The sequence below is a fragment of the Arthrobacter sp. 2762 genome (genome assembly GCF_040548745.1).
Taxonomy (GTDB): Bacteria; Actinomycetota; Actinomycetes; order Actinomycetales; family Micrococcaceae; genus Arthrobacter.
The window spans coordinates 287,278-517,168 of the sequence record NZ_JBEPSI010000002.1 but is presented as its reverse complement, the minus strand read 5'-3'; the positions used below and the strand labels follow the sequence as shown (position 1 = coordinate 517,168).

Here is a 229,891-nt window from a genome sequence, read left to right as displayed (position 1 = left end):
ACCATCTCTTCGCCGGTAAGCCCGTCTACGTTCAGCGTCAGGAACTTGACGACGCCCGGAACCAGGACGACTACACCATCCCCGAATGGGTCGACCCACCAGGGATGCAGTACGTCACCGTCGACAGGGAACTCGAACTTCTTCCCGGAATTCGGCTCCTTCAGACACCAGGACACACTCGGGGCTCACAGGTTGTCGTCATTGACGGAGACGGACCGCCTACCATCATCGCCGGTGACACAGCGGTTTTTTTCGACGAACTTGATAACCCCCGCACCGAGGGTCAGCAGCTCATTCGCTCTTTGAAACCTGCAATGGTTTGGCTCGCGCACGCGCACACGCCATGGAAACCGGGAGTTTCAGTCTCGCCATGACCACCGAGGCCCCTCTTCAAAGGGGGTAATCCGGCCATCGGATTGATTAATCTGACGTCGCACTAGCTATCTGCTCAGAACTATGTAAACTTGACGGTGTTGTTGTGTTTGGCATTTGGTAGTTCAGGCAGTCCCCGTGATCCATCTGGATCGCGACCTTCTGAAGTAACGGTGGAGAACACCCCACACCGGAGACCCGAAAGTCGGGAGAATCTCCACCTTCAGTAAGGACTGAAAAAATGGCTACAGGTACCGTGAAATGGTTCAACTCCGAAAAGGGCTTCGGCTTCATCTCTCCTGAAGATGGCAGCCAGGACGTTTTCGCTCACTACTCTGCGATCAACTCCTCGGGCTACCGCTCCCTCGAAGAGAACCAGAAGGTTTCCTTCGACGTCGAGCAGGGCCCCAAGGGTCCCCAGGCAGTAAACATCCAGGCTATCTAGTCTTCGGATAAACGAAAAAGCAGGGCCGGTCATTGACCGGCCCTGCTTTTTGTTGTGCCCTGGTGGGGGCATTAGCCGTGGGCACTTGCCCCTCGCTCGCCGCCCGCCATAATTACTGCATAGCCGCAGAATGATGGGTCGGGATGGGCCTGTTTACCAGCCTGTCCTGGATAAGAGGGTGCTGCATGGGCAAAGAAACACCAGGAACCCGCTCCCCATGGGTCTTTCCTTTACTATGGCTCCTCACTACGGCCCTGAGCGTAGCGGTGTCCGGGGTCCTGTTCCATTTCCCCGGTGCCCTGCCGCCCAATAACGGTGACTCCTTCAACCCCAACCCCGCCGGAGCGCTGGTGAACGGCGTTGCCACCGGGCTCTTAGTTGGTGGTCTGCAGGCACTGCTGTTAAGGCGGTCCGGATTACGCGCCTGGCGGTGGATCCTTGGGACCACTGTGGCCTTGCTGGTGGCGCACACTTTTGGAGACATGCTTCCAGACGCTGTGGGGTGGCCGCTCATGGCAGGTCTGGGAGGCTTACTACTCGGCCTGGGGCAATGGTGGGCCGCCCGATGGCCCGCCAAAGCTGGGGTCATGTGGACTGCCGTCAGCGGCGTCGGCTGGGCCTCCAGCATGTGGTTGTCATATCAGGCGGTCAACGCGCCGGAGGACTGGCGGACCGAGCACCTGATCGTGGCCGCGGCAGTTGGCTTCACAGTGGGTGCCTGCACAGCAGCAATGTGGCGATGGCTGCCGCTGCGATCCGGGCAGGCAAGAGCGTCAGCCCGCTCACGGTCCCCTCGTTTGTAGTAAAGATGTTCCCATCCTGAAAAACTACTTAGAACACATATCCACATAGCGAATTACACCTCTGTAACTCACCTTCGAACGTCCGTAGCGTGGTTGGTATCAACTACGAAACCGAGGGCCTCCCATGGACGAACAGACTGCAGACGACTCCCTCCCGCCAGCTCATTCGAAGCAAGCTCACCACCTAGGCGAGTCGTGCGGGCACTCATTTTTGCCTGAATCGCCACCTAGACGGGCGATAAGCGGCCTGTGCAAGGCTGTTTTGCCACCTAGTCCCGTTTTCGAGATCTAACCTGCGAAGTGAGCCGCATGTCGGTCATCCACAGAAACAGAAGGTTGGATCGAGTGTTCGATTCTGAGGTTCAGCGCATCCTCGATTTCGTTGGCCGCGGCATAGGCGTGCGGATTGTTGGAGCGCCCGGAAGCGGCAGGACCACAGTGGTGCGAAATGTCGTGGCCAACTTGGAAAAGACCGGTATGGCTATCCACTTCATCAGCGGTCTTCGAACACATCGCTCAATTCCGTACTCAGCCATCAAGAGCTTGGGTTTGGAGCTTCGGCCCGGCCGCAGCGGAGTCACGGATATGGCAGATGCGCTCTCAAGCCAGTTGTCCAAGTCTGGGAAGCACGTCCTGATAGTGGACGACATCCATCTGCTGGACAACGAATCGCTGGCGGTCCTGGAATCAGTTCGGCGCAGGTCCGACTGTCCGCTGATCGTCACTGCTCCGGACAGCGGCTCGATCTCAAGGAGTCAACTGGCCGTCATGAACAGTGGCCGCGAGGCTTTGCTACAACTGGACCCACTCCATTTTGAGCAGGTACACACTTTGGTGACGCAGGTGTTGGGGGCTGCTGCAGATGCAGACACAACAGCGAGAATCCTGACAAAGTCCGGAGGAAACCCTCGGCTCGTTGTCCGTATTACGGAGACTGCTGCCTTAAGCGATCTTCTGGTTTTGCGTGGACGACAGTGGCAGATGACCGGTGACACCCTCTGGAACGACCATCTGAGAGGAACCCTCGAAGCGCTGCTGGCCGACCTGGCTCCGGAAGAAGTTACGGCCCTGCACACCATGGCAATCCTTGGCACCGCCCGTGTAGACGTTCTGCAAAAGGTGGTACAGCCCGACGTGTTGGAAGGCCTTGAACGGCGGGGATTCCTGTCGGTCATGGACGATCACCACAATGGACCGATCGCGGCGATAAGCCCGCCCGTCATCGCAGACTATTTCAGGGGCCAAAAGACGCTCAGGGACCGGCACCTCTTGCGCAACAAGATTGCTGGTGCGCTTGAGGGTGCGCCTCAAACTGCGCAGGGCAATTCAACGACTGCCGACTGCCTGTCCCGGGTGCTGGCATCCTTGCGGCTCGAGAAGGGAAACGATGATGCGGTAACCGCCCGGCATTTTCACGATCACAGTGCCGCCCGCGAACGCACGCGCTACGAACGATGGCAAGCGAACAAGTCCGCGACCAATGCTGCTGCACTGCTCAGGGTTTACTGGGGAGCGCCGGTGAACGTTATGCGGGCAACCCGCGTTTGCCAGGAGACGTCCACGCTCAACGGCGACCCCAATGACATTCTTTTTCTCGCGATCACCAAGGCTTTCCTTGCAATCTACTCAGGGCAAGGCGTGAGTACGGCAGTTGACATCCTGAAAGGATTCGCCGAGCGCAACCCGGAACAGGCCTCTACTGCCGAGGCCGCAATCCTCTTCATCAACGCCTCCCACGGTCGGGTCGCACCCATGCCCGAGGCTTCTGCCGACGCCCTGCAGCCTGCCTCGCTGGGGTTGGAAGGACTGGTTCAAAGCTTGCTCGAGCTGTATCGGTTTCGGCCGGGCGCGGTCCTCAGCCTGACAGAGAAGGCTGAGGACGACGACACCTTCCCGCACCTACGTCCGTTCCTTCACGGCTTCGCGCTCTTCGCAGCAGGCAGGATCGAGGACTCCCTGGTCTTCGCACTGGATTGGCGTGCCGAGGCCCGCAGAAACCTCGATCAATTCGGCGTCGTCGCCAGTAGCTACGTTGCCGCACACGGTCTGCTATACCGCGGCTACTTCGAAGAAGCCGAATACCTCATGAGCAGCGTCTTCGCTATGGGCCGGCCCGGCTTCGTCGTCGATGTCCTTTATGACGCCATGCTGCGGCTCGCTGGCCTGCGGCATGCGACGACGGCCATCTCACCAGCTCTGTCCATCGCGTCACAAGCACGGAGTGCGGTGCCTGATGTTGGACCGTTGCCCGGCATCGGCAAGGGTGTACATGAGCTCGTTGCCGCGGAGACTACCCAGCCATCGGTTTTTGATCGGCGGGCCGTGAAGCTCATCAAGCGCCAGATGAAGAGCGGCTACATCCTGGAGGCAACGATGACGGCGCTGCTTTGCACATGCCTGTGTCCCGGAGGGCCAGTTCTGGATATCCTCCGTAAGCTCCTGCGGGACAGTGGGGTGACGGCTCATGACCAGATGATGGCCGTTGCCACCGCGGTTGTGGAAGGCGATCACAAGCTGCTCGGTCTCCTCCTTAAGCACTACGAACTGGACGCCGACAACTATCAGATCGGCATGCTGCTTCGAGGTGCCCTCAAGCGTCACGTTCTGGAAGGGAACACGGCAGCGGCCGAGGCCATGGCCGAAGCTTCGTCTTTGTTCGCGGCAAGGTTTCCGTCAACCAACGAGCAGCTATCCTTCAACACTTTCAGGACTACGCCCCTCACGGAACGCGAAATTGAGGTTGCCGCGTTGGCGGGACATCGCTCGAACGTTGAGATTGCTGAACATCTGGGGATCAGCGCGAGAACAGTGGAAAACCACATCTCCAACGCCCTGCGAAAGACCGGCGCAACCTCACGTAACGGCCTCTTCATCCTCGTGGGGAATTCAATGGCAGCACGCTGACTCACGTTAGGCTGAACGTATCTTCCAGTACGAGTCTCCGGTGACACCGGCAGAGCTCAGACCTTGATGCGTGAAGGGTTCTCGTGAGCAATTCCCCCGCCTTGGCCCGCCGCCTCGGCACGTTCGATGCTTCCCTTATTGGCTTAGGCTCCATGATCGGTGCCGGGGTCTTCGCGGCCTTCACACCAGCCGCTGCGGCTGCTGGATCCGGACTGCTCATTGGTTTGCTTGTGGCGGCCTTCGTGGCCTTTTGCAATGCGACGTCCTCCGCGCAGCTCGCTGCCAGGTACCCCACCTCCGGCGGAACATACGTCTACGGACGTGAGCGGCTGGGGCCATGGTCCGGTTTCCTGGCTGGGTGGGGGTTCGTGATCGGCAAGACGGCAAGCGCCGCAGCCATGGCTATGACCTTCGCGGCCTATGCTGCGCCGGCAGGTTGGGAGCGCCCAGTGGCGATTGCCGCCGTCGTAATTTTGACTGCGGTGAACTATCACGGAGTGACCCGTACAGCGGGACTTACCCGAATTTTGGTGATCGCCGTCCTAACCGCACTGGCGATAGCCGTGGCGGCCGTTTGGGGTGGTTCCGGACCTGACTTCAGCAACTTTATGGGGGAGGGGCTGCTGGCGCACGGCTGGTACGGCATATTGCAGTCGGCCGGGCTGTTGTTCTTTGCCTTCGCTGGCTACGCGAGGATTGCCACGATGGGGGAGGAAGTTCGCGAGCCTCGCCGCACCATACCTCGTGCCATCAGCATCGCCCTGGGAATCACGATCGTCATCTATGCCATAATCGCGGTCACTCTGTTGGCTGCCCTGGGACCCGACGGTGTCTCCGGGACGCCGACACCCCTCGCCGATGCCGTCAACGCCGGCGCAATGTCTTGGGCTGCTCCGATTGTTCGGATCGGAGCCGCAGTTGCGTCATTGGGTGCTCTCCTCGCGCTGATTGCAGGGCTGGGCCGGACAACCCTGGCGATGGCCCGCGAGAACGACCTCCCGCACTGGCTGGCTGCCGTCCATCCGCGGTACAAGGTGCCCCACCGGGCCGAAACAACGCTAGCCGTAGTGATCTGCCTGATCATTGCCGTGACCGATCTCCGAGGAGCCATCGGATTCTCGTCGTTCGGTGTGCTGCTTTATTACTTGGTCGCAAATATCGCAGCCTTCACTCAGCCCGCCGAGGACCGCCGCTACCCGAAGGCCCTGCAAGTGGCTGGAGCTGTTGCCTGCGTGGCGTTGGTTGCGACGCTGCCGCCACTGTCTGTCGGGCTGGGCGTGCTGATGTTCGTGGTGGGCATCGTGTTCCGGATGATCCGGTTGCGCCGGAGTCCGTCCAGCCCTCGATAGGCACTAATCCAGAGGCCGGCTGGGCACGACTCCACCTGGGGGTACTTAGGTGGAGCCGTGCCGTTGTGCCTTCTTCGCCTGGGACGAGTGGGGTTCCCGCCGGACACCGGGTTTCCCGTCCCGAAGGCACAAGAGGAGACTATGGCCGGGGATAGTGGTCTAGGTGTTCTTTCGTCCGCTCTAGGTATCCAAAGGCGAGCAAATCATGGCTTTTTGGGTTCGCTTCACGCAAAAATGAGTGTTCGCCGGGACGGACTAGGTGGTGTCCCGCCTCTTTTTGGGCGTCGGTCTTAGCTTCATCAAACCGCTCGGATGCGCCAGCCTTCGCAGCAGCGGTACCAGCTCATCGGCGGGCGCTGGCTCGAAGAATTGGGCGTCGGCGAGCTCCACTGCGGCGATTGCGCGGGGAGCCAACTCCGAGCCTGCTTCGGTAACACGCAGCCGTTTGGCCCTCGTGTCTGAGGGATCGACTTCGCGCTCTATGAGGCCCTTCAGCTCCAGGGTTCGAAGGACCTGCGAGGCCATCTTCACGTCTGTGCCGGCCTGGCGGGCAACGGCGAGCTGATTGGGGTGCTCACCCTCTTTGTTGAGCCACCAAGTGCAGGCGAGCAACACGAACTGCACGTGGGTGAGGCCGATCGGGGCCAAGGCTGCGGCGATGTCACGCTGCCAGCGAAGGGTGGCGTGCCACAGCAGGAATCCGGGGCTCTCGCCCGGGCTAAGCGGCATCAGCGCTGGGCGAGCTGGACGAGCGAAGCCATGGTGTCCGGCCAATCGGCAGTAATGGCAGGCCCGATTTCGGGGCCAACCTGATCTGCGCCAGCACCGGTGATCTCCATCCTGTAGACAACCCGGACGCGACCGCCGTCGAGCCTGTCCAAGCGGTGGGCGGTTCGGATCAGCAGCTCATCGAAGCGTGCTTCGTCGACGAACAGCTCGCCGTCCACTACCTCCGCGATGCGCAACTGGATGGGTTCGTCCCCGGGGGGCATCATGAGGATCTGCGAACCCTCCGCGAAGGGGCCATCGATCTCAACGCGTTCAATTTCGGCGTTCCAGGAACCCCAGTTCTCGACGTCGGCCCAAAGTCGCCAGAGCGCTTCGGGTGCCGCGGTGGTTTCAATGCTGTGCTCGTAATCCCACATGGTTGCCTGCTGAAGTAGATGGTCTACGCACAGACTATCTGCGCGTAGACCATCTTGTACAGTGGCAAAATCAGAGGCTACTACTCACAGCCGATACCGTCGTGGTCGTTGTCCAGGCCATAGATATCAGAACCAACCACGGTCACTGGGCCTCTCACGTAAGCGGGTCCATTGCCTTTGCCTCCGGCACAGTCGACGTCGGACGCAATAGGTACGCAGGCACCGGCATAGTTCGGGTCGCACCCACTCTGAACGCGTGGGGCTGGGGCAGCTTTCGCAGCAGCCGCAGCAGCGGCCTGATCGGCAGCAGCTTGATCTGCCGCTGCTTTTGCTGCTGCCGCTTGATCGGCAGCGAGCTTGTCGGCGGCAGCCTTGTCAGCCGCGGCCTTGTCCGCTGCGGCTTTCGCGGCTGCGTCCGCTGCCGCCTTCTCTGCCGCGGCCTTTGCCGCAGCGTCTGCAGCGCGTTGATCAGAAAGCTTTCCTGCCGTTGCAGAGTCCAGCCAGGCGAGTTTTCCCGATTGATCAATGGTGCAGATGTAAGTTTCGCCCGCCACAGATTGGGTGTTCTTCTCTGTGGTGCAGGTTTTCCCGGCTATCTTGCTCGGCGTTGGAGTAGGCGTGGGCGAGGGAGACGCTGACGTCGACTCCGTTGTGCTGCTCACCGATCCAGCAGCTCCCATGGACCCCGAACCGCAACCGGCCAGCAAAATCATCAGTGATCCGATGGCCGTGATTCCGAGTGCTTTACCGCGAAAACCCCGTGACGATTTCCCGCCGAAAAGCGAGTGTTTTCCGGCGCGCGAAAGTTGTGTGTGCAATGTGTTGCCCCCTTAGAGTGCGCCCATGCGAAAGGCGCGTGGAGGCACAGTAACACCGGTCACATGCGCCCCAACAGGAGAAGTCTTCTATGACTTATCGCAAGGGGTCGGAGCTGCTTCTAGCCGACCTCCTCGTGGTCTTCGCGGTAGTCGTCGTCCTCTTCGGAGGAGGGCACCAGAGCCTGCTCGATAAAGTCTGCTTCCGCGGCCTCTGCTTCAGATACGCCTGCGAGCCGTGCAAATGCTGAACCGCCAGGAAGCACGTCTGTCCGCTGCTCCAGAACATCGGCCTCAGGGGCGTCATCGGGTAGCGGTTTCGTTAGCTCGAACTCCTCAGAACCCTCCGGGAGGACGGGCGTTTGCTGCTCAAGGGCATCGGCCTCCGGTACTTCACGCGGCGATTCCGGCTCTTGTCCGATGTTCATCATCTTCCTCCTGCTCGCTAATAGACTGGCTGACTCGCTAATGGATCTAAACGGCTCCTAACCTGAGCCCAACAACCATGATTGGTCAGTTTGGGTTTCCTTCGGGTGCCGGCGCAGTTTCCGGATCACCAGTTCCAGTGGCCACACCACCACCCGAAGTACCCCCGCCACCAGCAACAGAATCACAAAGAGCACTATGGCTGGCAGGCAAAACACGAACACCGTGATTGCAGTAATGAGATAACCGACGATATAAGCCGTCATCACCCCGGTGTCCACCGTGAGCTCCCGAAGATTGAATTACCAATAGAGGGTCTTGCCCGGTGTACGCACCAGGCTACGGTCTAACGGGTTTCGGTGGGACCGGTGCTGGTATCCGTGCCGGTCCATGGAGTTCCGCCACGGCTGACGGGTATCTTCCGTGACTGTTTCTCCGATTGCTCCGGCATGGGAATCCGCACTTCGAGGATGCCATCCGTATAGGAAGCATTGACGTCTTGTTCGGTCACCGCTGTTGGAAGTTTCACTGTCCGGGAAAAAGTGCCGTACCGGAATTCTGAGCGGTATCCCCTTTTATCCTTGTGCTCGGACTTTTCCTCATGGCGCACATGGATCTGCAGCTCATCACCGGACAAGGTGATGTCGACGTCCTTTTCAGGATTGATGCCTGGAACTTCGGCTTTGACCACCATTGATCCGCCGTCCCGGTATTCCTCCACCCGGAGCCAGGAGCCGCTCTCTCCTTCAAGGAACCGACGGACAGGATCGGCGATGTCGCTGGCCGACCAACGAAGTAGATTGCTCATCGTGGTGCCTCCTGTTTGTTACCAGGCCCCGCGGACCGACCCCGGGCGGGGCCTAAATCGGATCTACACAAATAAAATACGCCGAACACACATCGTTGTTAAGACGCTCCTTGGCTCACGGGAGCTTGCAGGATAGGCCTCCGTGGACGAGGCAAATGGCTATCCGTCCACGAGCGCTGCGGACGCTCCGGAAGCGTTTTCGCTTTCGAAGACAGGGCCTGCCGACGGCCGCTTCGCCAGGTGTTCCTCTCCGGGACCGTGGGGACGAAGCTGCTTAAAGACCCAAGGGAAAAAGTACGTCTTTGCCCACGCGAGGTCACCGGCCCTGGCTTGACGCCAGCTGCTTTCGGGCAGCGCTTTGGGCTCCAGCTGCCGAAGCGTATGCGGGACATTGAGTGTGTCCAGCACGGCGATGGCAATCGTGTGATGACCCAGCGGGGAGAAATGCAGCCGGTCCGGGTCCCACATCCTCGGGTCCCTGAGTTGCCTCAGCGCCCAGAGGTCTGTGATGAGTGTGCCGTGGCGGGAAGCAATAGCGCGAACATTCTCGTTAAAGATGGCCACTTTGCCACGGTTGCGTCCGAGTACGGGGGTGGATCCCCAGTCGGGTCCCGTGAACAAAACGATCGTCGCGCCTGTCTCTGCCAAGAGGCTCACGCCGGTCTCAAGCTTGCTGGCAAGCTTGTCCGGGTCACTGGCGTGGAACACCATGTCGTTCCCGCCTGCAGACAACGTGATCAAGTCCGGCTTCAGGGTTAGGGCCTGACCGATCTGCTGGTCGAGGATCTGCTGCAGCAGCAACCCGCGCACGGCAAGGTTCGCATAGGCAAAATCCCGGTGGTCGACTGCGAGTTCCTCGGCGACGCGGTCAGCCCAGCCGCGCAGCCCTCCGACGCTTCCTGGTTCCGGATCCCCAATGCCTTCGGTAAAGGAATCCCCAAGCGCCACATACCTGCTCCAAGGGTGCGAGCGGTCCTTGATATTCTGCCCAGCACCCGCTTTGAGATCAACAAGGCCTTCGGGGGTAACCCGGCCACGCCACCTCATTGCCCTACCTCCTTGTAAGGAAAAAGGTTCTTACACAGTGATAACGGCAGTGCTGGCCGTGATGTTCCCGGCACGTCCAACCGGTCAGAGGAACATTTCCTCCGCCACCACGGACGCTCCCGTCCCTAACCCGCGAACGGTCCACCCCGCACTTCGCCAGGCCTCAGCGTCCAGCACGTTCCGAGCGTCCAGCACCATCCGGCGTCGTACGAGTGAGCCTGCAAACGACGGCGAGAGGGACACGTATTCGTCCCATTCGGTGAGCAGCAACACGAGTTCGGCGCCCTCAAGGGCGCGCTTTGTGGAGGCCTCGAAGCGGATTTGCGGGTAGCGGATCCATGCATTGTTGATGGCTTTGGGATCGGTGACGGTTACGTGCGCGCCGGCGGAGGCGAGTTGCTGGGCGACGTCCAGGGCGGGGGAATCGCGGATGTCGTCGGTGTCCGGTTTGAACGCCGCGCCGAGGATTGTCACGGTTCTGCCGGACAGGAAGCCGCGGCACATTTCCCTTGCCACATCCACAGCACGGGTGCGCTGGTCCAGGTTGATGGTGTCCACCAAGGCCATCCATCGGTCCACGGACGGGACGGAAAGCTCGCGCGATTGGGCGCGGAAGGAGCGGATGTCCTTGGGCAGGCAACCCCCGCCGAATCCGAGCCCGGCATGCAGGTACCGGTTGCCGATGCGCGGGTCCAGGCCCATCGCCTCGCTGAGCTCGCCCACGTCAGCACCCGACGCATCGCACAGCTCCGCCATCGCGTTGATGAAGCTGACCTTCGTGGCCAGGAACGCGTTCGACGCCGACTTGATCAGCTCCGCAGTCGCAAAGTTGCAGACCAAACGAGGGATACCGGCGCTGATCAGCGGCTCGTACACGGCATCCAGAACGGCGGTCACCGGAGCTCCGGCGGCGGCACCCTTGCCGCCAGGAACCCCGTAAACCAGGCGATCGGGAACCAGGGAATCCTTGACGGCTGTACCCTGGCGCAGAAACTCGGGATTCCAGCCGAGCAGTACGTCCGAGCGTCGGGCCAGGACCGCACGCAGCGTCTCCACAGTGCCTACCGGCACCGTCGATTTACCCACGACGGCGGCACTCCTGGCCAGATGGGGGAGGAGGCTCTTCGTGGCGCTCATCAGGTAGGAGAGATCGGCCGTGTCGGAGGTCTTGGACTGCGGCGTACCCACGCAGAGGAAATGGACTTTGGCGTCGGCCGCTGCCGAGAAGTCAGTAGTGAACTTCAGGCGGCCCGTGGCGCGTCCATCGCTGAGAAGTTCGTCCAGGCCGGGCTCGTGGAAAGGAGCCAGCGCTTTGTTCAGTTGCTCAACCTTGTGGGAATCGACGTCGATGCCCACCACGGTGTGGCCCATTGACGCGAGCGTCGCGGCGTGGACTGCGCCGAGGTAGCCGCAGCCGATCACGGAGATCTTCATGAGGAGGGTCCTTTGCTTGAGGTCAGTTCAGTGGGGCCGGCCTCGATGGGAATGCCGGCGACGACTTCGTTGTAATGCCGCACCAGGTCGGCGCTGAGCACGGGCCACGTCCGGCCCTGGACTGAAGCGGTTGCTGCCGCTGCGAACGCGCGCCGCTTGGCGTCGTCGCCCATCAGGTCCTGCACGTAGTTCCGAAGTTGAGTGAGGTTCCCAGGCTCATACAGCCAACCCGTGCGGGAGTTTTCCACGAGGTCCAGGGGGCCGCCACGTCCGGTCGCGACCACAGGAACGCCCGATGCCATGGCTTCCTGGATGGTCTGGCAGAAGGTCTCGAACTCGCCGGGGTGGACGAAGAGGTCGAAGCCTGCCACGGCTTGCGCCAGAGAATCTCCGCCGAGGAAGCCGGCAAAGTGGGCGTTCGGCAGCGCGGTTTGGAGTGCTTCCCGTTGCGGACCATCACCAACGATCACGAGCTTCGTATCCGGCAGATCCGCCAGCACGGCAAGATCTTCCACCTGTTTCTCCACGGCGAGGCGGCCGACGTAGCCGATGATCCGGTGACCGTCCGGCGCTACCGAGCTGCGCCACGCCGTCGAACGTTTCGCAGGGTTGAAGCGCGCGGTATCCACGCCGCGGCGCCACATATCCACGCGCAGGATGCCGCGTCCGCGCAACTGATTCAGCGCGAACGTGGACGGCACAAGGGTTCGGGTGGCCAGGAGATGGATGTTGTCCACGCGGTTCCACGCCCAGTTCTCCAGGAACGGCACGCCATAGCGGGCGGCGTAGCTGGGAACCTCGGTTTGGTAGATCGCAACCGTCGGGATCCCGAGTTGATCGGCGGCCTGCACCGCGCGCCAGCCAAGGACGAACGGCGAGGCGAGATGAACGACGTCGGGGGCGAAATCGGCAAGGATTCGCTTGACCCGATTCACACCACCCAACGCAACCCGCACATTCGTGTAACCGGCCAGCGGCACTGAGGGAAGCCTGTGCACATACGCACCCTTGACGACGCTCGAAACCTCAGTGTCCGACGTCGACGGCGCGATCACCATCACCTCATCCCCGCGCTCCTGCAGATGCTCCAGCACCCGCAGTATCGAATGGGTTACCCCATTCATCAGTGGCAGGAATGATTCGGCGACGATTGCGATCCTCACGCCTTCAACGGTGGTCGGAGCGGTTGGCCTTGTGGGTTCGAACTGGTGGCCTGTGGAGGAAGAGTTGGTTAACAGGAGGGTGTCCTGTTTGTCGGAGGGCGCGCGTAGACTCTGGCTCACCGACGCGCTGGGGCGTCATGACTTCTGGGGGTCTTGCCATGTTTGCTGCTGGGGATGTTTCGCGCGCGCTTGGGGGAGTAAACGTACGACGACGGCGCCGGGCAGCGGTGCGGACAGTCGCCGTCGGTTTGGGCCTGGCGCTGCTGCTGGGAACCATCGGTTCGCCGGCGTCACCGGCTATGGCTGACGCGGTTACGGATGTTGTTCCGGTGGGGGACCAGCCCGGGGAAATTGCCGTGAACTCTGTGACGGACAAGGCGTACGTTGCCACGCTTGAGGGCGTCTCCATCATCAATGGGGTTTCAGGCGGAGGAGCCTTGTATTCGGGTGACATGCCCGTTGACGTTGCTGTGAATACGGCCACAAACAAGATCTATGTCAGCGAGATTGGTGGATCCGTTGCCGTGGTTGACGGTGTGACCCGCGCGGTAAAGTCTGTGCCGGTGGGTTCCGGGGCTGGCGTCGTTGCTGTGAACGAAACGAACAACAAGATCTATGTAGGCGTTGCTGGCGGTGTTGCCGTTATCGACGGTGCCACCAACGCCGTTACCACCGTTCCGCTCTCGGCGGGTGCGCAGGACATTGTGGTGAACGCTGCCACTAACAAGGTTTACATAAATTCCGGCGGAACTATAAGGGTCATCAACGCCGCTGGGAGCATTACAGGCGACATCATCATGGGCGCTGGATTCATTCTCGCCCTCGCAGTCAATCAGGCAACCAACAAGATCTACTACACCACGCTTGGCAGGTACGGTGCCGGCGTGAGTGTGATTGACGGCGCGACCGACAAAACCACGGGAAAGTACGAGTCTTCCAGCAAGGTCGGGATGTTGGCTGTCAACCCCGCCACCAACAGGATTTACGTGACGGCGGACAGCAACTCCACGGATGGTTACGTCAAAGTCCTTGACGGGGCGACCCTCACTGAGATGGCGCAGATCATCACACCCTCGCTTGTCCGGGACATCGTGGTGAATCAAGCCAGCAACAAGATCTACGTTCCTATGTCTGGCCGGGGAACCACCATCATTGATGGGGCCGACAACAGCAGTTCCGCTGTGTACACGGGGCAGGAGCCGGTTTCGGCGGCCGTGAACCCGTCCACCGGCAAGACGTACGTGGCCAACAATGGCAGCGACTCCGTGTCGGTGATCGATGGGACAGTGCCGGCACCTGTTAGGAACGACTTCAACGGCGATGGTTTTGCCGACGTTTTGGCTCGGGAAGCTTCCGGCGTGCTGTGGCTTTACCGGGGTGATGGTTCGGGTGGGTGGCTGCCACGTATCCAGGTCGGGCAGGGGTGGAACGTCATGACCGCACTGCTTGCTCCAGGTGATTTCAACGGCGATGGCCATGCTGATGTGCTCGCCCGCGACGGCGGTGGTTTGCTCTGGCTCTACCCGGGCAACGGTTCGGCAGGCTGGAAACCGCGGGTGCAGGTGGGCAGTGGCTGGGAGGGCATGAGCGCGATCGAAGGGATTGACTTCCACGGCGACGGGTTCGTAGACGTTGCAGCCCGCGACCGTGGTGGTGCCCTTTGGGTATACCGGGGAGATGGCAGCGGTGGCTGGTTGCCCAGGATGTGGGTTGGTTCAGGGTGGTCCGACATGTCCGAGATCACCGGCGTAGGCGACTTCAACGGTGACGGCCTGTCCGATATTGCTGCCCGCGACGGCGCCGGTGCACTTTGGCTCTACCCGCCCAACGGATACGGCAGCTGGCTGCCGCGACAAACCATCGGGCAGGGCTGGAACGTCATGAACTCCCTGGTTGGACCCGGTGACTTCGACGGCGACGGGCGCGCCGATATCTTGGCGCGCAACGCCGCTGGCGAGCTGTGGCTTTACTCCGGCAACGGGGGAACGGCGTGGCCTTCGGCTTCGCGCGTCGGCACGGGGTGGAATGCGATGACGGCGATTCTGTGAGTTTCCTTACAGCGATGTAGGCTCCGCTCATCGACGCGGCAGTCGCGTCTCACTTTCTGGGGGTCCCATTGGGTTCTGTCGCGTCCAACACCGCTGTGTCTGTAGTCGGAAAATCTCGTCTTAAGCGAACAACGGCGGCACTCGCCGTCGTCGTTTCGCTGGCCGTTTTGTTGATGGCTGGGTCGCCGGCTGTTGCCGACTCGACGTCGTTCGATATTGCCGTTGGCACAGCCCCACATGACATTGCAGTCGCCGGCAATGGGGATGTCTACGTTGCCACCGACGGCGGGGTGTCCGTCATCGATGCGGACACGAGAAAAGTGACCACAGTTGATGTAGGTGGCATTGCTCAAGGTGTTGCGACCCAGGGAAGCGACCGCGCCTATGTGAGTGTTGCGGGGAAAGCAGGTGCCAACGGATCCGTGGTCATTTGAGCAGGGGCGGGGTTTCCGTCATCGATTCCAACACGTCGGTTGTCGTCCGAACTGGAGCCCAGCCCGTGGCCGTGGCTGTCCACGAATACACAGGCACAGCGTACGTGGCCAACCAGGCCAGTGCTTCAGTGACCGTCCTTGAACCCGCAGACCCGCAGCCGGTAAAGAATGACTTCAACGACGATCGAAACGCCGACGTTTTTGCCCGTGATGGTTCCGGCGGGCTGTGGCTCTATCCCGGTGACGGCGCGGCCGGATGGCTCGATCGGCGGCAGGTCGGTCAGGGTTGGAACATCATGACGGCACTTCTTGCTTCGGGTGATTTCAACGGTGACGGTAAGTCGGACATTCTTGCCCGCGATAACACCGGCGTGCTGTGGCTGTATGGCGGGAATGGCGCGGCTGGTTGGCTGCCGAGGGTTCAAGCTGGACAGGGATGGAACGGCATGACTGCCATTACGGGCGTGGGCGATTTTAGCGGAGACGGCTATCCCGACGTTGCAGCCCGAGACAGCACTGGTGTCCTTTGGCTGTATCCCGGAAATGGCAAGGGAGGTTGGCTGACCCGTGTCCAAATTGGATCAGGATGGTCTGGGATGACAGACATTCTTGGAGTCGGCGACTTCAACACTGACGGTGCCTCAGATGTAGCCGCACGCGATTCAAGTGGTCGTCTGTGGCTCTATCCAGGGAACGGCGCCGGCGGCTGGCTGCCCCAAGTGCAGTACGGCCAAGGCTGGAATGGAATGACTGCCATGTTTGGTCCAGGCGACTTCAGCGGTGACCGCAAACCGGATGTGATGGCTCGCGACTCGTCCGGTGCCTTGTGGCTTTTCTCTGGTAGTGGTGGGGCGAAGTGGCCCATCGGCAGCGTTATTGGTCAGGGCTGGAACGGAATGACCGCAATCCTCTGAGAAAAGGTTGAGGCCCTCCCCAAGGTGAGGGCCTCAACCTTCTTTGTGCTCAATCAGTCCAGCGCTGGCGCCTTTTCAGCATTGCGGAGGACGCCGCCGTCGTGAATTGCCTCCTGATTCCCGCCGTTTGGGTGCCGACGCTTCATCACGAAGTAGCACCCGATCACGACCAACACGAAGGGAATGCCGAAGATCAGGGTCATCTGGAAGCTTTCGATGAAGAGGGTGGTGATCAAGATCGCCACCATCATGACCGCGCCGATCGCGGATGCCAGGGGGTAGAAACGCAGCTTGTAGTTGAGGGCTGTGCCGTGTCGCTTGGCGTGGCGTCGGAAAGCCAGATGGGTCAGGAAGATCATGAGCCAGGTGGACATCGCCCCGAACATGGACAACGCCATCATGAAGGTAAAACCGGATTCCGGGTTCAGAACGTAGACAACTGTCGCCACCGCAATGCCTCCGGTGCACAGCAGCAGGGCGTTGACGGGGGCGCCGTTCTTGCGCAGCTTGCCGAACACTGCAGGCGCCTGTCCGGCGCGGGACAGGCTGAACATCATGCGGGTGGAGATGTACAGCTGCGAGTTCATGGCCGAGAGAGCTGCGACGATCACGACGACGTTGATCAGCGAATCTGCGAAGGGAATGCCGACAACCTGCATGACAGTCACGAATGGGCTGTCGCCGGTGAGGATCTGGCTGACAGGTGCAATGGCGAGTATCAAAGCGAGCGTCAGGATGTAGAACAAGAACAGTCGGAAGACGGTGACCTTGAAGGCCTTCTTGACGGACGTGGCCGGGTCCTTTGCTTCACCGGCAGCGATGGCAATCATCTCGATGGAGAGGTAACTGAAGATTGCCACCACCACGGCAAACCACATGCCGCTGACGCCGTTGGGGAAGAACCCTCCTTCGGCTGTGTAGTTGTGCGCGCCGTAATCGGGGTTGTTGCTGCCAAAGACCAGGATGCCGGCCACGAGGATGAAGCCGAGGATGGCGAAGACTTTGATGGTCGAGAACCAGTATTCAAGGGTGCCGAAGGCCTTCACGTTGAACATATTCACAGCGATGAGTGCGCCTGAGAACATCAGGATCCACAGGATCGATGGGACTGAAGGGAACCACAATTTCATGTAGTCGCCGATGGCCGTGACCTCGGTGCCTACGGCCAGCACAATGCAGGACCAGTACAGGTATTTCGTGACGAACCCGGCCAAGGGGGAGATGTAGTGCTCGGCGAAGGCACCGAACGAGCCCGTGGTGCTGTGAGCAACGGTCATCTCCGCCAGGGCACCCATGAGCATAACGGCGACGAGGCCCGCAATGACGTAGCTCAGCAGAACGCTTGGCCCGGCGAAGGAGATCGCGAATTTGCTGCCGAGGAACAACCCTGTTCCGATGGCACCTCCAAGGGCGATCATGGTCAGCTGCGGGCCGGTGAGCTCACGCTTTAGACCTTTTTCACGCTCCGTGATTTGGTCAAAAGTGTCTGGCATTCTTTGTCTCCTTCTGATGAGCGAGGGTACGCATGTGCGCGAACATGTATGCGTGTTCCTGGCGGATGGTGCTTCGCGGCGAGACTCCCAGGGCGCAACTGGGGTGTGGCCTGATTCACAGGTTAGAATATTCGTCGGTTCAGGCGCATCAAGCCTGAATCATCGACCAAAACTGACGGAAGAATTTATGATCAATTCAAAAATCATTCGCGATCGGAGAGAGCAACCGAATCGGCTTCGCTTGGATGCAGCGGACATCGTGATTCTGCGGGAGCTGTCGCGGGACGCGCGGACGCCTAACAACATATTGGCAAGCCGGGCTGGACTTGCCGCGTCGACCTGCCTGAACCGGGTCCGGGCCCTCCAGACGGCAGGCGTCATCAGGGGCTTCCATGCCGAGATTGATCTTGGGAGCTTGGGCTTGGACGTCCAGGCCATGATCTCCATCAACGTTCACGCCCAAGCGCGGAAGAACATGCTTGAACTGGCGAGGTCGCTCCGCGATCTGCCGGAGACGCTGAGTGTCTTTGTTCTCGGTGGAGAACACGATCTTCTTCTCCACGCGGCTTGTGCCTCCACGGCAGAACTGAGGGAGTTCGTCGCGACACACCTGGGCAGTAATCAAGCCTTTGTCAGCACGCAGACCACTCTCGTCTTTGAGCGACTGCAGCCGGAAGCAGGTCCTATGGGCGCCTAGAAGGTATGAACCGGGTTTAGAGCCGGACGCGACTGGATCCTTGGGAATGAACTTCTTCCCGATTAGGCAAGGTTCAGCGTGTGCCCGGACCGGATTGTGCATCCCGTTCCGTACGGGCCTCTTTCAAATCCTTCCGCAGCCCTTTGTTGTCCGCCCGGAGCTCGCGATTGTCGTCAGCCAGCCCACGATTGTCCTCCGTCAGCCCCCGGTTTGCAGCCTCCAACTCGAGCACCAGTTTCACGCCGGCCAGGTTCAGCCCTTCGTCCAGGAGCGCGCCGATTCTGCGCAGGGTCGCAAGGTCAGTTTCGCTGTAGCGGCGGGTGCCGCCGTCGGTCCTTTTCGGGGTGAGCAGCCCTTTGCGCTCGTACTGCCGAATGTTCTGTTGACCGGTACCTACGAGTTCCGCCGCAACCGAGATCGCGTAGACTCCCATGTCGTTCCGGTCGGCGGCGCCGCCGCCGTGGGCCCCATCAGGCGCGGAGGCGCCGGGTCCGCCGTCGTGATCCGGCCGCTCGGTGTCGCGATCGCCAGCCATGCAAACCTCTCAAAAAATCTTTGAAAAAACCTCTTGCACCACTCTCTCACCGGTGCTATAAAAAATCTATACCAGCCAACACAGATCTGGAAGGCTGGCTCAACAACAAATCCGCATCAAGATCTGAAGGAGTGAGAACCAAATGCTGATGCGCACTGACCCGTTCCGCGAATTCGATAGGCTCGCCCAACAGGTTTTTGGCACAACAGCACGGCCAGCCGGCATGCCAATGGATGCTTGGCAGGAGGGCGAGGAATTCGTCGTCGCTTTCGATCTACCTGGGGTAAGCCCTGATTCAGTTGACCTCGACGTCGAGCGCAACGTCCTGACGGTAAAGGCCGAGCGGAAGTCTCCCGCCGGCGAGAACACCGAGATGATCGCCGCCGAACGTCCGCAGGGCGTCTTCAGCAGGCAACTGATCCTGGGGGACACCCTGGATACGGAGGGCGTCAAGGCCAGCTACGACGCGGGTGTCCTGACTCTTCGCATTCCTGTCGCCGAAAAGGCCAAGCCGCGGCGCATCGAAATCACGTCAAACGAGCAACGGCAGGAGATCAACGCCTAGCCACAGCTGCTCCGCTGGAGCTCCACCCGGGGGTGGCCAACCCAGCGGAGCGTCAGACCGGGAGCTTCGGATCGGCCGCAGCATCGGAAAAGAGGGCGCAGGCTTCGTGCCACGCCACAGCGCTTGTTGCGCAGAGGAAAACGCGGCCCCTGACGTTGTCTCCCGATTGATGGCTCCCGGCCCATGCCGGGGGCCATCGCCAAATCCGCAGCACTTATCCGGAACCAGCAGTGAGCAACAACCAACCCGACTACTACTCGATCCTGAACGTGGCTCCCAGCGCGACAGCCCGTGAAATCACCCACGCCTACCGCTCGCTGCTCCGTACCCATCACCCGGATACCCGCAAAAAGCCCGACGACGGCGACACCACCAACGCGGCCGACCTCCAGGAACTGCACGCCATCATGCAGGCGTATGTTGTGCTCTCAGATCCGGCGAAGCGGAGTGCCTACGACCGCAGTCGGCGAACAGGTGCGTCGTCGAGTGGTTCGTCAGGGTGGAGTGGTTCCACAGGCAAGCCAGTAAAGGTCCGTGTCCATAAAACGCCGGCCCCTCCCGCTGGCAATCAAAAGGATCAACAGCCTCTCGTCTTCGGCCCGGTCCACTGGGAACCGCTGCCCAGGACAACCCCCGGATTCCCGTCGCCCAAAGTCCGAAGGAGATACTTATGAGTGCCTGGCGCTCGTACGACAGCCACCTGATGCCCGCGTTCTACGAGAGATTCGAGAAACGCTGGGGAAAGGGAACCGCGCCGTTCCTGGACCCGGAAGTCCACGAGCAGCCCATGCCGCGCGCTCAATGGATCAATGTAGATACCGGGGCGGCTGTGGCAGTGGTCCCTATTTGGACGGACGATCCCGAACATCGGTCCTTTGGCGTCTTCTACCTCCCGCCGGCCGGGGATATTTGGATCCTCCGCCCAGGACCAACCACCTTCATGGAACCCGGCAAGGGCGGGAACAAAGAGCAGGTTTCGCTGCGTAACGACGCCTTCAAGAAAGCTGTCAATCACGCCAAGGAATTCATCTACGGGCCGCAGCCCTAGTGTTCTGCGTTGTCGGGCCAGTCCACACGTCAGGATTCCCGCAAGACATCCGGAAGCTCGTCGACGTAGACGGTCTGCGGCGGCTCAAAGTAGATCACCAGCACCTTCTCGCCCACAGGAAAGACGCTCGTCTTGTCGAACGGGTAGGCAAAAAATGCGCTGGTACCGCCATGGAAGGGGAGCATGACCTCGCCAATGGTGCCTGGCGCGATGGTCCCAGTGACCCTTCCGATCTTGCCGGTGAGGCTCCGATTGACCTCTCTATGCATCTGACGCCGCATCTGACGCCTTCGCCGGCGGAGACTTCACAGTAGCGGGTCGGGCGGGCGGTGCCGGCGGTCGGCTGGCTCCGTTCCCCTTCAATGCGGAAGCCAGGGACGGCAGGAAGCTGCCGACTTGGGACAGGATCCCACCCACCATGCTGTTCAGTCCGTCGCCCCCATTGAGGACGGTCAGCTGACCGATACGGGAGAAAGGCTCCGCGGCGGCCGAAACGATGGCGGGCATGTTCTCGGCGATTTGCTGGTTGATGACAGCTTCCTGGTTTGTCTCCAACGCTTCACCGCGGGCCTTGATACCTTCGGCCTCAGCCAACGCCTTGGCCTTTACCGCCGATGCTGCCGCATTTCCTCGGGCAGTCGTCGCAGCTGCCTCGGCTTCACCTGTCACACGGGTTGCACCGGCCATTGCCGCCGCAGCCCCCGCATTCGCTTGGGCCTCAAGTTCGACGCGCCGGGCGTTGGCCTGGGCGTCGAGTTCGATGCGTTTTGCCAAGGCCTCGGCGGCGCTGATGTCAGCAGCCTTCTTCGCTTCGGCCTCGGTGCGTTGGGCGTAGGCCTTGGCATCCGCGGGCTTGCGGATGGTGGTTTGCAGCTTCTGCTCTTCGCGGTCGGCCTCAAGCTTTGCCACTTCGGTCTCCTGAACCACCACCTGCTGCCGGGCAGTGGCATCGGCCAGTGGTCCGGCCTGAGCAGCGTTGGCACGGGCCTGTTCAGCATTCGCCTGCGCGGCAGATTGCTTGATGGCTGACAGGCTTTGGGCATCAGCAATCAGTGCAGCAGCTTCCGCTTCCTTCTCAGCCGCCTCACGGTTGCGGGTGGCCTCGGCGATCCGGGCCTCCATCTTGACCTGGGCAATGTGAGGCTTGGCGAGGTTCTGGATGTAGCCCGTCGGGTCCTGCAGATCCTTGATCTGCAGGGAATCCACCACCAGGCCAAGCTTCTCCATCTCCACGCCACTGGCACTGCGGACGAGTGAGGCGAGCTTGTCGCGCTCGCGGATGATCTCCTCCACAGTCATGCTGCCGATGATCGAGCGGAGATGCCCTTCAAACACGTTGTAGACCTGGCTCTCCATCTTCGGCTGCTGCCCCAGGAACCTCCGCGCAGCGTTCGCGATGAACGGGGGAGCGTCGCCGATCTTGTAGATCACCACGCCGTCAACAATCACCTGGATGCCTTGCGACGTCACACACGAAACCTTGAGTTCCGTCTCATTCAGGGTCAGCGCAAGGGTTCGGACGGTCTGCAGCCCGGGAACCACCAAGGCGCCCTTGCCTGTGACGATCTTGAAATCCATGCCGTCGGTATTTTCGAGCGTCCCGCGGGTAAGCCCTGAGATGATCAGGGCCTCGTTCGGTTCCGCCACTTTCCACATCGCCTTGGTTGCCAGCCACACGAAGCCGATGACAACGATCACGCCAAGAATGCCGGCGATCAAGGGGAAAAATGCCGAGAGGTCGTCCATTGACCTTGTCCCTTCAGACGATGTGAACCGGCTTCATCCGTTGACCCCCAGTAGGCCATGTGCCTGTTCGTGTACACAGTCTCGTTGGGCCGCAGCAGGGAAGTCCAGCACTTTTGTGCGTCATTTGTGCTACGACGTCCGGGCAGGCCGGGAGCCTGACCGCGTAACCCAGCTACCCGCCGTCGAGCATTAACAAAGAAGGCTGGTGCAACCTTTGGAGAGAATCCGTAGGTGGCTGCACCAGCTGCTAGTACGACTTTCTGTTATTAGTTGTGACACCTGTTCATTGGCCGCTCCTAGTTCCCGGCTTCTATTATTTCCGGGCCTTTTTATCGTCTGTGAAGTACTGGGCGAACATCCAGCCGGCGGCGATCATCAGGATGCCCAGCACCATGTGAGACCAGTTGTCCACGGAGTTCAGTGACAGGAAGTTGGCCGCCGAGTCCACTCCGACGCTCAGTCCGTAGATGCTCAGCACGACGTAGAGTGCGCCGAAGCCCATGAGGAAGTTTCGTGCGCCGTGCGCCGTGCGGGACATCGCCCAACCTGCCGCCCCGATGGCCAGTTGTACGAGGTTGAGCAGCATGGATACCTGGAACACGCCAAAGAGCATCGCGTGCGAGTTCGGGCCGAAGAATTGCAGCTCCGAATACTGCATGGTGATGCCCGGAATGAATCCCAGGACGCCAACCAGCGCGAGGACGGCACCCACACCCATGCCAACAACCTGGATGTCTTGCCGTCCGAAGTGGACACCGCGTGCATGTGAAGCAGACGTACTCATGTCGTCCTCCAGTCACCCCTTGCGAACATCTCCCATTTTACGGCCGGTTCAGGCAAAAAGCGCTGGAATTCGCGGTATTACAGGGCGCCTGCCGGGGGAGGGGTGCCTACCGTGGCACGATAGGACACGATGAAACTGCGCGCTGATCAGACCGGAAACCGTGGCCTCCCGATGCCCCTTTGGCTACAGGGTGGTTTGGAAGCGGCGCAGGCAGCCTTCATTTCGGCCATCGTTGTGATACTTCCGTTGGTCGGGGTGTGGGCCACTGACGGATTCCAGAACAGAAACGTGGACTTCCTGGCGCGCCTGGCCGGGCAGGCGTGGCTGCTGATCCATGGTGTTCCGTTGACCTTGGCGCAGGTCAACGTGGGCACGGCCGGCCAGCCCGGAACGGGTCTTCTTTCGCTGATTCCCCTGGGCCTGACGCTCATTCCGTTCCTGCTTGCGTGGCGGGCAGGACGACGACTTGCTCGGGCTTCGTACACGGACCAGCTGTGGCAGGCATTCCTGGGCGCCTGCGTTGTGTACGCCGCGTTCGCAACAGCTACAGGATTCGTGTGCCGCACCCCGGAAGTGGTCATCAACCTTTGGTTCGCCATGACCATACCGCTGATCGCCTTCGCGCTGGGGCTGGTGGTCGGCGCACGACGCGAGGCAGGCTCCTGGAGCAGGCTCATTGGTGTGGACGCCGTCGCCTGGATCGCGAAGACCAGCCAGCACTCACGCTGGGCAGGCTCGTATGTTGGCTCAGCTTTGAAGGCCGGATTCGTTGCGACCATGGCCGCTGTTTGCCTCGCCGCAGTGCTGTTGGCCGTGGACATCGTCTGGCACTGGACGGACATCATCGCTGTTTACGAAGGCCTCCAAGCCGGCGCTCTGGGCGGTGCAGTCCTCACGATCGCGCAGCTCGGATTCCTTCCCAACCTTGTGGTCTTTGCTTTGGCCTGGTCCTCCGGGGCTGGCTTCTCGCTCGGAGTAGGCTCGCACGCCGGGCCGCTGGGCACCGCCGTCGGGCCCCTGCCTGCCGTCCCGGTTTTCGGTGGGCTTCCCTCCGGACAACTCGACGCCGGGCCTATGGCTCTCGCCCTCCCCGTGGTTGCGGGGATCATGGCCGGCTGGTGGTTCCTCCGCGAAGGCGAAAATCACTTTGACGAGTGGCTCTCCATCAAAATCAAGGCCCGCTGGTTCACGGCCGCGGCGTCCACGTTGTTCCTGGGGTTGTTTATCGGTTCTGTGGCGGGGCTGCTTAGCGGTGCGCTCGCATGGGTCGCGCGAGGTTCAGCCGGTATCGGCCGGCTCACGGAAATCGGACCCCACCCGCTCTGGACGGCAGTCTGGTTGGCCGCCGAAGTGGGCATCGGCGTCGTGATCGGTTACGCGGTGGGGCCGTGGCTGGAACGCCGACAGAAGCTGCGCGAGGCCAACCTGGACGAAGTAGCGTTCGACGACGAACACGCCTGAGCTTGTGGGTTCGGCTTTTGGTTGGGCTTTCGTTGGGCTCGCTTTAGCGGACCGGGCCCGGCATCGAGTCTTCGAGCTGCGTGAGGCACTGTGTCTTGGCGGATTCCGTCAGGGCCGAGCGGGCACAATCCTGATACGTGGTGACTTGTTTGAAGAAGAGCACAGACGTCAGAATCAGCAGGCACATGACCGCCGAGACCACGAGCCCAGAGATGGTGCCGAACAACACCAGCCGGGGATGCTTGTACTTCACAGACCGGACCAGGACCACAATCCCGAGCACCAAACCAGCAACGGTCAGGATGGCGCTCAACCACACGTAGTTCACGTTCAGGGAGAACACGAAAAACGATCCCAAAGCCGACAACAGGAAAGCGCGGAACAGGATCTGTGTCACGCCGAAAGCGGACTTTTCCGCAGCGGTGCGGGGTTGCTGGCTCGGCCTGGGACCGACGTCGGGATTCATGTTTTCCAGCCTACGCGAGCCGCCCATAAGCTAGTGCAATGCGCATTGTTGTCCTCGTGTCCGGTACTGGTTCCAATCTTCAGGCTGTCATCGACGCCGTGAAGTCGGGTGAACTGGATGTCGAGATCGCCGCTGTGGGTGCGGACCGGCCCGATACTTACGGTGTGGAGCGCTCGGACGAGGCCGGCATTGAGACCTTCGTGGTGAACTTCAACTCGTTCGAAACCCGCGCCGAATGGGACGCTGCCCTCCGCGACAAGGTCCTTTCCTATAACCCGGACGTTGTGGTGTCTTCCGGCTTCATGCGGATCGTGAGCGCCGATTTCATCGAGGCCTTCAATGGCAAGTACGTCAACACACACCCGGCGCTGCTGCCGTCCTTCCCGGGGGCCCACGGTGTCCGCGACGCCATGGCTTACGGCGTGAAGGTGACGGGCTGCACGGTCCACTGGGCCGACGCCGGTGTGGACACAGGCCCCATCATCGCTCAGGAAGCCGTGTCCGTTCTGCCGGACGACTCCGAGGAAACCCTCCACGAGCGCATCAAGATAGTGGAGCGCCGCCTGCTGGTCCAAACGCTGGCGGACCTCGCCGCTTCTCCCAACTGAGTCGCACTTAAGCGCGTTTAGACCCCTCAAAACGCGCTGTGCTGCTACCTAGTTTCCGTAGAGCATCTTGTGCCTGTGGATAACGCCGCATGGGCATGGTGATGTTTGTCAGCATGGGGCATGAAGACTCCTCGGCCGATGCCTGAACCACTCTCGTCGATACCATTCACCTGGCAGGAAGCTGTTGCCGCCGGGATATCTCGACGGCGGTTGAGCCACCACGGTCTGGACTCGCCGAGCCGGGCGATTCGAGTCCCTCGTCTGAAAACAGAACATGCCTTCGCGGATATGGTTCGTCCGGTCACTCTGGTCACGCCATTTTCGGCGGCCTCGCATGCCACTGCTTTTTTGCTGTGGGAGTTCCCAGGGTTTTTACCTGGCAGTCACAGACCAGACATCCACATCTCGCGGCCCCACGCCATGGCCATCCCTCGACGGCGCGGTGTGGTGGGACATCGGGGACAGTTCTTCGAGGATGAAATCACCACGTTCAAAGGCCTGCTTATCACCAGCCGGGCTCGCACGTGGCTGGACTGTGCCCGGAAAATGGACATCGACGAGATCACTGTCGTGGCTGACCACTTGCTGCGTATACCGAGGCCGGAATTCGAAGGACGCAGTTCGCCGTACTGCACCATGGATGACCTCGAAGAAGTGCTGGACCGGCACTGGGGGACACCGGGTATTCGCAAGGCCCGCCTCGCTTTGGAACAAGCCTGCGTGGGTGCCGACTCTGCCCCCGAAACGAGGCTCAGGCTGGCGCTCAAGTGGGCTGGCCTGCCCGCAGCGGAAGTCAACGTAGCTACGGAACTAGGTCCCGGCGTCGTTCGTCAACCGGACCTGGCCTATCGCGAGCAGTGCGTTGCCGTTGAATATGAAGGTGAGGGTCACTCGGATCCGGAGCAGATCGTGAGGGACATTGCCCGTGAGGAGGACTTCAGCCGTGCCGGATGGATCCTTGTGAGAATCTCAAAGCGGCACATGTCTAACGACGCGAGGACCGCTGTGGCCAAGGTCCGGAGGGCGCTCGAAGCCCGCGGCTGGTCGCCCAAGTAAGTCGCAGTAGAGCGCGTTTTGACGACTCAAAACGCGCTCTACTGCGACCTAGTTGGGTACGCGGGCAGGCTACTCGAGGACGCGCTGCTTCGTCTCCGGGGCGAAGAACGCCATCCACACAACGGACAGCAGGACCAGCCCGCCGGCCATCGCGAACGACTGCGCCAAGCCGAATTCCGGCCAGAAGAACGAGGCGAACACCAAAGGCCCGAAGCCTGCGCCGATGCGTGAGAACGTCGAAGCCCAGCCGAAGCCCGAGCCGCGGAGCTCCGTGGGATACAACTCGGACACATAGGCGTAGAGGACAGGGATCGCCACCTGGACCACGAAGCCAAACACCAACAGCCAGAACACGGCGGCTTGCGGCACGTCCACCACAAACGCGACGATCACCAATGTCAGTGCGGACAGCGGGCCGGTGACGGCGAGGATCCACTTACGGCCCACCCGCTCCACCAGCAGCGCGGCCGCTATGACGCCCAAAAGCCCGACGGCGGCCATCCCGGCTGTGGTGACGAAGGCTTTGTACTCCTCGAAGCCGGCGCCAATGAGGATCCGGGGCATCCAGGTGAGGGACAGGTAATAGACCAACAGGATGCTGAAGAACAAGGCCCAGGCGGCAGTCGTGATTTTCCAATTGAAGGTCCAGATCTTGCGCAACTGTTCCCAGGCGCTGCCGGGGGAGAGCCTGGGAGCGGCCTGGGGTTCGGGCAGGCTATATGCCCGGGGTGAGGCGCCGGTGGCCTCCACCAAACCATCAATCACCGCCGCTGCCTCAGCCCGGCGGCCGGACCGAATCAGGAACAAAGGAGACTCGGGAACACTGCGCCGCACCCAGAAAACGAGGAGCGCCGGCAGCACCATAATCAGCATGGTGAGCCGCCAGTCGCCGAAGGCAGCAACGAGGCCAGCCGAGATGAAACCACAGAGCGCCGCGCCCACGGGCCACCAGCCATCCATCGCAGTGAGGACCCTGCCCCGCTGCTTGCGCGGCGTGAACTCACCCACCAGCGCATAGTCCACCGGGATGCAGCCGCCCAGCCCGAACCCGGCCATGAAGCGGAAGATGCAGAACCACACGATGTCCGGTGCGAAGGCGCCGAGCACGGTGAAGATGCTGAAGATCAGGAGGGTTGCCGTGAACGCCTTCTTGCGCCCGATGGTGTCGGCGATGGTTCCCCACGCGAACGCGCCCACGGCCATGCCGATCAGGTTGGCCGTGCCGATCCACGCAGCGTCAGCCGCCTGCAGTGACCAATGCTTGGACAGCAGCGGAATGAGGATGCCGTTGAGCGTCACGTCCCACGCATCGAACATGAACCCCAGGCCACCGATCACGAAGATTCTGCCTTGGACCTTCCACCGCCACGGCAGTTCCTGCACAACTTGTTCGCCGCTGGGCACGGCTGTGTATGTATTCATCTGCCCTCCTGCATGCAACTTTATGCGCTCGGGCCAACACCGCCGCCGGGTTACTTCTGGTTTTCGATCGCCCTCCGCAGGAAACCGCCAGCTTCTTCCAGAGCGCTCTTGGCCTGAGCTGGTTCGATGCCGGTCAGCAGCACCAGGATGGCCGCTTTTACAGAGCCGTTGACCGAGTCCAATGCGGCTACGGCTTGATGCGCGTCCACCCCAGTCGCGTGCTGCACTGTCCTTTGCGAGCGTGCCAGGAGTTTCTCGTTGGTCGCGCGCAGGTCAACCATCAGGTTCCCGTACGTCTTGCCGAGTTTCACCATCACCAGCGTACTGATCATGTTCAGGACAAGCTTCTGCGCCGTGCCCGAGTTCAGTCGTGTGGAGCCTGCAATGAACTCCGGCCCCACAACCACCTCAATCGCCACGTCCGCCAGATGGCTGACGGCCGAGCCCTTATTACACGCCAGCGACGCCGTGAACGCCCCCTTCTTCCGGGCCTCTTCCAGCGCGCCGATCACGTAAGGCGTCCGGCCGGACGCAGTAATACCCACGACGGCGTCCGCGTCCGTCACGTTGATATCGTGCAGGTCGCGCGCGCCCGCGGTTGCGTTATCCTCGGCATACTCCACCGGCTTCTGGATCGCCTGGACGCCACCTGCGATAAGTCCGACGACGAGTCCCGGCGGGGTGCCGAACGTCGGCGGGCACTCGCTCGCGTCGAGCACACCCAGACGCCCGGCCGTTCCAGCCCCCACATAAAGAAGGCGACCCCCGCGCTGGAGTCGCTCCGCAACGGCGTCGACCGTTTGCACAATCGCAGGGCTCGCCGCCTCAACCGCAGCGTGCACCCCTGCGCTGTGGGCAAGCATGGCCGCGACGAGTTCCTCCGTGCCCAGGATGTCCAGCTCGCTCAGGTTCTCGGCCGCGGCTTCCGTCTCCAGCCCGGCGAGTTCCGTGCGCAGGCCCGCCAGCCTGTCCGCGTCAGTGGGGCTAATCGGGCCAGTTTGTTCCGTCACGGTGGATGTACCTTTCCTGGATGAGCCCGCGGCGCGTCGCAGCGAGGGCAGCACCGTCCAAGCCATCGCCCAGCGGGGCCACCACCTCAATCCCAGCCGAAGCAAGGGACTTCCGCAAGAGCTCCGCAAAGAACCCGGAGCTGACCACTCCGCCCAGCAAAGCAACCCGGCGTGAGCCGGACGAATCGTCGCCCGCAGCCAGCTGCACTGTCTTGGTCAGGATGCGGCAGGCCTCGTCCACAATGACATTCGCGACGGCGTCACCCGCCTCCGCTGCGTGCAGAACCAGCGGCGCGAACCGGGCCATTGCCCGGTATGGGTTTTCGACGGACGCGAGCCAGCCCGGGAGCATTTCCGGGGAGTCGACCAGAGCCCCTGCCGCAGCCGAAAGCGACGTGGCAGGGCCGCCGTCGTGCGCTTCCAAAACGGCCTGGAGTCCTCGCTGGCCGATCCACCGGCCGCTGCCACGATCGCCTAGATAGGGTCCCCAGCCGTCGGCACGATGAAGGACCCCGGCTTCGTCGAAACGGAAGGCCACTGCCCCCGTGCCCACGATCAGTGTGGTGCCCGGCGCGCCCTGGAGGGCTCCGAGTTGGGCTGCGGTGGCGTCTGAAAGCACTGCTGCGGGGACACCGAAGCGTTGGGACAACATGGTGGCGAGCTGGCGGGACTTCTCCGCGGAAGCTTCGACGCCGGCCACTGCCGCGCCGATTCCCGTCAACGTGCTGACAGGAAGGCCTGGCGGGAGCATCGAGACCGTCTCAAGGAGGAGATCGAAAGCGATAGTGGGGCCGTTGTCCGTGTGCACCCCGGGAAACCCGTGTTGGTCGGCTGAGCCCAGTAACTCGGTGCCGCTGCGCAACTCCACGCGGCAGCGGCTCTTCCCTACATCGGCGGCGAGAACGACATCGGTGGCTTCCATGGCTCAACCCTATGTTGTGGGGCCTGTTGTGCGTGGCAAACCTGGGGAGTGGGGCGCGGAGCAGGCCCCGCAACGCAAGAGCAACCAGGACCCGAAACCAGCGCGCCAGCGAAACACGATAAACTCTCCGTATCCCCACCATCCGCGACATCTACGCGAACTAAGACGGAGACTTTTGTGAGCTTGACGCAGCTTGACCGTGTTCCCATCCGCCGTGCACTGATCTCGGTTTACGACAAGACGGGACTGGAGGAGCTCGCGAAGGGCCTGCACGCAGCCGGCGTCGCCATCGTTTCCACCGGCTCCACCGCGAAGAAGATCGCCGCCGCAGGCATCCCGGTCAAGGAAGTCGAAGAAGTCACCGGCTCCCCGGAAATGTTGGACGGCCGCGTCAAGACCCTGCACCCGCGCGTGCACGGTGGCATCTTGGCCGACCGCCGCGTCCCCGCGCACATGGACACCCTTGCCGGTATGGAGATCGAGACGTTCGACCTCGTCGTGGTGAACCTGTACCCGTTCGTCGAGACCGTGAAGTCCGGCGCAGCACAGGACGACGTCGTGGAGCAGATCGACATCGGAGGCCCCGCCATGGTGCGGTCGGCCGCGAAGAACCATGCCGCCGTCGCCATCGTTACGGACCCGAACTTCTACGGCGCAGTAGTTGCCGCAGCACAAGAAGGCGGCTTCGACCTCAATACCCGTCGCCGTCTGGCCGCCAAGGCCTTCGCGCACACGGCCAGCTACGACAATGCCGTGGCAACCTGGACCGCCAGCCAGTTCCTGGATGAAGACGGCGACGGCGTCATCGACTGGCCTGCCTACGCCGGCCTGTCGCTGGAGCGTTCCGAGGTTCTCCGCTACGGCGAAAACCCGCACCAGCAGGCTGCCCTTTACGTGGACAAGGCTGCCCCGGCCGGCATCGCCCAGGCTGACCAGCTGCACGGCAAGGCCATGAGCTACAACAACTTCGTCGACGCCGACGCCGCCCTCCGGGCCGCGTTCGACTTCGCCGAGCCTGCTGTCGCGATCATCAAGCACGCCAACCCGTGCGGCGTTGCAGTTGGATCCGCCGACTCTGCGGACCCGATCGCTGACGCCCACGCCAAGGCCCACGCTTGCGACCCCGTCTCCGCTTTCGGTGGCGTGATCGCCGCGAACCGCACCGTCACTGCCGGCATGGCCCGTACGGTTGCAGATATCTTCACCGAGGTTGTCATCGCTCCGGACTTCGAGCCGGAAGCCGTGGAGATCCTCTCCAAAAAGAAGAACATCCGTCTGCTGGCGCTCCCGGAAGGCTACGGCCGCTACCCCTCCGAGATGCGCCAGGTTTCCGGCGGCGTGCTGGTTCAGATGAGCGACAAGGTGGACGCCGACGGCGACAACCCCGCCAACTGGACCCTCGCCGCAGGCGAAGCTGCCGACGAAAAGACCCTCGCGGACCTCGCCTTCGCCTGGACCGCCTGCCGCGCCGCCAAGTCCAACGCCATCCTGATCGCGGATCACGGTGCTGCGGTGGGCATCGGCATGGGCCAGGTCAACCGCCTGGACTCCTGCCGCCTGGCCGTCGAGCGCGCCAACACGCTGGGCGTGCAGGTAGAGTCCGACGTCGAAGGTGCTGGCGGTGCCTCCAACGCCAGCGGTGGCGACGCACCTGAGCGTGCTCGCGGTGCCGTTGCGGCTTCGGACGCGTTCTTCCCGTTCGCTGATGGCCTGCAGATCCTGATCGACGCCGGCGTCCGCGCAGTGGTCCAGCCCGGTGGTTCCGTCCGTGACGAGGAAGTCATTGCCGCGGCCAACGCTGCCGGCGTCACGATGTACTTCACGGGCGCACGCCACTTCTTCCACTAACAAGACGGGCAACAGCCCAAAAGACAGTAGAAACGCAACGGCGGCCGCCCCCGGTAGGGGACGGCCGCCGTCGTGCATACGCACGCACTGAACAGGGTCGTGCCAGAAAAATCAGAACCGTTACGAAGCCGCCGCTGTGGTGTAGGTCGACTGGATGACGGAGCCCCAGTACGGGCCGTACATGGTGTTGGAGTTGCTGCCGTAGCCGTAGCTGTTGATCGAGTTCTGGTAGCCGCCGGAGCTGTTGCCGATGAACCACGGACCGCCTGAGGATCCACCGGTCATGTTGCACGGGATGCCCTGGGTGGCGAACTGCGGGTTGTAGGGATCGTTGGTGGCGGTGCCGGAGCAACTCTTGAGCGATTCACCATTGAAGGGAGGAGCCGCCGGGTAGCCGAATGACTTGTAGCTCAGGCCGCGGGCGGCGTTGAACTGGACACCGGAGGAGCCTACGACGTCTGCGAGCCGCTGGCCGTTGAGGGTGTTCATGACGGCGAAGGCGGTGTCGTACTGCATGTTGCCGTTGGATGCCCACTGGGTGGGGGAGTACAGCGCCCTTGCTGTCCACTTGCCATAGGGAGCGGAGCCGTTGAGGTAGGCGGGGACGAAGACGAAGTTGGTGGCGTAGGCGCCCGGTCCCTCGTTGACGCAGTGGCCTGCCGTGGAGACGGTGCTCTTGTTGGCAGCCGTCACGGAGTTGCCGGAGCAGACGTAGTTTGAGCCGCCCAGGGTGAAGAAGATCTTGCCAATGTGCTTGACGGGTGTTTCGCTCTGGTTGGTCTTGAGGTTGATGGCCTTGGAGTCGGTGGACGCCTGCTGGCCTTCGACGCTGCTAAGGGCGCCCGGGGCTTCGGTGACCGGGGCTTTTCCGAGGTTGAGGAGCCGGCCGCGGTCCAGTGCCTTGTTGGCGAGGATGTCGCCGGACTTGGCGTTCTTCATGCGTTCCGGGGTCCAGTAGTCTGCGGCGCCGTTGTCCGACGCTACATGGCTGCTGACCGCAACGCCGCTGGAGTCTGTGGTGTTAACCGGAGCCGCATTGGCGCTGGTGGTTCCGACCAGAGCGAGGATTGCGGCAGCGGACAGACTCAGCAGGCTTGTGGCCAGGGTCTTGGTTTTTGTCACGTTGTTCCAACCTATCGAGGGAGTGGGGCGGCCAGTGATGGCGACCGCCGACTGACGGAATCGAAGCTACCCAACGTATGACAAGTTTGTAAAGAGTTGTTTCACAGTTTGTGATATTTTGCTTTCACTTCTTGTCACACGGCGGGGAGCAATGCACGACGCCGATCGGCAGCTTCGGCGGCAAGGCCGCCGTCGGGCGTAAATCGCTTTCCCGCACGGTAACGAACACGTGATCCCGGACACGAAGGGCCGCCAATCCGGCCTACTCGGGTAAGTTTAGAGATGTTGAAATCTGCAGACTTTCAGGGAGAACCCCGCCAATGGCCAAGATTATCTATACCCACACAGACGAAGCGCCGATGCTGGCTACCTACTCATTCCTGCCGATTGTGGAAGCGTATGCCTCGACCGCAGGTGTGGAGGTCGAGACCCGCGATATTTCGCTGGCAGGCCGCATCATCGCCGTTTTCGGCGATTTCCTGACTGAAGAGCAGCGCACGGGCAACGCCCTGGCTGAACTTGGCGAGCTGGCAAAGCAGCCGGAAGCCAACATCATCAAGCTGCCCAACATCAGCGCCTCCGTGCCGCAGCTCAAGGCTGCCATCGCCGAACTCCAGTCCCAGGGCTTCGCCCTCCCGGACTACCCGGACAACCCCTCCTCGGACACCGAGACGGACATCCGCTCGCGCTACGACAAAATCAAGGGCTCCGCCGTGAACCCGGTGCTGCGTGAAGGCAACTCAGACCGCCGCGCACCCCTGTCGGTGAAGAACTACGCCCGTCAGAACCCGCACTCCATGGGTGCCTGGTCTGCCGATTCCAAGACCAACGTTGCCACTATGGGTCAGAACGATTTCCGCTCCAATGAGAAATCCGTTGTGCTCAAGGCCGACGATTCCCTGACCATCCAGCTTGTCCGCGAAGACGGCACCACCAAGGTCCTCAAGAAGGACTTCCCCGTGCTGGCCGGTGAAGTTGTGGACGCCACCGTCCTGCGCGCAGACGCCCTGGACGAGTTCCTTAAGGCACAGGTTGCCCGTGCCAAGGAAGAGGGCATCCTCTTCTCCGCACACCTGAAGGCGACCATGATGAAGGTCTCGGACCCCATCATCTTCGGCCACGTGGTCAAGGCTTACTTCTCCGAGCTGTTCGACACCTATGGCAAGCAGCTCGCAGCCGCAGGCATCAGCCCGAACAACGGCCTGGCAGCCATCCTCAGCGGTCTTGACGACCTGCCGGAAGACGTCCGTGAAGGCGTCAAGGCAGCCATCACCAAGGGCCTCGAAGACGGTCCTGCATTGGCAATGGTGGACTCGGACAAGGGCATCACGAGCCTGCACGTTCCGTCGGACATCATCGTCGACGCCTCCATGCCGGCCATGATTCGTTCCTCCGGCCACATGTGGGGCCCGGACGGCAAGGAAGCCGACACCCTCGCCGTGATCCCGGACAGCTCCTACGCCGGCGTCTACCAGGTTGTCCTGGACGACTGCCGTGCCAACGGCGCGTTCGATCCCACTACCATGGGCACCGTTCCCAACGTGGGCCTCATGGCGCAGGCAGCCGAGGAGTATGGCAGCCACGACAAAACTTTCGAAGTCCAGGCAGCCGGCACCATGCAGCTGGTGGACAGCAAGGGCAATGTACTCACTGAGCACCAGGTTTCCCCTGGTGACATCTGGCGCGCATGCCAGACCAAGGATGTCCCGGTCCGCGACTGGGTCAAGCTTGCCGTCAACCGCGCCCGCGCTTCCCAGACCCCGACCGTTTTCTGGCTGGACAAGGGCCGCGCGCACGACGCCAACCTCATTGCCAAGGTCAACGAGTACCTCAAGGAACACGACACCGAGGGCCTGCAGATCGAGATCATGTCCCCGGAGGAGGCCATAGCCTTCACCCTGGAGCGCATCCGCAAGGGCGAGGACACCATCTCCGTTACCGGTAACGTCCTCCGCGACTACCTCACGGACCTGTTCCCGATCCTCGAGCTCGGCACCAGCGCCAAGATGCTTTCCATCGTTCCGTTGATCAACGGTGGTGGTCTCTTCGAGACCGGCGCAGGTGGGTCCGCTCCCAAGCACGTCCAGCAGCTGGTCAAGGAAAACCACCTTCGCTGGGACAGCCTTGGTGAGTTCCTCGCCCTGGCCGTCAGCTTCGAACACCTTGCTACCACCACTGGCAACGCCCGCGCCCAGGTCCTTGCAGACACGCTGGACCGCGCCACGGGTACGTTCCTGCTGGAAAACAAGTCCCCGCGCCGCAGCGTTGGTGAGCTGGACAACCGCGGAAGCCACTTCTACCTGGCCATGTACTGGGCACAGGAACTGGCCAAGCAGACCGAGGATGCAGGGCTTGCCAAGGACTTCGCTGCCATCGCTGATGCCCTGACCTCCAACGAGGAAGTCATCGTCGGCGAGCTGAACGCAGTCCAGGGTCCCGGCGTCGATCTGGGCGGCTACTACCGTCCGGACGCTGCCAAGGCCGCTGAAATCATGCGCCCGTCGGCTACGTTCAACAAGGTCGTCGCGACCCTGAGCTAGTCCCTCCTGGTTACAGACAGATAATGCCCCTGAGACGCGGTCTCGGGGGCATTATCTGTCTATGAATTTCTAACGGTCGGCCAGGAACCGCCGAGGCGCCACGCCGCCGTCGACGATGTCTTTCAGCACCCGGCCAATAGCCGGAGTGAACTTGAAACCGTGCCCGGAGAACCCGGCCCCCACCACCAACGGTCCAAAGCGGTCCAGCACAAAGTCCTCGGTGGGCGTGGTGGTGTAGGTGCAGCTGATGGGAACCGCGGTTGAAGGGTCGACGCCGGGAAGCCACTCCTGCGCGTATCTCACCAAGGCATCGAGCTGCTCGGGTATGGGCTGGAACGTGCGCTCGTCCGGGTCCATGACGGGGCCGACGCCATGCCATCCCGCCTTGACCCCTTCGCCCGGTGTGAGCATCCCGTAGACGGGGCTGTACCAGTATTCGTACGCGGGATCGTCCATGTCCGGGCTGTGGTTGAAGCTTGGCCAGACGAGCGTGTTGTCCACGGGGGTGAAGTGGGCGGGCTGCTCCTGGGTAACAACCAGCGGCGGTAGCTTCGCGTGTTCGCCGAGCAGCTTGTTCGTCCACGCGCCTGCGGTGACTACCACGCGGTTGGCTGTGTACTCGGTCTCGTCCGTCACGACGACCACGGTTTCGGCGCCGTCGATGCGGATGTCGTGGACCGGCGTCGAGTATTTGAAGATGGCGCCATGGGACTCGGCTGCCTTGCGAAGTGCCTCCAGCGCGTTGGCCGAACGGATACGTCCAGATCCGGGAACGAAAAGCACATCGGTGGCGAAGTTCATGCCTTGCCACCGGTCCATGGCCTCGTCGGCTGAGATGAAGTAGCTTTCGATGCCGCGTTCCTGATGAGCCGCTTGGACGGTCCGGAGCCGCTCGACGTTGCCGTGGTTCGCCAGTCCCACCAGGTCCAGCAGCGGTGCCCCGGTTTCTGCGGCCAGCTCATCCCACAGGTTCTTGGCTTCGGCGAGGAGGTCCAGGTAGTCGGCCTCGGCGTAGGCGGTGTTGAAGTTACGGGTGGCGCCGTGGGAGGCGCCAATGTGGTGACCGGCCTCGAACTGCTCCAACAGGACCACGGACTTACCGCTCCGGGCCAACTGCCACGCGGCGGCCGATCCCATTGCTCCTCCGCCAACAACTACGACGTCCACCATGCCAGCTCCATCCACCTTGGCCCACTATCAGGTTCCATTCTGCCCCCACTCACCCAAGTGGGTAGCAGTTCATGCCGTTTTGAGCCTTCAAAACGGCATCTTCTGCGACCCAGTTGGGTTGGCACTTGGTGGGAAGGCATGGAAGATTGGGACGGGTGAAATTCCTTCACCCGTCTCCCAAGTCCTCTGCCCGCGGCGTCACGATCCTGCGCGTGGTGTTTGGCGCCTTGATCATGGTGCACGGCATCCAAAAGTTCATGGCCGGGCACACCGCTTTTGCCGCGTCGGTTGCTGCCATGGGCGTCCAGAAGCCCGAGATCGTTGCTTGGCTGGTGATCGCAGGTGAGATTGGACTGGGCCTGCTCCTGGTCCTCGGCGCTTTGACCAGGGTAGCCGGCTTCCTCACGGCAATCATGTTTGCCGGCATCTGGTTCGTGACGGAAGCAGGCAAACCACTGCTCACGGACAAGTCCGGGGTCACCGCAGAACTCTTGATCGTCTACGTTGCCATTTCCGTGGCGTTTGTGTTCCTCGGTCCCGGCGCCTGGTCCCTGGACCGGAAGCTGGCCAGGCAGCCGGTGGGCCAGAGGCGTTAATACAGTCGGGTTAACTCCCGACGGCGAAGCTCACCGCGCGTCGTTCGGGTACCGGATCCCCAATTGGGACCGCACGCCGTCGAACAAGCGCATCACGTTCACCGAGTCCTCCAGCGGCATCACGGGGCTCTCCGTCAGGCCTTGTTGAATGCAGCGGGTCACCTCGCGGAGTTCGTAGGTGTAGCCCACGCCCACCACATCGAACCGTTCGTGTCGCGGCTCGTCCCAACCGACACGGATCAGCAGTTCCCGCGGGTTGTTCACGGAGCCCACCGTCTGCAGGTACCCGAGCCCGCCAGCTACCGTGGCGGTCCGCGGCCCGTGGGCCGTCAGGGACGACGTCAGCTGCGCTTGGGCGCCGCTGGCATAACCGAGCGTCAGCGCATTCTGGGTGTCCACGCCGTCCTCGTTCAACGTGCCGATCGCGGTAACGGACTGTGGGAAGCCCAGTGTTCCCAGGGCCCAAAGCAACGGGTAGACGGTGATGTCCAGAAGCGCGCCGCCACCATCATTGAGTGCCCAGATGCGGGCGGAGGGATCGTACGGCGCAGGGAATCCGAGGTCCGCGCTGACCCACTGGGTGTGTCCGATTTCCCCTGAAGCGGCAATGGAAAAGGCGCGCTGCATGCTGGGCAGGAACCGGCTCCAGACGGCCTCCATGAAGAAGACCTTGTGCTCGCGGGCCAAGTTCACCAGCTCGGTGGCTTCGCGAGCGTTGATGGTGAGGGCCTTCTCGCAGAGGACATGCTTGCCGGCCCGGAGTGCGGCTGCCGCAATCTGGAAGTGCTGGGCATGGGGTGTTGCCACGTAAACCACGTCCACGGCGGGATCGTCGAACAACCGCTGGTAGCCGGGGACACCGGCGTCGTTCCCGTAGGCCTTGGCGAAACCAAGGGTGTGCGCAAAAGCGTCCGCCGCTGCCTGGGTCCTGGAGCTCACCGCGTAGAGTTCTGCATCCTCCAGCAGGGAAAGGTCCTGGGAAACGCTGTTGGCGATGTTGCCCGTGGACACCACTCCCCAGCGCAAGCGGCGGCCGGTGGCAGCCCGGGGATCCTGGTTGGTCTGGCTGGACAGCCACGGTTTGGCGATAGGGAGCGTCATGACTGCCATCCTCTCATCCCCAAACAGTAAGCACTCTGTCGAGTCACGCGAATGCCCGGCACTGCCAAATTCCTCACCTAGGCTGAGGTAATCATCCCTCGCAGAGGTTCTGTGGGGAGTTACCGAAATGGAGCAGGGATGGGTATTTTTCGGCGCGTCATTTTGCCGGTTGCCTGGCTAGTGGTTTTCGCAGTAATTGCGGTGGCTTTGGTCAAGATCGCTTTCGTAGATGGCCTCAAGCCGTCTGATTCCGGGCCAGCGCCCTTGGCGCAAGTGGACATCCCGGTGGTCCCGGCCACCCGCGCAACTGTCACCAATACTGTGGAAATCAAGGGCACCGTCCAGAGCGATGCGGCCGAACCTGTCCGGAGCACGTCTGCGGGCAAGGTCATCAAGGTTTTTGTTGAACCGGGCGCCACGGTGGCGAAGGGCGATGCCCTGTTCCAGGTCAAAGCCGAGCGCGCCGTGACATCCACGCAGCCGTCCAAGGACGGAATGTCCTCGCAGCCGAAGCCTGTCTATGACTACTTCAACGTCCTTGCCCCCAGCGGCGGCACCTTGCAGTCCTTGACCACGCTGATCGACCAACAAGTGAGCGTCGGGGAAAGCGTCGGCAAGATCGATCCGGGCACCTACACAGTGGCCGGCTCGGTGACCGCGGCCCAGCAGTACCGCCTGCTCGGTAAGCCGGGCCCGGCGGAGATCGCTTTGGTGGGTGGACCGGCGCCGTTCCAGTGCACCGAGGTGACGCTGAAGAACAACGCTTCCGACGACGGCGGAGGCGGCTCGGGAGGATTGTCGTCCACAGGCGGAGGTGCTGGCATGGGCGTCGGCGGGGCAGTCGCAATCCCCGGCGGGGGCGGCGGCCAGTCGCAGAAAGGTGGCACGCCCACGGGAACGCTTAGCTGCGCAATCCCCGCTGGGCATGAAGTCTTTGCCGGACTTGGCGCGACCATGACCGTCAGCGCTGGCGTCGCCGCTGATGTGGTGACGGTTCCGCTGACCTCGGTGAAAGGAAGCGTGAAGGACGGCATCGTCTGGATATCGGGTCCGGCCGGGAGCGGCGCAGCTCCCGAGCAGCGGACGGTCCAGTTGGGCCTGAATGATGGTTCTGTGGTTGAGGTTGTTTCCGGGCTGTCCGAGGGCGAACAAGTCCTCGAGTTCGTGCCCGGCGCTCCAGCTGTCCCGGGTCCCATGATGGGGCCGGGACAGGCTGCCTACGCTCCGGCGGGCTGAAGCATGACAGAAACAGCTCAGCTAGCAGAGAGCAACAAGGAAACCCTCGTCAGTCTTCGGTCAGTCACCCGGTCGGTGACGCTGCCGGATGAGCAGCAACTGCATATCCTCCGCGGCATCGATCTTGAGGTCCAAAGTGGTGATCACACGGCCATTGTTGGGCGTTCAGGATGCGGAAAATCGACCCTGCTCAACCTCTTGGGGCTCCTGGATGTCCCCACCTCCGGTGAGCTGGAATTCCTCGGCAACCCTGCCGAGCGGCTGAGCAGCAACGCCCGTGCCCGCCTGCGTGGATCAACGGTTGGCTTCGTGTTCCAGCAATTTAACCTGTTGCCGGGCCGCAACGCTTTGGACAACGTCATCACGCCGCTCTTTTACGCCGAGGGCAGGGAATTTTGGCGCCGGCGTGAACTGGCCATGGACATGCTGGACCGCGTCGGCCTGGCAGCCCGGGCAAACACGATGCCAAACATGCTGTCCGGCGGTGAGCAGCAACGCGTTGCCATCGCACGCGCCCTGGTCCGCAGGCCACGGCTCATCCTTGCCGATGAACCAACGGGTGCCTTGGACGTGGAAACCGGGCAGGCTGTCATGGCCTTGCTGGACACCGTGGCCACGGAGACCGCGGCCGCACTGGTGACCATCACGCACGATACCAATGTGGCAGCCCTTGCCCGCGCCTGCTACCGCCTGGATGCCGGCGTGCTCAGCCCGCTGGCAGTTGCAGAAACAGCAGGAGTCAGCGCATGACCGGCTTCATGTCCACGATGGTGGAAGCCTGGCAGGAACTCCGGATCAACAAGGTCCGCATCCTCTTGGCCCTCCTTGGGGTCGCCCTTTCTGTGGCAGCGTTGACGTCGGTGGTAGGAATCGGGAGCCTGGTCCGTGAAGGAATCAAGGTGCAGTCCGAGCGCAACGGTGGCCGCGTAGCCACCCTGGCACTGAGCGTGAACGGCCCTTCCTCGCCTGATCCCGCGAAACTGGAGAAGGTCTACGAAGGCATCCAACAGCGCTTCGGCATCACCACGTCCACCCACGTTGGCAGGACCCAGGCGGGCTTCCAGTTTCCGCGTGGCGTAACCAACGTTGACGTGACCATCGTGGACATTGGATACGGCATCATCCACCGCGTACCGCTTACCCAGGGAACCTGGTTCGCGGCCGACGACGACCAACGGCTCGCACCCGCCGTCGTCGTCTCCGAAGCGTTCTATAACCAAGCCGGAATGCCCAACCTGACCACCAGCCCAACCGTTACCATCCCCGGTCAGCAGCCTGCCACTGCGGTGATTATCGGCGTCGTGCCCGATGCCTATCCGCAGCAACCGCCGGCTGCCTTCATCCTCACCGGCGGCGCGGCGATGACCGGAATGGAATCACAAATGTCCGAGTTCAAGGTGTGGGTGGGGGAGGACCAGGCCGATGCCGTGGCCGCCGCTATTTCCGCGGACCTCCAAGGTCAATTTCCCGGGTACTACGCGCAAGCAACCCGAATGGACTTCGCCGCCTACGGTGACCCGCTGGGACCGGCCCAGTGGATAGTTGGCGGAGTGGCCGGGCTGGTGCTCCTGCTCGGGGCAGTGGGAATGCTCAACATCTCCATGGTCACCGTGCGCTACCGGGTCCGGGAAATCGGCATCCGACGCAGTTTCGGCGCGACGTCCGGCCGCATCTTCTTCGGCGTCATGATGGAATCCGTCGTAGCCACCGCAGTTGCCGGCCTGGTGGGCGTCATGCTGGCTGTCGCAGTAGTGAAGAACCCCTGGATCGAGTCAAAGGTAGCGCCGGGCCTGACTGAATATCCGTCCTTCCCCGTGGACGCAGCGCTCCTGGGCTTTGGCGCAGCTGTCCTTGTGGGCGCACTCGCCGGAGCCATCCCGGCGCTCGTGGCGGTGCGCGTCAAGGTCATCGATGCAATCCGCTTTTGACCTCCTCCGTCAGCCGATCCTGCTGAAGCCGGAAGCAGCGTTCCGTTTTTTGCGCCAAGCTGCGATCGTGGGTGACTACCAGGATGGTGGTGTTGTGGTCGCGGCTCAGTGAGCTCAGCAGCTCGATGATGTGCTCGCCCGTCTGCTCATCCAGGTTTCCCGTGGGCTCATCGGCAAGGATCAGCTTGGGCTCGTTGGCCAGCGCCCTCGCGATCGCCACGCGCTGCTGCTCGCCACCGGAGAGGCGGTTGATCCGCCGGGACTGCTTCTCCGGATCCAACTGCACCTGCTCCAGCAATTCCTTGGCACGCTTCAGCCGCGCAGTCTTCCGGACCCCGGCGAACTCCATGGGCAGCATGACGTTGTCCACGGCGCTAAGGTTCGGGATCAGGTTGAACTGTTGGAACACGAAGCCGATATCGCGCCGGCGGTACTCCGTCAGCTTGCTGTCCGGCAGCCCGGCCAGGCTGACGCCATCCACGACGACGTCTCCGCTGGTTGGTTTGTCCAGCGCACCCAGGAGGGACAACAGTGTGCTTTTGCCGCTGCCACTCTTGCCAACGATCGAGGCCAGAGATCCTTTCTCCAGCTGGAAGCTGACACCGTTGACAGGCTTGATGGTCCTGTCGCCGGACTTGAACTGACGGACCAGGTCCTTGACTTCAATCACGGCTATTCTCCTCGGAGTACTTCGATGGGACGGATGCGGGCGGTCAGCAAGGCCGGGACCAACGCGCCGATGATGGCCACGGCGAAGACCGCGGCGATGCCTGCAGCAATGACGCCGGGGGAAGCGGTCGCCGTGACGGACGTGAGCAGTTGGGAGGCCCCACCGAAAGGACCGCCCTGGCCACCGGCGAAACCGCCACCGGCAAAACCGCCCGCGCGCTGGGTGGTTGGGGCCGCCGTCGTGCTGGTGTTTGAACTGATCAGCGCGGACGCGATACCACCGCTGGCGAGTGATGCAATAGCGGCTCCCACCACGCTGCCCAAGGCCACGAGTACCAGCGATTCAAGGACAAACTGCAGGCCGATAGTGCGGTTCCGGGCACCGATGGCCTTCAACACGCCAATTTCGCGGCGGCGTTCACGGACCAGCATCACCATGATGAGGAGGATGATGAGCCCGGCGGTAGCGAGTGCCGCAATGAACGCAACCAAGGAGATGTTCTTGACGCTGTCCAGCGAGCTGACCGCGGTTTCGAGGTTGCGTTGGCCCTGGGTGACGTCGGCCTTGCCGGCTCCCAAGGCGGACTGGACTGCTGTCTTGGTGCTGTCGACGTTTTCCATGCTGTTGACTGTGACGATCATCGTGGAGAGCTCGTCAGGAGTTCCCGCCAGGGTTTGGGCTTCCGGAAGGGTGACGTAGACGGCGTTGTTTCCGAAGGCGGTTCCGGCGTCGAAGATGCCAGCTACGGTGAACGTCTTGTCCTGGATGGTGAAGGTGGAACCCGCGGTGAGGTTGTTCTTTTGCGCCAGCGTCGTTCCCACCAGCGCCTTTGCCGCCGCCGTGGTGTAGTCGCCCAGGCCGGTGCCGCTGGTGATGTCCAAGGCCTTGCCAGCGCTGTCAACCTCGGCGCCGATGCCTGTGGCCGTAATGGGAAGGGCGCGAACTCGTTGGGTGGTGCCTGTACCTCCGGTGTTAGTGGTAGAGCCGTTACGGTTGCCAAGGGTGCCGGCGTCGATGGCTGCCGTGAGGTTTGTGGTGACGCTGGCCTGCTGCCCACCGGGACCGAAACCGCCCTGAGCGGCCTGCGTGGTGCTTGTTTCTGCGGTCGCCGTCTGCAAACGCAGAGCCTTGGTACCCACCACGGACGTCACGTTGGTGACCGCGGCTGCCGTTTGCGCTTGAGCGGCGGTGAGCGGCTCGCCGCCACCTTCGAAGCCCTGCCCACCAGCCGGATTCACTGTCAGGGTGGTGCCCACGGAAGCATTGAGCTCCTGGACCTTGGCACCCACGGCCTGGTTGGCCACAAGCATGGCCAATGCCAGGCCGATCGCTACGGCCAGCACAGCGACTACCGCGGCCGTTCTGATTTTGTTGCGGAAGGCATTGCCTACGCTTCGGGCAAGGACGCTCACGTTTCTCCTTTGGACCTGCTGAGTTCCGCAGACCGCTGGCTCGCGGGCTGCAGGTCCAACATTGCTGAGCGCTGCTGTGCGGAAAGCCTGCCGAAGCTATGCGTGGGCTGTGAAAGCAGTGGGCTCGTCAAGGAGCCAAAGAACCCGTGCCGGGCTCAGAATCCTGAGCCCGGCACGGGTTCTCCGTGCAGTCCCGGTGTCAGTGGGAGAAGTTTGCTGAGATCTCGGCGAGGGTGCGCCCCTTCGTCTCAGGCGCGAGCCATTGCGAGAGGACTGCGCCGAGTAATGCGACGGCGGCGGCTATGACCATGCTTGTGCCCAGGCCGATGTTGCTGATCGCCCATGGCAGGGCGAAGGTGCCGAGTGCGGCTCCGATGCGGCTGAAGGCCGCGGCGAAGCCCATGCCGATGCCGCGCAGGTGGCCGGGGAATACCTCGGCCGGATAGACCTGGGTCATCGTGGTGTAGCCGGCATTGAAGAAGGAGAAGGCGAGGAACAGTACGAGCACGATGATCGCTGGTGCGTCCGCCCAGACTCCGATGATCAGCAGGATGCCTGCGCAGAGCCACTGCCCGGGCACAGTGAGGATTCGGCGGCCGAGCTTGTCAATCAGAAGTACGGTGATGACAACACCCGCGGCTGCAAGTGCGGACAGGCCGACTCCACCGGTCCAGCCGCCGAAGCCGAATTGGTCGAGCACGTCGTCGGCGAAGGTCGCGATCGCGAAGTACGGAGTGACCGCGCAGAACCAAAAACCTGAGGTGAAGAGGGTGGCGCGCCAGTTCTGCTTCGAGAACAGCATTCCGAAGGAGGCGCCCTTGATTTTGGTCCTGCTCTGCGCGGCTTGGGCCTCCTGGAGCATCCTCAGATCGATCTCTCCGGTGATGCTGTCGTGCATTTGGGGCGATTCGACGTATCTGTGTGCGATCGCGAGTGCTTCCTTGTGCCGTCCCTTCGTAATGAGCCAGCTCGGCGATTCGGGGAGGCCCATGCGGGCGAGGAACAGGACCAATGCGAGTATCGTGCTCGTGCCGATGACGAGGCGCCATGGGGTGCCGGCGTCGTGCAGGAGCGTGCCGATGATGAAGGCCATCATGAAACCCACATACCAGGCGATCAGAGTCAGCCCGAGCAATCGCCCGCGCAGCTTCGGAGGGGAGAACTCTGATAGCAAGGGCCCACCGATTGAGTACTCGCCGCCGATCGCGACGCCCATGAGGAACCGGATGGCGGCCAGCTGGATCACGGCCCCGTCTCCGGAGGTTACGAAGAACTGGGCCGCTGAGGCGACCAGGAACAGGCCCATGTCCACGAGGAACATGGGCTTGCGTCCGAACTTGTCAGTAGCCCAGCCGGCCAGCGGGGAGCCGACGAAGATACCAACCAGCGGGCCCGCGGCGATCATGCCCAGAGATAGTGCGTCGAGCTGGAGCTCTGACCGCATGAGTCCGGTGACGGGGCCGATAATTCCGAGGATGTAACCGTCGAGGAACATCCCACCGATGAAGACAGCGACGAGCCGCACCATGAAGCGGCGTTTGAACTTGGAGCTGGTCTCTTTTGATATGGAGGTGTCGACGGAGTCCGTCGTCCTGGTCGGATGGATCATTGAGATTTGTTCCCTTCTGGCTTCAGCACAAACCGTTGACGGCACCAGAGCGCCGTTTCATGGATGCACGGACAGCCGCAGCCCTTAGCGACCGGTGGGCGATGCCGACTGGCTCGATGCCAGCCGATATGCCCGCGCAGGACTTGCGAGATGATTTCGGCGTCGTCATGTATCACTGCTGTTCGAGACGGATACGGCAAGGGCTTGGTTTTCGGCACCCTCGCGCCGATCCATCGAGTTCAAAACCTCGGGTAGGGGTCGGCAACGTGTGACATATGACTCATATATCAGAACTCTAAGGGGGTCGATCCGCCCCGGTCAAGAGTTGACAAGTTAATTCGTTGTATCCAGCCCCTCGGTAAACTCCGGGGCCTGCAGACATGGAAGCTTCGTGGAAAACGGTTCAGGCAAGCGAAAGCCCCGGCCCGCCGGCTGAATGCTGGCGGTCCGGGGCTTGCTGTTGCTTGCTGCTAAGAGGTGTTACTTGGTGATTGGTGTTACTTGGTGATCGGGCCGAGTACCGGATCGTCCACGTAAGCCGTCTTAACGTTCGCTGCCGTCACGATCTGCGGCGGGAGCAGGTAAGCCGGAACAGTCTTGACACCGTTCTTGTAAGAATCCTTGTCATTGATTTCCAGCTGCTTGCCGGCCTGCAGGTCCTTCACCATGGTGATGGCGTGCTCAACCAGCTTGCGGGTGTCCTTGTTGATGGTGGAGTACTGTTCGCCAGCCATGATCGACTTGACGGACTCAACCTCGGAGTCCTGGCCTGTGATGACCGGAATCGGCTTGCCGGCGGCCTTGACTGAGTTCAGGATGTAGCGTGCCAAGAGGTCATTCGGGGAAAGTACGCCGTCCAGCGAGGCCGAGGTGTAGCTGCCTGCCAAGAGGGTGTCCGCACGCCTCTGGGCGTTTTCGCCCTTCCACGCTTGGGTTACGGCCTGCTCGAACGCAGTCTGGCCCGAGAGGACTTTGAGCGTTCCGTCGTCGATCTTCGGCTTCAAGACGCTCATGGCGCCATCGAAGAAGACCTTGGCGTTGGCGTCATCCGGGGAACCCGCGAAGAGCTCGATGTTGTACGGACCGGAAGGCTTCTTGGCCTTCAACCCGTCCAGCAGGGCCTGGCCCTGCAGCACGCCGACCTTGAAGTTGTCGTACGCCACGTAGTAGTCCACGTTCTCCGTGTTCAGGAGCAGACGGTCATAAGCAATGACCGTGGCGCCGGAGTCCTTGGCCTGCTTGAGCTGCGTACCCAGCTGTGCGCCGTCGATTGCGCCAACGATGATGACCTTGGCACCCTTGGTGACCATGGCGCTGATCTGGTTCTGCTGCTCGGACACGCCGCCGTTGGCGAACTGGACGTCGGGCTTGAATCCGGCACCCTTGAGGCCGTCGTTGAACAGCTTCTCCGCGAGGACCCAGTTTTCACTGGTCTTCTGCGGAAGGGCGACGCCGATCATCGAGTCCTTGGGGAACGCTTCCCCGCCAGCAGTGCTGCTGCTTGAGCCGCTGTCAGAGCGGCCGCAGGCTGTCAGCGCCAGTGCCGCGATGGCAGCTACTGCTGCTGCCTTTCCTGCTTTACCAAACATTCGCATATCTTGGTTCACTTTCTGTGTGGTGGGGTGGAGCGAGTCAGGCGGAAACCGATCAGGCTTCCTTTGAGATGACCTCTTTGGTGGATGTGGTTTCATCCGGTTTTATGTCGTTGTTGCGCTGGAAATTCCTCATCAACAGGCCGGTGATGGAACGCTTGCCCTGGATCTTGTTGTAGACGTCGAAGGCAACAGCGATCAGCAGTACCAGGCCCTTGATGATCTGGGTGAGGTCGGCGCCTACGCCCAGGAGCTGGAGGCCGTTGTTCAGCACAGCCATCACCAGGCCACCAACGATCGAGCCGATCACGGTACCAACGCCGCCGGTAACTGCGGCGCCACCGATGAACACGGCTGCGATTGCGTCCAGTTCCCAACCGACGCCGTCAAAGGGACCGGAGGCGGTGGAGCGGCCAACGAAGATCATGCCGGCGAGGCCTGCAAGGACGGACATGTTGAGCATGACCATGAAGTTGACCTTCTTGGACTGCACACCGGACAGTTCTGCTGCGTGCCGGTTACCACCCACGGCGTAGACGTGACGGCCCAGGACCGTCTTGTCGGCGATGAAACCGTAGATCAGGACCAGCACGGCCAGGATCAAACCGGGGATGGGGAAGGAGGTTCCGGGGCGGCCGGTGGCGAACAGGTATGTGGCGTAGAGGATGGCACCACAGATCAGGACCAGCTTGGTGACCTCAACCCAGAGCTCGGGAACGTCGGCGCCGAGGGCCTTGTTGGTAGCCCGGGCCCGCAGGGACATGATGACAACGAACGCCGCGGCCAGGATGCCCAACAATAGGGTGAGGTTGTTGAAGCCCGTGTTCGGGCCGATTTCAGGCAGGTAGCCGGAACCCAGGTATTGGAAGTCGCTGGGGACAGGGATGGTGTTGGATTTGCCTACGAACTGGTTGAAACCACGGAACAGGAGCATGCCTGCCAGCGTCACGATGAAGGCGGGGATGCCAACATACGCTGTCCAGAATCCCTGCCAGGCCCCGATCACGGCACCGAGCACCAGCCCGAAGAGCACACCCATGTACCAGGGGATACCCCAGTCCCGGATGGCGAGGGCTACGGAAACACCCACAAATGCGGCCACGGAACCCACAGAGAGGTCAATATGGCCGGCAATAATAACCAGGACCATGCCGATGGCCAAGATCAGGATGTAGGAGTTGCCGTTGAACAGGTTGATCACGTTGCCAGGGGTCAGCGTCCGGCCCTCGGTGAAGATCTGGAAGAAGACGATAAGTGCCACCAGGGCGAAGATCATGCCGAACTGGCGGGTATTGCCACCAAATAGCTTCTTGAGCGCGTTCATTGTTTTGGTCCTTGTGTCAGGAAGGGGTGAGTCTGGGCCAACGGTCAGGCCGTCTTGCGGGCGGAGGTCATGAGTTTCATCAGGCTTTCCTGGCTGGCTTCGTTCTTGTCCAGGACACCGGTAATGGCGCCTTCAAAAATGGTGTAAATGCGGTCGGACAGGCCCAGGAGCTCGGGCAGCTCCGAGGAAATGACAATCACTCCCTTGCCCTGGTTCGCCAGCCTCTGGATGATGCCGTAGATCTCGTACTTGGCGCCCACATCGATTCCTCGGGTAGGTTCATCCAAAATCAGGAGATCCGGATCGGTGAACATCCATTTGGCCAGCACAACTTTCTGCTGGTTACCGCCGGAAAGCTTGGCCACGCCCTCCTCAACTGAGGGAGTCTTGGTGCGCAGGGATTTTCGGTATTCCTCGGCAACCGAGAACTCCTTGCGGTCGTCCACCACCGAGTACTTGCTGATCGCGCGGAGGTTTGCCGCAACCGTGGTGGTCTTGATGTCATCCAGCAGGTTCAGGCCAAGGGACTTCCGGTCTTCAGTCACGTAACCCAGGCCGGCATCGATGGCCGCGCGGACGCTGCGAAGGTTGACCGGCTTGCCGTCCTTGTAAACCTGTCCCTTGATGAAACGGCCGTAGGAGTGCCCGAAGAGTGAGCGGGCAAGTTCCGTGCGCCCGGCGCCCATAAGTCCAGCGAAGCCCACAATTTCACCACGCCGCACGAAGAAGTTGGAGCCCTTGCAGATCAGCCGGTCCTGGATCTGTGGGTGACCGACGGTCCAGTCCTTGACTTCGAAGAAGACCTCGCCGATCTTCGGTTCATGGTCCGGGAAACGGGACTCGAGTGTCCGGCCCACCATGCCTTTGATGATGCGGTCTTCGTCGACGCCATCCCGCTTGACGTTCAGCGTTTCGATCGACTTTCCGTCGCGGATGATGGTGATCTCATCGGCAATCTGTTCGATCTCGTTGAGCTTGTGGGAAATGATGATCGAGGTGATTCCCTTGCCCTTCAGGCCCAGGATCAGGTCCAGCAGGTGCTGGGAGTCCGATTCGTTCAGGGCTGCTGTGGGCTCGTCCAGGATCAGCAGGCGCACGGACTTGTTCAGCGCCTTGGCGATCTCCACAAGTTGCTGCTTGCCGACGCCGAGTTCCTTGATGGGAGTGTCGGGGTCCTCACGGAGGCCAACCCTGGCCAGCAGTTCGGTGGAGCGTTTCCGGGCCTCCGCCCAGTCGATCACACCCCATTTGGTTGGCTCGTTGCCGAGGAAGATGTTCTCCATGATGGACAGTTCCGGGATCAACGCCAGCTCCTGATGGATGATGACGATGCCCGCAGCTTCGCTTGCGCGGATGTCCTTGAATTGCTGCGTTTCGGCCATGTACACGATGTCGCCGGTGTAGCTGCCGTGCGGATACACCCCGGAAAGGACCTTCATCAGGGTGGATTTTCCAGCACCGTTCTCGCCACAGATGGCGTGGATTTCGCCGGCCTTTACCCGAAGGCTCACATTCGACAAAGCCTTCACGCCGGGAAATTCCTTCGTGATCGAACGCATCTCCAAGAGGATGGGTTCGTCTTGCGTGTCAGGGGTTGTCATTAGCCCTTACGCCTCCAATGCATGACTTCGTTGTCGCTCCCCAAACGGCGGAGCTGTCTGATGAAAAAGTAAACTGGATCACCTATCTTGTCGTCAAGACTTGAACACAAGAACCAGCTAACGATTTCGTTACCTACCCGTAATTCCTGCATGCTGGAACACCAAAGCTGCTGCTCCAAGTGCTTCCGCGCGCGCCCCCAATGACGACATCGCAAGGTGCGTTGTTTCGCCCACAACGGGCACAGCGTGGCGAACGAGGCCCCTTCGAATGGGGTCCAACAGGAGGTCGCCGAGCCCTGCCAGTGGACCTCCCACGACGATCACTTCAGGGTTGATCAGGTTGGCGACGTTGCCCAGTGCGCGCCCCACGGCAAGGCCGGCATCATCCACTACGCGCTGGGTTGCGGAGTCACCTGCGAGGCAATTTCGGACGATGTCCTGCGGCGTCAATGATGTCTCTTTGCCGCGGCCCAGCAGCTCAATCATGGTGGTGGTTGAAGCTATTGTTTCAAGGCAGCCGCGGTTGCCGCATCGGCACACCAACCCGTGCTCGTGGATGGTCGCGTGGCCGATTTCGCCGGTGATGCCCACATTCCCGTAGTAGGGCACACCGTTGAGAATCAGACCGGAACCGATACCGGATCCGATCTTGAGGAACATCAGGTTGGACACCCCGCTATGGGGTCCCCATGTCACCTCTGACAGGGCTCCCAGATTGGCGTCATTATCAACAAATACGGGGCAATTCAGGGCTTCCTCAAGCCTATGGAGGATGTCGATTCCCACCCATTCGGGGAGGATGGCACCTTGGGCAACGGTGCCTGTTCGGCGGTCGATCGGCCCGGGGATGCCCGCACCTGCGCCCACTACCGCGCTCGGATCGATGCCATTTTCCGCGAGCAATCGCCCCAGCAACCGCACTGCCGCCGCGATGCCTTCCTCGGCATGATGGCCCAACGGAAGTTCAATGAAATCTTCGGCGATGACGTGGTATCCGAGGGATGCCAGGACCACCCTGAGGTGTCGTCGGCCGAAGTCGATTCCGACGGCGACCGCACCGTTGCTGTTCAACCTCACGTTGGTTGCCCGGCGTCCGGAGCTGGTGGTTGGTTCGGTGGATACGAGGCCTGCGTCCTGCATGATTTTCACGATGTTGGACACAGTGGCGGTGGAGAGCCCGGTCTGCCTGGAAAGCTCGGCTTGCGTTGACGGCCCACTGAGCAAGCACTCGATAATCCGTTGCTGGTTCAGGTGCCGGAGCGCGGATTGCGAGCCGGGTTTTCGTGGTTGGCTCTTCGTTGAGCGCTGTATAGCGGACATGACAAGAAGATTGCCCCAAAAGCAACCTTGTAGTCAAGAAGTGAACACAAGGAGTCAAGCATTCCCGACATACTCCAACGCAAGATGCAGTCTTTCCTCCGGTTGTGGGGCCTGGTGTGCGTGCAATGCGTCCCGCTTGGCACGCCTTCGGGTCCAAATGCCCCGCTCCACGTGTCAGACCACAGGCCTACTCTGGAAACAAGAAGACTTCCGGGCCCCCCGCGGTCCGGTACCCGGTGCAACCAAGGTGGTAATGATGCTGCTATCCGTCCTGCAGGCCAACGCTTCCGTCCTGGACGTTGAGGCGAACCTGCGCACGATCGACGACGCCGCCCGGCGCGCCGCCCAGGCAGGGGCCGGGTTGCTCCTGACCCCGGAGCTCTTTCCGGTGGGCTACGCACCGCTGCGGCTTCACGCCGAATTGGATCCGGCAACGCTCCCGGGCATCCGCGAACGCCTTTCCGGCATCGCCCGCCGGCACAACATCGGACTCGTCTACAGCCTTCCGGCGCCGGCTCCCGAGGACAACGCGTGGCACATCACCGCCACACTCGTAGATGCCAACGGCGAGGAACTCCTGCATTACGCCAAGGTCCACCTCTTCGGAGCGGAGGAGCGCAAGGCGTTCGTCGGCGCCCAAGAACCTCCCGCCGTCGTGGAGTTCAACGGGATCCGCACGTCGATGCTGATTTGCTACGACGTTGAGTTCCCGGAGGCAGTCCGGGCAGCGGCGACCCGAGGGGCTGAACTCCTGCTGGTCCCCACGGCGTTGTCAATGGGGTTCGATAACGTGCCGCAGGTGCTCATTCGTGCCCGCGCGGTGGAGAGCCAGCTCAACGTTGCGTACGCCAACCACAGCGGGCACGAGGACATCTACAACTTCCTGGGCGGCAGCGTTGTTGCCGGCCCCGATGGCTCGTTGCTCGCTGCGGCGGGGGAGTCGGCGGCGCTCCTGTTCGCGGAAGTGGGTACGGAGACGGTGAAAGCCGCACGCAACGAAGTCCCGTATCTGCGCGAACGACGCCCTGAGCTCTACCGCAGATGGGAGGCCGGCGCCTAAACCGCGCCTCCCTCGGACCCGGACAACCCGGCAACAAGTTCGTCCGCATACTGCAGGGCGATCCACAATTCTGCCCGGACCTGTGCCTGGTTAAGGTCCATGTCGAGCAGCTCACCGAGGACGCCTATTTGCCGGCGAACGCTGTTGCGGTGCAGGCCCAGCAGCTTGGCGGAACCGTCCCAGCTGCCGTTTTCGCTGAGCCAGCCGCGCAGTACTGACAGCAGTGGGTCACGGCGATCAGGTTCCAAGGACAACACTGGGGCCAGCAGCCGCTCGGCCAGCACGGTTCCCGCCTCGCGTCCAAGAAGACCAGTCACCGACCATTGCACTTCCTCCACGCGGACACTCTTTCCGCTGGATAACACCCGGCTTCGCAGCGAACTCACGCGCTGATAGGCCGCGGCAAGTCCGGTGAGTTCGGTCGGCTCGCCGATCGCCAGCCTCCAGCCAAGCTTCTCGACGTCGGCAAGCAGCGCGTCGTCCACCTTCAATCGGGTGATGGCCGCGAAACCGTAGTCGGTTATTTCCACGAGTTTCGTATCGAAAAGCCTGCGCCACTGCAGCAGCTCACGGACGGGGCCGTCACCGGCGGGCCAGTCAGGGGATTCGGCCTTGATGCCCTGCACTACCCGCATCTGGCCGGAGCGCGTCGAGGAAAGGCTCTGCGCCAGCAGGTCTTTGAGCCCGTTGACGTGCTTGGTACCGCCGGTGGACAAGGTATCCGGATGCAGGAGCAGAGCAGTGGCAAGCTGGCTGGGAGCCAATGACCCGCTTGTTCGTTGACGGACCAGCAACTCCAACAAACCCACCGCCGACTGCACCACATTGTTCTGCGCAGGCGTCAGCGGAGCATCCGAGCCAAGAATCAGCGCCCCGAGGTTCGCGTCCTTGGTACTGCGCAGCGGATGACCGAACACCAGGGCAGACCCGGGCTGCTCGAAACCATCCATCTCCACACGCGGGCCGCTGCCGGTCAGCAATCGTTCCAGCAGTGGCGCCAACAAGGAATGCTCGACGCCGGTGCTGCCGCCGGCACTGTGCCCGCGCGCCCGCACCCGTCCGTCCGCCCCGACCAGCAGCGCCCACACGGGCACACGCTGGACGAGGGCCGCCAGCAATTCGTGCTCCGGTCTGGGGGAGAGCACGGCCCGCATGAGCTGGCGGTTGGTTTCGGCCAATTGCCGGAACACGCGGGCATTGTCTGATTCCAGGAGCTGGGAGAACTCCAAGCCAATCGCGGCGAAGGGCACGGACTCCGGGACCTCGAACAGGGTGAGGTTGTGCCTGCGGCACGCATCGAGGAGGACGTCGGGGACGGCGTCGAAATAGGGCCTGATGCCGAATCCGAGGGCCGCCACCTTCGCACCCACCAGCCGCCGCACATAGGCGTCCACGCTGGCCGCCGAGCCGCCATCCCCAAGGAAAGGCAGCCCGGCGGTCAGCAGGAACTCGCCCTCCGGAAGATATGGTGTCGGGTCTTCCAACTCACTCGGTTCCACCCAGCGCAGCAGCGAGGCGCCGCTGCCGCCGTCGTGAAGCATTTTCAACTCGGGCGGCAGCTGCTCCAGGAACTGTTCCAGCGTGACGAAACTCAGGCGGGCGGTGGCGGGCTCAGGCAACATTGTCCTGCCCGGCGGTAGCCGGCTCCTGGTAGTCGGGGCACTCGTAGGCGCCGTCCCCGGAGGCGTATACGCGCGGCAATCGCGGGGCGATCCTGTTGATGATTTCATCCCCGTGGCTGCCGATCGCAGCGCCCCAATCGTCTGCGCTCGCCGCACCGGTGGCCGGGTCGCCGAACAACACCGCAGTATCGCCGACGTCGATCCCCGTTGCCTCAGGTCCGAGGTCCACCATGAATTGGTCCATGCAGACCTTGCCGATGACCGGGACGCTGCGGCCCGCGATGTTCACCACCGAGCGGCCGCTGATGCCTTTCGGGATGCCGTCCGCGTAGCCAAGGGGAATGAGGCCCAGGTAGCGGGGTTCATAGGTGATGGCCTGGTGCTCGTAGCTGACGCCAGTGCCCGCAGGAACCTTCTTGACCATCACCAAGGGGGCGGTGACGCTGAGGGCCGGCCGCAATCCGAAGTCGGTCGGGTTGAGGTGGTCTGCGGGAGCGAGGCCGTAAATTGCGAGTCCGGCCCGGACCATGTCGAAGTGGAATTCCGGGCGGTCCAGGATGTTGGCTGAGCTGGAAACGTGCCGCAGTTCAGGGTTGAGTCCGGCATCACGCGCCTCGCGGACGGCGTCTTCGAACTCCGCAACAGCGCTGGCGTTTCCAGGATGGGCGGGCACATCGGCCCACGCCAAGTGGGTCCAAATGCCGCGGACCAGCACCGTGCCATCCACTTCCGCTTGCCGGGCATGAGCCACAAGTTCGGCCCAATCCTCCTTTCGCGCCCCGCCGCGGCTTAGCCCGCTGTCCAGTTCAAGATGTACGACGGCGGGACGCCCAAGGCGTTCGGCGATGCCTGCCAGCACCTGAAGTTGGTGGACGCTTCCGAGGGAGACATCGATGGTGTTTTCGAGTGCTTCCAGAATGGTGTCACTCGTCTGGGATGCCAGATACAGCCACGAAAGGATCGGTTCAGTGATCCCGGCTTTGCGCAGTGCGATGGCTTCGGTGAGCTGCGCGGTTCCGAGCCAGTCGGCGCCGGAAGCGACGGCTGTGCGCGCTACTTCCACGAGGCCATGGCCGTAGGCGTTGCCCTTCACTACGGCCATGAAGAAGGGTGCCTTGGTCCGGTTTTTCAGGGCCTTGATGTTGTCTGAAATGGCGGACAGGTCCACTCTGACCTGACCGGAGAGGGCCAGTGAGCCGCCCTCTTGGTACTGTGCAATACGTCTCATGGTTGAACACTATAGGTCATTTTGCACCATTGTGAGAGGTGGCTCACATGCCAGTCTTGTGGAGGGGAAATCGAAACTACTTTGAAGGGACGTCAAGGGTGACTGTGCCTGTGAACACTCAAAACTCAACGGCGGCGAGCATGGCCAGGCCAAGCCTCGGTGCCCAACTCCTGCGCCGCAAGCCGATCGGGCAGATGGCCGACGAGGCCGGAACGGGCGACGGCGGCACGCCGCTGGTACGCAGCTTCGGGGTCCTCCAGCTGACCATGATCAGCGTCGGTGCAACGCTGGGCACCGGCATCCTGGTGATCCTTGGCGAGTCCGTGCCGCTGGCAGGCCCGGCCATCTGGATCTCCTTCGTGATCGCTGGTTTGGCTGCCCTCTTCTCGGCAGTGTCCTACGCGGAGATGGCAGGGCTCGTCCCGGTGGCAGGTTCCAGCTACTCCTACTCTTACGCCACCATGGGTGAGGGCATGGCGTGGATCTGCGGTTGGTGCCTGGTGCTGGAATATGCGGTGTCCGTGGCCGCTGTTGCAGTAGGTGCCGGACAGTACGTCAACGAGACCCTGGCCGCCTTTGGACAGGTCCTGCCCGATGCCATGAGCCAGCCGCCGGGCGGTGGTGGGGTGGTGAATGTTCCCGCCATGGTGATCGTGGTTCTTGCCATGATCCTGCTGGTTCGGGGTGCCCGTGAAAGTGCATGGATCAACACCGCGATCGTCATCATCAAAGTGGGCATCCTGATCTTCTTCTGCGCGGTAGCTTTCACCGCTTTCAACGCCGGCAACTTCGAGCCCCTGATGCCGATGGGCGCGGCCGGTGTCTCCGCTGCAGCGTCAAGCGTCTTCTTCTCCTACATCGGATTCGATGCCGCCTCCACCGCCGGCGAGGAAGCCAGAAACCCCAAGCGGGACCTGCCACGCGCCATCATGCTCTCCATGGTGATTGTCACCAGCATCTACGTCCTGGTGTCCGTTGCCGCGATCGGTGCCCGTCCGTGGGGCTGGTTCGACGGCACGGAAGCTGCCCTGGTCCAGATCCTGCACGAGATCACCGGGCAGCCGTGGATCGCTCTCGTCTTCTCTGCCGGTGCAGTGCTTGCCATTGCCAGCATCGTGCTGACTGTCCTTTACGGCCAGACCCGCATCCTGCTCTCGATGTCCCGCGATGGCATGGTGCCCAAAGTCTTCGGCCGCGTCTCCCGCCGCACCGGAACGCCAGTCGCCGGGACCCTGATAGTAGGAACCGCCGTCGCCCTCACTGCTGGCTTGGTCCCGCTGGGAGCCCTGGCGGACGCAACCAGCATCGGTACGCTCTTCGCCTTCGCCCTGGTCAACGTCGCCGTGATCTATCTCCGGCGCAACCGCCCGGACCTTGACCGCAGTTTCCGGGTTCCGCTGTACCCCATCACGCCAATCCTGGGCACGCTGATGTGTGCCTTCCTGATGCTCAACCTCGGCGCCGACACCTGGATCACGTTCGGTGTTTGGATGCTGGTGGGCATCGCCATCTACTTCGGCTATGGACGCCGGAATTCCAAGGTAGCCGCGCTCAGCGATCAGGACTACCGTGAACTGACCACCAGGGCCGTGAGCCCGGAACCTGTGAAAGCCGCAAACTGATGACCATCGCTACCGAACTTCCCACAGCCGACGTTGCCGCTTCCGCGGCGGAGGCAGGCGAAGCCCCCATCACCATGCTGAACCCGGACTTCCCCTTCAGCTATGACCATTACCTGGCACACCCGGACGGACTCGGCAGCATTCCCGAAGAGAGCTACGGCACGGAAGTGGCCGTCATCGGTGCCGGCCTGTCAGGACTGGTCACTGCCTACGAGCTCATGAAGCTCGGCCTCAAGCCCGTGATGTACGAGGCCGACCAGATCGGGGGCCGTCTTCGCACGGCGAGCTTCCCCTCAGCGCCCGGCGTGGTGGCAGATCTTGGTGGCATGCGTTTCCCGGTCTCCGGCAAGGCCTTCTACCACTACGTGGACCTTCTTGGCCTGGAAACGCAGGACTTCCCCAACCCGATGGCCCCGGCGACGTCCAGCACCGTGATCGAACTTGCGGGTAAGAAGCACTACGCCACCACGGCAGATGAGCTACCGGAATTTTTCCAGGAAGTGGCCGATGCCTGGAAAGCCGCCGTCAACGATGGCGCTGCGTTCGCGCAAATGCAGGAAGCCATCAAAGCCCGGGATACCAAGCGGATCAAGGAACTCTGGAACGCGCTCCTGCCCGAATTGGACGAGCAAACGTTCTACGGATTCATCGCAGCCAGCAAGTCCTTCAAGGAAGCCGGCTTCGCGCACCGTGAAGCTTTCGGCCAGGTGGGCTTCGGCACCGGCGGCTGGGACACCGATTTCCCCAACTCCATCCTGGAGATCCTCCGGGTGGTCTACACCGATGCGGACGATCAGCACCGGCTCATTGCGGGAGGAGCGCAAAGGCTCCCCGAGGCACTGTGGAACCACGCGCCGTCGGACCTTAAGTACTGGCCGCAAGGCACGTCACTGTCCTCGCTGCACTCCGGCTCGCCGCGCGGAGCCGTGGACAACATCCGCCGGGCGGACAACGGGGACCTGGTAGTCCGCGAAAACTGGGGACGCGAAGCCACGTACCAAGCGGTGGTTACCACCTGCCAGTCGTGGCTGCTGTCCACGCGCATCCACACCGAGGAGGCACTGTTCCCGGCCGAACTGTGGACGGCGATCGAGCGCTCGCACTACATGCAGTCATCCAAGACGTTCGTGATGGTGGACCGGCCCTTCTGGAAGGACATCGATCCGGAAACCGGACGCGAAGTCCTGTCCATGACGCTCACCGACCGCCTCAACCGGGCCACATACTTGCTCGACGACGGCCCTGACAAGCCCGCTGTCATCCTCTTGTCCTACACATGGAACGACGACGCACTGAAGTGGCTTGCCCTCACTGCCGAAGAACGCGTCAAGCTGATGCTGCACTCGCTGGAACAGATCTACCCCGGCGTGGACATCGCCAGCCACATCGTCGGGCAGCCGATCACGGTGTCCTGGGAAGCGGACCCCAACTTCATGGGTGCCTTCAAAGCCAACCTGCCGGGCCATTACCGGTACCAGCAGCGGCTCTTCACCCACTTCAAGCAGGATCAGCTGCCGGAAAGCCAGCGCGGCATCTTCCTCGCCGGCGACGACGTGTCCTTCACCGCAGGCTGGGCCGAGGGCGCCGTGACCACAGGCCTCAACGCCGTGTGGGGCGTGGTGAACCATTTGGGCGGATCGTCCGTCGCAGGGAACCCCGGTCCGGGCGACCTGCTGGACGAGTTCGGGCCAATTTCCCTGGACTAAGGCCGTTGCGGGGCCTGTTCTGCGTCCCAAACCCAATCGCAGGGCCCACACCGCCCGGGTTCCCTGGCTGAGCTTGCGAAGTCAGGGAGGCGGTGGGGATGCAGAGCGGGCCCCACATTTGTTTAAGACGCGTGCATTTCCCTGTGCGCCGCGGCGAGGTCCTTGTAGTGGGCGGCGTTGTGCTTGACGCCCTCGAACTCCTCGTCGGTCAATTCGCGGCGCACTTTTGCGGGGACGCCCGCTACAAGTGAGCGCGGCGGAATAACTGTGCCTTCCAGGACCACGGCGCCGGCTGCAATGAGCGAGCCCATGCCGATCACTGCGCCGTTGAGGATAGTGGCGCTCATACCGATGAGGCAGTCGTCCTCCACAGTGCAGCCGTGGACCACTGCGCTGTGCCCAATGGAGACGCGCTCGCCAACGGTGCAGGGGAATCCGGGGTCCGCGTGCAGGACCACGTTGTCCTGGAGGTTGGACCCTGCGCCGACGCTGATGGCAGCCGTATCGGCACGGACCGAAACCCCGTAAAAGGCGCTGGAGTCCTCGGCCAAGGTCGCCTTGCCGATGATGGAAGCGGTGGGTGCAACGAACGCAGATTCATGGATGGCCGGGGTGTCCCCGGCAAAAGTGTAAGAGGGAGCCATGGAGCCAGCTTAGTTCCCAACCAGGTCGCAGTTGAGCGCGTTTTGAGCACGCAAAACGCGCACAGCTGCGACCTAGTTGGGTGCGGGAGTGCGCAGGACCAGGAACTGGTAGTGCTGCGTCCAGTTGCCCGCGCCCGGCCCGGACTCTACCCCGACGCCCTCCGGCCAGGTCCGGAAATGCTCAATCGAGCCGTGTTCTCCGAAGATCCGCCGGACTGTGTCATCACTGCGACGACTGAAGAAACGCCGGGGTTCTTCCAGGTCCTCCGGGTTGAGGACCTCTTCATCGTCACCTGACCAAAGCCCGACGGCGATTGGCGCACCGGCCGCGCTGACCCGCACAAGTTCGCTGACGACGTCGTGAATCCTGCTGTTGGGCACGTGCAGAAGCGTGCTCATGGTCCAAACTGCCGAGAAGACCGAATCGGGGAACGGCAATTGGCGGCCACTGGCGACCGTCGCTTCGAGCCCGTGGGAGCGGGCCACATGGACGCTCTCCGACGACAGGTCCACGCCGGTGTAGTGCAGGCCTGCACGGACGAACTCCAACCCCTCAACCCCGGTCCCGCAGCCCAGCTCGAAGACGGAGTGCCGATGCTCATCCTTCAGAAGCCGGATGAACCATTCCCGGCACTCGACCCGGTGAGGGGTAAGGGCGCGCGTGTTCCGGACGGGTGCTTGGCGGTCGTAGAAAACTGCGAGGTCAGCTTCGTGGTCAGCTTCGGGGATGCCCTGCATACCCCCAGCTTAGGAGTGGCGCTAGTTGAACACCACGGTGCGGCTGCCGTCCAAAAGCACGCGGTGTTCAGCGTGCCACTGGACTGCCTGGGCCAGCGTGCGACCCTCCACGTCGCGGCCCATCTGGACGAACTGGGCGGCAGTGCGGGCGTGGTCCACACGGATGACTTCCTGCTCGATGATCGGACCTTCATCGAGGTCGGCCGTCACGTAGTGGGCCGTGGCGCCGATGATCTTCACACCGCGGGCGTGGGCCTGGTGGTAGGGCTTGGCACCCTTGAAGGAAGGCAGGAACGAGTGGTGGATGTTAATTGCCTTGCCGTTCAACTCAGTGCAGAGCTCGTTGGAAAGGACCTGCATGTAACGCGCCAGGACGGTGAGCTCGACGTCGTGCTCGGCAATCAGTTTCAGGAGTTCGGCCTCGGCCTGCGGCTTGGTTTCCGGTGTCACGGGAATGTGGTGGAACGGGATCCCGTAGAACCGGGCCAGCTCTTCAAGGTCGCGGTGGTTTGAAACAATCGCCGGAACCTCGATGGGCAACGTTCCCGTGCGCTGCTGGAAAAGGAGGTCATTCAGGCAATGCGCATCCTTGGAACACAAGATGATGGTGCGGACTTTCTGGCCTACCGGATTGATCTGCCACGTCATGCCAAACGTCTCTGCTACCGGACGCAGTGCGGCGGTCAACTCGTCCTGCGAGGACGCTGTGGTTGCCTCCACGCGCATGAAGAAGTTGCCGGTGCTGGGGCTTCCGTACTGCTGGGAGTCGGCGATATTGCAGCCGGCCTCAAGGAGGGCGCCGGCTACCGCATGGACGATGCCGGGGCGGTCGGGGCAGGAGAGTGTTACAACAAAAGCAGCAGGCAAGGCGGATTCAGTCACGCGGATAAGCCTACCTGTGCTGCCTTGTTGTACTGTTAACGGGTCGCAACTGGCGTTGGGTGGACTACCACCAGGGAGCGGCAATCACGAAGACCACGGATCGTACGCCTGGGCCGAGGGTCATGTCTTACCGCTGCATGCACGTGACCGATGCCTCCGTAATCAAGGGGACGCGGGAATGCTGCTGCCGGTAGCCTGACCTGTAGCACCACCCGTTGCCTAGCCAGGAGATCTCCGTGCCTACCACCACTTCCGCGTCTGTCAGCAACCAGTCGCTCGCTGAGCTCGATCCCGAGATCGCAGCAGTCCTCGACCAGGAACTCGGCCGCCAGCGCGGCACCCTGGAAATGATCGCCTCCGAAAACTTCGCCCCGCGCGCCGTCATGGAAGCACAGGGCTCCGTCCTGACCAACAAGTACGCCGAGGGTTACCCGGGCCGCCGCTACTACGGCGGCTGTGAATACGTCGACGTCGCGGAGCAGCTGGCGATCGACCGCGTCAAGGAACTCTTCGGTGCCGAGTACGCCAACGTCCAGCCGCACTCCGGTGCCCAGGCGAACGCCGCAGCGCTGTCCGCCATGATCACTCCGGGCGACAAGATCCTCGGCCTCTCCCTGGCCCACGGTGGGCACCTGACCCACGGCATGAAGCTGAACTTCTCCGGCAAGCTCTACAACGTAGCTGCTTACCAGGTTGAAGAAGACACCTTCCGCGTAGACATGGACAAGCTCCGCGAGCAGGCCATCGCCGAGAAGCCGCAGGTCATCATCGCCGGCTGGTCCGCTTACCCGCGCCACCTCGACTTCGCTGCTTTCCGCTCCATCGCTGACGAGGTGGGCGCGCTCCTGTGGACCGACATGGCACACTTCGCCGGACTGGTTGCAGCAGGCCTACACCCGAGCCCGGTCCCGCACTCCGACGTCGTCACCTCCACCGTGCACAAGACCCTCGCAGGTCCGCGTTCCGGTGTCATCCTGGCGAAGCAGGAGTGGGCCAAGAAGCTGAACTCCAACGTCTTCCCGGGCCAGCAGGGTGGCCCGCTCATGCACGTCATCGCCGCCAAGGCTGTTGCCTTCAAGATCGCCGGCAGCGAAGAGTTCAAGGAACGCCAGGAGCGTGTCCTCGAGGGTGCCAAGATCATCGCTGACCGCCTGAACCAGTCCGACGTCGCCGAAGCCGGCGTCTCGGTCCTCACGGGCGGCACCGATGTCCACCTGGTCCTGGTGGACCTGCGTAACTCGCAGCTGGACGGCCAGCAGGCTGAAGACCTCCTGCACTCGGTGGGCATCACCGTGAACCGCAACGCCGTTCCGTTCGACCCCCGCCCGCCGATGGTCACCTCCGGCCTCCGCATCGGTACGCCTGCACTGGCTACCCGCGGATTCGGTGCCACCGAGTTCACGGAGGTCGCCGAGATCATCGCCACCGCGCTGAAGGCTGGCTCCGCCACCGACGTCGAGGCCCTCCAGGCCCGCGTAGACAAGCTCGCTGCCGACTTCCCGCTGTACCCGCAGCACGAGCAGTGGTAACCCGCCGCTCCCTCGGCAAAAGGCGCACATAAACATCACCCGGGCATTGGCCCGGAGCTAACGGGATCCGCCGCCACACCACAGGCGGCGGGTCCCGCTGCATGAACCTCACAGTAGGTTTTTGAATAGGTCACCCACCAGAAAGAGCAGATGGAATGACACAGTCCACCGCACAGATCCTTGACGGCAAGGCCACCGCCGCAGCCATCAAGGCAGAACTGACCGAACGCGTTTCCGTCCTGGCAGCAAAGGGCATCGTCCCCGGCCTGGGCACCATCCTGGTGGGTTCGGACCCCGGCAGCACCTGGTATGTGGGCGGCAAGCACAAGGACTGCGCCGAGGTGGGCATCCAGTCCATCCGCCGGGACCTGCCCGAGGACATCACCCAGGAAGACCTCCTGAAGGTTGTCCGCGAGCTCAACGAGAACCCGGAGTGCACGGGCTACATCGTTCAGTTGCCGCTGCCCAAGCACATTGATCAGGACGTCATCCTGGAAGCCATGGATCCAAACAAGGACGCCGATGGCCTGCACCCCATGAACCTCGGGCGCCTGGTGGCCAACGTCAGCGGCGAAATGAAGTCACCGCTTCCCTGCACACCCAAGGGCTGTGTGGAATTGATGCGCCGGCACGGCATTGAGCTCAACGGCAAGCGTGTCCTGGTAGTGGGCCGCGGCGTCACCATCGGCCGCCCCATCGGCCTCCTTCTCACCCGCCGGGAAGTCAACGCCACGGTCATCCTGGCTCACACGGGAACGGTTGACCTGCCCGCGGAACTCAAGCAGGCCGACGTCGTGATTGCCGCTGCAGGCGTGCCGCACATGATCAAGGCCGAAGACCTCAAGCCGGGCGCAGTAGTGCTCGACGTCGGCGTCAGCCGTGTGGAGGACGCTAACGGCAAGGCTGTGGTCACCGGAGACGTGGACCCCGCAGCTGCCGACGTCGCCGCCTGGTTGTCCCCGAACCCGGGCGGCGTGGGTCCGATGACCCGCGCCATGCTGCTCGCCAACGTTGTGGAGAGCGCCGAGCGCGCAGCGGGCATCGCCTGACGCCTGCCGAAAACTGGAACCTGCTTGAAACTGTAAACAGAGCCAGGGTGCCTACTCCTCCGGGAGTAGGCGCCCTGCTCCGTTAACCCGACGACGAACACCCGGACCAAAGCTAGGCTCGGTGTATGCAACCCCGTTTCCCTGGACCCGAGAGCTCTCCTGGACCACGGGGATTTCCAGGCCCAGGCCGCTTCGCTGGTTCAGGCCGTTCCGCGGGCCTGGGTCGTTTCGCCGGCCCAGGCCGCTTCGCGGGTCCACGCCGTTTTGCCGGCCCACCCACGAGCTTCATCGTCATCACGGTTGCCCTCATCCAGGTGGCGGGGACGCTTTTTTCTGCGGGCCACCAGGACGCCCCACGGCCGCTGGACGCACTTGCGATCCTCTTACTGCTGGCCGGACCTGCGGGACTGGCGTTCCGGAGGCGGGCGCCTGCGGTTATGCTTCCCGTCGCCCTCGTGGCCACAGGTGCCTATGTTGGCCTTGGCTACGCCTGGGGTCCCATTGCGCTCTCACTGGCGGTGGCCATCGTGCTGACGTCGTCCGCGGGTTTACGGTGGCAGGCGTGGGCGGGGGCAGGTATCGCGGCTGCCGCAGTGGTGTTCGCGGCCGCCCTCAGCGGCGATCCCAACTGGCTCCTCCGCGCTTCAGCCGGAGTGGGATGGGCAGCCATTTTGGTGCTGATTGGACAGGGATTTCGACGCCGGAGCGAGCGGTTCGCCGAATACCGGCGCCGCCGGGAGGCCGCTCGGAAGGCCGAACGCGATGAGTACAGGCTCACGCTTGCCCGCGATATCCACGATGTCGTGGCCCATTCCTTGTCCATGATCAATGTGCAGGCATCCGTGGCGTTGCACGTGGGCTCGGATGATCCCCAGAAGCTCCGCCCGGCACTGGAAGCCATCAAGGCAGCCAGCAAGGAATCCCTCACAGAAGTCCGGCAACTCCTGGGCGTGTTGCGGGAGGACGTCCCGCTTGCCCCGGCGGCCCGCCCTACGCTTGCCCGGATCCCCGAACTTGTGAAGAACGCGGAGCTGGGCGGCTTGCAGGTGCGCTTTGAGGACCACGCGAACCATGAGCTCGTCGGCTTGGCGCAGCAGGAAGCGGCGTACCGGATCATCCAGGAAGCGCTGACCAACGTCGGCAGGCACTCAGGTGCCCAATCCGCCGTCGTGCATCTTGCCCAGACCGAAGATGCGCTGACTGTCCGGATAGACGACGACGGCGCGGGCATGGGCAGGGCACTGCCGGGCAACGGCCTCACGGGGATGCGCGAGAGGGCGGACGCCTTGGGCGGGACGCTCACGCTCCACGGACTCCAGCCCGGGCTCCGTGTAGAAGCGCTGCTGCCCACAACAGACCAGGCAGAAGGAAAGCTTCCATGATCCGCATCCTCCTCGCCGATGACCAGACCCTCATCCGGGCCGGTTTCCGTGCCCTCCTGGACGCTGAACCGGACATGGAAGTGGTGGCAGAAGCCGGCACTGGCAGGGAGGCTGTGAGGCTGGCGGCGCGCGACAAACCGGACGTCATCCTCATGGACATCCGGATGCCGGACGATGACGGCCTCACTGCCACCCGCAGGATTCTTGCAGACCCATCCCTGTCCGGCACGCGCATCATCATCCTCACCACTTTCGAGCTCGACGAGTACATTGCCGAGGCCGTCCGTGCGGGCGCAGCTGGTTTCCTGGTGAAGGACACCGAACCTGCAGAGCTCATCCGTGCCGTCCGGGTAGTCCACGACGGCGACGCGCTGCTCTCGCCCTCGGTGACCCGACGGATCATGGCCCAGCTGGCGTCCCAGAGCCGGGCGGCTGGAAAAGTGATTCCCCTCGAGCAGGTGACCGAACGCGAACGCGAAGTCCTGGCCTTGGTGGGGGAGGGCCTGAACAATGCGGAGATCGCCGAACGCCTGTTCATCACCCCGCTGACCGCGAAGACCCACGTATCGCGCATCATGACCAAGCTGATGGTCCGCGACCGCTCCCAGCTGGTGGTGCTCGCGTATGAATCAGGGCTGGTGCGGCCAGGCTGGAGCAGTTGACGGGCTGCCTCCGACTCCCAAGGGAGTAGGGCAGCACCTGCAGGTGACTCCCGACGGCGGACGTCCCGCCAGCCGTCCGCGGGCAGACTCGAACCAGAGCCGAAAGACGGCTCGCGCCGGGAATCGGCGGAGAGAGTTTGGATCACTGACATGTTCACCGCATTGACTTCAATGGTCGGGGAGACCACAACACTCGGGGGAGCGCTGGCACAGCTGCCGGCCACCGTCGTCGCGCACGGTCCCTGGGGTGACGGCACCTACTGGCCGTTCTTCCTCCTGTTCCCGCTGTTCTGGATCCTCGTGATCTTCCTGTTCATTTTCGTGGGCCGGCGTGCATGGCGCCGCAACCATCACTGGGCGGCAACCCAGGGTGCTGAGGGCGTGCTGCGCGAACGCTACGCACGGGGCGAAATTGATGAGACCGAGTTCCGGCAGCGGCTGGAGGTACTGCGCTCGCAGCCACCGTCCTGACCTGGATCAAGGAAAAATGAGAGGGCTCTTGCAAAAATATCTGCAAGGGCCCTTTCACATATTCCTTGGCGCTACTAGTCTGCTGAGGGTGCACAATGAAGCAACCGGCTCTGCAACACACTCCGAATCGCGGCAAACCAGCTTCGACATGAACCCACCCACCGTCATCAGCGCGCGGAATCTCACCAAAACCTATGGCGAGCTCACGGCCGTGGACAACATCTCCTTCGATGTTCCGGCAGGGGAGTCCTTCGGGCTGCTCGGCCCCAACGGCGCGGGCAAATCCACCACCATGAAAATGATCGGCGGCGTCTCCCAGCGCACCTCAGGAACGCTGAACATCATGGGCCTGGACCCGGAATCCCACGGGCCCGAAGTCAGGGCACACTTGGGAGTCGTTCCGCAGCAGGACAACCTTGACGAAGAACTGAAGGTCCGCGAGAACCTGATCGTCTACGGCCGCTACTTTGGCCTGCCGCTGAGCTACCTGCGGCCGAAAGCGGACGAGCTCCTGGAATTTGCGCAGCTCACGGACAAGGCCAACTCCAAAGTGGATGCGCTGTCCGGTGGCATGAAACGACGGCTCACCATCGCACGCTCGCTCATCAACGAACCCCGCATCCTCTTGCTCGATGAGCCCACCACGGGCCTTGACCCGCAAGCCCGGCACATCCTTTGGGACCGCCTGTTCCGGCTCAAGGAAAACGGCGTCACACTGATCCTGACCACCCACTACATGGACGAGGCAGAGCAGCTCTGCGACCGCCTGATCGTGGTGGACAAGGGCAAGATCATGGCCGAGGGGTCGCCGGCCAGCCTGATCCGCGAGCACTCCTCCCGCGAAGTACTTGAGCTCAGGTTCGGTTCCGAGCGGAACTCGCGTATCGGCGTCGAACTTCAGGGCATCGGCGAGCGGCTGGAGACACTGCCTGACCGCGTGCTCATCTACGCGCACGACGGCGAGGCCGCGCTGGAACAGGTTTCGGCGCGCGGGCTGCGCCCGATGACATCTCTGGTGCGCCGTTCCTCGCTGGAGGACGTCTTCTTGCGGCTCACCGGTAGGAGCCTCGTTGACTAGGGATCGCTTGACCAGCGGCCCTCTCGGAGATGGAGGCGCCAAGCCAATCACGACGGCGGAGCAGCCGTTGCGGGCACACTCGCCTGCCGTCTCGGCGGCCAGGGCACGGCGTTGGGGTTCCTTTTTCTACGCGGAACAAGTGCTCCGCGTCATGCGCAATTACGGCTGGTCCGTGGTTCTCTACAGTGTGGGGCAGCCTGTGGCGTACTTGTTCGCCATGGGAGTCGGGCTGGCGAGCCTGGTGGACGCGAACAGCGAATCCGTTTTCGGCGGCGTCAGCTACCTGGAATTTGTTGCACCTGCGCTGCTGGTGTCCGCGGCGGTCATGACGGCTTCCGGAGAATTCTCCTATCCCATCATGGACGGCTTCAAATGGCGGCGGGTGTTTTACGGGCCGCATGCCTCGCCGCTGGTACCGCAGCAAATAGCGGGCGGCCACATCATGGCAAGCACGCTCAGGTTCCTGCTGCAGTCGGTGGTCTACTTGGCGGTGGTGGCCATGTTCGGTGCTTCGCCGAGTCCGTGGGGATGGGTGTCTGCACTGGTTGCCACCGTGGCGGCTTTGTCCTTCGGCCTGCCACTGATGGCCTATGCCGCCAGCATCACACAGGACAAAGGACAGTTCGCTTTGGTGCAGAGGTTCATCGTCATGCCACTGTTTCTCTTCTCCGGGACGTTCTTTCCCCTGGACACCCTGCCGCTGGCTGTCCGTTGGATCGGCTGGATATCGCCTGTGTGGCACGGAACTGAGCTGGGGCGGGTCTTCACTTATGGCATGGACGAGAACCCCTTGCTGACCATTACGCATGTGGTGTACCTCCTGGGCACTGCCACGGCTGGCTGGCTGCTGGTCCGGCGCCAGTTCGTGAAGAGGATGGGCTCATGAGTATCCTGACTGGCGGCCACAGCGCCACCGATATCGCCCGGGAACGCAAGTTCGGGCCGCTCTATTCGCGAAACGCCAAGGCCGTGGTAGCTCGTGGCCTCATGGCCGCCAAGTCCACTACCTGGCTGGTGTTGCTGTCCGGGTTCTTCGAGCCTGTGCTCTTCCTGTTGGCCATGGGTGTTGGCATGGGCTCTATCGTGGGCACAGTCCAGGGACCCGGCGGCGAAGACATCAGCTACGCGGCCTACATAGCGCCCGCACTCCTGGCTGTCTCAGCCATGAACGGTGCCATCTACGATTCCACCTGGAACGTCTTCTTCAAGATGAACTTCGCCAAGCTGTACCAGGGGATGCTCTACACATCCCTCGGGCCGTTGGACGTTGCGATGGGCGAGATCTTCCTGGCACTGTTGCGGGGTCTTCTCTATGCCACGGGGTTCACCGCAGTGATGGGGGTCATGGGGCTAATCACTACCTGGTGGGCCATCCTGGTGATCCCTGCATCAGTGTTGATTGCCTTCGGCTTCGCGAGCTTCGGCATGGGCATCACCAGCTTCATGAAGACGTTCCAGCAGATGGACTGGATCAACTTCTTCCTGTTGCCCATGTTCCTCTTCAGCGCCACGTTCTATCCGCTCAGCGTCTACCCGCAGGTCATCCAGTGGTTCATCCAAGCCATGCCCCTGTGGCACGGGGTTGAGCTGCTGCGGCAGATCAGCGTGGGCTCGTTCAGCCCGGCAACGGCGATCCACGTGGGCTACTACCTGGTGATGATCGCGCTGGGGATCATGCTCACCACCGGACGGCTGCGCCAGTTGTTCCTGAAGTGATGGAGTTTGTGTTCGCCATCCGTGGAAGCGGCGCAGGCACCTTCGGGGGTTTGCGACAATTGACTCATGCAATCTCTCGGCGACCCGCACCCGTCCACGTCCTCGTCCGGTAAAGGCCTTTTCAAGGGCTTCCGCATCGGCGGCCTGGGGATGACCGTAGTCATCATCGCCTTCGTGGTGGCCGTCATTTTCGCGGCCAATCAGAACGATTTTGTGGGTTGGGTAGTTGCGGTGGTCGCCTTCGGCTGGCTAGCGCTCGCCACCTTCGTGGTGTTCAGCATTCGAAGGGCCGCGCGGCGAGCCGGAGCAAAATTGAGCGAAGCGCAAGCCGCTTTCAACTCGGCAACCGGCCGCGCGCCGTCGTCGTCCTCGGCTGACAGCGGCGGCACCCGCGTGGTCGCCGAACGCAGCCAGGCCGACGAAGTCCGGGACCTCAAGCTGGACCACTCCTTCAAGATTGTCCAGGTGCAGGTTCGAGTCGTGGACGAAGAACGTGCCAAGGGCGCAGCGGCAAACCAGGACACCATCAACCGCGCGCTGGAAACCATTGCCATCACGGCCACCAATGCCCGGGACATGATCAAGTCCTCAGGCGGCTCGGACGAGCCCGTGGCCGGCACCATCATCGACTAGAGTAGACCGGGTGAGTACGGCATTGAAGAAGGACTTCCTTCGCATCGCATCGGTCAACGTCAATGGCCTTCGGGCTGCCTACAAGAACGGTATGGCGGAATGGCTGGAGCCACGCGAGGTTGACATCCTCTGCCTGCAGGAAGTCCGTGCTCCTGATGCCATCGTCAACACGCTGCTCGGCGAAGGCTGGTACATCCTCCACGCTGAGGCTGAGGCAAAGGGCCGCGCAGGGGTTGCCATTGCTTCCCGCGAGGAACCCACCGCCACCCGGATCGGGATTGGCGATGACTACTTCGCCACCGCGGGCCGCTGGGTTGAAGCGGATTTCTCCGTCAGGAACACCCACGGCGAATCCTCCACGTTGTCCGTGGTCAGCGCTTACGTTCACTCCGGTGAGGCAGGCACGCCCAAGCAGGATGACAAGTACCGCTTCCTGGACGCCATGACCACCCGTCTCCCCGAGCTCGCCAAGCACAGCGATCACGCGCTGGTAGTTGGCGATCTCAACGTCGGACACACTGAACTGGACATCAAGAACTGGAAGGGCAACGTCAAGCGTGCCGGTTTCCTGCCAGAAGAGCGCGCTTATTTTGACCGCTTCATGGGTGAAGAAATCGGATGGAGGGATGTCCACAGGGGCCTGGCAGGAAATGTCGCCGGCCCCTACACCTGGTGGTCCCAGCGCGGAAAGGCCTTTGATACTGACACAGGCTGGCGCATCGACTACCACCTGGCTACTCCCGGACTTGCAGCGGCCGCGTTCTCGGCTGTCGTGGATCGGGCGCCTTCGTGGGACACCCGCTTCTCTGACCACGCACCGCTGGTAGTGGACTACCGGCTCTAAGCTTCACGAAAGTATTGCTCAATGACTAGCTCCATCACGACTGAAACCGGCACCCCAGCCGCCACACTGCCCAGCGGGAGTACCGTGACCTCCACCAAGCTTGCCGTTGGCGCCAAGCAGCGCGTCCTTTCAGGCATGCAGCCCTCGGCTGACTCCCTGCACCTTGGCAACTACCTTGGCGCCTTGGTCAACTGGGTTCGCATGCAGGACGAGTACGATGCTGTGTTCTTCATTCCGGATTTGCACGCCATCACCGTTCCGCAGGATCCTGCCGAGCTCGCCCGCCGCACCAGGGTCACCGCCGCCCAGTACATCGCTGGCGGCGTGGACGTGGAGAAATGCACACTGTTCGTGCAATCGCAGGTTCCCGAGCACGCCCAGCTTGCCTGGGTGCTGAACTGCATCACCGGCATGGGTGAAGCCGGCCGCATGACCCAGTTCAAGGACAAGGCACAGAAGCAGGGCTCTGACCACGCCAGCGTCGGCCTGTTCACTTATCCCATCCTGCAGGCTGCGGACATCCTGCTCTACCAGCCGCACGGCGTACCTGTCGGCGAAGACCAGCGCCAGCACGTGGAGCTCAGCAGGGACCTCGCCAACCGCTTCAACAGCCGTTTCGGCGAGACGTTCCAGGTGCCCGAGCCCTTCATCCAGAAGGAATCGGCAAAGATTTACGATCTCCAGAACCCCACGGCCAAGATGTCCAAGTCTGCCGAATCACCCGCTGGCCTTATCAACCTGTTGGATGACCCCAAGACCGTGGCCAAGCGCATCAAATCCGCTGTCACTGACACTGAGACCGAGATCCGCTACGACCGCGAAAACAAGCCGGGCGTCTCCAACTTGCTCACCATCTACTCGGCTATCAGTGGCACCCCGGTAGAGAAGATCGTGGCCGATTACCAGGGCAAGATGTACGGCCACCTCAAGGTAGATCTCGCCGAACTCGTCTCCGGACGCCTTGCCCCCATCCGTGAGCGGGCCAACGAACTTCTCGCGGACCCGGCAGAACTGGACCGTCTCCTGGCTCACGGTGCGGACAAAGCGCGTGAGATCGCCTCAGCGACGCTCGCTGATGTCTACTCCAAGGTAGGCTTCCTGCCGTACCGAGGGGATGCATACCGCAGCGAGCAAGGAGTCCGCTAAGTTCATGTGCGCAGCTGGCCAGCTTAACGTCAAGACCGATACCCCTCAAGGTGTCGGTCCGGACGAATCGCGCCAGCCTGCTGTCACCGGCACCGATTGCGGTGCCGGTGACACCATGTGCGTTGGGGTGATCCTCGGCTTCCCGCCGGAGATCGCGCGGGAACTGCAGGCCTGGCGGGCATCCTTTGGCGATCCCATGGCCGAAGTCATCCCCGCCCACATCACACTCATCACCACCACGCCCACACAGGACTGGGCAGCCACCCGGGACCACGTGCGCGAGGTGGCCCGCTCACAGGAACCATTCACTATCACCATTTCCGGTACCGGTTCCTTCCGGCCCGTTTCGCCCGTGGTGTTCGTCAACGTCGAAGAAGGCTTTGAAGAGTGCGTGCAGCTGCACGAAAAGCTCCAGACGGGTCCCCTTGAGCGTTTGCTTCCCTTCCCGTACCACCCGCATGTCACGGTGGCCCATGATGTCGCCAAGGAAAATCTGGACGAGGCCGAAACGGTCCTGAGAGATTACCGGGCAACCTTCCCAGTGGTTAGCATGGGACTTTACGAGCACGACACCAATGGAATTTGGCAGCTACGGGAAGAGCTCGGATTTGGCGGCGACACTGACAAAACGCAGCAGGCGGAATCAACGTCCACCGGCGGACACTCCTCCGCTGCCAACTGAGCTGGCAAAGCTAAAACTTCAACTCCTTCACAAGCGGCAGGACTGGGGCCACGTAAGGCGCGCCGGCGAAGGCCTGCCGAAGAGGGCCGGTGCCCTTCTTGCCCTCCTGCTCGCAAGGCTGAACACCAACCGGGCCATGCGCTCCTTCCAGAACTACACCCGGCAGCACGGGCCACTTCTGAGTGCCGGCATCGGCTTCAATATGTTCTTCTCCGTCACAGGCCTCCTCACTACGGGTTTCGCCATCGCCGGAATCGTCCTGGGTGGTAACCCGGTTCTCGAAGACGCCGTGATTCGCAGCGTCGCCTCTGCAGCTCCGGGACTCCTCCAAGTCAATGGCGGTGAGGGACTGGTAGACCCACAATCGCTGCTCAATCCCTCAAGTCTTGGATGGACCGCCGTCATCGCGGCAGCGGTAACCATCTTCACGTCCCTTGGTTGGATTGCCAGCGTCAGGGAAGGCCTGCGGGGCGTGGCGGACGCTGATCCGCTCCAGCGCAGCCCCGTCCTGCAGAAACTGGTCGACGCCGGTACCCTCTTGCTCCTTGGCGTGATCCTCGTGGTCAGTGCCGGCGCGTCCCTGATCTTTGGCACGGCTGCCGAATGGATCTTCGATCTCCTCAGGTTGGATGAAGCAGTCGCGGCACCCGTGGCAGCAGTCGTCAAGGTGGTCGTCCCCCTGATGCTGAACTGCGCGACGGCGGCCGTGTTGTTCCATATTGCAGGCGGCCTCAAGCTGGGGCGGCGGGCGTTCCTTGAAGGCGTTGCACTGGCTGGCATTGGGACCACGGTGCTTCAGCTATTCAGCACCGAACTTCTCGCCCGGGCAGGACAGAACCCTGTTCTCGCCTCGTTCGCCATCATCATCGGCCTTCTCATCTGGTTCAACCTGGTAAGCCAGGTGTATCTCGTTTCCGCTTCGTGGGCCGCCATCCGCGAGGCGGACCTGCGGGCGGGGGAGACCCCGCGCAAGAAGGTCCTCGGTTCACGCCGCACAACGCCCCAGACGTAACGGTTACTTTCTTCCAGGAGGTGCTATGAACAACCAGCTGTGGATCGCTTGCCTCCTGGGAACCGCTGCAGGGCTGGTGGTTGGCCAGCTCGTCTTCAACTCTCCTTTTGTGGGAATCCTGGTTGGCCTCGGCTTGGGCGCGCTGGTTGGGGCCGCTGTAGGACCCCGCCGCGAATAGGACAACGCGGGGTCACTTACGGCCCCTTTCAGAAGGAAACAAGGGCCATAAGTAGCCCCGGGTTGATTCCAGTCCGGCTAGGGCGCCCGGACCAGCCCCTCCCAAGCGACGGTCCAGCCAGGCGGGAACCCGGGGGCGTGGCGGTCTGGTCCGTTGTCCCAGCCGGCTGCCATCAGCGCGACGGCTGCCAGGAGTCCACCGTTGCCGGGCAAGTAGAGCGGCAGGGAATCGGTTTGGCGGTTGTGCCCATTGGTCAGCACGGTGTTTTTTCCGGCGTCGAGGAGAAGGGCGTCGACGGCAGCTTCGGGATCTTCCAGTCGCGCCGCAGTCATTGCCATTACTGGATAGTCCCAACCCCAGGTGCTGCCCCAATCCCAGTCCGTGAGGACATCCGACAGGGTGGCGCGCATGACGTCCGGATCAATCACATCCGTAAGGGGCAGGACGCCAAGCGCGCACAGCATCGAAGGGTGGTCCGTACGGATGGTGAAGGGCTCCACGTCGATCGCAGCGTAAACGCCGTCGATCACGCGTGGCGGCACCATGCCATCTGCCACGTCCGACCATGCCTGCACAGGTTCCAGACCCAGACGATCGCGCCAGGCAACTGCGGTCCGGAGGCCCCACTGCCAGTAGGCCAACTCAAACGTGGGATTGGTGACCTTGGCCCGGATAGAGCCGTAGCTTTCCTGTGCCGGAATCAAGGGTGGCCCCAGTTCGAACCCACGCGACGTGGGATGTGCAAAGTCGGCCATGAAGACCGCTGACTCAAAAACGATCTCCGAAAATTCTTCCAGCACTTCACGGCTGGGATTTGCCCGGTACACAAGCTCGGCCAAGTGAATGGGGTGTGGCTGCTGCCAGATCAGGAATGTCCCGATGGGACTTGGGCTTTCCCGGCCGTCCGGTCCGATCTGCTTGGGCCAGCGGACGCCGTTGAATCCCTGCGCGTTTGCAGTTTGACGGGATATCTCCAGGACTGTGGAGTACCACCGTAGCGATGGCAGGAGGAGCTCCACACGGTTCCAGTGCGCAAAGTGCGCGGCATGCCACCAGTGCATCTCCAAGTGGAAGCGGCCACGCCAGGAGTTGCACACGAGTCCAGTTTCCTGCGGAGGTAGCGAGCCCGAGCAATTGATCGCCGTCAGATACTGGGAAAGGACAATCCTTCGCTCCAATTCCTTGGCCCTGGGATCCTCGGTCGCATCAAGTTCGATCGCCCCGCCCGAGGACCAGAACCCAAGCCAATAGGCCTCGGAAGCTGCGATCACGTTACGGGCAGGTGAAAGCTCGACGCCGGTCCCGTCACCGGCCGCATAGCTCACCGCAGGTGTCATGGCAGTTCGCCCGTTGATGCCTCGAGGGATGCAGTCGCCATCTCCTGCGGAAAGGAAGGCGACGGAGAAGTCCAGCACATCTTTGGTTTCGGGACGGCCGGCCTTACCAAGAGCTACCTGGAGTTGATGGTGTTCCCTCTGTTCCACGGTCAGGTTTTGGCCGGTGATGACCACCTGATAGCGGGCCCCGTCCAGCTCGCGGTGGACTGTCCATGTTGGGCAGCCATCGTGCTCTTCGGACATCACAGGGCCGTCGAGCGAGGTGGTGTGGGCGTCCGGACTGTTCCAGTCAGCCGCGTCATGCCACGCCTCGGAGCCGTAGGGAAAGCCCACACCGACGACCAAACCCGCACCAAGCGCGGTCGATTCCACGCGGAAGCCGAGCTCGTCACTGTCGGGGTGGCACGCCGTCGTGACCTTGACGGAGTGTCCGGCCAGGGTGAAGCGGCTGGTCACCACTCCGGACCATAAATCGAGTGTTTGTTCGGTGTCGGTGATATCAGCCTCAAGGATGGACCGCGCCGTGCCATTCTCCAGCCAGCGGAAGCCGATGCGCCCCAGGTCCAGCCGATGCTGGTTCGCCCGGAGCCAGGCTTCAGCCAGGGATGTGTCAGTTTCGCGATCGTTGACGATATCGCCCACCATGTCCACGTAGGGCACCGGACCCCGGGGTGAGTCGTAAAGGACTGTGGAGCCGGCGAGGTCGTGGGGCTCTGCCGGTGGCACTGAGTGCCATCCCCATTGGGATTGGGTTCCCAGAAGCGTGCCCGGCGGGAGGTCATCACGGGCGCCCACAGGATAGGCCGCGGGAAAAGTCTGCAACCCGGTGAGATCCAGTGTGAATGCGAATTCGCCGTTGCCGACGGACACAGGGCTCCGCGGATCAAGGTGTTTCTGGCGAACATTGTGGCGCTGGACGAGTGCCTTGCGGTCAATGGCAGGGGATTCGGACCTCTTGGTCAAGGTGCACTCCTCAGTAGCCTAATAGTTCATATCCAAAACTATTGACGAATATACACTGCCTTGATACGTTTCAGGAACCGTTTTCTTGAGCCTGAAAGAAGCCTACCCAATGACGCGTAAATCTCTCCGTAGTATCCGGAAGTCAGTAGCTTTCATAGCAGCCGTCAGCATGTTGGGGCTCACCGCAGCCTGCTCGAGCCCCTCATCCAACCAGCCCGAGGACGGGCCCGTGGAAATCCGATTCGCGTGGTGGGGTAACGCCACCCGCGCTGAACTGACCAACAAGGCCATCAAGGAGTTCGAGGCTGCCAACCCCAACATCAAGGTCAAGCCGGAGTATGGCGACATTGGAGGCTACTTCGACAAGCTGGCTACCCAGGTGGCAGCGAACGACGCCCCCGATGTCATCACCATGGGCGGTGCCTACCCGGCCGAGTACGCCAACCGCGGCGCCCTGCTGGATCTGTCCAAGGTGGACGGCTCACTCGACCTCTCCAAGATGGACCAAGGAGCCCTTGAAAACGGGCAGGTCCAGGGTAAGCAGTACGGCATCTCCACCGGTGCCAACGCCTTGGCCATCGTAGTGAACCCCGCTGTTTTCCAGGCTGCAGGCATTGCCCTGCCGGATGACAACACATGGTCGTGGGATGACTTCGCGAAGACTGCCGAAGAGATCACGGCCAAGAGCCCCAAGGGAACCTACGGCACTGCCACAGTCCTCACGCATGACTCGCTGGACGCCTTCGCACGTCGGCGGGGCAAATCGCTTTACACAGAAGACGGCCAGTTGGGAATGGACAAGGAAACCGTGCGGGACTATTTCGATTTCTCGCTCAAGCTCAGCGAGTCGGGCGCGGCACCCAGTGCTTCGGAAACAGTGGAGAAGCTCAACGTCAGCACTGAACAGACACTCATGGGCATGGGGCAGGCCGGCATGATGCTCACGTGGACGAACTCCCTGACTGCATTGAGCAAAGCCTCCGGCGCTGAGCTAAAGCTGCTGAAGTTGCCTGGGGAGACGCCCACGCCCGGCATGTGGCTGCAGTCATCGCAGTTCTACACCATCTCCGCGCGCAGCAAGCATACGGATGCCGCTGCCAAGCTGGTCAGCTTCCTTGTGAACAATGAGGCCGCAGCAAAGATCATCCAGAGCGACCGTGGCGTACCCAGCAACTCCGGCATGCGTACGGCCATCCAGGATCTGCTCACGCCGCAGGGCAAGGCAGAGGCCGCCTACATCGACCAAATCGGCAAGATGGACTTCGCGCCGACATTCATCGGTCCCACTGGTTCAACAGCGGTTTCCGAGATTACGGCGCGCATCAACACCGAAGTCCTGTTCAAGCGGCTGACGCCAGAGAAGGCCGCCGAGCAGTGGCTTAGTGAGAGCAAAGCGGCCATCGGCAAGTAGGCGAAAGCCAACGCGAGGTCACTTAGGGCCCCTTCCAGAAGGAAACATGGGCCATAAGTGACCCCGGGTTGGTCTTAGGCGTCGCGGACTTCCAGATACGGATCGGCCCAAGCGCTGATGATCCGCGCAACCCGTGCCGCCTGGCCCTTCCCGGTGAGGAGGTGCTCACTGCCCTCCAGCGAAATGAAGCTGCGGGGATGCCGTGCCGTACGGAAGATTTCGCTGGCGTTATCGATGCCCACGGTGTTATCGGTGGGGGAGTGCATCACCATCAACGGTTTGTGGAGGGTGCGGATGCAATCGCGCAGGTCAGCGCGTTCCACGTCCTCCACAAAGTGCCGGCGGATTTCCATGGGCCTGCCACCCAGGTCAACCACGGCGCTGCCGTCACGCAGGATGGAGTCAATCTCGGCGTCGAACATGTGCTCAACGTGCTTTGGCTCGTAAGGTGCGCCCACGGTCACCACGGCGTTGAGTCCGGGGATGTCGCGCGCAGCAGCCAGCACAGCGGCTCCACCGAAGGAGTGGCCAACCAGCAAGGAGATCGGCCTGTCCTGCTCCCGCATGAAGCCCGCAGCGAGGATGGTGTCAGCCACCTTGACGCTGAACGAGCCCGCGGACCATTCCCCGGCAGAGCCGCCCAGGCCAAGGTTGTCGAACCGGAGCATGCCCACACCCTGCTCCGCGAGCCCTTTGCAGATCCGGGAAGCAGCGGGGCTGTCCTTGCCCAGGGTCAGGCCGTGCGAGTACACCCCCCAGCCACGGACAGGGCCTTCAGGCACGTCTACGATGCCGGCGAGGGCATCACCGGTGCTTCCGATGAAAGTGATTTTCTCAGGGCGTGACACGCTGGTCTCCTTGCTTTTGCGGCTACCGGGCCGGGGCCAGACTGGCGAAGTTATTAACGACGACGGCGCCACCCACCAACAGTGGTGAGCGGCGCCGTCGTCGTTTGGTTCCTTAGGGGACCGGCGAAACTAGATCTTGCGGGCCAGGATGGCCTGCTTGACCTCGGCGATTGCCTGGGTCACCTGGATGCCGCGGGGGCATGCTTCCGAGCAGTTGAAGGTGGTGCGGCAACGCCACACGCCTTCTTTGTCATTCAGGATTTCCAGGCGCATGTCGCCGGCGTCATCACGGGAATCGAAGATGAAGCGGTGTGCATTGACGATTGCGGCCGGACCAAAGTACTGGCCGTCGGTCCAGAAGACCGGGCAGGACGAGGTGCAGGCAGCACACAGGATGCACTTGGTGGTGTCGTCAAAGCGCTCACGGTCCTCAACGGACTGCAGGCGTTCCTTGGTGGGCTCGTGGCCCTTGTTGATCAGGAACGGCATGACTTCGCGGAAGGACTGGAAGAAGGGTTCCATGTCCACGATCAGGTCCTTCTCCACAGGGAGGCCCTTGATCGGCTCGACGGTGATGGGCTTGGTCGTGTCCAGGTCCTTCAGCAGCGTCTTGCAGGCGAGGCGGTTGCGGCCGTTGATGCGCATGGCATCCGAACCACAGACACCGTGTGCGCAGGAGCGGCGGAAGGAAACGCTGCCGTCGATCTCCCATTTGACCTTGTGGAGGGCATCCAGAACGCGGTCCGTGCCGTACATGGTCAGCTTGTAGTCATCCCAGCGTGCTTCGTCCGAGATCTCGGGATCGTAGCGGCGTACGCGGAGCGTGATGTGGAAGGTGGGAATTTCACCGTCGCCCGCAACGCTTGCCGGGAGCTCGATTTTGGAAGCGGGCTCTGCCATTTCGGTCGTCATTAGTACTTACGCTCCATCGGCTCGTAACGGGTGAAGATGACGGGCTTCGTCTCAAGACGAATGCCCGCAACAGATTCCGCCGAGGAGTCGACGGTGACGGAAGTGTCCAGGTAAGCCATGGAGTGCTTCATGAACTTTTCGTCATTGCGGTCCGGGAAGTCTTCGCGGTAGTGGCCACCGCGGGACTCTTCACGGTGCAGGGCACCGACTGTCATGACCTTGGCCATGTCCAGCAGGAAGCCCAGCTCCACTGCTTCCAGGAGGTCCAGGTTGAAGCGCTTGCCCTTGTCCTGGACGGTGACGTTCTTGTACCGCTCTTCGAAGGAAGCGATGTCGCTAAGGACCTGCTCCAGGGATTCCTTGGTGCGGAACACCTGCATGTTCGCATCCATGGTGTCCTGCAGTTCCTTGCGGATCTGGGCAACCCGTTCGGTGCCGTTGCCGTTGAGCAGGCCGTTGAGGATGCCGCGGGTCATTGCCTCGGGGTCCTCGGGCAGCTCGACGAAGTCGGCCGTCTTGGAGTACTCCGCAGCGGCGATACCGGCCCGCTTGCCGAAGACGTTGATGTCCAGGAGCGAGTTGGTGCCGAGTCGGTTCGAGCCGTGCACGGAAACACAGGCAACTTCACCGGCTGCGTAGAGGCCCGGCACGATCGTGTCGTTGTCCTGCAGCACCTCGGTGGTGATGTTGGTGGGGATGCCGCCCATGGCGTAGTGCGCGGTGGGGAACACGGGGACAGGATCGGTGAACGGCTCCACACCCAGGTAGGTGCGTGCGAACTCCGTGATGTCCGGAAGCTTGGCCTCGATGTGGGCCGGTTCAAGATGGGTCAGGTCCAGGAGGACGTAATCCTTGTTTGGACCACAACCACGGCCTTCACGCACTTCGTTCGCCATGGCGCGGGCCACGATGTCACGGGGTGCCAGGTCCTTGATGGTGGGGGCGTAACGCTCCATGAAGCGTTCACCCTCGGAGTTACGAAGGATGGCACCTTCACCACGTGCGCCCTCGGTGAGGAGGATGCCCAAGCCGGCGAGGCCGGTCGGGTGGAACTGGAAGAACTCCATGTCTTCCAGGGGGATGCCACGGCGGAAGGCGATGCCCATGCCGTCGCCCGTGAGGGTGTGGGCGTTGGAGGTCGTCTTGAAGACCTTGCCGGCACCACCGGAGGCGAACACAACGGACTTGGCCTGGAAAACGTGCAGTTCACCGGAAGCAAGATCGTAGGAGACTACGCCGGCGACACGCTTCTGCTTGTACGGGGTGCCGTCTTCGCGCACTGCGTCTTCTTCGACGATCAGCAGGTCAAGGACGTAGTACTCGTTGTAGAACTCAACGTTGTGCTTGACGCAGTTTTGGTACAGCGTCTGCAGGATCATGTGGCCTGTACGGTCGGCTGCATAACAAGCACGGCGGACGGGAGCCTTGCCGTGGTCACGGGTGTGGCCACCGAAACGGCGCTGGTCAATCCGGCCCTCGGGCGTGCGGTTGAACGGCAGACCCATCTTTTCCAGGTCCAGCACGGCGTCGATGGCTTCCTTCGCCATGACCTCGGCTGCGTCCTGGTCAACCAGGTAGTCGCCACCCTTGATCGTGTCAAAGGTGTGCCACTCCCAGTTGTCTTCTTCGACGTTGGCCAGTGCTGCACACATGCCACCCTGTGCTGCACCGGTGTGCGAGCGGGTGGGGTAGAGCTTGGTCAGTACCGCTGTGCGTGCGCGCTGACCGGATTCGATCGCGGCGCGCATGCCGGCGCCACCTGCACCGACAATGACGACGTCGTACTTATGGACCTGCATACCAGATGCTCTCTCTTTCAAAAATTCAGATGGTCGGCGGAGGCTGTTCCGCTAAGTCAGGCGCAATCGGTTCCCTGCAGGGCCGGCCGGCTGCGCCAGGAAGCCGCTACGGGGCCGGGCAGAAGCCGCCAGGCAGCTGAACGCCGTCGACGACGGGGCACGGGTTGAACGTGAAGATCACCAGGGTGCCGAGAATGATGATGACAGCCGTGGCTGCATAGAGGACAACCTTGAGCCAGAAGCGCGTGGCGTCCTTTTCCGCGTAGTCGTTGATGATGGTGCGGACGCCGTTGGTTCCGTGCAGCATGGCAAGCCAGAGCATGGCCAGGTCCCAGAACTGCCAGAAGGGGTCCGCCCACTTGCCGGCGACGAAACCGAAGTCGATGGCGTGGATACCCTCACCTACCAGAAGGTTCACGAAGAGGTGGCCGAAGATCAGCACCACCAAGACGATGCCGGAGAGGCGCATGAAGAGCCAGGCGATCATTTCGAAGTTGCCACGGCTGGGGCCGGTGCGGTTGTACTTCGGAGCAATCTTGCCGGAACCGATTTTTCCGCTGCGGGGGGATTCGATCGTGGTCATGGTCTAGTGGCCTCCCAGCGCGAGGGAAAGGTGGCGGATAGCGAAGCCGGCGAAAGTGACCAGCCACAGCGCAAGCACGATCCACAGCATTTGGCGCTGGTACTTCGCGCCCTTCTTCCAGAAGTCGATGGCGATCACACGCAGGCCGTTGAAGGCGTGGAAGATGATCGCGGCGACCAGGCCCGTTTCACCCAGGGCCATGAGGGGGTTCTTGTAAGCACCAATGACGGCCGTGTAGGCCTCAGGGGACACGCGCACCAATGAGGTGTCCAACACATGGACCAACAAGAAGAAAAAGATCACTACACCGGTAATACGGTGTCCAACCCAGGACCACATGCCTTCACGGCCGCGGTACAAGGTGCCAGCTGGTTTTGTCGGCACTGATTAAACCTTCCTGCAACACAGCGGCGCTGGCATGGGATCCATGCGGGGGGAACGCCTGCTGCGAGAGCACTCGTAGCTCACGCCTAAATCTAGGCTTCGCTACCAGCTTATTCAATTTAGGACGCGCTTCTCTGGTTGTTAATTCCATGTTTCCTGCCCGTATTTAGGCGATATTTCGGCGATTTCCCGTGCTTCGTGAGACGAAGGCCACATGTGTGGCGGCCTGCGGGGCTTCGCAGCCGCGTCGGATAAAGTGTTGCGGTGAGTACAGAAGACGCGACATTCCCGGAATCTCCATTGAACCGCTTCCACGCGGTTATTCCGGCGGGCGGTGTGGGGACCCGGCTGTGGCCACTCTCGCGTGCCGCCGCGCCCAAGTTCCTCCACGACCTGACCGGCTCCGGCAGCACGTTGTTGAGGGCCACCTATGACCGCCTTGAGCCGCTGGCCGGCGAGCGGGTGCTCGTTGTGACCGGCGAGGCACACCGTGCCGCTGTGTGCCGGCAGCTCCCCGAAGTGGGCGATGACGAGCTGGTGCTCGAGAGCGAGCCCAAGGATTCCGGTGCTGCCATCGGATTGGCAGCTGCCATCCTCTACCGCCGCGACCCGGAAACCATCATGGGTTCGTTCGCCGCGGACCAGGTGATCAGCCCTGACGACCTCTTCCAGGACACCGTGCGCGAGGCAATTTACACCGCTGCCACGGGCAAGATCGTCACCATCGGCATCAAGCCCACGCACCCCTCCACCGGCTTCGGCTACATCCGCTCCGGTGCGGCACTGAACGTGGAAGGTGCTCCGAACGCCCTTGCCGTGGCTGAGTTTGTTGAGAAGCCCAGCCAGGAAGTTGCCAACAAATATGTAGAAGCAGGGGACTACGTCTGGAACGCAGGCATGTTCGTGGCTCCCGTAGCGCTCATGCTCCAGCACCTCGAAGCGAACCAGCCGGAGCTGTTCAAGGGCCTCCAGGAAATCGCCGAAGCCTGGGACACGCCCCAGCGCGCTGAAGTTACCGCGCGTGTCTGGCCCACACTGCCCAAGATTGCGATCGACTACGCGGTTGCCGAGCCGGCAGCGGCGGCCGGCGATGTCGCCGTCGTGCCTGGTACTTTCCGTTGGGACGACGTTGGCGACTTTGCCGCAATCGGCCGCCTGAACAATGCCGGCGACGTCGATGAAGTTACCGTTCTTGGCGAAGGTGCCCGCGTGTTTGCCGAGAATGCGAGCGGCGTAGTGGTGTCCGATACCAAGCGCGTGATCGCACTTATCGGCATCAAGGACGTGGTCATCGTGGACACGCCCGACGCGCTGCTGGTCACTACCAAGGAACATGCCCAGTTGGTCAAGGGCACTGTTGACGCCCTGAAAGCCAGCGGCGATACGGACGTCCTGTAGCAATCCCTTATACCGTGAGCCACCTCTTTGGTTGTCCTGCGCCTGAACGCAGCGTAACCAAGAGGTGGCTTTCGTTCTTCGGAGGCCGTGGATGGCTAGAGTTGTGACGTGCGCAATTACACCACTGAAACCGAGCCGACCCCCGTTGTAAGTCCGTGGGTGGATGAGCTGCTGCCCGGACTCATAGACTTCAGGCGGGATCTCCACGCGCACCCTGAACTCTCCTTCAAGGAATTCCGCACCACGGACAAACTCGTGGAGCGGCTCGAGGCCGCCGGATTGCAGCCGCGCCGCCTTGAAGGCACCGGGCTCACGGTGGACATCGGGGAAGGTCCCATTGCCACTGCACTGCGTGGTGACATCGACGCCTTGCCCATCATCGAGGAAACGGGCCTGCCGTTCGCTTCGAAGAACCACGGCGTCACACACGCCTGCGGGCATGACGTCCACACCACCACCATGCTCGGCATTGCCCTGGTGCTGCAGCGGATGCACAAGAACACGCCGCTGGGCGGGACTGTCCGCATCATCTTCCAGCCAGCCGAGGAGACCATGCCCGGCGGTGCTTTGTCCTGCATTGAGCAGGGCGTGCTGGACGGTGTGCCCAGGATCCTTGCGCTGCACTGCGATCCCAGAATCAATGTCGGCAAGATCGGCACCCGGATCGGGGCCATCACGTCGGCATCGGACACCATCAAGATCGAACTCACGGGCCGCGGTGGCCACACGTCCAGGCCGCACCTGACGGAAGACCTGGTCTTTGCCCTGGCGCAGATTGCGGTCAACGTACCCGCCGTGCTCTCCCGCCGCGTGGACGTTCGCAGCGGAGTGTCAGTGGTGTGGGGCCAGATCTCGGCAGGTTCTGCACCCAACGCCATCCCGGGCACTGGCTACATGGCGGGCACCATGCGCTGCCTTGACCGCGATGCCTGGCACAGTGCCGGGGAGTTGCTGGACGACGTCGTGAAGCAGGTTGCCGCTCCTTACGGCGTGGACGTGCACCTGGAGCACACCCGAGGCGTTCCTCCCGTGGTCAACTCCGAGCATGAGACGGCGCTGATTGAAGCCGCCGCGCGAGCCGAACTTGGCGAGAACGCCGTTGTCCTGACGCCCCAGTCCATGGGTGGCGAAGACTTTGCCTGGTTCCTGGCCGACCTCCCGGGTGCCATGATGCGGCTTGGCACCCACACGCCTGGCGGCGAGGAATATGACCTCCACCGCGGCGACTTCATCGTCGACGAGCGCGCCCTTGGCTACGCCATCCGGGTCCTCACTGCTGCCGCACTTCGAACTATCCGCGACCTCCAGGACTAAACCCAACCAGGTAGCAGTTAAGGCCGTTTTGGACGTTCAAAACGGCCTTAACTGCGACTCAGTTGGGTGTTTTTGCCACGATTGAGTTGTGCACAATTGAATTGTGCACTATCGTTTTCTTCATGAGTGATGCACCCCGCCTCCGCCACCAGGTCTGCTTTGCGCTGTATTCGGCGTCCAAGGCCGCGACGGCGGTCTACCGCCCCGTGCTGGACGAGCTGGGTCTTACCTATCCGCAGTACCTGGTGATGCTGGTCCTGTGGGAGCAGGAACCGCGCAGCGTGCGGGAACTTGGCGCGGAACTCGGGCTCGACTCCGGCACATTGTCGCCGCTCCTGAAGCGCCTTGAGGCGCTTGGTCTCGTTGAGCGCCACCGTTCCGTTGAGGATGAACGACGAGTGGATGTCGTCCTGACCGACGCCGGCAGGGAGTTGAGCAGCCGCGCCCAGGCCGTCCCCAAGCGCCTCGCTGATGCCGCCGGCCTCTCCACGGACGAAATTGAGCAGTTGCACGCCACGCTCGGCAAACTCACGGCGGCACTGCAGAAGTCACTCTGACACTTTTCAAGCCACACACAAGCCCACTGATGTTCAAGAGAAAAGGAAGATTCGTGAAGACTCTCTACACTGCCGAGGCTTTGGCCTCCGGCGAAGGCCGCGATGGCAACGCCCGCACCAACGACGGCAAGCTTGACGTCGCCCTCGCCAGCCCGGTTGAGCTCGGAGGCAACGGCCAGGGCACCAACCCCGAGCAGTTGTTCGCCGCCGGCTACGCGGCATGCTTCCACTCCGCCCTGCGCCTGGTGGGCCGCAAGGAACGCGTTGACCTCAGCGATTCCGCCGTTGCCGCCAAAGTCCACTTCGGTGCACTCACTGACCGCGAGGGCTATGGCTTGGCCGCCGAGCTGGAGATCGCCCTGCCCGCCCTGGATCGCGAAAAGGCCGAAGAACTGATGGCTAAGGCGCACCAGATCTGCCCCTACTCCAACGCCACCCGCGGCAACATGGCCGTAGACCTCAAGCTCGTGGAGTTCGCCGCATGAGCGCCGCTACGAGCACGCCGGTGGAAACGCGCGAAATCCAGCTCGCATCCCGCCCGGTCGGCCGACCGTCCCCGGAGAACTTCCGGCTGGCCGCCTCCGGCCTCCCGGACCTTCAGGACGGCCAGGTCCTGGTCCGGAACCAGTTCATGTCCGTGGATCCCTACATGCGCGGACGCATGAATGACGTCAAGTCCTACTCGGCGCCTTTCCGCCTGGATGCAGCGCTCGACGGCGGTGCCGTAGGTGAGGTGATCGCGTCCAGGTCCGACGCGCACAAGGTGGGTGACGTCGTCGTGCATCAACTGGGGTGGCGCGAGCATGCGGTGGTGGACGCGGCTGCGACAACCACTGTTCCGACCGGCCTTGCTCCAACATCGGCGTTCCTTGGTGCCTTGGGCATGACGGGTCTGACCGCGTACGCGGGCCTGCTCAAAGTGGCTGAGTTCAAGGAGGGCGATGTTGTCTTCGTGTCCGGCGCGGCCGGTGCCGTGGGATCCATGGTGGGCCAGATTGCCAAGGCCTCCGGAGCCAGCAAGGTGATCGGCAGCGCCGGTTCTGCCGGGAAGGTCGCCAGGCTGCTGGAGCTCGGTTTCGACGCCGCCTTCAACTACAACGATGGCCCGGTTCTTGAGCAGCTGCGGGAGGCGGTGGGGGAGCGTGGCATCGATGTGTACTTCGACAACGTCGGCGGCGAGCACCTCGAAGCCGCACTGGCTACGCTCACTGTGGGCGGGCGCGTGGCCATGTGTGGCGCCATTGCGCAATACAATTCCACCGAGCCGCCGGTTGCACCAAGGAACCTGGCCCTGGCGATTGGCAAGCAGCTGACCCTGCGTGGATTCCTGGTGGGCGGGCAGCGCCAGCACGCCCCGGAGTTCGCCGAAAAGATGGCGGGTTGGCTGGCCGACGGAACGGTCCGCTACGACGAGACGATCGTGGACGGCCTGGAGAACGCACCGCAGGCTTTTATTGATCTGCTGGACGGGGCCAACACCGGAAAGATGCTCGTCAGGCTCTGACGTCGGGGGTGGGCCGGGTGTGACTTGCGCACCCGGCTACTGCTTGGTAACAAAAGGTCAACAATCTGACCCTGGGGACTGGATTGTGCTACCTGCGTGTGGTCCACGCCACTAGTGTTGGGGGTATCAAGGCGCTTCGGCGCAGTGCTGCGAACTTCAGTGAAAACAGAATTTCTGCCTCGGGTATTCGAAACGGACACTCATTGACCATCCGTCGTAGCGCGACTCACTTTCTTCCTGGAGGAAAATTGAAGAACCCACTGCGTGCCACCCTTAAGCGCGGTTCAATGGCCGGCATTGCAACTGCAGGTGCGGCCGCCCTCATGCTCAGCGGTTGCGGACAAGCTCCCAGCACTGGTTCCGGCGGTGCTACCAAGAGCGACTACATCGGCTGCATCGTGTCCGACTCCGGCGGATTCGATGACCAGTCCTTCAACCAGTCATCGTTCGAAGGCCTGCAGAAGTCCGAAAAGGACCTCGGCATCACCATGAAGTCGGCTGAGTCCAAGGCCAACAGTGACTACGAGACCAACCTGAATGGCATGATCTCCGCAGGCTGCAATATGACCTTCACGGTGGGCTTCCTCCTCGGCGATGCCACCAAGGCTGCCGCGGAGAAGAACCCGGACAAGCACTTCGCAATCATCGACTACTCGTACACGACCCCCGTCGCGAACGTGAAGCCCGTGGTCTACGACACCGCACAGGCCGCTTACCTGGCTGGCTACGCAGCTGCCTCAGCAACCAAGACCGGCAAGGTGGGTACCTTCGGCGGCATCAAGCTCCCCACGGTCACCATCTTCATGGACGGTTTCTATGACGGCGTCCAGGCCTACAACAAGGCCAAGGGCAAGTCCGTTCAGGTTGTCGGCTGGGACAAGACCAGCCAGGATGGCTCGTTCACGGGCGACTTCGAGAAGCAGGACACCGGCAAGCAGATCACCAAGAACCTGCTGGATCAGGGCGCGGACATCGTGATGCCCGTAGCAGGCCCTGTGGGCAAGGGTGCCGGCGCAGCGCTCAAGGAAGCCAAGGCAGCCGGCAAGGACGTCAAGCTCATCTGGGTTGACTCCGATGGCTACCTCACCGCCCCTGAGTACAAGGACCTCATGCTGACCTCCGTGGTCAAGCAGATGGGTCAAGCCGTGGAAGCCGTGGTGAAGGACGACAAGGAAGGCAAGTTCAGCAACGAAGCCTACGTTGGCACTCTGGCCAATGAGGGCGTCGCCATCGCCCCGTTCCACGACCTCGATTCCGCAGTTTCCGCCGACACCAAGTCCGAGCTCGACAAGCTGAAGGCGGACATCGTGTCCGGCAAGCTGGTTGTTGAATCGGCGGCAAGCCCTAAGAAGTAAACAATTCCTGGACGCGCCGCCAGTACCGAGTGCCGGTACTGGCGGCTCGTTTTTTGCCCTGGCCAGCGCCTATCTTGCGGGCCTTCCCAAGAATAGGCTTCTGCTCAAAGCCAATGGCTTGGAGCAGTACGGCCGTCCCTCGGACTCAAAGAACGGTGGGAGTTGTGAAACTCGAATTGAAGGGGATCTCGAAAGCGTTCGGGACCTTCTACGCCAACCAAGACATCGACCTCGTGGTCGAACCCGGCCAGATCCATTGCCTTCTCGGCGAAAATGGCGCCGGAAAATCAACCCTCATGAACGTGCTGTACGGACTCTACGAGCCGACGGCCGGACAAATCCTTGTTGACGACAAGCTCGTTAACTTCCGCGGCCCCGGCGACGCCATGGCCGCCGGCATTGGCATGGTGCACCAGCACTTCATGCTGGTTCCTGTCTTCACAGTGGCCGAAAATGTGGCACTCGGAGCGGAGCCAACGTCCTTCGGCGGGGTCCTCAGCATTGACGAAACCCGGAAGAAGATCCGGGACATATCGCAGAAGTACGGCTTCCACGTCGACCCCGACGCCCTGGTGGAGGACCTGCCCGTCGGTGTCCAGCAGCGCGTCGAGATCATCAAGGCCCTGGTCCGCGAGGCCAAAGTGCTCATCCTGGATGAACCCACGGCAGTCCTCACGCCCCAGGAAACCGATGAACTCCTGGACATCATGCGCCAGCTCAAGGCAGGCGGAACATCCATCGTGTTCATTTCGCACAAGCTTCGAGAAGTGAAGGCTGTCGCCGACGTCATCACGGTAATCCGCCGCGGCAAGGTAGTAGGGGATGCCCCGCCCACTGCCTCGGCCACGGAACTTGCCTCCATGATGGTGGGCCGCCCGGTCAGCCTGACCCTGGACAAAGCCACTGCCCAGCCCAAGGAAACCACGTTCGTGGTGAAGGACCTGACAGTCCGCGCCCCCAATGGAACCAACGTGGTGGACGGCATCAGCTTCGACATCGCCCAAGGCGAGATCCTCGCCGTCGCGGGTGTCCAGGGCAACGGCCAAACGGAACTTACGGAAGCCATTCTCGGTATCCAGCCGCACGTTACGGGATCCGTGACGCTGGACGGCAAGCAGCTCCTGGGCCTGCCGGTCAAGGACGTGCTGCGCTCCGGCGTCGGGTTCGTCCCGGAAGACCGCACAGTGGACGGGCTGGTGGGCCCCTTTTCCGTCGCCGAGAACCTGGTACTGGACCTTTACGATCAAGCACCATTTGCAAGCGGCATCAGCATGAAGCCCTCCAAAGTGGCTGAAAATGCCGAAGCCAAGATCCAGGAGTTCGATATCAGGACGCCGTCGGCGGGAGCAGCGGCCGGAACCCTCTCCGGCGGCAACCAGCAAAAAGTGGTCATGGCTCGTGAGCTCTCCAGGCCCTTGCGGCTGTTCATCGCAAGCCAGCCCACGCGTGGCGTGGATGTTGGCTCCATCGAATTCCTGCACAAACGCATAGTTGCCGAACGGGACGTCGGAACACCCGTGATGATCATTTCCACGGAACTCGATGAAGTGATCGAACTCGCGGACAGGATCGCTGTCCTTTACAAGGGGAAGCTTGTGGGCATTGTCCCTGCCGGAACTCCCCGCGACACGCTCGGCCTGATGATGGCCGGCGTCGGCCCGGAAGGAGGCTCCCATGACGAGTAAGGACCAAACGCCCAGTAGCGACCAGACCCCCGGTAACGGCCAGACTCCCGAGGAATCTGCCTCGGAAGTACGTGCGGCGGATGTCGCACTCGACACCGCTGGCGGCACGTTGGAACCGTCCATCGTTCCTGTGTCCTCGCAGAGCGGGGACACCGGTCACCGGCAAGCCAGCACGATGCGCAGAATCGTCATGGGCAACGGCTTCGTGTCAGTCCTGGCCGTTATCGTGGCGCTGTTCCTGGGCGGATTGCTCATTGCCAGCACGGACAAGAAGGTTTCCGAGAGCGCGGGTTACTTCTTCGCACGGCCCAGTGACTTCCTGCTGGCGCTCTGGAATGCCATGACCAAGAGCTACGTCGCACTGTTCCAGGGCTCGGTCTTCAACCCCCGCCAAGGACTCATGCCGCTGCTTGAAACGATGACGGTGGCCACGCCCCTGATTTGCGCTGGCCTGGGCGTTGCCCTGGCCTTCCGCGCCGGCCTGTTCAACATCGGTGCCCAGGGCCAGATCATCATCAGCGCCACGTTGGCTGCGTATGTTGGTTTCACCTGGCACTTGCCGTTCGGGCTCCACCTGCTGCTGGTCATTATCATGGGCGTGCTCGGCGGCGCCGCATGGGGTGCGATCGTTGGAATCCTCAAAGCCAGGACCGGTGCGCACGAGGTCATCGTGACCATCATGCTCAACTACGTCGCGCTGTTCCTCCTGGACTTCCTGTTGAACACCGCGGCCTTCCGGCGCCCGGGGGATAACAGCCCCATCTCGCCGCGGCTGGATGAGGCGGCTGCCTACCCTGTGATCATTCCGGGTTCCCGGCTCCACCTGGGTTTCCTGGTAGCGGTGTTACTGACCTACGGCGTGTGGTGGATGTTGAACCGCTCCACCATTGGCTTTGAGTTCCGGGCTGTCGGAGCAAACCCTGTGGCCGCACGAACAGCAGGGGTCAAGGTACCCCGGGCCACCATCCTGGTGATGGCCTTCGCCGGCGCGCTCGCAGCCTTCGGCGGAGTTGCCCAGGTGGCCGGTACGGAAAAGGTCCTGACCGGCGGCATTGCAGCCCAGATCGGTTTCGATGCCATCACGGTTGCCCTGCTTGGCCGAAGCACTCCGTGGGGCACGTTCTTTGCGGGCCTCCTGTTTGGTGCTTTCCGGGCTGGTGCAGTCCAGATGCAGATTCAAACGGGCACGCCGATCGACATCGTGTTGGTGGTTCAATCGCTGATCGTTCTGTTCATCGCAGCACCGCCATTGATCAGGTCGATCTTCCGGCTTGAGCCCAAGAAGAAGAACAAGACAACGAAGGCCGCTCGGAAAGCTGCCCTTGCCAACGCCGCTGGAGGTGCCAAGTGAGCGCGACATCCACCGCCCCCATGGCGGGAGCAACAGCATTGCCCGGACTTCGCCCATCGTTGAAGGTCCCGGTTTCGCTCGGCGTCCTGGCACTCATTGCGCTTGTGTTCTTCGGTCTCATGGGTCCGGACCAGACGGCGGAGATGAAGATCAGTGATCCCAGCGACGCCTTTGCCGTCCCGGCGCTGGCAATTCCAGGCCAGGTAGGTGGCATCGTCCTGGCCGTCGTGCTCCTGGCCATGGCCGCTTACTCCGTCTTCCTGTGGACACGCGGGGAGCGCTCACCCAAGTGGCTGCCCATCGCCTTCGCCGTGGTGTTCGTCTTCGCCCTGCTGGTATGGATTGTTGCCGGTGCACGCCAGCCTTCAATCTCCCTTGCCGGCCTGGTTGCGGGTTCGGTGACGTTGGCTGTTCCCTTGGTGTTTGGCTCCCTCTCCGGTGTTCTGTGCGAGCGGGTGGGCGTGGTCAACATTGCCATTGAAGGCCAGTTGCTCTTTGGAGCCTTCACCGCCGCCTTGGTGGCAACGGTGACCGGCAGCCCGTACGTCGGCCTGATCGCTGCAGCAGCCGCCGGTGCCGCTGTGTCCATGGTCTTGGCGGTCTTCAGTATCAAATACCTCGTCAACCAGATCATTGTGGGCGTCGTCCTGAATGTGCTGGTCTCGGGCCTCACCGGCTTCCTGTTCGGCACCGTCATGGTTCCCAACAAGGATCAGTTCAACACCCCCGGCCGGCTGGATATCCTGCCGATTCCGTTCCTTTCGGACATTCCCATCATCGGACCCATCCTGTTCAAGCAATCCATCGCGGGCTACCTCATGTATGTGGCCGTGGCCGTAGTGTGGTTCGGCCTGTTCAAGACCCGTTGGGGCTTGCGGGTCCGCGCTGTCGGCGAGCACCCGCAGGCTGCAGACACCCTGGGCATCAACGTGAACGCCACCCGCTTCTGGAACGTGACGCTTGGTGGCGCAATTGCCGGCATCGGTGGTGCCGTGTTCACGCTGGTGACCATCGACTCGTTCACCAAGGAAATCTCCGGTGGTCGTGGCTTCATCGCCCTGGCGGCCCTGATCTTTGGGCGGTGGAATCCGATCGGAGCCTTCCTCGCGTCGCTGCTGTTCGGCTTTGCGTACAACCTGCAATCGATTCTGGGCATCATTGGAACCCCGGTTCCGAGCCAGTTCATGGCCATGCTGCCCTACCTGGTGACCATTTTCGCCGTCGCCGGTTTGGTGGGCAGGTCGCGGCCACCTGCCGCAAGCGGCATACCGTACGTGAAGGGTTGACGATGCCAACGGTTGACGTCGATTGGCATGCATTGGAAGAAGCTGCGGTACAGGCCATGGAACGGGCCTATGCCCCGTATTCGAAGTTCCCGGTGGGGGCTGCGGCCCTCACCGAGGACGGCCGGATTGTCAGCGGATGCAACGTGGAGAACGCCAGCTATGGACTGACCCTGTGCGCTGAATGTGCCTTGGTGGGACAACTCCACATGACCGGCGGGGGCAGGATCGCGGCTTTCTACTGCGTCGATGGCCAAGGGAACGTCCTCATGCCGTGCGGGCGCTGCCGTCAGCTGCTTTATGAATTCAGGGCGCCTGGCATGCAGCTCATGACAACGCAGGGAATCAAATCCATGGACCAAGTGCTGCCTGACGCCTTTGGTCCCGAAAACCTGGAGGAAACCACGTGAGAAGCACTGAAGCCTTCGACGCCGTTCAGATCATCTCCATCAAACGCGACAAAGGCACACTCACACCCGAACAGATCGACTGGACCATCGACGCCTATACGCGGGGTGTGATCGCCGAGGAGCAAATGGCGGCGTTGAACATGGCCATCCTGCTCAACGGCATGAACCGCGAGGAAATCTCGCGCTGGACTTCGGCGATGATCGCGTCCGGGGAACGGATGGACTTTTCCTCGCTGACAACGCCCGACGGCGGCCGGAAGCCTACCAGCGACAAACACTCCACCGGTGGGGTGGGGGATAAGATCACGCTCCCGTTGGCCCCGTTGGTGGCGGTCTTTGGTGTGGCGGTTCCGCAGCTGTCCGGCCGCGGACTCGGCCACACCGGCGGCACCTTGGACAAGCTCGAAGCGATCCCCGGATGGCGTGCGAACTTGAGCAATGACGAGATCATGGCGCAGCTCCAGGACGTCGGAGCGGTCATTTGCGCTGCCGGATCCGGCCTGGCACCGGCTGACAAGAAGCTCTACGCCCTCCGCGATGTCACGGGAACGGTTGAAGCGATCCCGCTGATTGCTTCCTCCATCATGAGTAAGAAGATCGCGGAAGGCACCGGCTCGTTGGTGCTGGACGTGAAGGTGGGCTCCGGTGCCTTCATGAAGGATGAGGCGAAGGCGCGTGAGCTGGCGGAGACCATGGTGGCCTTGGGGAAGGACGCGGGCGTTCACACGGTGGCTTTGATGACCGATATGTCCACGCCCCTGGGCCTGACAGCAGGCAACGCCATCGAGGTGGAGGAATCCGTGGAGGTCCTTGCGGGCGGCGGTCCGGAAGACGTCGTCGAACTGACTGTCCGCCTGGCCGAGGAGATGCTGGCCGGTGCCGGCATTCACGATGCTGATCCCGCGGCTGCCCTCAAGGATGGGCGCGCCATGGACGTCTGGAACCGGATGATCGAAGCTCAAGGAGGCGATCCGCGCGCGGCACTGCCCGTGGCCAAGGAATCCGAGGTGGTCTACGCCCCGGCTGACGGCGTCCTGGTGGAACTGGATGCACTGTCCGTCGGCGTTGCCGCGTGGCGCCTCGGAGCTGGCCGGGCCCGCAAGGAGGACAAAGTCCAGGCCGGCGCCGGGGTGCGGCTGCATGCCAAACCGGGCGCGCTGGTCAGGGCCGGCGAGCCGTTGATGACCCTGTTGACAGATACTCCTGAGAAGTTCGAGAGGGCCAAGGAAGCGCTACAGGACGCCGTGGTGATTGCACCTGAGGGCTCACGACCAGCCCATCAGCTGATCATCGACAGGATCGCCTAGGCTTAGATCCCGTGCAGGCCATCAACGATTTCATCCTCGCCGCGGCCGAGCAGCCGTGGGTGTTGTTCCTTGTGTTGGCCTGCTGCCTGATCGACGGTTTCTTCCCACCCATCCCCAGCGAGTCCGTGGTGGTCGGCTTAAGTGCTGTCTCCGGCGGCGGAGGCTCACCCAACGTGTGGCTGCTCGGGGTCATGGCAGCAGTCGGCGCCTTCTCAGGTGACAACATCGCCTACCTGATAGGCCACCGGATCGGGATCCAGCGTTGGCGTTGGATGCGTACGCAGCGCATGCAGGGCGCCTTCCGCTGGGCCGGGAAGGAACTTCGACGGCGCTCAGCCTCGCTCATCATGGTGGCGCGCTTCATTCCCATCGGCCGGGTGGCAGTGAACCTCACAGCCGGTGCCACGCACTTCAACCACCGCCGCTTTGTTGGACTCACTGCAATGTCGGCCATCCTGTGGGCCAGCTATTCAGTGGTCCTGGGGTACTTCTTTGGGGTCTGGTTCGAGCACAACCACCTGTTGGGTGCAGTGATTGCAATTGTGGTGGCGGTGATTCTGGGCATCATCATCGACCGCATCATCAGCAAGGTCAGGGGATCGGCGCCGCTGGACCGCAAGAACATCGCTGAAGGCACGAATATCGCTGAGGAAGAAGCACCGCCTCCACCCACGGTATGACATGAACGATGCCGGGAGATCAGCCCGGCGGTTGACGACGGAACGCGTACTCCACGCGTAGCGTTAAGCGGGTGATCCCGAGGCTGGGGCGTAGCGAACGACGTCCCGGCCATGGGACACTAAGAGCGACTTCTGTCACAGTGTCAAGTCATATTCGCCTAGGAGCTACCGCCGCGTGGAGTTTTTGAACCAAATGCTCGAGCATGCAGCAGGGCAGCCCCTGATTTATCCGGTCCTTCTGGTCTTCTTTTTCATCGACGGATTCGCCACCATCCTTCCCAGCGAAACAGCAATCGTGGGCCTCTCCGCGCTGTCCCTCCACAGGGGCGAACCCAACCTTTGGATCCTTGGCGCCACCGCACTGGTTGGTGCCATGGCCGGCGACAACATGGCTTATATGCTTGGCCGAAAGATTGGCCTGGACCGCTGGAAATGGATGCGGCGCCCCAAGGTCCAGAAGATGTTCGCCTGGGCCCAGTATGAGCTGGACAAGCGTGGGGCAGTCCTGATCTTCACGGCCCGCTACATTCCCTGGGGCCGTGTGGCTGTGAACTACGTGGCCGGCCAAACCGGCTTCCGCCACAGGACATTCTTCTTCCTGGATGCTTTTGCCTGTGTCACCTGGGTTTGCTACTCCATCGGCATCGGCCTTCTCGCCGGCCAATGGGTGCACAACAACCCGCTGCTCGGCGTAGGCATTGCCGTGGCGTTCGCGGTGATCCTGGGCATTATTGTGGACCACGTCCTTCGTTGGTGGCACAAGCATCTGGAGAAGAAGGATGCGGAGAAGAAGGATCAGGCCGCCGCCGCCGCTGCAACTGCGAAGGCGCCCACGGCGAACCCGCAGGACTTGGCCCACAAGGCGGTCGCCGGCGTCGACCTTTCCAAGCCTGCTGGCTGAGTTACTGCGATCCCCAGGCGACCACAGCGGGTCTGGGGCAGCCGTGGGGATTAGTCTTAGTACGTGACTGAGCCCATTGTTGACGCTGCCCCTGCCCTCGACTTCGATTTGAAGAGCCTTCCCAAGGTTTCCCTCCATGACCATTTGGACGGAGGACTGCGGCCTGAAACCATCATCGAACTGGCGCAAGCCGTCGGCCACACGCTGCCTTCCACCGATCCGGTTGCCCTGGGCGAATGGTTCCGCGAGTCCGCTGACTCCGGTTCGCTGGTGCGGTACCTGGAAACGTTCGACCACACGATTGCCGTGATGCAGACCAAGGAGGGCCTGTTCCGGGTCGCCAAGGAATTCGTGGAGGACCTTGCCGAGGACGGCGTGGTTTATGGTGAAGTCCGCTGGGCCCCCGAGCAGCACCTGCAGAAGGGCCTGACCCTGGATGAAGTGGTGGAAGCGGTCCAGGATGGCCTTGAAGCCGGCGTGGATGCGGCGGAAGAACGGGGCCAGCAGATCCAGGTTGGGCAACTCATCACTGCGATGCGCCACGCCGATCGCGGCCAGGAGATTGCGGAGCTCGCTGTTCGGCACCGCGCCAACGGCGCTGTCGGCTTCGACATCGCGGGCGCCGAGGACGGTTTCCTGCCCTCCCGCTTCAAGGACGCCTTCACCTACCTTGCCGAGAACAACTTTCCGGCCACGGTCCACGCCGGTGAGGCCGCAGGCCTGGACAGCATCCAGTCGGCCCTCGTGGACGGACGCGCTCTCCGGCTTGGGCACGGGGTGCGTATTGCCGAGGACATCACGGTGGAGTTTGAAGACAACTCCGACGACGACGGCGAGGACACCATCGGCATGGTGACACTCGGCGGCGTGGCCGCCTGGGTACGCGACCGCGGAATCGCTCTGGAAATCTGCCCGTCATCGAACCTCCAGACCGGTGCTGTCTCCAGCTTCGGCGAAGGCATCGAGAGCCACCCGTTGGACATGCTTTTCCAACTCGGTTTCAACGTCACCATCAACACGGACAACAGGCTCATGAGCGGTGTCACGTTGACGGACGAGTTTGAGCTCCTGGTGGAGACCTTCGATTACGACCTCGATGATTTGCTCGAACTGACGCTCAACGCCGCAGAGGCAGCCTTCCTCCCTCTGGACGAGCGTGAAGCTTTGGTCGAGTACATCAACGATGCCTACGCCAACCTCGGCTAACGGGTCCGGAACCGGGATTACGGAACTGATCAGGACCGTAGCCTCGTTGCGGGAGCACTGCCCTTGGATGGGTGGGCTGACGCATGAGTCCCTGGTGGAGTACTTGATCGAGGAAGCCTATGAGGTTGTGGACTCGATCGAGGCCGGGGATTCGCCGGTCAGGGACGAGGAGCTTCGCGGCGAGCTGGGCGATGTACTGCTTCAGGTGGTGCTTCACGCCCGGCTTGCCGAGGAGCGCGGCAGCTTCGACTTTGACGCCGTGGCCCGCGGCATCAACGCGAAGATGGTCCGCCGCAATCCCCATGTGTTCAAGCCGGACGGCTCGCTGCAGGCCATGTTCCCGGCGACGGTCGAGGAAATCATCCTGAAGTGGGATGCCGTGAAGCGTGCTGAGAAGTCCGGCCGTGCCGATCCGTTCGAGGGAATTCCACCGCACCTGCCTGCCTTGGCAGGGGCGCAAAAGTCCCTGGACCGTGCTGCCCGTGCGGGTCTGTCGATCGACGCCCAAAGCCAGGCAACCGCCGTCGGGCTTCCTGCGATTCCAGACTCGGAAGAGGCACTCGGTGAGCTGTTGCTCGCCGTCGTTGCGGGTGCCCGGGAGCAAGGGCTCGACGCCGAGCGTGCCCTCCGCGCAGCAGTTCGATCGTTTCAGAACGGGAAGGCCCAGCCTTCATGACGTGAGGAGTTTGAACCCGTTCCGTAACCTAAGCCACTCTCGACTACGCTAGTAGCGACGAGGACGTTGAGAATTTCCCTCCACATTCCTGTAATTTGCCCATAAGGAGCACATCCATGGCGCTTATCGATGCCATCCACGCCCGCGAAATCCTTGATTCCCGCGGAAACCCGACCGTAGAAGTTGAGGTCCTGCTTTCCGACGGCCAGATCGGCCGCGCAGCAGTTCCCTCCGGTGCCTCCACCGGCGAGCACGAAGCTGTTGAACTCCGCGACGGCGACAAGGGCCGTTACCTCGGCAAGGGTGTCCAGAAGGCCGTTGACGCGGTCATCGACGAGATCTCGCCGGCGCTCATTGGTTTCGACGCAACGGACCAGCGCAGCATCGACCAGGCCATGATCGACCTCGACGGCACCCCGAACAAGAGCAAGCTCGGCGCCAACGCCATCCTGGGTGTTTCCCTGGCCGTTGCCAATGCAGCTGCTGCTTCCTCGGACCTGCCGCTGTACAAGTACCTCGGTGGCCCGAATGCACACGTCCTGCCGGTTCCGCTGATGAACATCCTCAACGGTGGCTCGCACGCCGACTCCGATGTTGACATCCAGGAATTCATGATCGCTCCGATCGGTGCTGAGACCTTCTCCGAAGGCCTGCGCTGGGGCGTTGAGGTCTACCACAACCTCAAAGCTGTCCTCCAGGAAAAGGGCCTCTCCACGGGCCTCGGTGACGAGGGTGGCTTCGCCCCCAACCTGCCGTCCAACCGCGCTGCACTGGACCTGATCCAGGAAGCCATCAAGAACGCCGGCTACACCCCGGGTACGGACATCGCCCTTGCCCTGGACGTTGCTTCCTCCGAGTTCTACAAGGATGGTGCTTACCAGTTCGAAGGCAAGGCACTGACCGCGTCGGAAATGAGCGCCTACTACGCTGAGCTCGTTGCCGACTACCCGCTGGTCTCCATTGAAGACCCGCTGGACGAGAACGACTGGGAAGGCTGGAAGACCCTCACCGACGCTATCGGTGACAAGGTCCAGCTGGTTGGCGATGACCTCTTCGTCACCAACCCGGTCCGCCTGCAGCAGGGCATCGAGACGGCCACGGCCAACTCCCTGCTGGTCAAGGTCAACCAGATCGGTTCCCTGACCGAGACCCTGGACGCCGTTTCCCTGGCCCAGCGTTCCGGTTACACCACCATCACCTCGCACCGCTCCGGCGAAACCGAGGACACCACCATTGCTGACATCGCCGTTGCCACCAACGCGGGCCAGATCAAGACCGGTGCCCCGGCCCGCTCCGAGCGCGTCGCCAAGTACAATCAGCTCCTGCGCATCGAAGAAGAACTCGACGACGCCGCACGCTACGCCGGCCGCAGCGCGTTCCCGCGTTTCAAGGGCTAGCATTCCGCGAAAACAGCTGACCGGTGGCTATGGTGGAAAGACCATAGCCACCGGTTCTGTTTAACGCTTGCCTGCGGAGCCGCGGGCACAGCAGGACCTACGCAAGTTCCGCACACGTACGTTACGCGCAGGGCAAGCGCAGCAACCCGCCAGGCAAGCACCGGGCATTACAGGAGTGTCATGGCCACCCGTCGTCCAAAGGTTCCCAGGGCCGACGCCCTCGGCAGGCCAAACAGCGCAGGCAGGCCAAACAACGCAGGCCGGCCGAACAGCGCAGGCTCGGCTGGAGGAGACGTCATCGAGGCCGAGTTCGGCCACTCCCGCGGCTCTGCGGAATCCTCGACGTCGGCATCGGGCACCAGAAAGCCCTCGGCTCCCAAGCCTTCCGGCAGTACCAAGACGGCAGGTAGTGCCAAGACCCCCGCCGGTGGCAAGACTGCAGGCAGTACCAAGAGCCAAGCCACCAAGACCGCGGGCAGCGCCAAGAGCCAAGCCACCAAGACCAGCCCCGCAGCGTCCACGAAAGCTTCAGACAGAGCCTCGGCCAACAGCACCCGTGAAGCCCAGGATCTCGATCCTGTACCTGCCAAGGCGTTCTCGGGCAGGATGCTCGCGCTGGCTGTGGTCATGATTGCCATCACCATCATGCTTGCGCCCACGGTCCGGATTTTTCTGGAGAAGCGCGCCGAAATCTCGGCCTTGGAGGCTGAGATCGCCAGCAAGCAGGCAGAGCAGGCGGAGCTGAACAAGCAGCTCTCCCGGTGGCAGGATCCCAACTACGTGAAACAACAGGCCCGCGACCGCATTAACATGGTTATGCCGGGTGAAACGGGTTACTGGGTATTTGGCGGGGAAGAAGCTGCCGGTACCCCTGGGGGCCGCACCGGCTCCGGATCATCCGCAAACCCGGCAAACCTGCCCTGGGTGGATGCGCTCTGGGAGTCAATCAGACGATCGGCAACAGACTAGACGCGGTGCCCGCCGCCGTCGTGTCCTTCCGGGACATGGCCAAAAGGGCAGGAAGGTTGGCAGCGCAAGTGGAAGAGAACACGGCAGCCGTGCCGCAGGAATCCCGCCAGCCATCAGCACACGACCTCGATGTCCTCAGCCGCCAGCTGGGCAGGCCAGTGCGGGACGTGGTGGAAATTCCCGCACGCTGTGTATGTGGGAATCCGCTCGTCGCGGCCACCGCGCCCCGGCTCAGCAACGGGACTCCGTTTCCCACCACGTTCTACCTGACCCACCCGGTCATCACGTCCGCCGTGTCGCGGCTGGAAGCGGGCGGGTTGATGAATGAGATGAATGATCGGCTTACCGCGGATCAGGAACTTGCGGACGCGTATCATGGCGCGCACGAGGCCTACCTGCAGGCACGCAATGAGATCGCTGGACGTTCCGGGACAGGGGCCGTGCCGGAAATCGATGGTATCTCCGCCGGCGGCATGCCCACCCGCGTCAAATGCTTGCACGTCCTGGTTGGCCACTCGCTGGCTGCCGGTCCCGGGGTCAACCCGCTGGGTGACGAAGCATTGGACGCAATCGCAGAGTGGTGGACCAAGGACCGTTGCTACTGCGATGGCGCCTGGGACACTGCGGGGGAGGCTCCCTCGAGGGACCTGAGCCGTCACGGTCCGCAAGGCCTGCCCGACATCGTGGGGCGTCCGGCACCGGTCCGAAAGCCCAAGGCCGAGTCCGGCAGCGAATTGGTGGAGGACGCATGAGCCGCGTCGCCGCCATTGACTGCGGAACTAATTCCATCCGCCTCCTCATTGCCGACGCCTCGGAGAACGGGGCGCCCGGGCCGCTGACCGACGTCGTGCGTGAAATGCGCGTGGTGCGGCTCGGACAGGGCGTGGATGCCACCGGAGAACTTGCTCCCGAGGCCTTGGAACGCACCTTCTCCGCCACAGAGGACTATGCAGCGCTTATCCGTGAACACGGTGCCACGCGCGTGCGCTTTGCCGCGACCTCGGCCACCCGCGACGCCCGGAACCGCCAGGTTTTCGTTGACGGAATCCGGGAGCTGCTGGGTGTGGAGCCGGAAGTCATCTCGGGTGATGAAGAAGCTGCGCTGTCCTTCGCAGGTGCCAGCAGCGTTTTGCCGGTCACAGGGGATGACGCCGTGTTGGTGGTTGACCTGGGTGGCGGCAGCACCGAATTTGTCCTGGGTGACGCCAATGGCGTGATTGCTGCGCGTTCGGTGGACATTGGCTGTGTGCGGTTGACCGAACGGCACCTTCGCAGCGACCCGCCTACGGCGGCGCAGATTGCAGCAGCAGAGGCCGACGTCGACGCCGCACTTGACCTTGCCGCGCAGACGGTTCCGCTTGACCGTGCCACGGCGGTGGTTGGCGTAGCGGGTTCCATCACCACCATCACTGCGCACGCCCTGGGCCTGAGCGAGTACCAGCCGGACCGGATCCATGGCACCTACCTTGATATTGAAACCATCAGCGACGCCTGCACCAGCCTGCTGGAGATGACCCGCGACGAACGGGCAGTTCTTCCCTACATGCATCCAGGCCGCGTGGACGTCATCGGAGCTGGAGCCCTGGTGTGGCGGCGCATCCTGGAAAGGCTTGCCGCCGTGGGCAACGGTGCCATCAGCGGTGCAATTTCCAGCGAACACGACATCCTGGATGGGATTGCCCTGAGTATCCGGGACTCCGCATGACCCTGCGATACCATCGCCTGCTTTCTGCTGCCCTGGCCACGATGCTGGCCGGGGGAGCGCTGGCCGGTGCGCTGTTGACTGCGCCGGCAGCGATGGCGGACGCCTGGCGGGACAAGGAATACTGGCTCAAGGAATCCGGAATCACGAATGCCTGGCAGGTCTCCAAGGGCGCAGGAGTCAAGGTCGCCATCATCGATAGCGGCATTGACGGGAACCACCCTGACCTGAAGGGCGTCGTGGTGGGCGGAACGGACGTGTCCGGAGCCGGCGCGCCCAACGGACAGAAGAGCATCGGCGCCAAGACGGAGCACGGAACCCTTGTGGCCACCATGCTGGCCGGTCGCGGCCACACCACGCCCGCAGCTTCCCCGTCGCCCTCAGCCGCGCCGACGGTTCCTCCCGCCGGGGGACCGGACGGGATCGTCGGCGTCGCCCCTGAAGCGGAGATCCTGGCAGTGTCCACCTGGCTGGGTTCACCGAACCCGGGAGGCAAGACGGACCAGGAGCAGATTCCGGACGCCGTGCGCTGGGCCGTGGACAATGGCGCAAAGGTCATCAATATTTCCCTGGGCAGTACCTCCCCGGTTTGGCCTCAAAGTTGGGATGCGGCCTTCCTTTATGCCGAGCAAAAGGATGTGGTGATCGTCGCCGCCGCGGGCAACCGGGTGGGTGGCAACGTGCAGGTCGGAGCGCCAGCCACCATTCCCGGTGTGCTCACCGTGGCAGGGCTCGACGGCGATGGCCGGGCCAGCGTCGACTCCTCCTCCCAAGGGATCAGCATCGGCGTTGCCGCGCCGGCAGAGAACCTCCTTGGCGGCCTTCCCGGCGGTGGATACGCGCAATGGGCTGGAACTTCCGGATCCGCGCCCATCGTTTCCGGCGTGGCCGCACTCATCAGGTCCAAGTGGCCTGACATGAGTGCGAAGCAGGTCATCAACAGGATTGTGAGCACGGCCAAGGACGCCGGTGCCCCTGGCAAGGACCCCCTTTACGGCTACGGCGTGCTCAACGCAGAGGCAGCGCTGAAGGAAGAGGTAGAGACTACAAGCACCAATCCGCTCGGATCGATCGCGGACTGGATCCGCGTCCACCGTCGGGGGGACTTCAGCACCCCCTCCGAGGCCCCTGTGGCCAGTCCTACCAGTGCGGCGCCCACCCTGGCAGATCCGACCGTTCCCGTGGCCGCCACTCCGGCGCACGTGGATGACGCCCTTCCGGCCGCCGTTGTGCTCGGATTCGGCGGCATTTTCGCAGTGATTGTTGTGGGCGCATCGATCCAGCTGCGCAGGGTCGCTAAAAACCCTTCCGCTGCTGGGGAAGAGGCCGAAACGGGAACGCTGGAAGCGGTGGATCCACCCGCCCGGAAGTAGCTAGTGAAGATTTTCACAAAGTGCTGTACTCTGGTTTCATGGCAACCACCCCAGAGCTCATTGACCGTCCCCGGGTTCTCGTCGTCGGCGGCGGCTACGTCGGCCTGTACGTAGCCCTTAAATTGCAGAAGAAGATCGCGAATGCAGGTGGCATCGTCACCGTCGTAGATCCACTGCCTTACATGACTTACCAGCCGTTCCTCCCCGAGGTCGCTGGTGGCAACATCGAGGCACGCCACGCCGTCGTCTCCCACCGTCAGCACCTCAAGCAGACGGAGCTCATCCAGGGCCGCGTCACCAGCATCGACCACGCAAACCGCACCGCGGTTGTGGCTCCTGCCAATGGTGAAGCTCCCTTCGAGATTCCGTACTTCGACGTCGTCATCGCAGCTGGTGCCATCACCCGCACGTTCCCGATCAAGGGCCTCGCTGACAAGGGCATCGGCCTGAAGACCATCGAGGAAGCCGTAGCACTTCGCAACAAGGTGCTGGAGCGCATCGAAGCCGCTTCCACCATGACGGACCCCGCAGAGCGCGCCAAGGCCCTCACTTTCGTGGTTGTCGGTGGCGGTTTTGCCGGCATCGAATGCCTCACCGAAATGGAAGACCTCGCCCGCGCCGCGGTCAAGAACAACCCGCGTGTCCGTCAGGAAGAAGTCCGCTTCATCCTGGTTGAGGCCATGGGCCGCATCATGCCCGAGGTCACCGCATCCCAGGCCGAGTGGGTTGTAGAGCACCTGCGCAGCCGCGATATCGAGGTCCTCCTCAACACCTCCCTGGACAGCGCTGAGGGCAACCTCAAGCTGATCAACCTCCCGGACAAGACGTCCGCCGGTGAAGTTGAAGCTGACACCCTCGTGTGGGCTGCCGGTGTGCAGGCCAATCCGATGATCCGCTCAACGGACTTCCCGCTGGAACCGCGCGGCCGTGTCCGCGTCCTCCCGGACCTCCGTATTGCCGGCGATGAAGGCATCGTCGAGAACGCTTGGGCAGCCGGCGACATCGCCGCTGTTCCGGACCTCACGGGCAAGGGCCTGCCGGACGGTACTTGCGTCCCGAACGCCCAGCACGCACTCCGCCAGGCAAAGAAGCTCGCCAAGAACCTCTGGGCTTCCCGCTGGGACAAGCCGCTGCACGACTACAAGCACAAGAACCTTGGTGCTGTGGCCGGCTTCGGCGAGTGGAAGGGCGTTGCCAACATCAACCTGCTGGGCCGCATCGGCCTCAAGGGCGGCCTCGCCTGGCTGGCACACCGTGGCTACCACGGCATGGCCATGCCCACGGTGGAGCGCAAGTTCCGCGTGATCTTCGGCTGGATCCTGGCCTTCTTCGCAGGCCGCGACACCACGCAGCTGATGGACCTGGACAACCCGCGTGGCGCTTTCGTTGCAGCTGCAACCCCGGCCCCCAAACCGGCTGCCGCACCTGCCCCCGCACCTGCCGTTGCGGAAAAGCCTGCCGAGGACAAGACTCCGGTATCGGCTGACGCCAAGTAGTACACGTCCGACGACGGCTGCTCCCTGAGGGGAGTGGCCGTCGTCGTCGTTTAAGCTGTTGCCATGCCTGGCGAAACCGATCTGAAGACCCTCCTGGAGTCCCTGCATCCTGTCATCAGGGATGGTGACTATGTGTACGCGCTCTGGCCGCATGGCAAGCCGCTGGAAGGCGATATCGAGGCCGCTGTCCGGGAAGCCGAAGGTTTGACGGTGGTCCTACCACGGGACGAGGCGGACAGGCTTGGTCTTTCCTACGATTTCGTAGCCTCCTGGATTACGCTCCAGATTCACTCCGCATTGGAAGCGGTGGGATTGACGGCCGCCGTCAGTGCGGCGCTGACGCATGCAGGCATCAGCTGCAACGTCCTGGCGGGTTTTCACCATGACCACTTGCTGGTCCCCGTAGCAGACGCCGACCGCGCGCTGGACGTGTTGCGTTTGCTGGCCCGGGGAGTGGTACTGCGGACGGAGCGGCCAGAAGACCGCCCTGAAATCCTGCAACTGACGGCGCGGGCCTTCTCCGTGTCTCCGGTGACCGGTCAGCCGGTTGAGGGGACTCCCTTGGAGGTTGGCTTGCTGCGCGAGCTCTTCGAGTGCGATGAGTACATTCCAGAGTTGAGCATCGTGGCTGAAATCGGCGGGGACATCGTTGGCCATGCCATCAGCACCCGCGGTTGGATCGGCGACCTGGAACTCGTAGGGTTGGGTCCCATCGGCGTCCTTCCCCAGTTTCAGCGACGCGGCGTCGGTTCGGCCCTCATGCGTGAGACCGCCGCGCGCGCCACGGCCGCGGGGGAGCCGGCTATAGCTTTGTTGGGCAGCCCGCTCTACTACCCGCGCTTCGGTTACGTGCCGGCCACCTCCTTGGGTGTGGAACCGCCGGAGCCAGCCTGGGGCGATCACTTCCAGCTGCTGCCGCTCCCGGCATGGCCCGACGGCGTTCGGGGAACCTTTCGCTACGCGGCGCCATTCGATCGCGTGTAGCTGGGATACCATGGTGCGGGCGCCCCAGTAGCCCAATTGGCAGAGGCAGCGGACTTAAAATCCGCGTGTTGTGGGTTCGAGTCCCACCTGGGGCACAGAGCGGAAGGGGAGGATGTTTCCTCCCCTTCCCTTTGTCAGCTATTCTTCAGAGACTTTTCCCAGCAGGCTCGTAGATTCCCCACAGGCAACGAGTGTTATAGGGATGTGACCTGAATCACTTATCTTCCCGGATCAATTGCACTAGTTTGAGTCTTAATCAGGAACACCTGAGTTATCGCATCAAAGGCAGTTCGCACCTTTCGATCGAGGAGACAACGAATGTTTGATCTTTCCCAAGCGGCGCCCCGAGCCGCCAAGCTTACAGCGCTTGGCATTGGGGTTGCCCTCCTGGCCACAGCTTGTGGTGGGTCCTCCACGCCGAGCCAGACCGGGTCCAGTTCCGCCGCCGCCGCAGGCATCTCCTGCCCGGCTCCGAGTGCAGGGGCGGGAGCCGGCAACAGCCAGGCTGCTACCAATACGGGACCCGTACCTCCCTCGACCACCACTACCGCCACTCCTCTGAAACTTGGATCGCTTCTGCCGACAACGGGGTCGCTGGCGTTCCTCGGCCCACCGGAAATTGCTGGCGTCAACCTCGGCATCAAGGAAGTCAATGATGCTGGTGGCGTCTTGGGCGCTCCGGTTTCTGTGGTGCACCGTGACTCCGGTGACACCAAGACCGACATCGCAACCCAGTCCACCACCGCCCTCCTGGGCCAGGGCGTAAGCGCAGTTATTGGTGCAGCCTCGTCCGGTGTTTCCAAGACGGTCATCAACCAGATCACAGGCGCTGGAGTCATCCAGTTCTCACCTGCGAACACGTCGCCTGACTTCACCACCTGGGACGACAAGGGCCTGTACTGGCGTACCGCCCCCTCTGACGTCCTGCAGGGTAAGGTCCTGGGCAACTACATGGCTACCTGTGGAGCCCAGACTGTGGGCATGATCGTCCTCAACGACGCCTACGGCACCGGCCTGCAGAAGAACGTCAAGGAGGCCTTTGAGGCCGCTGGCGGCAAGGTTGTTGCCGAGGAGCTCTTCAACGAAGGTGACTCGCAGTTCAGCAGCCAGGTGGACAAGGTCATCGCCGCCAAGCCTGACGCCATTGCACTGATCACCTTCGACCAGGCAAAAAGCATCGTCCCCCTGATCACCGGCAAGGGAATCAAGCCCACGCAGCTGTTCATGGTTGACGGCAACACCTCGGACTACAGCAAGGACTTCCAGGCCGGCACCTTGAAGGGCGCACAGGGAACCATCCCCGGTACGTTCGCCAAGGACGCCTTCAAGCAGAAGCTCCTCGCCATCGATCCTGCACTGAAGGATTACAGCTACGCGGGCGAGTCCTACGACGCCGTGAACCTGATCTCGCTGGCCTCTGAAGCGGCAAAGAGCACCAAGGGCACGGACATTGCAGCCAAGCTGAAGGACGTTTCTCAAGGCGGCGAGAAGTGCACCGACTTCGCCTCCTGCGTAACCCTGCTTCGCCAGGGCAAGGACATCGACTACGACGGCCAGTCGGGTCCGGTAACGTTCTCCGACGCCGGTGACCCCACCGAGGCGTACATCGGTATCTACGAATACCAGGACAACAACACCTACAAGCCGGTCCGTGAAGAGTTCGGCAAGCTCTAAGCCAAACCCCGACTAGACCACAACCAGAACAGGTCCCCTTCCGCTCCAGGTAGGGGACCTGTTCTGTTTTGTTTTCAGCTCCGGCGCCGGGGGTGTTGTGGGGCCTGGTGTGCGTGCTCCCGGGTGTGGGGCGCAGAGTGGGCCTGGCAACGGGGCGGGGTGTGTTGGGGGTCCCGGACGCACGGAGGGCCTTGGGGTATACCCAAGGCCCTCCGTGCGTGTATGACGCGGCTGCTAGACCTCGTCGGCCAGAGTTCCCAGGTACAGCTGGATAACCTTGGGGTCCTTCATGAGCTCGCGCCCAGTGCCTGTGTAGGCGTCCTTCCCTTGGTCCAGGACGTAGCCGCGGTCGCAGATCTGCAGGCAACGGCGGGCGTTCTGTTCCACCATGATGACTGAGACGCCGGCGCGGTTGATCTCGTGGACCCGAAGGAAGGTCTCGTCCTGCTTGACGGGGGAGAGGCCTGCCGATGGCTCATCGAGCAGGAGTACCGCGGGATCCATCATGAGTGCCCGCCCCATGGCTACCATCTGGCGCTCACCTCCTGAGAGGGAACCGGCTCGCTGGGCACGTCGCTTGGCCAGTTCGGGGAAGAGGCTGGCAACGAAGTCGAAGCGCTCGGCGAATGCTTTGGGCCGTTGGAACATGCCCATCTGGAGGTTCTCTTCGATGGTGAGGGTGGCGAAGACGTTGTTGGTCTGGGGGACAAAGCCGACGCCCTGCGTGACAAGCTTGTTGGCTTTCAAGCCGGTGAGATCCTGACCCCGGACTATTACAGTGCCGGAGTGGACCTTGACCAAGCCGAACATGGCCTTCAGCAGGGTGGATTTACCGGCACCGTTGGGGCCAATAATGCCGATCAGTTCACCCTTGCGGGCCTCGATGGAGCAACCGTTGAGGATGTTGACGCCAGGAATGTAGCCCGCCACCAGGTTGGTGACTTTGACGACAGAATCGCTGGCCGGGGCATCTGCCGAGGCGGGCATTGCACTGGTGCTGCTCATTTCCCGTCCTCCTTCTTGGTTTCTACGATGTCGGACAGGATGCCTGCATCTTCGGTTCCCACCACCGACTCTTCGTCGGCCTCAAGTTCTGCCTCAAGCACCTTGATGCCTTCTGCGTCGCCGAGGTCAACGTCGTGGTGTGCGCCAAGGTAAGCATCGATCACGGCAGGGTTCTTCATGACTTCCCCGGGAGGGCCTTCGGCCACGATTTTTCCTTCTGCCATGACTACTACCCAGTCTGCGATGTGGCGCACCATGTTCATGTCGTGCTCCACGAACAGGACTGTCATGCCTTCAGCCTTGAGGTTTTTGATGTGGTCCAGGAGGGACTGGGTCAGTGCCGGGTTCACGCCGGCCATGGGCTCGTCGAGCATGACGAGCTTGGGCCTCACCATGAGGGACCGTGCCATCTCCAGGAGCTTACGCTGGCCGCCGGAGAGGGAAGCAGCGTAGTCATCCTTCTTGGTATCCAGCTTGAACTTCTCCAAGAGCACGTGTGCCTGTGCCGTGATTTCCTTCTCGCGGCCACCCCAGATGCCCTTGAACAGGGCTTTGGAAAGACGCTCGCCTGGCTGGTCCGCAGCACCGAGCCGCATGTTTTCCATGACTGTCAGCTTGCCCATGACCTTGGTCAGCTGGAATGTCCGCACCATGCCCATGCGCGCCACTTTGTAAGACGAGACGCCGGCAATGCTGTTTCCTTCGAACTGCCACTTGCCCGTGTTTGGCGTATCGAAGCCGGTGAGCAAGTTGAACAGGGTGGTCTTGCCGGCACCGTTGGGCCCAATCAATGCAGTGATCTTGTGGCGGGGGATCTCCAGGTATTCCACGTCCACGGCGTTGATGCCGCCGAAGGAACGGGTGACGTTTTCGGCCACGACAATAGGATCGCGCTTCTTGCAGCCCGGGGTGTTTTCCCCGACGGCAATGGGGCGCGAATCGGTCATGTAGTCGATCCCTGCCTCGTCGCTGGGGACGGCGCGGTGGGCAGAACTGCCAGAGCTACCAGTGCTGGAAGGGGTAGGCGGGTTGACTGGGTTGTTGCTGTTTGGTTCGTTGGTCTCACTCATGCGAAAGCAAGCTCCTTCTTATTGCCGAAGACGCCTTGCGGGCGGAAGATCATCAGGAGCATCAGTGCCACACCAACAAGGATGTAACGCAGCTGGCCGGCCTGAACGGTGGTCAGCCAGGTGATGACTCCGGATTCGATGAGCCCATAAAGCAGGCTCTGCGTCAGCGAGAGCACCACCCAGAAGATCATGGCCCCGATCACCGGGCCCAGGACAGTTGCCATGCCACCGAGCAGGAGACAGGTCCAGAGGAAGAACGTGAGCTCCGTGCCGTAGTTGGATGGTTGGACGGCGCCGCGGGGGAGGGTGAAGATCATGCCTGCAAGTGCACCCAGGATGCCGCCAATGATGAGGGCCTGCATCTTGTAGGAGTAGACATTCTTGCCGAGTGACCGCACAGCGTTCTCGTCCTCGCGGATGCCCTTCAGGACGCGGCCCCAAGGGCTGCGCATCAGCAGCCAGACCAGCAGGCAGCAGATAATGACCAGGCTCCAACCCACAACGCGGATGAAGAAGTCGCGGTTGTTCATGCCCATGTAGGACCCCTCGGGGAAGGGATTCATGGAGTAGAAGCCACCCTCGAACGCGGCCAGTCCGTTTGCCGAACCCGTGACGCTGGTGAGCTGGTTGGTAGTGACGACGTAGCGCACAATTTCCGCTGCTGCGATCGTGACGATAGCGAGGTAGTCCGCCCGCAAACGCAGTGTCGGAATACCCAGGATGAAGGCGAAGATCACCGAACACAGGACCGCGATGAGCAACCCGATGAAGAACGGCGTCTTGAAGGTCAACGTAGAGATGGCGAAACCGTAGGCTCCCACTGCCATGAATCCGGCCTGGCCGAAGTTCAACAGGCCTGAGTAGCCGAAGTGGACGGCGAGGCCCAAAGCAGCAAGTGCGTAGGCCGCCGTCGTCGGGCTGAACAATTCGCCAAGGGCGCTGGAAAGAATAAATCCGAAGTCCATGGCCCGCTCCTAACCCACACGCTCACGCCGGCCGAGGATACCCTGCGGTCGGAACAGAAGAACAACAATCATGATGAACAAAGCGCCAACGTACTTGAGGTCGGCGGGGAGGCCAAAGACGGTCGTCAACTCCACGAAGATACCGACGACGATGGAGCCGATCAGGGCACCGAAGACGGTTCCCAGACCACCGAGCGTCACGCCGGCGAAGATGAGCAGCAGGATTTGCGAGCCCATGTCGAACGTCACACCGGGCCGATAGTAGGCCCACAGGATGCCGCCGAGGGAAGCGAGGACGCCGCCGACGATCCATACGAGTCGGATGACCGAGTCGACGTCGATGCCCGAAGCCGCGGCCAGAGCCGGGTTGTCGGCCACCGCACGGGTTGCCTTACCGAGACGGGTCTTCAGCAGGACGATGCCGATCAGGGCAATCACCACGGCACTGATCAACAGGGACCAGAGGTTGTTCGGAGAGATGGAGATGGGCCCGATCTGGACCTCAGCGCTTTGGGCTCCGGGCAGTTGTTGGGTGGCGCCGCCGAAGAAGAACTGGATCACGTAGCGGATGGCCAGTGCCAGGCCGATGCTGACAATCATCATGGGGACCAAGCCCGAGCCGCGCCGCCTCAGTGGCCGCCAGAGTCCCGCATCCTGGACGTACCCGAAGAGCGCGCCGCCGATCAGGGACAGCAGGATGGCCAGCCAGAACGGCAAACCAAAACCGTTGAACATGAAGACCAGGACAGCACCCATGGTCACCATCTCGCCGTGGGCGAAGTTGGTGAGGCCTGTGGTGCCGAAGATGAGGGACAAGCCCACGGAGGCAAGGGCCAGCAGCAGGCCGAAACTCAGTCCTGCAACCAGGCGGTTGAGGAGGTTTTGGCCGAAGTCCTGTTGCTGGATGACGATGCCTTTGCCGAAAGCGAAGATCACCGACAGGTTGGACGTCTGGTTGAACGTGACATCGCGGGGATTCTCCTGGCCATCGGCAAGCTTGATGCCCTCCGGCAAGGTGGAGGTATCCAGCTCAACTCTGTACGTGCCCTGCACGGGGACACCTATGGTCCAGGCGCCGTTTGCTCCGGAGGTGGCTTCCCCTTCGAACCCGTTGCCCGAGGCCTTGATCTTCACGCCCGGTATGGGAGCACGGGCATCGTCGCGGAGGAAGCCGCTGATATTGTTCTGGAAATTCGTTGGGGATGGCGAAGGCGAGGGGGTGGTAGCCTCCGCCGAGGGGGCGGCGATCAACAGAGTGGCAATGAGGGCTGCGAAGAACGCCCCCACGGCTCTCTGCAGTCCCTTGGACCGTCTCATGGACGGGTCGCGCAGTGTGCTTCTCAAAATGGAAACCTCCACAGTGGGGGTGGTCCCGGCTGCGCCATTGCAGCCGGTGCGAACGGTCATGGGGCTTGTGAACAGTTCTTGCCTAGCTGCCTCGATTGTGATCTAAGTCACCCATGTGTGGCCTATGTTACCGCTCAGTGCGGCTAAAAAATGCACTGCATTGAGGTCAGAAGATAGCGATCGGATAACAACTGTGAAGCTATAGGCAACAGGCAATCTCCCACATTCGTGTCACGGTTGAGTTTCGTCTGGGTGAACAAGGGAACTTTCTGTGCCCTGGGCGCGTGGTAATTGGTACCGTGAATTATCACTTAGCCCTTTTCAGGAGGACACCCGCAATGGCACTTGGCGGAAACCCTATCTTCAACGGAAAGAATTTCCGTGGAGCAAAACAGGCACCGCCTGTTCCGCAAAATCCGTATTCCAACCCGTACGGCCAGCAGTTTAACCAGGCACCTGGCCGCGCGCCTGGACAGGTCCTCGATGCCCAGTCCGCTTGGTCCGCCTCGCAGCAGAACATGACCAACGAACAACTGCAGCAGATGTACAACCAGCCTGCAGCAGGACCCGCCGATACCGGCCGGATGACCTACGACGACGTCATCATGAAGACCGTCGCCTGCCTTGTTGCCCTGGTCATCGGCGCCGGCATCACGCTCTTTGTAGCGCCGGCCCTGTCCACCATGCTCATGATCGTCGGTGCACTGGGCGGTTTCGTCCTGGCGCTGGTCAACACCTTCAAGAAGCAGCCTTCTCCGGCACTGATTCTGGCGTATGCGGGCCTTGAAGGACTCTTCCTCGGTGGCCTGACCCGGATCCTTGACGGAATGTTCCCTGGCGTCGGCCTCCAAGCGGTCATCGGTACGCTGGCCGTCTTCGGCGTCACGCTGATGCTCTTCAAGAGCGGCAAGGTCCGCGCCACACCCAAGATGGTGCGCTTCTTCATGATCGCCACCATCGGCTACGCGGTCTTTGCGCTGATCAACCTCGTCATGATGTGGACCGGTGCGGTCCAGGAACCGTTCGGCCTCCGCACGAGTATCACCATTGCTGGCATCCCGCTGGGTGTCTTCATTGGCATCCTGGCCATTGGCCTGGCAGCTTTCTCGCTCATCATGGACTTCACCAGCATCGAAGAAGGCGTCCGTGCCGGCGCCCCTGAGCGCTACTCCTGGATCGCTGCCTTCGGCCTGACCGTCACCCTGGTTTGGCTCTACGTTGAAATCATTCGGCTTCTGGCGATTTTGCGGGGCGACGACTAAGTCCGCCCGAGTTCAGGAAAAATGCCCCCGGATTACTTCGGGGGCATTTTTCTTTAAACGGCGGGCTTGGTTTAAACAGGGGTGCTGCCCCAAGGGTGCCTCAGCTCAGGCGCTCGAACACCACAGCCATTCCCTGGCCGCCTCCCACGCATAGCGTGGCCAGGCCAAGGGTTCCGTCGCGTTCCTTCAAACCATTCAGGAGCGTGGTGGTCATGCGCGCGCCAGTCATGCCGAAGGGGTGCCCCAGGGCAATGGCTCCACCGTGGACGTTGAGCTTCTGTGGGTCGATGCCAAGTTCACGGGCGCTTGCAACGACTTGGACGGCAAAAGCTTCGTTGAGCTCCACGAGGTCGATATCGTCAATCGTCAGTCCTGCCAGTGCCAACGCCCGTCGCGTTGACTCAACTGGCCCCATGCCCATGAGTTCGGGCGAGAGGGCGGAGACGGCGGTGGAGACAACCCGGGCCAACGGTTGGAGTCCAAGCTCGCGTGCACGGGTGTCACTCATGACCAGGACGGCGGCGGCGCCATCGTTCAGTGGGCACGCATTCCCCGCGGTCACTGTGCCTTGGGGCCGGAAAGCGGGCTGCAGAGCGGATACAGCTTCCAAGTTCACTCCTGCCCTCGGGGAGTCGTCCCGGTCAACCAGGGTCCCGTCCTTGCGCGTGTACGGTGTGATCTCGCGGGCGTAGAAACCCGAGGCAATGGCTGCTTCGGCGCGATTCTGGCTCAGCACACCCCACTCGTCCTGCTCTGCCCGACCGATTCCGTAGCTGGTGGCGACGTTCTCGGCTGTCTGGCCCATGGCGATATAGATATCGGGAAGCCTGCCGCCAAGCCGCGGATCCGTCCAGGGAATGTTCGACGCCGCCCGGGCTGCTGTCCGCTGGGCTGCTGATTCGAAGAGCGGGTTGTGATTGCCGGCGTCGGTCTGTCCGGCCCCTGCCCAGTTCTGGTATCTCGAGACGCTCTCCACACCGGCCGAGATGATCGCGTTCGCTTCACCGGCTTTGACGGCGTGGAATGCCATGCGGAGAGTCTGCAGGCTGGACGCGCAGAACCGGTTGATGGTAGCCGCCGGTACGTGGTCCAGGCCTGCAAGGACAGCGACGATGCGGGCCATGTTGGAGCCCGCCTCGCCGCTGGGTTCGGCGCATCCCAGGAGGATGTCATCAAGGCCGCCTCCTTCTTCGGCGGCAGGATCGAAACCCGGAACTTTGGCGAGTGCAGCCTGCACCATGGCAGTAGCAAGGTCGTCGGGGCGTTCGTCCTTGAGGGAGCCTTTGAAGGCCCGCCCAATTGGACTTCTGGCAGTGGAAACGATGACAGCCTCAGTCATGGCCCCAGCTTACGCCCGGCGTCTGGGAGGAAGACGGGCGTAAGCCTGAGGGGTCAGGCCAAGCGAAGGGCGCCTGCTGCTGGAGTCACGGTGAAGATGTCCGGGGCGGTAAAACCGCTCTCCGCGAAGGAACGCACGACGGCGTCACGCACCTGCTGCTCCTGGCCTACCGGGGTCAGGGCGATGGCGGAGCCGCCGAAACCTCCGCCGGTCATGCGGGCGCCGATCGCGCCGTTGGCCCTGGATGTCTCCACGGCGAGGTCGAGCTCAGGGCAGGAGATCTCGAAGTCGTCGCGCATGGACACGTGGCTGGCATCCAGCAACGCGCCAATGCTGGCCGGGCCTTCGGTGTTGAGGATTTCCACGGTCTGGAGTACGCGGTCGTTTTCGGTGACCACGTGCCGGACCCTGCGAAGGGTTATCTCATCCAGCAGACCCGCCGCTTCCTCCAGGGATTCCACGCCGACGTCGCGCAGTGCTTTGACACCGAGGATTTCGGCACCCAACTCGCAGGAGGCGCGCCTGGAGGCGTAACCGCCGTCGGCGTGTGAATGCGACACCTTGGTGTCGATGACCAGCAGGACCAAGCCCGAGGCCTCGGCGTCGAAGGGGACCAGGTCAACGTGCTGGTCCCGGCAATCCAGGAACACAGCATGACCCTTGGCTCCGCGAAGTGAAGCTGACTGGTCCATGATGCCGGTGGGTGCGCCGACGAACACGTTCTCAGCGCGCTGGGTGGCGAGCACCAGATCCTCGGCGCCTAAACCTGCCCCGGTGAGGTCGTTGAGGGCGGAAATGACGGCACATTCGATAGCGTGGGAGGACGAGAGCCCGGCGCCCAGCGGAACGTCCGAATCCAGCAGCAGGTCAAAACCGGGAACGTCGATGCCACGCTCTTTCAAGGCCCAGGCAACCCCGAGGGGATAGCGTGACCAGCCTTCGCCGGAGCCCGGTTCCGCGCTGGAGAGTTCCGCCTCTACCAAGCCGTGACCACCGAACAGGGACAGCAGCCGCACCGTGGAGTCCGCACGGAGTCTGATTGCTACCTTGGCGGTCTTATCAATCGCGAATGGCAGGACGAAGCCCTCGTTGTAATCCGTGTGTTCACCGATCAGGTTCACGCGCCCCGGTGCCTGCCACACGCCGTCGGGAACTGAACCAAAGGTTTCCTGGAAGCGGGCAGAAAGCACGCTGGTGTCAGTGGTGGTGGTCATGCTCGGGTGCCTTCCAGGGTGTCGGCCAACCGTGTGGCGTCGGTGGTTGCAGCGACGTCGCGGAGTCGCTCCGCCACGGCTTCCGGGGTGGTGTCATTGATGAACGCTCCCATGGCTGCTTCAGAGCCTGCCAAGTACTTGAGCTTGTCGGCAGCGCGGCGCGGTGATGTCAGCTGGAGGTGCAACTGCCCGGCCGGCCGCAGGACCGGGTCCAGCGGTGCCTGGTGCCAAGCAGAGATGTACGGCATGGGGGTGGGGTAGAGGGCATCAAGCCGCTTCAGCAGGTCCAGGTAGACGTAGGAGAGCTCGTCGCGTTCTTCGCCCGTCAGGGCCGCGAGGTCAGGGACGCTGCGGTGGGGGACCAGATGGATTTCCAGAGGCCAGCGGGCTGCAAACGGCACGTAGGCGCTGAAGTGCTTGGCTTCCAGAACCATGCGGCTGCCATCCTCGCGTTCTGCCCTGAGGAGGGACGCGCCGAGCGTTTCTTTCGCGTCGACGTCGTCGTAGTACTTGCGGGCTACCGCGCCCAAAGTGGCGGCCCGGGGCGTGACGTAGGGGTACGCGTAAATCTGGCCGTGGGGGTGGTGCAGGGTGACTCCGATATCGGCGCCCCGGTTCTCGAATGGGAAGACCTGCTTGATGCCGGGCAGGGCGCTCAGTGCTTCTGTGCGTTGTGCCCAGGCCTCGATCACGGTGCGGGCGCGGGTCTCTCCCAATTCGGCGAAGGACCCTGTGTGCTGCGGCGTGAAGGCCACAACTTCGCAGCGGCCAAAGGCAGGCCCGGTGACGCCATGCCCGGCGGATCCATGACCGGGGATCTCCGGGATCTCGCCCAGCGCCGGTCCCAGTGAGGGGAATCGGTTTTCAAAAACCACGACGTCATAGTCCGAAGCGGGAATTTCCGAGGGATTCGCCGCGGTCGTGGGGCAGATAGGGCACTGGTCGGCCGGAGGAAGATGAGTACGGCTTTGGCGGTGGGCCGCCACAGCTACCCATTCGCCGGACAGGGCGTCGTACCTGACCTCGCCGGGCTCGCCACGCGCCGGAAGCTCGCGGTGGTCCACCAGTGAGTCCGGTGTGCGCTCAGGAGTTCCGGGGTCGTCAAAGTAGATCAACTCGCGGTTGTCAGCGAGGCGGGTGCGGGTCATGCGGCTCATGGGTCCATCATCCCACAAAGCAATCAAAAACGCATAGTTTCAAACAAAAGCTAACATCATGATTCTCTGGGAGCGGCAACGCATGCAGTACGGTATTGCCATGTCCGCCTCTTCGTCATCTGCCCAAAGCCCGGCCGAATCAGCACCCCGACGCTTCGCCACCGGCCGCCAATTCGAGCTTCGGCGGGATGATGCGCTCGCCATCGTCACCGAGCTTGCGGCAGGCCTTCGGCTGTACTCCCGCGGAGGCGTCCAACTCACCGAAAGTTACGGTGACGCCAAGATTCCGCCAGGCGCCACGGGCATCACGCTCGCCCCGTGGGCCAACCGGGTGGAGGACGGAGTCTGGTATCTCAACGGCAAAAAGCAGCAGCTCGATATCACCGAGGTCTCACGCAACAACGCCAGCCACGGACTGCTCCGGAACACCGGCTACACCCTGGTGGACGAGTCTGAGTTCTCAGTGACACTGGAAGCAACCGTCTTCCCCCAGCACGGCTACCCTTTCCTTGTCCGGCACATCGTTCGGTATGAACTCGACGAAAACCTGGACCTTCGTGTCTCACAGACGATGGTCAACGATTCCCAGGACGACGCACCCGTCGTCCTGGGCGCCCACCCCTATCTTCGACTGGGCGAGGTAGCCCCCGAAGATTTGGTCCTGACCGTCAAAGCCGACACCCGCCTGGTAGCGGACGAACGATTGATTCCCCGCAGCACCGCTGCGGTGGAGGGAGACTTTGACCTTTCTGCTGGTCGCGCGGTGGGCAGCTTGGACATCGACGTCGCCTTGACGGACCTGACGTTCGACGGCGGCGTGGCCCGGCATACGCTGACGGCGCCGGATGGACGCAGCGTGTCACTCGAGCAGGACCAGAGCTGCCAGTATGTTCACGTGTTCGTCACGGACACCTTCCCTGGCCGATCAAAAGTAGTCGCTATTGAGCCCATGACCGGTCCAGCCAATGCCTTTAACAGCGGGGATGGTTTGCGTTGGCTTGTGCCAGGGGAGACGTTCACCATGACGTGGGGGATAACGGCCTCCGTCTAGGCCATGTGCGCGGCGGGCCGGTTTCCCATACGGGGCGGCCTGCGGAATTATGGGTTCATGACGCCAACACCGGACGCCAAATCACGTTCTGACCGACAAATTGCCCAAGACATTCCCTACGGGGTGCGCATTGCGGCCGCGTGGTCGTGGCGGATGGGCCTGATCCTGCTGATGATCGGCGCCCTGGTCTGGTTGCTGGGCAAGGTCAGCTTTCTCATCATTCCGGTCATGGTCGCTGCGCTCTTGGCCGGACTCCTCTACCCGGTGGTGCTCTGGCTGCGCAAGCGGAATCTGCCCAACGGTGCAGCCGTGGCCATTACAGTGCTGGGTTTCATCGGGGTAATCGGAGGTGCCCTTGCCCTGGTAGGCAGGCAGCTTGTCTCAGGATTCGGGGAGCTTTGGACGGAGGCACTCACAGGAATCCAACAGATCCAGGACTGGCTGGCAGCCGGACCCCTGCACCTGACGGCCGCCCAAATCGACCAGTACATTTCAGACGGTGCCACTGCCCTGCAGGACAACAGCAGCACCATCCTCAGCGGCGCCCTGTCCTTTGGCAGCACTGCGGGACACTTTGCGGCCGGCCTGGTGCTGGCACTCTTTATTCTGATTTTCTTCCTGCTGGAAGGAAGCCGGATCTGGGGGTTCCTGGTCCGGCTTCTGCCCAAGACAGCCCGGAGGGCCGCTGATGGTGCCGGACGTCGCGGCTGGACCTCCATGGTCAGCTATGTGCGGATCCAAATGTTCGTTGCCTTCATCGACGCCGTGGGTATCGGAGCCGGTGCCGCGATCATCCAGGTTCCCCTCGCGCTTCCACTGGCTGTCCTGGTGTTCATTGGTTCGTTCATTCCCGTAGTGGGTGCGCTGGTTACTGGTGCAATCGCCGTCCTGCTGGCCCTTGTGGCGAACGGACCCGTCAATGCGCTGATCATGCTGGCCATCGTCCTGCTTGTCCAGCAGCTTGAAAGCCATATCCTGCAGCCGCTGGTCATGGGTAGGGCTGTGGCGCTTCATCCCGTGGCGGTGATCCTTTCGGTAGCTGCCGGATCCTATCTCGCGGGCATTCCCGGCGCGCTGTTCGCAGTGCCGCTGCTCGCCGTAGTAAACACGGCGGTTCGCTACATTGCCGGCCGGACGTGGGAACATGATGAAGGATTGGGCGCGGCTGAGCTGCAGCCTGGAGCCGCGTCGTCGGAAACCGATGGCGACTCCAACTTCAAGGAAGTCCACCTTCCGCGAGCCGGATCCCGCAGCGGCAGCAGCGCTGCCGGCAAGACCAAGGCCGCAGATAACACCTCCGTCCAGGAGCCTGCAGTTGACACCAACAAAGGAGAATAGTCAGTGAATACCCTCGATACCCTGCCCGTCACGCTGGACGATGTCCTCAAGGCGCAGGAGCTGCTCGAGGGCATTATTACCAAGACTCCAGTGGAGTCGTCCCGGGCGTTGGGCAGCCTCGTGGGCGGCAATGTTTTCTTCAAATGCGAGAACCTGCAGCGTGCCGGATCCTTCAAAGTCCGCGGCGCCTACGTACGGATGGCGCGCCTGACTGATGCCGAGAAGAAGCGCGGTGTGGTGGCTGCCTCGGCAGGCAACCACGCGCAGGGCGTAGCCGTCGCCGCAAAGAGCCTGGGCATCAACGCGCGCATTTATATGCCGCTCGGTGTCGCGCTTCCCAAGCTTGCAGCAACGCGCAGCCATGGTGCCGAAGTCATCCTGCACGGCCACAACGTGGATGAGGCACTGGCCGAAGCCCAGCGCTACGCCAACGAAACGGGGGCAGTCTTTGTGCACCCCTTTGACAACGTGGATGTCGTCGCCGGCCAAGGCACCATCGGACTGGAAATCCTGGAACAGATCCCCAACGTGGACACCATTCTCATGGGCGTCGGCGGCGGAGGACTTCTTGCAGGCGTCGCAGTGGCCATCAAGGCCAAGGCCAAGGAGCTCGGTCGCGAGATCCGTGTCATCGGCGTACAAGCGGAAAATGCGGCCGCCTACCCTCCGTCCCTCGCTGCGGACGCCCTGGTGCCGCTCAAAAAGGTTTCGACCATGGCCGACGGCATCGCGGTGGGACGGCCAGGGCAGCTTCCTTTCAGCATCATCCGCGAGCTCGTGGACGATGTTGTGACTGTGAGCGAGGATTCCCTTGCCCGGGCCCTGATCTTCCTGCTGGAACGGGCCAAGATGGTCGTGGAGCCGGCAGGCGCGGTGGGAGTAGCCGCGCTGATGGATGGCAAGATCGAAAACCCGGGGAACACCGCCGTCGTGCTTTCCGGTGGCAACATCGATCCGATGCTGATGCTCAAAGTTATCCAGCGTGGTCTCTCGGCTGCGGGCCGGTTCATGACGGTTCGAATGATGCTGGATGACCGCCCGGGCTCATTGGCGACGATCGCCCGCATCATTGCCGAAAACGACGCCAACGTCACTGGCCTTGATCACACGCGACTGGGTGGCTCCATCAGCATGGGCGATGTCTCCATCACCATCAACCTGGAAACGAAGGGCCACGAACACGGCGAACAGGTCCTCGGCGCCTTGAGGGCCGAGGGCTTCCAGCCGATCGTGGTGCACTGACGGGAGTCGCATATGGTGCTCGAAACGCCTGACGGATCCAAGGCCGAGGCCAAGGAGACACTCGCGGGCCGAGCCAAGGGCGGCCTGCTGTTCATGGGCAGCTTCGTTATCCTGCTGTACGTGATCGAGTTCCTGAACACGCTGACGAGGCATGGCCTTAACAGTACTTTTGGGCTTCGATCCCGCAGCATGGACGGAGTGCTGGACATCCTGACGTTTCCGTTGCTGCACGCGAACCTCAACCACTTGCTGTCCAACACCCTGCCCCTCGTCATCTTCGGCTTCCTGGTTTTCCTGGCCGGCATCAGGGTCTTCCTCACTGCCTTGGCCTTCAGCTGGCTGGGTTCGGGACTCATGGTGTGGCTTATCGGCGGGGGAGGCGTGACAGTGGGGGCGTCCGGGCTGGTGTTCGGGTTCTTCGCGTTCCTGCTGGTCAGGGGATTCTTCAACAGGAGCTGGTGGCAGATCCTGCTGTCCGTGGTCCTCTTCATGGCGTATGGCAGCATCCTCTTTGGGGTGCTGCCCACCGTCATGGGCTTCATTTCGTGGCAGGCCCATTTGGGCGGCGCCATTGGAGGGATCATCGCAGCCGTCCTGTTGCGTCCGAAACCCGAGCCCACCATCTGACCCATCTGAGTCGCATTTGTGCGCGTTATGAGCTCTCAAAACGCGCACTGCTGCGACCCAGTTGGGTAGCCCGGCACGAAAAACGCCGGCCCACCCTGCGAAGGGGTGGACCGGCGTCGGGCTTTTTCGCGCTGCTTAGGCGACGTACGGCTTGGCGGAAACGATCTCCACCGGAATTTCCTTGCCGTTGGGGGCGGTGTAGCTGAGCTTGTCGCCCTCCTTGTGGCCGATGATGGCGGCACCCAGCGGAGACTTCTCGCTGAAGACATCGAGGTCGGAGTCGCCCGCGATCTCGCGGGAGCCGAGCAGGAACGTCTCTTCGTCCCCGGCGATGCGAGCGACAACCAACATGCCGGGCTCTACGATTCCGTCATCGGCAGGGGCTTCGCCCACCTGGGCATCGCGCAGGAGCGCGGTGAGCTGACGGATGCGGGCTTCAATCTTGCCCTGCTCTTCCTTGGCTGCGTGGTATCCGCCGTTTTCCTTGAGGTCGCCTTCTTGGCGGGCGGCTTCGATCTTCTGGACGATTTCCGCCCGGCCAGCGCCGGAAAGGTGGTCCAGCTCAGCCTTCAAGCGGTCGAAAGCTTCCTGGGTAAGCCAAGCTGCTGTGGCGCTGTTGGTGGTAGACACGGATTTCTCCTCTTGATCTGACAAAGCAAAGACCCCGCCGAGGTGGCCACTCGTGAAACTCAGTAACCAACTTAACGGGGTGAAGGTTTCATCCATTGTAGTAAATCCTCTGGACGAACCCAAACTGGTTGAGTTGTGGGTCACACGATTGTTATTTCCCGCTGTCCACGATCCAGCAATTATCCACTACCCCGGAGACAGCGGGGGACTCGGTTCTCAATAGGGTGCGCTGGGCTGTTGTGCTGCCGCCGTCGGCACCGTCCTTGGGCTCATTAGGGCCGATCTCAACCACTTTCCAGCCCACCACCGCAAACTTGGAATCCATGGCCTTCACGGCACATTTGGCCGTGGCTCCCGGGTATTTGGTGACCTGGAAATCGACCTCGGCTCGTGTGCCATCCACAGTGCTGTATCCGATGTCCTTGAAGGTCACCGGGGCTTGTGCAGAGGACGTAGCTACCCATGCGGCGAACACAATTCCAAGGACCAGGGCCACGATGACGATGTTCCGCTTCGATGTACGGGTCAAGCCGCGCTTTTGACGACCGTAGCGATTGGCTAGGCTGTTGCTTGCCGGTAGTTCGTTGGCCGATAGGTCCTCTGAAGTCACCTATCCAGTTTAGTGCGGATCCCGGCGCCTCCTGCACAGTCCTGATTTTGCACCATCCATGAAAGAGGAGCCGTCAAGTGACAGCGTCCAGCAGTTCCGAGCAGCAGCTGCGGCTGCTCGCCGTCCACGCTCATCCGGATGATGAATCCAGCAAAGGTGCAGCGACCATGGCGATGTATGCCGCTGCAGGAGTAGACGTCATGGTCGCCACCTGCACTGATGGATCCAGGGGGGATATCCAGAACCCTGGCATGGTGGACGCTCCGCACCCCAAGCGCGACATGGCGGGTGCCCGCCGGTTGGAAATGGCCAATGCGGCCGCCGTGCTTGGCATTCGGCAGCGATGGCTTGGCTTTGTGGACTCGGGCCTGCCAGAGGGCGATCCCCTTCCACCGCTTCCGCCGGGATGCTTTGCCTTGCAGCCGTTGGAGCGGGCCACGGCTCCGCTGGTCCGTCTGGTCCGCGACTTCAAGCCGCACGTCATCATCAGCTATGACGAAAACGGTGGCTATCCGCACCCGGACCACATCATGGCCCACAAAGTTGCCGTGGAGGCGTTTGAGGCAGCGGGTGACGCCGCGCGCTATCCGGAAACAGGGGAGCCATGGGCGCCCAGCAAGCTCTACTACGACCGCGCCTTCAGCCCCGAACGCTTCCGTGCACTGCACTTTGCGCTGGAAGAGGCCGGGCTGCAGTCGCCCTATGCTGAGCGGCTCGCGGCGTGGCTTGAGGCAGACGCCGAGGGCCACACTCCTCCTGCTCCCACGCACCAGACCACCACGCAGGTGGATTGCGGTGACTTCTTCGAGGCGCGCGATGACGCTCTTCGGGCGCACCGGACACAGATCGATCCCATGGGTTTCTTCTTTGCGGTCTCACCTGACCTGCAGCGGAAGGCATGGCCTTGGGAGGACTACACGCTGATCAAGTCCCGGGTGCCCACGGAACTGCCCGAAAAGGATCTCTTTGCGGGGATAAGATAAGTATTGCCACTAGTTTCTATCGTTTGTAGAAATCGCCGGCGGCCATTGAACTGCCCGGCTCCGCGCTGAAGCCAGCTGGCATGCATAAGCTCCCATAGAAGGTTTGAACGTGCACCACTTGATCCTCGCCCTGACCGTCAGTCCGTCGCCGGACCCTACCGGGACGCTGCGGCCTGGCCTGTCCGAGGACCAGGTGACGCCCGGGACCTGGGGCTTCGTCCTCACGGCCTTCATCGTGATCCTCACTACGTTCCTCATCGTGGACATGGTTCGCCGTATCCGCCGGGTTCGGTACCGTGCGCAGGTGGAGGAGGCACGCTTGGCTGCGGAAGCCGGAACCCTTGATAGTGCGGGCGGCGACGCCGGCACTACGGATGAGAACGGCGATGCCGCTCCCGGAAGCCGCTGACCCACGCGGAAGCAACTGGCCCGGGGCTGCGAATGTCCTGGGTTCGGAGCCGTCTGCCTATTTGCGCCAACACGCAGGTAACCCGGTCTTCTGGCGTCCTTTCGGCGACGAAGCGTTCGCCCTTGCCGCAGCCCGGGATGTCCCCGTCTTCCTCTCCATCGGATATGCGGCCTGCCACTGGTGCCATGTCATGGCCCATGAATCCTTTGAAGACCAGGAGACTGCGGACTACCTCAATGCCCACTTCGTGCCAGTCAAAGTGGACCGTGAAGAACGGCCGGACGTCGATTCTGTCTACATGACGGCCACGCAGGCCATCAGCGGCGAGGGCGGCTGGCCAATGTCCGTTTTCCTGACTCCGGAGGGCCTCGCCTTCCATGCGGGCACGTACTTCCCGCCCGTTCCCTTGCCTGGACGGCCGTCCTTCCGAAACGTGCTTGAAGCGGTCCATAAGGCGTGGGTTGAGCGCCGCGAAGCCGTTGAGCAAAACGCGAGGGGACTGGCCGCGAACATGGCCAACGCCCAGCTGTCGTCTGCCGTTCGGCTTGACGGCCCGCCTGAGGTGGTGGATGCCCAGCTGCTTTCGGATGCAGTAAGGGTTTTGGCTCGCTCTGAAGACCCCGACGCCGGTGGGTTCGGCAGCGCTCCCAAGTTTCCGCCGTCGGCGGTTCTTGAGTTCCTCATCCGCCACGCAGCGGCACTGTCGGAGACTGCGGAGGATGCGCGGGACATGGCTGGGCGGGCGCTGGCGGGGATGGCGCGTTCGGCATTGTGCGACCAACTCGACGGCGGTTTCGCCCGGTACTCGGTTACGGCGGATTGGTCCGTGCCGCACTTCGAGAAAATGCTCTACGACAATGCCCAGCTTCTGCGCGTCTACGCTCACTGGGTGCGGCTTGGGGGCAATGAGGTGTTCTCCGCTGAGGAGGCGGCGGAGGTAGCGTCCAGGTGCGGGGATTGGATGCTGGCCTCACTGGGGCTGCCTGGGGGTGGACTGGCTTCATCATTGGATGCCGATACCGTGGTGGACGGTGTGCACCATGAAGGCGCAGCGTACCTCTGGACGCCCGCATCCTTGCTGGAAGTCCTCGGCCGCGGTGACGCCGAGGAGGTGGCCCGCATGATGAATATTGGCGCCCAAGGGACCGTCTCGGAATGGGGTTCACCCCTGCATGCCGGGCGGCATCTGTCCGTTCCTGAATCCACGCTTTGGCGCCGCGTCAGGCCCGCGCTCCTGGCCGCGCGCGATCTCCGGAACCAGCCCGCCCGGGACGAGAAAGTTGTGGCGGGTTGGAACGGGCTCGCGATCGCGGGGCTTGCCCAGGCCGGAGCGGTGCTGGACCGCCCGGACCTTGTGGCTGCAGCTGAGAATGTTGCGGAGTATCTCGAGACCGTGCACTGGGACGCCGAACGGGGGCTGCTGGTCCGGGTCTCGCACAATTCCAAGCCCCGGGGGATCGGCGGACTCCTGGAAGACTACGCATTCTGCGGAGAGGGCCTGTTCTCCCTGTACGCCATGACGGGAAAAAAGCGCTGGTACCGTCTCGCGGAAGACCTCATCCGGGCCGCTGAAGCGCGTTTTGTCGAAGATGGACACCTCGCCGATTCGGCCGGGGAATCGGCCCAGGTGTTCAACGCCCAAGGGCAACGCGCTGCACTTGATCCGTTCGACAATGCCACGCCCAGCGGGGCTGCCGGATTTGCCGGGGTGCTGCTGACGTATTCGGCGTACTCAGGCTCGCACGCCCACCGCCTCATGGCAGGGAACATCCTGGGCCTGCTTCCTCCGCTGGCCACACGAGCGCCCCGCGCTGCCGGGTGGCTCCTTGCTACGGCGCAGGCCGCGCTGGCGGGGCCGGTGGAGGCCGCCGTCGCTGGTCCCGACTCGTCATTGCGGCAGGCAGTGCACGGCGCGCTTTTGAAGTCCGCCAGCCCGGGCCTGGTGGTCGCGTTGCAAGAGAACGACGCCGCGTCCCCGGCTGGTGAGGGCGAGGTTCCGCTGCTGGTTCATCGCACGGGTGCGCCTGACGGCTCGCCACAAGTGTATTTGTGCCGGGATATGGTGTGCGAGAGGCCTGTGGGGACGGTTGCGGAGGTGCAATCAATGCTTGCGCGGATGACCTCCGACGCTAGCTGAGGACTGCCAACATGATGGCGACGAAGTGGGCCGCGAATGCCAGCACAGTGAAGGCATGGAAGAGTTCGTGGAACCCGAAGTGTTGGACGCTGAAATTAGGCTTCTTAATGGCATAGAAGACCGCGCCGACTATATAGAGGGCGCCGCCAACGCAGATGAGGGTGGCAGAGGCGGCATTCGCTGTGAAGAACTCGGGAAGGTAAAAGAGCGCCCCGCAGCCCAGCGCAATATAGATCGGGACGTATAACCAACGCGGAGCGTCGGTCCACAGAACCCGGAACAGCACCCCGGCTATGGCCGCGGACCAGATGATCCACAGCAACGTGACCGCCTGGGAGCGCTCCAGGAGCGACCAAGCCAGCGGCGTATAGCTTCCGGCGATCACCAACATGATGTTCGTGTGGTCCAGGCGCTTGAGCACCAGCCGGGTCTTCGGGGACCAGTTTCCGCGATGGTAAACGGCGCTGACACCGAAGAGAAGGACGCCTGTTACCGCATAGATCGTGGACGTGATCTTTCGGTCGGCTGTGGGGGCAAGAGCCACCAGAACGATTCCAGCCGCGAGGGCGAAAGGGGCGGCAACGGCGTGGATCCAACCACGCCATGCGGGCTTGATAGTGAGCAGCTCGGCCATCATTAAAGAGTAACCTACGCTTCAGTAAGTTACTGATCAGTAACCCTCTCTGGATGTGAATGCGACCCAGCCCTGCACCTGCGAGGCAGCTCGGGAAGGTAGCCTTGGATGTGCGCCGTCGTCGTAAGAGCAAGGAAGTCAGGTGAGAGTCCGGTGGAGCTGCCCGGTTTCCTCTATGGCTTCTACGAGCGCCAACTCCTTCGCTCGCTGAAGCAGGACCGCATCCCCAGGCACATCGGTGTCATGGTGGATGGCAACCGCAGGTGGGCCCGCCAGTTCAACGCGCCAACCAGCCAGGGACACCAGGCAGGGGCGGACAAGATCCACGAGTTCCTTGGCTGGTGCCAGGAGCTTGGCGTCAAAGTAGTGACGCTGTACATGCTCTCCACGGACAACATGAACCGCTCCGGCGAAGAGCTTGACCTGCTCATGGGAATCATCGCCAACACCATGGACCGGCTGGATGAAAATGAGGATGTCTCCGTGCACGCCATGGGTGCGCCAGAGCTTCTGCCGGACTATCTGGCCGACCGTCTGAATAAGCTGACCGCCCGGACCCCTGTCCATGAAAAAATCCATGTGAACGTGGCAGTCGGCTATGGCGGGCGGCGTGAAATCGTCGACGCCGTTAAGGAACTCCTCCGCGACGCCGTCGCCAAGGGGCGGACCATGTCCGACGTCGCAGATGAACTTTCGGTGGATGACATCTCGAGGTTCCTTTACACGCGCGGCCAGCCGGATCCAGACCTCGTCATCCGCACCTCCGGTGAGCAGCGGCTCTCCGGATTCCTGATGTGGCAGAGCGCCTACAGCGAGTTCTACTTCTGCGAAGCCCTCTGGCCGGCATTCCGCAAGGTTGATTTCCTGCGGGCGCTCCGGGACTACGCCGGACGCCAGCGCCGCTTCGGCTCCTAGGTGCGCTTCGGTTAACCAGGAATTAATCAGCTGGCAATGCGACTTGCCGACGCAGGTTTCGGAATTTTCTGTGAGTGGGATTACGTTAATCCCATCAGCAGGCAAAACCGCCCGCTGATCGGGGAGGCCAGTAGATGGAGCGAACTATCGCACCAGTTACATGGGAGGCCACGCCCGGCCTTCCGGCCGAGCCGCTTCACCATTAGGCCGGGCGACCGCCCGGGGCTGGAGTCGATGTGGCTATTTCTGAGCAACTGCCCACAATGGTTTCTGACGGGGAAAGTGCAGCTACCTCTCGCGCCAAACGGGTTTCATCGGGGGAACGGACAGCATCGTCTGCAGTGGGCCGCAGCTATGTGATCGATACATCCGTCTTGCTCTCAGACCCGCACGCACTGCTGCGTTTCGCTGAGCACGAAGTCATCGTCCCGATCGTGGTCATCAGCGAACTGGAAGGCAAACGCCACGATCCCGAACTAGGGTATTTTGCCCGCAAAGCCCTGCGGCTCCTGGATGACCTCCGAATCGAACATGGCGGACTGGACCACGCGATACCCATTGGCGCCGATGGAGGCATGCTCCGGGTGGAGATGAACCACATTTCCACGGAGGTCCTTCCCGCAGGCTTCCGGGGCGGGGACAACGACAGCCGCATCCTGGCCGTAGCCAAGAACCTGGCAAACGAGGGCCACAACGTCACCGTGGTGTCCAAGGACCTTCCCATGCGCGTCAAAGCGTCCGCCATGGGATTACACGCAGACGAATACCGCAACGAACTCGTCAAGGATTCAGGCTGGACCGGCATGGCCGAAGTGGAAGCCGGTGAAGAGGAAATCACCACACTTTACGGCCACGAACCCGTTTTCATCCCGGCCGCCGCGGAACTTCCCGTGAACACCGGACTTGTCCTCCTGTCCAACCGTGGCTCGGCGCTCGGCCGGGTAGGGGCCGACAAACAGGTCCGCCTCGTCAAGGGTGACCGTGATGTCTTCGGGCTCCACGGCCGTTCGGCGGAACAACGGCTCGCCATCGACCTCCTCATGGATCCCGCAGTGGGCATTGTCTCCATCGGCGGGCGGGCCGGCACCGGCAAATCCGCACTGGCACTCTGTGCGGGCCTCGAAGCCGTCCTGGAGCGGCGCGAACACCGCAAGGTGGTCGTCTTCCGACCCCTCTACGCCGTAGGCGGCCAGGAACTGGGATACCTCCCAGGGTCTGAATCGGAAAAGATGAACCCTTGGGCGCAGGCCGTTTTCGACACCCTCGGTGCATTGGTCAGCCAGGAAGTCGTGGAAGAAGTCATGGACCGCGGAATGCTCGAAGTCCTGCCGCTCACCCACATCCGCGGACGCTCACTGCACGATGCCTTCGTCATCGTGGACGAGGCACAGTCCTTGGAGAAGAACGTCCTCTTGACCGTGATGAGCCGCATCGGCCAGAACTCCAAGATCGTTCTCACCCATGACGTCGCCCAGCGCGACAACCTCCGTGTCGGCCGGCACGACGGCGTGGCCGCCGTCGTCGAGACCCTCAAAGGCCATCCGCTGTTTGGCCACATCACCCTCACCAGGTCCGAGAGATCGCCGATTGCGGCTTTGGTGACGGAGCTGCTCGAAGGGGCTGAAATCTAAGCCCATCCACTAGGTGCCGTACTGGCGAAGGCCAGGCATCCTCTGTGTGCTAGCTCGTTCCTCGCTTTTTACGCACGCTGCCGGATGCCTGGCCTTAGCCTTCGTTCCACGTCACAGGCCCAGGTATGTTTTCAGCTCTTCGTGGCCTTGGACTTTGAGGGTCCAGTTGGGGCGGTTGAAGGTTTCCGGGGTGAGGCGGACTCTTTGGACTTCCCGGGCTGTGTCTCCCCAGACGTCCTTGTAGACTCCGTTGCGTTCGTAGCCGAGGCTCAGGGAGACGCCCAAGGATTGCTTGTTCCATGAGGCCGCTTCGGATTCGGCCACTTCCGCCTTCAGGTAGTCGAACGCGTAGCTGACGACGGCGGCACGCATCTCCTTGCCGATGCCTTGCCCTTGCGCGGCCTGCTTGAGCCAGGAGCCCGTGCTAACCGTCCGTAGTTTGGCGAAGTTCTTGGCGCCGATGTCCTGGACGCCCAGGAGGTCCTCGTTGTGCCAGATTCCGAGGAGAAGGGTCCAGGAGTCAGGTGTGAATCCGGCCCTGCAGCGCCAGTACCACTGAGCCATGTTGGGGGCGAGCTCGTCGTCGGGGAGTTCCGTCCACGGGGTGCTGAAAGGGCTCTTGCCGGGCTCGTGGACGCCGGATCGGGCTGCCGCGACGGCAGCCGGGATATCGGCGTCGAGAACTGGACGGAGGGTCAGTCGGGGAGTCGTGAGCGTGAGTCCGAAGGGCGGCCAGATTTCCGCGAGCGTGGTCATCGGTGCAGCTTAGCCCGGCTGTCGAGGGCATGCGAGTCACAGGGCTGGTGACAGCCTTGATGGATCGGGGATGTCAGGCCGCTGGGCCGATGTCCCAGGAGATATGGCGCCGAACGTCCGTAAGGTTCATTGACTCGGCAAGGAAAAGATCGTCCAGCATGTATTCGTCGACGGCCAGGATCTTCAGCCAATGACCCTTGCCGGACGTATCGCCGTCCAGGCTTTGACTGGCGACGCAGACGCCGGTCGCTGCATCCACCCGGATCAGGGTACGCCCCGGATGGGCCAAAGGTTGGGAAGGATCCAAGGGCACGTAGGTCCGGCCACGGGTGACCACTGTTTCCAAGGCCAACCGTCCCTCATGGTCTACTTCCCGGGGCTCTTCCAGGGACACGGGATTGGAATCCGGGAACTCCAGCGGGACGGGCGCATTGCCGGCAAGTTCCACCGGATCCAGGGCTGCAGCCAGCCGTCCGTTGCCAAAGGACGGTTCACCGTATGCCGCCTCTGGACGCCTGCGGACCAAGCCAGCGCCATCATAGACCGGAGTCACCAGGTGTGCAGGAAGCAACCATGAGCGTCGCGTGGCACTGACGTAGAGGTCGTCCCGGGAATCGTTGATGCCCGTGGTGCTGTGCAGCAGCTTTCCGTCAGGAGTCTCCAGCCGCAGGGCACCAGGCCGCCTGAGCCATGCAAGGACCAGATTGGCGCCGGTCCCAGGCCTTTCGAGGTATTCGAAACGGAGACTCGTCCACTTCCACGGAGAGGAACGGCACAGATTGCGGAATGTGGAGGACAAGTCCTGCGCCTGCCCGCCATGCCCGTTAGCCGGTGCAAAACCAGACCCGAAGTCCGGTCCAAAACCTGATCCACCTGCACTGTAGCGCGCCATATCCACAGTTTACCTACGCGTTCAACCCGGCCCCTGGACCAATTCGGGATAGCATCTGCAGGGTGATCCGACGACTCGCCGACCTCTGGGACGCCAGCCCGCTGGGCTTCTGGCTGGTGGTTCTTGCGTGCGCGTACTTCCTGGTGATGGCGGTGCGCCTGACCATTATTGATATCCGGAGCCATCTGCTGCCGAACCGGATCGTCTTTCCGTCTTATGCGGTGGGCGGGGTCCTGCTGCTGGGCGCTGCGGTTCTGGTGTTTGTTGGCGTCTCCGGTGCCGCGGAAGGGCTGGATGCCTCGCTGTTCGGTATACCTGGGCTCGGAGTGCTGGCCGGTGGCGGCGTGCTGTGGCTGTTCTACTTCCTGCTTCGCTTGGTTTATCCACCTGGTATGGGGTTCGGGGACGTGAAGCTGGCCGGAGTGCTTGGTCTCTACCTCGGCTACCTCGGGTGGGCCCATGTCTTCGCGGGCACCTTCGCTGCTTTCCTGCTCGGCGGGTTGTGGAGCCTGGTGATCCTCGTGTCCAGGCGCGGCACGCTGGGTTCGGCCATCCCGTTCGGGCCCTTCATGCTGGCAGGAGCCTTGGTGAGCATGGTGCTTTTGCCTGCTTGATCCTTCCAAGTCACGCCGCCGGGGCCAACTGCGGCCGAACTGCAACGCTTCCCGTATTCTGCGGGTTCACCGGGCTGCGGCATGCTTGGCCCAGATGGTTTGATGCGCTCAACACGCCTGGAGGGGGCTGCTGTGCAGCGGGACGTAGCGTGGCTCAGGGCACAACCGCTGCAGATCAGCTCGACGCATATCAACGGGGAGTGGGCCCTGCTGGTGGACTCACACGCCACGATCGAATTGAAGGAAAGCTAACGCCATGGGCGCACCGGAATTTATCCTCAAGCTTCGGGAGAAGATCGGGAATGACCCGCTGTGGTTGCCGGCGGTCAGGGGAGTGGTTTTCGACGACGATGGCCGGGTGCTGCTCTGCCAACGGGCGGACAATCACCACTGGACGGTGATCACCGGCATCCTTGAGCCAGGGGAGCATCCCGCTCCCGGGCTGGTCAGGGAAATCTTCGAGGAAACTGCGGTTGTGGCCGAAACTGAGCGGATCCTCGCCGTCGGGGTTGTAGGTCCGGTGACCTTTCCGAATGGCGACATCTGCGACTTCCTGGACATCACCTTCCGCTGCAGATATGTCTCCGGCGACGCTCAGGTAAACGATGATGAATCGATCGCCGTCGGCTGGTTTGGCCTGGATGAACTGCCTGACATGAGCGAGGGAAACCTTCAAGCCATCCGGCTTGCCACGGAGCCCGAAGGCCCCGTGGCGTACCAGGTGGAGGACTAAGCTATGTGGCGCCGGCGTCAGCCGGTGCCCGCCTGGGCTCCTGCCCATGGCCCGGGAACGCCAACGGCCGGCACCCTTTTCGAAGAAAGGTGCCGGCCGCCGTCGTGCTTTGGGTTTTAGGCCAAACGTCAGGCCTTGTGCGCCGGGGACGTCATGGTGGTGACGTCCAGGGCCTTGTCGAGTTCTGCCTCGGAGACCTTGCCTTCGCCTTCACCCACGAAGCCGAGCTTCTCGGTTGCCTGGCGGATGGTGAGGCCCTCCTTGACGGCGATCTTGGCAATCTTGGCGGCGTTCTCGTAGCCAATGAACTTGTTCAGCGGCGTCACGATGGACGGGGATGCCTCAGCCAGGAAGCGGGCGCGCTCCACGTTGGCGGTGATCCCGTCGATCATCTTGTCGGCCATCACGCGGCTGGTGTTGGCCAGCAGGCGGATGGACTCCAGGAGGTTGGCGGCCATGACGGGGATGCCTACGTTGAGTTCGAAGGCGCCGTTGGTGCCGGACCATGCGATCGCGGTGTCGTTGCCGATGACCTGGGCGCACACCATGATGGAGGCTTCGCAGATAACGGGGTTGACCTTGCCCGGCATGATCGAGGAGCCCGGCTGAAGGTCCGGGATGGCGATCTCGCCGAGGCCCGTGTTGGGGCCGGACCCCATCCAGCGGAGGTCGTTGTTGATCTTCATGAAGGAGATCGCGATGTTGCGCAGCTGGCTGGAGCCCTCGATGAGGCCGTCGCGGTTTGCCTGTGCTTCGAAGTGGTCGCGGGCCTCGGTCAGCGGCAGGCCGGTGTCGGCTGCGAGTAGTTCGATGACGCGCTCCGGGAAGCCGGCAGGAGTGTTGATGCCGGTGCCAACAGCGGTGCCACCAAGGGGGACCTCCGCGACGCGGGGGAGGGCTGCGTTGATGCGCTCGATGCCGTAACGGACCTGGGCGGCGTAGCCACCGAACTCCTGGCCGAGCATGACCGGCGTGGCATCCATGAGGTGCGTGCGGCCGGACTTGACGACGTCCTTGAACTCCTCGGCCTTGCGGTCCAGGGATGCTGCCAGGTATTCCAGGGCCGGGATCAGGTCATTGATCAGGGCAGAGGTGGCGGCAACGTGGACGGACGTCGGGAACACATCGTTGGAGGACTGCGAAGCGTTCACGTGGTCGTTGGGGTGGACCACCTTGTCGCTGCCCGCAGCTGCGAGGGCACGCGAAGCGAGCTCTGCGATGACCTCGTTGGTGTTCATGTTGGAGGAAGTGCCCGAGCCGGTCTGGAAGACGTCAATCGGGAAGTCGCCATCGTACTTGCCGGTGGCTACCTCATCGGCAGCTGCGGCGATGGCCTCGGCGAGCTCACCATCGAGCACCCCCAGTTCGGCGTTCGCCAGTGCAGCGGCCTTCTTGACGCGTGCAAGGGCTTCGATGTGAGTGCGCTCAAGCGTCTTGCCGGAGATGGGGAAGTTCTCCACAGCACGCTGCGTCTGGGCGCGGTACAGGGCGTTCACGGGGACGCGAACTTCGCCCATCGTGTCATGTTCAATACGGAACTCAGTGGTGGAAGTCATGGGGCTAGCTTAGGGCGATTGGGTCCCGCATCGAAAACCCGGAAGGGAGTGCTACGTGCTCCGGCGCGGAGGCCGGAGCACGGGCCACTAAAGCTTGCCGATCCCGGAAACGAGGGCCGCACGGCCTTCATCGAGCTTGTAGGACAAGCCCACTACAGCCACGCGGCCGTCGTCGATGGCGTCCGAAATCACACGTGAGCTGTCGGCCAGCCTTGCTGAGGTTTGCTTGACGTGCTCCACCACCATGTCGTTGACGTCTTCCTGTTCATTGCGCAGGGAAGTCAGAACGGACGGGGTGATGCGTTCCACGAGGTCGCGGATGAACCCCACGGGCATCTCGCCGGTTTCCACGGCGGCCTTGGTAGCCTTCACGGCTCCGCAGCTGTCATGGCCAAGGATGACGATCAGTGGAACGCGGAGCTCGGCAATGCTGTATTCAAGGGAACCGAGGACGGCGTCGTCGATCACCTGTCCGGCGGTGCGCACCACAAAGGCGTCGCCCAAGCCGAGATCGAAGATGATCTCTGCGGCGAGGCGGGAGTCGGAGCAGCCAAAGATGACCGCGAAAGGGTTCTGGTTCTCGATGAGTGATGAGCGCCGGGACGCATCCTGGTTGGGATGCAGGGATTCACCGGCAACAAAACGTTCGTTGCCCTCTTGGAGGCGGCGCCAGGCAAGGGCGGGAGTCAGATAAGTAGGCACCTGATTACTTTACGGCCCGGAGGTGGCGGCCCGTAAAACTGTTGCGCTGCGTGTGCTTATGAGGACGGCGCTGCAGATGCGGAAGCTGCAGCGGCCTGGTCCGCGGACTTAACCACCGCGGCGGCGAGTGCGGCGAACTCTTCAAGGTTCGCCGTGCCGCTCAGGATGATGGTGGTTCCGCGGTAGTCGAGCACCATGCTGCGCTTGTCCTTGCCGGAATCGTGGAGCTCCCAATCCTGGCCACCGGCGTTACGGGTGCCGGTGAGGGGCAGGTTACCTGTCTGCTGCAGAACCCACGTGGGATTCGCCTTGGTGGTCTGGGTGAGGCCGATGAAGGCCTCCTTGGGAGTCAGGTAACCAACTTCCCACGTGGGCACGCCGGTTCCCGAGCCGGATTCCCAGCGGGCGTAGTTCGGCTTGAATGTGTCGCCGGTTTCCGGCGTGACGGGTGTGAATCCCGCCACATCGGCAGCGTTGCGGGCTATGGAAGCAACGTCAACCGCGGGCCGAAAGCCCTCGCCCTTCGGTGCAGGGTTCATCAACACAATAGGAAGGAATGCGAGGACACACAGCACCAGGGCAATGATCATGCCAATGACGGACGCGTTGGCCCGCTTGGCGGCTTTTGCCGGAATGACGGGTTTATAAGGGGCATCCACGGCGTCCGGGGCGCTGTTGGGGGTTGCCTCCGCGGCCTTGGGCTGGTTGCCGGCAGCGGGCTTGTCCTGCGTTTCACTCACACCTCCATAGTCCCTCATCCCGGCTGTGAACACACAACCGGGAACCTCACCGCAGGAATTGCCGGCCGTGGTCATCCAGCGACTCCAAAGGCATGCGGCGACTATGATCGTTCATAGAGGGACCCCAGGTTGCCTCGTGCAACCGTGTCCGGTCCCGTGAATCGTCACTCGAAGAAGAGGTTCAAGTGTCTCCTGCACCAATGACCCAGCAGTATTCCACGATTTCGCCGTCGCTCGCCGTCGGCCTCGACGAACCCGACCGCAACCTTGCGCTTGAACTCGTCCGCGTCACCGAAGCCGCGGCAATTGCCGGTGGCCACTGGGTAGGTTTCGGCGACAAGAACAAGGCAGACGGCGCCGCCGTCGACGCCATGCGTTCGTTCCTTCACACCGTCCACTTCAATGGCGTTGTGGTCATCGGTGAAGGCGAAAAAGACGAAGCCCCCATGCTGTTCAACGGCGAGCAGGTTGGTGACGGCACCGGTCCCGAGTGCGACGTCGCCGTGGACCCCATCGACGGAACCCGCCTGACCGCCCTCGGCATCAACAACGCGCTTGCCGTCCTGGCAGTGGCCGAACGCGGCTCCATGTTCGATCCCTCCGCGGTCTTCTACATGGAAAAGCTGGTCACAGGCCCTGAAGCTGCCGACATGGTTGACCTGCGCCTGCCCGTGAAGCAGAACCTGCACCTGATCGCCAAGGCCAAGGGTGTCAAGGTCAACCAGCTCAACGTCATGATCCTGGACCGTGACCGGCACCGCCCGCTCGTGGAAGAAATCCGCGAAGCCGGTGCACGCACCAAGTTCATCATGGACGGCGACGTCGCAGGTGCCATCGCCGCAGCCCGGTCCGGAACCGGCGTGGACGCACTGATGGGCATCGGTGGAACCCCCGAAGGCATCGTTGCCGCCTGCGCCATCAAGTCCCTCGGCGGTGTTATCCAGGGCCGCCTGTGGCCCACCTCGGATGATGAAAAGCAGAAAGCGATCGACGCCGGACACGACCTCGACCGCGTTCTCTCCACCAACGACCTCGTCACCTCGGACAACTGCTACTTCGCAGCCACCGGCATCACCGACGGCGACCTCCTCCACGGCGTTCGCTACCAGAAGGACCGCGTACTGACGCAGTCCATCGTGATGCGTTCCAAGTCCGGCACAGTTCGCTTCGTTGATGCTGAGCACCACGCATCCAAGTGGGAGACGTACGCGCGCAAGCCGTAACCTTCCCATGCTGTCGCGTCTTTGACGCGAAAGGCGCCCCATCGCTCTGCGGCTATCTCCTCGTACCTCGTCGATTTGATGCCGCTCCCGCGATGGGGCGCTTTTCGCTATCCGGAGGCGTTAGTGCCGCGGCTTCCGGCTTCGCGCTGTTGTGGGATCAGCGGAGTTTGTCGCGGAGCTTTCGGGCTAGTTGGTAGGCGCCGTAGCGGAGTTTGTTCACTGGGAGGTCCCAGGTGCCGGGGTAGGCTACTTCGCGGCCTCCGAAGGACTTCTTGAAGGACGTGAAGCCTGCCCACTTATGGTCCGGCTGGTCTTCAGGGGCCACGCCCCAGAGGTCCACATGCTTCAGGCCTTTTTCCTTGGCATCTGCCATGAGGTTGACCAGGAGCGGAATACCGGCGCTGAGCTTGCGGTGGGTGTCATCCAGTGCGGCATGGGCATAAGTGCGGGTGTCCGAGGAATCGTAGGTGAACGCGGCAGCGATCGGCTCACCCTCGAGTTCGGCTATGAACAGCGTTCCTGCGCCGGACGGCAGCAAACATTCAGCCACCTGGGTAAGGTACTCATCGCTTTGTGGCTTGAAGCCGTTGCGTGCTGCCGTCAGGTGGAGGAAATGCAGGAGAATTTTGATGTCCGCAGGATCCTGGGATGCCCGGAACGTCACGCCCTTCTTGTGGATGTTCCGGTAGAGGTTCCGGTTGGTCGGCTTCATTCCGGCAAGGACGTCCTTGAAATCGCCCTCAAGGTCCACGATCCAGCTCAACTCCGGCTGGAGGTTGACGGGCGCTGGCTGCAGGCCGCGGGAACGGAGGAGCGCATCGGCCTCGGATGCTGTGAAGCCTGCTGATACAGGTTCCATGCGGACGAAGACAGCACGTTCCTTCTTCGCCAATTCCACCAAGGCCGCCGTCGCGGCGTCGAAGGCGTCCACGGACTTTGCCATGGGCCCATAGGGGGCGTAGATGACTTTGCCCGCCGGGTTCTTTTCCTCTATCGCGAGGAAGCTCCATCCGGGACCTGACTGCTCATGGACCCGGCGGCCGAGCGAGCGCTGGACGTCAGCCCAAGCGGGCGTCTGCAGAAAGAAGTCCACGCTCACTTACCCAGTCCTGTTGTCACGGCGAAGGCAATACTCGTATCGGTGGCGCCCTGCACGGGATGAACATTCACCGGGTTCTCCACCTCAGGAATGAACGCGGCACCGCCCCGCTGCAGCGGGAGGTCGCTCTTGGGCGAGTCGAGCACCACGGAACCGGCAACAACCACGACGACGGCGGGACCGGACTGTGCCAGCGGCACGGGTTCGGCACCCGGGCCGAGTTCGATCCGCTGGAGTTGGAACTCCTTGAAGGGCGGGCGGTACAGTTCCTGGCCAAACTCCGTTCCGCTGGCCTCAACACGGGGCACGCCCAGCGATTCGAAGCGGATGGTCTTGATCAGTTCCGGGACGTCCACATGTTTGGGGGTGAGTCCGCCGCGCAGCACATTGTCCGAGGAAGCCATGACTTCCACGCCCAGGCCGTGAAGGTAGGCGTGGACGTTTCCGGCCGGCAGGTAGACGGCCTCGCCCGGCTGCAGGGAAAGATGGTTGAGGAGCAAGGAAATGAGCACACCAGGATCGCCGGGGAAAGCCTCATTGATTCCCAGCATTGCGGCCAGCGCCGCTTCGTGGGGCTCTTGGGGGGCACCTGCACGCAGGACGGCTTCTACCTCGAGAATGGCATCCGAGACGTCGCTCCCGCCCTCGATCAGGCGTGTGAAGGCAGCTTTCAGGGCTTCGGATTCGTTGGGAATGCCGAGGTCGGAAATTACGCCGCTGATGATTGCGGGGACCTCCACCGCGGCGGAATCCAAAACTGAGGCAAGGTGGGCAAAAACACTCTTGGCTGCTGCAGGGGAGCGGAACCCACACAATGCCCGGAACGGCGTGAGCGCAAAAATCATCTCCGGCTTGTGGTTGTCGTCCCGGTAGTTGCGTTCGGAGGAATCTGCGGGGATCCCGGCGGCATTCTCGCGGGCGAAGCCTTCGCGCGCTTGCTCCAAGCTAGGGTGCACCTGCAAAGAAAGTGGCTGCTCTGCGGCCAGAATCTTGGTGAGGAAGGGAAGCCGGGGCCCGAACTCGGCAAGGCTGTCGGTTCCCAAAAAGTGGGTAGGATCCGAGGCGATCAGGGCGTCGAGGGGTTGTGTGACCCCATTCGGGTGAATGGCTGTGGACGGGGAATCAGGGTGGGCGCCGATCCACATTTCTGCCTCCGGACCACCTGACGCCGGCCGCCCCAGCAAGCCGGCAATCGCCGTCGTCGAACCCCACGCGTAGGGTCGCAAAACATTCTCAATCTGATACACGAAGGAAAGTCCTTATCGTCGCGCTGAACGTGAGGTGGTGATGCTGCTGGTGCTACAGCGGGGCGCATTGCCCATTGGTTGCCACGAGATCCCGGATGCCTTGCTCGTCGCCCTGGGCCTTGAGGCCATTGAGCAGTTCTTCCGTGATGGGCGTACCATCCGGCGTGGTGGTCACCGGCGTGAAGTCCGAGGACGACGGCGAGGGCTGCTGGCCCGCGGGAATTCCGGCCGGGAAGCTGCCCTGGACCGGGCCCGCTGCCGCGACATGAGAGCCCGCATTGCCGTTGTTGGACACCATGGAGTCATCGGCCTTGGGGCTGTTCCGGGAGGTCAACAGTTCCTGGACCTTGGAGTGAATCAGGTCGAAGTCCGGCACGGTGGAGAACGAGGCATCGAAATCGGGAGGGCCAATAGTGAGGCGCTTGACCGGTTGGCTCTTGGACTTCAAGGCAAGGTCCACGAAGCTTCCGAGCTGCGCGGAGGAGATGTTGGATTCCACCACCTTGGTGCCTGCGTTGGCGATGTCCTCGAACTTGGTCAGCAGCGTGCCGGGGTCCAACTGCTTGAGCATGGCCTGCTGTACGCATTGCTGGCGTGCAATACGGGCGTAGTCGTCAACAAATTCACGGGAACGGCCATACCAAAGGGCGTGGAAGCCATCCAAGTGCTGGTCGCCGGCGGGAATCCAGCCATCGGGCATGCCGTGGATCCCGTTGGCCTCGTCAGTAACGGGACCACTGATGGGTACCCAGCCGCCAGCCTTGATGCGGATGCCGCCCATGGCATCGATGAGCTTGGCGAACCCGTCCATATCGACCAGCACATACGCCTGCACAGTGATACCCAGGGTCCCGGATACAGCCTCAAGGGTGGCCTGCGCACCAGGATCGGCAACCCCTGGGTACAGGTCCTTGTGGTTGTTGGTGACCTCGGTGTTAACGGCGTTGATGAGGCATTCATCGCCGCAGTTATAGCCATCGGGGTAGATCTTCCGCATAGGCGAGCCTTCGCTGAACTGTGCGTTCTGCAGGTTCCTGGGCACGGAAATGATGGCACTTTCACCGGTTTTGGCGTCGACGCTGATGACCGAAAGGCTGTCCGGACGCCTGCCCGTCCGGTCATCACCGGCGTCGCCTCCCATCATCAGGAAGTTGTAGCGACCATCCACGGGATCGATGGCAGGGCCGGCGTTGAAGATGCTGCCGATCGCGTTGCGGCTAACGTTCAAAACGTACGCAAGGTAGCCCAATGACCCGCTGGCCAGCACCGTTGTCATGGCAAGGACGACGGCAATGATGGGCCGCATCCCGGGTGCCAGCAGGTTGGGCCGGATGATCCGCAGGGTGTTCAGGAACAGGTAGGCCCAGCCCAAAGCCAGGGCAACGAGGACAACGATGATGAACAGCGATCCCACCGGATGGGTGACGATGCTGAGCAGCATGCTCCGGTTCACCAACGCAATCAAGAGCGTCAGCAAAGCCAGCGCCCACACAGTGAGGGTGATGCGCAGGGCGAGGCGGCCCAGCTTGCGGTCACCTGCCACGATCTGGGCGCTGCCGGGGATGAAGAGCGTGAGGAGGACCAGCACGAAGGCGCGTTTGGTCCGCACCGGGGCGCTGGCCCCGGATGGATAGCGGACTGGATCAGTCAGGGCGGTGCCGGACTGATTCTGGTTCTTGTGCATGGTGGTCATCCGCTGCCTTTCTAGCGGCTGCTCCGGGCGGAAGCATTGGCAGGGGAAAAGACCTCTTCCACCTTGTGGCGCAGGTTCTCGCCCTTCTTGGTGGCGACGTCGTTCAACTCCTGGGCGAATTTGAGCAGGTCTTCGCGAAGGCGGTTGGCGAGCTCGTCTGTGCCGGAGGCGAGCATCCGTACAGCCAGGAGTCCTGCGTTGCGGGCCCCTGCGATGGAGACAGTGGCAACCGGAACTCCGGCAGGCATTTGAACGATGGACAACAGCGAGTCCATGCCATCCAGTGTCTTCAACGGAACGGGGACGCCGATTACGGGCAGGGGAGTGACCGAAGCCAACATTCCAGGAAGGTGTGCCGCGCCTCCTGCTCCGGCGATGATGACGCGCAGGCCGCGCTCGTGCGCAGTCTGGCCATAGCGGATCATCTCGGTGGGCATGCGGTGTGCCGAGACGACGTCTGCCTCAAAAGGGATGCCGAACTCAGCCAGGGCGTCCGCAGCGGCTTCCATGACGGGCCAGTCGGAGTCCGAGCCCATGACGAGACCTACGAGCGGGGCTGTCGATGTTGATGTCATTCGGTCTCCTCGGGGGTGGTCTGTGCGGGCATCCGGCCGTCACGGATGATGTTGGCTACTGCCGTGGCGCGTTGGCGGACGGAATCTACCTCCAAGGCAGATGTGCCAGCCAGGTTGACGTGCCCGATCTTCCGACCTGGCCGCACGGACTTGCCGTAGCAGTGCACCTTTGCTGCCGGTTCATACGCCAAGGCCATGGGGAAGGCTTCAAAGAGGTTTTGGTTGTCGCCACCCAGGAAATTCTTCATGACAAATACCGGCGCCACAGCATCCGTGGCGCCCAGTGGCAGGTCCAGTACCGCACGCAGATGCTGTTCGAACTGGCTGGTGATCGATCCGTCCTGCGTCCAATGACCCGTGTTGTGGGGGCGCATTGCGAGTTCATTGATGAGGAAGCCGGCGCCAACGCCCGGGGTCTCAAAGAGCTCAGCAGCCATGACGCCCGTAACGCCCAGTTCGTTGGCGATCCGTAGTGCAGCCCCCTCGGCGGCCGCGGCAACTTCGAGTGGAATGTTCTGGGCGGGGGCGATAACTTCATCGCACACGCCGTCAACCTGAATGGTGTGAACTACGGGCCATGCGCGCGATTCGCCACTGGGCGTGCGGGCCACAAGAGCGGAGAGTTCGCGGCTGAAGTCCACCTTTGCTTCTGCGAGCAGGGGACTCATGGCCTGGAACCAGTCGGCAGTACCAGCGGCATCATCGGCGGAGTCAACAATGCGGACGCCCTTGCCGTCGTAGCCGCCACGCGGCGTCTTCAGCACTACGGGCCAGCCGATCTTGTCGCCGAATGCCACCAGCGCTTCTACTGAGTCAACGGCGGCCCACTCCGGGTTGGGCAGCCCGAGGCGATCGATGGCCGCGCGCATCACGAGCTTGTCCTGCGCGTTCACCAGGGCATCTGGTCCGGGCTGCACATTCACGCCGGCGTCGATCAAGGCACGCAGATGTTCCGTGGGAACGTGTTCGTGATCGAAGGTCAGGACGTCCACGCCCTTGGAGAACTCAAGGAGAGCGTCCAGGTCTTTGTAGTCGCCAACGGGGGCGTTGGCCACAGCGGGGACAGCCGAAACGTCCTCGCCCTCAGCCAAAACGCGTAGTTCGAAGCCTAAAGCGGTAGCAGGCGGGGCCATCATGCGTGCGAGCTGGCCGCCGCCAACAACACCAATTACTGGAAAAGTCACAAGGTTCAGCCTACCGAACCAGCGGCCGGAACACTGATTCAGCCGCTATTCAACCGCCATATCGTCACTATTTGCACATGGTTCAGTGGTTGGTTCAGTCCTGCTTTGGCAGTGGCGCAGGCCCCGGTATCGGCGTTCTCACAGGGGACTCAAAGGGAACGGTTGGAAATGGGCGCTAAAATGGATGTGGCCCATCGGCCCACTTTTCAACGGCCATGGAGGGTCATGATCACCACACTTGCAGATCGCATCCGCGGACTTGCCTCGCTTTTTTGGCGCGAGGTAGCAAAGTTCGGCGCCGTAGGCGGTGTTGCTTTTGTCATTGACTCGGCAGTTTACATCTGGCTGTTTTCGGGCCCGATGCACGGAAGCGAAGTCTGGGCGAAGGCCATTGCGACGATCGTTGCAAGCGTGTTCTCCTGGGTGGCCAACCGCTTCTGGACCTTCCGCCACCGCAAACAGGCAAACGTGGTCCGTGAAGCCGTCCTGTTTGCCGTCATGAACTTCGTCGGGCTTTTGATTGCTTCCGGTTGTGTGTGGTTCGCCAAGTACGTGCTGGACTTGAATGACAAGCCGTCGCTGTTTATCGCAGGAAGCGTCGTCGGACTCGTCCTGGGCACCATTTTCCGGTTCTTCGCATACCGCTTTTGGGTTTTCAACGAAGAGTTGGATGCCGAGCCGGCTTACTCCCACGACCACGAGATCCTGGAACTCCATCACAAGGAGAAGTCAGCTGCGGACGCGGGCCAAGGCGCACCGCCGACCGGCGAAGTGCCCTCCATCAAGAACTGATCTCAGGATCGGCTGACGCGCTCATTCTCAAGCAGGTGCCCGGTCACTTCCAGATCGGGATGCACCAGCACCACTGAGCCGTCTTCTTTCCACGCGCCCAACGACGCCGCCAGGCCCGGCTCCAAACCATCGGCCGCCCGAACCAATAGCCGGACGCCGGGTTCCTGGGGTGCAGCGAATCCGTCCAGAAGGCTGTCATGGGTGTGGCCCGCGCTGCCGCGGACGGCCGGAAGGTCGGCTTCCGGTTCGTTGTGCGCCATGAAGACGTCACCGTGGGACCGGACTTCCGCAGCATAATCCACGACGCCGGGCGGCAAGTCGCCGGGCCAGCGCATCGCAAGTGCCGCGAGCGGCACGGCGACGACCGCGTCAAAGCCGGCCCCGGCGCCGTCGTCGGGAGTGTCTGTTACCAGCAGGTCCGCGGCGGTGCCATCGAAGACCACCTCCATGCCCAACTGCCAGGCGGCGAGTGCCCACACAAAAGATTTCCAGTGCGCCGGGAGGTCCAGCCGGATAGCCTTGCCCGGCTCGGCGTCCAGTTCGTCCTGCAGCAGGTTGCTGGTTTTGGCCACCCAGTTGTCCAAGACCCGCCCGGAGAGCTCCACGCGCTCGGAATCAGGGCCATACCACGTCAGTCTCGGGGACGTGGAATGGCCGGATCGCAGGGTGGTCATCAGGTTCGCTGCCGGGATGCTCATGGATCAATCCTGCCACGGTGGGGGCGTCGGCCCGCAGGAGAATGTGAAATGCAACACACCTCTGTTAAGTCCAGTCGATGGACATCCGGGGGCGGTCTTGGGAATTCCGCGGAATGTCAGGAGTTGTTCATGCAAAGTGATGCGGGGCTTCCGTTTTAGCCCTGGCCAGCCCGCGCCACGGCGGAAAACGTTGGGCGTGGCGCATCCCACGTTTCTACAGATTCTTGATTATTATCCCGGCGCGGCTTGACTGGTGGGTAGTTACACGCGTGTAATTAGTAATCAACGCCGCTGCACAGATTCCCGGAACAACGCCGGGAATCGGAAATACATCCGAGCAGCAGCTGCAAAATCAGGAGGGACGCCATGGGGCAAGCGTTGCGTATCCAGGAAGATGCAGTCGTCGCAGAACATGCGTCGGTGAAATACCGTTCGCGGGAAGTACCAGGGGACTGGTACGTGGACCCAGCGGATCCGGAAGCGGCAGACCGATACAACCAAAACGTGCAGCAGTCGTTGGAGGATCAAGCAACTGCCCTCCTCGCTGCGCACGAAGCGTTGATCGGGGACCTGCCTGCCGGGCCGGACGAAGACGTGGACGACCCTCCCATGGAGTTGCGTCGTCCCCAGGAAATCCCAGGACAGCCGGTGTGGATCGGACTGCCGAGCCAAGGTGACTTCGATGACGAGGGCGAACTCGGTTGGCAGACTGACGCCTTGTGCGCCCAGACAGATCCGGAAGCATTCTTTCCGGAAAAGGGTGGATCAACGAGGGATGCAAAGAAGGTCTGCGGAGCGTGCAACGTCCGTTCGCAGTGCCTTGAGTACGCCCTCGCAAACGACGAACGATTCGGCATCTGGGGCGGGCTCTCCGAGCGCGAACGTCGCCGGCTAAGGAAGCGGGCAGTCTAATTCTTAAGGAAGTACACGTTACCGCCGTCGTGGTTGCCCACGACGGCGGGAACTATCTCCCCAGGACCTTGGCGGCACTGTCGGACCAAACGCGTTCGGCAGATGCCGCCATTGGCATTGATACAGGATCCACGGACAACTCCCTCGACTTGCTCCGTGAGGCCTTGGGGCAAGCAAACGTCACCAAATTCGTCCAGCCAAAGTCTGGCTTTGGCGCCGCTGTCCAGGCTGGCCTGGACGAGCTTGCTCCCAAAGATGCTGCCAAAAACGAGGACGTTGCCAAAAACGCTGAAGCTCCCTGTCCCGTCGAATGGATCTGGCTCCTTCATGACGACGCCGCTCCAGCACCGGATGCCTTGGCCGAGCTTCTCCACGCCGTGGAACGAACCACTTCGGTAACTGTTGCCGGCTGCAAGCAGCTTGGGTGGGACAACGATCGCCACGTGGTAGACGTCGGCTTGTCCACCAGCCGCTGGGCTGAACGCCTCACGCTGATCGACGCCGACGAAGTGGACCAGGGCCAGTACGACGCCCGCACTGACACCTTTGCCGTGAACTCTGCCGGCATGCTGATCCGCAGGGACGTCTGGGAACAGTTGCAGGGCTTTGACCCTGCGTTGCCGGGCAGCGGCGACGACGTCGATTTCTGCTGGCGCAACTGGCTGGCCGGAAACCGCGTGGTGGTGGTGCCAAGCGCGCGCATGTTCCATGTGGAGCACCGCCCGCACGGTCTTGGGACGTCCTCCGCGGCGCGCAAGGCACAAATTCACATGCGCCTCAAGCACACGCCGTGGTGGAACCTGCCATTCCAGGCAGTGGGGGCGCTCTTGGGCGCACTCGTGCGTCTGGTGCTGAGTGTTTTGGTCAAGGAACCGGGCTACGGATTCTCCCAGTTCACGGCCACCATCGCCGGCCTGGTGCGGCCCCTCGCTATTGCAAGAGGCCGCGGGATTGCGGCGAGGACCCGCCGCGTGCACCGTTCGGTGGTCCGGGGCCTCCAAGCGTCGTCGCGTGAAGTCCGTGCCAACAGGCGTTCCCTGCTGGAGGCCATCCGCCCCAGCGAGGAAACTACTGTGGCCTCGGATCTCCTCGCCCCCGAACCCAGCGGCGATGCCTCTGACGATTTCGCAGCGCTGGCCACCAACGAACGCGGATGGGTAGGCACCGGCGCAGTTGCCGCTGCCCTCATTGCGTTCGCCGCTTCTTTCGTTGGGCTCTTCGGCCTCCTTCGCACAGGAACTGTGGCCGGAGGGGGCCTCCTCCCGTTATCCGAGTCACCCTCCGATATCTGGGCCAACGCCTCGACGTGGTGGATTTCCCTCGGTGCGGGACTGCCCGGGCACGGTGATCCCTTCGCTTACGTGTTGTGGCTTCTTTCCTTGTTTGGCGGTGGCGATGGCAACGCGGCAACCGTGTGGTTGCTGATCCTGGCCATGCCACTCTCTGCGATCGGTGCCTGGTTCGCCGCCGGGGCCTTGACCACCCGGCGCCGGTTCCGGATTGTTGCGGCTCTGGCCTGGTCCGGGGCACCTGCACTGCTGGTAGCCATAAACCAAGGCAGGCCGGGAGCCTTGGTGGCCCACGTCCTGATGCCGTTGCTCATGCTGGCGCTGATACGCGCGTCGGGTTCGGCGATAGGCCGGGCCCATGCCGTACGGGCACCTTTCACGCGTCGCCCGGCGCCCGTGCTCGGTAAACCGGGCATTAACGGCACGCCGTCCTGGACCGCCGCGGCGGCTGCCGGCTTGGCTATGGCTGCAATCACTGCATCGGCTCCTTCGCTCTTGGGGCCAATGACGGTGGTCATCGTCCTGGTAGCCGTGGTGCTCGGACCGCGGGGAAAGACACTGTGGTGGTCGCTTTTGCCCAGCGCCGCGCTGTTCATTCCCTACGGCATTTCGGTTCTTGACCGCCCCCGCTCCTTGCTTGCCGATCCGGGCCTGCCGCTCAGTTTCGACGCTGCACCACTGTGGCAGCAGTTCCTGGGCCAGCCCCTGGCCTTCGACATCGACGGCGGCCTCACAGGTCTTGGGACGTTCGGGCCAGGCGCTGTGCCTTGGGCTCTGGTGCTTGCCCTGCTGGTCAGCGTCCCTGTACTTCTCTTGGCCGTAGCGGCGCTGTTCCTTCCCGGCAAGCGCACCGTCCTGGCCCGTGTCTTCTGGTTGGCCGCGCTGGCTACCCTGGCCAGCAGTTGGCTGATGGGCCATGTGGCCACCGGTGTCAACAACAACGTGATTGTTGGTCCTTTCACCGGTCCGGCGGTTTCAGCAGCCGGAATCCTGCTGCTCAGTGCGGCGTTGCTCGGTGCCGATAAGATCTTTGCAGTTCCCACCAGGACGTCTGATGCGGCCCGCTGGAAGTCGCCCTTGCGGCGCGTGGCTTCAGCTGTGGCCCTTGCCCTCCTGCTGGGTGGACCCTTGGCCGGGATGGCGGCATGGGCAGGACAAAACGTCCTGCAGCCCCTATCCGAGGCCCCAGTCGCTACCGATACCGCTGACGCCCCTGCGTCAGAGGCAGGTAAGAAGCCATCCTTGGGCTCTGCCCGCCAGGTGCGGCCCGTGGACAACGGCACCTTGCCGGCAACCGCCGTCGACCGTGGTGAGGGACCCGAACGTACGCGAACGTTGGTCATCACCAGCGGCGAGCAGGGCGCCTTTACGTCCTCCCTGATGCGTGGTGCCGGGACTACGCTGGACAGCTTGTCCACCATCGCCTCGGCCAGGACCATTATTGGTGCGCCCGGTCGTGAAGAGATTGCTACCGACGACGCCGCTACCGCGTCCCTCCGCCGGGCAGTGGCCACCATCGTGGCCAGCACAGGGGTGGACCCCCGCAACGATCTGGAGCAGCTCGGTGCCGGTTTTGTGGTGCTCAAGGCCGCTGATGATGCAGCCCAGCTGACCGCCAGCAGGATCGACGCCGTTCCAGGCCTCGTTGCTGTTGGACAAACCGACGCCGGGTGGTTGTGGCGCGTAACCCCGCGGAATTCCGCGGCCGCCACCGCCGCAGACACCGCCCATAGGGTTCGCATTCTCAACGCCCAAGGTGAGGCCATCGGCTCTCTGCCCTCAACAGAGGTTTCCGTGGACACAGCTGTGCCGGCGGGTGACGAGGGCCGTCGGGTGGTCCTGGCTGAACGGTCTGATCCCGGCTGGAGTGCTTGGATGGATGGGCGCCAGCTGAAGTCGACCACCTCCGGATGGGCCCAGGCTTTCGAACTTCCGCCCAATGGAGGCAACCTGGAAATCCGGTACACCAACCCTTGGGGTCTTTGGTTTGGGATCCTGCAGGCCGTCGTGTTCGGTCTGACCGTGCTGCTGGCTGTTCCGATGCCCGCCCGCCGCTCGCGAACCGGCATGTCGAGGGACGAAGTCTCCCTCCGTAAGGAGTACAGCAGTGTCTGAGGACCCAAAGAAGCAGGTGGAGGACGATAACGGGACGCGTGGTTCCACTAAGGATGTACGCAGTTCCGCCAAGGGCGCGCGCAGTTCCAACAGGGGCATCATCACAGGGGTCTTGTCTGCAGTAGTGATCCTTGCCGCGGGAGGCGGAGCGGTGGCCGCCACCTCGATGGTTCCAGGGCCCTCCGGCGGTTCTGCAGTGGACATCCGGCAAGCCGATGTTCCGGCGGGCCGCTCCCTGGGCGTCTGCCCGGAACCAGCACGCCTTGTCACAGGAACCGATGTGGACACGGATGCTGAGTTCAGCCCGGTTTCCACCACTGCAACCAGTGCGCTCAACGCGGTGGTCCTGAGCAACCCCGCAGGTACCATTCCGGGCAGTAAAGTGACGTCGCTGGCAGGCGACGCAGTCGCTGAAATTGCAAAGGCCCCCACGAGCACCCCATCGCCCACTTCCGGTCCACCGGTCTTGGCGGCAGCAGCTGCGACTATCAGCCCCGTGACCGCTCCTACCGTGGTGGGTGCTGACCCGATCGGAAACGAACAGGCCTCCTTGGCCGCGAATCTGAGCTATTCAGCCAAGGACGGCGACCTCCGTGGCCTTGCGGCGGCTCCGTGCCAGCAACCCGGAAACGACTCTTGGCTGCTGGGCGGGGACACCGCGCTTGGCCGGACCGCGGTCCTGAACCTGAGCAATGCATCGGAAACGCCCGCTACCGTCAACCTGGACCTCTTCGGCGCTCAGGGACAGATCCAGGCGCCTGGTGCACGGGGTCTCCTGGTGGCTCCGGGGACAACGCGTTCGGTTAACCTTGCCGGCCTTGCCCCGGGCGAATCCCAACTGGCAGTGCATGTACGCAGCTCGGGTGGACCCGTTGCAGGGACCATCCAGCAGAGCGTGCTCCGTGGATTGGTGCCGGGCGGGGTGGAGTTCCTGTCCCCAGGTTCCGGGCCGTCCAACCTGCAGGTGATGGCCGGCGTCGACATCCAGGATGCAGCGGCGATCAAGGCGCTGGGCAGTAAATCCGGCTTTACCGATGCCGTTCCCGCGCTTCAAATAGCCGTACCTGGGTCCACGGACGCCGTGGTTCAAGTCCGGCTGTACGGCGCCAACGGTGAGCGCCAGCTCCCCAACGGGGGAGTAGTCACCGTCAAGGGCGGCACGGTAGCTACATTGGACCTCGACGGCGTTCCGGCCGGCAGCTACACAGTGAGTGCGAGTTCTGATGTCGCGTTCATGGCTTCAACCCGGATTGCCCGGGGGGCAAAAGCGGAGGAGCCAACGGATTTCGCTTGGTCGCCGTCCTCGGCCCGCCTGGGCAGCCAGCATGTGGTGGCAGTGCCCCGTGACGGGCAGAGTTTCTTCAGCTTCGGTGTTCCCGAGGGACGTGCAACTGTTAGCTACGCACCGGTGACAGCCGATGGGAAGGTGGGCAAGTCCGTGGACGTGGATATGTCCGGTGGCACAACATCGCTGATCGAGCTTCCGGCAAAATCCGGACAGGCAGTGGTTGCCGGGTACGTGGTTTCAGCATCAGGGGACCCTGTGTATGGGGCACTTATCCTGGGCAGGCAGGACCGCGCCGACGTCTCGGTGCTGGGCATCCAGGATGCTGCCGCGGGGCTCGAAAAAGTTCCTGTGACAGTGGGCTACTAGGCGCCAGGGCCACTAGGCGTTAGGCATTAGGCGCTACTGGTAACGACGCCGGTACACGGGATCCAGCGTCTCCGGTGGTACACCGAGCATTTCCGCGGTGTACTCCACCACGACGTCGTGGACGAGGTCCTGGAGCTCTTCCCGTGTTCCGGCAGTCTGTTCCACCACACGGCGGTACACAGCGATCATTGGTGCTTCGCCGCGGCTGCCCGGAGTGTAGGAGCCCATGGGGGCTGCCGTACCTTCGGCGACCAATTGCTCCAGGTTCGGCGGGATTTCGTCGACGGCGAAGAGCACGCCATCCAACTGCTTGCCCCACATATCCTGGAGGCGTTCAGCCGAGTCCAGCACCATGTCGTCGAAACGCTCGGCACGCGTCCGGAAGCCGGGAAGGCTGGGGAGCATGAGTTCCCCACGCAGTCCTCTGCCGTGACGGTTTCTCCGGCGCCGCCGGAAACCACGGACATCCGCGCCGGTGTGTTCCTTTGCCTGATCGCCTTCGGCGTCAGTCCACCGGATTGTGAAGCCAGGAACATGTGGCTGTGACTGCATATATCGACTTTAGTCCCGAGGAACCGCCAACGCGACATCATGGGCGAACACCGCGCCGTGACCGGCGCAGACCGCAGCTTCCGGGCGGGCACGGCCAGCCAATGCGCAGAGTATGGGCCAAAGGGCGCTAATCTGGGATGTTGTGGGTGCTATTCGTCAGTGTTCAAGGTCCGCCTGCCGCCAATCCGCGGTGGCTACTTTGACGTACGTGTATGCCGAGTCCACAGCGGTCCTCGGCCCGCTGGCCACGTACGCCGAACCGCATGCGTACGATCTTTGCGCCCAGCATGCAGAATCCCTCACGGTTCCGCGGGGCTGGGAAGTCCTGCGCCTGGCTATGCCAACAACACCTCCGGAGCCTGGCCCGGATGACTTGCTGGCACTTGCCAACGCAGTGCGGGAAGCCGCTTCAGCGGCAACGGACACGCCACCCCGTACCAGTCGACCGCATGTGGAGCCGCCGGCCATGGTTGAAGGTACGCGCCGCGGCCACTTGCGGATTCTGCGCGAACCGTCCTAGGTCCGTCCTGGCGCTATGAGTGCGGCCACCCCGGGACTCAAATCGTCGTCGGCTCCTTGGTGGATGGTCCTGCGCTGTAGGCTGGAATCTGCAGATAAATCCGCCAGCGGCGCCACACCCGCGCCATCCAGGGAGCATCATTCATGCCAAAGGTCAGTCCTGAACTGTTGTCCATCCTGCGCTGCCCCGTGACGGGCTCACCGCTGGTCCAGGAGGGCGAGGAGCTTGTTTCAACGGCTGCCACCGAGAACGGTGAAAAGGTCCGTTACGCGATCGAGGACGGCATTCCCTTGCTTCTGCCCCCGGAACTGCTTGCTGCCTCCAACGCCGCAAGCTCCGGCCAGCACCACGCCAAAGCCTGAGTACTTCCAGACAGCAATCCCGCACGGTACGCCTAAACATCCATAAGGACTTCCATGACTTTCGACTACAAAGTGGCTGACATTTCCCTTGCCGAGGCAGGCCGACACCAGATCCGTCTCGCTGAGCACGAAATGCCGGGCCTGATGTCCCTTCGTGCTGAGTTCGGCCCCTCGCAGCCGCTCAAGGGCGCCCGCATCGCCGGTTCGCTGCACATGACGGTCCAGACAGCCGTCCTCATTGAAACCCTCACCGCCCTGGGCGCCGAAGTTCGTTGGGCCTCGTGCAACATTTTCTCCACGCAGGACGAAGCCGCTGCCGCCGTCGTCGTCGGTAAAGGTACGCCGGAGGATCCGCAAGGCGTTCCCGTCTTCGCCTGGAAGGGCGAGACCCTCGAGGAATACTGGTGGACCGCAGAGCAGATCCTCACCTGGCCCGGAGCGGACGAAAATCCGGAACTGGGTCCCAACATGATTCTGGACGACGGCGGCGACGCCACCCTGCTCCTGCACAAGGGCGTCGATTTCGAGGCTGCAGGTGCCGTTCCCGCGGCCACCGAGGATGATCCTGAAGAGTACGTCCTCATCCTGGACCTCCTTCGCCGGACCTTGGCCGCGGACCCGCAGAAGTGGACACGCGTGGCCGCCCGAATCCAGGGCGTCACTGAAGAAACCACCACGGGCGTGCACCGGCTCTACCAGCTCGCGGAACAGGGCAAGCTGCTGTTCCCGGCCATCAACGTCAACGATTCCGTGACCAAGAGCAAGTTCGACAACAAATACGGCATCCGCCACTCGCTGCCGGACGGCATCAACCGTGCGACGGACGTCCTCATGGGTGGCAAGGTTGCCGTGGTTTGTGGCTATGGCGACGTCGGAAAGGGTGCGGCAGAAGCACTGCGCGGCCAGGGTTCGCGCGTTGTGGTTACCGAGATCGACCCCATTTGTGCCCTGCAGGCCGCCATGGACGGCTACCAAGTGGCCAAGCTGGAATCTGTCCTTGGCCAGGGTGACATCTTCATCACCACCACCGGCAACAAGGACGTCATCATGGCCGAGCATATGCTGGGCATGAAGAACAAAGCGATCGTGGGCAACATCGGCCACTTCGATAACGAGATCGACATCGCCGGGCTTGCCAAGGTTCCCGGCGTCAAGAAGGTGGAGATCAAACCGCAGGTTCACGAGTGGGTCTTCGATGCCGGCTCGGACTCCGAGCGGTCAATCATCGTTCTGTCTGAAGGCAGGCTCCTGAACCTGGGCAACGCAACGGGCCACCCGTCCTTCGTGATGAGCAACTCGTTCACAAACCAGACGATCGCGCAGATTGAACTCTGGACCAAGAAGGACCAGCCCGCCGGCGAACGCGAATACCAGAAGCAGGTTTACGTCCTGCCCAAGATCCTGGACGAAAAGGTGGCACGCCTGCACCTGGAGGCGCTTGGCGTGGAGCTGACGGAACTGAGCAAGGATCAGGCGGACTACCTGGACCTGGATGTTGCAGGACCCTACAAGCCGGAGCACTACCGCTACTAAGCCAAGTTCAGTTTTGCGGTGGCAGTAACCTCAACGCGGTAGCATCAAGCCCGCAGTGAAAGGCCGGACACGTGACCAGCGTGGCCGGCCTTTCGGCTAGAATTGGGTGTTCAGTATTGCTTGCCGGGGGACAGGAAGACAGGAACCATGACGGAAGTCGCCAAACGGAAAACGGGCAAGATCCTTGCCATTGCAGGGGTGTGCGCCGCCCTCGTCCTGGGCGGCATCGGCGTTGCCACCGTTCCTGGATTGCTGGCCGGTTCCACCCCTAATGGCGTGGGAACAACCCAATCCACTCCGACGCCAGAGGCCAAACCCGTTGAGCTGGGCATCACGCCGCTGGATGGCGCTGTGGAGTGGAATCCAGTGGTTGGCCCCCAGATCAAGGCCGTCAACGGCAAGGTCAAGGACGTAGTTTTGGCCCCGGTTGACGGCGGTACACCTGTGCAGGGGAAGACCAGCGCGGACGGCAGCACGTGGACAACCCTTGAGGTCCTGAAGTTCAAGACCCAGTACAGCTATTCCTTCACCATTGTGGACACCGCAGGTAAGGAAACCAAGAAGACGCAGACCTTCACCACGGTTTCTGCTGCCTACGAAGCCGATGCTTCCATCTATCCGCGTAACGGCACAGTTGCGGGCTCGGGCCAGCCGATCGAAATCAACTTCAGTGAACCTGTGGTTGACAAGGCCGCGATGGAAAAGCGCGTTGCCATCACTGTTTCATCGGGCCAGCCAGTCGCCTGGCATTGGTACTCGGACAAGAAGGTCCGCATTCGCCCGGAGGCATTCTGGGCGTCGGGAACCACAGTGACAGTGGATATGAAGCTCCTGGGCGTCGACTTCGGCAACAAGATGATCGGCAACGGGGATGTCGTTTCCACTTTCACTACCGGACCGCAGCGCGTGGCTGTAGTGGATGACAACACCAAGACCATGAACGTGTACTTCGACGGCCAACTGATGCACACCGCACCCGTATCGCTCGGTGGCGAAGACTGGCTCTCGCCCACCGGCTACGCCGTGATCCTGGAACAAGAACGCAAATCCAAGTTCAACGCCGGAAGCATTGGTCTCAAACCCGGGGACAAAGGCTACTACGCTCCGATGGTGGTGGATTATGCCAACCGACTCACATGGTCCGGCGTCTATGTCCATCAGGCCTTGGAGTCCGCTTGGGGCGCCATTGGACGCGTAAACGTCTCCCACGGCTGCGTTGGCTTGCTGCCCGAGGATGCTGCCTGGTTCTTCAACAATATGAAAACCGGTGACGTGGTGCAGATCCTGAATACTGGTGCGCCGGCTGTTGAACCCTTGGAGGGCTTCGGCGACTGGAACATCCCCTGGGCCAGCTACGCCCAGCGCTAGCCACCCTTTCCAGCCGGGGACAGAATTGCTGTTAACATCGAGGCAGTGATTATTTCTTGCGGTCTTTGATTCTCCTTTCCGGTTCCGGCATCTGCTCGGACCTGTTATTTGTGCTGCCCTCCGTGGTGATTACGAGTCTTCCCTAGGGGAACCCACGCCGGGTTCCCAGCTCCTTCCACCGGATTCCATTTCATCGCTTGGAGCACTAATGACTATTTCGCTAACCCTTCGCCCGGACTGCAGCAACTGCTTCGCCCTCTGCTGCACAGCCCTTGGCTTTGCCCGCTCGGCTGATTTCGCGATCGACAAACCGGCTGCTTCGGCCTGCCCGAACATGGCCAGCGACTTTTCCTGCAACATCCATCAACGTTTGCGGCCGCGCGGATTCAGCGGATGTACCGTCTTTGACTGCTTCGGCGCAGGCCAAGCGGTTTCCCAACGCACGTTTGGGGGCACGAGTTGGATCCAGGATCCGGCGTCCACGTCCTCGATGTTCGCTGTCTTCAAAGTCGTTAAGCAACTGCACGAAATGTTGTGGTACTTGTCCGAAGCTGAGCAACGCGCTTTCGATCCCGAGCTGGCGGCCACTGCCCGCCGGCTGTCCACAGAAATTGAAACCACATCCCAAGGTGAAGCGTCCGCAGTCCTGGCTGCCGACGTCGGACATTTACACGCTGAGGTGCGTGCTCTTCTGGTGGAGGTCAGCGAGGAGGTGCGCGCTTCATACGGGGCTGAGGACCGTGAACTGCCCGACGGCGGACTCCACCCGGGTGCCGACCTCATGGGCGCCAACTTGGCAAAGAGACAACTATGCGGCTCCGACCTCCGCAGTGCTTACCTGATAGGGGCAAACCTGGAGGGCAGTGACTTAACCGCGGTGGACCTCCTCGGCGCCGATTTGCGCGATACCCATCTCCACAGCGCCAATCTCTCCAGGTCCCTCTACCTGACCCAACCGCAAATCAACGCCGCACAAGGAAACCCCGAAACGCGCCTGCCCGAAAGGCTCACGACGCCGGCGCACTGGCACTGCTGACGGTTTGCACGGCGGTCTCCAGGCATCCGCCCTCAACGTGGCACTTTAGCCCTGGGTAAACGGCAGCTTGCGGAGCCTTTCGCCGATGGCGGCGTTGCGCTGTTCCGCAGTGCGCAGGCGGACAAGTTCGCGGTTGCGTCGCTCGCCGAGGACCGCCCCTATGTAGTCTTCGGGGATAGTTCCGGCTGGCGGTGGCGGCGCGACGTAGTTGGCCAGCTCGGCGGCCAGTGCTGCGGCCATCCTGGCCCGTGAGGATGGTGCCATGAGGTATGCCTGCTGAACGAAGGTTCCGGCCCGGCGGGCTGTGGCGTCGGGGATCCTGCCAATGTCCGCCATGGCTCCCCATGGTTGGAGGTAGGGCGGAGCACCGGGAAAGATCCTCGGCTCGGAGGGCACGCGTTGCCGCAGGGAGTAAGTGCCGGCTACGACGTCGCCGAGGCGCTTGGATTTGTCGTTGAAGAGTGCCACGGCGATGGCGAGGCCACCGAAGGTCATGTAAATCTCGAGGAACCCCAAGAGCCCACGGATGACCGCGTGCCGGAACCTGATGGAGCCGCCGTCGTCCCTGACCACGCGCAGGCCCGCCGCCAGTTTCCCCAGCGAGCGGCCGCGGGTGAGCGTCTCCACAGTGACGGGAACGATGACGAAAGAGAAGACGACACAGGCCAGGATCATGGCCCGGACCGCGGCTTCATCGAGATCCCGGGCGGCGGAGAGCACCAGGACGATGAGGAGGATCAACAGCAGGACGTTGGCAATGACGTCCAGAATGAGGCCCAGAGCGCGGGCGGCGAAGGACGCCGGGCGCAGCTCCAGGACCACTGCCTCGCCTGTGATGATTGAACTCAAGTCCGCCCCCGGTGCGTAGCAATCACGGCGGGCGCACAACGTACCCGCACCAACGAGTCTAACCGCGCCCATCCCGGCAGACAGGGATAGGGCAGACAGAGAGATAGGGCAGACAGGGACTAGGGTGGTGCCGTGGACATCGATGCCTTTTCGGCCGTGCATGGGGACAAATGGTCGCGGCTCACTTTTCTGGCGCATAAGCGGCGGCTCACTGGGTCCGAAGCCGACGAATTGCTGCGGCTGTACCAGACTGTCTCCGCACATTTGTCACTGATCCGCTCGGTGGCTCCGGAGACGGCCTTGTCCTCATCCCTGTCTGCCGCACTCGCCCAGGCTCGAACCAGGTTCACCGGGGCACGTTCGAACTTCATGGAAGACCTCGCCCGCTTCTTCGTCATCGCACTTCCCGCGGCGTTCTACAGACTCCGATGGCTGACGGTGTGGTGTGGGGTTTTCTTCGTGCTGGTGGGTGGGGCGTACGCCCTGTGGATCGGGACGTCGCCCGAGGCGCTGCGGGCAGCATTTGGCAGCGATGACAGGGTGCGTCAGTACATTGAAGACGACTTCATCGACTACTACTCGGAGAACCCGGCGGCGTCCTTTGCCGGTGCGGTCTGGACCAATAACGCCTGGATTTCCGCCCAAGCCGTTGCTTTCGGAATTACGGGGTTTTGGGTGCCCATGATTCTCTTCCTCAACGCCCAAGGTGTCGGCGCGGCTGCCGGCGTGTTTGCCTCCGCAGGAAAGTTGGATGTCTTCTTCAGCTACATCCTTCCGCACGGGCTCATGGAACTCACCGCAGTGTTCATCGCCTGCGCAGCGGGGCTGAAAATTTTTTGGGCGATGGTCCGGCCCGGACCCAGGACCCGGATGCAGGCCGTGGCCGACGAAGGGCGTTCGCTCATCACCGTTGCCCTCGGGCTGGTCCTGGTACTTCTCATCTCGGGCCTCGTGGAAGCGTTCGTGACACCAAGCCCCTTGCCTGTTTGGATGAAGATCGCGATCGGGGCACTGGTCCTGGCGGCCTACTGGACGTACACACTGGTTATGGGGGGACGTTCATTCCGTTCGGGCGCTACGGGCGACCTTGACGGCCATGACGCCGGATACCGGGGGATTGCTGTCTAAGCGGACACACCCGCACCTTACAGTTGCGTTTCGATCTTGCTATACCCGGGGTGGCTCCTCGTCTCCGCCCAAACCCGGACTGTAGGCTCGAATGCAGACAAGAGTGCCGGCAGCATGGTTACGCCGGTGGGATGCCTACGGAAGTGAAACCGCTGTGAGTGACAAGAGCCCAAAACCGCAAGATCCGGCGACGGACGTCCACGAGGACCCCGACGAGCCGGCCTTTGACTGGATGAAGCCCAAGGCATCTGGTGGTTCTTCTGCTGCTCCCTCAGGCCCGGTCCCGGTTCAGCCGGAGAGCCGCGCTGACCGGAAGGCTGCCGAGGCCGCGGACGTTGAGCCGGAGCCACCGCTTTTCGCGGAGACCGTGGCAGATGCGCCCGCAAGTCGCCAACCCGCACACTATTCCGAGCCGTTGCCGACGTCGGCCCTCCAGGTTCGTCCGCCGGAGGACGAGGTTGCCAGGCGCAATGCAGAACGCGAACAGGCAGCAAAGGTCAAGCCAATCGGCCCCCGGATTTTCCAGGTACTGCTCGCGGTCTTCTTCCCTGTGATCCTCTTGGTGCTTGCTGTCCGGGCAGTGACCAGCCCCCTGTTCCTCTGGGTTGAATACAACCGGCCGGGTTTTCCCGGCGACGGCTACGGGTTCAGCACGGACGATCGCATGACCTACGGCTCCTATGCCGTGGACTACTTGAGCAACTGGTCAGGACCCAGGTATTTGGGTGGCTTGGTAAATCAGGACGGCGCCAAGCTTTTCAAGGACAGCGAAGTCGCGCATATGGCGGACGTTAAGATGGTAATCCTGACCTCGTTTGGTGCCGGTCTGCTGCTCATTCTTTTGAGCATCATCGCCATTGCCTACTTGCGGAAGCGCAGTGCAGGCGGTGTTCGGCGTGGGCTCTTCGCCGGCTCCATCGTCACATTGGTCATCATCATTGGCCTTGCAGTGTTGGCAGCCCTGAGCTGGCAGCAGTTCTTCACCGAGTTCCACCGGATCTTCTTCGCCAATGGCACCTGGACATTCTCCCTGGAAGACACGCTCATTCGTCTCTTCCCGGGACAGTTCTGGGTGGATGCCGGAATCGTCATTGGAGCGCTCGTGTTCCTGGCCGCGACGATCACCTTCATCCTCACCTGGCCCACGCGTCGTCGCCGTGGATTGGACTCAAAGTCTGCGGCCGAAGAAGAAGCATCCTCAACAGAGATTGACGACGAGAGCGATGCCTCCGGTGTCCGTAAGGACACCAACGACACCGTCGCATAACCACCGAGCCGCTACCTTTCGTAAAGCTTCTCCACCAACGACGAGAAGTCCTTAACCACCGCGGCCCGCTTCAGCTTCAGCGATGGCGTCAGGTGCCCGGACTCGACGCTGAGATCTGCAGTGATAAAGCCAAACTTACGGATGGATTCAGCGGAGGACACGAGAGCGTTGGCTTCGTCCACGGCGGACTGAACGGCTGCACGAACGCGCTCGTCCCTCGAAGCTTCACTGGGGGACATGGCGTCACGCTTGTTCTCGGCGCACCAGTCTTCAAGCCCATCAGGATCCAAGGCCACCAGCGCTGCGACGAACGGCCTGCCGTCGCCCACCACCACGGCCTGTCCCACAAGCCGGTGCTCGCGCAGTTTCTCTTCAAGGGGACCGGGAGCGACGTTCTTGCCGCCGGCGGTGACCAACAGGTCTTTCTTCCTGCCGGTGATGGTCAGGAACCCGTCAGGGTCGAGCTCGCCCAGGTCTCCTGTGCGGAAGAAGCCGTCCACGAAGGCCTCAGCGGTGGCGGCCTCATTCCGGTGGTAGCCCTTGAACACGCCGATTCCCTTGACCAGCACCTCACCATCCTGTGCCACGCGGATGGTGGTGCCGGGCAGCGGTATGCCAACGGTCCCTATGCGGGACATGCTTGGCGTGTTGACGGTGCATGGCGCAGTGGTTTCGGTCAGCCCATAGCCCTCAAGGACAGGAATCCCCGCGCCGTGGAAAAAATGGTTCTCCCGCAGGCTGAGGGGGCTGGCCCCGGACACGGTGTAGCCAACGGCGCCACCGAAGACCTCCCGCACCTTGGGGTACAGGAGCTTGTTGAATGCCGAGTGCTTGAGGCCAAGGAACCAGCCCGGACCGGGCCCCTGCCCGCGGGCGGCGAGGTCTACCGCCGTCGAATATTCGACGGCGGTAGCGGACGCGGCGGCGAACAGTCCGGACTTGCCTGACATGGCCGCTTTGTGTCCGGCCCCGGCATAGACCTTTTCGAAGATACGGGGAACCGCGAGCAGGAACGTGGGTTTGAAAGCACCCAGGTCCGCCATGAGGCCACTGGCACCTGGGCTATGCCCCAACGTGACGCCTGCGGTGAGGCAAACCACCTGAACTGCCCTCGCCAGGACATGTGCCAGGGGTAGGAACATCAACGTTCGCGCGCCGTGCTGCATCAACAGTTCGGGGAGGAACGGAATGACGTTCCGGGCAACCAGCACGAAGTTGCCATGGGTGATTTCGCAGCCCTTGGGTTTGCCGGTTGTGCCCGACGTATAGACGATCGAGGCGACATCGGACAGGTTGGCGGCGCTGCGCTGGCGCTCAAGTTCGGCATCCATAATGCCAATTCCGACGGCGGCGAGGCTCGTCAGGTTGGGGGCCTCTCCGTCGTGCTCCATGCGGATAATCGTCACCGGGTCCTCACTCAAGGCTGTGGACTTCTCAACGAGGGCGTGAAGAAGCTCCGCCTTGGACGTGTCTTCCACAAAGATGCGCCGGGCACCGGAATCGGCAAGGATCCACTCGATCTGGCTGGCCGACGACGTTTCATAAATCGGCACGGTAACTCCGCCGGCCATCCAGATGGCGAAGTCCACCAAGGTCCATTCGAAACTTGAACGGGAGAGCACAGCTACGGGATCGCCGGGGTTGACGCCTCCGGCGATGAGGCCCTTGGCCAGTGCCTGCACGTCCGCGAGGAAGCGCGCAGCAGGCACGTTGAGCCATCCATTGGCTGTCTTGTGGGCGTAAAGGTTGCCGAACGGGTCCTTGGCGCATCGTTCCAGAAGGAGGTCCGTCACGTTGGTATTCTCGTCGGCCTCGACCAGAAGCTCCGTGCTTGCCTCCCTCACGATCCTCCTCCTAGATCCACGATGGCATCCACATTCTCATCCGCCACTCCTGATAGCTGATGACTTCGGCGGTCAGCACAGGATAGAAAAACGCTGTGGCCAGCACGGCCAGCACCACGACCAAGCCCACTATGTAGAGTCCGGATCTCCGCCGCCAAGGAGGATCGGTGCTGCGACCCAGCACCAACCCCAAAACATACGTCAGGGCAAGCACCAGGAACGGTTCAAAGGAAACTGCGTAGAAGATGAACATCGTGCGTTCGGGGTACATGAACCACGGCAGGTATCCAGCCCCGACTCCAGCGAGGATGGCCCCGGCGCGCCAATCCCGCCGGCCCGCCCACCAGAAGAGCAGGATCACCAGGGCTACAGTGCCGCCCCACCACACAATGGGGTTGCCCACGGGCAGGATGGCCGAGGAACAGGTTTCGGCAATGCAGCCGGCAGTTCCCTGCTTGGGCGATTGGTAATAGAACGAGGTGGGCCTGCCCATGACCAGCCAGGTCCAGGGGCTGGATTCGTAGGGGTGGTCCGCGCTGAGGCCCTGATGGAACTTGTACGCCTCAAGGTGGTAATGCGCCAGGGAACGCACGGAATTGGGCAGCCAATCCCACCCGGGAGCCGGATTGGTGGCCGCCCACTGGCGGTAGTAGGCATCCTTGGAGAGGAACCAGCCGGTCCATGTGGCCACATACGTGGCTGCCGCGATCGGGACAATGGTCAGGAAAGCCGGAAGGCCGTCCTTGATGACCGCTGCGCTGGGCCAGCTGCGGATCCCGGCGATGCGGCGGGCGCTCATGTCCCAGAAGACAGTCAACAACCCGAACGCGGCTACGAAAAACAGCGCAGACCATTTGGTGCCTACGGCCAGGCCGAGGCAAATCCCAGCGACCAGGCGCCACCAGCGCATCCCCAACCAGGGGCCGGCCAACAGTTGCCTGGCCGAAGGCCGTCCATCGGGTGAAGCAGCCGCAAGGGCGGTGAGCCTGGAAGCAAGGCGACGCCGGCCGTCGTCGCGGTCCAACAGCAACGCGCCAAAGGCGGCAAGGATCCAGAACGCAAGGAAGATGTCCAGCAAGGACGTTCGCGACAACACCACATGGTGGCCGTCAACCGCGAGCAGCAACCCGGCCACTGCGCCAAGGGTGTGTGAACGGAAGAGCTTCAGCGTGATGAGCGAGAGCAGGAAGACCGTGAGCGTCCCGGTCAGGGCGGCACCGAAACGCCAGCCGAACGGATTGTCAGCCCCAAACAACCACATGCCGAAGGCGATCATCCATTTCCCGACCGGAGGATGAACTACGTACTCGGGGGTGTTGAGCAGGATCTCAGGATGGCCGGCATTGAAGGAATCGTTGGCATTGGCTGGCCAGCTGCGTTCATATCCGCTGATGAGGAACGAATACGCGTCCTTGACGTAATACGTTTCGTCGAACACCAGGCTGTGGGGGACCTCAAGACGGAAGAAGCGCAGGATTCCGCCGATGACTGCGGTAATGGTAGGAATCAACCAGAACCATAAACGCAGCGACGCTGGGTAATCCCGCCAGCTTTGGATCCCGCCGATCAAACGCGATGTCAGGGCGCCCACCGTGAAGGCCCCAGTGGGACTGGCGATCCAGCGGTGGCCTGCCAGCCCACGTCCGGAAGACAGTTTGCTGTTGCTGCCGCCTGAGTCATCCTGTCCGGACGGAGGCCGCCATGAGGTAGTTGCGGTGGCCGCTGTTGTCTGGCTTGGCTCTCCGGAGCCCTTGCTTGCCGCCACGTCCGTGGCTCCGGAAGGTAACGCCGACACTGCGGGGGTTCCGGAATCGGTGGTGGGAACGGGGGACTGGCTCACCCGCCCATGCTACCTTTCCATCCTTACTGCGGCGTTGAAGTGCGCGCGGCATTAGGCTTGGCAGGTGGAAGAACAACACAGCACCCCGGACGAAGCCCCCTTTGATGATGCATCGGCGGTTGATGAACCGGACGCCGGTGCCGCCGCGAGCCCAGCCACAGCAAGCGGCAGGATTGTGCTTGCTGCCACTCCCATCGGCAACGTGGGCGATGCGTCCTCCCGCTTGGTCGAACTCCTGGCGACCTCGGACATCGTTGCAGCGGAGGACACCCGCCGCCTGCATCGGCTGGTCCAGGCCCTGGGCGTGGAGGTGTCCGGGCGTGTCATCAGCTATCACGAACACAACGAAGTAGCCAAGACCGGTGAACTGCTGGACTACGTGCGGGCCGGCAAAACCATCCTGATGGTCAGCGACGCCGGAATGCCGGCAGTCTCTGACCCCGGCTTCCGTTTGGTGGAGGGAGCTGTTGCCGCTGGCCTGACTGTCACTGCCGTGCCGGGGCCTTCCGCCGTGCTGACAGCCCTTGCGCTTTCCGGGCTGCCCACAGACCGCTTCTGCTTCGAAGGGTTCCTGCCCCGCAAATCGGGGGAGCGGAATTCCCGTCTGGCGGACTTGGCTGACGAGCGCCGCACCATGGTCTTCTTCGAGGCTCCGCATCGGCTCGAAGTGATGCTTCGGGCACTGCACGAGCGCTTTGGCGCGGAACGCCGTGTGGCTGTATGCCGTGAACTGACCAAGACCTACGAGGAAGTCATCCGCGGAACACTGCGCGAACTCCTGGAATGGGCAGAAAACAATGAAGTTCGCGGTGAAATTGCCGTGGTGGTGGGTGGCGCTCCTGAGCAGGCCCCCGGCAAACCGGAAGACCATGTAGCTGCCGTGAACGAGCTCATCTCCCAGGGAATACGGCTGAAGGAAGCCGTTGCCGCCGTGGCGGATGATGCCCGTGTCAGCAAGCGGGAGCTGTATTCGGCGGTGCTTGCAGCGCGCTGATTATCCCTGTGCAGGTGCACAATTTGGCGGGCGTATGGCAGTGCGTGAAGGCGTAGACACTGCTTCTTGCATGGCAGTACCGTGGCAGTAATTCAAGCCAATTCTGGCAAGGAACCCTAGTGGTGCAACCCTCCAAAGCACCCAAGACGAAGGAGTCGCCATGACTGTCACGGTTGAACGCGAAAGCGAACTGCTGGCTTCCGTCCCCACCGGCCTGCTGATCAACGGTCAGTGGCGTCCGGCGGGATCCGGAAAGACCTTTGATGTTGAGGACCCGGCCACGGGCAAGGTCCTGCTCAGCATCTCCGACGCCGGTGCTGAAGACGGTGCCGCCGCCTTGGACGCCGCCGCTGCCGCACAGGCTGACTGGGCACGCACGGCGCCCCGCGAACGCGGCGAAATCCTGCGCCGCGCCTTCGAACTCGTCACCGAGCGCGCCGAAGACTTCGCACTGCTCATGACCCTCGAAATGGGCAAGCCCTTGGCCGAAGCCCGCGGCGAAGTCACCTACGGTGCCGAGTTCCTGCGCTGGTTCTCCGAAGAAGCCGTCCGCGTCTCGGGCCGCTACTCCGCAGCGCCCGATGGCAAGAACCGTCTCCTCGTGCAGAAGAAGCCAGTTGGACCCTGCCTGCTGATCACCCCGTGGAACTTCCCGCTGGCAATGGCCACCCGCAAGGTAGCCCCGGCTGTAGCCGCTGGCTGCACCATGGTGCTCAAGCCCGCCAACCTGACCCCGCTGACCAGCCTGCTCTTCGCCCAGGTCATGCAGGAAGCCGGCCTTCCCGCAGGTGTCCTCAACGTCATCCAGACGTCCACAGCCGGTGCCGTCACCGGCCCGCTGATCAAGGACGACCGCCTCCGCAAGATCTCCTTCACCGGCTCCACCCCGGTAGGTCAGGCCCTGATCCGCGAAGCCGCGGACAAGGTCCTGCGCACGTCCATGGAACTGGGCGGCAACGCACCGTTCGTCGTCTTCGAAGACGCCGACCTGGACAAGGCCGTTGAAGGTGCCATCGCCGCCAAGATGCGCAACATGGGCGAGGCCTGCACCGCAGCAAACCGCTTCATCGTGCACGAGTCCATCGCCGACTCCTTCGCTGAGAAGTTCGCCGCGAAGATTGGCTCCCTCACCACGGCACGCGGTACTGAGCCGGAGTCCAAGGTTGGTCCGCTGATCGACGGCAAGGCACGCGATGGCGTTCACGCTCTCGTCACCGAAGCCGTAGCAGGAGGTGCCACAGCAGTCACCGGTGGTGCCGCCGTCGACGGTCCCGGTTACTTCTACCAGCCCACCGTGCTGAAGAACGTCGCCGCCGATTCCCGCATCCTCCAGGAAGAAATCTTCGGACCGGTGGCCCCGATCGTCACGTTCTCCACCGAAGACGACGCCATCCGCCTGGCGAACAACACCGAATACGGACTGGTTGCCTACGTCTTCACTAAGGACCTCAACCGTGGCCTCCGGGTCAGCGAGAAGCTCGAGACCGGCATGCTCGGCCTCAACGCTGGCGTCATCTCCAACGCCGCTGCACCGTTCGGTGGCGTCAAGCAGTCCGGCCTGGGCCGCGAAGGCGGCTCCGAAGGCATCGAAGAGTACCTCTACACCCAGTACGTAGGTATCGCGGACCCGTACGCCGACTAGCTCCCAGGTCCCGTCCACCGCTCTCGCAACAAGAACGGTAGAGACAAGCAAAGGGCCCGACGCCGGAACCATAAGTTCCGGAGTCGGGCCCTTTGCTGTTCCCTCAGTGGGCCTTGCGGTCTTAGCGGCGTTGCGGAAGAAGCCCCCTGAGTGCGCGCCAGGATCTGGCAAGCCCTTGCCCCGTCCGCCGGAACAGGGACCCCACAGCGCGGAAGGGGGCACCGAGTGCGTGGAACCAGCGGCGCATGAGCGACGGCGGGAGCCAGTTGGCGCGGAAGCGAACCAGCCAGCTGGTATTGTTCCGCAACGATTCACGAACGACGGTGATCCTGGCCGCCGCCGGGGATGCAGCCTCCATCGGGCGACCATAACGTTGCCGTTCGAAGTCCGCGGTGAGTGAAGCGACGGCGGTATGGGCGGCGTCGTCGAGACCCCCAGCCTCACCCAGGACTGAACTTGAACGGAGTCTGGCAGAAAAGTGCCGTGGCGTTTCACTGGGCGTGGAGGGTACGCCATAGTCCGTGGCGAGATCCTGCAACTCTGCCCATGCGAGGGCTGCGGAGTCGTGGTAACCCGGCGATCTGCTGTCCGGTGATGCGGCGTCCGGTGATCCACGATCCGCTGGTTCCTTGGGATTTAGCCGAGCGCGTCGCAGGACTGCCCTGCTTAGCCTCGGCGAGCCAAGGAAAGCGGCGAGCAACAGCAGCACCGCGATCGTGGCAATAACCGTTGGCAGAGGGTCACGTGGCGCAGAGCCAGCAGTTTGCGCGTCGCCTCCCGGCAGCGGAACGGTGGTCGGGGGAGGCGTCACTGCCGTGCCTGGAACGTCCTTCTCGTCTGCATTGGTGCTCAGGCTGCCCGGGACTGAGGACTCGGTGGCATATTCCGGAACAACGCCACGCGATGGAGTCGGCTCAAAGGGCACCCATCCCAGTCCTTCAAAGTAGAGCTCCGGCCAGGCATGGGCATCACGGGCGTCTACTTCATATTCAGGGAACGATCCCTGGCCAACCAAAGCCACGGTCTCGCCTGTCAGCCGGCCGGGTGCGTATCCCACCGCGATGCGGCTGGGGATGCCCTCCACGCGGGCCATCACCGCCATGGCGGAGGAGAAGTGGACGCAATAGCCGCTCTTCACGGCCAGGAAATCCGCCAGCACGGACAACCCGTTGCCGTCATACCCGTTTTGCACCGGAGCTTGAAGGGAATACGTGAATTCACCGGAGCGCAAGTATTTCTGGATGGCCAGTGCCTTGGCGTAGTTGTTGCCTGCCGAAGACGTGACTTGCTCCGCCGTCTGGCGCACAATGCTTGGCAGGTTCCCTGGAACTCGGAGGAAGTCCTCCGAAATGGACTTTGGCTTACCCGTGGCTTGGGACAGGGCCTGTGCAGTGATCTTGGGTGTGGCCGAGAAGACCACATACCGTTGGGCCAGTGTGCTCGTCTCGGTGCTCATGATGCTGAGGGTGGCCGGATCCCAGGTCCAACGGCCGTTCAGCCCGTTAACGGACACGGGGGCGAACGGCGCCGGTAAGTACGGGCTGGTGAACAAGCCCGCGTTGATGGACGTGACCGCATTCACGACTTCTCCTTGGATGGAGTAACCCGGCTCTATCCGGTCCACGCCGGGCCGCCGTGTGGCGGAGCGGTCATCCGGTGCCCAGGTTTCGCCGTCGAAGTGGTCGACAGTGACGGACCTCAGGTAGGTGGCTGCGCTGGAACTGGTGGAGTACGTGATGCGTCCTGCCCCCGTGGGACTCCGGAGGCTGTTACCCAGTGTGATCATCGGATTGAGGCCGTTCGAGGTACCCCATGGGCTCAGCCGCGAACCTTGCGGGAAGGTGCCGGTTTCAAACCCTGGAATGGCCAGCGGAACAACCAATGCCAAACCCAGGGCCAGTGCCCCCGTCACCAGGGAGCGCCTGATCTGGCCGGAACTTCGTGGTGCTCCGGACTGCAGCCTGGCGTCAGGGGCGAACCAATGGCTGCAACCAAGAATGAGCAGATATCCCACGGTGGCCCCAACGAACCCTGTGACACCTACGCTTTGCGGCTTAATGGTTGCAGGAACCACCATGACCGCAAGGAGTCCGATTCCACTGGCTGCCGGCATCGATAGCGGGACGGCCAAAGCATCGATCAGGATCACCAGTAGTCCAAGGCAGGCACAGGTGACGAAGACAATCCCCGCGTTGGGGGCTACCGGAGCGCTCTCGGACACAACCGTCTCGGCGGCCCGCTTGATGAGCCGGCCTACCGCTGCAAAGGTCCCCGTGGTGGGAATAAAGCCCAGGAAGCTGTCCTGCCGGCAGAACGTGAAACTGAGTATCCCGGCCAACGCTGCCAAGGCACCCAAGGTGGTAACTAAAGGCTGGATCCGGAGGGTCCGCAGGATCGCCAACGTCAGGGCCACCGCTACAACCGTGGTGATCAGGGGCATGAACCAGGCCCAGCCCCTGAATACTCCATTCAGTGAAAGTGCTGCACCGAGAACAGCCACGGCCACCGAACCAGCCATGATCCACGGGTAGAGGCCGGGAGCCTGCGTTCGTTGTGGAAGTGGAGTGGGGGCAGGCCCGTCTCCGCTGGCACCCTGCTGGGGTAGGCCGCGCTGGTACGTTGTGGGGGACCCCCGATGGGACGTGGCGGTCATCGCGGCACCGCCGCTCCGCGCCGTACGTCCATTGCCGCGCTCGCAGCAACCAGCAGGCCGCCTTCGTCGAAGCCGGACCACGCCGCTGTCAGTGGTGTCTTCGACGTGACGGAGACAGCCTTCCAGCCGCCTTGCCTCAAGGTTTCCAGGACATCGTCCTTGCTGCGGGAGTCCGGGGTCCGGGAGTCATGGTTGCGGGACTCGTTGTTGCTTTGAGGGTCCGTGACTACTATCGCGAAGGCGTTGGCGCCATAGCCGGCCGCCGGAGCAAGCGCCTTGGCCTCGGCCAGGGTCAGATTGCCAAGCAAGGCAAGAAGCGGCCCGCGCAAACGATGTGCAGCGAGCTTGTCCATGAGGCGGTCGTCGAAGACGGAATCAACGCTTTCCTGGCCCGATAACTCCGATGCCCCACTGCGGTTGGATGCCCCACTGCGGTTAGGCATGGAACCGGTGGGTTCAGGGGAGCGCTGGGCATGCTCCGGACTGTTTTCTCCGGCCCTGTGGTGTTCAGCCCTGTGGTGGTCAACCCAGTGGTGTTTTGGGCCGCTCAACTCAATGGCGGCCAAACCTTCGGCAATGGCATGAAGGCCGGCAACGCCACTGAACTCTTCCACTCCCGGGTCCGGTGCCGACGGCGAGCGAATGAAGGCCGGGCTACCGAAGGCGTCCAGGACGCGCAGCGAGTAGTTCCGTTCGGCCAAGTGCGCGCTGATGGACATCGCCGCTGTCACAACCCACTCAAAATTCGGGCTGGTCACGAGGTCGGAGTCGTCGTCGTGCGAGCTGAAAACCGAGCCACTGCCGGACGCGAACGCCGCGAATCGTTGGTCAAGGATGATGGTGGCTTCCGGAGTGGTGACTGATTCCTCCTGGCGGACCATAAGCTGTCCATGCCGCGCCGTGGCGGGCCAGTGGACGCGGCGCATCGGATCCCCATGCCGGTATTCGCGGGTCATGATGTCGTCGTCGCTGGGGTTCGCCCTGATCCGGGTGGCCGTTACGCCATCGTTCCCACGCGCCCCGGCGAGTCCCGTTACGGGAAGTTCGACGGCGGCCGGCGTCACGGTGAGGAGGTCGCCGTCGTCGATGGCATGACGCCGCAGCGACAAGCCGAAGGGGTCGCTGAACTCGGCAGTAACAGGACCTATGCGGAACTGTCCCCGCTTGCCGGATCGCAGATGGTATTCGTAGCGGCTGGTGCCGCCTGTTGCAGACCGGGCCGGGAAGCGGAAAGCCGGGGGATCACCGAACCGTGGAGGCAGTTGTTCCTCCATGATCACGTGGCCTGTGGAGAACGTGGACCGGGCAACCGCCAGACGAACGGTGGTGGCGGTGGACGTTTCCACGGTGGAGGGATTGAACTCCCGGTACACCTGGAACTTGGGTTTCAACACCCGAACACCGGCCAACGCAACCAAGGGAAGGATCAATAAGAAGACGGCCAGAGTCAGGAGATCACGTCTGCCCATAATGTAAGCGCAGACCAGCGAGACCACCCCGGCGGAGAGCAATCCCCAGCCGCGGCTGGTGAACAAATGCTTGGGGAGCCGATCCACGAGTGCCATGCCCGCTGTCTCCTATGCGCTTTGCTTGTCCCTGCGCCACGCGCCAGGCGGTTCCTGGGCAACCGGGAGGGAAGCGAGGATGCCCCGCAGGACGGTTTGGGGCGTATCGCCGGAACTCGCGGCCTTGCGGTCCAGGATGATGCGGTGGGCGAGTACCGATTCAGCCACGTCCACGACGTCGTCGGGAAGGACAAAATCGCGTCCATCCAAAGCTGCCGTGGCCTTCGCGGCCCGCAGCAACTGCAGCAAGGACCGCGGGCTTGCGCCGAGCCGAAGGCGGGCACTTTCACGCGTGGCCCGGCCAATCGCCACCGTGTATTCCTTGATGGCCGTGGATACGTAGACCTGCTGGACGGCTGCAATCATGGCTGCGACATCGGCCGCTGTGACCACCGGAGTTACGTTGATGAGGGGAGAGGCTGCCTGATGCGTTTCCAACATCTCGATCTCGGCATCCCTGTCCGGATAGCCCATGGAAATCCTTGCCATGAAGCGGTCGCGCTGGGCTTCGGGCAGCGGATAAGTGCCCTCCATTTCGATGGGATTCTGCGTTGCCACCACCATGAACGGCAATCCCAGCTGATACGAATGCCCGTCAACCGTCACCTGATGCTCTTCCATGCACTCCAGGAGCGCGGACTGCGTCTTGGCCGAGGCACGGTTGATTTCGTCGCCGATCACGATGTTCGCGAACACGGCACCCGGCCGGAACTCGAACTGCCGCGAAGACTGGTTGTAGATGGAAACGCCCGTCACATCAGAGGGCAACAGATCGGGGGTGAACTGGATGCGGGACACAGTGCAGTCCACGGTCCGGGCCAGCGTCTTCGCCAACAAGGTCTTGCCAACACCGGGCACATCCTCCAGCAGGAGATGGCCTTGGGCCAGGAGAACTGTCAAGGCCAGTTTTGCGGCGTCCGCCTTGCCGTCGATGACCTTGCCGATGGATGCCAGGATGCGCTCGCTGGCGTCGTGGAAACGTTCGGCGTCCATGACCTGCGGCTTGTGTCCATTGAGCAAGGCGGCATCCCGGGGCAGCGCACTGTACGCCTCGCCCTGAAGTGGGGAAGGCTCAACGGTGACTTGTCGCTTGGACTCCATGGATTGCCCTTCAGCCGTGGCCAACGCCGGTGTCGGCCGTCTGTCCGTTCCAGACTACCCAGACTTTGGCCGTCCCTGACATAGTGCTCCGGGAATTTATGTGCCAACTGGAATTTGTCCCGAAGCATGGGGGACCGCGGTCCGATTAAGGTGGGAACATGTGCAATTCCCTCGCTCCCGCTCCCTACCGCGCATCCTCCGGTGCAACAGAAGCAGCGGAGTCCCGCAAAGAGTACCCGCCAGCCCCGGAACCGCTTCCCGTCCCGGTGATGGACAACCACACCCACTTGGACTTCCGGCACGGTTTGATCGAAGTGGGTGTTGCGGACGCCATGGATGCCGCCGAAGCTGTTGGTGTCCAAGGCGCGATCCAGGTTGGCTGTGACCTGGAATCCTCGCGCTTCACAGTGCAAGCTGTCCAGGCCGATGCCCGCTTGCTGGGGGCCGTTGCCATCCACCCCAACGACGCACCCATCTACGCGGGTCGGGGGGAGCTGGAGTCGGCGCTGGCAGAGATCGAGGAACTGGCCGCCCACCCGCGGATCCGTGCCATCGGCGAGACAGGATTGGACTTCTTCCGAACCCACGGTGAGGGCTTGACACATCAGCGGTATTCCTTCCGAAGGCACATCGACATCGCCAAGCGGCTTGGCCTCACGCTGCAGATCCACGACCGCGACGCCCACGATGACGTAGTGCAGGTGCTGAATGAGGAAGGCGCCCCTGAGCGGGTAGTTTTCCACTGCTTCTCCGGTGACGAGGAACTCGCCCGCATCTGCAATGACAATGGCTGGTACATGTCCTTTGCTGGGACCATGACGTTCAAGAATGCGGGCAACCTCAGGGCAGCGTTGTCCATTGCGGAGCCCAGCCGGATCCTGGTGGAAACAGATTCGCCATTCCTCACGCCACACCCGTACCGCGGCCGGCCAAATGCGAGCTACATGGTGCCGTACACAGTTCGCTCAATGGCGGAAGTGACAGAAGATGACCTTTCGGAACTTTGCGCCAGGCTTGCTCAAAATACCGTAAATGCCTACGGATCCTGGGGCTGATCGGGGGCATTCGAACGTCTGCGGGAGTGACGGCGATGAATACCCGGTATGTAGAATTCTTGGTCCGTTTATAACAGATCGGTTACTGTGTACAACAAGTAGCCGGGGTCGGGGAAGGCCTTCGGAAAACTGGTCCGGATTCGTCCGGGCTCTTTAGTTGAATGTATTTGGCGGCGCAGATGCCGGCAGCAGAGGGTGGGACCAGGCTTTTTTGCCTGGCCCCTCAGTTTTGCGGCTGGCATTATTTTTTGCGCTTTTCCCCGTGCCCGGATGGTCTGAGAGTTATGGGCAATCGTGATCAAGTTCTTCACAACGGATGGCAAGTTCAGCTTTCTCAAAGTCGGTGCCCAGTTGCTGGTTGTTGCAGCACTGGTGGTCGGTGTAGTCGCCTTCGTGGGCAACAACAAGACCATCACCCTGAACGTTGATGGCAAGGTGAGCTCCATCCAGACCTTCGGCGGCACTGTTGACCAAGTGGTCAAAGCAGCCAAGGTCGAGCTGAAGGACGCAGACCGTGTTTCCCCGGATCTTGCTACCCAGGTGGAAAACGGCTCGGTGGTCAACATCAACCTCGCCAAGGCCGTCTCCATCGAATTGGACGGCGCCCGCAAGACCGTCAACACCAACGCCCCGGACGTCGCCGGCCTGGTGAGTGAACTGGGAGTCGCGAGCTCCTCCGAAATCTCCCAGCCCAAGGACGCCTCCCTGGCCGTCACGGGCTCCTTCGTTTCCATCTCCACACCCAAGACCATCAGCTTGGTAGCTGACGGCAAGGACACCAGCACCACCACGACGGCGCCCGACGTCGCCACCGTCCTGAAGGACGCCGGAGTCACACTGGGCGCCAGCGACCGCGTCTCCCAGCCCGGAAACGCACCGGTCATCCAGGACATGGTGATCAAGGTCTCCCGCGTGGACACCAGCAAGACTGCCGAAGCCACGGAGGAAGTGCCGTTCGAAAGCGTCAGCACCGATAGTGCCGAGCTCTACAAGGGCGACGAGAAAGTAACCCAAAAGGGCGTCGCAGGTTCCGTTGTGAAGACCTTCAAACTGGTCTTGGTGGATGGTCGTGAAGCTTCCCGCACCCTTGTTTCCAGCAATGTCACCACCCAGCCCGTCACCGAAAAGATCGCGGTCGGCACGAAGGCCCGCCCCGTCGCTGCCAAGGCTGCCACTTCCAGTGGTCCCACCGGAGCCCCGAACGAAGCCATGTGGGACAGGATCGCCCAGTGTGAGTCCGGCGGAAACTGGTCCATCAACTCCGGCAACGGTTACTACGGCGGGCTGCAGTTCTCCAGCCCCACCTGGTTGGCCAACGGCGGCGGCGCCTACGCCCCCACGGCCAACCTTGCCACCAAAGCACAGCAGATCGATATCGCCAACCGCCTCTACGCCAGGAACGGCCTCAGCGACTGGGGCTGCGCGCACGCAGCGTAACCCCGCACAGGCGATACGATACCTAGGTGACTGAACCGAATTCCGAACCCGCCGCCGTCGTGCCTTTGATGGGCGCCACAGACATCCGACGGTTAGCCGAGGAAATCGGTGTCCGCCCCACCAAGACGTTGGGCCAGAACTTTGTCATTGACGGTAATACGATCCGCAGGATTGTCTCAGCCGCCAATATCGACGCCGGGGAAACCGTGCTTGAGGTGGGCCCGGGCCTGGGCTCCCTGACACTTGGCCTACTGGATGCGGCCAAGACCGTTGTGGCCGTTGAAATTGATCCCGTGCTCGCCAGGAAGCTCCCCGAAACTGTTCGTGCATGGCGGCCCGAGGCTGAAGAGAACTTCCACCTGGTCCTCTCGGACGCCATGAGGGTCACGGAACTGCCAGTGCAGCCGACAGCACTGGTGGCCAACCTCCCGTATAACGTGGCCGTCCCCGTGGTGCTCCACTTGCTCCAACACTTCCCGAGCCTGCAGCACGGCCTGGTCATGGTGCAGGACGAGGTCGCAGACCGCCTGGCAGCAACTCCCGGCAGCAAGATCTACGGCGTGCCCTCGGTCAAGGCTGCCTGGTACGGGCACATGCGCAAGGCCGGCGTGATCGGCATGAACGTGTTTTGGCCGGCTCCGAAGATCCACTCAGGACTCGTTGCCTTTACGCGCCATGACCCACCCGCCACGCACGCTACCCGGGAGCAGGTGTTTGCTGTCATTGACGCCGCCTTCGCCCAGCGTCGAAAGACCCTCCGTGCAGCGTTGGCTGGCTGGGCCGGCAGCGCGGCAGAGGCCGAACGGTGCCTCGTCGCCGCAGGCGTTGATCCCACAGCCCGGGGCGAGGTCCTGGACATCTCTGCCTACGTCCGGATTGCCGAAGCCCGCCACCCAGCGGACGCATGAGTCCGAACACCCGCAAACCCAGCGGCCTGCCATACGTAGGCGATCGCTTCCATGCCCGGACGGTACGGGTCAAAGCGCCCGGGAAGATCAACGTTTCCCTGAGCGTTGGTCCCTTGCGACCCGACGGCTACCACTCCGTGGCAAGCGTCTACCTGGCCGTTTCCTTGTACGAGGAAGTGGCAGCCACCAGCACCGAGGCTGAGGGAATTACCGTCAGCATCAGCCCTAACAGCACGCTGGACCTGGACGGCGTCGATATTCCCCTTGACGAAAGCAACCTGGCGTACAAGGCGGCAGCCATCATGGCTGAGCTATCCGAGAAACCAACCGGCGTCCACCTTGAAATCACCAAGCGCGTGCCGGTTGCCGGAGGTATGGGTGGGGGCTCCGCCGACGCCGCCGCTACCTTGCTTGCGTGCGATGCCCTGTGGAACAGCGGCCTTTCCCGCGAGGAACTCGCTCACCTGGCGGCCGAACTGGGCGCGGACGTTCCGTTCTCGCTGCTGGGCGGGACCGCCGTCGGACTCGGTGTTGGCGACAAATTGTCGCCCGCACTGGCGAAAGCACAAATGGACTGGGTGCTGGTATTTGCCGACTACGGGCTCTCCACCCCTGACGTGTTCCACACCCTCGACGGACTCCGGGACTCCGAAGGCGTGGAAATCCCGGAGCCCGTCGACGTTGACCCCACCATCCTCCAGGCCCTGCGCCACGGCGATCCCGAGGCCCTCAGCCGGGTGCTGATCAATGATCTCCAGCGGGCATCCATCGCGCTTGCCCCACAGTTGAGGGACACCATCGGCTTAGGTGAAGCCCGGGGCGCCCTGGCAGGTATGGTGTCCGGCTCCGGGCCCACCATCGCACTGCTCGCCAGGGACTCGGTGTCCGCCAGCGTCCTCGCTGAAGAGCTGAGCCATCGAGGCCACACTGCAGTTGCCGTCCACGGACCCGTGCCCGGCGCCCGGATCATCTCCGATACCCTCCTTTAGTAGCTCCCGCATTCCAGCAGTAGAAAGTAGTACCCATTGGCCCACCTGCTTGGCGGCGAAAACCTCACCGTTTCGTTCGCGACCCGCACTGTCCTCGACGGCGTCACCCTCGGTTTGGAGGATGGCGACCGCATCGGCATGGTCGGCCGCAATGGTGACGGAAAATCAACCCTCATGCGTTTGCTCGCCTTGCGCTCGACGCCCGACTCCGGCCGCGTCACCAAACGCGGGGACGTCAACGTCGGCTACCTTGACCAAGGCGACGTGCTCGACGGCGACCTGACAGTCGGCGCTGCGATCGTCGGCGACCGCGCGGACCACGAATGGGCGGCCAACCCCAAGATCCGCGAAGTCATGGGCGGCCTGGTTGCCGACGTCGATTGGCACGCCAACGTACATGCACTCTCCGGCGGGCAAAAGCGCCGTGTCGCGCTGGCCAAGCTCCTCATCGAAGACCACGACGTCATCATGCTGGACGAACCCACCAACCACCTCGACGTCGAGGGCGTGGCCTGGCTGGCAAAACACCTCAAGACGCGCTGGCGCGTCAACCAAGGGGCGTTCCTGGTGGTCACACACGATCGCTGGTTCCTTGACGAAGTCTGCAACTACACCTGGGAAGTCCACGACGCCATGGTGGACATGTTCGACGGCGGATACGCCGCCTACGTTTTGGCGCGCGCCGAGCGAGACCGGATGGCCGCCGTCGTCGAAGGTAAACGCCAGCAGCTCGTTAAAAAGGAACTGGCGTGGCTTAGGCGCGGCGCCCCCGCCCGGACTGCCAAGCCCAAGTTCCGCATCGAAGCCGCCAACGACCTCATTGCAGACGTGCCCGATCCCCGGGATTCCGTCGCCCTCAGCAAGATGGCCACCGCTCGCCTGGGCAAAGACGTGCTGGACCTTGAGAACGTGACCCTTGATTTTGTCGACGGAGCGGACGGGCAGAAACTCTTCGACAACATCACCCTGCGGCTCGCACCTGGCGAACGGCTTGGTTTGGTGGGCGTGAACGGGGCTGGCAAGTCCACCCTCCTCAAGCTCCTCAACGGCGAAATCCAGCCCACGTCAGGGAAAGTCAAACGCGGTAAGACCGTGGTCACCGCCGTGCTCACCCAGGACGTGAAAGAGCTCGACGACGTCTCGGACCTTCGGGTCATTGAGGTCATCGAGCGGGAAAAGCGGTCCTTCAGCGTAGGCGGTAAGGAATTCACCGCCGGCCAGCTCGTGGAGCAGCTCGGGTTCACCAAGGAAAAGCAGTGGACACCCGTCAGCGACCTCTCCGGTGGTGAGCGTCGGCGGCTCCAGCTCCTGCGCCTGCTGGTGGGGGAGCCCAACGTGCTCATGCTCGACGAACCCACCAACGACCTCGATACTGACACCCTGGCCGCCGTCGAAGATGTCCTGGACGGTTGGCCCGGCACGCTGGTTGTGGTGAGCCACGACCGGTATCTGCTTGAACGCGTCACGGACAACCAGATGGCACTCCTTGGCGATGGCAAACTCCGTGGCTTGCCCGGCGGCGTGGACCAATACCTCGAACTTCGTGAAGCGGCGCTGGCTTCCGGCGCTGTTGGCGGGGGATCCGGTGCCCCGACGGCGGCGAGTGGTGGCTCTACTCCCGTTGCATCAGGCGCCAGCGAAGCCGAAAAGCGTGAAGCCCGCAAGGACCTCAACAGGATCGACCGCCAGCTTGGCAAGATAGCGCAGCAGGAGGAAAAGCTGCACACCCAAATGGCCGCGAAGTCCGAATCCGGGGACTTCGACGCATTGGGCGAGCTCAACGCCAAGCTGCAGGAACTCCTGGAGGAGAAAGAAGGCCTGGAGCTCGAGTGGCTGGAGGCCGCCGAAATCCTCGGCGAGTAGTTTCGTAGAGGCGGGGCGGCGCGCATCCTCCGCGTGCTGCTCCTTCGTCGCTTTGACGCACGCTTCCGGATACCCGCCGCCCCGCCTCTGACGTTCTCTCACATCCCACATGTTTTTGAGGAACGTTCTCTCACATCCGACGGGTTTTTGACCGGCGTTCTCTCACGTCCTGCGGGTTTTTGGCGAACGTTCTCTCACATCCGACGGGTTTTTGGCGAACGTTCTCTCACATCCGACGGGTTTTTGCCGTTGCTCGGGGGAGTATCCGTTTAGCGGTGGATCCTGGGTTGGCGTTGATCTTTCCTTCGATGTTGAAGAGGAACGGGCCGAGCGGTCACCCGGAATGTGAAAGCGCGTTCTGGCTGGCACCCGGAAGCCTGCATTTCAGCGCGTCAGCAGAAGTTTCGATCAGGGGCCGATTTGGGGGACCGGATGTTCTCTCACATCCTGCCAATTTTTGGCGGATGCTCTTTCATTTCCCGCTCAGCGTGCTGCCTCTGCCAAGACCGGCGGAGCCGCAATTCCGACGTGCATCCACAGGCCCGCGACGAGTGTCCGACCGCAACGGCCCCGGTCGCGATGTGAGAGAGGGATGGGGGGAAGCGGGTGGGGATGTGAGAGAGGGATGGGGGAAACGGGTGGGGATGTGAGAGAACATCCGGGAAAAGGCGGTTGGGATGTGAGAGAGGGATGGGGGAACGGGTGGGGATGTGAGAGAACATCCGGGAAAAGGCGTCAGGATGTGAGAGAGGGTTGCGGGTCAGCCGTCGGAGCGGAGCTCGGGTTCCTTCTGCAGCCCGGTCAGTCCGTTCCAGGCCAGATTCACCAGGTGAGCGGCTACCGCGCGTTTGTCCGGCTCACGACTATCCAGCCACCATTGGCCGGTCATCGCCACCATTCCGACGAGCATCTGCGCGTACATAGCGCCATCTGCAGCGCTGAATCCGCGGCGGGCGAATTCATCCGAGAGGAGGTGTTCCACACGCGCGGTGACATGGGAGAGCAGCGTGGAGAAGGCGCCCTCGGGCTGGGAGGGCGGTGCATCGCGCATGAGGATCCGGAAGCCGTCGGTGCGCTCTTCGATGTAACCAAGGAGTGCCAGTGCAGCGCGCTCCACCAGGACGCGGGGTTTGGCCTCGGTGCTCAGTGCCTCGGTGATGGAGTCCAGGAGTATCCGGAATTCGGTTTCGACAACTTGCCGGTAGAGGCCTTCCTTGGACCCAAAATGCTCGTAGATCACCGGCTTGGAGACGCCCGCGCTGGCGGCAATTTCTTCAATCGTGGTGCCGTCCAGGCCCTTGGCTGCGAAGAGCGCCCGGCCAATGCCGATGAGCTGGGAGCGCCGCTGTTGTCCCGTCATCCTCAACCGTATGGGGCGGTCTCCCAGGGGCTCGAGGGCGGCTGGGGGATGGGGAAGTTCAGTGCGCTTGCTCACGTGTCCATCATGCCCTAACCCGCTGCGCGGCTGATCGGGAAGGGCCGTAACAGGGCATCCGGAGACCCGTCAGACCGGGTCAAGTCGCGAACCATGCAAAGGTCATGGCAAACTAGATTCTTGTGTGTGCATCCCGGTGATCCGGGAAACCGTCAGGCCCTGCCGCCTGGGGGTGCAAGCATGCACGGTCCGCTCTGGTGTAATGGCAGCACCCCGGCCTTTGGAGCCGTGGAGTATAGGTTCGAATCCTATGGGCGGAACGGTCGGAAAATGCGCTCCACTCTGTACCTGGAACAGCTCGAACGGTGCCTGGGTCCATAGTTGGAATGGCAGCATTCCGAAGCCGGGTTACCCGGGACAAAACCGAGCAAGGAGAGCCAGTACGTGAGCCCCGAAACCACCGGTCCCGCAGCAGTCATCGTCTTGGCTGCAGGTGCCGGGACGCGAATGAAGTCGCGGACTCCCAAGATTCTCCACGAAATCGGCGGCCTCTCCATGGTGGGCCACGCCCTCCTCGCCGCCCGTTCCATCAACCCCCTGAAACTCGCCCTTGTTGTCCGGCACGAGCGCGATCGCGTGGCAGAACACGTCTCCGCGCTGGATCCGGAAGCCGTGATCGTTGACCAGGACGAGATCCCCGGCACCGGACGCGCTGTGGAGGTTGCCCTCAAGGCCCTCGACGCCGAAGCCGAGCTCACCGGTACTGTGGTTGTCACCTACGGAGATGTGCCCCTGCTGACGGGCGAATTGCTGGGCGAACTCGTGGCAACGCATGAAGCCCAGAGCAACGCCGTAACGGTGCTCACTGCGGTATTGGACGACGCCTCGGGCTATGGCCGCATCCTGCGTGCCGAAGACGGCACGGTCACCGGCATCCGCGAGCACAAGGATGCAAGCGAAGCCGAGCACACCATTCTTGAGGTCAACTCCGGCATTTACGCCTTCGACGCCGCTGTGCTGCGGAACGCGCTGACCCAGGTCACCACTGACAACGCGCAGGGCGAGATGTACCTCACCGATGTCCTCGGGCTGGCGCGCGACGCCGGTGGCCGGGTTGCCGCCGTCGTCACCCAGGACCGCTGGCAGGTTGAGGGCGCCAACGACCGCATCCAGCTTTCCGCGCTCGGCGCCGAGCTAAATCGCCGCATCGTCGAGTCCTGGATGCGGGCGGGTGTGACTGTGGTGGATCCGTCCACCACCTGGATCGACTCCACGGTGAGGCTCGATGAAGATGTCCGCTTGCTGCCCAATACGCAACTGCACGGTTCCACTACTGTGGCGAGGGACGCCGTCGTGGGTCCCGATACAACGCTGACCGACGTCAACATTGGCGAAGGCGCCAAGGTGATCCGCACTCACGGCTCGGGTTCCACCATTGGAGCCGGGGCAAGCGTTGGACCGTTCACCTACCTCCGTCCCGGCACGGTACTGGGAGAGACCGGCAAGATCGGCGCCTTCTACGAAACCAAGAACGTGACCATCGGCCGCGGTTCCAAGCTGTCCCACCTCGGGTACGCAGGTGACGCTGAAATCGGCGAGGACACCAACATCGGCTGCGGCAACATCACGGCTAATTACGACGGCGAGAAGAAGCACCGCACGGTGATCGGCTCGGGCGTGCGGACTGGTTCAAACACCGTCTTTGTAGCTCCCGTGACTGTGGGTGATGGCGCTTACAGCGGCGCCGGTGCCGTGATCCGCAAGGACGTCCCGCCTGGAGCACTTGCCGTTAGCTTGGCCCCGCAGCGGAACGCCGAAGGCTGGGTACTGGCCAACCGTCCGGGCACCACCTCAGCGAAGCTGGCCCAGGCCGCGCAGGAGTCCTTGCTGACCCCCGCCTCCACATCCTCACAATCTCCAGCAACCACAGAAGAGGGCAAATAGGCATGAGCGAAATTACCGCACACGGCGAGAAGAAATTGATTCTCGCTGCCGGAAGGGCACATCCGGAGCTGGCGCAGGAAATCGCGAAGGAGCTGGAGACCGAGCTCCTGCCCATCGACGCCTATGACTTCGCCAATGGGGAAATCTACGTCCGTTCCGCTGAGAGTGTCCGCGGCACCGATGCGTTCGTCATCCAGGCGCACCCGGCCCCGCTGAACAACTGGCTCATGGAGCAGTTGATCATGATCGACTCCCTCAAGCGTGCTTCTGCCAAGAGGATCACGGTTGTTTCACCGTTCTACCCGTACTCCCGCCAGGACAAGAAGGGCCGCGGCCGCGAGCCCATTTCCGCCCGCCTGGTAGCGGACCTTTACAAGACCGCCGGTGCGGACCGCATCATGTCCGTGGACCTGCACACCTCCCAGATCCAAGGCTTCTTCGATGGCCCCGTTGACCACCTGATGGCGATCCCGCTGCTGGCCGACTACATCCGCACCAAGGTGGAGGCGGACAACATCACGGTTGTTTCGCCTGACACCGGCCGCGTCCGTGTCGCCGAGCAGTGGGCGGAACGCCTGGGCGGTGCCCCGCTGGCGTTCGTTCACAAGAGCCGCGACCTCACCGTGCCCAACCAGGCCGTCTCGAAGACCGTTGTTGGCCAGGTTGAAGGCCGCACCTGCGTGCTTATTGACGACATGATCGACACTGGTGGAACCATCTCAGGCGCCGTCCAGGTCCTGAAGAACGCCGGTGCCAAGGACGTCATCATCGCTTGCACGCACGCCGTTTTCTCGGACCCGGCAGCACAGCGCCTCGCTGATTCCGGCGCACGCGAAGTGGTTGTCACCAACACCCTGCCCATCCCGGCAGAGAAGCGTTTCCCGCAGCTCACGGTGCTGTCCATCGCACCGTTGATCGCACGCGCCATTCGTGAAGTGTTCGACGACGGTTCGGTCACCAGCCTGTTCGACGGCAAAGCCTGACTCCGGACTACTGACATGACGGGTCATCCGCCGCCTCCGGGCGTGTGGATGGCCCGTTTTCAGTAATGAAGCTATCCGCTGGTAAACTCTTGGGGATACCTTGGCGAGGGAGAGCACATCCGGTGCGCGTTTTGAACCGGAATTGCGGGTCTCCGTTATCGACTGGGTCTGCATCTCCTTCGACACAGGCGGGCTTGCTGCTGGACAGCAACGGTCGCCGGGCGTAGAAGGTCCACAGACCTCCGCCCTTGCTGATCGACTTGTCCGGGAGTTTCCCGGACGCCACAGTAATCAAGGAGTACACATGTCTGAGCAGAAGCTCACCGCAGAACTGCGCACCGAATTCGGTAAGGGTTTTGCCCGCCGTGCACGCATGGCCGGCCAGATCCCGGCTGTCATCTACGGCCACGGCGCAGAGCCGATCCACATCAACCTGCCCGGCCGCGCCACCACGCTGGCCGTCCGCGTTTCCAACGCCCTGCTGGCAATCGACGTCGACGGCGAGCAGCACCTGACGCTCGTCAAGGACATCCAGCGTGACCCGGTTAAGCAGATCATCGAGCACGTTGACCTCCAGACCGTCCAGGCTGGCGAGAAGGTTACCGTCGACATCGCCATCCACGTTTCCGGTGAAGTTGTTCCGGGTGCTGTTGCCAGCCTCGAAGCCACCACGGTTTCCCTTGAGGCCGAGGCAACCCACGTGCCCACCGCCGTCGAGGTTGACATCGAAGGCCGCAAGGCTGGCGAGAACATCCACGCATCGGACCTCGTCCTGCCGAAGGGTTCCACCCTGCTCACCGAAGGCGACACCCTGGTGGTCCGTATCTCCGAGACCGCTTCTGAAGCTGAAGAAGAAACCACCGCAGCAGCGGCTGAGTAGTCTTTGACTGCATAAGGCAAACGCCTTTTGAGTGGCCGGGTCCCCTTGGGTCCCGGCCACTTTCTTCTTCCAATTTCGCCCAGCAGATTCGCTGACCGGATTTCCTGACCAGATTCCCTAGGATGAGACCATGACTGACACCTGGCTGATAGTTGGCCTTGGCAACCCCGGCAGCGAGTACAGCAACAACCGGCACAACGTGGGCCAGATGGTGCTTGACGAGCTGGCGTCCCGGATGGGCGGCAAGTTCAAGACCCACAAGGCCAGGGCGCAGGTAGTGGAGGGTCGGCTGGGGATTGGCGGGCCCCGCGTAGTGCTGGCCAAGCCGATGACCTACATGAACGTTTCCGGTGGTCCTGTGGCGGGCTTGAGCAAATTCTTCGACATCGCACCGGATCACGTGATTGCCGTCCACGATGAGATCGACATCCCCTTCAACACCGTCAAGCTCAAGATTGGTGGCGGCGAGGGTGGTCATAACGGCCTCCGCGATATCTCCAAGGCGCTGGCAACAAAGGACTATCTGCGCGTGCGGGTAGGGGTGGGCCGGCCTCCCGGACGCATGGATACCGCGGACTTTGTCCTCCGGGATTTTGCAACCGCAGAGAAGAAGGAATTGCCGTTTCTGCTGGACGAGGCGGCCGACGCGGTGGAACTGCTCATGAATGAAGGGCTGTTGGCGGCACAGCAGAAGCATCATGCCGCAAGAGCTTGAGCAAATCTTGAGGAAAGCCTGAGGAAAGCCTGATGATTCGAGGCGCCCTTAGCCCTACCAAACTGTCGGCGCCCGGAGGTAGTGTGCATGGTACGCAGGTAAGCGGTGGGGGACTGTCGCGGATGTTGTAGCGAAGGATGCGAATGTCGGCGGAGTTGCTAAACAGAGGCGGTGGAGGCGCAGCGAGGGCTGCGGCTCCGGACCTTGTGGGCGGTTCATCCGATCGGCAAACATGGTCGCTGTTGGCCAGGAGCCAGGATCTGTCCCGGGCCACCAAGCACCTTGAGTCCCCGGAATCGTACGGCGTGGTGCTCACGGGCGAACGGGGAATCGGCAAGTCGGGCTTGGCCCGGGCAGTCGTTTCCTCGCTGGGCCCCAAAATCCACAGCCTGCAATTGCGCAACACGGTGGCCAATGGCCAGACTCCCTATGGGTGCCTCGGATTCCTCCTGGCGAGGCTGCCGTCCGAGGCCGTCAGTTCGCCCACGGGTATTCTCCACGCGATTACCTCCCTGATCCGTGCAGAAGCTGCGGGCCGCCAGACTGTCTTCATCGTGGACAATGCTGGCGGTATGGACCCCATGAGTACGGGCGTGCTGCTGAACCTGATGGCCACTGGAACGGCCAAGGTGATAGCCACCGTTCAACGCTCCAGCGATCTCCCCGCCGATTTTCATCGGCTGGTACTTGAGGAGCAACTGGGCGAAGTCCATCTGAACACGCTGAGCGAAGAGCAGACGAAGCAGGTTCTCGGTTCGGTGCTGGGCCACTACGTCTCCTCGACGCTGGTTGGTTCACTGCACTCCGCCGTCGGTGGGAATCCGATGCTCCTGCACGCGCTCCTGGACGAGCAACGCCATTCCGGCAACCTCGTCCTGAACGATTCCGTGTGGACGCTCAGGGACCGGATCAAGCTTGAAGGCGCCACGGTTGTGGAGGACTTTGTCCGTTCCAGGCTGGCGCGCGAACCGCAGGCCAACCGGACCGTCGTCGAGGTCCTGGCCTGCGCGCAGCGCGCGACACTGGTGGATCTGGCTGCGATCTTTGGCACGGAAGTGCTTGTGGAGATGGAGGAATCCGGGCTGATCAACGTTGACCGGAACGGCGAGCACTGGGTTTCCCTTCGCGATGCCTACGTGGGTGAGGTTGTTCGGGGCTGGCTGAGTACCCGGCGCCGTCGCGAGCTGAGGCTGATGCTTCTTGGACCCAAGGAGCCGGAGCTGGGCGGGTTGGCTCCACAGGATTTGCTGAGCTACGCCGCGTGGATGCATGCCTGTGAGGACGAACCGTCTCCGTCGCCAGCGCATGCCCTGGCAGCAGGACGGGCTGCCTTGGATGATTACGATCCCAACTTTGCCATCCAATGCACACTCTCCCTGGATCCGAAGGACCCCGAATGGGTGCCGGGGCAGCGCCTGAAGTCCGCTGCCTACCTCATGTTGGATCTGCCCCTGCACGCGGCCCAGGCTTTGGATGAGGTGTCAGAGGCGCACATTGCAGCTTTGGACCCAATGGAGTTTGCAGAAGTAACAGCGGCCAAATGCCAGGCCATGACATGGATTGACGGCCGCTCGGCAATGGTGCCCGGAGTGCTCGCGGCGGCAAGTGAAACCTTGGAGTCCATGGTTTCAAATCCGGAGAAATACGCTCCGGAGATGATCACGCGGGCCCGGAACAGGCTCCTTCTTTGCAACTACGAATACCAGACGTATATGGGCGAGTACGCAGCTGTGGCCGAGGACCTGGAAGAGGAACTGGCCAAGGACCCTGCAGGGGACCGGGAACACTGGCTCAAGTCCGCTTTCTGCCTCATTGAAGCCCGCTGCGTGATGGGCCGCGAACTGGAAGCGCAGCAGCTGGCACGCACTGTGTCCCGGCAGCTGGGGAACAATGACAGACCGGCGCAGTTGGAGGAGTCTTTCGCACGGCATGCCTTCGGAGTGCTGCTGCTGTCCGGTCAATGGCGGAAATGCATCGAGCTCATGCGGCGGACGCCCTCCACACCTTCGCGCCTGCAGTACCGGGGTGCAATCACCGAACTGGGCGTGGGCCTTGCCTACGCTTACGCCGGGAAGCCCTCTTGCGCGATCGAACCGTTGCGTTCCGCCGCCGCCCAGCTGGAGCTCCGCCCGGCCATGAACATGGTCAAAGTTGCCTACGCAGCTACCGCCTTTGCCTATGCCCAGCTGGGGAATTCACTCGAAGCCGGACGGTACCTTGACCTGTACCGCACCTGCCGGGGTGTTGGAACATATTTCTCCGAGTCCGTTGCCGAGTTCTGCGCTGAAATGGCAGGGCGATGGATGGGGGACCCGGACGTCAAACAGCGACTGCTGGCCAGGGTCCATCAGGACATCGCCAAGCAGCGCTTCACAACAGCCGGCATCTGCCTTTTCGGCGCCACGGTGGAGGGCACGGACGCCGAGTACAAACTGCTGGAAGAAATTTCCAATAACCGTCAAGGCCCTTTGGCGGAGATCGCCCGCGACCTTGCCCGCGGATCCCTGAAGCGGAGTTCCCGTTCGCTCCTGGCTGCCGCCGATGCCGCAGCTGCACTGGATTTGTTGGTGGTGGAGGCCAGGTGCGTGGCCATGGCCTTGGACTTTGCCCGCAATGCCGGTGAAACCACGGCTGCCCGGACCGCGCAGCTTAGGCTTGAGCGTCTGGAACAATCGGTCTCGGCGTTGCCGATCCAACCACGAAGCGACGCACCGGTGTTGACCGAGCGTGAACGGCAAATTGCCAAACTGGCCGGAAAGGGTGTCAGCAATCGTGAAATCGCTATGGATATTGGGGTGTCTGTGCGGACCGTTGAGGGACACCTGTACCAAGTGTTTACCAAGCTCGGCGTCTCATCGCGAGGCGAGCTCAATGGTCTCCTGTGAGTTGAGGAGCGTATTTTCCGTCAACCGGGTGCGTGCCCATGCAGGCTGAGCACCTTGTTGGCCGGGACGCGGAGTTGGACCTCGCGACTGAAATATTGAGGCAGGAGGGGGCGGGCGCCGTCCTGCTCCTTGCCGATCCCGGCATCGGCAAAACGGCCATGGCCGCAGAGATTGCCGCCCGCTTGGCCGGCGAAATGGTGGTGATGCGGATCCACGGAAGTACCGCGCTGTCCGCTGTTCCTTTCGGTGTCCTGGCGCCCTATCTCCTGGACCTGCCTGTGGAACAGGCCACCTCGCCGGTGGCGATCCTCCGCGAGTTTTGGTCCCAGTTCGAGAAAAGGCGCGGAAGCGAAGGTGCAAGACTCCTTCTGGTTGTAGACGACGCCCATGACCTCGATGAGGCCAGCACACAGATTCTGGCCGAGTTGGTGACGGCTGGCTGGGCGAGGCTCGTAGCAACCAGCAGGCCACGGCCAGGACTTCCTCCTGCCCTGCTCCAGCTCTGGTACGACGGCCTGGCAGAGCGCTTCGAACTCCATCCCCTGGAAAAGGAAGAAGTGGCCGAGCTCGCCGGGAAAACCTTGGGCGGGTCGGTCATGGCAAGCACCACAGATGTTTTGCACTCTGTTTCCGAGGGCAACCCCCTGCTCCTCCGTTGCCTCCTGGAAGACTCAAAAGCTGACGGAAACCTGGTGCGTCGAAATGGCGTCTGGTTCCTCACAAGGGCCCTCTCCGGCACCGGCGAAGGCCTCTCTGAAGTGGTTCGGAACAAAGTCCTGCGAACCAGCGAGGCCGAACGGGAGGCGATGTACATCATCGCTTTGTCCGAACCCGTCCCCGCCGCTGTACTCGACGCGCTTGTGGGCAGGGATACGCTGCGCTCGCTGATGGACAACAGGCTCGTGGTTTCCAGTAATGGCGCCGGTAGTCCGCTGAAAATGTGGCACCCGATGTATGGTGAGGCGCTTCGCCACATCGTTTCGCCCGCCCGTAGCCTCCAGATCCGCCAGCGTATGGTGCAGCACCTGCCCGCGGAGCCATCCACGGCGGAGGGTCTGCTCCGAATGGTGAGTTGGGCGCTGGACTGTGGTGCCGACGTCGACGACGAACAGTTGCTGCGGGCGGCGTTCCTCGCCGCAAAACTCCTGCAGAATCCACTCGCGCTGGAGGCCGCTGCCAAGGTTCGCTCCGAAGCGCTGCGCCCCCGTGCCCGTGCCGTGATGGCAATGGTCAAATACAACGACGGCGACTACCGCAGTGCCGTGCAGCTGCTCGGGGAAGATGCCGGGTTCCTGGACGCCGATCCGTCCGGGCCCCTGGGTGCCGGACTGTTGTGGGGGGCGGCAAGGTCCGCAATGGGGGACAGCTCGGGTGACATCCTGGCGGACGCCCACTCTGCCGCCGACGCACTGGTGGCGGGCCGCAACGCGCAGGACCCTGTGGTCCAGCAGATCCGACGGCATGCGGCAGCTTTGGAAGTGGCGGCGCTGGCCCATGACGGCCGCTATGGAGAGCTTCGTGAGGGACTTGCCACGTTCCAGGCCGGCCTTGCCGTGGACGAGCCGGATTTCGTCATGAACCAGCTTTTCCTGTTGGCGATGCAGTGTGAGCTCCTGATGGTGGAGGGCCAGGCGGTGCAGGCATTGGAGATGGGCCGGGAAGCGCTGGTGTTGCTGGATGAACACCATGACGACCTCCTGTACTTCACAGACTTCATCCTGGTCCGCTATGCCTTGGCCGCTCTGGAGTCGGGGGACTGGGCGGCAGCCGAGACCGCCTTGAACCGCTACGCTGCCAGCTCCGCCATGGGGCTTATAACGTTCGGCGGCGATATCCAGGCGCTCAAGGGACTGTCCTTGCTCCGGCAGGGACGTTTGGAACAGGCCACCGCTGTGCTGACTCCCGCGGTGGAGGCCCTCCGTGTGAAGGACCCGCAGAGGTTGCGCCGTCTGGGCAACGCGCTGGCGTTTTATGCTGCCGCCAGGTCAGGAAACAACGAACAGGCCCAACGCCTGTCCGTGGATACAGTGGTGGTCCCGGCTGCCGGTGGCGCCTATGTTGAAGCCCTGGCTGAGATCTTCACCCTGGCCGCCAAGGAGCATCTGAAGAAAGGAACAGGGCTGGAGAAACTGCGGAACCTCCCTGATTCCACGCATCTGCATCAACTCCCGGGCGTCCTGCTCCAGAACCTGGTCCTCAGGGCTGAGCTGGGAGACGTGCAGGTCATGGAAGCCATCCAGGAAACTGCCTCGTCAATGGCTGGGGCATGGGCAGGTGGCTGGCACATGCTGGCGACCGCCCAAGTAGACGGCGCCGGCGATGCGTTCGTCAACGCCGGTAACCTGCTGGCCGCCGGAGGCATGCCAGGGCCAGCGGCGACTGCTTTCGATAAAGCCGCTATTGCCTTTGACGCGGAGGGCAAACGGCCGGAGGCGCGGCAGGCGGCCGTGTTGCGCGACGTCAGCGAGGCCAGCCTGGGCGACGCACAGCTCCACGACCCCCACACCGAGGTAGACCGTTCCGTACCCCTGACCCGGCGGGAACAGGATATTGTGGCGCTGGCCGTTTCCGGACTCACTGACCGGCAGATCGCAGAGAAACTCATGGTCTCCGTCCGCACCGTGGAGGGCCACCTGTACCGCAGTTATGCCAAGCTGGGCATCCGCCGGCGCGAGGACCTTGGGGCTGCTGTCCGCAATTGACGCGCGGCCATTTGAGTAGCCCCGGATGCCCGCAAACACCACGTGGGTGCGGTATTACACCAATTTCCACCAATCAATGGAGTAACCCGCGCCCTGTCCCTGCCCGGACCAAGTAGTGCCCCTCCAAAGGACTGAGTACAACAGAGTATCGGGGCCGGGAAACCGCCCTACTAATCGAGTACCGATTACTGGTGTTCTGGTTTCCGGCACGCGGTTAACTGATCTTGGAAGGAAGGAAAGCCCCAAGCATCCCCCGAATTCCACATCGAAATACCGCATCGGTGGTCTCTTTGAGCCGATGCTCCGGCCGCCGAGAGGCGGTCCGGCCCTGGACGAAGCCGGCGGCGACAGAGTCTTCTGAGACCGAGACTCTCCCCCCAGCCGTCGCCGGCTTCTAGGCCAGGGATCCCGCAAAATCGCGGAAGCCTAAATTCTCCCGGACCAAGGGACTGCTGCTATTGGAGTGTGCATGTTGCCGGACCCCTGGCTGGACGAAGACAGTGTCACAGTCGGGCTGAGGCCGTCAACATTCCCGGACCGGAAGCAGATCCTGGATCTGATCCTCGCGGCAGTACCCTCTCCTTCCACCAACGGCATAGTTGTGATCGGCGACAGGGGATCTGGAAAGAGCCATTTGTTGCTCTCCATCAAAGCAGGACTACCGGACTCCATGGACGTCCGCACTTTCGCCGGCAAACCGGAACTCCAGACAACCGTCTATGGTGCGTTGAGCGCCGCAGTAGAGTCCTCAGGCGAACAAACGGCCCTCCCGGGACTTCATGTCCTGCGGGCGCTCACCCAAAGCCTCGGTCCAGCAGAATACCTGTACACACCACCGGTTGCACGGCGTCGAAGCAAGCGCCACCCCGAACCTCAACGGCCTCCACTGGTCCTCCTCGTGGACGACATCCACTTCGTCGACCCTGCGTCCCTGGCGGTTTTGCTGCAGCTGATGCCGGGATTCGGAGCCACCTTGGTAGCTACGGCCGACAGCCGCCGCCCGCTTCCGCCGGATCTGTACCAGTTGTGGGAAGACGGCTTCCTGGAGCAGTACTTCCTGGCTCCCTTTACGTTCAGTGAGGCACAGGCTCTGTGCGAGGACGTACTGGGCGGAAAGGTTCAAAGACGCGCCAGCAGTCTTCTGGCGGCGATGTGCGGGTTCAACGTGGGACTCCTTTGCCTCGCGATCCAGGATGCCCGCAACGCCCACCTCCTGGTGCAGCGCGACGGTTACTGGACCATCGACGTACGGGCACATTGCCAATGGCCCGGGGTGGTTGAGCATGTCCGGGCCGAGATCTCCCACCATGCTGCTGAAGAACTGAAGGCGTTGGAGGTTATTGCGCTCGCCGAGCCTCTGGCCCTGGATGTTGTTGAGCACAGCTTCGGCCAGAAGGCCGTGGAACACCTTCTTGACGCACACCACATCAGGGTGGTGCCCGGAAGGCCGCCGCTTGTCCGTACGAGTTCATGGCTGAGGGGCGAGGGCATCCGGCTGTCGGTTCCCCGCTCGCGCAGCACGGCGCTCCGGCTTGGCATCGAGGAGCCGGGACTCACGGCGGATTCCGCACCCGCCATGCTGCGGTGGATGACGTGGACCCTCGATTGCGGGCTGAGCCTCTCCGACGAACTCATCCTGGCCGCAGCGCCCGCCGCTGACAAACCGTCCACCGCTGAGCTGGCCATCAGGGCTTCCGTGGGCATCAACGGTCCAGGGCACCGGGATGAAGCCAGGATGCTGCGTGCCAGGGCACTCATTGCCGAGGGCCAGATCAAGGAAGCAGCACCGGAGTTGCGCGAGTTGGTGGGCACAGGATCGCAGGCGGAGGTGCAGGCCGAGGCTGCACGTCGGTTGATGGCATTGAGCCTCCTGGGGGCTGCCTCACCCATGCCGCCAAGGCCCGACGGCGGGGCGCAGGGGCCGGAGGAACCGTCGGATCCAGCCGCACGGGTTATGTGGAATGTCCACAAGGCCGAACAACTCCTGCTTTCCGGAGACGCTCCCGAAGCGCTGGAAAGGTCTTCCGCGGCCATGGCCGCCATGGGCTCCGACCCCGCGCTGGAGATGTTCCGGCCAGGTGTCCTGCTCCGCCACGTGGTCTGCCTGCGGCATAACCTGTCATGGAGCCAGGTGGACGCCCTCCTGGATTGCCCCTGGGCCTACGCGGTGCCAGCGCACCTGGCCTGGTGCCTGGACGTAGCGCGGGGATATGCGCAGCTCAGCCAGGGTCTTCCCCGTGCCGCCTTGCGTACGCTGGAACCCGTTGTGGCTGAACTGCACGACGCCGGCCTGCCGCCGGTTCTGCAGCTGGCATCGGCGATGCTGGCGTACTCCGCGGCGATGTGCGGTGATTCGGAGCAGGCCATAGCAAGGGTGCAGCAGAGCTTGGTGGCGGCGAAGGACGCAGCCGGCGAAATCCCTGCCGGCCTGTCTGACATAGGCTTGTTGCCCCAGCTAAGCGCCCTGTTCGTGGCGGCAGCCCAGGACAAGGTTTCGCTCAAGCCCGGCCACTTGTTTGCGGTAGCCGAGGCATTCCACGACCAGCACGGTCCTTTGATGGAAGCCGAGTCGTTGACCCTCATGATGCTCAACGCAAGCAGGTCCGCCGTCGAGGACCTTGTTGTGCAGCGCCGCCTTAGTGAGCTTGCCGACTCGTTGCGGGGCGCTGGCGCTGCGGCGACGGGAACTTTCGCATCGGCTTTGCTGGGTAATGACCCTAAATTGCTTGAATCTGCTGGCAAGAGCCTTTCCGGGGACCGGCAATTCGCACAGGCGGCCCTCTGTTATGCCCGGGCGGCCAGTGGCTATGAAGCAAGGACCCGCAGCGCGGCGAGCCGCCGCGCCTGGACCCTGATGGAGCGGCTGCACGGGGCTTTCGACAGCGATGTTGCTCCGCCGCTGGGATGGCTGCCCGGTACTGCGGGTCACTGACGTACTGCAGGACACTGACGTGCTGTACGGCACATCTCCGGAGGCGTCGCGCCGTGGGATAATTGAGTGTCCCTGAAGGATTTCCAAGGAGCGCCCCTTGACAGTCGTATCAACTCCCGCCTCACTGCAGCAGTCCGTGGTTCCTGCCATGGACAATGCGGAGGTGTTGCGGATCCGGAACGACTTCCCCGTCCTGGATCAACTGGTCAACGGCAAGCCGTTGATCTATCTCGATTCCGGGGCCACGTCGCAGAACCCCTTGAGCGTGATCGAGGCCGAGCAGGAGTTCTACGAGCAACGCAATGCCGCGGTACACCGTGGCGCACACCAACTTGCGGTGAGCGCGACTGAGGTCTTTGAGGACGCCCGCCAAACTGTCGCGGACTTCATTGGTGCCCAGTACGAGGAAACCGTGTGGACCTCCAACGCCACGGAGGGCCTGAACCTCATCAGCTATGCGTTGTCCAACGCCGCTTTGTGGGCTGCGCAGGGCCGTGGCAGTTCGGCGTTGAAGGAGCTGGCCATCGGCCCCGGGGACGAAATCGTGGTCACGGAGATGGAGCACCACGCTAACCTGATCCCCTGGCAGGAGCTCGCGTTCCGGACCGGAGCCACGCTCAAGTACATTCCCATCACCGATGATGGCAGCCTTCGCCTGGATGCCGCGGAAGAGATCGTGGGGGAGCGGACCCGCTTGCTGGGTTTCACTCATGCCTCCAACGTCCTGGGCACCATCAACCCGGTTGCCGAACTCGTGGCTCTCGCCCGACGCGTGGGTGCGTTGGTGGTTCTGGATGCTTGCCAGTCAGTTCCTCACATGCCCATTGACGTCAAGGACCTGGACGTTGACTTCGCGGTGTTCTCGGGCCATAAGATGCTGGCTCCCACGGGTGTGGGCGTCCTGTATGGCAAGCAGGAACTCCTGGACGTCCTCCCGCCGTTCCTCACAGGTGGCTCCATGATCACTACGGTCACTATGGAGCGCGCCGAGTACTTGCCTGCTCCGCAGCGCTTCGAAGCCGGAACCCAGCGCATCTCCCAAGCGGTTGCCCTTGCCACTGCCATCAACTACTTGTCCGAAACCGGGATCGACCGTATCCATGCCTGGGAAGCCACGTTGGGTCAGCGCCTGGTCAAGGGACTTGAGGGCATCGACGGCATCCGTGTAGTGGGTCCTGCCTCTGGGGCCGAACGCATCGGGCTGGCAGCTTTCGACGTCGCCGGTGTCCATGCCCACGACGTCGGCCAGTTCCTTGACGATCGCGGCATCGCCGTCCGCGTCGGCCACCATTGCGCCCAGCCGCTGCACCGCCGCTTGGGTCTGACTGCTACTACCCGGGCAAGCACGTATCTTTACAACACCACAGACGACGTCGATGCCTTCCTTGACGCCGTGTCTGGCGTTCGGGCCTATTTCCAGGCCTGACCCACGCGGCCACATTGCAGCCGCTCCCCACAAACTTCCACGAACGGGTAACCAGCACCATGAGTCTTGACCAGCTGTACCAGCAGATCATCCTGGACCACTCCAAGCAGCGGCACGGCAGCGGGCTCGCGGACACGGAAGCCCCAACGGGCGCATCAACCGGGCAATCCCACCAGCTCAACCCGGTCTGTGGGGACGAGGTGACCCTCCGCTTGGCTGTTGCCGATGGAACGGTCAAGCAGATCAGCTGGGACGGTGCGGGCTGTTCCATCTCCATGGCGTCGGCCTCGGTGTTGACCGACCTTGGCGAGGGAATGTCGGTAGAGGAACTGCACGCCATGATCGATAACTTCCGTGAAGTCCTCCGCTCGCGTGGAAAGGTGCAGGCGGATCCAGAGATTCTGGGAGACGCTGCCGCGTTCGAAGGAGTGGCCCGCTACGCCGCCCGGGTTAAATGCGCCATGATTTCGTGGGTTGCTGCAGAGGACGCGCTGAACCAGGCAACGGCCTAGCAGCCGCAGGGCAGCCCGCCTAGCAGTCGCAGGGCAGCCCGGCGCTAGGCGCGGCTGAAGACGTCAGGCACGCCGTCGCCGTCGTCGTCCCGTTGTTCTTCTGCCTGAACCAGACGGTACCGCCGGTTCCGGGCCCTGAGCACGACGGCGGCCAGCAGCGCCGCGATCAGGGAACCGGCCAGGATGGCAACCTTGGCGTGATCGTTGTGTGCAGACCCTGCGCCGAAACTTAGCTCGCCGATCAACAGGGAGACGGTGAATCCGATCCCGGCCAGCAACGCCAGCCCAAAGAGGTCGATCCACGCAATGCTGGAATCCAGGCTCGCACGGGTGGTTTTGGTCACCAGGAACGTGGTGCCAAAGACGCCAACGGCCTTGCCCAGCACCAACGCCGCAACTATTCCCACGGCCACCGGATCACTGAGCGCTGCCCGCATGCCGTCGAACCCGCCCAGCGCCACTCCTGCGGAGAAAAAGGCGAAGACAGGTACGGCAAATCCCGCCGAGAAGGGGCGCAGCCGGTGTTCGAAGTGCTCAGCGAGCCCTTGGGCGGGCTCACCCTTTCTTCCGCTGTTGAAGACCGGAACCGCAAAGCCCAGCAGCACCCCGGCCACGGTGGCGTGGATACCGGAGGCATGGACGAAACCCCACGTGGCCAGGGCAAGGGGGAGCAGGACGTACCAGCTGCGGACCCTCTTCTGGACCAGGAACGTGAACAGGGCCAGCGGCACCAAGGCGGCCAGGAGCATGAGCGGCTGGATACTGGTGGAGTAGAAGAAAGCGATGATGCCGATGGCGATGAGGTCGTCCACTACCGCGAGGGTCAGCAGGAAGGTCCGCAGGGCAGCGGGAAGGTGCGTGTTGATCACGGCAAGGACGGCCAGGGCAAACGCGATGTCCGTAGCCGTGGGAATGGCCCAGCCTTTGAGTGTCTCCGAGGCGGAGCCGAGGTTGAAGAGGACGTAGATCAGGGCGGGGATGACAACTCCACCGACGGCCGCGGCCACGGGTACAACGGCGCGGGCAGGTTTGCGGAGTTCCCCGGCGACGAACTCCCGTTTGAGTTCAAGGCCTGCGAGGAAGAAGAACACGGCCAGCAGGCCGTCGGAGGCCCAATGCCCCAGGCTCAGCTGCAGGTGCCAGGGTTCATAGCCTATTTTGAGGTCGCGTAGTGCGAAGTAACCGTCAGCGGCGGGCGAGTTTGCCCAGATCAGCGCAATCACCGTGGCAGCCAAAAGGAGGGCGCCGCCCACGGTCTCTGTCCGGAGGATCGAGAGGATCCGGCGGTACTCGGGGTAGCTGGAGCGGCTGAAAACAATGGTGGTCAGGGGTTGTTTGGCCACGGGGGCTCCTGTGGGTCGAGTGGTCAAAAGGGCAGGCATCGCAAAGACACCGCCGACCAGACTTCCCGGCACACCAAAGACCATTCTACCCAACTGAGTCGCAGCAGTGCGCGTTATGAGCTCTCAAAACGCGCACTGCTGCGACTCAGTTGGGCGAAAACTTAGGAAACGAGGCCTGCGATCCCGATGGCCGCCGTCGCGAGTCCCAGCACCATGGAAATGGTGACCAGGACGACGTGGACAGTGAGGAACCTGGTGGCCTTCCCAGCGGCGTCGCGGGCACGGGGGTCCTTCATGACGCGCTTGAGGAACTGAGGCCATACAACCAGCGACCATACGCCGGCAACGATCAGGACCCAGCCCAGAATGGCAGGGAGCTGCATGCTAGTGGCTTTCGAGCCAGGCCTGCGCCTGCTGGGACTGGATGTTCAGGGCCTTGCCAACCATCGGCTCGGCAGCATCGGCAATCTTGCCGCCGAGGAACGGAACGGAGGAGGAAACGTTGCCCTCAAGCTCGATCCGGGTGTTCGCGCCTTCAGCCACGAGGCGCTGGACGGCGGTGACATCAAGCGGGGCACCGGAGACTTTCAAGGCAATCTTGCTGGCGCGGGAGCCGTCTGCTGCGGGTGCCTCCCACTGCTCGGTCTGCGTGACGGTCAGGCGCTCGCCCACGAACTTGCGGGCGATATCCGGCAAGCGGGTAGTGGGCAGCGTACGAACGGTGGTGGTGCTGAAGGCGCCGGCAGGGTCGCCGTCGATCGTGAACGATTCCAGGGAGCCGCCCACCAGTTCGCTCGTGTGACGCAGGAAGTCTTCGTCGACAAATACGGCCGCTACTCGGTCAACGCTGTGCGGCAGGGTGGTGGATGCACTCAGGGCCATGGGTCCTCCGTGGATATGTTGGTAGTGAAGCTCTTTTAGCTCCCAACATCCTACGGGGTGTCCGTGGCCACGCCGGAACCGGCCTGTTGTTCAAGTTCATGTGGGTCCGCTTCCTGCATCGCTGAGGCCGCCGCGGAAATGTTCCGTGCCATCGACGGGAAGATGATCCCGTGGAACGGGTACACGCCAAGCCAGTAAAGCCTGCCCGCCAGGCCACGTGGAAAGAAGATGGCGCGTTGCTTGTAAAGGCTCCCGCCGGCGTCGGGCTCCACTGCCAACTCAAGCCATGCACGCCCGGGCGCCCGCATCTCAGCCCGGAGACGCAGCAAATGTCCGCGGTCTATGGCTTCCACACGCCACCAGTCCACCACTTCGCCGCTGCCCAGCCTTTTCGGATGCCTCCGGCCCCGGAGCAGGCCCGCCCCGCCGGTGAGCTTGTCCAGCCATCCACGCACACGCCATGCCAGCGGAAGGGAGTACCAGCCGTTCTTGCCGCCGATTCCCTCAATGATCGTCCACACGTGCTCAGGCTTCGCGTCGCTGTGGAAGGTGCGTTCGTCAAGGAAAACCTTGTAACCCGCCCAATCGGGATCGCTGGGGAGAGGATCGGCGTCGACTCCGGCATTTGCCCAGGTGGTCTCCACCTGCCCGTCCCGTTCCTTGCCCAAAGCCAAGGCAACGGCACGGCGGTAGGGAGTGAGGCCGCCGTCGGGCTGTGGAATGTAATGATCGACGTCGTGCTCCCGCGACACTGCGTCGTGCTGCAGTGACTGCACCAGCGGCAAGGACATGGACAGCGGAATGGGCGTGACCAGTGCAACCCACAGACCGGCGAGCTTGGGCGCCGGAACCGGAAGGGCGATCACCAAACGGCGGGGCAGGCCCCGTTCCACGGCGTACTCGTTCATCATGTCCTTGTACTTCAGGACGTCACGGGAGCCGATATCGAACGTCCGGTTCAAGCCGTCCGGGAGCGTGGCAGCAGCCACAAGGTAGTGCAGCACATCGCGCACGGCGATGGCTTCGATGCGGTTATTAACCCAGCTGGGTGCCGGCATGACGGGCAGGGTATCGGCCAAGTGGCGGATCATTTCGAACGACGCCGAACCCGAACCGATGACGACGCCGGCCTGGAACACGATGGAATCCACCGGGGATTCAAGGAAGACGCGTCCGACGGTCTCGCGGGAACGCATGTGCGTGGAGAGCTCTGCGTTCTCCGGATGCAGGCCGCCGAGGTAGATAATCCTGTTGACGTGGGCCCGGGTGGCTGCGTCTGACACGAGCCGGGCCATGGCTTCTTCCTTCGCCTCGAATCCACTGCCCGAAGCCATGGAGTGAACCAGGTAATAGAGCACATCCACACCTTGGAGTGCGTTCTCCAGGCTTCCGGTATCGGAGAGGGAATCCGTGATGATTTCGACGTCGTCGTGCCAGGGAACGTCGGCGATCTTCTGTGGGGAGCGGACCGCCACCTTCACACGGTGGCCAGCCTCAAGTAGCCGGGGGACCAGGCGGCCTCCGATGTAACCGGTGGCGCCCGTGACGAGGACGGTGTTGGAAGACTGGCTTGGGGATGACTGCAAAGGAACTCCTGGGCTGGAGGGAGGGGTAGGCTGGAATGACCCGGCATTCATTCGAATTTCCGGGCATTTGTGTTGCCTGCCCTTGGACCCACCCTAGGAGTTTCAGCCATGAGCCTCAACGGTCTGCGCCGCGCACTGGCGGAGGACAAGACTTTTGCGCGCGTCCGAAGTGAGGCGCAACGGCCCTTTTCGGCCCGAAGCACGGACTACCAGATCAGCGCCCCCACCGGGATGCGGGCAGTGCTGCTGGCAGAAATGGCCGACGGTCTGGCTGCCCAAGGAGCTGACGCCGGGGACGCCCCTGTTGTCCTGGCGGTCACCGCTACCGGGCGTGAGGCCGAAGACCTGACAGCGGCACTCGCCTCGTATCTTCCTGCGGACTCTGTGGCCACTTTTCCCAGCTGGGAGACGCTCCCGCACGAGCGGCTCTCACCGCGTTCGGACACCGTGGGCCGAAGGCTCTCCGTCCTTCGCCGCCTGACCCACCCTGAAACCTCGACGGCGGCGCCTTTGCGTGTGGTGGTTGCTCCGGTCCGCGCCGTGGTCCAGCCGATCGTCGCCGGTTTGGGCGACCTCGTTCCCGTCACGCTGCAGGTAGGCCAGGAACGCTCGTTCACCGATGTTGTCCGGGCCCTCTCCGACGCCGCCTATGCCCGGGTTGACATGGTGACGCACCGCGGCGAATTCGCGGTTCGCGGTGGCATCCTGGACGTTTTCCCGCCCACGGAGGACCACCCCATCCGTGTGGAGTTCTTCGGCGATGAAGTTGACCAGATGCGCTGGTTCGCCGTGGCCGATCAGCGCTCTCTGTCCGCACCCGGGATCCACCACCCCAGGGAACTGCATGCACCACCCTGCCGCGAAATCCTGATCACGCCCTCCGTCATGTCCCGTGCTGCCAAGCTGAAAGCCGATATGCCCGCCGCGGCTGACATGCTGGAGAAGATCGCCGGTGGCATCGCCGTTGAAGGCATGGAATCCCTGGCCCCGGTGCTGGTGGATGCCATGGTCCCGTTTGTGGACCAGCTTCCGGCCGGGTCCCTGAGCGTGGTCATCGAACCGGAAAAAGTGCGCACCCGCGCGCACGACCTCGCTGCTACCAACGAAGAGTTCCTGGAAGCTGCTTGGTCAACCGCGTCCGACGGCGGCTCCGCGCCCCTGGATCTGTCCTCCCAGGCGTCCACAGACTTGCACGCCGCGAGCTTCCGTTCTCTGACAGACACCCGATCCGCCGCATTGGAACACGGCGTGTCCTGGTGGTCCATCACCTCGCTCGCGACTGACGAGGACCTGGTGCTGGACATCGACGTCCTCAACCTCCATGCCCGGGAACCGCGTGGTTACCAGGGCGAGGTCGCGGAAATGCTGGACTTCATTGGCTCCCGGGTCCGGGAGCAGTGGCGCTTGGTTGTTGTTACGGACGGTCCGGGACCGGCCCAGCGCCTGGTTGAGCTGTTCCACGACGCCGACATCCCCTGTGCCCGCGTGGACTCGCTGGATAAGGATCCGCAGCCGGGCATCATCGAGGTGACCACTGCCGCCGTCGGGCGTGGTTTTGTCCTGGACGGGCTCAAACTGGGCCTCTTGACCGAAGCGGACCTGCTGGGCCGCGCCACCGCCAGTTCCACCAAGGACATGCGGCGCATGCCATCCAAGCGGCGGAATGCCGTGGACCCGCTGCAATTGCACGCAGGCGACTTTGTGGTCCACGAGCAGCACGGAATCGGCCGGTTCGTGGAGCTTATTCAACGCAAGGTGACTGGTACGTCGTCGTCCGATGCCGGGCTGCGTGAGTACCTTGTGCTCGAGTATGCGGCATCCAAGCGCGGCGCTCCGGGGGACCGTCTGTTTGTCCCCACCGACCAACTGGACCAGGTCACGCGCTACGTCGGCGGGGATACCCCTGCCTTGAGCAAGATGGGCGGCGCTGACTGGGCCAGCACCAAGTCCAAGGCACGCAAAGCCGTCAAGGAGATCGCCGGAGAGCTCATCCGGCTCTACTCGGCCCGGATGGCATCCCGCGGCCACGCTTTCGCCCCGGACACCCCGTGGCAGCGCGAGCTCGAGGAAGCCTTCCCGTATGTGGAGACCCCCGACCAGCTGACCACCATCAACGAGGTCAAGGCGGACATGGAGCGGGAAATCCCCATGGACCGCCTGGTCTCCGGCGACGTCGGCTACGGCAAAACCGAGATCGCAGTCCGAGCGGCCTTCAAAGCTGTCCAGGACGGCAAGCAGGTAGCGGTCCTGGTGCCCACTACGCTGTTGGCCCAGCAGCACTACGAGACCTTCACCGAACGTTTCTCCGGATTCCCGCTGCGTGTAAAGCCCCTTTCGCGGTTCCAGAGCGGCAAGGAAGCCAAAGAAACAGCCGAGGGCGTCAAGAGCGGCGCCGTCGATGTCGTGATCGGTACGCACCGGTTGCTGTCCAAGGACTTTGAGTTCAAGGACCTGGGGTTGGTGATCGTGGATGAAGAGCAGCGTTTTGGTGTGGAACACAAGGAAGCGCTGAAGAAAATGCGTACCAACGTTGATGTCCTGGCCATGAGCGCCACGCCGATTCCCCGTACCTTGGAAATGTCCCTGACGGGCATCCGTGAGACGTCCACCTTGGCAACCCCGCCGGAGGAACGCCACCCGGTACTCACCTATGTGGGTCCCTTCACGAACAAGCAGACATCAGCGGCCATCCGCCGCGAGCTGATGCGCGAAGGGCAGGTGTTCTTCGTGCATAACCGTGTGTCCTCGATTGAGCGAATTGCAGCGCAGATCCGCGAGCTGGTCCCCGAGGCCAGGGTGGAAGTGGCGCACGGCCAGATGTCCGAGAGCCGCCTTGAGAAGATCATCGTGGACTTCTGGGAGAAACGGTTCGACGTCCTGGTCTGCACCACCATCATTGAGACCGGCCTGGACATCTCCAACGCCAACACATTGATTGTTGACGGTGCCGATAAGTACGGACTGTCGCAGCTTCACCAGCTCCGTGGCCGTGTTGGTCGTGGCCGTGAACGTGCCTACGCCTACTTCCTCTATCCCTCGGAAAAGCCCCTGGGCGAGGTAGCCCTGGAGCGACTCAAGGCTGTGGCGGCGCACAACGAGCTCGGCGCCGGCATGCAGTTGGCTATGAAGGACCTCGAAATCCGTGGTGCGGGCAACCTGCTGGGCGGGGAGCAGTCCGGCCATATCCAGGGAGTGGGCTTCGACCTTTACATCCGGCTGGTGGGCGAGGCTGTCGCCGAGTACCGCGGCGAGGCCGAGGAGAAGGCAGCCGAGATGAAGATTGAACTGCCCGTCAATGCCCACTTGCCGCATGATTATGTGCCCGGTGAGAGGCTGCGCCTGGAGGCCTATCGGAAGTTGGCTGCCGCTGTGACCAACGAGGCCATCGATGAGGTCCTCGCGGAACTCGTGGACCGCTATGGTGAGCCGCCGCTGCCCGCGCAGAACCTCATCGCCGTGGCCCGCTTCCGGGTGGGGGCCCGCGAAGCCGGGCTGTCCGACGTCGCGCTTCAAGGCAACTTCATCCGCTTCTCGCCGGCGCAATTGCCCGAGTCCAAAACCATGCGCCTGAACCGTATGTACCCGGGTTCCCAGGTCAAGCCTGCGCTGGATGCCGTGCTGATCCCCAAGCCCAAAACGGCCAGGATCGGCGGCCGTGATCTTCAGGACGCCGAGATCCTCCAGTGGGCCAACAACGTGATCGAAGCGATCTTCTCAGACGTACCCGTAAAGGCAGGCTAACCGAATGATGGGAGGACACCACGCCGCGTCAGGAGCCGCGGCGTGGATTGCCATTGCCTCGACCGGTCCCTACGCCTTTGGCTGGTACCCGCTGGACTCCACTGGCATCCTGATCGGAGCCATGGCGACGGCGGGCACAGCGTTGGTGTGCGACTGGGACCACCGGCACAGCACCATAGCGAATTCGCTGCCACCGCTGTCCAATGTGATTGCGGTGGGAATCGAGAAAGCCAGCGGCGGCCACCGGCAAGGAACTCACTCTCTGTTGGGAGCCTCGGCCTTTGTAGTGCTGGCGGCCATGGCAGCTCAATTTCAGATGGTCACACCGGCAGGGAAGCTCTCCGTCGGTGCTGGCTTGCTGTGCATGTTCATGATCAACCTGGCAGCCAAGGCTTTGAACCTGTTTCCGAAGTCGGGCTGGATCACCAACTGGCTGTTCGCTGTAGTGATGGCCGGCCTGGTGACCTGGTTCGCACCGGATCAATGGGGTTGGTTGCCGCTGTCAATGCTGACGGGCGTCGTGGTCCACATTGTGGGGGACATGATCACCGTGGGTGGCGTACCGTTGCTGTGGCCGATCGTCATCAAGCCACCTAAATTCCTGCGGAAATCACTGATCAGTGGCATCTGGCGGGCCAACGGGGCTTTTTCGATTCCGCTGCTGGGAAGGGCCGGATCACGGCGCGAGTGGCTGGTGCTGATTCCTGTCAGTGGATACGCCATGGTGGGTATGGGCGCAGCGGGCTGGACTCTGGCCCAGCAACATTGGCCCGGAGTGCTGGCGGCATTGGGCGGTGTGATCCAGGCCCCTTGATCCGGGCGCCAAGTTGGCGTCATGACTCGCGGCCTGAAAAGTTAGGCCCTTCCCAACACTTAAAGTCCCTCTTCAAAAGCAATGGCCCGGGCACATGCCCGGGCCATTGAAAAACTGCGTGCAAGTTTAGCTTTCGCCAGCTGAGTCCGAGCGGCCAAGGATGGTCTGCGGAATCCAGAATGCGAGGGCGAACAGGCCCAGGCAGACGGCCATCGGCCACGGGTTGTCCAGGCTGAGGAATGACAGGGAGTAGATGGCGCCCAGGAAGAGCACGATCATAATCAGGAACAGGACGATGCTTACGCCGAGGTTGTTCTCTTTTTCAATGGGGGCGCTTGTTGCGTTCTTGGACATTCATTCCTCCTCGGCCCCGCAGGGCTCAAAATCTGTGGCGGTCGCGGATGCCTCAGTAATCCGATGAACCCTGTTCACCTTTGACAATGGCTATTCCGGAACTCGCTCCGATACGTGTTGCACCAGCAGCAATCATAGCCTGTGCGTCAGCCAGGGACCGCACTCCGCCGGACGCTTTGACCCCAACATCGGGCCCAACGGTCTTGCGCATCAAGGCAACGTCTTCAACGGTTGCTCCGCCGCCGTTGAATCCGGTGGAGGTTTTGACGAAGTCAGCCCCTGCCTCCACGGCCGCTTCGCAGGCAATGACCTTCTGTTCATCGGTCAGCATCGACGTCTCGATGATGACTTTCAGGATCGCTTCGCCGGCGTGGACAGCTTCGGCGACGGCGGTGATGTCATCCACCAAGGCGCCCTTGTCATTTGCGCGGGCGGAAGCCATGTTAATCACCATGTCGATCTCATCGGCGCCATCCAACACCGCCCCGCGGGCTTCGAACGCCTTGACGTCGCTGGGTGTGGCGCCCAGCGGGAACCCAATAACCGAGCAGGTCAGTACTCCGGATCCTTTGAGGGCCTTGGTGACGGTCTTGACCCAGATCGGATTGACGCAGACGGACTTGAATTTGTACTCGACGGCCTCGGCGCAAACCTTCAAAACCTCGGCCTCGCTGGCCTCAGGCTTCAACAGTGTGTGGTCGATGTACGAGGCGATGCTTGCAGGCGCGACGGCTTCGTTGCTCATGGGATCCTTCCGTGCCGGGCGTGGCCGGCCCGATGGCCGCAGGGTTGTCACTGCCCGTCAAAGGACCATCTTGCCACATGGTCCGACTGCCAGTCGGGGTTGTCCACGTAGGCAGATGGAGGCCGCAGCTAGGCCGCCATCGCGGCCTGCTGGTTGCTGCCCCATACGCCCAACAGCATCCCCGAGGCGCACAGCATCGCGGAGGATTCGGCGGAGAGAAGAAGACCCAGTCGGAGACCGTCGCAGGAAGCGGCGTCGCCTATCGCCCAGATGCCCGGGACGGAGGTGGTGAGGTCGCGCCCTACTGCGATGCCGCCGTCGGACGCAATCAGGAGACCAGCGCTTTCGGCGAGTTCGCTGCGCGCCGTACGCTCCTCGGCGAAGACCACGAGGTCGCCGTTCATGCTGCTGCCGTCCTCGAAAAGGATGCCGGTGGCGGCCGGGACGGAACCTGCAGTGGAATGAACGACGGCGGCAGGGCGGAGGGTGGTGCGGACGGGACGGACTCCGCGGGCCCGGAGCACGGCCTCTGCCTGGCCCGCTGCGGGACCATTGCCCACGAGGATTCCCAACGGCCGCCGGCCAACGATTCTGGTGACGTCCTTGACCGCTTCACCGATGTTCGCGGCGTCGTCGATGGTGGAGTAACTCAGGCCGGCTTCGGCGCCGGCGACCGGCGGGAGGCTCGGAGCTGAACCCGTGGCGATCACGAGCTGATCGTAGGAGAACTCCATGCCGTCCACCGTGGTGACGATCTTCGCTTCGGCGTCGATGAAACTTGCGGCCTGCCCGAACCGGACCGAGACCTGCGGCAGTTCTGCCAGTTCCAGGAGAGCCTCGGGGCATTCGTCGCGATTGCTGAGCACGGTGATGGTGCCATCAAAGGGGCGTTGCCGGAAACCTGAGCCGCTGCCGGCCAGCCGCCGCACCAAAGCCTGGGCCGCCGGACCTGCGCCTGCAATGACAATGTGAACGGGTGTGGAGGACATGTTTGGCCCTTTCGCTGGCGTGACCTGTTGATCATCAGCGTAGGGTGCCGGTTTTTCGCGGGTGTTTCCCCCTTGTTGCCATCTTTTGCAGATCGGTAGCGCGCTGTTTACCGGCCGGTAATAACGTGGATCACACTGGAGTTCAGAACCGTGCCAGCAACTCCCGCAATCCGTTGGCGGCGAAGCTGGCCACGGCCTCAGCCCGGTCAACGAAGCCGTGGGCACCCACTGGCTCCACAGAGGCCAGAAGCCCTGCCGCATCGGCCAGGCTCATGACTAGCTCGGCCCTCAGGCTTCCCACCTGTGACCCGTCCACCCGCAATATTGCCTGGCGCGAGTCAGTCCAGGCATCCGGACCGGGATCGTCCCGCAAGGTGCGCGTCAGGGACACGTCCTGCCACCCGCCGTCGAACCTGATCCGAGCACGGTACGTGACGTCGTGGCCCTCCGTTTCAACGCGTCCATCCGCGAAAAAGGCGCGGCCGCCGAAGAGCGGGTGCTCCAGGAATCCCGTGAACTGCGGGGGCACAGTGGACCCGGCCGTGGGCAGCATGACGGTGGCTTTGAACGTCAGGGGTGAGCCCTCCAGTTCTCCGCGCAGGGTGTCGTTGAATCGGACGCCCGCCGCCGGTTCTGTCATGGCGGTGCACCTGGCGTCCTTCGGGACGCCCGCTGGCGTCATGGTGTCCAGGTACGCCCGGGCGTCCCGGTAACCCATGCCGATCAGGGTGTCGGCGTCGATCCTTCCCAGATAGAACTCAGAGTCCAGCGGGAGCGGATGCTCAGGACGCACCACATGCAGCACAAACTCGCGGCCAGCCGCGCTTGCAACCTCGAAATCAGCGAGAAGGGCTCCCATGGCGCTCATTTCGATCATGTGGACGTACTGCTCCAATGGCCCGTCACCCCAATATGGCGAGTTGCCGATACACCAAATCAGCCACACTTCTTCCGCTCCCCGGCTCAGGGCTTCGGCTACATTGGCGTCGCGCATCCAGACGGCATCCGTCCAGATCTTTCCATCCCGGCGCAACGGTGTCAGGAAGATGGGCAGTGACATTCCCGCGGCCATGAGCTCCGCGTCAATGGCGGTGGCATCGATGGCGTGGCAGCGCTTTTCGGTGAACTCCACGACGTTGAAGGAACCTTCGACGGCGCCCGGTTCGGCCGCGCGGCCACGGATAGTCGCGTCGTTGATCCCCAGGGCGGGAAAGACCTTGTTCAGGATGCCGTCCGCGTCGCCAATGGCGGGCAGCGACCATGGACCTTTAAGGTAGTCACCGACCGGCAGCGCCGAGCCAAAGTCCTTCACGTCCACGCCGGACCACCGGGTGCACATTTCTTCCGGCGACACTCCGGACAGCAGCATCCCCGCCGTCAGGATCCCGCCCGAGCTGCCGTCAACATGGTGAAACTCCAGGCCTTCCTCGGCGAGCGCCCGCATGACGCCGGCCTGCCAGGCCACGCGCATTCCGCCGCCAGCGAGCACCAAAGAACGTTTCAAAGCACGTTTCCTCCGGTCATGCGCGCGCCGGTCATGCCCCCACTGATCCTGCGCCAATAGACGAACAGGAGTACCGACGTCGCGAGGTCAAAGAAGGCCACCAGCAGCGCGATGGGTGAGAAGACGCCGTTCAGTACCCCGATGCCGACGGCTCCGAATGCGCCGGCTTTCTGCAGTCCGGACCAGAGCACCACCTCGGGGGAGGGCACGGCGTTGAGCAGGGTGTGGAGAAGTAGTCCGCCCACCACCACCATGAACATGCCCACGGTGCCGAAGAGTTGCCGCATTCCGGGGGCGGGGTCGGCGCCGATCAAGGGCAATATTTGTCCGCCAAACGGGACCTGCACGGCCCCGGTCAGCACCGTGATGATGGCGATCGCTGCCAGGAAGGCGCGCAGTGGATCGGCGGTGGCCCAAGCCAACACGCCGGGTCGCCGCGCTTGGTGGTGAGGGGCGGGCTGTGCGGGCTGTGCGGGCTGATGGGCGGTCATGCGAAGGACTCCAGCAGGCGTCCGCGGTCCACGAGCAGCCACACCATGGCGGCCCAGGTCAGCGTGGAGACGTAGAAGCGGATGTCGTTGAGCATCATCCAGCGTTTCAGCAGGGAGCGGAGTTCGGCGTCGTCCGCGAAGTCGCCGCCGCGGATGCGCTTGTTGATGGGGATGATGATGCCTTGGCCCACCCAGGTCAGGACGATGATTCCCAGCAGGCAGATGATGGCTGGGATGACGCGGATGGTGCCCCACTCGGACCACACCAGGATGCCTCCTGAGATGAACATGATGGGCACCACGATGGTGAAGAACTTGGTTGCTGCGCGGGTGGGGATGCCGAAGTGCATGTCGACGTTCTCGCGGGCCAGCGAGCGCCATGTTGGGTACAGGAAGAACTTGAGGACCCACATGGTGCCCACATACATGGTGGCGCCGAACAGGAAGTAGAGCGCGTTGATGAGCAGTAGCCAGTTCATTGGATGCTTCCCGGAGTAGCACGGGGTACGGTTCCGGAGTCTGGTGCCGTGCCTGCGGTCCTGCTCCGGTCCGGCGGTGCCAGCCATTCCTGGCTCTGGCCCAGGTTCACGACGCTGTCCAGCATGTCGCCTCCGCGAAGGGCGGCTGCGGCGGATTCTGTAGGTGCGGTGAGGAACCAGGCTTCGTAGTGGTCGTCCAGGACACCGTGGGCTTGCGGCAGCCAGGCGGTGAACACAGGTTTGCTTTCCACCTGCAGGTTCTTCAAAGGCTCGACGCCGGGCGCGTCACCGAGGATGAGGCGCGCCTTGGCCTGTGCTCCGAGGGCGATGTCACCGGCAGCTTCAAAGTAGATGTCCGATTTCCAGAGCATGTTCCGGAAGACGCAGTAGTTCGAGGCAGCAAGCTTCAGCGGCAGGTGAGTTGCGCTTGGTGGGTCGGGACGTTCGATCTCGATGTAGCAACCCAGCCGGCCGTCCTTGTCGTACTGTGCTGACACTGTGGAATCAGTGACCACGAAGTCCAGGTTGGCCTGGTGCTTCGGCATGCCCCAGATTCCCTTGCCACCCTTGACCGAAACCTCCGAACTGACGGGGAGGTCCACCACGAACTGTCCCAGCTTGAAGGTTTTTTGGAAGATCAGCGGGAGGATGGGCGGGGTCGGCCTGCTGCCGTGGGTGATGGCGATGGCCAGTGAGTATTCGATGTACTTGCCGATGTCCGTGGACTTGTAATTGACCACGGTGACCACCAGCAGTCCTTTGCCGCCCAAGCTGAACGGCCGCATCTCCGTGCCGGGGAGTGCTGCCGCCGCGGCTTTCTTGTTGATGGGGAAGGCCGCCATGAGCACAGGGGAGTCATCGGAATTGACCGGCATGACGTACTTGATGCCATCGGCCAGTGCGTGCTGGCCGCGGAGGCGTTCCTGGCGTCGGGGAACCGGGGATGGCATGAGCTTGAGCAGGGGGGTAACCAGTTCGGTGAGTGTTTTCATGACCTTGGCTCCTGGGTTTTGTTGAGCTCGTCGACGATGACCGGGAAGGTGTCCTGCCATGCTTGCTGGCCGAAGAAGACGTCCAGATGTCCGTAGCCGGGAATGAGGTGGAGCGAGTCCTTCCCGGGCCGGTGTTTTTGGAAGAAGTCGAAGGTACGTTGTTGGCTTTCGGGAAGGAAACAGAGGTTGTCCAGCCCGGCGATGAACGCGAACCGTGCATCGGTTTGGGGAGCCTCGGCCACAAAGTTCTCCGGCAGTTCCGGATGGTTTCCGGCAGCCACCATGTGCCCGGCTTTGATGCTGCGGCCCATCTCCTCGAAGAACGTCACCGGGACCTCGGCGAACTCGCCGCTGAGCCATTGGTGAGTGGCGTCGTCGAGGTTTTCGTGGGCCCACAGGGCCGGGCGGCCACTGCCGTACGTGAAGCTGACCATCTTGCAGACGATGTTGTCGCACTCGCGGTGCGTGGCCTTGACGAGGCCTCGGATGGCCCGTGTGAAGTAGCCCTGCGATTTGTAGCCCCACGCCGGGGACAGGTAAGGGGTAAAGATCTTGACCACGGGCGTCAGATAGTCGATCTTCAACCGTGAGAACGCAGGCACCACGGGATGCAGGGACACCGCGTTGGAGACAATGGTGTCCACCTGGGGCAGCAGACCGGCGACGGCGGACATGGTGAACGACGTCGAGCCCTGGCAGTGGATGACGGCCTTCATCGTTTCCGCGCCGGTCGCGTTCAGCACATGCTCGACGGCGGCAGGGTGGTCGTACACAGCGGCGTCAGCAAGGGTCCAGGACAGGGGATCGAGATCGATGGATGCCCTCCAGTTCAGCATCCACACGTCCCACCCGTCCTCCAGCAGGACATCCACAATGGTGGTCCGGACCGGTGGCCTGAACAGCTCCGCCCGCACGCCGGAGCCATGGACCAACATGACCGGTCCTTTAGTCACCTCCACGGGTGACGTCACATGGACCAGGCTCAAGGGCGTGTTGTCCCGGGCCCGGAACGGGATGACCTCGGTCCGGTGCTCGGCACGGGTAATGATCATGGTGCGGTTCCTTTCCGCGTGATGGTGATGGGATCTTCAAGCAGCCGCATGGCAGGAAGGCCGGACTCCGGAACCAGCCGCGCGCCGTCGTCGTTCTGTGCCAGCTGCCAATCGCGGCACACTGTGTCCACCACCAGCGGGTAGACAGTGAGGCTGCCGTCGGCGGCGAGGTGGAGGCGCAGGAATCCCTTGTGGTCTTCAATGGATTGGCCGGACATTTTCCACGTAGACACCTCCCCGCTGGGCGTCGCAAGGATGAACAGCGCGAAGGCCTCACTGCCAACGGCCCAGCCACCCAGGTACACCAGCGCGAGCGCCAACAGCAGGATGACGACGTCGGGCCAGCCGTTCGGCCAGGGAAGCAGGATCACGACGGCGGCACTCACCGCGAGCGCGGACAGCTGGTATAGCGCGCCGCGGGTGAAGACCACGATCCCTGCCTTGACCAGGCCGAGCAGTCGTGCCACTAGTGAGAGGACTGCGAGCAGGAGCGGCACCGCAAGGACCAGGACGAGGATGAGGAGCAGCGTGTTTCCGTGGGTCAGGCTGCGGAGGCTGTCCACGAAGGACTCCCCGCGGAATGCGCTGAAGACTGTCCAGAGCGTTACTGCCGCGATCACGTGCACAATGCCCAGCGACAAACCGAAGCCAGGGTTGCGGATGGGGAGCCAATATAGCGAGAAGGGGTTCGCGAGCCGTGGACCGAGCAACTGGGAATCGGCCTGGTCCGGGTACAGGGTGGGCATCCGGGTGAAGTGGCGGGTTGTGGGTGGTGCTTGTTCGTGGCCGCCGTGAGGGTTACCGGGGTGGGTGACGCTGGAGGACAGCCCCGGTGCGTTTTCGGGGCAGGGAAGGACGAGGTGTTCCGGGAGCCAATGGGCGTCTGAAAGGTAGGCGCCGCCCAGGCCGCAGGTGATCATTTGCGTTCTTGTTGGGTCCGCCGGGAGGTTTTGGGCGCCTGATTCATCCGTGCCCAGTTCGTCAGGAGACGTCCGCTCCTCGTAGCGGGAATAGTGGTGCAGGTCGCCTGTGAGCCACAGCCGGACGTTTGCGCCCGTGGCCTCGAACAGGCCACTCTCGGGATTGAACCGACGGCGAAGGTAGTCCTGCTCGAAAAAGTTGACCTGCCTGAACTCATTCGGTCCCGGGTGCTCGGCGTCAACCCAAAAGGGAGCTGCCACGCACAGGATGATGGCATCTCCTGGTTGGAGCTGGAGGGTGACGTTTCGGTAGAAGTAGTCCAGTTGGGGTTCGTCGATGTACTGCCCCAGCTGGCTGTCCAGGCCCAGGAGCCACCAACCCGGCGTACCGTCCTGTGGTCCGCCGGAACCCTGCGTGGGCGATTTCCCGGTGAGCCGGACCGCGAAGTAGCTGCGCGTCTGGATGGTCCGCCAGCCCCCGATGCTTCGTTGCCGGGTGAACATCCGGATGAACGAGGTCAGGCCGTCGTACCAGTCGTGGTTGCCGGGGAGTGCGAGCATGATGGGTGTCTCGTTGTGGGGCCCAATCTGCGTGCTTCGGACGTGTTTTTGGGCGCTCAGCGGGGCCCGCAACGCAGGAGTGGGCAGCGCCATCCGGTATGGTCCTGCCATCCGATTCTCGTAGGCAGCCGGTGAGGCAACGGGGTAGACCTCATCGCCGCCGAGGACCAGCACCTTTCCGCGGGGGAGCTCATGGCCTTGAACGGTTAGCTTGTCCTGGGCGAGCAGCAGCGCGACGGAGTAGGTCGCGTCGAAGCCATCTCCAAGATCTGCGGTGTAATCGAGCCACAACTCGGTGGGGCTTAACGGCTCGCCGGGGTTTGTGGCGCGGGATGCTTCAAGCTCCCCGGGGGTAGGAAGCCCGCGGCTGGTGACCGGCGGCTGGGCTGGTTGGCCGGGGACCGGGAGTTTATCCAGGCGCAAGGGATCGGCAGGGAAGCTGCCCTCAAGTTCCCTCTTGTCACCGAAGTCTGCGAACACAGTAGCTGCCATGACCTTCAATGCCGTCCGTGCCAGCGACATCGGCGAGAGCCAGCGAACCGCGGCCTGGGGAGTGAAGCCCAGGACAGTACGGTGCTTCGCAAGCTCCCAGCTCTTCATCTTCGTGGCCGCAGTGGGCTCCGGACCGGGAACGGGACCCGTTTGAGGCCCCGCCCGTAGACCTCCCACAACTCACCGGCGAACAATTTCATGAAGGACGCCAAACCCGCGGCGGGCGCAGGGCCCTCGGCACGGAACGTGGTCAGTTGCTTGGCGAAGTCCAGCGGCCGGATGTAAAGAATGCCGGCACCGAAGACGTCCTCCTCGCCTTGCTCTTGGACGTCAGCGGCTTCCGACGGCGGAACGTGGCCACGCAGGATTCTCGCGTACAACGTGGTGGTGTCCTGCCAGATATCCAGCCCTGCCTCGTTATGGATCAACTTGTACCCCGTGAACGTGAACGGCGTTCCGCCCGGGTCCCGCAGCCACAACCGGTAGAGCATGCGCCTGGCTGGCCTGCCGTCGTCGGAAGCGTCCTCCACAAAGAGGTTGAACCAGCCGCGCTCCACCGGCATCCGGCCACCGAAATAGTCTGCGAGGACATACCCCTCCGCCTTCGCAGGGTGGCTCGGATCCTCCACGAACGCGTCCATGTCCTCGGCCGTAATTGTCAGCTCGAACATGATCCTGCGGCCCCGGTCCCTGCCCAGGCTTCGCCCCTTCTCCGGGTCAGGGATACCAGGACTGAACCAGCCGTGCATCTGCTCCGTGAAACGCACAGAGGTGGTGGTGGTCTCTGTAGCCGCCGGTTTCTGGTCCTGGTGCTGCCGGGTTTGGGGTTGTGGCAGTCCCAAACGACGGCTCCTTGGTCCCGTGGTGGCGGCTGCGCCCTCTGCGACTGCGCTCGCAGGCCGCTCCTCCCGCGCGCCCTTGCCCTTGGTAGCGTCCGGTGCCAATTCGCGTGGAGCCGAAGCGTCGACGTCGTTGGCCCGGTCGTCACTTCCGGCAGCATCGGCGGGGGTAATTCCCCTGTGTCCGGCACTGTGGGAGTTCTCCAGGATGTGGTGGCAGGCTCGTTCCGCAAAAGCAGAAATGGTCAGCGAAGGATTGGCGCCCACGGGGCCAGGCATGGCTGCCCCATCCATCACGAACAGGCCGGGATAACCGAACACCTCACCGTAGGAGTCGCACACCGCCTCGCCCGGGTGGCGGCCCGACGGTGCGCCGCCGATGGGGTGGACCGTGATGACACGTTTGGCCCACCACAGCGGATTGTCTATGAAATCTCCGTCGAGGTCCTTGGCAATCTCGGACATTGTTCCGCGGACGCGTCCGAAGTAGTCCTTGGACGTGGCCATTGTCCATGCGATGGCGAGCCTTCCGTCGCGAAGGGTCATGACGCCGTCGGGAATATCCCGGCCCATCCCCAGCAGCGGCACGGAACTGGAGGATAGGCGGCCGTCACCCAGCGCGGCGGAGAGGTCGGCGGAGACGTTGGAGCGCCCGGCGTCGAAGAGCCTGTCCTTGAGCAGTTGGCGGGCAACTTTGGCTGTCCGTTTGACGGTGGTGCTGAGCTGGGCGGTCTCCATGAGCCAGTTCATGAAGGCCGGATACCCGGCGTCCTCCACGTAGTAACCGCGACCATCGCCGTCGTCGTCGTTGGAATCGGGGATCCTGATCGCAGTGGTGATGACTGGTCCGCGGCTGCCGGTGAGTGTTCGCACGCCGGGCGGCGACCCATTGGTGGCCGGAGTCTTGGCGCCCATGATGAACGTCAGGAGATCGCCGTTGCCGCTGAAACGGGTGCCTACTGCGTCGCTCAGGGCAGGGAGGGAGCTGCGGTTGCGCAGGAGCAGGAAGTTGGTGCCGAACGTGCCGGCGCCAAGGATGAGCCGGCGGCAGTGAATGATTCGTTCCTTGAGGAGTTCGCCTTGGCGCTCGGGATCGTGCACCACGTAGCGGACCTCGTATCCTCCCCTCGCAAGTGGCCTGATCCCGCGGACATCGTGGAATGTGCGGATATCCGCGCCCTGATGAGCTGCGGCCGAAATGTAGTTGTGGTCCAGCGTGTTCTTGGCGCCGGCGTTGCAGCCGATATCGCACTCACCGCTGAGCGTGCACGTGGTCCGGACGGTGTTTGGTCCGTGGATGCTGCCGTAGGCGGGGAGGGGAAGGGGCCTGTTGGTTTGGGGTTCCTTGGTGGGGTCCGTGGAAAAAGTGACGGCGATAGGTGGCCTGCTGATGGGTAGGCCAAGGGTTGCGGCGGTCTTCTCCATGGCCATGGTTTTTGGTGTGTCGTTGTACGGATAACGGACCGGCTGGAGCATGTCTTCTGCGGCCTTGTAGTACGGGTCAAGGTCCGCCCGTGTGAAAGGCCAATTCTCGTAACCGCCGCCAGGGATAGGGGACTCGTTGACGAACCATTTTTCGTCCTTGCGCAGGAGGACGTTGGCGTAGATCAGTGAGCCACCACCCAGACCGCTGGACACGAGGCCCTCCGTGCCGCGGAATGTCCAGGCATCAAAAAGCCCGTACAGGCCGCGGTCCGGGTCCCAGAAATTCCTGCCCATCTCGGCTGGCGAACGCGCGAAACTACCGGGCGGATAGGGCTTGCCACGTTCCATGAGCACCACGGATTGTCCGGCCTCTGCCAAGCGGAGGGCAGCCACCGAACCGCCGAATCCGGAACCGACCACCACGGCGTCAACTTTTTCGATGCCTTGTCTTTGGACGTTCTGGGTTTTGACGCCTGCTTCTGCGTCGCGTGCACTGTGGCGTGCCGGATCGGGTGCGGGTTCCGTACCCGTATTCCCGCTGTTCCCGGTCCCCAGACGACCCATGGCCGTTCCTCTCAGAGGAAAGCTGACCTGAAGGCGGCCCCGGCCTGACCGGGCGGTGCCTCCGGACTATCGCCCTTATGTTCCCACCGGGCCGGGGATCTGTCCATGAGGTGGAGTTATTCCGTTATCCGGTGTGGCTCGCCGGATGTGATGGGAGGACGCGCGTGAAGTTGAGGTCGAAGTCGTGCTCAAGAGGTCCGCCGAGGTAGGTTCCCCGCTCCCATCGGCCCGTGATGGTGTTCCCGTCCTCACTGATCCGGCCGATGTAACGCTGCGGCCAATCGGGCCCATCCCGGAAAAGGGTCCACACGTTCCCTTCCAGAGTCATGTCCAGGACGCGGGCGACGCCTCGGGAATCGAAGTAGTGCTGCTGAAGTGCGCCGTCTGATCCTGTAGCGCCGATGGTGCAGATAGCATTCGGGAATTCCGGCCTCTCAACCGTGGACCTCTGGATCAGGAAACCGCCGCCCGGCAGCCATTCGAACGTTGTGCGGCCTACCGCGTCCATGCCGGGGGCAGTAGTCTCCCATTCGCCGACCAGGATGTTGAGCCGCTCCAGCAGTTCGGATGTCATATCGTCCTCCTGAGATGTGTAGCCCCAGTTTCCGCCGCAGGTGACGATTTGGCGAGGGCTGCCCAGGTTGGCGAGGGCTGCGCAGCGGCTTCCTGACCCTCCTTGGCGGTCGCCGGCCCACAAATCACCCAAAGGAGGTTGATGATGACCGTACTCGCTGGCAAAGAAGGTCAGGAAGCAACGCTTTACTGGGTTTCCCAGTGGCATGATGGGCCCATGAGCCGAGTGACGTGCGATTTGACCATCTCCCTGGACGGCTTCGTTGCCGGTCCCAACCAGCGAATCTCGGAGCCACTGGGCGACGGCGGAGAGCTCCTGCACCGATGGATGTTTGAAGAGGCCGAAGCCAACGCGGCCCAGGTTGAAGAAATCCTCGCAGCCGGTGCGTTCATCATGGGGCGGAATATGTTCGCGGGGCCCGGACCAGACGTCTGGGACAAGGAATGGCGGGGATGGTGGGGTGAGGAACCGCCCTATCACGCGCCGGTTTTCGTCCTGACCCACCATCAGCATGAGCCGTTGGAGATGCAGGGCGGCACCACCTTCCATTTCGTGACCGACGGGATCGAATCAGCGCTTGCCCAGGCACGGGAAGCCGCGGGAAGCAAAGACGTGGCCATCGCTGGCGGAGCCCAGACAGCCCGGCAGTACATCAACGCGGGGTTGATGGACGAGCTGCGGCTCCACATTTCGCCCATGACTCTTGGTGGTGGCGAGAGGTTATTGGACGGCGTGGGCAATCTCAAGCTTGAACCCACGGAAGTGGCAGGCACCAAGCTCGTCACCCATGTGCGGTACCGCCTGCCACGGTAAGTCCTCGTCCCAGCAGCCGGGGAGCGGACTGCACCACATCCAGCCCAAGCATTGACCACTTTGAACAAAAGGCCCTCAATGCCTAATCTTTAAGCAACAGGTGCACATGGGTGCACATATGTACTTATCGATGGGTTGATTTCGATGTTGTCGGTTTTGCGGAACTCGACGTACCAACGGTTGTTTTCAGCGCAGCTCGTCGCTCTGGTGGGGACTGGCCTGCTGACCGTGGCTCTTGGCTTGCTGGCGTTTGACTTGGCTGGCAGCAACGCAGGTGCCGTGATGGGAGCTGCGCTAACCATAAAGATGCTCGCTTATGTTGGTCTCGCCCCGGTGATGAACGCCTTGGTGGAAGGTCTTCCGAAGAAGCCGGTGCTGATCGGCGCGGACCTGGTCAGGGCTGCCATGGCTCTGTGCCTGCCGTTCATTACCGAAGCCTGGCAGATCTACGTCGTGATTTTCCTGCTGCAATCGGCATCCGCAACCTTCACGCCGGCCTTCCAGTCCCTGATTCCCACTGTGCTCAAGGATGAAAGAGACTACACACGGGCCTTGTCTTTGTCGCGGCTGGCGTACGACATGGAAGCCCTCGTCAGCCCGGCAGCGGCGGCCCTGCTGTTGAGTGTCACCAGCTACAACAACCTGTTCCTTGGCACAGTCGCGGGGTTCCTGGTTTCCGCTGGCCTGGTGTCCATGACTGCCCTTCCCGCGTCTCCGGTTGGCTCCACCACGCAGGGCTCTCTCTGGCACCGCACAACCGCGGGTGCCAGGATATTTTGGCGGAACCGGAGACTCAGATCCCTGCTCGCCCTGAATGTAGTGGTGGCAGCACCCACAGCTCTGGTACTGGTCAACTCTGTAGTGTACGTGCGTGAAGTCCTTCACCGGCCCGAGACGGATTTGGCATTGGCCCTCGCCTGCTTCGGAGTGGGCTCAATGATTGTTGCTGTCTCGGCACCCAGGGTGCTGGAACGGTTCGGGGACCGCGCTGTGATGCTCACAGGCGCCACGCTGATTCCGCTTGCGATGATTGGGGCGACGGCGGTCACCCTCACGGCCGAGCCTGACGCCGGATGGTGGCTGCTGCTGGGATTGTGGTTCCTGCTGGGCGCAGGCAATTCGACCATCCTCACTCCGTCCTCACGCCTGCTGCGCGAAGCATCCACGGAACAGACGCGGCCCTACGTCTTTACTGCCCAGTTCTCGCTCTCTCATGCTTGCTACATCCTCAGCTACCCGTTGGCTGGCTGGCTTGGTGCTGCCGCCGGTTTGGGTTGGGCTGCAGGGGCCCTGGCAATTCTTGCGATACTTGGCAGTGCAGGAGCTTTCCTGTCCTGGCCGCGGCATGATGCCGGGGGAGCAGGAGCACCCGATGTGAAGGAGCGCTACGTTGAGCAGCCAGCCGAGTAATCCCTTCCCTGACGCTCCCAACGAGCCCTCGCTCTTCCACCCGGTCACGCCGGGACCCGAACTACTGGAAAGCGCGGCCGGGACTCTTCGAATGCTCGCAGAACCTACGCGGTTGCACCTGCTGTGGCAGCTCGCCCAAGGCCCCAAGACCGTCACAGAATTGGTCGAAGCAGCTCTCGTCCCGCGCACTGTTATTAGTCAGCACCTGGCCAAACTGAGGCTCAGCGGCTTGGTGGATACGCGAAAGGACGGGCGGCACGTCATCTACAGCCTCCATGACGGCCATCTGGTGAGGCTCATCCAGGAGACCATCAACCTCGCCGACCATCAGGTCACTGGCGAACCCACTCATAACTAGCCCGCCACGCGCCTGACCGGCGCTGTCGAGTTGCGCACCACCAATTGCGGCATGAGGCGTTCGTCGGCGATAGGGGCATCTGGATTATTGAGCCGTTCCAGGGCTACGGTGCCGGCGGTCCGACCCAATTCAACAGCGTGCAAATCCACGGACGTGAGGTCGATGCCGTGCAGATGGGCGGTCCTGGAATTGTCATAGCCCACAAGGGACAAATCTTCGGGAATCGAAAGTCCCCGTGCGTAGGCGGCTTCACGGACGCCGAGCGCCAATTGGTCGTTGTGGGTGAAAATCGCAGTCGGCCGGTCGGAATGGTCTAGCATCTGTGCGGCGGCCCGCTGTCCTGCGTCCGGTGTGAAGTCCTCTGCCGCGACCGTCTGCGGTGAGAGCCCGGCGTCGCGCATTGTTTGCTCGTAACTCTGGCGGCGGACGACGTGGCCGTCGTAGACCGGGCCAGAGAGATGGGCGATGCGCGTATGGCCGAGGCTGAGGAGATGTTTGGTTGCCGCCCGCGCCCCCGCAAGGTCATCCGAGTACACGCTGTCCACGCCGAGCACCGGCCGGGTCACACTCACCAGGGGGACGATTCTGGCCATCTCCTGCACGCGTTCGTCGGAGTCCAGCAGCGTAGCTGCGATGATAATTCCGACCCGGGCCTCAATCAGCGATTCCAGCGCGCCGGGATCTACGCCGTCCAGGGACCGCGAAACGCTCAGGATGAGCCGGTTGCTGCCTTGGGGGAGGGCTGTCCGGACGCCGCTGAGGACATCGGCGTAGATCTCGTTGCGGATGTCCAGCAGATAAAGCCCGACGGCGGAACGGTGCTTGCGTGCCAGATCGGCCGCTACCGCATTGGGCCGGTACCCGAGACGCTTGGCGGCCTCGAAGATGGCCTGCTTCGTCTCGTGGCTGACACCTGGTGCGCCGCGGAAGGCGAAGGAAACCAAGGTCCGGGACACGCCCACTTCGCGCGCGACGTCGCTTTGCGTGGCGGGGCGGTGCTGAGCGTCAGGAGCCATAGTTCATCCTCCCACGGGGGAAAGAATGAAAATTCGTCATTTGTTAGTTTGACCTTACATTTAAGCCTTTCGCGCGTTAGTCTGTACTTCAGGGCGGGCGACTATGGCCTGCAACCCACTGACAAAGGAGTCCTGATGTCTGCTACGCAAACGCAGAGCAAAGGAACCGGCAATGCTGCCCTTCCTCCGCTAACGAATGGCCCGCATCGTAAGCGCCTGGGCCTTGTTGCCCTGGTGGCTACGTTCGGGGGCCTGTTGTTCGGCTATGACACTGGTGTCATCAACGGCGCGCTGAGGCCAATGACAGCCGACCTCGGACTGACACCGCTGACGGAGGGGATCGTCACCAGTTCACTGTTGTTCGGGGCAGCTGCCGGAGCAGTCGGCGGTGGCCGCCTCTCCGATAGCTGGGGCCGCAGGAAGACGATCATCCTCCTGGCCGTGCTGTTCCTCGTGGGTACATTGGCCTGTGTCTCGGCGCCAAGCTTCGAGGTAATGGTCATCGGGCGCGTCATCCTCGGCCTGGCCGTTGGCGGTGCCTCCACTGTGGTGCCCGTCTTCCTTGCCGAGCTGGCGCCCTACGAAATCCGTGGTTCCCTGGCCGGGCGGAACGAACTCATGATTGTCATTGGCCAACTGGCCGCGTTCGTTGTCAATGCCATCATCGGTAATGTCTGGGGCGAAGTGGGCGGAGTCTGGCGCGTCATGCTCGCTGTCGCCGCCCTGCCTGCCATCGCACTGTTCTTTGGCATGCTGCGGATGCCGGAATCTCCACGCTGGCTCATCTCAAAGGGTAGGAACCCGGAAGCCTTGGCGGTGCTGAAGACCATTCGATCGGACGAGCGCGCCGAGGCAGAAATGGCAGACGTGAAGCACCTGGCGGACGAAGAAAGGGCATCGAGGGCTACATCATGGGGCGCACTGAAGGACAAGTGGATCCTGCGCATCATCCTTGTAGGCATTGGGCTGGGCGTCGCCCAACAGCTGACGGGCATCAACTCGATCATGTACTACGGCCAATCCGTACTCGTTGAGGCCGGATTCGACTCCAATGCCGCCCTCATCGCAAACATCGCGCCCGGTGTGATCGCCGTCGTCGGTGGTGTCATTGCGCTGACACTCATGCAGCGCGTCAACCGCCGCACAACGCTGCTCCTGGGTTTCACCTTGACTACCGTCTGCCACTTCCTCATCGGGATCGCGTCGATTGTCCTCCCGGTGGGCAATGCCGCCAGGCCGTTCGTGATCCTTTTCCTGGTGGTTGCGTTCGTGGGATCGATGCAGACGTTCCTGAACATTGCGGTGTGGGTGATGCTGTCAGAGATCTTCCCGCTGCACGTCCGCGGCTTCGCCATCGGCCTGTCCGTCTTCTGCCTGTGGATCGCAAACGCCCTGCTGGGTCTCTTCTTCCCCACCCTCGTTGCCGGGATGGGGATCACGGGGACGTTCTTCCTCTTTGGTGTTGTGGGCATCTTCGCCCTGGTGTTTATCTACACACAGGTCCCCGAAACCCGTGGACGTACCCTGGAGGCACTCGAAGAGGACGTGACCACCGGCACCATCTACCTGGTGCACAAGAACTAGTCACTTTTCCAAAACCGTCGGAGGGGACCGACGCTCAACGCGGCGGTCCCCTCCGACGGTTTTTGCGAACGTCTAGAGACCGAGATGCTTGTTGAGCTCGTCCAAGGACTTCACGGTGGCGATGTTGTACCCATCGGCGAAGGGTTCAGCACCGCGGTCCAGCATGACGAGGTCACGGAAACCCAGGTTGTACATGGGGATGTGGTCATACAGGGGGTGCGAGGAGACGTGCAGGAAGTCCTCCGGCTTGGCGTTCAGGGTATCGAGCATGTACTCAAAGGCCTGAAGGCGCGGCTTGTAAGCCCCGGCCTGCTCAGCGGTAAACACGGCGTGCCAATCTGCACCTAGCTTTGGAATGCTGATGTCCAGGAAGCTGTCGTCGGCGTTGGACAGAGCCACCAGCTTGTAGTTGTCGCCCTGCAGCTTCAGCGCGGCCGGCACATCCTCGTGGGCGATGGAGCTGCGGACCGCCTCAGCAAGCTCTGCGCCGGCACCAGGGGTCGGTCCGATGCCAAACCGCTTGCACGCGCGGTCAAAGGCACTCTGAAGGATCTCAACGTAGGGCTTGTAGTCGCCGTTGACCTCGTCGAACCGGTAGGCGCGGAACACCTTCTTAAAGGCAGGCCACTGTTCTTCCGGGATGCGGTCAGCCAGCAGGCGCTGGGTGGTGGGATAAATGTTGAAGTTGATAAGCGTGCCGTAGACATCGTAGGAGATGTACTTTGGCCGGAAGTTTGTGTTTGCCATGATTCGTCCGTTCTTAAGGATCTTGTATTTTTGGGGGTAGAAGAGGCTGTCCATTTCTTGCTCAGCCAAGCTCAACTCAGAGCCAGTGAGGAGAGGCGTGCGTCTGGTCCGAGGAACCTGGCGGGGTTCATGAAGCTGACGTCGGTGGCCGTTGTCCCGTCCAGCACGAGGTCGGCGGCAATGGCTCCCAGTGCAGTGGCCATCTTGAAGCCGTGGCCGGAGAAGCCGGCGGCCACGACCACGCCTTCCATGCCAGGCACCGTTCCCAGCAGCCCGGTGGCATCGGGCAAGTGACCGTCCGCGCACACAGCCACCCGTAGGGGCTCGGGAATCAGCCCGGGAATGAATTCCCGGACCCATGCCCGGATGGTGTCCAAATGCCGGGGGTCCCACGTGGGAGGCTTTTCCATGGATTCAACCTCATCCAGAAATATGCTCGCGACGACTTTCACGGTCCAACCGTCAGCGCTGGGAAATCCGTAGAACTGGGCTTTGTCCGGCCTCCCGTCTTCCTCCGCCCTCCTGAGGAAGACCGGCATGTCTTCCCTGCAGAATGTTGCTGGGTCCGAAGCCGGGAACCAGGTAAGGATTTGCGGCAGAACGGAAAGGTGGACACCGAGTTCCTTGCAAACGGCTCCCGCACCGTTGCCCTGCGAGACGACCACACGGGAAGCGATGATTTCTTCCTGATCGGTCCGGACGAGGTATTGGTCACCACGCTTCTCAACGCTCTGTGCTTTCCGGTTTCCCAGGAACTGGGCGCCCAGGCGGGTGGCCTCCACAAGGGCAGCGGTCACGGCTTTCTCGGACTTTACGTAGCCGCCCTCAGGATCAAGGATCGTGACATCCGAGTCCCTAATCACATGTTCGGGGTACTTTGTCCTGGCTTCGTCTCCCTGGAGAAGCTCGTAGTCCAGGCCGTTGTCCTTCCCGGCTGCAAGGAGGGATTCCAACCGCAGATTGTGCTCGTCGTAGATAGTGACAGCACCGGTGGTGCTAAGCAGCTCGGTGCCGCTGACTTTCTCCAGTTCCCGCCACAGGTCTTGTGACCTTTGCAGGATGGGGGTGTAGTGCCCGCCTTCTGCGTACACCTTGCGGAAAATACGGGACTCCCCGGCATAGGCGGAGAAGGGTCCCGGGATTGAAAACCTGTCAATTCCGATGACCCGCTGACCACGGGAGGCGAGCTGCCAACTTGCCATGCTTCCTACAGAGCCGACACCGACGATGACGACGTCCGTTTCGAGTGCAGTCATGCTTTACCTTGCTTTCCCTTATTGCACGCCATTGTCCCGATTTCGGGTTTGCCTCTGAAGAGCTACCCTCGGCTGTGCTTCCAGTCACACGAGCGTACGACACAAAAAGAAGCTGATTAAGGGCCCGTGAGACAATGCATTGTTTCCAAAAACGAAAGAAGCAGGAGATGGACCTTACATCGATCGATGATTTGGAGTTTTTCGAACAGATTTCCCGTTCCCAGAGCCTCACTGAAGCGGCTAGGAACTGGGGAAAATCGGTGTCAGCGGTGAGCAAACGCCTCGCCGCTCTGGAGTCCCGGCTGGGCGTAGCGCTCGTTCGACGAAGCACCCGGCGCCTGACCCTTACCGAAGAGGGACAGCGGTATGCGACAGGTGCTGTGGCCATCCTGCAGCAGAAAACCGATCTCGAAGACGCGTTGTCCGTGCAGCATGGTGAGCTCAAGGGCCGCATCCGTGTGCATTCGAGCCTGGGCATCGGACGCAAGCACATTGCGCCGCTGCTGGGGGAGTTCGTCCGGCAGCACCCCCTAATCCAGATAGACCTGGAGCTTTCACCGCTGCCTCTGAACATAGCTGGCACGAATTTCGACATCGCTGTCCGCGTCGGAGGATTGTCGGACTCCAGGCTCAAAGGAAAACTCCTCGCGCCGAACCGGAGGATTGTGTGCGCGGCCCCCAGCTACATGGAAAGTGCCCCGCCGCTGCAAACCATCAGGGACCTGGAGCGGCACAATTGCATCGTCCTGAGGGAAAACAACGCCGACTATTCGCTGTGGCGCTTTGGCGGGAAGGAGCAGGAATACGTCGACGTCAGAGGCAGCATGATCAGCGACGACGGGGATGTTGTGACCGACTGGTGCATCCAGGGCCTCGGCCTGATTATGCGCTCTACGTGGCACGTCAACCCGCTGATCCGTGAGGGAGTACTCCAGCAGGTCCTGCCGGACGTCCCGACGCCCAGCGCCGATATTTTTGCGCTCTACCCTGCCACTGCCAAAACACCACGCCGGATCACCGCGGCCATCGAACATCTGCGTCAGGGGCTTGCGGACAGGCTAGGGTCTTAGCTTCCCGCGCCCCGGACCTATCCCCACTTCTTTCGTTCTTCGAAACAATGCGTTGTCTAATGCGCCGTTAATCAGCAGCTTTTTGTGCCTTACGCTGACGTACATGAATAACCCACCGGTCCTTGCAATGTTGCACACAGTCCCCGGCTTGGTTAAGGACATGGAAACCCTGGCCTCCGAGGTAGTCCCGGGCATTCGTGTCCTGCATTACGTGGACGAGTCCTTGCTCCAGGACACCATCGCCACGGGAACAACGCCAGGACACGTTCGACGACGGCTGGTTGACTATGCCCGCTACGCCGAGGAATCAGGCGCCCAGGCATTGTTGGTCAGTTGCTCGTCCATCGGCGAAGCCGCAACCGCTGCGCAGGACTTTGTCTCCATCCCCGTCCTGCGCATCGACACTCCCATGGCCGGGCTCGCCGTCGAATCGGGAGCCAGGATCGGCGTGCTGGCCACACTGTCGGCAACACTCGGACCAACCACCCGGCTTGTCCGGGACTCAGCCCAAAGGCGGAACAAAAAGCCCGCCATCACCGCCAGAACAGTCGACGGCGCTTTCCAGGCTCTGCGCGCAGGTGACCGTGCGTTGCATGACAGGTTGGTGCTTGCCGCTTTCGCTGAACTGGCAGCAGAGTGCGACGTGATCGTTCTCGCCCAGGCGTCGATGGCCCGAGTCATTGACCACACGCAGGGACCGCCTGGAGGACCCATTGTGCTGGCTTCGCCAGATTCTGGAATGACCCAGCTCAGCACTCTTTTTCCTTCCCAAGACTCGTAAACAGCGTCGTCAACCGCGAAAGGTACGGACCATGTCAGCCACACCAACGAAGGCCAATATCACCTGGCTTGGCGTTATCGCCGACGACTTCACAGGAGCCTCGGATGTGGCTGGCACCCTTGTCAGCGCCGGGATGCGCGTCGTGCAGACCTTCGGTATCCCCGACGCATCGATGCAGCTGCACGATGTTGACTGCATCGTCATTTCACTGAAGACCCGCAGCGTGCCGGCCGACGAGGCTGTAGAACAGTCTCTGGCCGCGGCACGTGCCCTGAGATCCCGCGGCGTTCAGCAGCTCTACTTCAAGTACTGCTCCACGTTCGACTCAACCCCGGAAGGCAACATCGGCCCAGTGGCAGATGCCCTGCGCGAAGAGTTCGTCCCGGCCGGCCAGATCACTGTGGTTGCTCCAGGAACCCCGGCATTGCGACGGACCGTGTACAACGGCGTGCTGTTCGCCGGCACGGACCTCCTGCAGGAATCGTCCATGCGTCACCACCCGTTGACCCCGATGACCGATTCGAACGTGCCACGACTTCTGCAGGCCCAAACCAATAGCCCTGTGGGTCATATCGGCTATGGCGCAATAGAAGCAGGAGCATCCGCGGTCAGATCGGAACTCGATATCCTGAGCGGTCAAGGTGCCGGGTACGCGGTGGTCGATACACTCAACGACCGCCACTTGGCCGTGCTCGGGGCTGCAGTGCTGGACCACACGCTCGTCACCGGCGGATCAGGACTGGTGGGACGGCTGGCAACCACCCGCACGTTCCGTATCCAACCAGGCTTCACGAATGCCACCCGTCCAACTGGCCCTGCAGCGGTGATCGCCGGAAGCTGCTCCGAGATGACGAACGCCCAAATCGAGGCGTTCCGTCAGATGTACCCCTGCTTCCTGGTGGATCCTGTCGCCATCGCAGAAGGACGGGACATGGTGGCCGAAGCGCTGATGTTCGCTGGCGAAAATCTGCCTGACGGCCCCATCCTGATCCATTCCACTACTTCTCCAGAGGAAGTCTTGAAGGCGCAAACGCTCCTGGGAAAGGGCCGCGCCGCCGAAATAACCGAAGGCAGCCTTTCCGCAATCGCCGAAGGACTCATCGCCATAGGCTGCCGGCAGCTCATCGTCGCCGGCGGGGAGACCTCCGGGGCTGTGGTCCGAAGGCTTGGCATCACGACAGCGCGTGTGGGCAGGGAAGTCTCCCCGGGCGTTCCGTGGCTGAAAACCGAAACCAACCCAGGGTTGTCCATCCTGCTCAAATCCGGAAATCTCGGAGACCCGCGGCTCTTCCTTGACGCATGGGACCACGGCCGATGACCGGGATGGACAGCCGCCACGAACTCGTTCGGCTGGCCAGGTCCCTGCACCAAAGGGGGCTGACCAGGGGAACATCCGGCAACCTCAGCCTACGAGTGGACGGCGGAATGCTGGTTACCCCCACCAACGCATCCCTGGGTGACCTCAGGACCGAAGATCTGGCAATGGTCTCCGACACCGGCGAGCACCTGGCCGGAGCCCGCCCCTCCAAAGAAGCCTTCCTTCACCTTGCGATGTACCGGGCAAGGCCGCAGGACCATGCCGCCGTCCATCTGCATTCCACGTACGCCACCGCACTTTCCTGCCTGGACGACCTTGACGACGAAGACGTGCTACCACCTTTGACGGCCTACTTTGCCATGAGGGTTGGACGGCTGGTCCGGTTGCCATATTTCGCACCCGGCGATCAGGGCTTGGGCGAGGCGGCCCAAAAAGCTGCGGCATCGAGCCATGCCCTGCTACTGGCCAACCACGGACCGATCGTTTCTGCGCCTACCCTGCCACAAGCAGTGGACGCTGTTGAGGAAGCAGAAGAAACAGCCCGACTGTTCTTTCTCCTTCAAGGCCTCGCGACACGACCCCTCCAACCCGCCCAGGTGGCCCAACTATCCGCCCGCCGCACGTAGCTGGTGCTGCCGTTAGTGCACGACGGTGAAGTTCACCAGGGTTGCCCCCTCGCCTTCTGCAAGGAGGGCGAGGGCGGTACTGGAGTCCTCCGGAAAGATTTGGTCGGTGATGGTCGCCCTGCCGTCTTGGGCGAAGACCTCGACGGAACAGCGGTCCAGGAAGATCCGAAGCCGAATCCGGCCATCTTCCAACGCCACCGCAACGCGATCTACTGACGGAAATGCCTCGTGGAATCCGACGTTGCCGGATTCGGTGCGGTCCAGGCTGAGTTCCCCCGTTGCCGGGCTGTAGGCCAGCACTGTGCGCTCTGAGCCTGCGGAAAAGACACCCGGCGCGGCGTCTCGCTGCGGGTCGGCCCGCAGCACGATGCCGACCCTTCCGGCATGCCCGGGCTCGAACTCGGCATCGATCCTCAGCACGTCCCCGGATACCTCTTCGGGAAGCCACGTCAGGCCGGATTCCAGCCGTTGTCGGCCCAGTGTCATCTCCGTCCCATGCCCTTCGAAAGGGTCAATGGCCTCCTGTACCAGCACGGGACGCCCGCCGCGGGAAACCAGCTTCACTTCACGAACGAGCGACATGGCGCTGCGCCAGCCGTCGGAGGGTGTCTCAGCGCCGTACTGCCAGTTGTTCATCCAGGCGATCATGAGCCGGCGGCCGTCGGGCACGTTGCTGAAGGACACGGCGGCGTAGTAGTCCCGGCCCCAGTCGAGCCAGCCGTACTCGGCCATCCGGGTGTCATCGGACTGGAGGCCTTCGGTGACGGTAGTTTCGGAATGGAACGTCACGCCGTCGAACGTTCCGACGAAGTACTGGCCGCCGGAGCCGCCGGCGATACCGCCCGGGCTGAGGTTTACCACCAGAACCCACCGGGTGTTGGAGGCGTCGCCGTCCACCGGAAGTTCAAACAGGTCGGGGCATTCCCATACGCCTGCGGTGGCGTTCGCCGGGCCGAAGGTGCTGAGGTATTCCCAGGACAGCAGGTCCGGTGAGCTGTAGAGCACGACTTCGCGGCGGGCTGCTTCGACGGCGACCATGACCCAGTAACTGCCGGCGTCGCCGTCGTACCAAAACACTTTCGGATCCCGGAAGTCCGGGGAGGCCCTGTCCAGCACCGGGTTCCCCGAATACCTCGTCCAGGTGGTGCCGTCGTCCGTGCTGTAGGCAAGGGACTGCGCCTGGAGGCCGGCCATGGGCGAGCCGGAGGTGTAGGCGCTCGTATAGATCGCCACGAGCGGTGGGTTGTCCGGGGTGCCGAAACCGCTCGTGTTATGGATATCCACCACAGCGGAGCCGGAGTAGATGGCTTCCTCGTCGTCGCAGGGGATGGCCACGGGCTGCTCTTCCCAACGCAGCAAGTCCACCGAGGTGGCGTGACCCCAGGACATGTTGCCCCACGTATCGCCGTCCGGGTTGTGCTGGTAGAAGAGATGGTAGACGCCATTGGAGTAGAGGAGCCCGTTGGGGTCGTTGAGCCAGTTGCGCTGAGCGGAGTAGTGCCACTTGGGCCGGTACCGGCAGTCGAGGTCGGCGGTTGTGTTCATGGGAGTATTTCCCTTTCGCATGAGGGGCAAGGCGGGTCAGCCCTTGACGCCACTGGAGGCGATGCTGTTGATGAAGGAGCGCTGGAATGCGATGAACAGCACCACCACCGGGACGGTGATGAGGGAGGCATAAGCCATGACTTCGCCCCAGGAGACGTTGAGCTGGAAGAAGTATTGGATGCCGATCATGACGGGTCGGAGCTCCTCGGACTGGACCACCATGAGCGGCCACAGGTAGGAGTTCCACGCGGGAAGGAACGTCAGGATCGCCACCGTGGCTGTCGCAGGGCCTGCCAGGGGCATCACCACCAGGCGGTAGATCTTGAACCAGCCCGCGCCGTCAATCCTCGCGGCCTCATCCAGTTCCTTCGGGATCGACTCAAAGTACTGGTGGTACAGGTAGATGGAGAACGCATTGGCGATGAACGGGATGATCTGGACCTGATAGGTGTCCAGCCAGCCCTTGGAAATCTCCAGGCTGAACCCGTTGAGCTCAAAGAACGGCAACTGGTTCACCCACCACACCAGCGGCAGCGCCAGCGTCTGGAAGGGCACGATCAGCGTGGCCAGGATCGCCGTGAACACTATGCGCTTGCCGCGGACCTGCATCCGGGACAAGGCGAAGGCGCAGAGGCTGTTGATGAAGATCCCCAACACCACCGTCACGGCCGAGACCCCGATGGAGTTGATCAGGAAGCGGGCGGCTGGCACACGGTCAAACACGGCAGCGTAGTTGTCGAACGAGATATTGCCGATGGGCAGGAAGGCTGCCACTGACGACATGTCCCCGAAGATCTGCTGGTCCGGCTTGAGTGAAGACACCAGCATGAACAGGAGGGGGAAGGCGGCGACGACGGCAAACAGGATCCGTACCGCCATGGTCCCTGCACTGCTGAGACTCTTGGATGTGAGTGTCTCTTTCATGTCAGTCCTTCTCTCGGGTCAGGTAGCGCTGCGCTGCGGAGACCAGGAGCACCAGGACGAAGAATACGAGGGAGATAGCCGAGGCATAGGATGTCTCCTGCTGCTTGAAGCCGGAGCGCACCGCCTCGAAAATGATGGTGGTGGTGGAATCGAGCGGTCCGCCCTGGGTCATGACGCTGACCTGGTCGAAGAGCCCGAGTGCCTGGATGGTGATGGTCACCAGGATCAGGGTGCGGGTGTGCTTGAGCCCTGGCCAGGTCACGTAGCGAAACTGGTGCCAGCGGCTTGCCCCGTCAAGCTGGGCTGCCTCGTACAGCTCCCCGGAGATGCTCTGCAGGCCGGCGAGCCAGATGATCATGTGGAAGCCGGCGGCCTGCCAGATCGACAGGATGATGATGGCCGGCATGGATGTGGCGGGATCGTTGAGCCAGTCCGGGCCGTCGATCAGGCCGAAGCTGGCCGCGGACAGGAACTCATTGATCAGCCCGTCCTTGCGGTACATGAACAGCCACAGCAGGGACACCACCACCATGGACGTCACCACGGGAAGGAAGTACAGGGTGCGGAAGAAGTTCACCCCGCGGAACTTCTTGTTGATCAGCAGCGCCATCGCCAGGGCAAGGCCCGATTGGACGGGCACCACTACAACCGCGAAGTAGCTGACGTTCAGCAGTGCCCGCCAGAACGTGGGGTCCGTGAAGAGCCGGACGAAATTGTCCGCACCCACAAACTCAACGGGTCGTGGTGAGACAAGGCGGGCGTTGGTGAATGCCAGTCCGAAGCCCAGGATCGCCGGGAGGAAGACAAAGAGCAGCAGCAGGGCTGCGGCGGGGGCGATCATTGCCCACCCGCTGAGCTGCTCGCGCAGGTAGCGCGGCCGGCGATGCGGTTTGTTGGGCGGTGCAGCGGGGGCGGGGGCCGCCAGGCGGCGGCCAGGAGTAGGGGGAATTTGGGTGGTTGTCATGGGGTTCTCCGTTGACAGTCGGGGGCCGGGAGGTCCGACGACGACGGCAGGTGAGTGCCGCCGTCGCCGTTCCGTTCGGCTGCCGCCGGCTAGTTCTTGTAGCCGCCGTTGGACTTGATGTTGGCGTCAATCGCCTTGACCGCCTTGTCCAGGGCCGTCTTGGGATCCGCGCCGGCCAGGATGTCCTGGACAGCCTTGCCGTATTCGGTGGCGATGAACGGGTAAGCCGGGGTTTCAGGCCGCAATACCGCGTACTGGCGGGAGAACTCCATGAAGATACGGTTGGCACCGCCCTCGGCGAATGCGGGAATCAGGGCCGCGGCCTCATTGGTGGCGGGGATGCCTCCCGTTGCCTTGATGACGGAAGCCACGTTTTCCGGCTTCAGGGAATAGGACAGGTAGTCCATCGCGGCATCCATGTTGTTGCAGCCGCTGGTGACGCCCCACTGCCAGGAAGCTCCGCCAATCTTGGGACCGTTGCCCAGGTCCACGCTGGGCATGACCACCAGCTCATCTCCCAGGGCGGCCCGGGCCTTGTCGCCTGCCCAGGAACCGGTGTAGAGGAGGCCGCTCTTGTTGTTCAGGAAGTCCTGGGTGGAGTCTTTCCCGCTCTTCGTCGCCATGAAGCCCTGATCTGCCAGCCCACGGAACCACTTGGCCCATTCCACAGCTTTGTCGCCATTAAGGGCTCCGTCAGCCGACTGGTAATCCTCGCGGTTGATCAGGTCTCCGCCGAAGGACTGCAGGAACGGCGAGTATGCATAGGGCAGCCACTCGCCCGTTCCGGCAGTACCCATGTCCAACGGGTAATCCCATTTACCCAGTGCCTTGAGTTTGGTGAGCGCGTCCTGGAACTCGTCCTTCGTCCATGGTTTCTCAATGGTGGCGACACGGACGCCCGCCGCAGCGAGATCAGATTTGCGGGCAAACATGGACAAAGCGACGTCGCCGTACCCAACCGCATAGGTCTCGCCCTGCCACTTGGCAACGGTGCTGGGGAGGTTCTTGGAAAGGTCAGCGGACAGCTTCAGTGGCGCCAGGTACTTGGCCCACGCCCAGTTGGGAACGTTGGGTCCATCAATGTCCACGATGCAGGGAAGTTTCCCGGCTGACGCGGCCCCAACGACGGAATCGTTGTAGGACTCCTGCGGGAAAGCCTGCACCTTGATTTGCGCCTTCGCGCCGCTGCTTTTGTTATAGGAGTCAACGATCGCCTGGGTTGCCGCCAGTTCCTCCGGGTTTCCGGCGGCGTGGGTCCACATGGTGATCTCTTTGGGGCCGTCGCTTGTGGACGAGGAACTGCCCTTGCTGCAGGCGCCCAGGCTGCCGACGAGGGCCGCCGCAGCTATGCTGGTTGCCAGGATCCGTGTGAATCGTGTGTTCATGATTCTCAATCTTTCTGCTGTTTTTGGGTGTGGATGATTGACCCGGGTCCTTCGGGGCGCAGCCGCTGCAACGGCTGCGTCCCTTTCTTTGTGGAATCCGGTGTTGTGACGTGGTGTTTTGCGGGGGTTAGTGGTTGATGTCAGTGTGGCGGCGCCACCGAGCCCCGTTCGATGACGGGGCAGAGGAGTTTTTTCTGCCCCGGCGGCGTGCCGGGCTTTTCAATGTCGTCCAGGAGCCGGGTAACGGCCCAGCACCCCATCTCGTAGTGCGGAAGGGCAACGGTGGTCAGCCCTGGCCACAGCGCATCTGCGATGAGTTCGAGGTTGTCCATTCCCACCACAGAGAGGTCTTCCGGGATGCGGAGGCCTGCTGCGGAAGCTGATTGGTAGGCGCCCATGGCCATGCGGTCGTTGAAGCAGAACAGGGCAGTGGGCCGATCGGGTAAGGACAGCAGTTGTGCCGCTGCTTGCCTGCCGCCCACAGTGTCCGAGACCGCAGAGGCGACGAGCCGGGGATCTTCCGGCAGCCCGTTGCGAATAAGGGCGTTTCGGTAGCCCTCCAGCCGTCCGTGCGTGGCCGGGATGTCGTCAATGTTGTTGATCATCCCAATCCTCGTATGCCCGGCAGCAGCCAGGATTTCCACTGCACTTTCTGCGGCGGCGATTTCATCCGGGACCACTGAGGAGATTGAACTGTCAGCGGAGGCCGCGTCCAGCAGGACTGTAGGGACTTCGTAAAGTTCCTCGGGAACCGTGACGCCCTGGTGGTACATCCGGGCGTAAATGATCCCGTCCACCTGGTGTTGCTGGAGGGTTTGGATTTCATGTTTCTCAAGATCGTTGTCAAGCCCTGAATTGAGCACCATCAGCAGGTAGCCCCGCTGATATGCGGTTTCCTGGGCACCGCGGATCATGGCCCCGGCAAAGGGTGTGGTGGTGATTTGATCACTGACGAGGCCGATGATCTGCGAACGCTGGTTCCGCAGTCCGCTCGCCAGGCGATTGGGGGCGTAGCCCAGATCCTTGGCCACGGCCCGTACGTGTTCTTGCGTTTTGGGGTTCACGCGATCGCTCGTGGCGTCGTTGAGTGCGTGGGACACCGTGGTGATCGAAACGCCGGCAGCCTTCGCCACTTCGCGGATGCCTACCCTCGTCGTCATCGACAGTCCTTTGCAAAACGTTTTGGATGTTGTTTGGATCACACTACCTAAAACGTTTTGCACCTGTCAAGGAATGCGCCCCGCGAGAGGGCAGAATGCGGTTAAAAGCGAGAAAGCACCGCAACGTCCTGGACGTCGCGGTGCTTTCTTGGGGGCGAATCTAAGCCCGCAGCCGGTACCCGCGCTTCACCACGGTTTCTATGAGCTTGCCGTCCGGAAGCGAGGAACGCAGCCGACTGACGGTCATGTCCAAGGCGTGCACGGAACCGCGGAGGTCCAGGAGATCCGAGAGCGCTTCACGGGACAGCACCGCACCACCGGCGCCGAGCAGTGCCCGGAGCAAGAGCAAGGGCGCCGGAGCGAGTTCTACTACTTCGCCGTTGATCCGCAGGCAGCGCCCGCGGAGTTCGATGGTGGCGCTCTTGGTTTCCAGGCGGCGTACATGGTTCAGGGACAGGTGCTCCGTCACGAGGCGAATCAGTGCACCCATGCGGTAGCGGTCGGGAATGAGTGGCGTCAGCCCGGCGTCGACCAGTGGCTGTGCGGTGACGGGCCCCACGGCGGCAACCGTCACAGGCCCTTTGAGCGCTTCAATAAGCTGGCGGTACAGACCCATCTCGTGTGCGGTGCTCCACATTGCGTCCACTGCCGGGGCGCTGGTGAAGGTCAGGACGTCAAGGTTGCCGTTGCACACGGCCTCGATGAGGCGCGGCAGTTTGTCCTCGCCGTCGGGCTTGACCCAGCGGTATGGCGTTACCGTCAGGACGGTGGCGCCGGACATCCGGAGGCGCTCCAGCTGGCGCACGTCGGTGTAGCCGTGCAGCTGCACAGCAACAGTCTTGCCCCGGACGCCCTCCGCCAGGAGCATGTCCACGAGTGTCGCTGTGGTTTCGTCACTGCTGATTCCGACGTCGGCAAGCCCGGCCGCGCGGACGGCACCGCGGGCTTTGGGTCCCCGAACGAACATGCGGCAGGCCGAGAGTGTTTCCAGGAGTTGCTCGCCGATGCCGAAGGAGTCCGCTGCCTCGCACCAGCGGCGCATGCCGTAGGCCGTGGTGGCGATGCAGATATCCGGCTTGGCGGCGATGATGGTGCGGGTGTCCTCGATGAGGACCATGTCCTCCTGCACGGGCGCGATCTTCAAGGCCGGAGCATGGAGCACGCTCGCACCGCGCCGTTCCAAGGCCTCGATGAGGTCCCTGGAACGGCGATGCGAGGTGACGCCGATGCGGAAGCCGTCCAGCGGCGCTTCGGTAGCTTCTGAAACGTCCGTGGCGGTTGTGACGTCTTGGATTTCAAGGGCACGTGCAACAGTCATTGATTTACTTTCAGGCTTCAAGGAGCGAAGCCGCGAG

At 62.6% G+C, this 229,891-nt stretch carries 206 protein-coding genes, 2 tRNA genes and 1 riboswitch (2 of these 209 running past the window's edge); of the genes, 115 read left to right on the top strand and 93 right to left on the bottom strand.

Annotated elements, in window-relative coordinates; translation table 11 throughout:
* From ABIE18_RS06340 to ABIE18_RS06320, 5 genes are all read left to right on the top strand, one after another.
* Positions 1-374: the 3' portion of an MBL fold metallo-hydrolase gene (locus ABIE18_RS06340; RefSeq protein ID WP_499721808.1), read on the top strand. Its footprint begins 259 nt before the window's first position; only the last 374 of its 633 coding nucleotides appear in the window; the start codon falls outside the window, past its left edge; its stop codon occupies positions 372-374.
* A gap of 239 nt (positions 375-613) precedes the next feature.
* Positions 614-817 carry a transcription antiterminator/RNA stability regulator CspE gene (cspE, locus tag ABIE18_RS06335; protein ID WP_011773907.1) on the top strand — a complete coding sequence of 68 codons (204 nt, stop codon included), beginning with the start codon at positions 614-616 and terminating at the stop codon, positions 815-817.
* A gap of 185 nt (positions 818-1,002) precedes the next feature.
* Positions 1,003-1,620, top strand: coding sequence for a hypothetical protein (locus ABIE18_RS06330; protein WP_499721806.1), 618 nt, complete (start codon positions 1,003-1,005; stop codon positions 1,618-1,620).
* Positions 1,621-1,965: 345 nt separating this feature from the next.
* Entirely contained in the window at positions 1,966-4,524 is a 2,559-nt protein-coding gene (locus ABIE18_RS06325) for a helix-turn-helix transcriptional regulator (RefSeq protein WP_499721804.1), read from the top strand.
* A gap of 83 nt (positions 4,525-4,607) precedes the next feature.
* Complete coding sequence (locus tag ABIE18_RS06320; protein WP_499721803.1) at positions 4,608-5,873, top strand: APC family permease; 1,266 nt, start codon at positions 4,608-4,610, stop codon at positions 5,871-5,873.
* Positions 5,874-6,128: 255 nt separating this feature from the next.
* Here ABIE18_RS06320 and ABIE18_RS06315 read toward each other — a convergent pair whose 3' ends face one another.
* The 9 genes from ABIE18_RS06315 to ABIE18_RS06275 form a co-directional block, all read right to left on the bottom strand.
* Positions 6,129-6,602 carry a MarR family winged helix-turn-helix transcriptional regulator gene (locus tag ABIE18_RS06315; protein WP_499721802.1) on the bottom strand — a complete coding sequence of 158 codons (474 nt, stop codon included), beginning with the start codon at positions 6,600-6,602 and terminating at the stop codon, positions 6,129-6,131.
* Positions 6,602-7,018, bottom strand: coding sequence for an SRPBCC family protein (locus tag ABIE18_RS06310; protein ID WP_499721801.1), 417 nt, complete (start codon positions 7,016-7,018; stop codon positions 6,602-6,604). The genes ABIE18_RS06315 and ABIE18_RS06310 overlap by 1 nt, the downstream gene beginning before the upstream one ends.
* An 80-nt stretch (positions 7,019-7,098) precedes the next feature.
* Positions 7,099-7,680: a hypothetical protein gene (locus ABIE18_RS06305; protein ID WP_499721800.1), complete on the bottom strand. Its 582-nt coding sequence runs from the start codon at positions 7,678-7,680 to the stop codon at positions 7,099-7,101.
* Between the two features lie 275 nt (positions 7,681-7,955).
* Complete coding sequence (locus ABIE18_RS06300) at positions 7,956-8,261, bottom strand: Rv3202a family protein (RefSeq protein WP_499721799.1); 306 nt, start codon at positions 8,259-8,261, stop codon at positions 7,956-7,958.
* 57 nt (positions 8,262-8,318) lie between these two features.
* On the bottom strand, positions 8,319-8,540 hold the full coding sequence (locus ABIE18_RS06295; RefSeq protein WP_499721798.1) for a hypothetical protein: 222 nt from the start codon (positions 8,538-8,540) through the stop codon (positions 8,319-8,321).
* Between the two features lie 65 nt (positions 8,541-8,605).
* On the bottom strand, positions 8,606-9,067 hold the full coding sequence (locus ABIE18_RS06290) for an Hsp20/alpha crystallin family protein (protein ID WP_499721797.1): 462 nt from the start codon (positions 9,065-9,067) through the stop codon (positions 8,606-8,608).
* Between the two features lie 159 nt (positions 9,068-9,226).
* On the bottom strand, positions 9,227-10,114 hold the full coding sequence (locus ABIE18_RS06285) for an SGNH/GDSL hydrolase family protein (RefSeq protein WP_499721796.1): 888 nt from the start codon (positions 10,112-10,114) through the stop codon (positions 9,227-9,229).
* Positions 10,115-10,198: 84 nt separating this feature from the next.
* Positions 10,199-11,548, bottom strand: a complete 1,350-nt coding sequence (locus ABIE18_RS06280; RefSeq protein ID WP_499721795.1) for a UDP-glucose dehydrogenase family protein — start codon at positions 11,546-11,548, stop codon at positions 10,199-10,201.
* Positions 11,545-12,711, bottom strand: coding sequence for a glycosyltransferase family 4 protein (locus tag ABIE18_RS06275; RefSeq protein ID WP_499721794.1), 1,167 nt, complete (start codon positions 12,709-12,711; stop codon positions 11,545-11,547). Before ABIE18_RS06275 ends, ABIE18_RS06280 begins: the two co-directional genes overlap by 4 nt.
* A gap of 137 nt (positions 12,712-12,848) precedes the next feature.
* Between ABIE18_RS06275 and ABIE18_RS06270 the strand changes: the two genes are divergently transcribed.
* From ABIE18_RS06270 to ABIE18_RS06260, 3 genes are all read left to right on the top strand, one after another.
* On the top strand, positions 12,849-14,759 hold the full coding sequence (locus ABIE18_RS06270; protein WP_499721793.1) for an FG-GAP-like repeat-containing protein: 1,911 nt from the start codon (positions 12,849-12,851) through the stop codon (positions 14,757-14,759).
* 68 nt (positions 14,760-14,827) lie between these two features.
* Complete coding sequence (locus ABIE18_RS06265) at positions 14,828-15,193, top strand: hypothetical protein (protein WP_499721792.1); 366 nt, start codon at positions 14,828-14,830, stop codon at positions 15,191-15,193.
* Between the two features lie 71 nt (positions 15,194-15,264).
* Positions 15,265-16,107, top strand: a complete 843-nt coding sequence (locus ABIE18_RS06260; protein ID WP_499721790.1) for an FG-GAP repeat domain-containing protein — start codon at positions 15,265-15,267, stop codon at positions 16,105-16,107.
* A 53-nt stretch (positions 16,108-16,160) separates the two neighbouring features.
* Here the strand turns inward: ABIE18_RS06260 and ABIE18_RS06255 are convergent, their stop codons facing one another.
* Entirely contained in the window at positions 16,161-17,600 is a 1,440-nt protein-coding gene (locus ABIE18_RS06255) for an amino acid permease (protein WP_499721789.1), read from the bottom strand.
* Positions 17,601-17,787: 187 nt separating this feature from the next.
* Here ABIE18_RS06255 and ABIE18_RS06250 point away from each other — a divergent pair, with 187 nt between their 5' ends.
* Entirely contained in the window at positions 17,788-18,297 is a 510-nt protein-coding gene (locus ABIE18_RS06250; protein WP_499721787.1) for an Lrp/AsnC family transcriptional regulator, read from the top strand.
* 73 nt (positions 18,298-18,370) lie between these two features.
* Here the strand turns inward: ABIE18_RS06250 and ABIE18_RS06245 are convergent, their stop codons facing one another.
* Positions 18,371-18,832, bottom strand: coding sequence for a MerR family transcriptional regulator (locus ABIE18_RS06245; RefSeq protein WP_499721786.1), 462 nt, complete (start codon positions 18,830-18,832; stop codon positions 18,371-18,373).
* A 142-nt stretch (positions 18,833-18,974) separates the two neighbouring features.
* Here ABIE18_RS06245 and ABIE18_RS06240 point away from each other — a divergent pair, with 142 nt between their 5' ends.
* From ABIE18_RS06240 to ABIE18_RS06230, 3 genes are all read left to right on the top strand, one after another.
* Complete coding sequence (locus ABIE18_RS06240) at positions 18,975-19,397, top strand: Hsp20/alpha crystallin family protein (protein ID WP_499721785.1); 423 nt, start codon at positions 18,975-18,977, stop codon at positions 19,395-19,397.
* A 230-nt stretch (positions 19,398-19,627) separates the two neighbouring features.
* Positions 19,628-20,071: a J domain-containing protein gene (locus tag ABIE18_RS06235; protein WP_499721784.1), complete on the top strand. Its 444-nt coding sequence runs from the start codon at positions 19,628-19,630 to the stop codon at positions 20,069-20,071.
* Entirely contained in the window at positions 20,068-20,445 is a 378-nt protein-coding gene (locus ABIE18_RS06230) for a hypothetical protein (protein ID WP_499721782.1), read from the top strand. The genes ABIE18_RS06235 and ABIE18_RS06230 overlap by 4 nt, the downstream gene beginning before the upstream one ends.
* A 29-nt stretch (positions 20,446-20,474) precedes the next feature.
* Here ABIE18_RS06230 and ABIE18_RS06225 read toward each other — a convergent pair whose 3' ends face one another.
* The 3 genes from ABIE18_RS06225 to ABIE18_RS06215 form a co-directional block, all read right to left on the bottom strand.
* Positions 20,475-20,726 carry an NfeD C-terminal domain-containing protein gene (locus tag ABIE18_RS06225; RefSeq protein ID WP_499721781.1) on the bottom strand — a complete coding sequence of 84 codons (252 nt, stop codon included), beginning with the start codon at positions 20,724-20,726 and terminating at the stop codon, positions 20,475-20,477.
* Positions 20,707-22,191: a flotillin family protein gene (locus ABIE18_RS06220; RefSeq protein WP_499721780.1), complete on the bottom strand. Its 1,485-nt coding sequence runs from the start codon at positions 22,189-22,191 to the stop codon at positions 20,707-20,709. The genes ABIE18_RS06225 and ABIE18_RS06220 overlap by 20 nt, the downstream gene beginning before the upstream one ends.
* Positions 22,192-22,504: 313 nt before the next feature.
* On the bottom strand, positions 22,505-22,975 hold the full coding sequence (locus ABIE18_RS06215) for a DUF4383 domain-containing protein (RefSeq protein WP_499721779.1): 471 nt from the start codon (positions 22,973-22,975) through the stop codon (positions 22,505-22,507).
* A gap of 129 nt (positions 22,976-23,104) precedes the next feature.
* On the opposite strand from ABIE18_RS06215, the gene ABIE18_RS06210 reads away from it, so the two are divergent.
* Entirely contained in the window at positions 23,105-24,436 is a 1,332-nt protein-coding gene (locus ABIE18_RS06210) for a cell division protein PerM (protein ID WP_499721777.1), read from the top strand.
* 43 nt (positions 24,437-24,479) lie between these two features.
* On the opposite strand, the gene ABIE18_RS06205 is transcribed toward ABIE18_RS06210, so the two are convergent.
* A complete protein-coding gene (locus ABIE18_RS06205) occupies positions 24,480-24,929 on the bottom strand; it encodes a hypothetical protein (protein WP_377651663.1) in 450 nt (149 codons plus the stop codon).
* Between the two features lie 11 nt (positions 24,930-24,940).
* Here ABIE18_RS06205 and purN point away from each other — a divergent pair, with 11 nt between their 5' ends.
* Both purN and ABIE18_RS06195 read left to right on the top strand, forming a co-directional pair.
* Positions 24,941-25,510: a phosphoribosylglycinamide formyltransferase gene (gene purN / locus ABIE18_RS06200; RefSeq protein ID WP_499721776.1), complete on the top strand. Its 570-nt coding sequence runs from the start codon at positions 24,941-24,943 to the stop codon at positions 25,508-25,510.
* Between the two features lie 420 nt (positions 25,511-25,930).
* Positions 25,931-26,566, top strand: coding sequence for a hypothetical protein (locus tag ABIE18_RS06195; protein WP_499721775.1), 636 nt, complete (start codon positions 25,931-25,933; stop codon positions 26,564-26,566).
* A 69-nt stretch (positions 26,567-26,635) separates the two neighbouring features.
* Here the strand turns inward: ABIE18_RS06195 and ABIE18_RS06190 are convergent, their stop codons facing one another.
* The 3 genes from ABIE18_RS06190 to ABIE18_RS06180 are packed head-to-tail and all read right to left on the bottom strand — an operon-like array spanning position 26,636 to position 29,920.
* On the bottom strand, positions 26,636-27,988 hold the full coding sequence (locus tag ABIE18_RS06190) for an MFS transporter (protein WP_499721774.1): 1,353 nt from the start codon (positions 27,986-27,988) through the stop codon (positions 26,636-26,638).
* Positions 27,989-28,038: 50 nt separating this feature from the next.
* On the bottom strand, positions 28,039-28,998 hold the full coding sequence (gene murQ, locus ABIE18_RS06185) for an N-acetylmuramic acid 6-phosphate etherase (RefSeq protein ID WP_499721772.1): 960 nt from the start codon (positions 28,996-28,998) through the stop codon (positions 28,039-28,041).
* Positions 28,973-29,920, bottom strand: a complete 948-nt coding sequence (locus tag ABIE18_RS06180; protein ID WP_499721770.1) for an N-acetylglucosamine kinase — start codon at positions 29,918-29,920, stop codon at positions 28,973-28,975. The genes murQ and ABIE18_RS06180 overlap by 26 nt, the downstream gene beginning before the upstream one ends.
* A gap of 177 nt (positions 29,921-30,097) precedes the next feature.
* Here ABIE18_RS06180 and purH point away from each other — a divergent pair, with 177 nt between their 5' ends.
* Positions 30,098-31,768: a bifunctional phosphoribosylaminoimidazolecarboxamide formyltransferase/IMP cyclohydrolase gene (purH, locus tag ABIE18_RS06175; RefSeq protein WP_499721769.1), complete on the top strand. Its 1,671-nt coding sequence runs from the start codon at positions 30,098-30,100 to the stop codon at positions 31,766-31,768.
* Positions 31,769-31,888: 120 nt separating this feature from the next.
* Here purH and ABIE18_RS06170 read toward each other — a convergent pair whose 3' ends face one another.
* Complete coding sequence (locus ABIE18_RS06170; protein WP_499721768.1) at positions 31,889-32,890, bottom strand: trypsin-like serine peptidase; 1,002 nt, start codon at positions 32,888-32,890, stop codon at positions 31,889-31,891.
* A gap of 320 nt (positions 32,891-33,210) precedes the next feature.
* Between ABIE18_RS06170 and ABIE18_RS06165 the strand changes: the two genes are divergently transcribed.
* Positions 33,211-35,430: an NADP-dependent isocitrate dehydrogenase gene (locus ABIE18_RS06165; protein WP_499721767.1), complete on the top strand. Its 2,220-nt coding sequence runs from the start codon at positions 33,211-33,213 to the stop codon at positions 35,428-35,430.
* Positions 35,431-35,499: 69 nt separating this feature from the next.
* Here ABIE18_RS06165 and ABIE18_RS06160 read toward each other — a convergent pair whose 3' ends face one another.
* On the bottom strand, positions 35,500-36,600 hold the full coding sequence (locus tag ABIE18_RS06160; RefSeq protein WP_499721766.1) for an FAD-dependent oxidoreductase: 1,101 nt from the start codon (positions 36,598-36,600) through the stop codon (positions 35,500-35,502).
* Between the two features lie 155 nt (positions 36,601-36,755).
* On the opposite strand from ABIE18_RS06160, the gene ABIE18_RS06155 reads away from it, so the two are divergent.
* Entirely contained in the window at positions 36,756-37,196 is a 441-nt protein-coding gene (locus ABIE18_RS06155; RefSeq protein ID WP_499721765.1) for a DoxX family protein, read from the top strand.
* 30 nt (positions 37,197-37,226) lie between these two features.
* On the opposite strand, the gene ABIE18_RS06150 is transcribed toward ABIE18_RS06155, so the two are convergent.
* A complete protein-coding gene (locus tag ABIE18_RS06150) occupies positions 37,227-38,297 on the bottom strand; it encodes a Gfo/Idh/MocA family protein (protein WP_499721764.1) in 1,071 nt (356 codons plus the stop codon).
* 138 nt (positions 38,298-38,435) lie between these two features.
* On the opposite strand from ABIE18_RS06150, the gene ABIE18_RS06145 reads away from it, so the two are divergent.
* The 3 genes from ABIE18_RS06145 to ABIE18_RS06135 are packed head-to-tail and all read left to right on the top strand — an operon-like array spanning position 38,436 to position 41,461.
* Entirely contained in the window at positions 38,436-39,533 is a 1,098-nt protein-coding gene (locus ABIE18_RS06145; protein WP_499721763.1) for an efflux RND transporter periplasmic adaptor subunit, read from the top strand.
* A 3-nt stretch (positions 39,534-39,536) separates the two neighbouring features.
* Positions 39,537-40,283, top strand: a complete 747-nt coding sequence (locus ABIE18_RS06140) for an ABC transporter ATP-binding protein (RefSeq protein ID WP_499721762.1) — start codon at positions 39,537-39,539, stop codon at positions 40,281-40,283.
* Positions 40,280-41,461 (top strand): ABC transporter permease, encoded by a 1,182-nt coding sequence (locus tag ABIE18_RS06135; protein WP_499721761.1) that lies wholly within the window; start codon positions 40,280-40,282, stop codon positions 41,459-41,461. Before ABIE18_RS06140 ends, ABIE18_RS06135 begins: the two co-directional genes overlap by 4 nt.
* On the opposite strand, the gene ABIE18_RS06130 is transcribed toward ABIE18_RS06135, so the two are convergent.
* The 7 genes from ABIE18_RS06130 to ABIE18_RS06100 all read right to left on the bottom strand — a co-directional run bounded on the left by ABIE18_RS06130 (position 41,439) and on the right by ABIE18_RS06100 (position 50,989).
* Complete coding sequence (locus tag ABIE18_RS06130) at positions 41,439-42,131, bottom strand: ABC transporter ATP-binding protein (protein ID WP_499721759.1); 693 nt, start codon at positions 42,129-42,131, stop codon at positions 41,439-41,441. The two genes, ABIE18_RS06135 and ABIE18_RS06130, sit on opposite strands and share 23 nt — an antisense overlap.
* Positions 42,132-42,133: 2 nt before the next feature.
* Entirely contained in the window at positions 42,134-43,543 is a 1,410-nt protein-coding gene (locus ABIE18_RS06125) for an ABC transporter permease (RefSeq protein ID WP_499721758.1), read from the bottom strand.
* A 199-nt stretch (positions 43,544-43,742) separates the two neighbouring features.
* On the bottom strand, positions 43,743-45,152 hold the full coding sequence (locus ABIE18_RS06120) for an MFS transporter (RefSeq protein WP_499721757.1): 1,410 nt from the start codon (positions 45,150-45,152) through the stop codon (positions 43,743-43,745).
* A 497-nt stretch (positions 45,153-45,649) separates the two neighbouring features.
* Complete coding sequence (locus ABIE18_RS06115; protein WP_498702174.1) at positions 45,650-46,747, bottom strand: type 1 periplasmic-binding domain-containing protein; 1,098 nt, start codon at positions 46,745-46,747, stop codon at positions 45,650-45,652.
* Between the two features lie 52 nt (positions 46,748-46,799).
* The gene (gene mmsB / locus ABIE18_RS06110) at positions 46,800-48,068 is read right to left on the bottom strand and encodes an ABC transporter permease family protein (RefSeq protein WP_498701921.1); all 1,269 of its coding nucleotides are present in this window, start codon (positions 48,066-48,068) and stop codon (positions 46,800-46,802) included.
* Between the two features lie 44 nt (positions 48,069-48,112).
* Positions 48,113-49,669 carry a multiple monosaccharide ABC transporter ATP-binding protein gene (gene mmsA / locus ABIE18_RS06105; protein ID WP_499721756.1) on the bottom strand — a complete coding sequence of 519 codons (1,557 nt, stop codon included), beginning with the start codon at positions 49,667-49,669 and terminating at the stop codon, positions 48,113-48,115.
* Positions 49,670-49,798: 129 nt separating this feature from the next.
* Entirely contained in the window at positions 49,799-50,989 is a 1,191-nt protein-coding gene (locus ABIE18_RS06100) for an ROK family transcriptional regulator (RefSeq protein ID WP_499721755.1), read from the bottom strand.
* A 253-nt stretch (positions 50,990-51,242) separates the two neighbouring features.
* Between ABIE18_RS06100 and ABIE18_RS06095 the strand changes: the two genes are divergently transcribed.
* Positions 51,243-52,049, top strand: a complete 807-nt coding sequence (locus tag ABIE18_RS06095) for a carbon-nitrogen hydrolase family protein (RefSeq protein ID WP_499721754.1) — start codon at positions 51,243-51,245, stop codon at positions 52,047-52,049.
* Here ABIE18_RS06095 and ABIE18_RS06090 read toward each other — a convergent pair.
* Positions 52,046-53,671: a PucR family transcriptional regulator gene (locus tag ABIE18_RS06090; protein WP_499721753.1), complete on the bottom strand. Its 1,626-nt coding sequence runs from the start codon at positions 53,669-53,671 to the stop codon at positions 52,046-52,048. The genes ABIE18_RS06095 and ABIE18_RS06090 overlap by 4 nt on opposite strands.
* Positions 53,661-54,899 (bottom strand): alanine racemase, encoded by a 1,239-nt coding sequence (gene alr / locus ABIE18_RS06085; protein WP_499721752.1) that lies wholly within the window; start codon positions 54,897-54,899, stop codon positions 53,661-53,663. Before alr ends, ABIE18_RS06090 begins: the two co-directional genes overlap by 11 nt.
* A gap of 140 nt (positions 54,900-55,039) precedes the next feature.
* Between alr and ABIE18_RS06080 the strand changes: the two genes are divergently transcribed.
* Entirely contained in the window at positions 55,040-56,521 is a 1,482-nt protein-coding gene (locus tag ABIE18_RS06080) for an amino acid permease (RefSeq protein ID WP_499721881.1), read from the top strand.
* Positions 56,521-58,227: a flavin monoamine oxidase family protein gene (locus tag ABIE18_RS06075; RefSeq protein ID WP_499721751.1), complete on the top strand. Its 1,707-nt coding sequence runs from the start codon at positions 56,521-56,523 to the stop codon at positions 58,225-58,227. Before ABIE18_RS06080 ends, ABIE18_RS06075 begins: the two co-directional genes overlap by 1 nt.
* 122 nt (positions 58,228-58,349) lie before the next feature.
* Here the strand turns inward: ABIE18_RS06075 and ABIE18_RS06070 are convergent, their stop codons facing one another.
* From ABIE18_RS06070 to purU, 3 genes are all read right to left on the bottom strand, one after another.
* On the bottom strand, positions 58,350-58,871 hold the full coding sequence (locus tag ABIE18_RS06070; protein WP_499721750.1) for a gamma carbonic anhydrase family protein: 522 nt from the start codon (positions 58,869-58,871) through the stop codon (positions 58,350-58,352).
* A 72-nt stretch (positions 58,872-58,943) separates the two neighbouring features.
* A complete protein-coding gene (locus ABIE18_RS06065; RefSeq protein WP_499721749.1) occupies positions 58,944-59,609 on the bottom strand; it encodes a class I SAM-dependent methyltransferase in 666 nt (221 codons plus the stop codon).
* Between the two features lie 21 nt (positions 59,610-59,630).
* Positions 59,631-60,491: a formyltetrahydrofolate deformylase gene (gene purU / locus ABIE18_RS06060; protein WP_499721747.1), complete on the bottom strand. Its 861-nt coding sequence runs from the start codon at positions 60,489-60,491 to the stop codon at positions 59,631-59,633.
* Between the two features lie 35 nt (positions 60,492-60,526).
* A riboswitch (ZMP/ZTP riboswitch) is annotated at positions 60,527-60,612 on the top strand.
* Positions 60,613-60,727: 115 nt separating this feature from the next.
* On the opposite strand from purU, the gene glyA reads away from it, so the two are divergent.
* From glyA to ABIE18_RS05990, 14 genes are all read left to right on the top strand, one after another.
* The gene (glyA, locus tag ABIE18_RS06055) at positions 60,728-62,020 is read left to right on the top strand and encodes a serine hydroxymethyltransferase (protein WP_499721746.1); all 1,293 of its coding nucleotides are present in this window, start codon (positions 60,728-60,730) and stop codon (positions 62,018-62,020) included.
* 155 nt (positions 62,021-62,175) lie between these two features.
* A complete protein-coding gene (locus ABIE18_RS06050; protein ID WP_431118979.1) occupies positions 62,176-63,069 on the top strand; it encodes a bifunctional methylenetetrahydrofolate dehydrogenase/methenyltetrahydrofolate cyclohydrolase in 894 nt (297 codons plus the stop codon).
* A 125-nt stretch (positions 63,070-63,194) separates the two neighbouring features.
* Positions 63,195-64,451 (top strand): sensor histidine kinase, encoded by a 1,257-nt coding sequence (locus tag ABIE18_RS06045; protein ID WP_499721744.1) that lies wholly within the window; start codon positions 63,195-63,197, stop codon positions 64,449-64,451.
* Entirely contained in the window at positions 64,448-65,113 is a 666-nt protein-coding gene (locus ABIE18_RS06040; protein WP_499721743.1) for a response regulator transcription factor, read from the top strand. The genes ABIE18_RS06045 and ABIE18_RS06040 overlap by 4 nt, the downstream gene beginning before the upstream one ends.
* A gap of 150 nt (positions 65,114-65,263) precedes the next feature.
* On the top strand, positions 65,264-65,584 hold the full coding sequence (locus ABIE18_RS06035; protein ID WP_499721742.1) for an SHOCT domain-containing protein: 321 nt from the start codon (positions 65,264-65,266) through the stop codon (positions 65,582-65,584).
* A 148-nt stretch (positions 65,585-65,732) separates the two neighbouring features.
* Positions 65,733-66,662, top strand: coding sequence for an ABC transporter ATP-binding protein (locus ABIE18_RS06030; RefSeq protein WP_224093888.1), 930 nt, complete (start codon positions 65,733-65,735; stop codon positions 66,660-66,662).
* 46 nt (positions 66,663-66,708) lie between these two features.
* Positions 66,709-67,548 carry an ABC transporter permease gene (locus ABIE18_RS06025; RefSeq protein WP_499721880.1) on the top strand — a complete coding sequence of 280 codons (840 nt, stop codon included), beginning with the start codon at positions 66,709-66,711 and terminating at the stop codon, positions 67,546-67,548.
* Complete coding sequence (locus ABIE18_RS06020) at positions 67,545-68,378, top strand: ABC transporter permease (RefSeq protein WP_499721741.1); 834 nt, start codon at positions 67,545-67,547, stop codon at positions 68,376-68,378. Before ABIE18_RS06025 ends, ABIE18_RS06020 begins: the two co-directional genes overlap by 4 nt.
* Before the next feature lie 66 nt (positions 68,379-68,444).
* Positions 68,445-69,011 (top strand): hypothetical protein, encoded by a 567-nt coding sequence (locus tag ABIE18_RS06015; RefSeq protein ID WP_477515258.1) that lies wholly within the window; start codon positions 68,445-68,447, stop codon positions 69,009-69,011.
* Between the two features lie 10 nt (positions 69,012-69,021).
* Positions 69,022-69,855 carry an exodeoxyribonuclease III gene (locus ABIE18_RS06010; protein WP_477515257.1) on the top strand — a complete coding sequence of 278 codons (834 nt, stop codon included), beginning with the start codon at positions 69,022-69,024 and terminating at the stop codon, positions 69,853-69,855.
* A gap of 21 nt (positions 69,856-69,876) precedes the next feature.
* On the top strand, positions 69,877-71,001 hold the full coding sequence (gene trpS / locus ABIE18_RS06005) for a tryptophan--tRNA ligase (RefSeq protein ID WP_224166789.1): 1,125 nt from the start codon (positions 69,877-69,879) through the stop codon (positions 70,999-71,001).
* A gap of 4 nt (positions 71,002-71,005) precedes the next feature.
* The gene (locus ABIE18_RS06000) at positions 71,006-71,683 is read left to right on the top strand and encodes a 2'-5' RNA ligase family protein (RefSeq protein ID WP_499721740.1); all 678 of its coding nucleotides are present in this window, start codon (positions 71,006-71,008) and stop codon (positions 71,681-71,683) included.
* Positions 71,610-72,695: a YihY/virulence factor BrkB family protein gene (locus ABIE18_RS05995; RefSeq protein ID WP_499721738.1), complete on the top strand. Its 1,086-nt coding sequence runs from the start codon at positions 71,610-71,612 to the stop codon at positions 72,693-72,695. The genes ABIE18_RS06000 and ABIE18_RS05995 overlap by 74 nt, the downstream gene beginning before the upstream one ends.
* A gap of 25 nt (positions 72,696-72,720) precedes the next feature.
* Positions 72,721-72,873 carry a hypothetical protein gene (locus tag ABIE18_RS05990; RefSeq protein WP_224091527.1) on the top strand — a complete coding sequence of 51 codons (153 nt, stop codon included), beginning with the start codon at positions 72,721-72,723 and terminating at the stop codon, positions 72,871-72,873.
* Between the two features lie 77 nt (positions 72,874-72,950).
* Here the strand turns inward: ABIE18_RS05990 and ABIE18_RS05985 are convergent, their stop codons facing one another.
* Positions 72,951-75,173, bottom strand: a complete 2,223-nt coding sequence (locus ABIE18_RS05985; protein WP_499721737.1) for a hypothetical protein — start codon at positions 75,171-75,173, stop codon at positions 72,951-72,953.
* Positions 75,174-75,282: 109 nt separating this feature from the next.
* Here ABIE18_RS05985 and ABIE18_RS05980 point away from each other — a divergent pair, with 109 nt between their 5' ends.
* Positions 75,283-76,584, top strand: a complete 1,302-nt coding sequence (locus ABIE18_RS05980; RefSeq protein ID WP_499721736.1) for an ABC transporter substrate-binding protein — start codon at positions 75,283-75,285, stop codon at positions 76,582-76,584.
* Between the two features lie 74 nt (positions 76,585-76,658).
* On the opposite strand, the gene ABIE18_RS05975 is transcribed toward ABIE18_RS05980, so the two are convergent.
* The 5 genes from ABIE18_RS05975 to sdhC form a co-directional block, all read right to left on the bottom strand.
* Entirely contained in the window at positions 76,659-77,432 is a 774-nt protein-coding gene (locus tag ABIE18_RS05975) for an alpha/beta hydrolase (RefSeq protein ID WP_499721735.1), read from the bottom strand.
* A gap of 129 nt (positions 77,433-77,561) precedes the next feature.
* Positions 77,562-78,344 (bottom strand): succinate dehydrogenase iron-sulfur subunit, encoded by a 783-nt coding sequence (locus ABIE18_RS05970; protein ID WP_011773975.1) that lies wholly within the window; start codon positions 78,342-78,344, stop codon positions 77,562-77,564.
* Positions 78,344-80,143, bottom strand: coding sequence for a succinate dehydrogenase flavoprotein subunit (sdhA, locus tag ABIE18_RS05965; RefSeq protein ID WP_431119001.1), 1,800 nt, complete (start codon positions 80,141-80,143; stop codon positions 78,344-78,346). Before sdhA ends, ABIE18_RS05970 begins: the two co-directional genes overlap by 1 nt.
* Positions 80,144-80,249: 106 nt before the next feature.
* The gene (locus ABIE18_RS05960) at positions 80,250-80,726 is read right to left on the bottom strand and encodes a succinate dehydrogenase hydrophobic membrane anchor subunit (protein WP_499721734.1); all 477 of its coding nucleotides are present in this window, start codon (positions 80,724-80,726) and stop codon (positions 80,250-80,252) included.
* Positions 80,727-80,729: 3 nt separating this feature from the next.
* Positions 80,730-81,110 carry a succinate dehydrogenase, cytochrome b556 subunit gene (gene sdhC / locus ABIE18_RS05955; RefSeq protein WP_089594138.1) on the bottom strand — a complete coding sequence of 127 codons (381 nt, stop codon included), beginning with the start codon at positions 81,108-81,110 and terminating at the stop codon, positions 80,730-80,732.
* A gap of 264 nt (positions 81,111-81,374) precedes the next feature.
* Between sdhC and ABIE18_RS05950 the strand changes: the two genes are divergently transcribed.
* From ABIE18_RS05950 to ABIE18_RS05835, 24 genes are all read left to right on the top strand, one after another.
* Positions 81,375-82,508: a mannose-1-phosphate guanylyltransferase gene (locus ABIE18_RS05950; RefSeq protein WP_431119004.1), complete on the top strand. Its 1,134-nt coding sequence runs from the start codon at positions 81,375-81,377 to the stop codon at positions 82,506-82,508.
* 108 nt (positions 82,509-82,616) lie between these two features.
* Positions 82,617-83,822: an amidohydrolase gene (locus ABIE18_RS05945; protein WP_477520819.1), complete on the top strand. Its 1,206-nt coding sequence runs from the start codon at positions 82,617-82,619 to the stop codon at positions 83,820-83,822.
* Between the two features lie 122 nt (positions 83,823-83,944).
* Complete coding sequence (locus tag ABIE18_RS05940; protein WP_477515250.1) at positions 83,945-84,379, top strand: MarR family winged helix-turn-helix transcriptional regulator; 435 nt, start codon at positions 83,945-83,947, stop codon at positions 84,377-84,379.
* Positions 84,380-84,432: 53 nt separating this feature from the next.
* On the top strand, positions 84,433-84,864 hold the full coding sequence (locus ABIE18_RS05935) for an organic hydroperoxide resistance protein (RefSeq protein WP_499721733.1): 432 nt from the start codon (positions 84,433-84,435) through the stop codon (positions 84,862-84,864).
* The gene (locus tag ABIE18_RS05930) at positions 84,861-85,883 is read left to right on the top strand and encodes an NADP-dependent oxidoreductase (RefSeq protein WP_499721732.1); all 1,023 of its coding nucleotides are present in this window, start codon (positions 84,861-84,863) and stop codon (positions 85,881-85,883) included. Before ABIE18_RS05935 ends, ABIE18_RS05930 begins: the two co-directional genes overlap by 4 nt.
* Positions 85,884-86,131: 248 nt before the next feature.
* Positions 86,132-87,238, top strand: coding sequence for a BMP family lipoprotein (locus ABIE18_RS05925; protein ID WP_499721731.1), 1,107 nt, complete (start codon positions 86,132-86,134; stop codon positions 87,236-87,238).
* Between the two features lie 164 nt (positions 87,239-87,402).
* Positions 87,403-88,923, top strand: a complete 1,521-nt coding sequence (locus ABIE18_RS05920) for an ABC transporter ATP-binding protein (protein WP_499721730.1) — start codon at positions 87,403-87,405, stop codon at positions 88,921-88,923.
* Positions 88,913-90,274, top strand: coding sequence for an ABC transporter permease (locus ABIE18_RS05915; RefSeq protein WP_499721729.1), 1,362 nt, complete (start codon positions 88,913-88,915; stop codon positions 90,272-90,274). The genes ABIE18_RS05920 and ABIE18_RS05915 overlap by 11 nt, the downstream gene beginning before the upstream one ends.
* Positions 90,271-91,560: an ABC transporter permease gene (locus ABIE18_RS05910; RefSeq protein ID WP_499721728.1), complete on the top strand. Its 1,290-nt coding sequence runs from the start codon at positions 90,271-90,273 to the stop codon at positions 91,558-91,560. The genes ABIE18_RS05915 and ABIE18_RS05910 overlap by 4 nt, the downstream gene beginning before the upstream one ends.
* Positions 91,561-91,562: 2 nt before the next feature.
* Positions 91,563-91,967: a cytidine deaminase gene (locus tag ABIE18_RS05905; RefSeq protein WP_431119015.1), complete on the top strand. Its 405-nt coding sequence runs from the start codon at positions 91,563-91,565 to the stop codon at positions 91,965-91,967.
* Positions 91,964-93,274 carry a thymidine phosphorylase gene (locus ABIE18_RS05900; protein WP_499721727.1) on the top strand — a complete coding sequence of 437 codons (1,311 nt, stop codon included), beginning with the start codon at positions 91,964-91,966 and terminating at the stop codon, positions 93,272-93,274. The genes ABIE18_RS05905 and ABIE18_RS05900 overlap by 4 nt, the downstream gene beginning before the upstream one ends.
* 11 nt (positions 93,275-93,285) lie before the next feature.
* Positions 93,286-93,954 (top strand): DedA family protein, encoded by a 669-nt coding sequence (locus ABIE18_RS05895; protein WP_499721726.1) that lies wholly within the window; start codon positions 93,286-93,288, stop codon positions 93,952-93,954.
* Positions 93,955-94,147: 193 nt separating this feature from the next.
* Positions 94,148-94,855, top strand: coding sequence for a DedA family protein (locus ABIE18_RS05890; RefSeq protein ID WP_499721878.1), 708 nt, complete (start codon positions 94,148-94,150; stop codon positions 94,853-94,855).
* A 63-nt stretch (positions 94,856-94,918) separates the two neighbouring features.
* Complete coding sequence (locus tag ABIE18_RS05885) at positions 94,919-96,061, top strand: adenosine deaminase (protein WP_477515243.1); 1,143 nt, start codon at positions 94,919-94,921, stop codon at positions 96,059-96,061.
* Positions 96,039-96,737 carry a MazG nucleotide pyrophosphohydrolase domain-containing protein gene (locus tag ABIE18_RS05880; protein WP_499721725.1) on the top strand — a complete coding sequence of 233 codons (699 nt, stop codon included), beginning with the start codon at positions 96,039-96,041 and terminating at the stop codon, positions 96,735-96,737. The genes ABIE18_RS05885 and ABIE18_RS05880 overlap by 23 nt, the downstream gene beginning before the upstream one ends.
* Before the next feature lie 116 nt (positions 96,738-96,853).
* Positions 96,854-98,134, top strand: coding sequence for a phosphopyruvate hydratase (eno, locus tag ABIE18_RS05875; RefSeq protein ID WP_477515241.1), 1,281 nt, complete (start codon positions 96,854-96,856; stop codon positions 98,132-98,134).
* 180 nt (positions 98,135-98,314) lie between these two features.
* A complete protein-coding gene (locus ABIE18_RS05870; protein ID WP_499721724.1) occupies positions 98,315-99,103 on the top strand; it encodes an FtsB family cell division protein in 789 nt (262 codons plus the stop codon).
* A gap of 68 nt (positions 99,104-99,171) precedes the next feature.
* Complete coding sequence (locus ABIE18_RS05865) at positions 99,172-99,855, top strand: DUF501 domain-containing protein (protein WP_431120161.1); 684 nt, start codon at positions 99,172-99,174, stop codon at positions 99,853-99,855.
* A complete protein-coding gene (locus ABIE18_RS05860; protein WP_499721723.1) occupies positions 99,852-100,808 on the top strand; it encodes a Ppx/GppA phosphatase family protein in 957 nt (318 codons plus the stop codon). The genes ABIE18_RS05865 and ABIE18_RS05860 overlap by 4 nt, the downstream gene beginning before the upstream one ends.
* Positions 100,805-102,178, top strand: a complete 1,374-nt coding sequence (locus tag ABIE18_RS05855) for a S8 family serine peptidase (protein WP_499721722.1) — start codon at positions 100,805-100,807, stop codon at positions 102,176-102,178. The genes ABIE18_RS05860 and ABIE18_RS05855 overlap by 4 nt, the downstream gene beginning before the upstream one ends.
* A gap of 38 nt (positions 102,179-102,216) precedes the next feature.
* Positions 102,217-103,674 (top strand): NAD(P)/FAD-dependent oxidoreductase, encoded by a 1,458-nt coding sequence (locus ABIE18_RS05850; RefSeq protein ID WP_499721720.1) that lies wholly within the window; start codon positions 102,217-102,219, stop codon positions 103,672-103,674.
* Positions 103,675-103,737: 63 nt separating this feature from the next.
* Complete coding sequence (locus ABIE18_RS05845) at positions 103,738-104,658, top strand: N-acetyltransferase (protein WP_499721718.1); 921 nt, start codon at positions 103,738-103,740, stop codon at positions 104,656-104,658.
* 21 nt (positions 104,659-104,679) lie between these two features.
* Positions 104,680-104,753 (top strand) — tRNA-Leu (locus ABIE18_RS05840).
* Positions 104,754-104,976: 223 nt separating this feature from the next.
* Positions 104,977-106,332 carry an ABC transporter substrate-binding protein gene (locus ABIE18_RS05835; RefSeq protein ID WP_499721717.1) on the top strand — a complete coding sequence of 452 codons (1,356 nt, stop codon included), beginning with the start codon at positions 104,977-104,979 and terminating at the stop codon, positions 106,330-106,332.
* Between the two features lie 234 nt (positions 106,333-106,566).
* On the opposite strand, the gene ABIE18_RS05830 is transcribed toward ABIE18_RS05835, so the two are convergent.
* Genes ABIE18_RS05830 through ABIE18_RS05815 form a run of 4 tightly spaced genes read right to left on the bottom strand, consistent with a single transcriptional unit; the run spans position 106,567 to position 110,779 of the window.
* Positions 106,567-107,337, bottom strand: a complete 771-nt coding sequence (locus ABIE18_RS05830; protein WP_431119032.1) for an ABC transporter ATP-binding protein — start codon at positions 107,335-107,337, stop codon at positions 106,567-106,569.
* Positions 107,334-108,407 (bottom strand): ABC transporter ATP-binding protein, encoded by a 1,074-nt coding sequence (locus ABIE18_RS05825; protein ID WP_499721716.1) that lies wholly within the window; start codon positions 108,405-108,407, stop codon positions 107,334-107,336. Before ABIE18_RS05825 ends, ABIE18_RS05830 begins: the two co-directional genes overlap by 4 nt.
* Positions 108,404-109,372 carry a branched-chain amino acid ABC transporter permease gene (locus tag ABIE18_RS05820; protein ID WP_499721715.1) on the bottom strand — a complete coding sequence of 323 codons (969 nt, stop codon included), beginning with the start codon at positions 109,370-109,372 and terminating at the stop codon, positions 108,404-108,406. The genes ABIE18_RS05825 and ABIE18_RS05820 overlap by 4 nt, the downstream gene beginning before the upstream one ends.
* Before the next feature lie 9 nt (positions 109,373-109,381).
* Positions 109,382-110,779 (bottom strand): branched-chain amino acid ABC transporter permease, encoded by a 1,398-nt coding sequence (locus tag ABIE18_RS05815; protein ID WP_499721713.1) that lies wholly within the window; start codon positions 110,777-110,779, stop codon positions 109,382-109,384.
* 278 nt (positions 110,780-111,057) lie between these two features.
* Between ABIE18_RS05815 and ABIE18_RS05810 the strand changes: the two genes are divergently transcribed.
* On the top strand, positions 111,058-111,981 hold the full coding sequence (locus ABIE18_RS05810; protein ID WP_499721712.1) for a Bax inhibitor-1/YccA family protein: 924 nt from the start codon (positions 111,058-111,060) through the stop codon (positions 111,979-111,981).
* Between the two features lie 100 nt (positions 111,982-112,081).
* Here ABIE18_RS05810 and ABIE18_RS05805 read toward each other — a convergent pair whose 3' ends face one another.
* Genes ABIE18_RS05805 through galT form a run of 3 tightly spaced genes read right to left on the bottom strand, consistent with a single transcriptional unit; the run spans position 112,082 to position 115,691 of the window.
* Positions 112,082-113,320 carry an acetyl-CoA C-acetyltransferase gene (locus ABIE18_RS05805; protein ID WP_499721711.1) on the bottom strand — a complete coding sequence of 413 codons (1,239 nt, stop codon included), beginning with the start codon at positions 113,318-113,320 and terminating at the stop codon, positions 112,082-112,084.
* A 53-nt stretch (positions 113,321-113,373) separates the two neighbouring features.
* The gene (gene galK, locus ABIE18_RS05800; protein WP_499721710.1) at positions 113,374-114,534 is read right to left on the bottom strand and encodes a galactokinase; all 1,161 of its coding nucleotides are present in this window, start codon (positions 114,532-114,534) and stop codon (positions 113,374-113,376) included.
* Entirely contained in the window at positions 114,531-115,691 is a 1,161-nt protein-coding gene (galT, locus tag ABIE18_RS05795; RefSeq protein WP_499721709.1) for a galactose-1-phosphate uridylyltransferase, read from the bottom strand. Before galT ends, galK begins: the two co-directional genes overlap by 4 nt.
* Before the next feature lie 82 nt (positions 115,692-115,773).
* Here galT and ABIE18_RS05790 point away from each other — a divergent pair, with 82 nt between their 5' ends.
* The 4 genes from ABIE18_RS05790 to ABIE18_RS05775 are packed head-to-tail and all read left to right on the top strand — an operon-like array spanning position 115,774 to position 119,949.
* Positions 115,774-116,742: an aldose 1-epimerase family protein gene (locus ABIE18_RS05790; protein ID WP_499721877.1), complete on the top strand. Its 969-nt coding sequence runs from the start codon at positions 115,774-115,776 to the stop codon at positions 116,740-116,742.
* A 57-nt stretch (positions 116,743-116,799) separates the two neighbouring features.
* Entirely contained in the window at positions 116,800-118,080 is a 1,281-nt protein-coding gene (locus tag ABIE18_RS05785) for an AI-2E family transporter (RefSeq protein WP_499721707.1), read from the top strand.
* Positions 118,081-118,083: 3 nt separating this feature from the next.
* Positions 118,084-119,322 (top strand): threonine ammonia-lyase, encoded by a 1,239-nt coding sequence (ilvA, locus tag ABIE18_RS05780; protein WP_498701881.1) that lies wholly within the window; start codon positions 118,084-118,086, stop codon positions 119,320-119,322.
* 12 nt (positions 119,323-119,334) lie between these two features.
* Positions 119,335-119,949: a rhomboid family intramembrane serine protease gene (locus ABIE18_RS05775; RefSeq protein ID WP_499721706.1), complete on the top strand. Its 615-nt coding sequence runs from the start codon at positions 119,335-119,337 to the stop codon at positions 119,947-119,949.
* 135 nt (positions 119,950-120,084) lie between these two features.
* On the opposite strand, the gene greA is transcribed toward ABIE18_RS05775, so the two are convergent.
* Together greA and ABIE18_RS05765 are read right to left on the bottom strand one after the other, a co-directional pair.
* Positions 120,085-120,579 carry a transcription elongation factor GreA gene (gene greA / locus ABIE18_RS05770; protein WP_216924913.1) on the bottom strand — a complete coding sequence of 165 codons (495 nt, stop codon included), beginning with the start codon at positions 120,577-120,579 and terminating at the stop codon, positions 120,085-120,087.
* A gap of 151 nt (positions 120,580-120,730) precedes the next feature.
* The gene (locus tag ABIE18_RS05765; protein WP_499721704.1) at positions 120,731-121,189 is read right to left on the bottom strand and encodes a DUF4307 domain-containing protein; all 459 of its coding nucleotides are present in this window, start codon (positions 121,187-121,189) and stop codon (positions 120,731-120,733) included.
* Between the two features lie 77 nt (positions 121,190-121,266).
* Between ABIE18_RS05765 and mca the strand changes: the two genes are divergently transcribed.
* The 3 genes from mca (at position 121,267) to ABIE18_RS05750 (ending at position 124,718) form a co-directional block, all read left to right on the top strand.
* Positions 121,267-122,172 (top strand): mycothiol conjugate amidase Mca, encoded by a 906-nt coding sequence (gene mca, locus ABIE18_RS05760; RefSeq protein ID WP_499721703.1) that lies wholly within the window; start codon positions 121,267-121,269, stop codon positions 122,170-122,172.
* 109 nt (positions 122,173-122,281) lie between these two features.
* Complete coding sequence (locus ABIE18_RS05755; RefSeq protein WP_477515225.1) at positions 122,282-122,581, top strand: hypothetical protein; 300 nt, start codon at positions 122,282-122,284, stop codon at positions 122,579-122,581.
* The gene (locus ABIE18_RS05750; RefSeq protein WP_499721702.1) at positions 122,559-124,718 is read left to right on the top strand and encodes a thioredoxin domain-containing protein; all 2,160 of its coding nucleotides are present in this window, start codon (positions 122,559-122,561) and stop codon (positions 124,716-124,718) included. The genes ABIE18_RS05755 and ABIE18_RS05750 overlap by 23 nt, the downstream gene beginning before the upstream one ends.
* Here the strand turns inward: ABIE18_RS05750 and trhA are convergent.
* A complete protein-coding gene (gene trhA / locus ABIE18_RS05745) occupies positions 124,711-125,355 on the bottom strand; it encodes a PAQR family membrane homeostasis protein TrhA (RefSeq protein WP_499721700.1) in 645 nt (214 codons plus the stop codon). The genes ABIE18_RS05750 and trhA overlap by 8 nt on opposite strands.
* Before the next feature lie 105 nt (positions 125,356-125,460).
* Here trhA and ABIE18_RS05740 point away from each other — a divergent pair, with 105 nt between their 5' ends.
* Positions 125,461-126,267 carry an isoprenyl transferase gene (locus tag ABIE18_RS05740; RefSeq protein WP_223948379.1) on the top strand — a complete coding sequence of 269 codons (807 nt, stop codon included), beginning with the start codon at positions 125,461-125,463 and terminating at the stop codon, positions 126,265-126,267.
* Between the two features lie 263 nt (positions 126,268-126,530).
* Positions 126,531-127,898 (top strand): RNA 5'-3' helicase PhoH2, encoded by a 1,368-nt coding sequence (gene phoH2 / locus ABIE18_RS05735; protein WP_499721875.1) that lies wholly within the window; start codon positions 126,531-126,533, stop codon positions 127,896-127,898.
* A 111-nt stretch (positions 127,899-128,009) separates the two neighbouring features.
* Here phoH2 and ABIE18_RS05730 read toward each other — a convergent pair whose 3' ends face one another.
* Together ABIE18_RS05730 and ABIE18_RS05725 are read right to left on the bottom strand one after the other, a co-directional pair.
* The gene (locus ABIE18_RS05730; RefSeq protein WP_499721699.1) at positions 128,010-128,654 is read right to left on the bottom strand and encodes a GNAT family N-acetyltransferase; all 645 of its coding nucleotides are present in this window, start codon (positions 128,652-128,654) and stop codon (positions 128,010-128,012) included.
* A gap of 73 nt (positions 128,655-128,727) precedes the next feature.
* The gene (locus ABIE18_RS05725; RefSeq protein ID WP_499721698.1) at positions 128,728-129,546 is read right to left on the bottom strand and encodes a hypothetical protein; all 819 of its coding nucleotides are present in this window, start codon (positions 129,544-129,546) and stop codon (positions 128,728-128,730) included.
* 62 nt (positions 129,547-129,608) lie between these two features.
* Between ABIE18_RS05725 and ABIE18_RS05720 the strand changes: the two genes are divergently transcribed.
* The 3 genes from ABIE18_RS05720 to ABIE18_RS05710 all read left to right on the top strand — a co-directional run bounded on the left by ABIE18_RS05720 (position 129,609) and on the right by ABIE18_RS05710 (position 130,893).
* Complete coding sequence (locus ABIE18_RS05720) at positions 129,609-130,160, top strand: prepilin peptidase (RefSeq protein ID WP_477515220.1); 552 nt, start codon at positions 129,609-129,611, stop codon at positions 130,158-130,160.
* A gap of 102 nt (positions 130,161-130,262) precedes the next feature.
* Positions 130,263-130,412, top strand: coding sequence for a hypothetical protein (locus ABIE18_RS05715; protein WP_499721697.1), 150 nt, complete (start codon positions 130,263-130,265; stop codon positions 130,410-130,412).
* A 4-nt stretch (positions 130,413-130,416) separates the two neighbouring features.
* Complete coding sequence (locus tag ABIE18_RS05710) at positions 130,417-130,893, top strand: NUDIX hydrolase (RefSeq protein WP_499721696.1); 477 nt, start codon at positions 130,417-130,419, stop codon at positions 130,891-130,893.
* A gap of 128 nt (positions 130,894-131,021) precedes the next feature.
* Here ABIE18_RS05710 and ABIE18_RS05705 read toward each other — a convergent pair whose 3' ends face one another.
* The 3 genes from ABIE18_RS05705 to ABIE18_RS05695 form a co-directional block, all read right to left on the bottom strand.
* Complete coding sequence (locus ABIE18_RS05705; protein ID WP_499721695.1) at positions 131,022-132,449, bottom strand: class II fumarate hydratase; 1,428 nt, start codon at positions 132,447-132,449, stop codon at positions 131,022-131,024.
* An 87-nt stretch (positions 132,450-132,536) separates the two neighbouring features.
* Positions 132,537-133,151 (bottom strand): carbonic anhydrase, encoded by a 615-nt coding sequence (locus tag ABIE18_RS05700; RefSeq protein ID WP_477515215.1) that lies wholly within the window; start codon positions 133,149-133,151, stop codon positions 132,537-132,539.
* A gap of 56 nt (positions 133,152-133,207) precedes the next feature.
* Positions 133,208-133,891, bottom strand: a complete 684-nt coding sequence (locus ABIE18_RS05695) for a DUF4245 domain-containing protein (protein ID WP_499721694.1) — start codon at positions 133,889-133,891, stop codon at positions 133,208-133,210.
* 200 nt (positions 133,892-134,091) lie between these two features.
* On the opposite strand from ABIE18_RS05695, the gene glpX reads away from it, so the two are divergent.
* The gene (glpX, locus tag ABIE18_RS05690; RefSeq protein ID WP_477515365.1) at positions 134,092-135,114 is read left to right on the top strand and encodes a class II fructose-bisphosphatase; all 1,023 of its coding nucleotides are present in this window, start codon (positions 134,092-134,094) and stop codon (positions 135,112-135,114) included.
* 157 nt (positions 135,115-135,271) lie between these two features.
* On the opposite strand, the gene ABIE18_RS05685 is transcribed toward glpX, so the two are convergent.
* From ABIE18_RS05685 to ABIE18_RS05665, 5 genes are read right to left on the bottom strand one after another with little or no spacing between them, the layout of a single operon-like run.
* On the bottom strand, positions 135,272-136,207 hold the full coding sequence (locus ABIE18_RS05685) for a lipid II:glycine glycyltransferase FemX (protein WP_499721874.1): 936 nt from the start codon (positions 136,205-136,207) through the stop codon (positions 135,272-135,274).
* Positions 136,208-136,209: 2 nt separating this feature from the next.
* Positions 136,210-137,460, bottom strand: coding sequence for a mannose-6-phosphate isomerase, class I (manA, locus tag ABIE18_RS05680; protein WP_499721693.1), 1,251 nt, complete (start codon positions 137,458-137,460; stop codon positions 136,210-136,212).
* A gap of 52 nt (positions 137,461-137,512) precedes the next feature.
* Positions 137,513-139,153, bottom strand: a complete 1,641-nt coding sequence (locus ABIE18_RS05675) for an LCP family protein (RefSeq protein WP_499721692.1) — start codon at positions 139,151-139,153, stop codon at positions 137,513-137,515.
* Between the two features lie 11 nt (positions 139,154-139,164).
* Positions 139,165-139,728 (bottom strand): 5-(carboxyamino)imidazole ribonucleotide mutase, encoded by a 564-nt coding sequence (purE, locus tag ABIE18_RS05670; protein WP_431119080.1) that lies wholly within the window; start codon positions 139,726-139,728, stop codon positions 139,165-139,167.
* Complete coding sequence (locus tag ABIE18_RS05665) at positions 139,725-140,912, bottom strand: 5-(carboxyamino)imidazole ribonucleotide synthase (RefSeq protein WP_499721690.1); 1,188 nt, start codon at positions 140,910-140,912, stop codon at positions 139,725-139,727. Before ABIE18_RS05665 ends, purE begins: the two co-directional genes overlap by 4 nt.
* Positions 140,913-141,137: 225 nt before the next feature.
* On the opposite strand from ABIE18_RS05665, the gene ABIE18_RS05660 reads away from it, so the two are divergent.
* The gene (locus ABIE18_RS05660; protein ID WP_477515210.1) at positions 141,138-141,704 is read left to right on the top strand and encodes a GtrA family protein; all 567 of its coding nucleotides are present in this window, start codon (positions 141,138-141,140) and stop codon (positions 141,702-141,704) included.
* Between the two features lie 2 nt (positions 141,705-141,706).
* Here the strand turns inward: ABIE18_RS05660 and ABIE18_RS05655 are convergent, their stop codons facing one another.
* A complete protein-coding gene (locus tag ABIE18_RS05655; protein ID WP_499721689.1) occupies positions 141,707-142,402 on the bottom strand; it encodes a TIGR03089 family protein in 696 nt (231 codons plus the stop codon).
* 366 nt (positions 142,403-142,768) lie between these two features.
* On the opposite strand from ABIE18_RS05655, the gene ABIE18_RS05650 reads away from it, so the two are divergent.
* Genes ABIE18_RS05650 through ABIE18_RS05640 form a run of 3 tightly spaced genes read left to right on the top strand, consistent with a single transcriptional unit; the run spans position 142,769 to position 148,372 of the window.
* Complete coding sequence (locus ABIE18_RS05650; RefSeq protein WP_431119087.1) at positions 142,769-143,314, top strand: WhiB family transcriptional regulator; 546 nt, start codon at positions 142,769-142,771, stop codon at positions 143,312-143,314.
* A gap of 29 nt (positions 143,315-143,343) precedes the next feature.
* On the top strand, positions 143,344-146,718 hold the full coding sequence (locus ABIE18_RS05645; protein ID WP_499721687.1) for a glycosyltransferase: 3,375 nt from the start codon (positions 143,344-143,346) through the stop codon (positions 146,716-146,718).
* Complete coding sequence (locus ABIE18_RS05640; protein WP_499721685.1) at positions 146,711-148,372, top strand: DUF5719 family protein; 1,662 nt, start codon at positions 146,711-146,713, stop codon at positions 148,370-148,372. Before ABIE18_RS05645 ends, ABIE18_RS05640 begins: the two co-directional genes overlap by 8 nt.
* Before the next feature lie 33 nt (positions 148,373-148,405).
* Here ABIE18_RS05640 and ABIE18_RS05635 read toward each other — a convergent pair whose 3' ends face one another.
* Positions 148,406-148,924, bottom strand: coding sequence for a metallopeptidase family protein (locus ABIE18_RS05635; protein WP_431119093.1), 519 nt, complete (start codon positions 148,922-148,924; stop codon positions 148,406-148,408).
* Between the two features lie 112 nt (positions 148,925-149,036).
* Between ABIE18_RS05635 and ABIE18_RS05630 the strand changes: the two genes are divergently transcribed.
* From ABIE18_RS05630 to ABIE18_RS05610, 5 genes are all read left to right on the top strand, one after another.
* Positions 149,037-149,444 carry a DUF3499 domain-containing protein gene (locus tag ABIE18_RS05630; protein ID WP_442002683.1) on the top strand — a complete coding sequence of 136 codons (408 nt, stop codon included), beginning with the start codon at positions 149,037-149,039 and terminating at the stop codon, positions 149,442-149,444.
* Between the two features lie 143 nt (positions 149,445-149,587).
* Positions 149,588-149,806, top strand: a complete 219-nt coding sequence (locus ABIE18_RS05625; RefSeq protein ID WP_499721682.1) for a Trm112 family protein — start codon at positions 149,588-149,590, stop codon at positions 149,804-149,806.
* Between the two features lie 54 nt (positions 149,807-149,860).
* A complete protein-coding gene (gene ahcY, locus ABIE18_RS05620; RefSeq protein ID WP_499721681.1) occupies positions 149,861-151,339 on the top strand; it encodes an adenosylhomocysteinase in 1,479 nt (492 codons plus the stop codon).
* A gap of 147 nt (positions 151,340-151,486) precedes the next feature.
* A complete protein-coding gene (locus ABIE18_RS05615) occupies positions 151,487-152,707 on the top strand; it encodes a L,D-transpeptidase (protein WP_499721680.1) in 1,221 nt (406 codons plus the stop codon).
* Positions 152,708-152,915: 208 nt separating this feature from the next.
* Positions 152,916-153,743, top strand: coding sequence for a pentapeptide repeat-containing protein (locus ABIE18_RS05610; protein WP_499721678.1), 828 nt, complete (start codon positions 152,916-152,918; stop codon positions 153,741-153,743).
* 45 nt (positions 153,744-153,788) lie between these two features.
* Here ABIE18_RS05610 and ABIE18_RS05605 read toward each other — a convergent pair whose 3' ends face one another.
* The gene (locus ABIE18_RS05605) at positions 153,789-154,592 is read right to left on the bottom strand and encodes an RDD family protein (protein WP_499721676.1); all 804 of its coding nucleotides are present in this window, start codon (positions 154,590-154,592) and stop codon (positions 153,789-153,791) included.
* Positions 154,593-154,724: 132 nt separating this feature from the next.
* Between ABIE18_RS05605 and ABIE18_RS05600 the strand changes: the two genes are divergently transcribed.
* Together ABIE18_RS05600 and ABIE18_RS05595 are read left to right on the top strand one after the other, a co-directional pair.
* Complete coding sequence (locus tag ABIE18_RS05600; RefSeq protein ID WP_499721675.1) at positions 154,725-155,720, top strand: stage II sporulation protein M; 996 nt, start codon at positions 154,725-154,727, stop codon at positions 155,718-155,720.
* Between the two features lie 154 nt (positions 155,721-155,874).
* Positions 155,875-156,987 carry a TIGR01906 family membrane protein gene (locus ABIE18_RS05595; protein ID WP_499721673.1) on the top strand — a complete coding sequence of 371 codons (1,113 nt, stop codon included), beginning with the start codon at positions 155,875-155,877 and terminating at the stop codon, positions 156,985-156,987.
* A gap of 11 nt (positions 156,988-156,998) precedes the next feature.
* On the opposite strand, the gene ABIE18_RS05590 is transcribed toward ABIE18_RS05595, so the two are convergent.
* Together ABIE18_RS05590 and ABIE18_RS05585 are read right to left on the bottom strand one after the other, a co-directional pair.
* Complete coding sequence (locus tag ABIE18_RS05590) at positions 156,999-158,831, bottom strand: AMP-dependent synthetase/ligase (RefSeq protein WP_499721672.1); 1,833 nt, start codon at positions 158,829-158,831, stop codon at positions 156,999-157,001.
* 10 nt (positions 158,832-158,841) lie between these two features.
* Positions 158,842-160,671: a dolichyl-phosphate-mannose--protein mannosyltransferase gene (locus ABIE18_RS05585; protein WP_499721671.1), complete on the bottom strand. Its 1,830-nt coding sequence runs from the start codon at positions 160,669-160,671 to the stop codon at positions 158,842-158,844.
* 64 nt (positions 160,672-160,735) lie between these two features.
* On the opposite strand from ABIE18_RS05585, the gene rsmI reads away from it, so the two are divergent.
* Both rsmI and ABIE18_RS05575 read left to right on the top strand, forming a co-directional pair.
* Complete coding sequence (rsmI, locus tag ABIE18_RS05580) at positions 160,736-161,665, top strand: 16S rRNA (cytidine(1402)-2'-O)-methyltransferase (protein WP_499721670.1); 930 nt, start codon at positions 160,736-160,738, stop codon at positions 161,663-161,665.
* A gap of 160 nt (positions 161,666-161,825) precedes the next feature.
* Entirely contained in the window at positions 161,826-163,307 is a 1,482-nt protein-coding gene (locus ABIE18_RS05575) for an NAD-dependent succinate-semialdehyde dehydrogenase (RefSeq protein ID WP_223936356.1), read from the top strand.
* A 121-nt stretch (positions 163,308-163,428) separates the two neighbouring features.
* Here ABIE18_RS05575 and ABIE18_RS05570 read toward each other — a convergent pair whose 3' ends face one another.
* From ABIE18_RS05570 to ABIE18_RS05560, 3 genes are read right to left on the bottom strand one after another with little or no spacing between them, the layout of a single operon-like run.
* Positions 163,429-165,960 (bottom strand): transglutaminase TgpA family protein, encoded by a 2,532-nt coding sequence (locus ABIE18_RS05570; RefSeq protein ID WP_499721668.1) that lies wholly within the window; start codon positions 165,958-165,960, stop codon positions 163,429-163,431.
* A complete protein-coding gene (locus tag ABIE18_RS05565; protein WP_499721667.1) occupies positions 165,957-167,525 on the bottom strand; it encodes a DUF58 domain-containing protein in 1,569 nt (522 codons plus the stop codon). The genes ABIE18_RS05570 and ABIE18_RS05565 overlap by 4 nt, the downstream gene beginning before the upstream one ends.
* Positions 167,526-167,537: 12 nt before the next feature.
* Entirely contained in the window at positions 167,538-168,626 is a 1,089-nt protein-coding gene (locus tag ABIE18_RS05560) for an AAA family ATPase (protein WP_431119118.1), read from the bottom strand.
* Positions 168,627-168,784: 158 nt separating this feature from the next.
* On the opposite strand from ABIE18_RS05560, the gene ABIE18_RS05555 reads away from it, so the two are divergent.
* From ABIE18_RS05555 to ABIE18_RS05535, 5 genes are all read left to right on the top strand, one after another.
* A complete protein-coding gene (locus tag ABIE18_RS05555) occupies positions 168,785-169,681 on the top strand; it encodes a TatD family hydrolase (protein ID WP_499721665.1) in 897 nt (298 codons plus the stop codon).
* A gap of 294 nt (positions 169,682-169,975) precedes the next feature.
* On the top strand, positions 169,976-171,118 hold the full coding sequence (locus ABIE18_RS05550; protein WP_431119121.1) for a resuscitation-promoting factor: 1,143 nt from the start codon (positions 169,976-169,978) through the stop codon (positions 171,116-171,118).
* Between the two features lie 26 nt (positions 171,119-171,144).
* Positions 171,145-172,026, top strand: coding sequence for a 16S rRNA (adenine(1518)-N(6)/adenine(1519)-N(6))-dimethyltransferase RsmA (gene rsmA, locus ABIE18_RS05545; protein ID WP_216924961.1), 882 nt, complete (start codon positions 171,145-171,147; stop codon positions 172,024-172,026).
* Positions 172,023-173,015, top strand: coding sequence for a 4-(cytidine 5'-diphospho)-2-C-methyl-D-erythritol kinase (locus ABIE18_RS05540; protein WP_477515192.1), 993 nt, complete (start codon positions 172,023-172,025; stop codon positions 173,013-173,015). Before rsmA ends, ABIE18_RS05540 begins: the two co-directional genes overlap by 4 nt.
* A gap of 36 nt (positions 173,016-173,051) precedes the next feature.
* Positions 173,052-174,878, top strand: a complete 1,827-nt coding sequence (locus ABIE18_RS05535) for an ABC-F family ATP-binding cassette domain-containing protein (protein WP_499721664.1) — start codon at positions 173,052-173,054, stop codon at positions 174,876-174,878.
* A 760-nt stretch (positions 174,879-175,638) separates the two neighbouring features.
* Here the strand turns inward: ABIE18_RS05535 and ABIE18_RS05530 are convergent.
* A complete protein-coding gene (locus tag ABIE18_RS05530; protein WP_499721662.1) occupies positions 175,639-176,313 on the bottom strand; it encodes a TetR/AcrR family transcriptional regulator in 675 nt (224 codons plus the stop codon).
* Between the two features lie 188 nt (positions 176,314-176,501).
* On the opposite strand from ABIE18_RS05530, the gene ABIE18_RS05525 reads away from it, so the two are divergent.
* The 10 genes from ABIE18_RS05525 (at position 176,502) to sufU (ending at position 191,232) form a co-directional block, all read left to right on the top strand.
* Positions 176,502-176,573: transfer RNA gene (locus ABIE18_RS05525), tRNA-Gln, on the top strand.
* Positions 176,574-176,697: 124 nt separating this feature from the next.
* Positions 176,698-178,197, top strand: coding sequence for a bifunctional UDP-N-acetylglucosamine diphosphorylase/glucosamine-1-phosphate N-acetyltransferase GlmU (gene glmU / locus ABIE18_RS05520; protein WP_477513777.1), 1,500 nt, complete (start codon positions 176,698-176,700; stop codon positions 178,195-178,197).
* Between the two features lie 2 nt (positions 178,198-178,199).
* Positions 178,200-179,180 carry a ribose-phosphate diphosphokinase gene (locus ABIE18_RS05515; RefSeq protein WP_159697849.1) on the top strand — a complete coding sequence of 327 codons (981 nt, stop codon included), beginning with the start codon at positions 178,200-178,202 and terminating at the stop codon, positions 179,178-179,180.
* A gap of 304 nt (positions 179,181-179,484) precedes the next feature.
* On the top strand, positions 179,485-180,060 hold the full coding sequence (locus ABIE18_RS05510) for a 50S ribosomal protein L25/general stress protein Ctc (RefSeq protein ID WP_431119133.1): 576 nt from the start codon (positions 179,485-179,487) through the stop codon (positions 180,058-180,060).
* Between the two features lie 130 nt (positions 180,061-180,190).
* A complete protein-coding gene (gene pth / locus ABIE18_RS05505) occupies positions 180,191-180,775 on the top strand; it encodes an aminoacyl-tRNA hydrolase (RefSeq protein WP_498690405.1) in 585 nt (194 codons plus the stop codon).
* A gap of 143 nt (positions 180,776-180,918) precedes the next feature.
* Positions 180,919-183,660: a helix-turn-helix transcriptional regulator gene (locus ABIE18_RS05500; protein ID WP_499721660.1), complete on the top strand. Its 2,742-nt coding sequence runs from the start codon at positions 180,919-180,921 to the stop codon at positions 183,658-183,660.
* Positions 183,661-183,698: 38 nt separating this feature from the next.
* Positions 183,699-186,362, top strand: a complete 2,664-nt coding sequence (locus ABIE18_RS05495) for a helix-turn-helix transcriptional regulator (RefSeq protein ID WP_499721659.1) — start codon at positions 183,699-183,701, stop codon at positions 186,360-186,362.
* Positions 186,363-186,831: 469 nt separating this feature from the next.
* Complete coding sequence (locus ABIE18_RS05490) at positions 186,832-189,294, top strand: ATP-binding protein (RefSeq protein ID WP_499721657.1); 2,463 nt, start codon at positions 186,832-186,834, stop codon at positions 189,292-189,294.
* A gap of 97 nt (positions 189,295-189,391) precedes the next feature.
* Positions 189,392-190,720 (top strand): cysteine desulfurase, encoded by a 1,329-nt coding sequence (locus ABIE18_RS05485; RefSeq protein WP_499721656.1) that lies wholly within the window; start codon positions 189,392-189,394, stop codon positions 190,718-190,720.
* A 59-nt stretch (positions 190,721-190,779) separates the two neighbouring features.
* Positions 190,780-191,232: a Fe-S cluster assembly sulfur transfer protein SufU gene (sufU, locus tag ABIE18_RS05480; RefSeq protein ID WP_499721654.1), complete on the top strand. Its 453-nt coding sequence runs from the start codon at positions 190,780-190,782 to the stop codon at positions 191,230-191,232.
* Positions 191,233-191,276: 44 nt separating this feature from the next.
* On the opposite strand, the gene nhaA is transcribed toward sufU, so the two are convergent.
* From nhaA to ABIE18_RS05460, 4 genes are all read right to left on the bottom strand, one after another.
* Positions 191,277-192,614, bottom strand: a complete 1,338-nt coding sequence (gene nhaA, locus ABIE18_RS05475; protein WP_499721873.1) for a Na+/H+ antiporter NhaA — start codon at positions 192,612-192,614, stop codon at positions 191,277-191,279.
* A 122-nt stretch (positions 192,615-192,736) separates the two neighbouring features.
* On the bottom strand, positions 192,737-192,958 hold the full coding sequence (locus tag ABIE18_RS05470) for an SCO4848 family membrane protein (protein ID WP_477513770.1): 222 nt from the start codon (positions 192,956-192,958) through the stop codon (positions 192,737-192,739).
* A gap of 1 nt (position 192,959) precedes the next feature.
* Positions 192,960-193,457, bottom strand: coding sequence for a DUF2505 domain-containing protein (locus ABIE18_RS05465; RefSeq protein WP_431119148.1), 498 nt, complete (start codon positions 193,455-193,457; stop codon positions 192,960-192,962).
* 50 nt (positions 193,458-193,507) lie between these two features.
* Entirely contained in the window at positions 193,508-195,094 is a 1,587-nt protein-coding gene (locus tag ABIE18_RS05460; protein WP_499721653.1) for an SDR family oxidoreductase, read from the bottom strand.
* A 57-nt stretch (positions 195,095-195,151) separates the two neighbouring features.
* On the opposite strand from ABIE18_RS05460, the gene mfd reads away from it, so the two are divergent.
* Together mfd and ABIE18_RS05450 are read left to right on the top strand one after the other, a co-directional pair.
* Positions 195,152-198,784 carry a transcription-repair coupling factor gene (mfd, locus tag ABIE18_RS05455; RefSeq protein ID WP_499721652.1) on the top strand — a complete coding sequence of 1,211 codons (3,633 nt, stop codon included), beginning with the start codon at positions 195,152-195,154 and terminating at the stop codon, positions 198,782-198,784.
* Between the two features lie 4 nt (positions 198,785-198,788).
* Positions 198,789-199,598 carry a metal-dependent hydrolase gene (locus ABIE18_RS05450; protein ID WP_499721651.1) on the top strand — a complete coding sequence of 270 codons (810 nt, stop codon included), beginning with the start codon at positions 198,789-198,791 and terminating at the stop codon, positions 199,596-199,598.
* Between the two features lie 126 nt (positions 199,599-199,724).
* Here the strand turns inward: ABIE18_RS05450 and ABIE18_RS05445 are convergent, their stop codons facing one another.
* From ABIE18_RS05445 to ABIE18_RS05395, 11 genes are all read right to left on the bottom strand, one after another.
* On the bottom strand, positions 199,725-199,952 hold the full coding sequence (locus ABIE18_RS05445; protein WP_499721650.1) for a hypothetical protein: 228 nt from the start codon (positions 199,950-199,952) through the stop codon (positions 199,725-199,727).
* Positions 199,953-200,004: 52 nt separating this feature from the next.
* Entirely contained in the window at positions 200,005-200,697 is a 693-nt protein-coding gene (deoC, locus tag ABIE18_RS05440) for a deoxyribose-phosphate aldolase (protein WP_499721649.1), read from the bottom strand.
* Between the two features lie 128 nt (positions 200,698-200,825).
* The gene (locus tag ABIE18_RS05435) at positions 200,826-201,686 is read right to left on the bottom strand and encodes an FAD-dependent oxidoreductase (protein WP_499721648.1); all 861 of its coding nucleotides are present in this window, start codon (positions 201,684-201,686) and stop codon (positions 200,826-200,828) included.
* Positions 201,687-201,828: 142 nt separating this feature from the next.
* Positions 201,829-203,190, bottom strand: coding sequence for a patatin-like phospholipase family protein (locus tag ABIE18_RS05430; protein ID WP_499721646.1), 1,362 nt, complete (start codon positions 203,188-203,190; stop codon positions 201,829-201,831).
* The gene (locus ABIE18_RS05425) at positions 203,187-203,681 is read right to left on the bottom strand and encodes a hypothetical protein (RefSeq protein WP_499721644.1); all 495 of its coding nucleotides are present in this window, start codon (positions 203,679-203,681) and stop codon (positions 203,187-203,189) included. Before ABIE18_RS05425 ends, ABIE18_RS05430 begins: the two co-directional genes overlap by 4 nt.
* Positions 203,678-204,160, bottom strand: coding sequence for a hypothetical protein (locus ABIE18_RS05420; protein ID WP_498701825.1), 483 nt, complete (start codon positions 204,158-204,160; stop codon positions 203,678-203,680). Before ABIE18_RS05420 ends, ABIE18_RS05425 begins: the two co-directional genes overlap by 4 nt.
* Entirely contained in the window at positions 204,157-205,152 is a 996-nt protein-coding gene (locus tag ABIE18_RS05415; protein ID WP_499721643.1) for an acetoacetate decarboxylase family protein, read from the bottom strand. The genes ABIE18_RS05420 and ABIE18_RS05415 overlap by 4 nt, the downstream gene beginning before the upstream one ends.
* Entirely contained in the window at positions 205,149-206,204 is a 1,056-nt protein-coding gene (locus ABIE18_RS05410; protein ID WP_499721642.1) for an alpha/beta fold hydrolase, read from the bottom strand. Before ABIE18_RS05410 ends, ABIE18_RS05415 begins: the two co-directional genes overlap by 4 nt.
* Positions 206,201-208,285 carry a hypothetical protein gene (locus tag ABIE18_RS05405; RefSeq protein WP_499721641.1) on the bottom strand — a complete coding sequence of 695 codons (2,085 nt, stop codon included), beginning with the start codon at positions 208,283-208,285 and terminating at the stop codon, positions 206,201-206,203. Before ABIE18_RS05405 ends, ABIE18_RS05410 begins: the two co-directional genes overlap by 4 nt.
* On the bottom strand, positions 208,282-211,005 hold the full coding sequence (locus ABIE18_RS05400) for a GMC oxidoreductase (protein ID WP_499721640.1): 2,724 nt from the start codon (positions 211,003-211,005) through the stop codon (positions 208,282-208,284). The genes ABIE18_RS05405 and ABIE18_RS05400 overlap by 4 nt, the downstream gene beginning before the upstream one ends.
* Positions 211,006-211,129: 124 nt before the next feature.
* Positions 211,130-211,579, bottom strand: a complete 450-nt coding sequence (locus tag ABIE18_RS05395; RefSeq protein WP_499721638.1) for a hypothetical protein — start codon at positions 211,577-211,579, stop codon at positions 211,130-211,132.
* 216 nt (positions 211,580-211,795) lie between these two features.
* Here ABIE18_RS05395 and ABIE18_RS05390 point away from each other — a divergent pair, with 216 nt between their 5' ends.
* The 3 genes from ABIE18_RS05390 (at position 211,796) to ABIE18_RS05380 (ending at position 214,160) form a co-directional block, all read left to right on the top strand.
* The gene (locus tag ABIE18_RS05390; protein WP_499721871.1) at positions 211,796-212,392 is read left to right on the top strand and encodes a dihydrofolate reductase family protein; all 597 of its coding nucleotides are present in this window, start codon (positions 211,796-211,798) and stop codon (positions 212,390-212,392) included.
* Positions 212,393-212,536: 144 nt separating this feature from the next.
* Complete coding sequence (locus tag ABIE18_RS05385; protein ID WP_499721636.1) at positions 212,537-213,802, top strand: MFS transporter; 1,266 nt, start codon at positions 212,537-212,539, stop codon at positions 213,800-213,802.
* On the top strand, positions 213,783-214,160 hold the full coding sequence (locus ABIE18_RS05380) for a metalloregulator ArsR/SmtB family transcription factor (protein WP_431119185.1): 378 nt from the start codon (positions 213,783-213,785) through the stop codon (positions 214,158-214,160). The genes ABIE18_RS05385 and ABIE18_RS05380 overlap by 20 nt, the downstream gene beginning before the upstream one ends.
* Here the strand turns inward: ABIE18_RS05380 and ABIE18_RS05375 are convergent.
* The gene (locus tag ABIE18_RS05375; protein ID WP_499721635.1) at positions 214,157-215,176 is read right to left on the bottom strand and encodes a LacI family DNA-binding transcriptional regulator; all 1,020 of its coding nucleotides are present in this window, start codon (positions 215,174-215,176) and stop codon (positions 214,157-214,159) included. The genes ABIE18_RS05380 and ABIE18_RS05375 overlap by 4 nt on opposite strands.
* Positions 215,177-215,311: 135 nt before the next feature.
* Between ABIE18_RS05375 and ABIE18_RS05370 the strand changes: the two genes are divergently transcribed.
* Positions 215,312-216,760: a sugar porter family MFS transporter gene (locus tag ABIE18_RS05370; protein ID WP_499721633.1), complete on the top strand. Its 1,449-nt coding sequence runs from the start codon at positions 215,312-215,314 to the stop codon at positions 216,758-216,760.
* A 72-nt stretch (positions 216,761-216,832) separates the two neighbouring features.
* Here the strand turns inward: ABIE18_RS05370 and ABIE18_RS05365 are convergent, their stop codons facing one another.
* A complete protein-coding gene (locus ABIE18_RS05365; protein ID WP_499721631.1) occupies positions 216,833-217,507 on the bottom strand; it encodes an HAD-IA family hydrolase in 675 nt (224 codons plus the stop codon).
* Between the two features lie 71 nt (positions 217,508-217,578).
* On the bottom strand, positions 217,579-218,763 hold the full coding sequence (gene solA, locus ABIE18_RS05360; RefSeq protein ID WP_499721630.1) for an N-methyl-L-tryptophan oxidase: 1,185 nt from the start codon (positions 218,761-218,763) through the stop codon (positions 217,579-217,581).
* 167 nt (positions 218,764-218,930) lie between these two features.
* Between solA and ABIE18_RS05355 the strand changes: the two genes are divergently transcribed.
* The 4 genes from ABIE18_RS05355 to otnC all read left to right on the top strand — a co-directional run bounded on the left by ABIE18_RS05355 (position 218,931) and on the right by otnC (position 222,558).
* The gene (locus ABIE18_RS05355) at positions 218,931-219,833 is read left to right on the top strand and encodes a LysR family transcriptional regulator (protein ID WP_499721629.1); all 903 of its coding nucleotides are present in this window, start codon (positions 218,931-218,933) and stop codon (positions 219,831-219,833) included.
* Positions 219,834-219,936: 103 nt separating this feature from the next.
* Positions 219,937-220,614, top strand: coding sequence for an aspartate/glutamate racemase family protein (locus ABIE18_RS05350; RefSeq protein WP_499721627.1), 678 nt, complete (start codon positions 219,937-219,939; stop codon positions 220,612-220,614).
* Between the two features lie 31 nt (positions 220,615-220,645).
* The gene (otnK, locus tag ABIE18_RS05345) at positions 220,646-221,932 is read left to right on the top strand and encodes a 3-oxo-tetronate kinase (protein ID WP_499721625.1); all 1,287 of its coding nucleotides are present in this window, start codon (positions 220,646-220,648) and stop codon (positions 221,930-221,932) included.
* Positions 221,929-222,558: a 3-oxo-tetronate 4-phosphate decarboxylase gene (gene otnC / locus ABIE18_RS05340; protein WP_499721623.1), complete on the top strand. Its 630-nt coding sequence runs from the start codon at positions 221,929-221,931 to the stop codon at positions 222,556-222,558. The genes otnK and otnC overlap by 4 nt, the downstream gene beginning before the upstream one ends.
* A gap of 12 nt (positions 222,559-222,570) precedes the next feature.
* On the opposite strand, the gene ABIE18_RS05335 is transcribed toward otnC, so the two are convergent.
* From ABIE18_RS05335 to cobA, 7 genes are all read right to left on the bottom strand, one after another.
* Positions 222,571-224,103, bottom strand: a complete 1,533-nt coding sequence (locus tag ABIE18_RS05335) for a glycoside hydrolase family 32 protein (RefSeq protein ID WP_499721622.1) — start codon at positions 224,101-224,103, stop codon at positions 222,571-222,573.
* 36 nt (positions 224,104-224,139) lie between these two features.
* Complete coding sequence (locus tag ABIE18_RS05330) at positions 224,140-225,027, bottom strand: carbohydrate ABC transporter permease (RefSeq protein ID WP_499721620.1); 888 nt, start codon at positions 225,025-225,027, stop codon at positions 224,140-224,142.
* A 1-nt stretch (position 225,028) separates the two neighbouring features.
* Positions 225,029-225,991, bottom strand: coding sequence for a carbohydrate ABC transporter permease (locus ABIE18_RS05325; protein WP_499721619.1), 963 nt, complete (start codon positions 225,989-225,991; stop codon positions 225,029-225,031).
* Between the two features lie 89 nt (positions 225,992-226,080).
* Positions 226,081-227,376, bottom strand: coding sequence for a sugar ABC transporter substrate-binding protein (locus ABIE18_RS05320; RefSeq protein ID WP_499721618.1), 1,296 nt, complete (start codon positions 227,374-227,376; stop codon positions 226,081-226,083).
* A gap of 140 nt (positions 227,377-227,516) precedes the next feature.
* A complete protein-coding gene (locus ABIE18_RS05315) occupies positions 227,517-228,536 on the bottom strand; it encodes a LacI family DNA-binding transcriptional regulator (RefSeq protein ID WP_499721616.1) in 1,020 nt (339 codons plus the stop codon).
* 160 nt (positions 228,537-228,696) lie between these two features.
* Positions 228,697-229,854 carry a uroporphyrinogen-III synthase gene (locus ABIE18_RS05310; RefSeq protein ID WP_499721615.1) on the bottom strand — a complete coding sequence of 386 codons (1,158 nt, stop codon included), beginning with the start codon at positions 229,852-229,854 and terminating at the stop codon, positions 228,697-228,699.
* Between the two features lie 10 nt (positions 229,855-229,864).
* Positions 229,865-229,891 carry the 3' portion of a uroporphyrinogen-III C-methyltransferase gene (gene cobA, locus ABIE18_RS05305; RefSeq protein ID WP_499721614.1) on the bottom strand. 1,008 nt of this gene lie beyond the right edge of the window, so the window shows 27 of its 1,035 coding nt (coding positions 1,009-1,035); the start codon falls outside the window, past its right edge — the gene reads right to left on this strand; the stop codon is at positions 229,865-229,867.

What these genes read in the sequence shown, in the direction of transcription:
- cspE (WP_011773907.1), top strand. Translation starts at nt 614, where the DNA reads ATGGCTACAGGTACCGTGAAATGGTTCAACTCCGAAAAGGGCTTCGGC.
- ABIE18_RS06330 (WP_499721806.1), top strand. Translation starts at nt 1,003, where the DNA reads ATGGGCAAAGAAACACCAGGAACCCGCTCCCCATGGGTCTTTCCTTTA.
- ABIE18_RS06315 (WP_499721802.1), bottom strand. Translation starts at nt 6,602, where the DNA reads ATGCCGCTTAGCCCGGGCGAGAGCCCCGGATTCCTGCTGTGGCACGCC.
- ABIE18_RS06310 (WP_499721801.1), bottom strand. Translation starts at nt 7,018, where the DNA reads ATGTGGGATTACGAGCACAGCATTGAAACCACCGCGGCACCCGAAGCG.
- ABIE18_RS06300 (WP_499721799.1), bottom strand. Translation starts at nt 8,261, where the DNA reads ATGAACATCGGACAAGAGCCGGAATCGCCGCGTGAAGTACCGGAGGCC.
- ABIE18_RS06290 (WP_499721797.1), bottom strand. Translation starts at nt 9,067, where the DNA reads ATGAGCAATCTACTTCGTTGGTCGGCCAGCGACATCGCCGATCCTGTC.
- ABIE18_RS06285 (WP_499721796.1), bottom strand. Translation starts at nt 10,114, where the DNA reads ATGAGGTGGCGTGGCCGGGTTACCCCCGAAGGCCTTGTTGATCTCAAA.
- ABIE18_RS06280 (WP_499721795.1), bottom strand. Translation starts at nt 11,548, where the DNA reads ATGAAGATCTCCGTGATCGGCTGCGGCTACCTCGGCGCAGTCCACGCC.
- ABIE18_RS06270 (WP_499721793.1), top strand. Translation starts at nt 12,849, where the DNA reads ATGACTTCTGGGGGTCTTGCCATGTTTGCTGCTGGGGATGTTTCGCGC.
- ABIE18_RS06255 (WP_499721789.1), bottom strand. Translation starts at nt 17,600, where the DNA reads ATGCCAGACACTTTTGACCAAATCACGGAGCGTGAAAAAGGTCTAAAG.
- ABIE18_RS06250 (WP_499721787.1), top strand. Translation starts at nt 17,788, where the DNA reads ATGATCAATTCAAAAATCATTCGCGATCGGAGAGAGCAACCGAATCGG.
- ABIE18_RS06245 (WP_499721786.1), bottom strand. Translation starts at nt 18,832, where the DNA reads ATGGCTGGCGATCGCGACACCGAGCGGCCGGATCACGACGGCGGACCC.
- ABIE18_RS06240 (WP_499721785.1), top strand. Translation starts at nt 18,975, where the DNA reads ATGCTGATGCGCACTGACCCGTTCCGCGAATTCGATAGGCTCGCCCAA.
- ABIE18_RS06230 (WP_499721782.1), top strand. Translation starts at nt 20,068, where the DNA reads ATGAGTGCCTGGCGCTCGTACGACAGCCACCTGATGCCCGCGTTCTAC.
- ABIE18_RS06225 (WP_499721781.1), bottom strand. Translation starts at nt 20,726, where the DNA reads ATGCGGCGTCAGATGCATAGAGAGGTCAATCGGAGCCTCACCGGCAAG.
- ABIE18_RS06220 (WP_499721780.1), bottom strand. Translation starts at nt 22,191, where the DNA reads ATGGACGACCTCTCGGCATTTTTCCCCTTGATCGCCGGCATTCTTGGC.
- ABIE18_RS06215 (WP_499721779.1), bottom strand. Translation starts at nt 22,975, where the DNA reads ATGAGTACGTCTGCTTCACATGCACGCGGTGTCCACTTCGGACGGCAA.
- ABIE18_RS06210 (WP_499721777.1), top strand. Translation starts at nt 23,105, where the DNA reads ATGAAACTGCGCGCTGATCAGACCGGAAACCGTGGCCTCCCGATGCCC.
- ABIE18_RS06205 (WP_377651663.1), bottom strand. Translation starts at nt 24,929, where the DNA reads ATGGGCGGCTCGCGTAGGCTGGAAAACATGAATCCCGACGTCGGTCCC.
- purN (WP_499721776.1), top strand. Translation starts at nt 24,941, where the DNA reads ATGCGCATTGTTGTCCTCGTGTCCGGTACTGGTTCCAATCTTCAGGCT.
- ABIE18_RS06195 (WP_499721775.1), top strand. Translation starts at nt 25,931, where the DNA reads ATGGCCATCCCTCGACGGCGCGGTGTGGTGGGACATCGGGGACAGTTC.
- ABIE18_RS06190 (WP_499721774.1), bottom strand. Translation starts at nt 27,988, where the DNA reads ATGAATACATACACAGCCGTGCCCAGCGGCGAACAAGTTGTGCAGGAA.
- ABIE18_RS06180 (WP_499721770.1), bottom strand. Translation starts at nt 29,920, where the DNA reads ATGGAAGCCACCGATGTCGTTCTCGCCGCCGATGTAGGGAAGAGCCGC.
- ABIE18_RS06165 (WP_499721767.1), top strand. Translation starts at nt 33,211, where the DNA reads ATGGCCAAGATTATCTATACCCACACAGACGAAGCGCCGATGCTGGCT.
- ABIE18_RS06160 (WP_499721766.1), bottom strand. Translation starts at nt 36,600, where the DNA reads ATGGTGGACGTCGTAGTTGTTGGCGGAGGAGCAATGGGATCGGCCGCC.
- ABIE18_RS06150 (WP_499721764.1), bottom strand. Translation starts at nt 38,297, where the DNA reads ATGACGCTCCCTATCGCCAAACCGTGGCTGTCCAGCCAGACCAACCAG.
- ABIE18_RS06145 (WP_499721763.1), top strand. Translation starts at nt 38,436, where the DNA reads ATGGGTATTTTTCGGCGCGTCATTTTGCCGGTTGCCTGGCTAGTGGTT.
- ABIE18_RS06140 (WP_499721762.1), top strand. Translation starts at nt 39,537, where the DNA reads ATGACAGAAACAGCTCAGCTAGCAGAGAGCAACAAGGAAACCCTCGTC.
- ABIE18_RS06135 (WP_499721761.1), top strand. Translation starts at nt 40,280, where the DNA reads ATGACCGGCTTCATGTCCACGATGGTGGAAGCCTGGCAGGAACTCCGG.
- ABIE18_RS06120 (WP_499721757.1), bottom strand. Translation starts at nt 45,152, where the DNA reads ATGATCCATCCGACCAGGACGACGGACTCCGTCGACACCTCCATATCA.
- ABIE18_RS06115 (WP_498702174.1), bottom strand. Translation starts at nt 46,747, where the DNA reads ATGCGAATGTTTGGTAAAGCAGGAAAGGCAGCAGCAGTAGCTGCCATC.
- mmsB (WP_498701921.1), bottom strand. Translation starts at nt 48,068, where the DNA reads ATGAACGCGCTCAAGAAGCTATTTGGTGGCAATACCCGCCAGTTCGGC.
- mmsA (WP_499721756.1), bottom strand. Translation starts at nt 49,669, where the DNA reads ATGACAACCCCTGACACGCAAGACGAACCCATCCTCTTGGAGATGCGT.
- ABIE18_RS06100 (WP_499721755.1), bottom strand. Translation starts at nt 50,989, where the DNA reads ATGTCCGCTATACAGCGCTCAACGAAGAGCCAACCACGAAAACCCGGC.
- ABIE18_RS06095 (WP_499721754.1), top strand. Translation starts at nt 51,243, where the DNA reads ATGATGCTGCTATCCGTCCTGCAGGCCAACGCTTCCGTCCTGGACGTT.
- ABIE18_RS06090 (WP_499721753.1), bottom strand. Translation starts at nt 53,671, where the DNA reads ATGTTGCCTGAGCCCGCCACCGCCCGCCTGAGTTTCGTCACGCTGGAA.
- alr (WP_499721752.1), bottom strand. Translation starts at nt 54,899, where the DNA reads ATGAGACGTATTGCACAGTACCAAGAGGGCGGCTCACTGGCCCTCTCC.
- ABIE18_RS06080 (WP_499721881.1), top strand. Translation starts at nt 55,040, where the DNA reads ATGGCCAGGCCAAGCCTCGGTGCCCAACTCCTGCGCCGCAAGCCGATC.
- ABIE18_RS06075 (WP_499721751.1), top strand. Translation starts at nt 56,521, where the DNA reads ATGACCATCGCTACCGAACTTCCCACAGCCGACGTTGCCGCTTCCGCG.
- ABIE18_RS06070 (WP_499721750.1), bottom strand. Translation starts at nt 58,871, where the DNA reads ATGGCTCCCTCTTACACTTTTGCCGGGGACACCCCGGCCATCCATGAA.
- ABIE18_RS06065 (WP_499721749.1), bottom strand. Translation starts at nt 59,609, where the DNA reads ATGCAGGGCATCCCCGAAGCTGACCACGAAGCTGACCTCGCAGTTTTC.
- ABIE18_RS06050 (WP_431118979.1), top strand. Translation starts at nt 62,176, where the DNA reads ATGACACAGTCCACCGCACAGATCCTTGACGGCAAGGCCACCGCCGCA.
- ABIE18_RS06045 (WP_499721744.1), top strand. Translation starts at nt 63,195, where the DNA reads ATGCAACCCCGTTTCCCTGGACCCGAGAGCTCTCCTGGACCACGGGGA.
- ABIE18_RS06040 (WP_499721743.1), top strand. Translation starts at nt 64,448, where the DNA reads ATGATCCGCATCCTCCTCGCCGATGACCAGACCCTCATCCGGGCCGGT.
- ABIE18_RS06035 (WP_499721742.1), top strand. Translation starts at nt 65,264, where the DNA reads ATGTTCACCGCATTGACTTCAATGGTCGGGGAGACCACAACACTCGGG.
- ABIE18_RS06030 (WP_224093888.1), top strand. Translation starts at nt 65,733, where the DNA reads ATGAACCCACCCACCGTCATCAGCGCGCGGAATCTCACCAAAACCTAT.
- ABIE18_RS06020 (WP_499721741.1), top strand. Translation starts at nt 67,545, where the DNA reads ATGAGTATCCTGACTGGCGGCCACAGCGCCACCGATATCGCCCGGGAA.
- ABIE18_RS06015 (WP_477515258.1), top strand. Translation starts at nt 68,445, where the DNA reads ATGCAATCTCTCGGCGACCCGCACCCGTCCACGTCCTCGTCCGGTAAA.
- trpS (WP_224166789.1), top strand. Translation starts at nt 69,877, where the DNA reads ATGACTAGCTCCATCACGACTGAAACCGGCACCCCAGCCGCCACACTG.
- ABIE18_RS06000 (WP_499721740.1), top strand. Translation starts at nt 71,006, where the DNA reads ATGTGCGCAGCTGGCCAGCTTAACGTCAAGACCGATACCCCTCAAGGT.
- ABIE18_RS05990 (WP_224091527.1), top strand. Translation starts at nt 72,721, where the DNA reads ATGAACAACCAGCTGTGGATCGCTTGCCTCCTGGGAACCGCTGCAGGG.
- ABIE18_RS05980 (WP_499721736.1), top strand. Translation starts at nt 75,283, where the DNA reads ATGACGCGTAAATCTCTCCGTAGTATCCGGAAGTCAGTAGCTTTCATA.
- ABIE18_RS05970 (WP_011773975.1), bottom strand. Translation starts at nt 78,344, where the DNA reads ATGACGACCGAAATGGCAGAGCCCGCTTCCAAAATCGAGCTCCCGGCA.
- sdhA (WP_431119001.1), bottom strand. Translation starts at nt 80,143, where the DNA reads ATGCAGGTCCATAAGTACGACGTCGTCATTGTCGGTGCAGGTGGCGCC.
- ABIE18_RS05960 (WP_499721734.1), bottom strand. Translation starts at nt 80,726, where the DNA reads ATGACCACGATCGAATCCCCCCGCAGCGGAAAAATCGGTTCCGGCAAG.
- ABIE18_RS05940 (WP_477515250.1), top strand. Translation starts at nt 83,945, where the DNA reads ATGAGTGATGCACCCCGCCTCCGCCACCAGGTCTGCTTTGCGCTGTAT.
- ABIE18_RS05930 (WP_499721732.1), top strand. Translation starts at nt 84,861, where the DNA reads ATGAGCGCCGCTACGAGCACGCCGGTGGAAACGCGCGAAATCCAGCTC.
- ABIE18_RS05915 (WP_499721729.1), top strand. Translation starts at nt 88,913, where the DNA reads ATGACGAGTAAGGACCAAACGCCCAGTAGCGACCAGACCCCCGGTAAC.
- ABIE18_RS05905 (WP_431119015.1), top strand. Translation starts at nt 91,563, where the DNA reads ATGCCAACGGTTGACGTCGATTGGCATGCATTGGAAGAAGCTGCGGTA.
- ABIE18_RS05890 (WP_499721878.1), top strand. Translation starts at nt 94,148, where the DNA reads ATGCTCGAGCATGCAGCAGGGCAGCCCCTGATTTATCCGGTCCTTCTG.
- ABIE18_RS05880 (WP_499721725.1), top strand. Translation starts at nt 96,039, where the DNA reads ATGCCTACGCCAACCTCGGCTAACGGGTCCGGAACCGGGATTACGGAA.
- eno (WP_477515241.1), top strand. Translation starts at nt 96,854, where the DNA reads ATGGCGCTTATCGATGCCATCCACGCCCGCGAAATCCTTGATTCCCGC.
- ABIE18_RS05870 (WP_499721724.1), top strand. Translation starts at nt 98,315, where the DNA reads ATGGCCACCCGTCGTCCAAAGGTTCCCAGGGCCGACGCCCTCGGCAGG.
- ABIE18_RS05860 (WP_499721723.1), top strand. Translation starts at nt 99,852, where the DNA reads ATGAGCCGCGTCGCCGCCATTGACTGCGGAACTAATTCCATCCGCCTC.
- ABIE18_RS05855 (WP_499721722.1), top strand. Translation starts at nt 100,805, where the DNA reads ATGACCCTGCGATACCATCGCCTGCTTTCTGCTGCCCTGGCCACGATG.
- ABIE18_RS05850 (WP_499721720.1), top strand. Translation starts at nt 102,217, where the DNA reads ATGGCAACCACCCCAGAGCTCATTGACCGTCCCCGGGTTCTCGTCGTC.
- ABIE18_RS05845 (WP_499721718.1), top strand. Translation starts at nt 103,738, where the DNA reads ATGCCTGGCGAAACCGATCTGAAGACCCTCCTGGAGTCCCTGCATCCT.
- ABIE18_RS05835 (WP_499721717.1), top strand. Translation starts at nt 104,977, where the DNA reads ATGTTTGATCTTTCCCAAGCGGCGCCCCGAGCCGCCAAGCTTACAGCG.
- ABIE18_RS05830 (WP_431119032.1), bottom strand. Translation starts at nt 107,337, where the DNA reads ATGAGCAGCACCAGTGCAATGCCCGCCTCGGCAGATGCCCCGGCCAGC.
- ABIE18_RS05825 (WP_499721716.1), bottom strand. Translation starts at nt 108,407, where the DNA reads ATGAGTGAGACCAACGAACCAAACAGCAACAACCCAGTCAACCCGCCT.
- ABIE18_RS05820 (WP_499721715.1), bottom strand. Translation starts at nt 109,372, where the DNA reads ATGGACTTCGGATTTATTCTTTCCAGCGCCCTTGGCGAATTGTTCAGC.
- ABIE18_RS05815 (WP_499721713.1), bottom strand. Translation starts at nt 110,779, where the DNA reads ATGACCGTTCGCACCGGCTGCAATGGCGCAGCCGGGACCACCCCCACT.
- ABIE18_RS05810 (WP_499721712.1), top strand. Translation starts at nt 111,058, where the DNA reads ATGGCACTTGGCGGAAACCCTATCTTCAACGGAAAGAATTTCCGTGGA.
- ABIE18_RS05805 (WP_499721711.1), bottom strand. Translation starts at nt 113,320, where the DNA reads ATGACTGAGGCTGTCATCGTTTCCACTGCCAGAAGTCCAATTGGGCGG.
- galK (WP_499721710.1), bottom strand. Translation starts at nt 114,534, where the DNA reads ATGACCACCACCACTGACACCAGCGTGCTTTCTGCCCGCTTCCAGGAA.
- galT (WP_499721709.1), bottom strand. Translation starts at nt 115,691, where the DNA reads ATGAGCCGCATGACCCGCACCCGCCTCGCTGACAACCGCGAGTTGATC.
- ABIE18_RS05790 (WP_499721877.1), top strand. Translation starts at nt 115,774, where the DNA reads ATGCAGTACGGTATTGCCATGTCCGCCTCTTCGTCATCTGCCCAAAGC.
- ABIE18_RS05785 (WP_499721707.1), top strand. Translation starts at nt 116,800, where the DNA reads ATGACGCCAACACCGGACGCCAAATCACGTTCTGACCGACAAATTGCC.
- ABIE18_RS05775 (WP_499721706.1), top strand. Translation starts at nt 119,335, where the DNA reads ATGGTGCTCGAAACGCCTGACGGATCCAAGGCCGAGGCCAAGGAGACA.
- ABIE18_RS05750 (WP_499721702.1), top strand. Translation starts at nt 122,559, where the DNA reads ATGCCGCTCCCGGAAGCCGCTGACCCACGCGGAAGCAACTGGCCCGGG.
- trhA (WP_499721700.1), bottom strand. Translation starts at nt 125,355, where the DNA reads ATGATGGCCGAGCTGCTCACTATCAAGCCCGCATGGCGTGGTTGGATC.
- ABIE18_RS05740 (WP_223948379.1), top strand. Translation starts at nt 125,461, where the DNA reads ATGTGCGCCGTCGTCGTAAGAGCAAGGAAGTCAGGTGAGAGTCCGGTG.
- phoH2 (WP_499721875.1), top strand. Translation starts at nt 126,531, where the DNA reads ATGGTTTCTGACGGGGAAAGTGCAGCTACCTCTCGCGCCAAACGGGTT.
- ABIE18_RS05730 (WP_499721699.1), bottom strand. Translation starts at nt 128,654, where the DNA reads ATGACCACGCTCGCGGAAATCTGGCCGCCCTTCGGACTCACGCTCACG.
- ABIE18_RS05725 (WP_499721698.1), bottom strand. Translation starts at nt 129,546, where the DNA reads ATGGCGCGCTACAGTGCAGGTGGATCAGGTTTTGGACCGGACTTCGGG.
- ABIE18_RS05715 (WP_499721697.1), top strand. Translation starts at nt 130,263, where the DNA reads ATGCGCTCAACACGCCTGGAGGGGGCTGCTGTGCAGCGGGACGTAGCG.
- ABIE18_RS05710 (WP_499721696.1), top strand. Translation starts at nt 130,417, where the DNA reads ATGGGCGCACCGGAATTTATCCTCAAGCTTCGGGAGAAGATCGGGAAT.
- ABIE18_RS05705 (WP_499721695.1), bottom strand. Translation starts at nt 132,449, where the DNA reads ATGACTTCCACCACTGAGTTCCGTATTGAACATGACACGATGGGCGAA.
- glpX (WP_477515365.1), top strand. Translation starts at nt 134,092, where the DNA reads ATGACCCAGCAGTATTCCACGATTTCGCCGTCGCTCGCCGTCGGCCTC.
- ABIE18_RS05675 (WP_499721692.1), bottom strand. Translation starts at nt 139,153, where the DNA reads ATGACCACCATGCACAAGAACCAGAATCAGTCCGGCACCGCCCTGACT.
- purE (WP_431119080.1), bottom strand. Translation starts at nt 139,728, where the DNA reads ATGACATCAACATCGACAGCCCCGCTCGTAGGTCTCGTCATGGGCTCG.
- ABIE18_RS05660 (WP_477515210.1), top strand. Translation starts at nt 141,138, where the DNA reads ATGATCACCACACTTGCAGATCGCATCCGCGGACTTGCCTCGCTTTTT.
- ABIE18_RS05655 (WP_499721689.1), bottom strand. Translation starts at nt 142,402, where the DNA reads ATGAGCATCCCGGCAGCGAACCTGATGACCACCCTGCGATCCGGCCAT.
- ABIE18_RS05650 (WP_431119087.1), top strand. Translation starts at nt 142,769, where the DNA reads ATGGGGCAAGCGTTGCGTATCCAGGAAGATGCAGTCGTCGCAGAACAT.
- ABIE18_RS05635 (WP_431119093.1), bottom strand. Translation starts at nt 148,924, where the DNA reads ATGCAGTCACAGCCACATGTTCCTGGCTTCACAATCCGGTGGACTGAC.
- ABIE18_RS05630 (WP_442002683.1), top strand. Translation starts at nt 149,037, where the DNA reads ATGGGCCAAAGGGCGCTAATCTGGGATGTTGTGGGTGCTATTCGTCAG.
- ABIE18_RS05625 (WP_499721682.1), top strand. Translation starts at nt 149,588, where the DNA reads ATGCCAAAGGTCAGTCCTGAACTGTTGTCCATCCTGCGCTGCCCCGTG.
- ahcY (WP_499721681.1), top strand. Translation starts at nt 149,861, where the DNA reads ATGACTTTCGACTACAAAGTGGCTGACATTTCCCTTGCCGAGGCAGGC.
- ABIE18_RS05615 (WP_499721680.1), top strand. Translation starts at nt 151,487, where the DNA reads ATGACGGAAGTCGCCAAACGGAAAACGGGCAAGATCCTTGCCATTGCA.
- ABIE18_RS05610 (WP_499721678.1), top strand. Translation starts at nt 152,916, where the DNA reads ATGACTATTTCGCTAACCCTTCGCCCGGACTGCAGCAACTGCTTCGCC.
- ABIE18_RS05575 (WP_223936356.1), top strand. Translation starts at nt 161,826, where the DNA reads ATGACTGTCACGGTTGAACGCGAAAGCGAACTGCTGGCTTCCGTCCCC.
- ABIE18_RS05570 (WP_499721668.1), bottom strand. Translation starts at nt 165,960, where the DNA reads ATGACCGCCACGTCCCATCGGGGGTCCCCCACAACGTACCAGCGCGGC.
- ABIE18_RS05565 (WP_499721667.1), bottom strand. Translation starts at nt 167,525, where the DNA reads ATGGCACTCGTGGATCGGCTCCCCAAGCATTTGTTCACCAGCCGCGGC.
- ABIE18_RS05560 (WP_431119118.1), bottom strand. Translation starts at nt 168,626, where the DNA reads ATGGAGTCCAAGCGACAAGTCACCGTTGAGCCTTCCCCACTTCAGGGC.
- ABIE18_RS05555 (WP_499721665.1), top strand. Translation starts at nt 168,785, where the DNA reads ATGTGCAATTCCCTCGCTCCCGCTCCCTACCGCGCATCCTCCGGTGCA.
- ABIE18_RS05540 (WP_477515192.1), top strand. Translation starts at nt 172,023, where the DNA reads ATGAGTCCGAACACCCGCAAACCCAGCGGCCTGCCATACGTAGGCGAT.
- ABIE18_RS05515 (WP_159697849.1), top strand. Translation starts at nt 178,200, where the DNA reads ATGAGCGAAATTACCGCACACGGCGAGAAGAAATTGATTCTCGCTGCC.
- ABIE18_RS05510 (WP_431119133.1), top strand. Translation starts at nt 179,485, where the DNA reads ATGTCTGAGCAGAAGCTCACCGCAGAACTGCGCACCGAATTCGGTAAG.
- pth (WP_498690405.1), top strand. Translation starts at nt 180,191, where the DNA reads ATGACTGACACCTGGCTGATAGTTGGCCTTGGCAACCCCGGCAGCGAG.
- ABIE18_RS05500 (WP_499721660.1), top strand. Translation starts at nt 180,919, where the DNA reads ATGTCGGCGGAGTTGCTAAACAGAGGCGGTGGAGGCGCAGCGAGGGCT.
- ABIE18_RS05495 (WP_499721659.1), top strand. Translation starts at nt 183,699, where the DNA reads ATGCAGGCTGAGCACCTTGTTGGCCGGGACGCGGAGTTGGACCTCGCG.
- ABIE18_RS05490 (WP_499721657.1), top strand. Translation starts at nt 186,832, where the DNA reads ATGTTGCCGGACCCCTGGCTGGACGAAGACAGTGTCACAGTCGGGCTG.
- sufU (WP_499721654.1), top strand. Translation starts at nt 190,780, where the DNA reads ATGAGTCTTGACCAGCTGTACCAGCAGATCATCCTGGACCACTCCAAG.
- nhaA (WP_499721873.1), bottom strand. Translation starts at nt 192,614, where the DNA reads ATGCCTGCCCTTTTGACCACTCGACCCACAGGAGCCCCCGTGGCCAAA.
- ABIE18_RS05470 (WP_477513770.1), bottom strand. Translation starts at nt 192,958, where the DNA reads ATGCAGCTCCCTGCCATTCTGGGCTGGGTCCTGATCGTTGCCGGCGTA.
- ABIE18_RS05465 (WP_431119148.1), bottom strand. Translation starts at nt 193,457, where the DNA reads ATGGCCCTGAGTGCATCCACCACCCTGCCGCACAGCGTTGACCGAGTA.
- ABIE18_RS05460 (WP_499721653.1), bottom strand. Translation starts at nt 195,094, where the DNA reads ATGAATGCCGGGTCATTCCAGCCTACCCCTCCCTCCAGCCCAGGAGTT.
- mfd (WP_499721652.1), top strand. Translation starts at nt 195,152, where the DNA reads ATGAGCCTCAACGGTCTGCGCCGCGCACTGGCGGAGGACAAGACTTTT.
- ABIE18_RS05450 (WP_499721651.1), top strand. Translation starts at nt 198,789, where the DNA reads ATGATGGGAGGACACCACGCCGCGTCAGGAGCCGCGGCGTGGATTGCC.
- ABIE18_RS05445 (WP_499721650.1), bottom strand. Translation starts at nt 199,952, where the DNA reads ATGTCCAAGAACGCAACAAGCGCCCCCATTGAAAAAGAGAACAACCTC.
- deoC (WP_499721649.1), bottom strand. Translation starts at nt 200,697, where the DNA reads ATGAGCAACGAAGCCGTCGCGCCTGCAAGCATCGCCTCGTACATCGAC.
- ABIE18_RS05435 (WP_499721648.1), bottom strand. Translation starts at nt 201,686, where the DNA reads ATGTCCTCCACACCCGTTCACATTGTCATTGCAGGCGCAGGTCCGGCG.
- ABIE18_RS05425 (WP_499721644.1), bottom strand. Translation starts at nt 203,681, where the DNA reads ATGACCGCCCATCAGCCCGCACAGCCCGCACAGCCCGCCCCTCACCAC.
- ABIE18_RS05420 (WP_498701825.1), bottom strand. Translation starts at nt 204,160, where the DNA reads ATGAACTGGCTACTGCTCATCAACGCGCTCTACTTCCTGTTCGGCGCC.
- ABIE18_RS05415 (WP_499721643.1), bottom strand. Translation starts at nt 205,152, where the DNA reads ATGAAAACACTCACCGAACTGGTTACCCCCCTGCTCAAGCTCATGCCA.
- ABIE18_RS05410 (WP_499721642.1), bottom strand. Translation starts at nt 206,204, where the DNA reads ATGATCATTACCCGTGCCGAGCACCGGACCGAGGTCATCCCGTTCCGG.
- ABIE18_RS05405 (WP_499721641.1), bottom strand. Translation starts at nt 208,285, where the DNA reads ATGAAGAGCTGGGAGCTTGCGAAGCACCGTACTGTCCTGGGCTTCACT.
- ABIE18_RS05400 (WP_499721640.1), bottom strand. Translation starts at nt 211,005, where the DNA reads ATGGGTCGTCTGGGGACCGGGAACAGCGGGAATACGGGTACGGAACCC.
- ABIE18_RS05395 (WP_499721638.1), bottom strand. Translation starts at nt 211,579, where the DNA reads ATGACATCCGAACTGCTGGAGCGGCTCAACATCCTGGTCGGCGAATGG.
- ABIE18_RS05390 (WP_499721871.1), top strand. Translation starts at nt 211,796, where the DNA reads ATGAGCCGAGTGACGTGCGATTTGACCATCTCCCTGGACGGCTTCGTT.
- ABIE18_RS05385 (WP_499721636.1), top strand. Translation starts at nt 212,537, where the DNA reads ATGTTGTCGGTTTTGCGGAACTCGACGTACCAACGGTTGTTTTCAGCG.
- ABIE18_RS05375 (WP_499721635.1), bottom strand. Translation starts at nt 215,176, where the DNA reads ATGGCTCCTGACGCTCAGCACCGCCCCGCCACGCAAAGCGACGTCGCG.
- ABIE18_RS05370 (WP_499721633.1), top strand. Translation starts at nt 215,312, where the DNA reads ATGTCTGCTACGCAAACGCAGAGCAAAGGAACCGGCAATGCTGCCCTT.
- ABIE18_RS05365 (WP_499721631.1), bottom strand. Translation starts at nt 217,507, where the DNA reads ATGGCAAACACAAACTTCCGGCCAAAGTACATCTCCTACGATGTCTAC.
- solA (WP_499721630.1), bottom strand. Translation starts at nt 218,763, where the DNA reads ATGACTGCACTCGAAACGGACGTCGTCATCGTCGGTGTCGGCTCTGTA.
- ABIE18_RS05355 (WP_499721629.1), top strand. Translation starts at nt 218,931, where the DNA reads ATGGACCTTACATCGATCGATGATTTGGAGTTTTTCGAACAGATTTCC.
- ABIE18_RS05350 (WP_499721627.1), top strand. Translation starts at nt 219,937, where the DNA reads ATGAATAACCCACCGGTCCTTGCAATGTTGCACACAGTCCCCGGCTTG.
- otnK (WP_499721625.1), top strand. Translation starts at nt 220,646, where the DNA reads ATGTCAGCCACACCAACGAAGGCCAATATCACCTGGCTTGGCGTTATC.
- otnC (WP_499721623.1), top strand. Translation starts at nt 221,929, where the DNA reads ATGACCGGGATGGACAGCCGCCACGAACTCGTTCGGCTGGCCAGGTCC.
- ABIE18_RS05335 (WP_499721622.1), bottom strand. Translation starts at nt 224,103, where the DNA reads ATGAACACAACCGCCGACCTCGACTGCCGGTACCGGCCCAAGTGGCAC.
- ABIE18_RS05330 (WP_499721620.1), bottom strand. Translation starts at nt 225,027, where the DNA reads ATGAAAGAGACACTCACATCCAAGAGTCTCAGCAGTGCAGGGACCATG.
- ABIE18_RS05325 (WP_499721619.1), bottom strand. Translation starts at nt 225,991, where the DNA reads ATGACAACCACCCAAATTCCCCCTACTCCTGGCCGCCGCCTGGCGGCC.
- ABIE18_RS05320 (WP_499721618.1), bottom strand. Translation starts at nt 227,376, where the DNA reads ATGAACACACGATTCACACGGATCCTGGCAACCAGCATAGCTGCGGCG.
- ABIE18_RS05315 (WP_499721616.1), bottom strand. Translation starts at nt 228,536, where the DNA reads ATGACGACGAGGGTAGGCATCCGCGAAGTGGCGAAGGCTGCCGGCGTT.
- ABIE18_RS05310 (WP_499721615.1), bottom strand. Translation starts at nt 229,854, where the DNA reads ATGACTGTTGCACGTGCCCTTGAAATCCAAGACGTCACAACCGCCACG.